Annotated in this window: 150 protein-coding genes, 1 tRNA gene, 2 rRNA genes and 2 pseudogenes (2 of these 155 only partly in view); 82 read left to right on the top strand and 73 right to left on the bottom strand. The window is 60.7% G+C overall.

Annotated elements, in window-relative coordinates:
- From N2600_RS17900 to N2600_RS17875, 6 genes are all read left to right on the top strand, one after another.
- Positions 1 to 1,700: ribosomal RNA gene (locus N2600_RS17900) — 23S ribosomal RNA — on the top strand (it extends 1,171 nt beyond the left edge of the window).
- Positions 1,701 to 1,960: 260 nt separating this feature from the next.
- Positions 1,961 to 2,075: ribosomal RNA gene (rrf, locus tag N2600_RS17895) — 5S ribosomal RNA — on the top strand.
- Between the two features lie 145 nt (positions 2,076 to 2,220).
- A tRNA-Met gene (locus N2600_RS17890) sits at positions 2,221 to 2,297 on the top strand.
- Between the two features lie 560 nt (positions 2,298 to 2,857).
- The gene (gene nuoH / locus N2600_RS17885) at positions 2,858 to 3,859 is read left to right on the top strand and encodes an NADH-quinone oxidoreductase subunit NuoH (RefSeq protein WP_017965953.1); all 1,002 of its coding nucleotides are present in this window, start codon (positions 2,858 to 2,860) and stop codon (positions 3,857 to 3,859) included.
- Between the two features lie 10 nt (positions 3,860 to 3,869).
- Positions 3,870 to 4,436 (top strand): NADH-quinone oxidoreductase subunit I, encoded by a 567-nt coding sequence (locus N2600_RS17880; protein WP_017965952.1) that lies wholly within the window; start codon positions 3,870 to 3,872, stop codon positions 4,434 to 4,436.
- 44 nt (positions 4,437 to 4,480) lie between these two features.
- Positions 4,481 to 4,921 carry a CBS domain-containing protein gene (locus N2600_RS17875; RefSeq protein ID WP_026154335.1) on the top strand — a complete coding sequence of 147 codons (441 nt, stop codon included), beginning with the start codon at positions 4,481 to 4,483 and terminating at the stop codon, positions 4,919 to 4,921.
- A 74-nt stretch (positions 4,922 to 4,995) separates the two neighbouring features.
- On the opposite strand, the gene nuoG is transcribed toward N2600_RS17875, so the two are convergent.
- From nuoG to N2600_RS17805, 14 genes are all read right to left on the bottom strand, one after another.
- Positions 4,996 to 7,575: an NADH-quinone oxidoreductase subunit NuoG gene (gene nuoG, locus N2600_RS17870; protein ID WP_260296966.1), complete on the bottom strand. Its 2,580-nt coding sequence runs from the start codon at positions 7,573 to 7,575 to the stop codon at positions 4,996 to 4,998.
- A 32-nt stretch (positions 7,576 to 7,607) separates the two neighbouring features.
- Positions 7,608 to 8,873: an NADH-quinone oxidoreductase subunit NuoF gene (gene nuoF, locus N2600_RS17865; RefSeq protein ID WP_260109347.1), complete on the bottom strand. Its 1,266-nt coding sequence runs from the start codon at positions 8,871 to 8,873 to the stop codon at positions 7,608 to 7,610.
- Positions 8,874 to 8,877: 4 nt separating this feature from the next.
- Positions 8,878 to 9,387 (bottom strand): NADH-quinone oxidoreductase subunit NuoE, encoded by a 510-nt coding sequence (gene nuoE, locus N2600_RS17860; RefSeq protein ID WP_162117877.1) that lies wholly within the window; start codon positions 9,385 to 9,387, stop codon positions 8,878 to 8,880.
- A 16-nt stretch (positions 9,388 to 9,403) separates the two neighbouring features.
- Positions 9,404 to 10,618, bottom strand: a complete 1,215-nt coding sequence (nuoD, locus tag N2600_RS17855) for an NADH dehydrogenase (quinone) subunit D (RefSeq protein WP_260109346.1) — start codon at positions 10,616 to 10,618, stop codon at positions 9,404 to 9,406.
- 29 nt (positions 10,619 to 10,647) lie between these two features.
- Positions 10,648 to 11,184: an NADH-quinone oxidoreductase subunit C gene (locus N2600_RS17850; protein ID WP_162117878.1), complete on the bottom strand. Its 537-nt coding sequence runs from the start codon at positions 11,182 to 11,184 to the stop codon at positions 10,648 to 10,650.
- Entirely contained in the window at positions 11,181 to 11,684 is a 504-nt protein-coding gene (locus tag N2600_RS17845; protein WP_260109345.1) for a NuoB/complex I 20 kDa subunit family protein, read from the bottom strand. The genes N2600_RS17850 and N2600_RS17845 overlap by 4 nt, the downstream gene beginning before the upstream one ends.
- Complete coding sequence (locus tag N2600_RS17840; protein ID WP_017965944.1) at positions 11,672 to 12,037, bottom strand: NADH-quinone oxidoreductase subunit A; 366 nt, start codon at positions 12,035 to 12,037, stop codon at positions 11,672 to 11,674. Before N2600_RS17840 ends, N2600_RS17845 begins: the two co-directional genes overlap by 13 nt.
- Before the next feature lie 153 nt (positions 12,038 to 12,190).
- The gene (locus tag N2600_RS17835) at positions 12,191 to 13,630 is read right to left on the bottom strand and encodes an NADH-quinone oxidoreductase subunit N (protein ID WP_260109344.1); all 1,440 of its coding nucleotides are present in this window, start codon (positions 13,628 to 13,630) and stop codon (positions 12,191 to 12,193) included.
- Positions 13,627 to 15,102 (bottom strand): NADH-quinone oxidoreductase subunit M, encoded by a 1,476-nt coding sequence (locus tag N2600_RS17830; protein ID WP_260296960.1) that lies wholly within the window; start codon positions 15,100 to 15,102, stop codon positions 13,627 to 13,629. The genes N2600_RS17835 and N2600_RS17830 overlap by 4 nt, the downstream gene beginning before the upstream one ends.
- An 8-nt stretch (positions 15,103 to 15,110) precedes the next feature.
- Positions 15,111 to 16,871: a Na(+)/H(+) antiporter subunit D gene (locus tag N2600_RS17825; protein ID WP_260109342.1), complete on the bottom strand. Its 1,761-nt coding sequence runs from the start codon at positions 16,869 to 16,871 to the stop codon at positions 15,111 to 15,113.
- The gene (locus tag N2600_RS17820) at positions 16,864 to 17,118 is read right to left on the bottom strand and encodes a hypothetical protein (RefSeq protein WP_017965940.1); all 255 of its coding nucleotides are present in this window, start codon (positions 17,116 to 17,118) and stop codon (positions 16,864 to 16,866) included. The genes N2600_RS17825 and N2600_RS17820 overlap by 8 nt, the downstream gene beginning before the upstream one ends.
- A complete protein-coding gene (locus N2600_RS17815; RefSeq protein ID WP_260109341.1) occupies positions 17,115 to 18,578 on the bottom strand; it encodes a monovalent cation/H+ antiporter subunit D family protein in 1,464 nt (487 codons plus the stop codon). The genes N2600_RS17820 and N2600_RS17815 overlap by 4 nt, the downstream gene beginning before the upstream one ends.
- A 5-nt stretch (positions 18,579 to 18,583) precedes the next feature.
- Positions 18,584 to 18,886: an NADH-quinone oxidoreductase subunit NuoK gene (gene nuoK / locus N2600_RS17810; RefSeq protein ID WP_170261616.1), complete on the bottom strand. Its 303-nt coding sequence runs from the start codon at positions 18,884 to 18,886 to the stop codon at positions 18,584 to 18,586.
- Complete coding sequence (locus N2600_RS17805; protein WP_260109340.1) at positions 18,886 to 19,386, bottom strand: NADH-quinone oxidoreductase subunit J; 501 nt, start codon at positions 19,384 to 19,386, stop codon at positions 18,886 to 18,888. The genes nuoK and N2600_RS17805 overlap by 1 nt, the downstream gene beginning before the upstream one ends.
- Before the next feature lie 478 nt (positions 19,387 to 19,864).
- On the opposite strand from N2600_RS17805, the gene N2600_RS17800 reads away from it, so the two are divergent.
- Together N2600_RS17800 and N2600_RS17795 are read left to right on the top strand one after the other, a co-directional pair.
- Positions 19,865 to 20,668, top strand: coding sequence for an SDR family NAD(P)-dependent oxidoreductase (locus N2600_RS17800; RefSeq protein WP_260109339.1), 804 nt, complete (start codon positions 19,865 to 19,867; stop codon positions 20,666 to 20,668).
- Positions 20,669 to 20,688: 20 nt separating this feature from the next.
- Entirely contained in the window at positions 20,689 to 22,083 is a 1,395-nt protein-coding gene (locus N2600_RS17795) for an FAD-dependent oxidoreductase (RefSeq protein WP_260109338.1), read from the top strand.
- Between the two features lie 41 nt (positions 22,084 to 22,124).
- On the opposite strand, the gene N2600_RS17790 is transcribed toward N2600_RS17795, so the two are convergent.
- Genes N2600_RS17790 through N2600_RS17780 form a run of 3 tightly spaced genes read right to left on the bottom strand, consistent with a single transcriptional unit; the run spans position 22,125 to position 24,530 of the window.
- Entirely contained in the window at positions 22,125 to 22,460 is a 336-nt protein-coding gene (locus N2600_RS17790) for a hypothetical protein (protein ID WP_029872515.1), read from the bottom strand.
- The gene (locus N2600_RS17785) at positions 22,460 to 23,326 is read right to left on the bottom strand and encodes a DUF6772 family protein (RefSeq protein ID WP_260111066.1); all 867 of its coding nucleotides are present in this window, start codon (positions 23,324 to 23,326) and stop codon (positions 22,460 to 22,462) included. The genes N2600_RS17790 and N2600_RS17785 overlap by 1 nt, the downstream gene beginning before the upstream one ends.
- A gap of 58 nt (positions 23,327 to 23,384) precedes the next feature.
- Positions 23,385 to 24,530, bottom strand: coding sequence for a mandelate racemase/muconate lactonizing enzyme family protein (locus tag N2600_RS17780; RefSeq protein ID WP_260109337.1), 1,146 nt, complete (start codon positions 24,528 to 24,530; stop codon positions 23,385 to 23,387).
- A gap of 160 nt (positions 24,531 to 24,690) precedes the next feature.
- On the opposite strand from N2600_RS17780, the gene N2600_RS17775 reads away from it, so the two are divergent.
- From N2600_RS17775 to N2600_RS17750, 6 genes are all read left to right on the top strand, one after another.
- Positions 24,691 to 25,449, top strand: coding sequence for a FadR/GntR family transcriptional regulator (locus tag N2600_RS17775; RefSeq protein ID WP_260296957.1), 759 nt, complete (start codon positions 24,691 to 24,693; stop codon positions 25,447 to 25,449).
- The gene (locus N2600_RS17770; protein ID WP_260296953.1) at positions 25,446 to 26,237 is read left to right on the top strand and encodes an SDR family NAD(P)-dependent oxidoreductase; all 792 of its coding nucleotides are present in this window, start codon (positions 25,446 to 25,448) and stop codon (positions 26,235 to 26,237) included. Before N2600_RS17775 ends, N2600_RS17770 begins: the two co-directional genes overlap by 4 nt.
- Positions 26,238 to 26,368: 131 nt before the next feature.
- Positions 26,369 to 27,616, top strand: a complete 1,248-nt coding sequence (locus N2600_RS17765) for an ABC transporter substrate-binding protein (RefSeq protein ID WP_311319292.1) — start codon at positions 26,369 to 26,371, stop codon at positions 27,614 to 27,616.
- Positions 27,617 to 27,627: 11 nt separating this feature from the next.
- The gene (locus tag N2600_RS17760; RefSeq protein WP_222386840.1) at positions 27,628 to 28,551 is read left to right on the top strand and encodes a carbohydrate ABC transporter permease; all 924 of its coding nucleotides are present in this window, start codon (positions 27,628 to 27,630) and stop codon (positions 28,549 to 28,551) included.
- Positions 28,548 to 29,390: a carbohydrate ABC transporter permease gene (locus tag N2600_RS17755; RefSeq protein ID WP_260296951.1), complete on the top strand. Its 843-nt coding sequence runs from the start codon at positions 28,548 to 28,550 to the stop codon at positions 29,388 to 29,390. The genes N2600_RS17760 and N2600_RS17755 overlap by 4 nt, the downstream gene beginning before the upstream one ends.
- Before the next feature lie 13 nt (positions 29,391 to 29,403).
- Entirely contained in the window at positions 29,404 to 30,453 is a 1,050-nt protein-coding gene (locus N2600_RS17750) for an ABC transporter ATP-binding protein (protein WP_260296950.1), read from the top strand.
- Between the two features lie 60 nt (positions 30,454 to 30,513).
- Here the strand turns inward: N2600_RS17750 and N2600_RS17745 are convergent, their stop codons facing one another.
- Together N2600_RS17745 and N2600_RS17740 are read right to left on the bottom strand one after the other, a co-directional pair.
- A complete protein-coding gene (locus N2600_RS17745) occupies positions 30,514 to 31,512 on the bottom strand; it encodes an ABC transporter permease (protein ID WP_017965925.1) in 999 nt (332 codons plus the stop codon).
- Between the two features lie 40 nt (positions 31,513 to 31,552).
- On the bottom strand, positions 31,553 to 32,293 hold the full coding sequence (locus N2600_RS17740) for an ATP-binding cassette domain-containing protein (protein ID WP_017965924.1): 741 nt from the start codon (positions 32,291 to 32,293) through the stop codon (positions 31,553 to 31,555).
- Between the two features lie 259 nt (positions 32,294 to 32,552).
- Here N2600_RS17740 and N2600_RS17735 point away from each other — a divergent pair, with 259 nt between their 5' ends.
- The 3 genes from N2600_RS17735 to N2600_RS17725 all read left to right on the top strand — a co-directional run bounded on the left by N2600_RS17735 (position 32,553) and on the right by N2600_RS17725 (position 35,544).
- Positions 32,553 to 33,533 carry an NAD-dependent epimerase/dehydratase family protein gene (locus N2600_RS17735; RefSeq protein WP_260296949.1) on the top strand — a complete coding sequence of 327 codons (981 nt, stop codon included), beginning with the start codon at positions 32,553 to 32,555 and terminating at the stop codon, positions 33,531 to 33,533.
- Positions 33,534 to 33,581: 48 nt separating this feature from the next.
- A complete protein-coding gene (locus N2600_RS17730) occupies positions 33,582 to 34,568 on the top strand; it encodes a substrate-binding domain-containing protein (RefSeq protein WP_017965922.1) in 987 nt (328 codons plus the stop codon).
- A gap of 193 nt (positions 34,569 to 34,761) precedes the next feature.
- The gene (locus tag N2600_RS17725; RefSeq protein ID WP_260296947.1) at positions 34,762 to 35,544 is read left to right on the top strand and encodes a FadR/GntR family transcriptional regulator; all 783 of its coding nucleotides are present in this window, start codon (positions 34,762 to 34,764) and stop codon (positions 35,542 to 35,544) included.
- Between the two features lie 311 nt (positions 35,545 to 35,855).
- Here N2600_RS17725 and N2600_RS17720 read toward each other — a convergent pair whose 3' ends face one another.
- Positions 35,856 to 38,174: a membrane-bound PQQ-dependent dehydrogenase, glucose/quinate/shikimate family gene (locus N2600_RS17720; RefSeq protein WP_260296945.1), complete on the bottom strand. Its 2,319-nt coding sequence runs from the start codon at positions 38,172 to 38,174 to the stop codon at positions 35,856 to 35,858.
- A 253-nt stretch (positions 38,175 to 38,427) separates the two neighbouring features.
- Between N2600_RS17720 and N2600_RS17715 the strand changes: the two genes are divergently transcribed.
- Both N2600_RS17715 and N2600_RS17710 read left to right on the top strand, forming a co-directional pair.
- Positions 38,428 to 39,537 (top strand): acyltransferase family protein, encoded by a 1,110-nt coding sequence (locus N2600_RS17715; RefSeq protein WP_032985372.1) that lies wholly within the window; start codon positions 38,428 to 38,430, stop codon positions 39,535 to 39,537.
- Positions 39,538 to 40,126: 589 nt separating this feature from the next.
- Positions 40,127 to 40,423 (top strand): hypothetical protein, encoded by a 297-nt coding sequence (locus N2600_RS17710; protein WP_222386835.1) that lies wholly within the window; start codon positions 40,127 to 40,129, stop codon positions 40,421 to 40,423.
- Positions 40,424 to 40,490: 67 nt separating this feature from the next.
- Here N2600_RS17710 and N2600_RS17705 read toward each other — a convergent pair whose 3' ends face one another.
- Entirely contained in the window at positions 40,491 to 41,147 is a 657-nt protein-coding gene (locus N2600_RS17705) for a sugar transferase (protein WP_260296944.1), read from the bottom strand.
- Positions 41,148 to 41,598: 451 nt separating this feature from the next.
- On the opposite strand from N2600_RS17705, the gene N2600_RS17700 reads away from it, so the two are divergent.
- Positions 41,599 to 42,351: a Crp/Fnr family transcriptional regulator gene (locus tag N2600_RS17700; protein WP_260296943.1), complete on the top strand. Its 753-nt coding sequence runs from the start codon at positions 41,599 to 41,601 to the stop codon at positions 42,349 to 42,351.
- A 183-nt stretch (positions 42,352 to 42,534) separates the two neighbouring features.
- Here the strand turns inward: N2600_RS17700 and N2600_RS17695 are convergent, their stop codons facing one another.
- Positions 42,535 to 43,557 (bottom strand): glycosyltransferase family 2 protein, encoded by a 1,023-nt coding sequence (locus N2600_RS17695; RefSeq protein ID WP_260296942.1) that lies wholly within the window; start codon positions 43,555 to 43,557, stop codon positions 42,535 to 42,537.
- Between the two features lie 132 nt (positions 43,558 to 43,689).
- Positions 43,690 to 44,601 (bottom strand): glycosyltransferase family 8 protein, encoded by a 912-nt coding sequence (locus N2600_RS17690; RefSeq protein WP_222386831.1) that lies wholly within the window; start codon positions 44,599 to 44,601, stop codon positions 43,690 to 43,692.
- Between the two features lie 307 nt (positions 44,602 to 44,908).
- Between N2600_RS17690 and N2600_RS17685 the strand changes: the two genes are divergently transcribed.
- Complete coding sequence (locus N2600_RS17685) at positions 44,909 to 45,208, top strand: hypothetical protein (protein WP_026154331.1); 300 nt, start codon at positions 44,909 to 44,911, stop codon at positions 45,206 to 45,208.
- A 188-nt stretch (positions 45,209 to 45,396) separates the two neighbouring features.
- On the opposite strand, the gene N2600_RS17680 is transcribed toward N2600_RS17685, so the two are convergent.
- The 5 genes from N2600_RS17680 to N2600_RS17660 form a co-directional block, all read right to left on the bottom strand.
- Positions 45,397 to 46,866 carry a hypothetical protein gene (locus tag N2600_RS17680; protein ID WP_260056624.1) on the bottom strand — a complete coding sequence of 490 codons (1,470 nt, stop codon included), beginning with the start codon at positions 46,864 to 46,866 and terminating at the stop codon, positions 45,397 to 45,399.
- A gap of 125 nt (positions 46,867 to 46,991) precedes the next feature.
- Positions 46,992 to 48,374, bottom strand: a complete 1,383-nt coding sequence (locus N2600_RS17675) for a polysaccharide biosynthesis/export family protein (RefSeq protein WP_162117904.1) — start codon at positions 48,372 to 48,374, stop codon at positions 46,992 to 46,994.
- A 5-nt stretch (positions 48,375 to 48,379) separates the two neighbouring features.
- Positions 48,380 to 49,402 (bottom strand): glycosyltransferase family 2 protein, encoded by a 1,023-nt coding sequence (locus N2600_RS17670; RefSeq protein WP_260296940.1) that lies wholly within the window; start codon positions 49,400 to 49,402, stop codon positions 48,380 to 48,382.
- Positions 49,399 to 51,156 carry a GumC family protein gene (locus tag N2600_RS17665; protein ID WP_260296939.1) on the bottom strand — a complete coding sequence of 586 codons (1,758 nt, stop codon included), beginning with the start codon at positions 51,154 to 51,156 and terminating at the stop codon, positions 49,399 to 49,401. Before N2600_RS17665 ends, N2600_RS17670 begins: the two co-directional genes overlap by 4 nt.
- 116 nt (positions 51,157 to 51,272) lie before the next feature.
- Complete coding sequence (locus N2600_RS17660; RefSeq protein WP_017965906.1) at positions 51,273 to 51,974, bottom strand: sugar transferase; 702 nt, start codon at positions 51,972 to 51,974, stop codon at positions 51,273 to 51,275.
- Between the two features lie 473 nt (positions 51,975 to 52,447).
- On the opposite strand from N2600_RS17660, the gene N2600_RS17655 reads away from it, so the two are divergent.
- From N2600_RS17655 to N2600_RS17635, 5 genes are all read left to right on the top strand, one after another.
- Positions 52,448 to 53,185, top strand: coding sequence for a Crp/Fnr family transcriptional regulator (locus tag N2600_RS17655; protein ID WP_026154330.1), 738 nt, complete (start codon positions 52,448 to 52,450; stop codon positions 53,183 to 53,185).
- Positions 53,185 to 54,531, top strand: a complete 1,347-nt coding sequence (locus N2600_RS17650; RefSeq protein WP_260296938.1) for a glycosyltransferase family 4 protein — start codon at positions 53,185 to 53,187, stop codon at positions 54,529 to 54,531. Before N2600_RS17655 ends, N2600_RS17650 begins: the two co-directional genes overlap by 1 nt.
- Complete coding sequence (locus tag N2600_RS17645; protein ID WP_017965903.1) at positions 54,528 to 55,772, top strand: glycosyltransferase family 4 protein; 1,245 nt, start codon at positions 54,528 to 54,530, stop codon at positions 55,770 to 55,772. The genes N2600_RS17650 and N2600_RS17645 overlap by 4 nt, the downstream gene beginning before the upstream one ends.
- A gap of 78 nt (positions 55,773 to 55,850) precedes the next feature.
- Positions 55,851 to 57,332, top strand: a complete 1,482-nt coding sequence (locus N2600_RS17640) for a lipopolysaccharide biosynthesis protein (RefSeq protein WP_260296937.1) — start codon at positions 55,851 to 55,853, stop codon at positions 57,330 to 57,332.
- 50 nt (positions 57,333 to 57,382) lie between these two features.
- Positions 57,383 to 58,210, top strand: coding sequence for a glycoside hydrolase family 16 protein (locus N2600_RS17635; protein ID WP_162117910.1), 828 nt, complete (start codon positions 57,383 to 57,385; stop codon positions 58,208 to 58,210).
- A 27-nt stretch (positions 58,211 to 58,237) separates the two neighbouring features.
- On the opposite strand, the gene N2600_RS17630 is transcribed toward N2600_RS17635, so the two are convergent.
- The 6 genes from N2600_RS17630 to N2600_RS17605 form a co-directional block, all read right to left on the bottom strand.
- Positions 58,238 to 59,311 carry an ABC transporter ATP-binding protein gene (locus N2600_RS17630; protein ID WP_260296936.1) on the bottom strand — a complete coding sequence of 358 codons (1,074 nt, stop codon included), beginning with the start codon at positions 59,309 to 59,311 and terminating at the stop codon, positions 58,238 to 58,240.
- Positions 59,308 to 60,237, bottom strand: a complete 930-nt coding sequence (locus N2600_RS17625) for a PfkB family carbohydrate kinase (protein WP_260296935.1) — start codon at positions 60,235 to 60,237, stop codon at positions 59,308 to 59,310. Before N2600_RS17625 ends, N2600_RS17630 begins: the two co-directional genes overlap by 4 nt.
- Positions 60,238 to 61,260 carry an SIS domain-containing protein gene (locus N2600_RS17620; RefSeq protein WP_260296934.1) on the bottom strand — a complete coding sequence of 341 codons (1,023 nt, stop codon included), beginning with the start codon at positions 61,258 to 61,260 and terminating at the stop codon, positions 60,238 to 60,240.
- Complete coding sequence (locus tag N2600_RS17615) at positions 61,257 to 62,102, bottom strand: carbohydrate ABC transporter permease (RefSeq protein ID WP_222386818.1); 846 nt, start codon at positions 62,100 to 62,102, stop codon at positions 61,257 to 61,259. Before N2600_RS17615 ends, N2600_RS17620 begins: the two co-directional genes overlap by 4 nt.
- On the bottom strand, positions 62,102 to 62,986 hold the full coding sequence (locus N2600_RS17610; protein ID WP_260296933.1) for a carbohydrate ABC transporter permease: 885 nt from the start codon (positions 62,984 to 62,986) through the stop codon (positions 62,102 to 62,104). The genes N2600_RS17615 and N2600_RS17610 overlap by 1 nt, the downstream gene beginning before the upstream one ends.
- A gap of 74 nt (positions 62,987 to 63,060) precedes the next feature.
- On the bottom strand, positions 63,061 to 64,299 hold the full coding sequence (locus N2600_RS17605; protein ID WP_260296932.1) for an extracellular solute-binding protein: 1,239 nt from the start codon (positions 64,297 to 64,299) through the stop codon (positions 63,061 to 63,063).
- Positions 64,300 to 64,521: 222 nt separating this feature from the next.
- On the opposite strand from N2600_RS17605, the gene N2600_RS17600 reads away from it, so the two are divergent.
- From N2600_RS17600 to N2600_RS17580, 5 genes are all read left to right on the top strand, one after another.
- A complete protein-coding gene (locus N2600_RS17600; protein WP_260296931.1) occupies positions 64,522 to 65,733 on the top strand; it encodes an ROK family transcriptional regulator in 1,212 nt (403 codons plus the stop codon).
- Between the two features lie 356 nt (positions 65,734 to 66,089).
- Positions 66,090 to 67,445 carry an extracellular solute-binding protein gene (locus tag N2600_RS17595; protein WP_260296930.1) on the top strand — a complete coding sequence of 452 codons (1,356 nt, stop codon included), beginning with the start codon at positions 66,090 to 66,092 and terminating at the stop codon, positions 67,443 to 67,445.
- A 217-nt stretch (positions 67,446 to 67,662) separates the two neighbouring features.
- Entirely contained in the window at positions 67,663 to 68,547 is an 885-nt protein-coding gene (locus tag N2600_RS17590; protein WP_170281561.1) for a carbohydrate ABC transporter permease, read from the top strand.
- 10 nt (positions 68,548 to 68,557) lie between these two features.
- Positions 68,558 to 69,472, top strand: a complete 915-nt coding sequence (locus N2600_RS17585; protein ID WP_170261648.1) for an ABC transporter permease subunit — start codon at positions 68,558 to 68,560, stop codon at positions 69,470 to 69,472.
- Positions 69,473 to 69,484: 12 nt separating this feature from the next.
- Positions 69,485 to 70,594, top strand: a complete 1,110-nt coding sequence (locus tag N2600_RS17580) for a sn-glycerol-3-phosphate import ATP-binding protein UgpC (RefSeq protein WP_170257931.1) — start codon at positions 69,485 to 69,487, stop codon at positions 70,592 to 70,594.
- A 68-nt stretch (positions 70,595 to 70,662) separates the two neighbouring features.
- Here N2600_RS17580 and N2600_RS17575 read toward each other — a convergent pair whose 3' ends face one another.
- A complete protein-coding gene (locus tag N2600_RS17575; RefSeq protein WP_017965889.1) occupies positions 70,663 to 71,136 on the bottom strand; it encodes a cupin domain-containing protein in 474 nt (157 codons plus the stop codon).
- A 131-nt stretch (positions 71,137 to 71,267) separates the two neighbouring features.
- On the opposite strand from N2600_RS17575, the gene N2600_RS17570 reads away from it, so the two are divergent.
- Positions 71,268 to 71,810 carry a hypothetical protein gene (locus N2600_RS17570; RefSeq protein WP_170261649.1) on the top strand — a complete coding sequence of 181 codons (543 nt, stop codon included), beginning with the start codon at positions 71,268 to 71,270 and terminating at the stop codon, positions 71,808 to 71,810.
- A gap of 4 nt (positions 71,811 to 71,814) precedes the next feature.
- Here the strand turns inward: N2600_RS17570 and N2600_RS17565 are convergent, their stop codons facing one another.
- The 8 genes from N2600_RS17565 to N2600_RS17530 all read right to left on the bottom strand — a co-directional run bounded on the left by N2600_RS17565 (position 71,815) and on the right by N2600_RS17530 (position 83,850).
- Positions 71,815 to 73,917 (bottom strand): beta-galactosidase, encoded by a 2,103-nt coding sequence (locus tag N2600_RS17565; RefSeq protein WP_260296929.1) that lies wholly within the window; start codon positions 73,915 to 73,917, stop codon positions 71,815 to 71,817.
- A 106-nt stretch (positions 73,918 to 74,023) separates the two neighbouring features.
- Positions 74,024 to 74,899, bottom strand: a complete 876-nt coding sequence (locus tag N2600_RS17560) for a 2-hydroxy-3-oxopropionate reductase (RefSeq protein WP_170261651.1) — start codon at positions 74,897 to 74,899, stop codon at positions 74,024 to 74,026.
- An 11-nt stretch (positions 74,900 to 74,910) separates the two neighbouring features.
- Positions 74,911 to 75,690 (bottom strand): 2-oxo-tetronate isomerase, encoded by a 780-nt coding sequence (otnI, locus tag N2600_RS17555; protein WP_260296926.1) that lies wholly within the window; start codon positions 75,688 to 75,690, stop codon positions 74,911 to 74,913.
- Between the two features lie 10 nt (positions 75,691 to 75,700).
- Entirely contained in the window at positions 75,701 to 77,428 is a 1,728-nt protein-coding gene (locus tag N2600_RS17550) for an ABC transporter ATP-binding protein (protein WP_222386809.1), read from the bottom strand.
- Between the two features lie 10 nt (positions 77,429 to 77,438).
- Positions 77,439 to 78,629: an ABC transporter permease gene (locus N2600_RS17545; RefSeq protein ID WP_017961798.1), complete on the bottom strand. Its 1,191-nt coding sequence runs from the start codon at positions 78,627 to 78,629 to the stop codon at positions 77,439 to 77,441.
- Between the two features lie 10 nt (positions 78,630 to 78,639).
- Positions 78,640 to 79,626, bottom strand: coding sequence for an ABC transporter permease (locus tag N2600_RS17540; RefSeq protein WP_222386808.1), 987 nt, complete (start codon positions 79,624 to 79,626; stop codon positions 78,640 to 78,642).
- 103 nt (positions 79,627 to 79,729) lie between these two features.
- Positions 79,730 to 81,838, bottom strand: coding sequence for an alpha-amylase family protein (locus tag N2600_RS17535; RefSeq protein WP_260296925.1), 2,109 nt, complete (start codon positions 81,836 to 81,838; stop codon positions 79,730 to 79,732).
- An 86-nt stretch (positions 81,839 to 81,924) separates the two neighbouring features.
- Entirely contained in the window at positions 81,925 to 83,850 is a 1,926-nt protein-coding gene (locus N2600_RS17530; RefSeq protein WP_260296924.1) for an ABC transporter substrate-binding protein, read from the bottom strand.
- A 177-nt stretch (positions 83,851 to 84,027) separates the two neighbouring features.
- Here N2600_RS17530 and N2600_RS17525 point away from each other — a divergent pair, with 177 nt between their 5' ends.
- A complete protein-coding gene (locus N2600_RS17525; protein ID WP_260296923.1) occupies positions 84,028 to 85,047 on the top strand; it encodes a LacI family DNA-binding transcriptional regulator in 1,020 nt (339 codons plus the stop codon).
- On the opposite strand, the gene N2600_RS17520 is transcribed toward N2600_RS17525, so the two are convergent.
- The gene (locus N2600_RS17520) at positions 85,044 to 85,814 is read right to left on the bottom strand and encodes a TIM barrel protein (protein WP_260296922.1); all 771 of its coding nucleotides are present in this window, start codon (positions 85,812 to 85,814) and stop codon (positions 85,044 to 85,046) included. The two genes, N2600_RS17525 and N2600_RS17520, sit on opposite strands and share 4 nt — an antisense overlap.
- Positions 85,815 to 85,958: 144 nt before the next feature.
- Here N2600_RS17520 and N2600_RS17515 point away from each other — a divergent pair, with 144 nt between their 5' ends.
- The gene (locus tag N2600_RS17515) at positions 85,959 to 86,747 is read left to right on the top strand and encodes an SDR family NAD(P)-dependent oxidoreductase (RefSeq protein WP_017965877.1); all 789 of its coding nucleotides are present in this window, start codon (positions 85,959 to 85,961) and stop codon (positions 86,745 to 86,747) included.
- A 174-nt stretch (positions 86,748 to 86,921) separates the two neighbouring features.
- Entirely contained in the window at positions 86,922 to 87,386 is a 465-nt protein-coding gene (locus N2600_RS17510) for an RrF2 family transcriptional regulator (protein WP_170257941.1), read from the top strand.
- On the opposite strand, the gene N2600_RS17505 is transcribed toward N2600_RS17510, so the two are convergent.
- Positions 87,387 to 88,514: a monooxygenase gene (locus N2600_RS17505; protein WP_260296921.1), complete on the bottom strand. Its 1,128-nt coding sequence runs from the start codon at positions 88,512 to 88,514 to the stop codon at positions 87,387 to 87,389.
- Positions 88,515 to 88,672: 158 nt separating this feature from the next.
- Between N2600_RS17505 and N2600_RS17500 the strand changes: the two genes are divergently transcribed.
- Positions 88,673 to 89,449, top strand: coding sequence for a metallophosphoesterase family protein (locus tag N2600_RS17500; RefSeq protein ID WP_260296920.1), 777 nt, complete (start codon positions 88,673 to 88,675; stop codon positions 89,447 to 89,449).
- Positions 89,450 to 89,478: 29 nt separating this feature from the next.
- Here the strand turns inward: N2600_RS17500 and N2600_RS17495 are convergent, their stop codons facing one another.
- From N2600_RS17495 to N2600_RS17485, 3 genes are all read right to left on the bottom strand, one after another.
- Positions 89,479 to 92,667, bottom strand: coding sequence for an efflux RND transporter permease subunit (locus tag N2600_RS17495; protein ID WP_260296919.1), 3,189 nt, complete (start codon positions 92,665 to 92,667; stop codon positions 89,479 to 89,481).
- The gene (locus N2600_RS17490) at positions 92,664 to 93,839 is read right to left on the bottom strand and encodes an efflux RND transporter periplasmic adaptor subunit (protein WP_260296918.1); all 1,176 of its coding nucleotides are present in this window, start codon (positions 93,837 to 93,839) and stop codon (positions 92,664 to 92,666) included. Before N2600_RS17490 ends, N2600_RS17495 begins: the two co-directional genes overlap by 4 nt.
- A 171-nt stretch (positions 93,840 to 94,010) precedes the next feature.
- The gene (locus N2600_RS17485) at positions 94,011 to 94,304 is read right to left on the bottom strand and encodes a hypothetical protein (RefSeq protein ID WP_260296917.1); all 294 of its coding nucleotides are present in this window, start codon (positions 94,302 to 94,304) and stop codon (positions 94,011 to 94,013) included.
- A 76-nt stretch (positions 94,305 to 94,380) separates the two neighbouring features.
- On the opposite strand from N2600_RS17485, the gene N2600_RS17480 reads away from it, so the two are divergent.
- Genes N2600_RS17480 through N2600_RS17470 form a run of 3 tightly spaced genes read left to right on the top strand, consistent with a single transcriptional unit; the run spans position 94,381 to position 97,601 of the window.
- A complete protein-coding gene (locus tag N2600_RS17480; protein WP_260296916.1) occupies positions 94,381 to 94,845 on the top strand; it encodes a MarR family winged helix-turn-helix transcriptional regulator in 465 nt (154 codons plus the stop codon).
- Complete coding sequence (locus N2600_RS17475; RefSeq protein ID WP_260296915.1) at positions 94,838 to 96,067, top strand: HlyD family secretion protein; 1,230 nt, start codon at positions 94,838 to 94,840, stop codon at positions 96,065 to 96,067. Before N2600_RS17480 ends, N2600_RS17475 begins: the two co-directional genes overlap by 8 nt.
- Complete coding sequence (locus tag N2600_RS17470) at positions 96,060 to 97,601, top strand: DHA2 family efflux MFS transporter permease subunit (RefSeq protein WP_260296914.1); 1,542 nt, start codon at positions 96,060 to 96,062, stop codon at positions 97,599 to 97,601. Before N2600_RS17475 ends, N2600_RS17470 begins: the two co-directional genes overlap by 8 nt.
- 3 nt (positions 97,602 to 97,604) lie before the next feature.
- Here N2600_RS17470 and N2600_RS17465 read toward each other — a convergent pair whose 3' ends face one another.
- Genes N2600_RS17465 through N2600_RS17455 form a run of 3 tightly spaced genes read right to left on the bottom strand, consistent with a single transcriptional unit; the run spans position 97,605 to position 99,538 of the window.
- Positions 97,605 to 98,222 (bottom strand): DNA-3-methyladenine glycosylase, encoded by a 618-nt coding sequence (locus N2600_RS17465; protein WP_407766636.1) that lies wholly within the window; start codon positions 98,220 to 98,222, stop codon positions 97,605 to 97,607.
- A 53-nt stretch (positions 98,223 to 98,275) separates the two neighbouring features.
- Complete coding sequence (locus N2600_RS17460) at positions 98,276 to 98,590, bottom strand: hypothetical protein (protein WP_260296913.1); 315 nt, start codon at positions 98,588 to 98,590, stop codon at positions 98,276 to 98,278.
- Between the two features lie 39 nt (positions 98,591 to 98,629).
- On the bottom strand, positions 98,630 to 99,538 hold the full coding sequence (locus N2600_RS17455) for a LysR family transcriptional regulator (RefSeq protein ID WP_260296912.1): 909 nt from the start codon (positions 99,536 to 99,538) through the stop codon (positions 98,630 to 98,632).
- A 121-nt stretch (positions 99,539 to 99,659) separates the two neighbouring features.
- On the opposite strand from N2600_RS17455, the gene N2600_RS17450 reads away from it, so the two are divergent.
- Positions 99,660 to 100,400, top strand: coding sequence for an SDR family oxidoreductase (locus N2600_RS17450; RefSeq protein WP_260296911.1), 741 nt, complete (start codon positions 99,660 to 99,662; stop codon positions 100,398 to 100,400).
- A 336-nt stretch (positions 100,401 to 100,736) separates the two neighbouring features.
- Here the strand turns inward: N2600_RS17450 and N2600_RS17445 are convergent, their stop codons facing one another.
- On the bottom strand, positions 100,737 to 101,648 hold the full coding sequence (locus N2600_RS17445) for a LysR family transcriptional regulator (protein WP_017965865.1): 912 nt from the start codon (positions 101,646 to 101,648) through the stop codon (positions 100,737 to 100,739).
- Between the two features lie 164 nt (positions 101,649 to 101,812).
- On the opposite strand from N2600_RS17445, the gene N2600_RS17440 reads away from it, so the two are divergent.
- The 7 genes from N2600_RS17440 (at position 101,813) to N2600_RS17410 (ending at position 113,259) form a co-directional block, all read left to right on the top strand.
- Positions 101,813 to 102,625 (top strand): alpha/beta hydrolase, encoded by an 813-nt coding sequence (locus N2600_RS17440; protein WP_260109293.1) that lies wholly within the window; start codon positions 101,813 to 101,815, stop codon positions 102,623 to 102,625.
- 46 nt (positions 102,626 to 102,671) lie between these two features.
- The gene (locus N2600_RS17435) at positions 102,672 to 103,862 is read left to right on the top strand and encodes an efflux RND transporter periplasmic adaptor subunit (protein ID WP_260109292.1); all 1,191 of its coding nucleotides are present in this window, start codon (positions 102,672 to 102,674) and stop codon (positions 103,860 to 103,862) included.
- A 121-nt stretch (positions 103,863 to 103,983) separates the two neighbouring features.
- A complete protein-coding gene (locus N2600_RS17430) occupies positions 103,984 to 107,184 on the top strand; it encodes an efflux RND transporter permease subunit (RefSeq protein ID WP_260296910.1) in 3,201 nt (1,066 codons plus the stop codon).
- A 214-nt stretch (positions 107,185 to 107,398) separates the two neighbouring features.
- Positions 107,399 to 108,310 carry an NAD(P)-dependent oxidoreductase gene (locus N2600_RS17425; RefSeq protein WP_260296909.1) on the top strand — a complete coding sequence of 304 codons (912 nt, stop codon included), beginning with the start codon at positions 107,399 to 107,401 and terminating at the stop codon, positions 108,308 to 108,310.
- The gene (locus N2600_RS17420; protein ID WP_260296908.1) at positions 108,307 to 110,091 is read left to right on the top strand and encodes an IlvD/Edd family dehydratase; all 1,785 of its coding nucleotides are present in this window, start codon (positions 108,307 to 108,309) and stop codon (positions 110,089 to 110,091) included. The genes N2600_RS17425 and N2600_RS17420 overlap by 4 nt, the downstream gene beginning before the upstream one ends.
- 129 nt (positions 110,092 to 110,220) lie before the next feature.
- Positions 110,221 to 112,038, top strand: a complete 1,818-nt coding sequence (locus N2600_RS17415; RefSeq protein WP_260296907.1) for a putative bifunctional diguanylate cyclase/phosphodiesterase — start codon at positions 110,221 to 110,223, stop codon at positions 112,036 to 112,038.
- Between the two features lie 372 nt (positions 112,039 to 112,410).
- Complete coding sequence (locus N2600_RS17410; protein WP_260109287.1) at positions 112,411 to 113,259, top strand: GNAT family N-acetyltransferase; 849 nt, start codon at positions 112,411 to 112,413, stop codon at positions 113,257 to 113,259.
- A gap of 3 nt (positions 113,260 to 113,262) precedes the next feature.
- Here the strand turns inward: N2600_RS17410 and N2600_RS17405 are convergent, their stop codons facing one another.
- Positions 113,263 to 114,180: a DMT family transporter gene (locus N2600_RS17405; protein WP_017965856.1), complete on the bottom strand. Its 918-nt coding sequence runs from the start codon at positions 114,178 to 114,180 to the stop codon at positions 113,263 to 113,265.
- Between the two features lie 191 nt (positions 114,181 to 114,371).
- Between N2600_RS17405 and N2600_RS17400 the strand changes: the two genes are divergently transcribed.
- Both N2600_RS17400 and N2600_RS17395 read left to right on the top strand, forming a co-directional pair.
- Positions 114,372 to 115,670, top strand: coding sequence for an adenylosuccinate synthase (locus N2600_RS17400; RefSeq protein ID WP_162117942.1), 1,299 nt, complete (start codon positions 114,372 to 114,374; stop codon positions 115,668 to 115,670).
- Between the two features lie 60 nt (positions 115,671 to 115,730).
- Positions 115,731 to 118,280 carry a hypothetical protein gene (locus tag N2600_RS17395; protein WP_260296906.1) on the top strand — a complete coding sequence of 850 codons (2,550 nt, stop codon included), beginning with the start codon at positions 115,731 to 115,733 and terminating at the stop codon, positions 118,278 to 118,280.
- Positions 118,281 to 118,361: 81 nt separating this feature from the next.
- On the opposite strand, the gene rpoH is transcribed toward N2600_RS17395, so the two are convergent.
- Both rpoH and N2600_RS17385 read right to left on the bottom strand, forming a co-directional pair.
- Positions 118,362 to 119,270: an RNA polymerase sigma factor RpoH gene (rpoH, locus tag N2600_RS17390; protein ID WP_003542378.1), complete on the bottom strand. Its 909-nt coding sequence runs from the start codon at positions 119,268 to 119,270 to the stop codon at positions 118,362 to 118,364.
- A gap of 189 nt (positions 119,271 to 119,459) precedes the next feature.
- Positions 119,460 to 120,485, bottom strand: a complete 1,026-nt coding sequence (locus tag N2600_RS17385) for an RluA family pseudouridine synthase (RefSeq protein ID WP_260056599.1) — start codon at positions 120,483 to 120,485, stop codon at positions 119,460 to 119,462.
- Between the two features lie 41 nt (positions 120,486 to 120,526).
- On the opposite strand from N2600_RS17385, the gene N2600_RS17380 reads away from it, so the two are divergent.
- Together N2600_RS17380 and N2600_RS17375 are read left to right on the top strand one after the other, a co-directional pair.
- The gene (locus N2600_RS17380) at positions 120,527 to 120,913 is read left to right on the top strand and encodes a hypothetical protein (RefSeq protein ID WP_017965853.1); all 387 of its coding nucleotides are present in this window, start codon (positions 120,527 to 120,529) and stop codon (positions 120,911 to 120,913) included.
- Positions 120,914 to 120,920: 7 nt separating this feature from the next.
- Positions 120,921 to 121,745 carry a TrmH family RNA methyltransferase gene (locus N2600_RS17375; protein WP_162117946.1) on the top strand — a complete coding sequence of 275 codons (825 nt, stop codon included), beginning with the start codon at positions 120,921 to 120,923 and terminating at the stop codon, positions 121,743 to 121,745.
- A gap of 97 nt (positions 121,746 to 121,842) precedes the next feature.
- Here N2600_RS17375 and N2600_RS17370 read toward each other — a convergent pair whose 3' ends face one another.
- Entirely contained in the window at positions 121,843 to 123,000 is a 1,158-nt protein-coding gene (locus tag N2600_RS17370) for a hypothetical protein (protein WP_260296905.1), read from the bottom strand.
- Positions 123,001 to 123,113: 113 nt separating this feature from the next.
- The gene (locus N2600_RS17365) at positions 123,114 to 123,701 is read right to left on the bottom strand and encodes a DUF1134 domain-containing protein (protein WP_017965850.1); all 588 of its coding nucleotides are present in this window, start codon (positions 123,699 to 123,701) and stop codon (positions 123,114 to 123,116) included.
- 194 nt (positions 123,702 to 123,895) lie between these two features.
- Between N2600_RS17365 and chpT the strand changes: the two genes are divergently transcribed.
- Entirely contained in the window at positions 123,896 to 124,543 is a 648-nt protein-coding gene (gene chpT, locus N2600_RS17360; protein WP_260296904.1) for a histidine phosphotransferase ChpT, read from the top strand.
- Between the two features lie 120 nt (positions 124,544 to 124,663).
- Positions 124,664 to 125,026, top strand: a complete 363-nt coding sequence (locus N2600_RS17355; protein ID WP_003542364.1) for a response regulator — start codon at positions 124,664 to 124,666, stop codon at positions 125,024 to 125,026.
- A gap of 233 nt (positions 125,027 to 125,259) precedes the next feature.
- On the opposite strand, the gene ctrA is transcribed toward N2600_RS17355, so the two are convergent.
- Positions 125,260 to 125,961, bottom strand: coding sequence for a response regulator transcription factor CtrA (ctrA, locus tag N2600_RS17350; protein WP_003542362.1), 702 nt, complete (start codon positions 125,959 to 125,961; stop codon positions 125,260 to 125,262).
- A gap of 436 nt (positions 125,962 to 126,397) precedes the next feature.
- Here ctrA and N2600_RS17345 point away from each other — a divergent pair, with 436 nt between their 5' ends.
- Entirely contained in the window at positions 126,398 to 126,748 is a 351-nt protein-coding gene (locus N2600_RS17345) for a hypothetical protein (protein ID WP_024319371.1), read from the top strand.
- A gap of 418 nt (positions 126,749 to 127,166) precedes the next feature.
- On the opposite strand, the gene N2600_RS17340 is transcribed toward N2600_RS17345, so the two are convergent.
- The gene (locus N2600_RS17340) at positions 127,167 to 127,445 is read right to left on the bottom strand and encodes a GNAT family N-acetyltransferase (RefSeq protein WP_017965846.1); all 279 of its coding nucleotides are present in this window, start codon (positions 127,443 to 127,445) and stop codon (positions 127,167 to 127,169) included.
- Between the two features lie 54 nt (positions 127,446 to 127,499).
- Between N2600_RS17340 and N2600_RS17335 the strand changes: the two genes are divergently transcribed.
- Positions 127,500 to 128,066, top strand: coding sequence for a paraquat-inducible protein A (locus N2600_RS17335; RefSeq protein ID WP_260296901.1), 567 nt, complete (start codon positions 127,500 to 127,502; stop codon positions 128,064 to 128,066).
- 23 nt (positions 128,067 to 128,089) lie between these two features.
- Here N2600_RS17335 and sciP read toward each other — a convergent pair whose 3' ends face one another.
- On the bottom strand, positions 128,090 to 128,365 hold the full coding sequence (gene sciP / locus N2600_RS17330) for a CtrA inhibitor SciP (protein ID WP_007533628.1): 276 nt from the start codon (positions 128,363 to 128,365) through the stop codon (positions 128,090 to 128,092).
- 401 nt (positions 128,366 to 128,766) lie between these two features.
- Here sciP and N2600_RS34625 point away from each other — a divergent pair.
- Positions 128,767 to 129,614 (top strand): annotated as a pseudogene (locus N2600_RS34625) (helix-turn-helix transcriptional regulator).
- Positions 129,615 to 129,730: 116 nt separating this feature from the next.
- Here N2600_RS34625 and N2600_RS17310 read toward each other — a convergent pair.
- Positions 129,731 to 130,456 (bottom strand): sugar transferase, encoded by a 726-nt coding sequence (locus tag N2600_RS17310; RefSeq protein ID WP_026154324.1) that lies wholly within the window; start codon positions 130,454 to 130,456, stop codon positions 129,731 to 129,733.
- A 643-nt stretch (positions 130,457 to 131,099) separates the two neighbouring features.
- The gene (gene cysQ, locus N2600_RS17305; protein WP_017965842.1) at positions 131,100 to 131,897 is read right to left on the bottom strand and encodes a 3'(2'),5'-bisphosphate nucleotidase CysQ; all 798 of its coding nucleotides are present in this window, start codon (positions 131,895 to 131,897) and stop codon (positions 131,100 to 131,102) included.
- Between the two features lie 540 nt (positions 131,898 to 132,437).
- Between cysQ and N2600_RS17300 the strand changes: the two genes are divergently transcribed.
- From N2600_RS17300 to N2600_RS17270, 7 genes are all read left to right on the top strand, one after another.
- Positions 132,438 to 133,340 (top strand): branched-chain amino acid ABC transporter permease, encoded by a 903-nt coding sequence (locus N2600_RS17300; RefSeq protein ID WP_170261673.1) that lies wholly within the window; start codon positions 132,438 to 132,440, stop codon positions 133,338 to 133,340.
- A gap of 4 nt (positions 133,341 to 133,344) precedes the next feature.
- Positions 133,345 to 134,736 carry a high-affinity branched-chain amino acid ABC transporter permease LivM gene (livM, locus tag N2600_RS17295; protein WP_017965840.1) on the top strand — a complete coding sequence of 464 codons (1,392 nt, stop codon included), beginning with the start codon at positions 133,345 to 133,347 and terminating at the stop codon, positions 134,734 to 134,736.
- Positions 134,736 to 135,611 carry an ABC transporter ATP-binding protein gene (locus N2600_RS17290; protein WP_020486146.1) on the top strand — a complete coding sequence of 292 codons (876 nt, stop codon included), beginning with the start codon at positions 134,736 to 134,738 and terminating at the stop codon, positions 135,609 to 135,611. Before livM ends, N2600_RS17290 begins: the two co-directional genes overlap by 1 nt.
- Positions 135,611 to 136,354 carry an ABC transporter ATP-binding protein gene (locus tag N2600_RS17285; protein WP_017965838.1) on the top strand — a complete coding sequence of 248 codons (744 nt, stop codon included), beginning with the start codon at positions 135,611 to 135,613 and terminating at the stop codon, positions 136,352 to 136,354. The genes N2600_RS17290 and N2600_RS17285 overlap by 1 nt, the downstream gene beginning before the upstream one ends.
- Positions 136,355 to 136,373: 19 nt before the next feature.
- Positions 136,374 to 136,727, top strand: coding sequence for a DUF6867 family protein (locus N2600_RS17280; RefSeq protein WP_017965837.1), 354 nt, complete (start codon positions 136,374 to 136,376; stop codon positions 136,725 to 136,727).
- A 120-nt stretch (positions 136,728 to 136,847) separates the two neighbouring features.
- A complete protein-coding gene (locus N2600_RS17275) occupies positions 136,848 to 137,969 on the top strand; it encodes a branched-chain amino acid ABC transporter substrate-binding protein (protein ID WP_162117950.1) in 1,122 nt (373 codons plus the stop codon).
- A 137-nt stretch (positions 137,970 to 138,106) separates the two neighbouring features.
- Positions 138,107 to 139,078 carry a 2-hydroxyacid dehydrogenase gene (locus N2600_RS17270; RefSeq protein ID WP_260296899.1) on the top strand — a complete coding sequence of 324 codons (972 nt, stop codon included), beginning with the start codon at positions 138,107 to 138,109 and terminating at the stop codon, positions 139,076 to 139,078.
- 12 nt (positions 139,079 to 139,090) lie between these two features.
- Here the strand turns inward: N2600_RS17270 and N2600_RS17265 are convergent.
- The 3 genes from N2600_RS17265 to N2600_RS17255 all read right to left on the bottom strand — a co-directional run bounded on the left by N2600_RS17265 (position 139,091) and on the right by N2600_RS17255 (position 144,566).
- A protein-coding gene (locus N2600_RS17265) for an IS630 family transposase (RefSeq protein WP_222282285.1) occupies positions 139,091 to 140,036 on the bottom strand; the annotation gives its coding sequence in 2 pieces (ribosomal slippage) (positions 139,091 to 139,696 and positions 139,698 to 140,036; 945 coding nt in all).
- Positions 140,037 to 140,266: 230 nt separating this feature from the next.
- The gene (locus N2600_RS17260) at positions 140,267 to 141,187 is read right to left on the bottom strand and encodes a response regulator transcription factor (protein ID WP_260109280.1); all 921 of its coding nucleotides are present in this window, start codon (positions 141,185 to 141,187) and stop codon (positions 140,267 to 140,269) included.
- Positions 141,180 to 144,566 (bottom strand): hybrid sensor histidine kinase/response regulator, encoded by a 3,387-nt coding sequence (locus N2600_RS17255; RefSeq protein WP_260296898.1) that lies wholly within the window; start codon positions 144,564 to 144,566, stop codon positions 141,180 to 141,182. Before N2600_RS17255 ends, N2600_RS17260 begins: the two co-directional genes overlap by 8 nt.
- Before the next feature lie 179 nt (positions 144,567 to 144,745).
- Here N2600_RS17255 and N2600_RS17250 point away from each other — a divergent pair, with 179 nt between their 5' ends.
- The 18 genes and pseudogenes from N2600_RS17250 to ureG all read left to right on the top strand — a co-directional run bounded on the left by N2600_RS17250 (position 144,746) and on the right by ureG (position 161,468).
- Complete coding sequence (locus N2600_RS17250; RefSeq protein WP_260296897.1) at positions 144,746 to 146,650, top strand: acid phosphatase; 1,905 nt, start codon at positions 144,746 to 144,748, stop codon at positions 146,648 to 146,650.
- Between the two features lie 194 nt (positions 146,651 to 146,844).
- The gene (gene urtA / locus N2600_RS17245; protein ID WP_260296895.1) at positions 146,845 to 148,137 is read left to right on the top strand and encodes an urea ABC transporter substrate-binding protein; all 1,293 of its coding nucleotides are present in this window, start codon (positions 146,845 to 146,847) and stop codon (positions 148,135 to 148,137) included.
- A 115-nt stretch (positions 148,138 to 148,252) separates the two neighbouring features.
- Positions 148,253 to 149,905 carry an urea ABC transporter permease subunit UrtB gene (urtB, locus tag N2600_RS17240; RefSeq protein ID WP_260296893.1) on the top strand — a complete coding sequence of 551 codons (1,653 nt, stop codon included), beginning with the start codon at positions 148,253 to 148,255 and terminating at the stop codon, positions 149,903 to 149,905.
- Positions 149,902 to 151,065 (top strand): urea ABC transporter permease subunit UrtC, encoded by a 1,164-nt coding sequence (urtC, locus tag N2600_RS17235; RefSeq protein WP_260296892.1) that lies wholly within the window; start codon positions 149,902 to 149,904, stop codon positions 151,063 to 151,065. Before urtB ends, urtC begins: the two co-directional genes overlap by 4 nt.
- A 5-nt stretch (positions 151,066 to 151,070) precedes the next feature.
- Positions 151,071 to 151,826 carry an urea ABC transporter ATP-binding protein UrtD gene (gene urtD, locus N2600_RS17230; RefSeq protein WP_260296887.1) on the top strand — a complete coding sequence of 252 codons (756 nt, stop codon included), beginning with the start codon at positions 151,071 to 151,073 and terminating at the stop codon, positions 151,824 to 151,826.
- Between the two features lie 198 nt (positions 151,827 to 152,024).
- Positions 152,025 to 152,720 carry an urea ABC transporter ATP-binding subunit UrtE gene (gene urtE / locus N2600_RS17225; protein ID WP_221109004.1) on the top strand — a complete coding sequence of 232 codons (696 nt, stop codon included), beginning with the start codon at positions 152,025 to 152,027 and terminating at the stop codon, positions 152,718 to 152,720.
- Between the two features lie 159 nt (positions 152,721 to 152,879).
- Complete coding sequence (locus N2600_RS17220; RefSeq protein WP_260298843.1) at positions 152,880 to 153,701, top strand: urease accessory protein UreD; 822 nt, start codon at positions 152,880 to 152,882, stop codon at positions 153,699 to 153,701.
- 33 nt (positions 153,702 to 153,734) lie between these two features.
- A complete protein-coding gene (locus tag N2600_RS17215) occupies positions 153,735 to 154,037 on the top strand; it encodes an urease subunit gamma (protein WP_003561955.1) in 303 nt (100 codons plus the stop codon).
- 10 nt (positions 154,038 to 154,047) lie between these two features.
- The gene (locus tag N2600_RS17210; RefSeq protein WP_018493803.1) at positions 154,048 to 154,299 is read left to right on the top strand and encodes a DUF1272 domain-containing protein; all 252 of its coding nucleotides are present in this window, start codon (positions 154,048 to 154,050) and stop codon (positions 154,297 to 154,299) included.
- Between the two features lie 10 nt (positions 154,300 to 154,309).
- Positions 154,310 to 154,615 carry an urease subunit beta gene (locus N2600_RS17205; protein ID WP_003561953.1) on the top strand — a complete coding sequence of 102 codons (306 nt, stop codon included), beginning with the start codon at positions 154,310 to 154,312 and terminating at the stop codon, positions 154,613 to 154,615.
- A 22-nt stretch (positions 154,616 to 154,637) separates the two neighbouring features.
- Positions 154,638 to 155,045: a lysozyme inhibitor LprI family protein gene (locus N2600_RS17200; RefSeq protein WP_260056591.1), complete on the top strand. Its 408-nt coding sequence runs from the start codon at positions 154,638 to 154,640 to the stop codon at positions 155,043 to 155,045.
- A gap of 16 nt (positions 155,046 to 155,061) precedes the next feature.
- Positions 155,062 to 155,685 carry a hypothetical protein gene (locus tag N2600_RS17195; RefSeq protein ID WP_017965823.1) on the top strand — a complete coding sequence of 208 codons (624 nt, stop codon included), beginning with the start codon at positions 155,062 to 155,064 and terminating at the stop codon, positions 155,683 to 155,685.
- Between the two features lie 3 nt (positions 155,686 to 155,688).
- Positions 155,689 to 157,401 carry an urease subunit alpha gene (gene ureC / locus N2600_RS17190; protein ID WP_003561946.1) on the top strand — a complete coding sequence of 571 codons (1,713 nt, stop codon included), beginning with the start codon at positions 155,689 to 155,691 and terminating at the stop codon, positions 157,399 to 157,401.
- Positions 157,402 to 157,431: 30 nt separating this feature from the next.
- Positions 157,432 to 158,103: a TIGR02117 family protein gene (locus N2600_RS17185; protein WP_260296883.1), complete on the top strand. Its 672-nt coding sequence runs from the start codon at positions 157,432 to 157,434 to the stop codon at positions 158,101 to 158,103.
- A gap of 329 nt (positions 158,104 to 158,432) precedes the next feature.
- Positions 158,433 to 159,293, top strand: a pseudogene (locus N2600_RS17180) (GGDEF domain-containing protein); the annotation flags it as partial.
- A gap of 89 nt (positions 159,294 to 159,382) precedes the next feature.
- Positions 159,383 to 159,988 (top strand): urease accessory protein UreE, encoded by a 606-nt coding sequence (locus tag N2600_RS17175; protein WP_260296882.1) that lies wholly within the window; start codon positions 159,383 to 159,385, stop codon positions 159,986 to 159,988.
- A gap of 6 nt (positions 159,989 to 159,994) precedes the next feature.
- On the top strand, positions 159,995 to 160,666 hold the full coding sequence (locus N2600_RS17170) for an urease accessory protein UreF (protein ID WP_222295618.1): 672 nt from the start codon (positions 159,995 to 159,997) through the stop codon (positions 160,664 to 160,666).
- Between the two features lie 190 nt (positions 160,667 to 160,856).
- Positions 160,857 to 161,468 (top strand): urease accessory protein UreG, encoded by a 612-nt coding sequence (ureG, locus tag N2600_RS17165; protein ID WP_017965817.1) that lies wholly within the window; start codon positions 160,857 to 160,859, stop codon positions 161,466 to 161,468.
- 210 nt (positions 161,469 to 161,678) lie between these two features.
- On the opposite strand, the gene N2600_RS17160 is transcribed toward ureG, so the two are convergent.
- The 7 genes from N2600_RS17160 to N2600_RS17130 form a co-directional block, all read right to left on the bottom strand.
- The gene (locus N2600_RS17160; RefSeq protein ID WP_260296881.1) at positions 161,679 to 165,005 is read right to left on the bottom strand and encodes an efflux RND transporter permease subunit; all 3,327 of its coding nucleotides are present in this window, start codon (positions 165,003 to 165,005) and stop codon (positions 161,679 to 161,681) included.
- A 12-nt stretch (positions 165,006 to 165,017) separates the two neighbouring features.
- The gene (locus tag N2600_RS17155) at positions 165,018 to 166,208 is read right to left on the bottom strand and encodes an efflux RND transporter periplasmic adaptor subunit (protein ID WP_222295620.1); all 1,191 of its coding nucleotides are present in this window, start codon (positions 166,206 to 166,208) and stop codon (positions 165,018 to 165,020) included.
- A 402-nt stretch (positions 166,209 to 166,610) separates the two neighbouring features.
- The gene (locus N2600_RS17150) at positions 166,611 to 167,582 is read right to left on the bottom strand and encodes an ABC transporter substrate-binding protein (RefSeq protein ID WP_222295621.1); all 972 of its coding nucleotides are present in this window, start codon (positions 167,580 to 167,582) and stop codon (positions 166,611 to 166,613) included.
- Between the two features lie 58 nt (positions 167,583 to 167,640).
- Positions 167,641 to 168,768, bottom strand: coding sequence for an ABC transporter permease (locus tag N2600_RS17145; protein ID WP_170262105.1), 1,128 nt, complete (start codon positions 168,766 to 168,768; stop codon positions 167,641 to 167,643).
- Positions 168,765 to 169,694, bottom strand: coding sequence for an ABC transporter permease (locus N2600_RS17140; protein ID WP_064248347.1), 930 nt, complete (start codon positions 169,692 to 169,694; stop codon positions 168,765 to 168,767). Before N2600_RS17140 ends, N2600_RS17145 begins: the two co-directional genes overlap by 4 nt.
- Positions 169,691 to 170,071: an endonuclease domain-containing protein gene (locus tag N2600_RS17135; protein ID WP_170262106.1), complete on the bottom strand. Its 381-nt coding sequence runs from the start codon at positions 170,069 to 170,071 to the stop codon at positions 169,691 to 169,693. Before N2600_RS17135 ends, N2600_RS17140 begins: the two co-directional genes overlap by 4 nt.
- Before the next feature lie 179 nt (positions 170,072 to 170,250).
- Complete coding sequence (locus N2600_RS17130; RefSeq protein WP_003542281.1) at positions 170,251 to 171,027, bottom strand: ABC transporter ATP-binding protein; 777 nt, start codon at positions 171,025 to 171,027, stop codon at positions 170,251 to 170,253.
- Between the two features lie 94 nt (positions 171,028 to 171,121).
- Between N2600_RS17130 and N2600_RS17125 the strand changes: the two genes are divergently transcribed.
- Positions 171,122 to 171,535: a cupin domain-containing protein gene (locus N2600_RS17125; RefSeq protein ID WP_018073737.1), complete on the top strand. Its 414-nt coding sequence runs from the start codon at positions 171,122 to 171,124 to the stop codon at positions 171,533 to 171,535.
- A 58-nt stretch (positions 171,536 to 171,593) separates the two neighbouring features.
- Here the strand turns inward: N2600_RS17125 and hydA are convergent, their stop codons facing one another.
- Positions 171,594 to 172,930: the 3' portion of a dihydropyrimidinase gene (gene hydA, locus N2600_RS17120; RefSeq protein ID WP_260296880.1), read on the bottom strand. The gene runs 118 nt beyond the window's last position; the window shows 1,337 of its 1,455 coding nt (coding positions 119-1,455); its start codon lies beyond the right edge, outside the window; the stop codon is at positions 171,594 to 171,596.

The following is a 172,930-nucleotide window of genomic DNA, read 5'->3' as shown; positions in this document are numbered from 1 at the left end:
GCTTAGAAGCAGCCATCATTTAAAGAAAGCGTAACAGCTCACTGGTCTAAATAAGGGTCTTTGCGCCGAAAATGTAACGGGGCTGAAGCCATGCACCGAAGCTGAGGATGTGTAGCAATACACGTGGTAGCGGAGCGTTCCGTAAGCTGATGAAGGGAGACCCGTGAGGGCTCCTGGAGGTATCGGAAGTGCGAATGTTGACATGAGTAACGATAAAGAGGGTGAGAGACCCTCTCGCCGAAAGACCAAGGGTTCCTGCTTAAAGTTAATCTGAGCAGGGTTAGCCGGCCCCTAAGGCGAGGCAGAAATGCGTAGTCGATGGGAACCACGTTAATATTCGTGGGCCTGGTGGTAGTGACGGATTGCACAAGTTGTTCTGGTTTATTGGATTATCAGGGCAGCGGAGCGGTTCCAGGAAATAGCTCCACCGTATAGACCGTACCCGAAACCGACACAGGTGGTCAGGTAGAGTATACCAAGGCGCTTGAGAGAACTATGTTGAAGGAACTCGGCAAATTGCACGCGTAACTTCGGAAGAAGCGTGACCCCATGGTAGGCAACTATTATGGGGTGGCACAGACCAGGGGGTAGCGACTGTTTATCAAAAACACAGGGCTCTGCGAAGTCGCAAGACGACGTATAGGGTCTGACGCCTGCCCGGTGCTGGAAGGTTAAGAGGAGAGGTGCAAGCTTTGAATCGAAGCCCCAGTAAACGGCGGCCGTAACTATAACGGTCCTAAGGTAGCGAAATTCCTTGTCGGGTAAGTTCCGACCTGCACGAATGGCGTAACGACTTCCCCGCTGTCTCCAACATAGACTCAGTGAAATTGAATTCCCCGTGAAGATGCGGGGTTCCTGCGGTCAGACGGAAAGACCCCGTGCACCTTTACTATAGCTTTACACTGGCATTCGTGTCGGCATGTGTAGGATAGGTGGTAGGCTTTGAAGCGGGGACGCCAGTTTCCGTGGAGCCATCCTTGAAATACCACCCTTATCGTCATGGATGTCTAACCGCGGCCCGTCATCCGGGTCCGGGACAGTGTATGGTGGGTAGTTTGACTGGGGCGGTCGCCTCCGAAAGAGTAACGGAGGCGCGCGATGGTGGGCTCAGACCGGTCGGAAATCGGTCGTCGAGTGCAATGGCATAAGCCCGCCTGACTGCGAGACTGACAAGTCGAGCAGAGACGAAAGTCGGTCATAGTGATCCGGTGGTCCCGCGTGGAAGGGCCATCGCTCAACGGATAAAAGGTACGCCGGGGATAACAGGCTGATGACCCCCAAGAGTCCATATCGACGGGGTTGTTTGGCACCTCGATGTCGGCTCATCGCATCCTGGGGCTGGAGCAGGTCCCAAGGGTTTGGCTGTTCGCCAATTAAAGCGGTACGTGAGCTGGGTTCAGAACGTCGTGAGACAGTTCGGTCCCTATCTGCCGTGGGTGTAGGAATATTGACAGGATCTGTCCCTAGTACGAGAGGACCGGGATGGACATATCTCTGGTGGACCTGTTGTCCTGCCAAGGGCATAGCAGGGTAGCTACATATGGACGGGATAACCGCTGAAGGCATCTAAGCGGGAAACCCACCTGAAAACGAGTATTCCCTATCAGAGCCGTGGAAGACGACCACGTTGATAGGCCGGGTGTGGAAGTGCGGCAACGCATGAAGCTTACCGGTACTAATAGCTCGATCGGCTTGATCGTTCTCATTGACTATGCTCATCGAACAAAGTTCGATGTGCCAGACCTTTGTCCTGACGCGCCATGGCGCTGCGGACGGCCCGCCAAACGATTGGCGACGGCCTCTGGCCTGTATCGGTGCCACAAGCACCCGCAGCCGGAAGAGGTTCCAAAAGACGTGTTCAAAACCAGCGAAAGAGAACCAAATAGCGCTATTCGCTATTGGCTACTCCCTATTCGCTCCAAATCCAGCTTCTCAAAACAACAAAGTTGCGCTTTGCCGACCTGGTGGTTATGGCGGGGTGGCTGCACCCGTTCCCTTTCCGAACACGGCCGTGAAACGCCCCTGCGCCCATGGTACTTCGTCTTAAGACGCGGGAGAGTAGGTCGCTGCCAGGTCTGCAAAACGCAACTTTGATAAAACAATCTTCTCTAAACAAAACAAACGGCCCATGCCGTCGCAAAAGGGCCGCTCACAAGCGGCCCTTCTGCGTTGAACAGACAGACAAGAAATACCATATTTGCCATAGGCAAAATAAAATGGCGCGGGGTGGAGCAGCCCGGTAGCTCGTCAGGCTCATAACCTGAAGGCCGCAGGTTCAAATCCTGCCCCCGCAACCAAATCCCAAATACACTCCTGAGCAATATCGCTGGCGCGAAGACTTCATCTTCGCTGGCGATGGTAGCTCCTCGTCCTGCGGACCATAACCTGAAGGCCGCAGGTTCAAATCCTGCCCCCGCAACCAAATCCTCTCTAAAGATCAGCACCTACCTTCTTATCGCTGGCGGAAAAGCTTCGCTTTCCCTGGCGATGGTAGCTCTCGTCCTGCGGACCATAACCTGAAGGTCATGAGCGGTCGATCGGGCCAGCCCGATAAAACAGTGACCTGCCACGGAACTTTCATCCTGCAGCGATGAGAGCCTCGGCGGTTTTTGATACGCAAGATGGCGCGGTGCAACCGGCGGAAACGCGGAGCGTTCATCTTGCGCAGCGAGCCACTCGTCTCAAAACGTCCTGAGCCCGGACACATCATAGCCAGCGGCGACATAACTGCGACGGCATTGTATGCGGTGCGTCGCCGTTGTACCATGTAATCTGACAAGTGCGCGCAGTGCTCATTGTATAGCCGGAGCCAAAGTCCGGTCGTGCGCTTCAACCCGATGAATAAGTAGCCGGGATCATGGAACTTATCGTCGCCCTTGGCCTGATCGTCTTGAAGGTCGCGTTCCTGATTGCGATCCTGCTGTTGCTACCCTTGCCGCTGACCTGGCTGGAACGCAAGATCGCCGGGCACATGCAGCAGCGGATGGGGCCGATGCGCGTGGGATGGCACGGGCTGTTGCAGCCGGCGGCGGATGGAATCAAGCTCCTGACCAAAGAGGATCACATCCCGGCCGAGGCCGACCGGTTCCTGTTCAAACTGGCGCCAATCCTGGCGCTCGCCCCGCCCTTTGTGGTGTTCGTCGCGATCCCCTTCGGCGAAACGGTCTCGGTCCTCGGCCACGAGATCACGCTCTACGTCTCCAACATGAATGTGGCGCTCCTTTTCGTTTTCTCGGTGATCGGGATCGAGGTTTATGGCGTGATCTTCGGCGGCTGGGCCTCCAACAGCAAATACGCTGTCCTGGGCAGCCTCAGGACCTGCGCGCAGATGATCAGCTACGAGATCCCGATGGGGTTCGCGGTCATCGGCGTGGTCATGCTGGCGCAATCCATGAGCCTGCTCGAGATCGTGCGGGCGCAGGCCGATGTCTGGAACATCGTCTACCAACCGGTCGGATTCATTGTGTTCTTCGTCGCCGGGCTCGCCGAAGCACAGCGCATTCCCTTCGACCTGGCGGAGGCGGAGGGTGATCTGGGTGCCGGGTTCCATACCGAATACAGCGGTATCCGCTTTGCCTTCTTCATGGTCAGCGAATATGCCATCGTATTGCTTGTGTCGGTGCTGGTGGTGATCCTGTTCTTCGGCGGTTGGAACGGAGTTCTGATTCCCTTGCCACCGCTCTTGTGGTTTGTGCTCAAGATCGCGTTCTTCGTCTATGTGTTTATCTGGTTCCGCTTCACTTTCCCCCGCTACCGCTACGACCAACTGATGGCGATCGGATGGAAAGTCTTGCTTCCTCTTTCAATGGCGAACATAATTATAACCGGTGTACTTTTTGGGGTCGTAGCGGCTCCGTAGCGAGGCGGCGATGTCGCGCGCGCAGGACAGAATTGGAACATGGATTGGTTGGGCGTTCTTTGCCGATCTGGCGAGCGCCTTGGCTCTGACCTTCGGCTACATGTTCTCCAGATCCGTGACCATGCAGTATCCGGACAAGGAAAAGTGGCTGCCCTACTCCCGCTATCGCGGGCATCACTTCCTGACGCGTGATGAAGAGGGCGAGATCAAGTGCGTGGCCTGCGAACTCTGCGCGCGAATCTGTCCCTGCGACTGTATCGAAGTCGTCCCCTACGAGGACGAGAACGGCAAGCGGCACCCGGCCAAATTCGAGATCGACACGGCCCGATGCCTATTCTGCGGGCTGTGCGAGGACGCCTGCCCGGCGGACGCGATCGCGCTTGGCCAGCAATACGAATTCTCGAGTTTTTCCTCAGCTGACCTGGTGATCGGGCGCGATGATCTGCTCGCCAAGCCGGGTAAGGCGGCAACCGGCGGCGGCGTGGTTGCCGCGCGCCTGAATACGAAGAAGGACGTACTTGTCGAGACGAAAGAGACGCAGGGCTACAACTGGTGGCGGAATATCCGGCGAACATGAACGCGCGCCAGCTGTCAAACCGAAGCGCTCGGAAGGAGGCTCAGATGTTTGTCGGTGAAATCATGAAAAACAAGGGTGTCGGTGTCATCACAGTTGCTCCCGATCAGACGATGGTGGAGGTACTGCGGCTGTTTCGAGACAACAATATCGGCTTCGTCGTCGTCAGCCGATCGAACGGCAAATACCTCGGTACGCTGTCGGAGCGGGACTGCTGCAATGCGGTGGCGGAATACGGGGCCGAGGCGGCGATGATGCGGGCCGCTGACATCATGAACCGCAGTGTGGCGACCTGTTCGACACAGGATTTGCTGCCCGTCGCGATGGGGATCATGACCAATCGACGGACGCGTCATGTGCTGGTCATGGACGGGAACGAGGTTACCGGCGTGGTCAGTATCGGGGACGTGGTTAAACACAGGCTCGACGAAGCGCAGCGTACAGAGCAGGATCTGCAGGATTACATCTGCGGGACCAGGTATCACTGACGTCGCCAGATCGATGTAAAGACGCTGGGACACGGCGGCATGCCGGGGGCCTTCCGATGCCCGATCCCAAATCTTCAGACCCCACGCCAGATCCGGTCCGTGCGGTCGAGCTCAAGAGCGGCATGAACCTTCTGGACCTCCACCGGGCATGGGTATTCGCCCCGCCGCATCAGGCTGTTGAGACGCAAGGCTCTATAGTTTTCCGGAACGAAGACGAGGCCCTTGGGAAACCGCCTGTCGACCTTGAGTTGCGCCGTCAGTTCGCCCTGGCCGGAACGCACGATCACCTGATCGCCATCCGACAGGCCAAGCTGCGCGGTATCCTGCGCGCTCATCGCGACATAGGGATCGTTGGCGACTGTGTTCAGGATGTCCGACCGTTCGGAAAGATATCCGTTGTGGAACAGGCAGTCGCCGGTGATCAGCATGAGCCGGTCGGCTGCAGTTGGAACGGGCGGCGGCGCAAGGAACACGCCAGCCGGTAATGTTGGCACTGCCTTGGTGAATGCACCGTCGGCGGCAAGCCCGTCCTGCGTCAACCCCTGATAGGCCGGAACCAGCCGGGCAATCTCGTCGAAAATTTCGGCTTGCGTCGATGGCCGCAGCGCTTGGTTGCGTAGCGCCGCGACGAAGTCGACAATCGCCAGATTGCCTCGCGCCTCGAAAACGGGCTCACGGAATTTGCGAACATTCTGGATCCGGCCCTCATTGTTGGTGAACGTTCCGGATTCCTCGCCGTAGCCCGACGCGGGCAAGACGACCTCGGCCATGCCCGCCGTATCCGTGAGGAACGCGTCCTGCACGATCAGGAGATCGGCGGCGCCAAGCGCCCGCGTCACGAAGTCCCGGTCGGGATAGGCGACCAGGGGGTCGGTTCCGACGATGTAGAGCGCGCCCATCCGCCCACCGACGCAGAGCTCCAGCATGGCGTCGAGATCCGCGCCGGGTTCAGACGGGATTTCGGTGCCCCAGTTTCGTGCAAAAGTTGCGCGCGCCGCGTCATCGGCGACCGCCCGCAGCCCCGGCAGACCCGCCGGCAGGACCCCCATGTCCCAGGCGCCCATCTGGTTGGCACGGTCGAAGAGAAACTGCATCGCCGGGCCCTTGCCTAGCAGGCGGAGGACGTGCAGCAGGTTGTTGAGCTGCTGCAGCGTCGCACGCGCTTCGGGTAATCTCAGGAGGTCGACGCTGACAAGCACGGTGACGCTGCGGCCTTCCCTGAGCGCGGCGGCCAGGCGCTCGGGCCCGTCACTGCCGGCGCCCGCCGCTGGCCTGCCGATTGCCGCATCGATGTCCGCAAAAGCGCCGCCCGGCAAGGCCTGACCAGCCGCCGCCACGAGACCGGCCACTACCGCCGCAAGGCTCGCCGCTTCTCCGCCCGGAGGCACACGAACCACCACCCTGGCATCGGCGTCCAGACGCGATGGCCGCGCCGATAGCATGAGCAATCCGGTCTGCCGCCGCCGCGCGCCGTCCCGCAGCAGGTATTCGGTGACCGGGTTCTCCTCGGTTATGTTGCCTCCGACGACGAGCACGCAGTCGCTGCCGATTAGGTCCTCCAGTGGCTTGCGGCTGTAGAAAGTTCTCAATAGCGGGCCGAGCGTATCGAAGGGCGCGGCCCAGCGTGACGAACAATCAATGTTGTTGGTCCGGAATACTGTTCGCATCAGCTTCTGGAACTGATAAAGCACCTCGTTGGGCAGGCGAGGCGAGGCCAGCCCGCCGGCATCCTTGCTCTCGACGGCCAACAGTCGCCGGTGCAGATAGTCCCCAGCTTCGTCCCAGGAAACCGGAACCAGGGCGCCATCGTGACGGATCATTGGCTGCTTGATCCGGTCCCGGCTTGCAACGAAATCGAGGCCGAAGCGTCCTCGCACGCAGAGAGTTTCGTGGTTGACACCTTCGTCCCACTTCGAGCGCACCCGCATGAACTCGCCCTTGCGCGTGCCCACCGTCAGCTGGCAACCGGTGCCACAATGCGGGCAGACCGTGTCGGTCTCTACGAGATCCCAGGGGCGCGCCTTGTAGCGGTAGGGGAAGCTCATCAGCGCGCCGACCGGGCAGACCTCGACGCAATTGCCGCACTGATCGCAACTCGCCAGACTGCCCTCGAAGCCGGTGACGGCGGTATCCATGCCTTTTTCGACGGTGCCCAGTGCCACCGCGCCGACGACCTCCTCACACATCCGGACGCAGCGCTGGCACTGGATGCAGCGGTTGACGTTCATGATGATGACCGGACTTAAACGAATGTCCTCGGAGTGGAACACACGTTTGTCATCGTGGAATTGGCTTTCGCGGGGGCCGTAGGCCATTACCATGTCCTGGAGCTCGCATTCGCCGCCCTTGTCGCAGATCGGGCAGTCGAGGGGGTGGTTGGCGAGCAGCATGTCGAGCATGGAAGAGCGCGTTTCCTCGATCAGAGGCGTGTTCGTCCGCACGACCATGCCATCGGTGGCCACAGTGGCGCAGGACGGCTGCAGCCGGCGCAGGCCCTCGATCTCCACCAGACACATGCGGCAGGAGGCGAGCGGCGGCAGGCGCTTCATATAGCAGAAGGTCGGGATGTCGATGCCCAAACGCAGGGCGGACTGCAACACCGTCGAGCCAGCCTCAACTTCCAGCGTTTGTCCATCGATCGTGACTTTAAGCATGGTTTCCTCACAGCCTGGTCCGGCACACTCCTTTAGTGAAACGGGCACCTCCGCTCCTCGACATGGGCGACGAATTCATCTCGGAAATGCGCGAGTGCTGCCCGCAATCCCATCGCTGCACCGTCACCCAAGGCACAAAACGTATTGCCGAAAATGCCCTTGCAGAGCATCTCCAGTTGCTCCAGATCGCCGGGTGCGCCATCCCCGCCTTCAATCCGGCGCAGGACCTTCACGACCCAGTTCAATCCTTCCCGGCAGGGCGTGCACTTGCCGCAGGACTCATGGTGGAAGAACTCGATGACCCTGGTGGCGACCTTGACCATGCAGGTGCTATCGTCGATCACGATAAGGCCGGCCGAACCGAGCATCGAGCCGGCGGCAGCCAGCGAGTCAAAATCCATCCTCACGTCCAGCCCGTGCTCAGGGATGACCGGCGCTGAGACCCCGCCCGGGATCACCGCCTTGATCTTGCGTCCCGGCAGGGCCCCGCCGGCATGTTCCTCGACCAGCTCGCGCAGGGGTATGCCCATCGGCAACTCGTAGAGGCCGGGTTTGCGCACCTGCCCACTGAGGCAGTAGAGCTTCGGGCCAGGGCTCTTGTCCGGGCCGATGCCGCGGAACCAGTCCGCGCCCCGCGCCACGATATGCGGCACGCAGGCCAGCGTCTCGACATTGTTGATCACAGTCGGGCTGGCGTAGAGCCCGGCCACGGCCGGAAACGGCGGCTTCAATCGCGGCTGCGCCCGCTTGCCCTCGAGCGACTCGAGCATGGCAGTCTCCTCGCCGCAGATATAGGCGCCTGCGCCGCAATGGATGTGGACGGCGAAATCGAAATTCGAGCCCAGAATGCCCGTTCCCAGATAACCCTTTTCCTGTGCCTCGGCGATCGCCTGCTCCAGGCGACGGATGGCCGTCACATATTCTCCGCGGATGTAGACATAGGCGGTTTTGGCCCCAATCGCATAGGCGCTTACCGCCAGCCCCTCGATGAGCTGATGCGGATCGCGCTCCATGATGATCCGGTCCTTGAAGGTACCTGGCTCCCCCTCATCGGCGTTGCAGCAAAGATATTTCGGCTTGTCGACCTGCTTCGGTACGAAACTCCATTTCATGCCCGTCGGGAATCCGGCACCGCCGCGACCGCGCAGGTTGGACTGTTTGACTAGGTTAACGACCTCGTCAGGCGTGTATTCTCTCAGCGCCTTCGCCAGTGCCTGGTAGCCGCCGCCAGCCTCGTAGGTCGACAGCAGGTGACTGTCCGGCACGGCGACATTCTTGAGGAGAACCGGCTCGAACATGGCGCTACTCTCCCTGCGGTCGCGCAGAGGGCTCGATGCTCGCGACCCGTTCCGCCGTAGCCCGCAGGTTCTCCAAAAGTGCATCTATCCGCGCGACATCAAGGGCGCCATGGTAATCGTCGCCGACCTGCATCACCGGAGCCATCTCGCAGGCACCGAGGCACTCGACGGAGGAAAGCGTGAACAGCCCGTCCGGCGTGGTGTCGCCCTTCCTGATCGCCAGCACCGTTTCCAGATGCTTCAGCAGATCCTCGGCTCCGCACAACATGCAGGAAACATTGTCACAGAGTTGCAGGTGGAACATGCCCACCGGCTCGGTATGGAAGAGCGAATAAAAGGTCGCAAGCTCGTAGACCCAGATCCGTTCGACTCCGAGCGTGTCGGCGACTTCTTCCAGCACCTGACCAGGCAGATGGCCATGCTCCCTCTGCGCGATCAGAAGCGCGGGCATGATCGCAGAGCGCTGGTCGGGATACCGCGCCGCTGCCTCTTTTATCTTTTCGCGCATGGTCATTGCATTCAAATCCCTGCTACTTGTCCACCTCCGCCATCACCGGGTCGAGACTGCCGAGCACGGCGATCATGTCCGCCAGATAGCGGGCGTTGGTCACCCCGAACAGTCCCTGAAGGTTGACGAACGAGGGTGCCCGCACCTTCATGCGGAATGGTTTTGGCGACCCGTCGCTGATGATATAGAAGCCAAGCTCGCCCTTTGGCGCCTCGATCGCCGAATAGACCTCGCCCTTCGGCACCTTGAAGCCATAGGCCGACAGGTCGAAATGCTGGATCAGTGCTTCCATCGAGCAATGCACCTTGTCCTTGTCCACCGGGAAGGCGATTGTTGGCATGTCGATCTGGAACGGCCCCTCGGGCATCTGGTCGAGGCATTGCTCGATGATCCGGACACTCTCGCGCATTTCCTCGACCCGACATTGCCAGCGCGCATAGCAGTCGCCCTCGTCGCGCGTGATGACGTTGAAGTCGAGCCGGTCATAGATCTCATAGGGCTCGTCGCGACGGATGTCCCAGTCGACGCCCGAAGCGCGCAAGTTCGGACCGCTCAGGCCAAGATCGATGGCGTCCTCGGCGGAGATCACGCCGATCCCCTGCGTGCGCTTCAGGAATACCCGGCTGTTTTCGAGCAACCGCTCATAGTCGCGGATCCGGTTTGGGAAGATGTCGCAGAACTCCCTGATCTTGGGAAGGAAACCGTCAGGCAGGTCCTCGCGCACTCCGCCGACCCTGCAGAAGGACGTGTGCATGCGCGCACCGCTGATCATTTCCAGGAGGTCCATGATCATTTCGCGCTCCCGCATGGCGTAGAGCAAGGCGGTCATGGCGCCGAGGTCCATCGGCAGCGCGCCGGTGATCAAGACATGGCCGGAGATCCGTGCCAGCTCGGCCATCATCACGCGGATATATTGTGCGCGAATCGGTGCTTCTATGCCGAGGAGTTTCTCCACCGCCAGCGCGAAGGCGAGGTTGTTCGACGGTGGACAGAGGTAGTCGAGCCGATCGGTGAGCGGAAAAATCTGGGTGTAGGTGAAGCTCTCCGCCAGTTTTTCGGTGCCGCGATGGAGGTAGCCGATATGTGGATCCACGCGCTTGACGTACTCGCCGTCCATTTCCAGGACAAGCCGAAGAACCCCATGCGTGCTCGGGTGCTGGGGGCCGAGATTGAGAAGCACCTCCTTGGTGTCGAACGCTTCGCCTTGCGGGCTGATCAGTTCGGTGACTTCGGTCATTTTAGGTTCCCGGCGTGGAGCGGCCTCCCTTATGGAATGTTCTTGGTGGCGAGGTCGGGCTGCGTCGGCGGCGTGCCTTCGGCGCCAAACGGGTTCAGCTTGTCCTTGTAGCCACGGAGCGGAAAATCCTTGCGCTGCGGGAAGCCCTCGAACCCTTCCCACATGTAGATCCGGCGCAAATCGGGGTGGCCCTCGAACCTGATCCCGTACATGTCCCAGGCTTCGCGCTCATGCCAATTGGCGGTTCGCCAGACCCCCGTCACAGACGGGACCCGCGGCGGATCGGCGAGGCGGCATTTGATGCGAACGCGCCATTTGTTCGGTAGCGAATAGAGGTGGTACACCGTCTCGTAGCGTGGCATCTCAGGATAATGATCGACCCCGCAGATGTCCGACAGGAAGTTGAACCGCAACGCCGGGTGTTCCTTCAGAAACCGGCAAAGCTCGACGATCGTGTCAGGCGGAGCGGCGAAGGCATGTACACCATGCGCGAAGCCAAGATCGTCGATTGTCTCGCCGAAACGCTCCGTGATCGTCGTGCGGATGAGGGGCGTCTCCACACTCATGACGCTGCAACTCGATCCAGAGGAGTCCCGGCCAGTGCTCGGGATTTTTTGATCTTCTCCTGAAGTAGCAGGAACCCATGCATCAGCGCCTCGGGCCGCGGCGGGCAGCCGGGCACATGCACGTCCACCGGCACGAAGGTCTCCGCTCCCTGCGCCACCGCATAGGTGTTGTAGACCCCGCCCGAGATAGCGCAGGTGCCCATTGCGATAACCCAGCGCGGCTCCGGCATCTGGTCATAAAGCCTGCGCACGACGGGAGCGAATTTCCGCGTCACGGTGCCGGCGATAATCATCACGTCGGACTGGCGCGGCGAAGGCCGGAACACCACGCCGAACCGGTCGAGATCATAGCGGGCGCACCCCGCCGAGATCATCTCGATGGCGCAGCAGGCAATTCCGAAGGTCTCGGGCCACAGCGCCGATTTTCGGCTCCAGTTGATAACGCTCTCGGCGGTGGTGAACAGCACGCTGTCGCGGATCGAATTGTTTACGCTTCCCATTCCAGCGCTCCCTTCAGCCAGGCGTAGGCGAAGCCCACAAGAAGCAGCACTATGAAGACGAACATCTCGACATAACCGACGAGGCCGATGTCTTTCAGGACAACGGCCCAGGGAAAGAGGAACATCGTCTCGACATCGAAAACGACCAACAGGATCGCGAGAATAAAGAACTGCACCCTAAAGCGGCCCCCGGCGGCCTCGCCTGCTGGGTCCATGCCGCATTCATAGGGCATGTTCTTTTCGGGATAGGGATTGGACGGGCGCAGCAGTGAGGAGACAAAAAGCGTCGCCCCTGTCACCAGAACAACTCCGGCGACCATGAAAAGAACCGGCAAGAATTCCATTGCAGCCATATCGCACTGCACCGGTTACCCACTGAAAGCTTTCCTAAGGCCGCGACCGCCCTGTTCAGGATGGTAATGCGGTCGCCCCGGGAAAGGGCTTGGGTAATCCTTTCTTGAGCTTCGAGTTTATTCCGTCGGGCAGATCATTGCAAATTCAATCGGTCAGCCGCCAAACACCGAGTTTTGAGCAAGCCGCAGAAACCACGCGGGAAACAGGCCGATGCCGATGGTGCCCAAGGCGGTGAAGGCGAGCGTGGTGCGTACCCAGGGAGTCAGCGCAGGCTCGAACGTCCTCTCCGGCTCGCGCATGTAGATCACCATGACTATGCGGATGTAAAAATAGGCGGCGACGGCGCTCAGCAGCACCGCGATCACCGCCAGCATGACGAAACCTCGCTCGACCAGCGCGAGCAGCACGTAGAATTTGGCGAAGAACCCGGCCGTCGGCGGAATGCCGGCCAGCGAGAACAGATAGAGCAGCATCAGAAGCGCCAGACCGGGATGCGACTTGGCGAAACCCGCGTAATCTTCAATGACCTCGCCTGAGAAATCGCCGTTCCGCATCATGATGACGGCGCCGAAAATACCGAGATTCATGAGGGAGTAGATCAGCAGGTAGAGCATCACGCTGGCGATTCCGTCCGCGCCGCCGGCCACCACGCCGAAAAGGGCGAACCCGGCATGGGCAATGCTGGAATAGGCCAGGAGGCGCTTGAAATTATCCTGCACCAGCGCGACGAAACTTCCGAGCGCCATCGTCACCACCGCAATGACCGCGACGATGATCCAGACGTCCGAGGCCGCGACCAGCGGGTTGAGGAACACCCGCAGGATCGCCGCAAATCCTGCCGCCTTAGGGCCTACCGACATGAATGCGGTGATCGTCGTCGGCGCGCCTTCGTAGACGTCCGGCACCCACATATGAAACGGCACCGCGCCGACCTTGAAGACCAGCCCCGCGACGATGAAGACCTCTGCCAGCAGCAATCCCGGATCGAGCGGGTCGTCGGTCACAGCCGCAGCCATCCCGTCCAGTTGCGTCGTGCCGGTGAGCCCGTACATCAACGAAACGCCGTAGAGGAAAATCCCGGTCGAGACCGCGCCAAGGATCACGTATTTCAGCGCCGCTTCGTTCGACCGCCGCTCTCGCCGCAGGAAACCGGTCAGCACATAGGTGCAGAGCACCATCAGTTCGAGGCCCACATAGATCGAGAGGAGATCGGTCGCCGAAGCCATGATCATCATTCCCGACAGCGAAAAGAGCAGCAGGACATAGTATTCGCTGCTCCCGATCCCTTCGATTTCCGCATATTTTCGCGAAAGGAGGAATGTCAGGATGGTGGCCAGGTAGAACACGAACTTGAAGAAGACCGCGAAGCGATCGGCGATGAACATGCTCGTGTAGGCCGGCCGCACCTCGCTCGAAAGCATGAGTGTCGCCATGGCGGCAATCAGCACGACCGCGACGGAGGCCCAGACAAGGAAATGTTCCTGGCCCTTGCGCACAAGCTGTCCCAGGATCAAAAGGATGCAGGCTCCAGTGATCACCACGATCTCGGGCAGGCTTGCGAGAGCCGACTGGAAAAGTGCTGCGGCAGTCATTGGCCGCTCCCTTTATCATGCGCCTGAGCCAGCAGATGCTTCACCGAGACGTCGATAATGTTGAGAAAGGGTTTCGGATATAGCCCGACCCAAAGCACGAAGACGGCCAGCGGCAGGATCGCGACCATCTCGCGGGCGTTCACGTCGCGTATCTTGAATCGGACACCGACGCTGGCCGGGCCTAGCGCGACTTTCCTGTACATGCCAAGCAGATAGGCCGCGCCCAATAACGCGCCAAAAACGGCGGGCGCGCCGATGGCGAGGTTGGCCGCAAAACCGCCCGACAGCACCAGCAGTTCGCCCACGAACGAATTCGTCCCCGGCAGCGCCATTGACGACAGAGTGAACAGCGCCAGAAATGCCGTATAGACCGGCGCCGCCTTCATCAGCCCGCCGTAATCTGCAATGCTTCGCGTGTGTGTCCGCTCGTAGATCAGGCCGACGAACAGGAACAACGCGCCGGTCGTTACGCCATGATTGAACATTTGCAGGATGGCGCCCTCGAGCCCGCGGAGGTTCAGCGCAAAAATCCCCAGCGTCACGAAGCCCATGTGGCTGATGCTGGAATAGGCCACCAGCTTCTTCAGGTCGTCCTGCGCCAGCGCAAGCAACCCGCCGTAGACGATCGCAAGCGCCGAAAGCGAAAGCATCAGCGTCGAATAATACACCGACGCCTCCGGCAGCATCGACAGCGAGAACCGCAGGAACCCGTAGGCGCCCATCTTCAGGAGCACCCCTGCAAGGATGATGCTGCCTGCCGTCGGCGCCTGTACATGGGCGTCCGGCAGCCAGGTATGGACCGGCACCATCGGCACTTTGACGGCGAAGGCGATCAGGAAGGCGAAGAACAGCCAGGACTGGACCGGGAACGGCAAATCCTGCGCTGTCAGCGTGACGATGTCGAAGGTCTCGCCGCCGTTGAAATAGAGCACGATGACACCGATGAGGAACAGGAGGCTGCCCGCCAGCGTGTAGAGGAAGAACTTGAACGCCGCATAGACCCGGCCTTCGCCGCCCCAGACGCCGATGATCAGGTACATCGGGATCAGCATCGCCTCCCAGAAGACGTAGAACAGGAACAGGTCGAGCGCGCAGAACACCCCCAGCATCAGCGTCTGCATGGAGAGCAGACTGACCATGAACGCCTTCACCTTGCGGTCGATCGCGACCCACGAGGCGAGCACGCATATCGAGCCCAGCAGAGCGGTCAGGAAAACGAAGAGCGCGCTTATCCCGTCGATGCCAAGCGCATAAGTGATCCCGAGCGCGGGCACCCATAGGCGCTTCTCGGTGAACTGCATCGCGTGGGTCGTGGTGTCAAAGCTCGCCAGCATGGCGATGCAGAGAGCGAGATCGAGGATGGTGACGGCCAGCGCGGTCCACCGCACCGCATCGTCGCTGCGCAGAAACATCAGAACCGCTGCCCCGGCGACGGGCGTGAATACGATGAGACTGAGTAGCGGCAATCCCATCACGCCCCCTACCGCCACACCACGGCGAAGACGACAGTGGCTGCGATCACACCACCGATCATCGCCAGCGCGTAATGGGTCACGACGCCGGTCTGGAGGCGCCGCAGCGTCCCGCCACCATTCAGGATCGCCCGGGCGACGCCATTCACGATGGCATCCACACCGGCGAGATCAATCCACAGTCCCGCCCGCGCCGCCCCATGCAGGAAAGGCAGAACCGCGGTCTCGGACACCTCACTCACCGTCTTCTCGTAGCGCGTCAGCGGTTTTCCGGCGATCCACATGAAGACCCGCGCGCCCTTGCGGTAGAACCAGTCGGTGTCGATGCTGATCGTGTTCTCGGGGTCGAGTGCCCTGAGGAATATGACAAAACCCAAGGCGGTGAACATCAGCACGCCAAGGCTCTCGGTGACATGGACGCCGGTGTAGGGCTCGAAGTCGACCGGATAGGGTAGAAGTGCGTAAAGCGGCTGCGGGACGACGCCGATCGCGATGCAGAGCACCGCCGCCATGCCCATCGCAACCAGCATGTTGCGGGGCGGCTCCCGCGCCTCCAGCTTCCGGTCCGTGCCAAAGAACATGTAATAGGGGAGCTTGAGACCGGTGTGGAGGAATGTCCCCGCCGACGCCATCGTCAGTGCCAACACCACCAGCGCGCGGTGATCCTGCCCGGCGGCGGCCACCACCATCGACTTGGTGACGAAGCCCGAGAAGAATGGAAATGCCGAAATCGCGAAAGCGCCAACCATGTAGAGCGCCACGGTCACCGGCATGGTCTTGTAGAGCCCACCAAGCTCGGTGAGCTTGCGCCGGCCGGTGACGTAAATCACCGCCCCAGTACCCATGAACAAGAGCGCCTTGTAGAGGATATGTGCGAAAGCATGACTGGTGGCCCCGTTCACCGCCATCTCGGTGCCGATGCCGACGCCCGCCACCATGTAGCCCACCTGGCTAACGATGTGATAGGCCAGTAGCCGCCGGCAGTCGTTCTCCAGCACCGCGTAGACGACGCCGTAGAGCGCCATCGCGGTACCGAGCCAAACGAGAAGTTCAGTTCCCGGAAACGCCCGCGCCAGCACATAGACGGCGGTCTTGGTGGTGAAGGCGCTCATGAACACCGCGCCGGTGACCGTCGCCTCCGGGTAAGCGTCGGTCAGCCAGGCGTTGAGCGGCGGCACAGCGGCATTGAGCATGAACCCGGCAAGGATCAGGTAAGCGCCGACGCCCATCTCGCCTGCGATCGGGCCGAAGAGCAGCGAGCCAGTCGAGAGCCCGTAGAGAATGACGCCGCCAAGTAGGACGACGCCGCCAGTGAAATGGACCATGAGATACCGGAACCCGGCGGCGATCGCCTGTCGGCCGCCTTCGGCGAAGACCAGGTAGGCAGAGGCAAACGCCATGCCTTCCCAGAACAGGTAGAGCGTCAAGTAGTCGCCGGCGAACACGACGCCGAGGGCGCTGCCGACGTAGACAAATGCAGCGACATGCTGGCCGGGGCGAGGCAGGTGCAGCGCATAGACCGTTCCAATCAGCGCCATGATGGTGAAAACGGTGGCGAAGACGATGCTCAGCTTGTCGACCTTGGCGATGAGGATTTCCTGCCCGACGAACTGCGTCGCGCCGTAGCTTCCCGGTTGTATCGTCAGCACGGCGAGGATCGCCAGCGCCGGGATCAGCAGCAGATAGGCTTTGCGGATCGATCCGTTCAGGAAAGGGATCGGCAGGGCGCCGAGAATGAACAGCAGGGCGGGATGGACGAAGTCAGTCATAATAGTCCTCGCGCCGCATGAGCCCAGCCCGGTGGCCAAGGAACTTGGAAACGAAAATCAGCAGCACGCAGGATAAGAAGCCGTAGGCGGCCGACCAGCCCGGCAGGCGGTCCCAGAGGTATTCTGCGTGTTCGCGGTGGACCAGAAAGTCGGAGATAACGGTCAGAACGAGCACCAGATAGAACAGCCGGCGGCGCTGGTTTGCATGTTCCTCGTCACCAAAGAAGTCGACGACACGCTTGATCATCTGACAACTCCTTCCGCCAGGGCGAGGAAATAGCCGGGAAAGATGCCCATCGACACCGACAAGATGGCAGTCGCAACCAGCGGGATCGTCATCATCGGAATTTCGCGGACCGTCGCCGGGCTCTCCTGCGCTTCCGTCCCGAAAAAGGCGGCATAGCTGACAGGCAGGAAATAAGCTGCGTTCAGGACTGAGCTCGCAAGGAGCACGACCAGGAACGCAATTTCGCCCGCCTCCACCGAGCCCCGCGCCAGATACCACTTGCTGACGAAGCCCCCGGTCGGCGGCACCCCGATCATGCTCAGCGAGGCGACGAAAAAAGCACCCATCGTCCAAGGCAGCCTGCGGCCGATGCCGGCCATGTCGCTGATATTCCGCTTTCCCGATGCGCAAAAGATCGAGCCGGCGCAGAAGAAGAGGGTGATCTTCGAGAACGCATGCGCCGCAATGTGGACGATGCCGCCGACCATCGCGACGGGCGACAACAGAACCGCGCCCAGAACGACGTAGGAGAGCTGGCTGACCGTCGAATAGGCGAGCCTCGCCTTCAGGTCGTCCCGCGTCAGCGCATAGACGGACGCCATCAAGATCGTGAAGGAGACCAGATAGGCCGTGGCGATGCCCAGCCCAAGCCCGCCCACCAGCCCCGTGCCGAAAACGTGAAACACCACCCGCAGCACGCAGAACACGCCCATCTTGACCACGGCCACTGCATGCAGGAGCGCGCTGACCGGTGTCGGCGCCACCATCGCGGCAGGCAGCCAGGCGTGCATCGGCATTACCGCAGCCTTGGCGAAACCGAAAAGGTAGCAGAAATAGACGACCGTCAGCATCGCGGCAGAAGCATCGCTCCTTGCCAGCAGGCCCCCCGACACAAAATCGAACGACCCCGCAATGTGGTAGGTCAGCGCCAGCGCGGCGAGAAGCAGGCTTTTCGACGCGCCCATCAAATAGACGAGGTACTTGCGGCTGCCCGCCCATCCCTGTTCATCCTCGTGGTGGTAAACAAGCGGATAGGTCACGAGGCTAAGCATCTCGTAGAAGATCACCAGCGTGAATAGATTGGCGGAAAAGGCGCCCCCGACGGCCGCCGCGAGGCTGGTGGCGAAGCAAGCGAAGAACCTAGTCTGCGCATGCTCGTTCAAGTGGCGCATGTAGCCGATGGAATAGATCGCCGCCACGATCCACAGGAGCGACGAGACGGTGGCGAATACCATGCCGAGCGCATCCACCCGGAAAGCGAAGTCTATCCCCGGCAAAATCTCGAACAGGCGCAATTCGACCGTCCCGCCCGCCAACACCGTGGGCGCCATCGAGGCGACAATCGCGAACATGACGATTGCAGCGAGCGGCGAGACGATATCGCGGAGCTTCTCGCGGTTGTGCAGAAGGAGAACGGCAAGGGCCGCCAGGCCTGCTATGGCGACGGCAAGCAGCGGCCGGATCGATATCACCGGGTCCAAAGCCGCTATCCTTTCATCATGGTCACTTCGTCGACCTTGAGGGTGGATTTGTTCCTCACGAGGGCGACCAGGATACCGAGGGCGACGGCAACTTCCGCCGCTGTGATTGCGATGACGAAGATCGCGAAGATCTGCCCGCGGAAATCGCCGTGGTAACGCCCGAAAGCGATGAAATTGATGTTGACCGAGTTGAGCAGCAGCTCCAGCGACATCAGCACGACCAGGATATTGCGCCTGACCAGCACGCCAGCTGCTCCGATCACGAACAGGACCACTCCGAGTAGAATGTACCACGAGAGCGGAACCATCATCCCTGCTCCTTCCGCGCCAGCACGATGGCGCCGACCAGGGCGGCCAGAAGGATGACGGACGCAGCTTCAAACGGCAGGAGATAGTCGGCGAAAAGTGTCGTGCTGAGCTGCCTGGTCTGATCGCCGCCGCTCATGGCAGCGGGCTCCGTGATCGAAAAGCGGTCGGTCCAGAGCACCAGCACAAGCATCTCGATCCCAAGCAGGATGAGCAGCACCATGGCTGGCAGGTTGCCGCCCGGCAAGAACCGCTGCAACACCGCTTCGCGTACATCGATCATCATGATCACGAACAGGAACAGGACCATGATCGCGCCGACATAGACGAAGATCTGGATGACCGCGAGCAACGGCGCCTCGAGCATAACGAAGATTGCCGAGATGTTGAGGAAACACGCCATCAGCGACAATGCGCTGTGCACCGGATTTCGGGCCAAGACCACCGTCAGGGCCGTGATCACGGACACCGTAGCGAACAGAAGAAAGAACCCCTGATCCATCGACGCCGACCCTCCGACGCGAACTGCTATCCGGCGCGAGACGGCCGGATTTGAGATTGCGCCGCAAATTCCGATGCGTTCACAAATTGTGCCCTAATATCGGATTTTTCACAAGTTTATTGTCATTGGCGGAGCAAACCAGGCCGGTCCGGATGTGGCGAAGGTCGCTTGCGAAGCGCGCGCTTTCGGACCGGTGAAGCGGCCGGAGCTTTCCTGTTTTGCCAAGTGGCACGACAAGAGAGATTTGACGTTAGAAATCGCTGCAGCGAGCGCATTGGTTTCGCCATGACGGCATTGATCGCACCGATCGATGCAGCGCGATCAACGAGTTATTCCACCGTCCTGCGTGAGACCGTGCGAAACTCCGCTTCCAGACAGCGTATCGCCTCCACATTGCGCTTTACAACTATATAACATAGTTGCTACGTTGCTAGCGATGGGAAGGCGAGCCTGCTGACTGGTTGTTGCGCTGCCCTTAATGAACGAGGCTGCGACGATGCTTGGGACCTATGCTACTTTTTCCAACGATAGTTTTGCGGGCCGAAGCGTGCTTATCACGGGCGCAGCGAGCGGAATGGGTCTAGAAACTGCAAGGGCCTTCGCCAGCAAGGGCGCGGAAGTCGTCATGGCCGATCGTGATGAGGCGGGGCTGGAGCGCTATGGTGCGGAGCTGCGCAATGGCGGCGGGGCCGTTCACACCGTGACGGTGGATGTCAGCGATCAGGAAAGCATCGACAAGGCCTTCGATTATTGTGACGCCAATCTGGCGCGTCTCGATAACGTTGTGACGTGTGCAGCGATCATCACAGCCAAGCGTATATTCGAGCAGGATTGGGCGCATTGGCATCGCGTGCTCAATGTCAATCTGCTCGGCAGCTTCTTCGTCGTGCAGGCGGCGGTCAAACGCATGCTCGACAACACCGATGGCGGCAACATCGTCTGTATCGCCTCGGATGCCGGCGTGCATGGCGGCGGCGGGCTGATCGCCGATACCGCCTATGCGGCATCGAAAGCAGGAACCTTGTCGATGGTCAAGTCGGTAGCGCGGGAACTTGCGGGCAAGAAGATCCGCATCAACGCGCTGAACCCCGGACCGACGGATTCCCCGATGCACTCCCATATTGACCAGTCGCTGAAGGACCGCATCGCCGGCAATCTGCCGATGCGGCGCATGGGGCGGCCGGAGGATATGGCGGCGGCAATCATGTTCCTGTGCTCGGATGCAGCCAGCTTTACCTACGGCGCCGCGCTTGATGTCGACGGCGGATCGATGTTCCGCTAGGCCGGGGAGGGGATAAAACTATGCAGCAGACAGCTCGCCGTTACGCCTATTCGGCCGATATTCCCGAACTCGATGATGTCGATGTGCTCGTCATCGGGGGCGGACCATCGGGATTATCGGCGGCGGTCGCGGCGGCACGTCTTGGCGTGCGGGTACGCCTTGTGGAGCGCTACGGCTTCCTCGGCGGCAACCTCACGGCGGGCCTCGTCGGCCCCTGCATGACCTCCTATTCGCTCGACGGCAGCCAGCAACTGATCCGCGGCATCTACGAAGAATTCGTTCAGCGGATGATGGCGCTCGGCGGCGCGTTGCATCCGAGCACGATCCCGGCAGGTTCGGCCTATTGCGGCTTCATCGTCTACGGCCACGACAAGGTGACCCCTTTCCAGCCTGAGGCGGCAAAGGTCGCGGCGCAGCGCATGTGCGTCGAGGCAGGAGTGGAATTGTTGCTGCACACCATGGTCGTCGATGCGATCGTTGATGACCATGATGCGGACAATCCCCGGGTGCTCGGAGTCGTTTGCGCCGGCAAGGGCGGGCTGAGGAGCGCTCGTGCCAAGGTCGTCGTCGATTGCTCGGCCGACGGCGATGTCGCCCATTATGCCGGTGTCCATACCCGCCAGGGGCGGGAAAGCGACGGCCTTTCCCAGCCGCAGACACTGTTCTTCCGCGTGCAGAACGTCGACGACCAGGTGGTGGAGGATTACATCCGCGCGCATCCGCAGGACTTTCGGCCTTTCGCCTCGATCGTCGCCAAGGCGACGGCAGAGGGCCGCTTTCCCGCGCCTCGCCGCGGCATCGGCCTATACAAAACCATGGAACCGGGCGTCTGGCGCATCAATACCGGCCGCGTGTTGCGCCGCAATGGGGCTGACGCCCTTGAGCTCTCACTTGCCGAGGTCGAAGGTCGGGAGCAGACCGTGGCGCTGCTCGATTTCTTCCGCGACAACCTGCCCGGCTTCGAACAGGTGGAGCTGCGGGACACGGCAACTCAGATCGGTGTGCGGGAAACCCGACGGATCGACGGCGCTTACGAACTGACGCTGCAAGATTTGCATTCCGGCCGCGCCTTCGACGATGTCGTGGCGTTGTGCGGCTATCCGCTCGATATTCACGACCCCACAGGTTCGGGCGGTGGTACCGGTGGCGCGGGGCTCGATGCCGCCAATATCTACCAGATACCTTACCGGGTCATGCTGCCGCGCATTCATGAAGGCCTGTTGGTGTCCGGCCGCGCGGTTTCGGCGACGCATGAGGCGCTCAGCGCCATTCGTGTCATGCCGCCCTGCTTTGCGCTCGGCCAGGCGGCCGGTGTTGCCGCAGCACTTTCGGTCGGCAACAGGGCCAGCCCCCGGCATGTCGACTACGCGGATTTGCGCAGGGAACTTCTGGCCCAGGGCGCCTATCTTGGCTGACGGAAGGAGAAAGCGCGGAAGCGATACCCGCGTTTCTCAAATCAAGCCTTCAGATGAAGGGTCACGAGCACGGTGCATTCAGCGCCATCGGCAAAGCGGGTTGCAACGCGCAGCCAATTGCCGAAGGCGTTGAGCCGGGCCACGGCAATGCCGTCCTGTTCGCCCGGCATGACGAATTCCGTTCCTTCTCGAACCCAGTGCATGCCGTCAGGCGAGATCTCCACCCAGCCCTTGGGTACAGTGCCGACGGGAGGCTTCAATGCCCGAATAAAGAACACGGCTTCATGCGCCCAGCCGGCCTCATAGGGTTCGCTCGCGGCGTCACCGCTCCAGCGCTCATTGCGGGTTATCACCGCCGTGATGTTTTCGGGAAGCATCAAAAATCCCCTGAAATGCAGATGGAATCAACGTAGAGAAAGGCACGTTTTGCGACATCCGTCTCGGCGAACAGGCAGAAGTTCAGCATGCACCAGAGATTTTTCATCGCCGGAATCCGGATCGACTCGAAGCCGGATACGTCGAAATTCCGGTCGTTGCATTGCAAGCCGGAAGCCTTCATGGAGGCGAGGTCGAAATCGAAGCGCATATAGCTCCAGTTCACCTTCGTCGGGATCTCGTTGTAGCAGAGCCGTTGTTCACCATCCGGCAAGTCCAGCCAGCCTTCCGGCGCCAGGTGATAGTGGCTTACGGTCTTGTCTTCCCGGCCGATGGCTGTGAAGGACGTGGTCTCACGCTTGTACTGCCATTTCTGCAAGTGCTTGCCGTCGAGTGCATTGAGAAAGCGCAGATGCGGCATGACCCGCTCGCCATTTCCGTCCCGATCGCCGCATTGCAGGTCGAACAGGAAGCCGATCGATCGCACGTCGGTTTCCGATAGTTTCAGTTCCGTCGCCTCCGGCTTGAACGTGAAGAAAATCTCGAAGCGGATCGGCCCGCGCTTGCGGAAGGTATGGCGCTTGATTGCAACGTTCTGGGCACCGGGCTTTGCCTTTGTGGCGATCTTGAGCGCATAGGACGAATCCATGCCGCCGTGGGATCCCGCATCCCAATGTCCGAGAGTTGAGAGCATGGCGCTCGAGTGCTGGGCAAAGCCCGGCAGCATGACGTCGAGGCTGTCCTCGTAATTGCCGACCAACTGTGACCAGCCGCAATGCCCGCGCGAAAAGTCGTCAAAGGACAGGATGCGCGGCAGAGGATCGAAACGGCTGAGCGCCGGATCTGCACGAAGCATGGCGAGCCTCATGGCTTCCATCATGTCGGCTATGGAAGAGGGGGCTGATGTCGTCATTCTAGCGTTGACCTCACTGTACGTGGAGCCGTTTGATGGCGTCCCAATTGATTTCGATGCCGAGACCCGGCCGTGTTGGCACGTCGAGCTGGCCATTCTTCTGGCGCAGGCAGCCGGGCGCCAGATCGGTCAGGTCGCGCTTGAAGGGGCTAAGATCGCACTCGCATTCCATCACCCGGAAATTCGGAAGGGCGGCCGCCAGATGCGCGCTGGCCGTCTCGCAGATAATGCCGGACATGCCGATATGCGGGGCGTAGCCCACATCGTGGAGGGCGGCATAGTCGGCCATGCGCCGCGTTTCGGATATGCCGCCGGCACGCGCGACATCTGGCTGCAGGACTGAAAGCGTGCGGTTGGCGACGAGACGCTGCGCCTGATCGGCGGTAAAGTTGCTCTCTCCGGCTGCGAGCGGCACGTCGCAGCGTTTGCGAAGTTCTTCGTAGCCTTGCTCATTTTCCGGCGCCAGCGGCTCCTCGAACCAGAAGTAGCCGTTGGCCGAAAGTGCCCTGCCGACTTCGATCGCCTGGTCCAGATCATAGGCCCAGTTGGCGTCGACACAGAGTTCGATATCGTCGCCGGCGCGTTTGCGCAGCCGGTCGATGCGCCGGCAGGCTTCCCTGACGGGATTGGCCATCTTGACTTTGATGCGCGGGAATCCCTCGCCGATATAGCGCTCCAGTTCCCGATCCGCCTTGGCATCGTCGACCCAGTTTACGGCGGCGGCATAGACCTCGATCGTTTCCCGGCCGATGCCGCCAAGCAGCTTGGCGATCGGCATGCCGGCGGCCTTGCCCATGATGTCCCACAGCGCAATGTCGACGCCTGCGATCGCCTCGATCAGCATTCCGCCGGCGCGGCCTGAGAGCGAGCGCCGCATGGATTGCCAGAGCGCGCCGATGTTGCGTGCGTCCTGTCCGATCAGCCGTGGCTTTAACGAGGTTTCGATCAGCTCCGCATAAGCCTTGGGCGAAAACCGGGCCAGAGCCTCACCGACGCCGACGATGCCGGCATCAGTGCGCACCTCGACGAGAACCATCGAGACCTTGTGATAGGTGCCCCAGGACGTGACGGTCGGTTTGGGCAGCGTCTGGCTGAGCGGATGGGCGACGACATCTGAAATGAGGATCGCCGGTCCGGTCGAACGTTGCACAGAATCCATCGGCTCTTTCGTTCCCAATGTTTTGCTCGTTGCTCCGGGTTTTGCTCGCTGCTTTCGGGCGTGTCTGTTATTCCTAGCTAGATGTCGGTGACTTGGCAACTGATAAACCTAGTTGCTAAGTTGGAAACTGCGTGTTAGCTTTGTGAATATGAGGATCGAGATGAGTGAAATTCCCGAAAGGAAACCCGTTTTCACCGCCAAGCCGCCAAACCCTTCGCGGTTGGCGGATGGAGTGTCCGATGCGATTGCCGCCGCGCTCTTTGACGGGCGCATCTCGCCTGGCGAGCCGTTGCCGCCCGAAGGGGAGATCGCCAGGGAGTTCGGCGTCTCGAAGCCTATCGCCCGCGAGGCGCTTCGCCAGCTGACGGCAGCCGGGCTGATCTTCACCCAGCAAGGCAAGGTCGCCCGCGCCAAGGCGCTGAGCGGCGACTCGATGGATAAAATCTACGGCTACGCGGTCCGCTCCAGTCTCAAGCGGCTGCGCGAAGCCAATGAGATGCGCCGCGTCGTCGAGACGGGAATTGCCCGGCTCGCCGCCGAACGCCGCGATCCGGAAGGTCTCAATATCATGCGGCAGGGATTGGCGGGCATGCAGGCTTCCGTGCAGGAGCCCTCCAGCTTTACCGCCGCCGACATCCTGTTTCACCTTGGCCTTGCCATGACGACGGGTAATTACATGATCCGTGTGCACATGGAGAGCATGCGTTCCGTGCAGCGCGAGGTGTCGGAATTGTTTTCACGTCGCGCCAATCGCAGCGACGCTGACTGGCGGGCAACGATTGAACGGCATCAGGCGATCTACGACGCAATTGCAGCTGGCGATGCCGACCTCGCCGAGCAAAAAATCCGGGAGCATTTCGAAGCTGCCGACATTGCCTCGCTCGAGGTGGCCGACAAGCTGAAAGATACCGAGCGATGAGCGCCGCGCGCTTCTCATTGAAAGGCCGGCGGGTGCTGGTAACCGGCGCCAGTTCCGGCATTGGCCGGGCTGTTGCGCTTGGCCTTGCGGAGCATGGAGCGGAACTGATCCTGCATCATTTCGGTAATGAGAAGGGCGCGAGTGAGGTGGCCCGGGCGACCGGCGGCACAGCGCCGGTACTGGAAGCAGACTTCACCGACGGGCGTGCGACGCAGGCTTTTGCCGATGATGTGCTCAAAACACACGGCCCGATCGATATCCTCATTGCCAATGCCGCCATCGAACATCGGCGGCCCTGGCAGGAATTCGATGAGGCGCATGTCAGCGCCCATGTGGCATCGAATTTCTCGGCGCTGCTGATGCTGACGGCAAAGCTGGTTCCACCGATGGCCGAGCGGGGCTGGGGCAGGATCGTCGCCACAGGCAGTATCATGGCGGTGCGGCCGCGGGCGGAAACGGTTGTTTATGCATCGCTCAAGGCGGCGCAGTTGACCGCGATCAGGTCGATTGCGCGCGAAACCGGCCATCGCGGCGTCACGCTGAATGTGGTTTCGCCGGGTGCGATCGAGATCGAGGCCAATTCCGCGCGCTACGGCGACCCGGCGTTCCGCGAAGCGGTTGCCGCCAAGATCCCTATTGGTAGACCGGGCCAGCCGCAGGACCTGGTGGGGGCGTTTGTTTTTTTGTGCAGCGATGCTGCCAGCTACATTACGGGTGCAAATATCCCGGTCGACGGAGGATGGTCGATCGGAGACGCGCCCGGGAGCCTTCCGCACGCTGTCGGGTGAGCGGCCTGCGGCAAGGTTTTCGAGATCATGTGGCGGACCATCCGCCGCAGCTTGCAGCCAAATTCGGGGCGAATGCCGTTTGCATTCATTCGGTGAAGGCTGATTGCAAACGACCAAAAAGGGAGGAAACCATGAAGGCCGCATTTGCAGGTATCGCAGCATCCGCGTTGACATTGTGCATATCGACGTCTGCCGTCTTCGCGACGGATCTCCGCATGACTGTGTGGACCGGGAGTGAGGCTCATCTGAAGATGCTGAATGGCATTGCGGAGAGCTTCAAAGCCACGCATCCCGACGTGAACGTGAAGTTCGAGACCGTGCCAGTCAATGACTACACGCAGAAACTAACCTTCCAGATCGCCGGCGGCAATGCTCCCGACATAGCCTGGATGATGGAAGATGCCGCTCCGGCTTTCGAAAACGCCAATCTTCTGATGGACCTCGGCCCGACGCTCAAGGCGGCGGAAGGCTATGATTTCGACGATTTCTCGAAGCCGGCCATGGGCCTCTGGCAGAAGGACGAAACAGTCTACGGCATTCCGTTCTCCACCTCGCCTTTCATGATCTACTACAACAAGGACATGTTCGACAAAGCCGGGCTCGAAGATCCGCTGACGCTCGCCGCCAAGGGCGAATGGAACATGGACAAGTTCCAGGAAGTCTCCAAGAAGCTCGCGGCAGCCAATCCCGGCAAATGGGGCTTCGAGTTCAAGGATGGCGAAGGCTATGCCTCTCGCATGACCCATGCCCTTCTGCCGCCAATCCGCGCTTATGGCGGCGATATCTGGTCGAACAAGGAATGCGGCTTCGACAAGCCCGAAGCCGTCAAAGCGGTCAAGCAGCTGCATGAAATGGTCTTCAAGGACAAGTCCATCGTTCCGCCAGGCGAACAGGGCGATTACTTCTCCGGCAATTCGGCGATGACGGTCAACCAGATTTCCCGCGCCTCGAAGATGGCGGAAGCCGGCTTCAAGTGGGGCATCGCACCGTTGCCCACCGGCCCAGGTGGTGAGTCACCCGTCATCGGCCAGGCCGGTCTTGTTGTGTTCGCCCAAGGCAAGAATACGGAAATCGCCGCAGAATTCGTGGCGCATATGACCAATAAGGAGAACGTCGCCACCATGGCGCAGTTCTTCCCGCCGGCCCGCAAGAGCGTTCTGCAGGCCGATGCATTCATCAACGGCAACAAGCTCGTGCCGCCCGAGATGATGAAGAATGTGGCTGCCGCGATAGAAAAGGGCCGGGTGGTCTCGGCGAACGAAAAAGCGCCCCAGATCCTTGCCGCCATGGCGCCTCGCGTCGATGCCCTGTGGAAGCCGGATGCCGATGTCGATGCCGCCATCAAGGGCATCTGCGCGGCAATCCAGCCGCTGCTTTGATCAGAACGAAGATGGCCGATACCGTTCATAACTCCATTCAAACCGGCCAAAAGACCTGGCTGACGTTGAAGATGAGAGAGATGATGGAGGCGTGGCTGTTCGTCAGCCCCACCTTCATCGGGTTCCTCATCTTCTTCCTCGGTCCGCTGTGCGCAGTGGTCTATTATTCAATGACCGAATGGAACCTGCTCAGCCAGCAGGCCACCTTCATCGGCCTTGCCAATTTTCGGAATGCGCTCGTCGAAAACCCTGACTTTTGGCTTGTGGTACGCAATTCGGTTATTTTCGCGATCGGTCTCGTGCCGCTCAACATGGCGCTCGCGCTCGCTTTGGCGCTCGCCCTCTCCCGGCCGTTCTTCGGGGTCGTGTTCTTTCGCACGGTGTTTTTCGCTCCCGTCATCACCTCGGCCATCGCCTGGGCGATCGTCTGGAAATTTCTGCTGCAAGGAGAAGGCGGTTTCATCAACCAGGTGCTGGCGCTGGTCGGGATCACTGGTCCAAACTGGTTGCGTGAACCGAACTGGGCCATGGCGGCGGTCATCGTCACCCGCGTCATCAAGATGGTCGGCCTCAACATGATCCTCTACATTGCGGCGCTGCAGGCGATCCCCCGGGATTACGAAGAGGCAGCGCGCCTGGAGGGCGCCTCACGCCGGCAGATCTTCAGCATGATCACCTGGCCGTTGCTGGCGCCGACCACGCTCGTCATCATGGTCATCACGACGATCGGCTCTTTCAAGGTCTTCGATCACATATACCAGATGACCGGTGGCGGCCCGGAAAACGGCACACTGGTGCTTGCCTTCTACATCTACCAGCAGGGCTTCAAGTTCTTCAATGTCGGCTATGCCTCGGCGCTCGCGATGATCATGTTCGTGATGATCATGGCGCTGACCCTGGTGCAGGTGATGCTGCGGAGAAAGGGATCGGAGTGACCCAGCGCCAAATCCAGATCCTCTACCGCGCCTGCTGGACGATCGCGCTCCTGATCGCCGCCATACCTTTTGTTTTCCCATTCGTTTGGATGGTGTCTGCCGGCTTCAAGAGCGTGACCGAGATATTCGGCGCGCCGACGCTTGTTCCGCGCGTCTGGCGCTGGCAGAATTTCGTCGAAGTGTTCACATACCAGCCGTTCGCGCGGCAGTATTTCAACTCGCTTTACATCGCGATCGTGGTGACGGCGCTCACCCTCGTCATCTCGTCCATGGCCGGCTATGCGCTGGCGCGCATGCGGTTTGCCGGTGCGGCGCTGCTGATGCTCTTTCTGATCTCGGCGCTCATGGTGCCGGAGGAAGTGACGATCATTCCGAACTTCTTCCTGATGCGTTGGTTTGGTTTGGTGGATACTCATTGGCCGCTGATCCTGCTGCCCACCTTCGGCCCTCATGGGGTGATGGCAACGTTCCTGATGCGCCAATATTTCCTGGCCCTGCCCAAGGAGTTGGAAGAAGCCGGCAAGATGGACGGCCTCTCACGCTTCGGCGTTTGGTGGAAGATAGCGCTGCCGATGGCGCGTCCGGCCCTGGCTGCGGTTTCCATCATCACCTTTCTGTTCTCGTGGAACCTGTTCCTGGAGCCGCTGATCTTTCTGAGCTCGCTCGACATGTTCACGCTGCCTTTGGCCCTGTCGAACTTCAACGACAGCTACGGCTTGCCGCTGTGGAACCTGCAGCTTGCCGCTACCAGCCTTGCCGTGGTGCCGATCCTGATCGTCTATCTGATCGCCCAGCGGCAGATCATCGAAAGTTTTGCGCTATCAGGCGTGAAGGGATGAGGAATTTTCGTTCATGAGCAGTGTATCGCTTAAAGGCATCGAAAAACGCCTCGGCGCCGTCGAGGTCATCCGCGGCGTCGATCTGAGGATCGATCCGGGCGAATTCGTCGTATTCGTCGGTCCGTCAGGCTGCGGTAAGTCCACCTTGCTGCGGCTGATTTCGGGGCTGGAATATCTCAGCGGCGGTGAACTTGCGATTGGCGGCCGGGTGGTCAACGAAGTGCCGGCTTCGAAACGCGGTGTTGCCATGGTCTTCCAATCCTATGCCCTCTATCCGCACCTGACCGTCCGGGACAATATGGGTTTCGGGCTGAAGGTCCGCAAAGTTCCGGCACAGGAGCGTCAGAAGCGTGTCGATGAAGCTAGCGCCACGCTGAAGCTCGAAGCATTGCTCGATCGCTACCCTCGCGAGCTTTCCGGCGGTCAGCGGCAGCGCGTTGCGATCGGCCGCGCCATCGTCGGAAATCCTGATGTCTTCCTGTTCGACGAACCGCTGTCGAACCTCGATGCAGAGCTGCGCGTGCACATGCGCTCTGAAATCGCCGCTCTACACAAGCGGCTCTCCACGACGATGATTTATGTAACGCACGACCAGATCGAAGCGATGACGCTCGCCGACAAGATCGTGGTTCTGCGCGACGGCCGCGTCGAGCAGGTCGGCTCCCCTCGGGACCTATACGAGCGGCCGGCAAATACCTTCGTGGCGCAATTCATCGGAAGCCCAAAAATGAACCTGCTCCCTGCAGTTATCGCGCCTTTGCTGACAGGCGCAACGGCAATGGATGCCGCAGCCGAGACCATCGGGGTAAGGCCGGAGCATCTGAGCGTCGTGGAGCCTCGAGACGGGACGCTGCGCGGAACCGTCGGGCTTTGTGAATATACCGGGGCGGTAACGCTGCTCCACGTCAAACTGCCGGATGGGCACGATTGCCTCGTCCTGCACGACGGTCATGACATGAAGGCGGGAATCCAAATAGGACTCACCGCCGATGTCTCGAAGGTGCACTTTTTCAAGGGCAACGGGCAGACAACAAAGCGGGTTGAACAAGGTCAGACTGCGTGAACGTACAGTCGTTCGTGGCGCGGGCGCGAACCGCAGATGTCTCTTAAGGGCCGGATTCGTCTACTCGCCCTGGCGCAAGTTGCGAAGCCGGTCGAAAAGGACGGCGAGCACGATTGCCCCGCCGATAAAGCAGCCCTGCCAGAACGCGTTGATGCCAAGCAGGCCAAGACTGTTACGGATGACCTCGATGAGTGCGGCGCCGACCAAGGCTCCAAAGGCAGTGCCGACGCCGCCGGCCAGGTTGGCGCCGCCGATAACCGCGGCGGCAATGACCTGAAGCTCCATCCCGGCGCCGATGTTTGTAGTGACGGCGCCGAGCCAGCCGGTTTGAATGATGCCGGCAACCCCCGCCGAAAGGGCAGAAATCATATAGACGATGACCTTGATCCTCGGCACGGGAACACCTGTCAGTGTCGCGGCATGCTCATTGCCGCCGATGGCAAAGACATAGCGACCGAACTTGGTCCAGCGCAGCACGAAACCGGTAATGAGTGCCAGCACGATCATATAAAGCACTGGATTGGCGATGCCGAAAACCCAGGCGCCACCACCCAGCGCCAGGAGCTTGTCGTGATCTGGCCCGAACTCAAAAACGACAGTATTGTTGGATGCAACCATCGCAAGGCTGCGCGCAATCGACAACATGCCAAGCGTGACGACGAAAGGGGGGAAGCCGAGATAGGCAATCAAGACGCCATTGAAAGCTCCGACCAATAGAGCGGTACCGATTGAGGCGGCGATGCCGACTTCAATGCTGTATCCCGCATGCATGACGACCGCCAGCACCATGCTGCACAGGCAAAGCACCGAGCCAACGGACAAATCAATGCCGCCGGTGATGATGACCAGCGTCATGCCCAGCGCGATAATGGCGACGAAGGTGACGTTGCGGGTGATGTTGTAGATGTTCTTCGCCGTCGCAAAGGAGTCCGTTGCCATCGACAGAAAAATGCAGGCGAGAATGACTGCAATCAGCACCCAGAATGTCTGGCCGCTCATGATCGTCGCAAGCCAACTCCGTTGCTTCTGTCCGATCGTTTGGTCAAGTGTAATCGCCATCGTCGACCTTCTTCCTTCTCGTTGCAACGGATAGCATCGATCACACCTGTTCGATGGCGCCGGTGATCAGTCCCGTCACTTCCTCCGGCGAACTTGCCGCAATCTGCTTGTCGGCTACTTTTCTGCCTCGCCGCATCACGATCACGCGGTCGGCGACCGAAAAGACGTCGGGCATGCGGTGGCTGATCAGGACAACGACAATGCCCCGGTCCCGCAATTGGCGGATCAGATTCAGAACCTCAGCCACCTGGCGCACGGAAATGGCTGCCGTCGGCTCGTCCATCAATACGATTTTCGCTTCAGACAGCATCGTGCGGCCGATCGCGACCGCTTGCCGCTGGCCACCTGACATTTGCTTGACGAGGTCGCGCGCCCGCGTCTCGGATTTGAGTTCGCGAAATATCTCGCCGGCGCGCTTGTACATGCTCTTGTGGTCGAGGATGCGAAGAGGCCAAAGGCCGCGGCGCAGTTCTCGTCCGAGGAACACGTTCGCTGCCGCCGTCAGATTGTTGCAGAGCGCCAAATCCTGGTGAACGATCTCAATGCCATGCTGGCGTGCTTCCTTCGGCCGATGAAGCACGAGATCGGCGCCGTCGAGCCGCATGGTTCCATGGCTCGGCCGAAAGTTGCCGGCAATCATCTTCACCAGTGTGGACTTGCCAGCGCCGTTATCGCCCATGAGGCCGACCACTTGCCCCGCTTCGAGTGAAAACGAAACATCGTTGACTGCCTGGATGGCGCCGAAATGTTTGGAAATATTGCTGAGTTCAAGAACCGCCACCAGCCTCCTCGCCTCCCAAAACCTGCGGGCCATCCATCGCTCCGAACCCTGCCTGTCTCCGACGCAAGGCTCAAGCGTGTCCGCTTCTCCAATGTCCTCCCAGGAAAAGCGAATGGGAGCATTTACGCAAAACCCTGCGACAGCGTCAACTCATTGTCCCGGCCGTTGCTCCTATTGTCGCAAAAATCTGTTTTGTCAGACAAATATCATTTGACGAGAGTGGTGCCCGGATATTAGCTACTCATGGGGGAGAATGAGCATGCTGATCCTTGTTACCGGTGCGACGGGCAAGGTCGGGCGGCGCTTCATTGCTGGGCTGCTTGACGATCCGAGATTTTCCAAAGCCCGTATTCGTGCGCTTTGTCATAATCGTTTGTACGAGGCGACCGACCGTGTCGATGTCTTCCAAGGCTCGATCGCCGATCGCGATGTCGTGGCAGCGGCGCTGGATGACGTTACCCATGTCGTGCATCTCGCCACATGCAAGGAAACGCCTGAAGACATCATGGATGTCACGGTCAAAGGTCTCTTTTGGCTGCTCGAGGAGTTCCGTACGAGCGTCACCGCACGCCAGTTCATCCTGATTGGTGGTGATGCGGGTGTGGGACATTTCCACTATCGCCACGACGGCCCGATCACCGAGAACACCCGCCATTGTGCCTATCCGGGAAGCTATGCGCTCTCCAAAGTCCTGGAAGAGGTCATGCTGGAGCAGTTTGGCATTCAGTACGGCCTTAATGGCTGTTGTCTGCGCGCGCCCTGGATCATGGAAAAGGACGACTTCAAGTATTCGCTGTCTTTTGGAGACGATGTCTTTGGCGGTCCGGACTGGAAGACGCTCGTTCCGGAAGACGCGGCACGGCGCTATGCGGCGATGGGTACGGTGCCGCTGTTGCTCGATGCTGACAGTCGTCCGCTGAAACGCAACTTCGTGCATGTCGATGACCTTGTATCGGCAATACTGGCAGCGATCGATAACCCCCGGGCGGAGCGGCAACTCTTCAATATCTGCATGGATCGACCGGTCGACTATGCTGAAGTCGCCGCCTATCTCCTCAGTACCCGCAATCTCGGCTCAATCGACATACCAAGCCGCTTCCATTCCAATTGGATGGACAACAGCAAGGCGAAATACCTGCTGGATTGGCGGCCAGACTACGATCTCGAAATGCTTATCGACTCGGCATGGCAATACGAGCGCTCAAAGGAGGAGCCTCGCATCGTCTGGTATCCGGGTTGATTTCGTGTGGCGGGCACGCGGTGTCCGTCTGTTTCAAGGGAGGAAACTATGAGGAAGGCATTACTACTTACAGCCGCAGTTTTAGCAATGACCGCCGGGCAAGCCTTGGCCAAGAAGCAACTCGTCATCGTCGTCAAAGGCCTCGACAATCCGTTCTTCGAAGCAATCAATCAAGGTTGCCAGAAATGGAACAAGGAGAACCCCACGGCCGAATACGAATGCTTCTACACTGGTCCGGCATCGACATCCGATGAAGCCGGGGAAGCGCAGATCGTTCAGGATATGTTGGGCAAGGCAGACACGGCTGCAATCGCAATCTCGCCGTCAAATGCAAAGCTCATCGCCCAGACCCTGAAGACGGCCAATCCAACGGTTCCGGTGATGACGCTCGATGCCGATCTTGCCGCCGAGGATGCAGCCTTGCGCAAGACCTATCTTGGCACCGACAACTATCTGATGGGCGCCCGCATCGGCGAGTACATTAAGAAGGCCAAGCCGAAGGGCGGCAAGATCTGCACGATCGAAGGCAATCCGGGCGCAGACAATATTCTACGCCGCGCACAAGGGATGCGCGACACGCTCACTGGTCAGAAAGGTTTGCCCGCGCTGAAAGGTGAGGGTGGCTGGACTGAGGTCGCCGGCTGCCCGGTGTTCACCAATGACGACGGTGCCAAGGGTGTTCAGGCAATGACCGATATTCTCGCGGCCAATCCCGGCATGGACGCATTCGGCATTATGGGTGGCTGGCCGTTGTTCGGCGCACCGCAACCCTATCGCGACCTGTTCAAGCCAATGGCCGAGAAGATCGCCAGCAACGATTTCGTCATTGGTGCGGCCGACACGATCGGCGACGAGGTTGCCATTGCGAAGGAAGGCCTAGTGACGGCGCTCGTCGGCCAGCGGCCATTCGAGATGGGCTACAAAGCACCGTCGGTGATGATGGATCTGATTGCCGGCAAGCCGGTTAAAGATCCGGTCTTCACCGGGCTCGATGAGTGCACAAAGGACACAGTCGACACCTGCATTCAAAAGTAGGTTCACGGTTTGGCGCACCCGGTTGAAGGGTGCGCCGACTGTCCTCACGAGACGGATCGAGAGATCCGCAGGGTTGACGCGCCTTGAATTCCGCGCTTTGTGCCGGCGTCAATCGCAGGCGACTTCCTCGTTATTACGATTGTTTTGACCATACGTGCAGACAGTCGAAAGAATGCTGAGGCAGTAGAAATAAATGCCTGACAAAAAATCAGGAAGGCCAACGGCTGCGGTCGAGGTGGTGACGGTTGACCGCTCGATAACCACAAGGCGCCCAAATTCTCCCCGCATGACTGGGGCGAGTGTTCATGTGTCGTTGGCCGGCGAGATCGGTCTGCGAATCGTGCGCGGCGACTATCCGCCGGGCACGATCCTGCCAAATGAGGCAAAATGGTCGGAAGTCTTTGACGTCAGCCGCTCGGCGGTGCGCGAAGCGATCAAGATGTTGATGGCCAAGGGTCTGCTTTCTTCCCGCCCGAAAATCGGCAGCTGGGTCGAACCTAGGGAACGTTGGAACCTGCTGGATCGAGATGTCTTGGGCTGGTATGCCGCATCTCCCGATCGCGAATCCTTTCTGAGGGCCGTGCAAGAACTCAGGCATATGATCGAGCCGGAAGCGACTGCGCTTGCTGCGGAGCGACGAACTGAGGAACAGATGAACGCGATCAGTCAGGCCTTGCATGACATGGACCAGGCGACATCGCTCCAGCAGCGAACAGAATCCGATGCGCGATTTCACATCGCGATCTTGCGCGCCTCCGGAAATGATCTGTTGGTACCGCTCGGCGTATTGATCGAATCGGCGCTGAATCACCTCTTCGCCCATGTCACGCGGGAGGAAGACAACTTGCGATATGCGCTGAAACTTCACGAAAATATTGAGAAAAGCATTCGACTACAGCGGCCGAACTTGGCGCGCAACGCAGTCCGCAAGGCGCTGGCAAATACCGACGACATCATAGCCCGGTGGTCACGATAGACGTTTGCATCCTGTCCGGTTGAGGAAGCGGTTGCCAGTCCCGCGTGCATATGCCGTCATAGCATGGGGTAGTCCGTGATATCGGTTCGACGGCTGTTGCCCTCAGTATTGAGCAAGATCTGGTATAGTAAATCATTACTTACGGGTTCCTTTCACGCAGCCGTTGAAGTCCTCGGGGTTTCGAATGGAAGGACGCGTCGGCGTCGTTCTATGGAGAAATAAGGATTGATCCGGAGCCCCCTAGCCAATCGACTCTGGTCGCCAGGCGTGAGATTCAGCCTGAGCGCAGCCGGTTCACTGGACTTGAGGGGTTAATCTCCGTTCTTTAGAGAAAACGCCAGCACATAGTCGCCAACATCTTTCGAGTATGGCGCTCCACCAACCGATATCAGGACATATTGCTTGCCTGTTTTCGGCGATACATAGGTCATAGGCGTCGCGCTCGAACCGACCGGCAGAGGATATTTCCAGAGTTCGGTACCATTCTCGGCATCATAGCCGCGGATATAATAGTCCTGGAAGCCAGCGAAGAAGACGATTCCACCGGCGGTGGCCGACGTGCCGGCGTAGCTCGGAAGGCCCATCTGCATAGGCAGCTTGGTTTTGATCTTGAACGGCCCGAGTTCTTCGGCTGTGCCGGCAGGAACCTGCCATGCGATCTTGCGCGTCTTCAGATCCACTGCGGTGACGGTGCCGAAGGGCGGTTGCGTGCAAGGGACGCGAAGCCTCGATGTCCACATCTCGGTGGCCATGGCGTAAGGCGTACCACGCTGGGGGGCGGAGGGGCCGTGCGCGGTTGTGGTCAGGGCAAAGTCGACGTATTCGGCGCGCGGAATGAGTGAGAAGAGACTGGGGACGCGAATATCGTTCATGAAGACCCTGTTGTTCGGCAAGTCGACCGATACGCTTCCCCAGTTGAGACCACCCAGATTGCCCGGCTGCTGGATCGCATACTGTGTGCCGATCGGGGTGAAATCGCCGTCGTAGCGCATCTTGCGGAATGCGATGCGGCATGCCAGCTGATCGAACATGGTGAGGCCCCAGGCCGTCTGCTCGGTTACGCGCTCCGCACCGATTGTCGGCATGCCGACGGAGTAGGGCTGCGTCGGGGACAGTTTTTCTTCCGGCGCGCCGCCTTGCTGCGGCACCGGTTTCTCCTGAACTTCGGCAAGCGGTGTGCCGGTTTGACGGTCGAGGAGAAAAAGCTGCCCGCGTTTGGTGGTCTGCAGCAGAGCGGGCACGGTGGCGCCATTGCCGTCGGGCAGATCGATCAGGAGGGGTTGGGCCGGCAGATCATAGTCCCAGATATCGTGATGGACGGTCTGGAATTTCCATTTCTCCCGACCCGTCGTTACATCGAGCGCCACCAATGTCGCGTTGTATTGATCGGCGAAACCAGGGCGATTGACGCCGTAATAATCCGGCGTGGTATTGCCGAGCGGTGCATAGATGAGGCCAAGCTTGTCGTCGAAAGCGGCCATCGTCCACATGTTGGGCGTGGCCCGCGTATAGGTCTGGCCGTCCGGCGGGAGCTTGGTGATCTCGGGGTTGCCGAGATCCCATGCCCATTCGAGCTCGCCGGTGACCACGTTGAACGCGCGGATAACGCCGGAGGGTTCGCCGACCTCCTGGTTGTCCGTGACCCAACCCCCGACGACGATCAGATTGCGGGCAATCAGCGGCGCCGATGTCTGGAAATAATAGCCTGACTTGACTTCGCCCATGCCCTGGGAAAGCTGGACGGTGCCATTGTCTCCGAAGTCCTTGCAGAGGGTGCCGGTCTTGCTATCGATTTCCAGGAGACGGGCATCGATCGTCGTCTGCACCAAACGCTCGTTACAGAGACCATCGGCTGACTGGGTCGCCTTTGGCATCTTGTAGTAACCGAGGCCGCGGCAGCGTTGCCAGTAAGGCGCCGTCGCCTTGGGGTCAAAGGTCCAGCGGGGTTTGCCGGTATCTGCATCGAGCGCTGCGATCACGTCTGTCGGCGTGCAGGTGTAGACCGTATCGCCGATCTGCAGCGGGGTGTTCTGATCGGCGCCATCGCTTTTTCCGGTGCGATATGTCCAGGCAAGATCGAGCTTGGACACATTGCCGCGGTTGATCTGATCGAATGGCGAATAACGATCTCCTGCGGTGGTGCGGCCATAGGATGTCCAATCGGAGGGAGCGTTGTCGCCCTTGGGGGTCTTGTAGGCGGTGATGTCGGCGGAGGGGCGGATAATGCCGTGCGGCACAAAGCTCAGGCCGAAACCCGCGACGAACAGGATCGCCGTAACCGAGGCACCGCCATATAAGAGCTTCCGGTTGGCGGTCAGGGAAAGCGACGGAGCAAAGAGAAGCGCAAAGCTTGCCAGCGCGATGGGGGACATCAAGCGGGCAAAAAGCGCCCAAAAATTAAGACCCGACTCCCATAACGCCCAGGGAAGGGTGAGAACGGCGACAAGCAGGACGATGAGGCTGCCTGATATCTTCCGGCGCCACAGCAGAAATGCGCCGACCAGATAGGCAAGTCCGGTGATCGCGTAATAGGGCGAACCGCCGAGGAGCAGCAGCCAGGCGCCGCCTGCGATCAGCCCCAATCCGATAGAGGCGAGAACAAGACAAAACAGGGTGGCCAGAAATTTCATAGTCTCCTCATCCAATCCGCTGCCCGATCACCTGGATACCAACTCCGACCATCGCAGGGCACCTCGGGAGCACAGGGCCATGGGTTGATGGTCAGAGACGCGTCTTCGGGAGAGGGCTGCTCTCTCGTTCAATTTTTAACTGATGTACCTGTGGTCACTGACACGCGGCCCCGACCCGGCAATGATGCCGGCGCCGCTCTGCGGCAACGGCTTGCCATTCCAAATCGAGTCAATACTTCTGAAAGGGGCACAGATGTTTCTCGGCGAAAAGCTTGATCAAGCGAACGGGCGACCGACAGGATTCGATTATATGCGATTACTGTTAGCCTTTTCAGTGCTTTGGATACATACGGCCCGCGTCACGTACGGCGATGACCTCTTTCTCTGGGAGTCATCCTTCCGCCCTGTTATCAAGTCTGTGCTGCCCATGTTCTTTGTCCTGAGCGGGTTCCTGGTGGCTGGCAGTCTTGAACGATCGAAGACATTGATCTCCTTTCTCGGTAACCGATTTATCCGGATCTACCCTGCTCTTGCGGTAGAGGTATTGTTGGCTGCCTTTATACTCGGTGCGATCTATACAGAGTATGACCTGCGTGACTATTTCACCGATCCTCAGTTTTTTACATATCTGATGAATGTCACAGGGCACATTCACTTCAATCTTCCCGGGGTATTCCTGGATAATCCTGATGCCGCGATGGTGAACGGGCAGCTCTGGACGGTGCCCTTCGAGCTTGAGTGCTATGGGGTGATTGCCGTCCTCTTCTTGCTCGGCGTCGTCAGGCGGCGGGTGATTGCCCTTATCGCAACACCGGCCTTGATCATAAGCTTCGGTATCGCAAGATATTGGAAACATGAAAGTGATTGGGCGAATATGCCGACGACTGCGTCGGGCAATCTGCTCATTTGTGCTTTTCTTGTGGGGGTGACCTTCTATCTCTACAAGGACAAGGTTCTTTGGGATATCCGCATTTTCCTCGCCTCGGTGGCGTTCATCCTATGGGCCTATTGGTTCACCTCCTTTGGGGACTTTGTTGCCATTCCGGCCATGGGATATGTCACGGTCTTCCTTGGCCTCACCTCGCCCCGCAAGCTCGGCGTCCTGCGTGGAGCTGATTACTCCTACGGCGTCTTCCTCTATGGCTATCCGATCCAACAGGCGTTCGTAGCGCTCGGACCTTGGGCGCATAACTGGTGGCTGAACGGCATTGTCTGCAGCATCATTGCCGCTTGCTTTGCCGCCTTCTCGTGGAGATTCATCGAAAAGCCGGCGTTGAAATTGAGGAAACAAGTCACCTGGCTGGAAAACCTCAGTCTCCAACGCGTCGCAAAACGGCAATTGGCCGGCGCTGTCTCGAAATAGGCTTGCCGATACGGCCTCGATGCCGGCAATTCCATCGCAGGTGTTCAACCGGCAAGGACATCAGCAGAGCTCGCCATGGCGGCGGGCTCTGTTTTCGTTGTTGCGCGCCCGATCACCTCAGATGAACAATCCGGGTCCATCGCAGGAGCCGAGTCTTGCGTAGGCTGTTGCGCAACACTGAGGCCGTCGCGCTTGCCGGACGAGCGTAAGCCCGATCGTTGCCAGCGCACATGCGCTCGAGCGTAAGCCTATTGCCAAATTCATCTTTTCAGGAAAAACACGTGAACGTTCAGTTCGGCGAGGGAACGCCGGAACTGCATTACTTGCTCCTGTATAAGCCTCCGATGCCTAAATCTTTCTGACTGCAATATCCAAGGGTTTCTTGGGTTTAATCGGTAGAACGGGCCTTCCAGATGAATAGTCGAATATTACCCGATGGGGGTTCAATCGAATTGCTGGGCAGTTGTTAGCAATATTTTAACCGTAATAGATAAAATACTTTGATCGGACTTCGTTTCGACTTTGGGTTTTGTCATGTCGTTGAGGGCTGACGGTGGCTTGAAGGAGGTGTGAAGAGAGGATCAGAATAATGCTGAAGAGCACGTTCGTCGTGGTTGCCGTCTCCATCGCTGCCGGAGCCACCATCCGCGCCTCGGCCTTTGCAATATTTGCATTTCTAGTCGTCACGGCCTTGGGCGGCGTGATCCTGCTGAAAGGTACCTCCTTGACGGAGGCTGTCGTTTCTTGTTTCGAAGTGCTTGTATTGATGGAGATATGCTATCTGGTGGGTCTATTTGCCTTCTCCTTGTGGCATATTCAAAAGCGCCGGAAAAAGAACGCCATCACTGAGCGCTCCCATGTCACGGGCAAACGCCCTCATGGGTAGCGACATGACCGAGGCCGGCCGGATGCTCGGCTAAGCTGGGCGCGAAGCTGAAAGATTGCGACGCGCTTTAGGAATCCACCCTGGGCAGTAAGGCGTGCCGGGAAAGCAGGGCGGAGAGCGTCTTTGCCACGATCACGAAATCCAACGCCAGCGTCCATTTCGACAAATACTCGACGTCGAGGGAAACTCTATTCCGGTAGCTGACGTCGTTGCGCCCGCTGGTCTGCCAATGGCCGGTCAGGCCGGGACGGACGGCCATGTAGGCGTAAGCATGTTCACCGTAATGCGACAGCTCTTCTTTGGTAATGGCGCGGGGCCCGACGAGGCTCATTTGACCCAGCAACACGTTGATCAATTGCGGAAGCATGTCGAGGCTCGATCGTATCAAAATATCGCCGACGACTGTGACAGGCGCGTTGGCCGTTGCATCGACTGTCATCGTGCGAAACTTGAGGCAACCAAACTCTTTTCCCTTATAACCGATCCGGCGATGGGAATTGAAAATTGGCCCCCAATCACTTAGCGTTGTGATGGCTGCTACCGATACAAGGAGCGGCGACAGAAGGACTAAGAGCCCTGCTGCAATGATGAGGTCCAACGCGCGCTTCAGAATTCTGCTGATCGTATGGGATTGTAACGAATTGAATGGACGCCTTTCCCGTTGCGCCCTGGCGAAATCCCGCCAAGGTTTGATCGGGTTTATGCCCTGATTTTTTCCCGCCATCCGCGTCTCCGTTAGACAAACCCCAAAAATCACAGCCAAAGCTTGTTTTATTGCAAGTTCTATGTCTGTGACCGAGGTCATAATCGTGAATAAATTCTTTATTCTCTGAAGAAATTCCTGTGAATATATTAAATATTACCTTCGCTTTTGGCGCTGTATCAAAAATATTATTTATCTTTATTTTAATAAATGACATTATTCTTATAATTGTTAACTTATTCTGCGGATGGACAGTTGTCATAAATCGTATAAAAATCGTCATACAGCTTCAAAGCGTTGCTTAAGACAGAACTCAATATGAATTTTATGATATATAAATGTGAGGATCCGTCATTATTATGTATAGTTTCAACACGATATTTTTATTTTATTACTGTTTGACTTTCTAATTCAACTTATTACGAATGCCTCTCGAGATAGTAAGTCAATTAGTCTGCGTGGAGTTGCACTTATGGATGGGGTGATTAGCATCGGAGACGACAGAACTAGAGGAAACGCGGCGCGAATAGGCGAAGCGATTACTTTCGGGGCTGTAGGTATTGTTTACGGCGATCGGGGGGATTTGGATCACGAGTTCCCGTTTTGCCGCTCGAGTGTTCGCAAGTTTCGTCGCGGTGAGCTTATTGCCAGCGCCGGTGTCCTCATCGACATGTTCGCCCGCGTGCAGCGCGGAATGGTGAGTGCAAGCACCCCGCTTGCCGATGGACGAGAGTTCATCGTCGAAATCATTCCTAAAGGTGGCTTGATCGGCGAATTGGAAGTGCTGCGCAAGCAGTCTCTCAGCTTGGAATATCGGGCCTCCTCGGACTGCGAACTCCATTACTTCGACGGTCGATTACTGCGGGACTTGTGTGCGAACGATCCGCAATTTCAGGTGAAGATCCTGTCAAAGGCGCTGGCGCGTGTTTCCGAACTCGAACTGCGGATCATTGCCAATGCCGGATCGAGTCTAAGGCAGAGAGTGGCCCGGACGCTGCTGCGTCTTTCTGCCCTGTACAGAATGGATGCGGAGAACAGCGGCGACGAGCTGATCATCTCCCAACATGACCTAGCCGCAACGCTGCCGGCGTCGCGTGAGAAGGTCAACCAATGCCTGCGGCGTTTGCGCGAGAACAAAGTGGTCGACGGGACACAGGGCAAAATCCGCATTCTCAACCGGAAGGCGCTAGAAGCTTACGCCGAGGGTATGACGTCTCTCGTTTGAGGCGGCGCCTCGATAAAATAAAACGGAACGGCAGAAACCTCAACAGAACCCGCCGCCGGCGGGTTTTGTGTTTGATGGGGAGTTGATAGTCAGACGATGCAGGCTGAAAGCTCGGGTTGACGCGTTGGCTCTTGTCTTCATGCGCGTGGTCCCAAACCGCTGCGCATTTTTGGACGACATGCATTAGACTTCGGTCTCCGAGGCATTCCTCCAGTATTTCCAGCCTTCACCCTGGATGAGCCCGTGATCGGACAGATCCTTCCAGCTTCTGTAGGTCCCCGTATCGTCATGGACGAAATCATCCATGTCCTTGCCCGAGGAGTATACGGTGTATTCTTCGGTATGTTGGGACCGGTGTGCCGCATCGGCAACCTTGTGCACGAAGGTCGACAGAAACTTGAAATGCAGAAGGGCGCCGGATACGCCGAGCGCTCCGCGCATGTCGCCCAAATTCAGCGAGAGCGGCCAGACCTGGTGCGATGATTTGAGAAACAGACGTTCACCGGCCACATAGACGAGAGGAATCTTGTTGAGCGCGGGGCCGTCCCACAGCCGGTCGTGGAAGTAGACCCGCCCGCGAACGCCACCCTTGATCCATATTGTCCGGTTGCGTTTGTCGAAATGCGCGATATAGCCGGATCGGTCGAAGAGATTGCAGACCTCGAGCGGGTTGCGACCGGGTTCGCAGATGTTGTCGAGAACGGGATGCGGGCTATACATGTCGATCATGACCGAGCGGAGCGAGTGGCCGCCCATGGATTCGATATAGGCGGTCAATTGATCGATCGGCCGAGTGTCGCAATGGGGATAGACCAGAAATTCATCTGCATCGACATACAGGACCCACTTCTCCCGGCAGTGCCGGTTGATAACTTCGTTGATCCAGTCGTTTCCGAATCTCGCCGCCTTGTAGGACCCATGAGCGGAAAGAAGGGAGACGTCGTCGAAGCTGGACAGCAACTCGGCTGTGCCGTCGGTCGAGCCGTTGTCGATGCAGATGAAGTGCTCGAAGCCGAGATCACGATAATACTGCAGGAAGAAGGCCAGCCGGTGCCCTTCGTCGCGGATGACGCAGATGACGACGTGGCGCGCCTGCTTGAGGCCGATGCGCAGCAGGTCATAGCGAACCTGCCGAGCCTTGAGCGACCGGCGTAAGCGGGCTTTCACATAATGCGAGATACTGGCGGCGGAAGCGCTATAACTCATATTCTGTCCTGAACATTATCCATTCCTGGAATGAATGGATGAATACTTGCGCTTCCGTCTGCAAATCCACGGCTCGACCGGCGACGCTGAGTTCAGTTTCGCGAACATTCAGGTCGGACCAGCAATACATCATCATACGGCATAATCGCCAACCAGCAGGCTCTGAACCCGAGGATTGAATTCGTCTTTCTCAATCGCGTGTTCGATGCGCGCCCGTATCGATCGATATTTATACAGCATCTTACGGTCGAAGCTTATTCCGCGATACAGCGAGTTGTAAATCGGATGTGCTTTGCGCAGGTCGACGTACACTTGGCTTTCTTTATCGGTCCATGGAAAGAAGGTTCCGTGCCATGGCTTCGGATGCGCCATATAATGGACGATCGACAAGGAGGACATGGTCACCAGATGAAGGAACTGTTTGGGAAAGTTCCACCGGTTCGATACGAGGATGAGCGATGAACCGCAGACATAGTTCAATGCGCCCTGATCATGTTTGCCATCGCAAGCCTCGGGATTTCTAGCAAAAAGCTCAAGCGCCTCCTGTCCTATCCAGCCGTTGCGATGGAATTTCAGGACCCCTGCATTGAAATAGTGGCTGTCCTTTCCGGTATCGAGGAAGTCATGGATCGCCGTGTAATCGCGCGCCGCGAAAAACCTGCCTTCGGGCACAGTTGTACTTTCGAAAGCACCCAGATCGCTGACGATCTGGGTATCCCCATCGAGGTAGATGATCTGAGTATAATGGGCAGGCAGGATCTCGCAAAGGACCAGCTTGGCCATCGTGCTGACGCTGATGCGTCCCTGGAAATGCGAACTGTCGAGCTTGCCGAGGGAGTCCTGCAGCGCCTCAGTCGCATCGATCAATATGACCCCGTTCGTTGCGAGCAGGGCTTTCAGCTCTTCGAAATTGTCGAGATGTTCCGACATGAGGACGCAGACATCGGTCACGGGGCTTGCGAATTTGCGAGCCTGAAGCGCCGAGAGAATGGTCGGAAATGAATATTCGACATCCGTGACGTAGACGACGCACTGATTATTCATGTCATCACCCTTCCGATTGTGCGCAATACGATTGAATCGGCATTGTCTTTGCGAGGCGAGGGAACAGTTGTGAATTGAGCCGACAGGTCTGTCATATGAAGGCCCTGTTCAGTATATATTGCCGACATCCAGTCCAATGGTGCTGAATCGGTATCTGGCTGACGGCGGCTTTTGCGTGTTTCATTGTTGAGGTATTCATTATGAGGAATGCCCTGTCTGTCATAAGGCTGTGTTTCGACATATCGTTTCGCGGTACGACGATTGGTGCCGGGACGTTTGGTGGAATGCGGAGGGGAGGGGGATTGTCATGTTGATCACCATACTTGTGGCAGCCGTCATTTCGATCGCTGCCGGGGCTTCCATCCGCGCCTGGGCTTTCGCAATTTTTGCATTTCTCGTCGCAATCGGCTTCGGCAGTGTGGCTTTCGTCGACGGGTCTTCGGTGATTGCGGCAATCCTCTTCGGTGTCGCCATTCTCTCGCTCATGGAAATCGGCTATCTGGCGGGCGTGTTCCTCTCGGGTTTTTTGCGACGCAGTGCCAGGCTGCGGGAAAACAATTCCGCTGCAGATAGCGTCGCGACCACCCGTGAGCGCCCGCAAGGCTAATATCGACATGGAATCCGCCGCATAGCCTTCTGCGGATGGCCTTGCAGGACGGCGTTCGTTCGCCAGTTTGTTTCTACAGGAGATTCTTGAAAGATGCGGCGTGGCCGGCTGGCTTCGGCCCCGTGCCGGCACGCCAACGGCTTGATGAGATTGCCATGCTACGCCATGGCGGAGCTCCACAGCGGGCGTCATCGTGTTGAAAACATCGGCGCTCTCATCAGAGATGTCGATGTCCCCAGTGGGGTCCGGTTGGCAAGCGATCGGGTCGCGCGGCGTGGCGAGGTATTGGTTGCCGCCAGGCAGCCGGCCGCCAGGCCGGCCGTGGTGCTGAACAGCAAACCGAGATCGGTGCCGCTTCCCGATATCGCCGCCGAGGCGACCTGGGCGATGGATGCCATCACCGCCGCGTTTCCGATCGCGTGCATCTCCCGATTGCCTGACCTATGCCGGCCGGAGGCTCTCACGAGGCTGTACAGGAAGGCGGCGAAGAGAAGAGTGCCGGTCAATCCGACATTGGAGAGCAATGCAGCGATGAAACTCGAGGCTCGAACCGTGCCGAGCCCGGCGCCGAAGGTGGCAGTATCGACGAATGCGATCAATGCCAGCGTGTTCCAGGCAGTGCGCTCTTCGCCGGATTGCGATTGAAGCTTGTCCGACAAGGTGGTGTTCACCAGGCCGGCGATCGAATCCCACGCATCGGGGACAAGGCTGAGCGCGACGATGGCGCAGGGAATCAAGAACAGCGTGATCACCAGGAGTGCCACGTGCGGGGTCGTGGCCGGGCCGCCGATCAGTCGTTTCAAGCAATACAGCACGAACATGCAGACAACGAAGATGCCGGCGATATAGGCGGTTGTCGACGTGCAAAGGACGATCGTCGGGCCGATAAAAAGCGTTGCAAGTCCGGCCATGCGGCTTTGGACGCGCTCCAGCCAAAGCATGAGCGTGAAGGAAAAATAGGTCAATGCGACCGCGCCATAAGTGCTTGCTTCGGGAAACGGACCGACGATGCGTTTGAAGCCGCTGATCGTCTCGGCCGTATGCATCGTATAATTCGCATTTCTGATGACATCGAGCAGGTAGGACTGGTCGGTCAGGAACGTTCCGATATCGACCAACGCCAGGGCAAAACATGCGATCGAGGCCACGATCAACTGCAGTGCGATGAAACGGGCATATCCGAGCCTGGTAAGCCCCGAGATGGCAGCAAAGCAGGCCAGATCGCCGAGCAGATAGACGGACTGGCTGAGATTGGACGAACCCGGCGACAAGGGAGCGGCCACCGTCGACATCATGCCCGTGGCGTCTCGTGCAGAGGAGTAGACCAAGGTCGCGCCCGCAAAGATGCGGGGCAAGAAGAAAGAGGATGCTACGGAAAACAGGATGTAGCAGGCAAACCAGAAACCAGGACCCGGATAGGCGAGACTGGTCAGCATGGCCTGTGTTTGAGCCGGGCGTAACAGGGCGGCGGCCACGAGAAAAAGTACCAGTAGATGGCTTGGCTGGATGCTGCTGCCGCCGAGCGCGGGCAATTGGAGAGCCGCTGCGGCCCCCAGCAGCGTCGATAGGCAAAGGGTCGCCACCGCAAAACGCGCGCCGTTGACCATGCCGAGCAGGCCAAGAAGCAGAACGATGAAACCGATCGGTTCTATCGACATGCTTCAGACCCCGATCCGGACGGCAAGCGGCAGAGGCATCGGTTTTGCCGAAGACCGGCATCCGCCTTTCGGCGCGATGCTTGAGGCGGAAGCCGCCAGCTGTCGTCGATGCTCACAACCGCCCCCTAATTCGATCCCGTCTGGGATATCCAGCCGGCAGCCGCTTGATTATCGCCTGCCACATTCGACAGCGGGACGGTCGAGCTTTGCTGCGGTGCGGACTGCAGCTGCAGCGGAGGCGACGGCGTCTGAAGGTCGGTGTCGATGCCGATTTCGACGACATCATGCGGCCGCAAGGTGGTCGTCTCGTCCGCCTCGATATTGCGATAAGTCCCGTCTTCGTTGCGACGCACGATCCTGTAGTTCTTCTGCGCTCTGCCAAGACCCGGCGTTTCCGTATTCATCTGGGCGAGTTGCGCGCTGTAGCCAGCCTGCTCGCCCAGAAGCTGGGCCACCTGGATATCGATCGCCGCCCTGCCGATCGCCAAATTGACCTGGTTCAGCAGTTCCTGGTTTTCGCTGTTCTGCCGATTGACGATATTGATCTTCGAGCGGTCGGCTTCGCTGAGCCCCTGGCGAGCCGTGGTCAGGGCGACTTCGAGATCGATCAGCGTGCCTTGCGCATCCGCGACCCCGCGGTCGACCGAGACCTGACGGGAATTGCTGACCAAGCCCTTGCTCACCAGGCTGTTGACATTGTCCAGTTCCTTCTGCGCCAGGTCGATCTGCCGTTTTTGCGAATTGATCTTGGCCTCGAGAGACTGGACCTGCTGGCCGTAGAGACGGCTGAGGTCGCTTGCCGCTTCGATCTGGCTTTCGATATCGACGCGTCGCAGCCGCATCAGGTTCAATTCCTGCGCCTTCAGCTTATCCACATCGGGCGTTCCGGCGAGCTCGGCAGGGATCTCGAAACTCTGTTCGCCAGCAATCTCGGCGCGCAACCGCGCCTGGCGCATCAGAAGATCGCGCCGGTTGAGAATGGCGGTTCGATAGGCGCCGGCGGCCTGGATCCGGTCGCGCTCGAAGACGGTATTTTCCTCACGCTCCCGAAGAAAGCCGCCAGCGATGCTGACGGCCTTCATGACCGTCATATCAGCCTCAAAAGCATAGCGCCCAGGGGTCTGCACGGTTCCGGTTACGAAGATCGGTGCATGTTGAGCGATCTCCACCGCGATGAACGGTTTTCCCGGCAGTTCGGCCTTTTCGGAGAGCGCAGTGGCGATCGCATCGGAAACCTGTTCCGTCGTCTTGCCGATCGCCTGCACCTGGCCAGCGATCGGGATCGCCAGATTGCCGGTATCATCGACCGTATATGTCCCGCCGAGTGCCTCCCAGCTCGCATACCGGGCATCCGAAGATCGCCATTCGACGACACGCAGTCGCACCTGATCTTCCGGCACGAGCGTATAGTTTTCCGCATGAGCGACGCTCCAGCCGGTTACGCAGGAAGATACCAGCAAGGCAAGGGCGGCGGAGATGAGGCGATCGGACAAGGATGTGCGCTGCATGTCTGCTATCTCCTTTTCGTTGCGATCGGCGGCGAAGGCAGCTCGCGCGGCGAGGGATTGCCGAATTCGAGAATGCGGGACGGAGAGGCGCGGCCGATAAGAAGATCGGACAGGGCCAGCAAATTGCCGTTCAAACGTCCCCAACGGTCGACCAAGCGATCATTGAACAACAGGCCCCGCGTATTCGCCAGGATGTTACGGCTGATCTGTGCAACGGCACGGCCCTTCGACATCGTGCCCTTCCGGGTCAGGTAGACAGGATTGGCAACCTGCGAATAGCCGAGTCTTCGGCCGGGCTGGCGCCCGGATCTGACGCCGAGGTGCACCCCGCGGGCACCTTCGACACGGACGGACCTGCCATAGCGGGCGATGGACCGACTGAAATCGACATCCTCGAGCCAGCCGTAGAGCGGCAATTGTTCATCGAAGGCCAGCGCGTGCTCGAGAATGGGTGAAAGGCGAACCGCCATATTGCATCCGTAGGCGTTATAGACATCCGTCACCTGCACGGCTCCTTCGGCCGCAGTTTCAAGAACCTGCAGAGCGTTTGACATGCTGAGGCCGCCGTCGAGGATGCCATCGGCCAGAACTTCGCCGGTGGCGATCGCCACGTCGGGGTTTGCCGCAAAGACGGCCGCCATCCGCGACAGGAAGGTCGCGGCGGGAATGAAGTCGTCATCCAGGAAGATCAGAACATCCGTATCGGCAGCGGCCGCCTGGATGATCCTGTTGCGCTGAGAGGTCAAGCCGCGGCTGCCGACGGTGACTTCCACGTCGCGCCGGTCGGCGAGCCCGGCTGCGTCGTCGATCACGGGCACGCAGACGATCAGCCGGTTGGCCTGATCCTGCAGGGCCGTGAGATAATCCACCGTCTCCCGCAGTATCGAGGGCCGGCCGGCCGAAGCGATCCCGACGGCCATTCGCAACGGGCGCTTCGCGTGCCCGGCTATGGCTTCAGCGCCGCAAGGAACAGGCGCCGGTCCGATCGGGCTGTCCTGCCTGGTTGCTCCTGCCGAAGGTGAGGTCATGACTCTATTCTTTTCGGTGCATGATTGATGATCGCGCCGAGGATCTCCGCGCCGACATTCCGCAGGGTGTCGATGACGCGCATGGTGTCGTCGATCGAGGTGCGCCCGTGCGACGTGACCACGAGGACACCGTCCAGTTCCGGCGCGATCGCATTGGCATCCGGCGACGCAGAGAATGCGGAAATGTCGACGAATATGGCGTCGAACTCCTTTTTCAGTTCGGCGAAACTCAACTGCGTGCGGCGGGAACTGAGGCGTATGGCTGGCGTCACCGCTTCGACTTTGCCGAGGGGAAGAAATCTCAGCGTCGGGGTGAGGGCCAATGCCGCCGTCTGGATCAGTTCGCCATTTTCGAGAACGTCGACGAGACCTGTGGAACTATGCGGGGCGATCGATTTGCTGAGCGACGATTTCTGTGCGGCTGCATCGATCAGCAGCGTGTGAGCGCCTGATATCGAGGACAGCACCGCAAGTTCGCATGCTATGGTCGACGCCCCGCCGCCGGGATTGACGGCGACGATTCCAATGACGACCCGGCGTTTGCGCCGAAGACCGACGACCGTCGCGCTCAGTTCCGCCATGCCCGGTATGACAGGATAGGCGGCTGTGCTGCTGCCAGCACCGGCAGCAAGGAAACGTGCAGGATGACTATTGCGGATCCGCCTCGATGTCGCCAGCAAAGTGACAAAGGGCAGTCCGCCGGATTCCGCGATCTGATGGGGACGGATGATCCGGCGATCGCCGGCGTGCCTGATCATGGCGAGTGCCAGCCCGACGCCAAGACCAACCGCCGACGCAAAGGCGATAATGAGCGCGCTGCGTGGTCTGGCCTTCGAAAGCGGCAGTGTGGCCTGCGAGACGATCGTGGCATCGGACACCGGGTAGGTGATGCGCTGCCGGGCTTCCGTCAACTGATTCAAGGTATTCTCGTAGAGGGTGCGGCGGGCGTCCGTTGCACTCTGCAGCTCCGCAAGCTTGAACTGATCGCGCGGATTGCTCGTGAAGCTGGCCAGGGCGCTGGCAGCTTCGGCCAGTCCACGCTGCTGTTCGCTTACAAATCTTGCCAGCCATTCGCTGTATTGGCGGGAAGCATTGGCCTTCATCGCGATATTCTTCTGGATATATTGCCTGGCGAGCATATCGGCGATGTCGACGGCCCTTTGAGGGGTCGACGCAGCAGCCGAGATCTCGATGATCGTCGAACTCCCGACCCGGCGTATTCCTATCATGTTCAGCAGAGTAGCGATGGCCCGATCCTGGATCCGATCGTCCTCCGCCTGCGGCTGTGCCTGGCGCGGCCCTGTGCCTACTGCTTCCTGCGATTCCGGATCCGATTCAGAAGAAATCCCCATCAACCAGTTCTTTGCCCTATCCTGCAGCGAAGGCGCCTGATCGACAAAGCCAGGATCGGTATCGAGACCAAGTGCCCTTACCGTTTCGCCGATGACGTCGCTGGATCTGGCGATCTCCAGCTGTCCCTCTATGAATGCGTCTTCTGCGAAAGACCTTTGTGCTTCGGTGCCGCTCACCTGCGGGAAGATCACAAGTTGCGTGCTGGCAACGAAAGTCGGCTCGGCGCTCAGCACATAGATCCCCGCCATCGCGAGGAAAACGAACGTCGTCGCCACAATCCACCGCCAGCGCATTCTGAGAAAGAAGAGCATATCTCGCAAGGTCAGCGGCGAATTCCCGCCAGTGGCTGCGGCGGGCAGAGATATCGGAGAAACACCGCTGAAGATCGTGCTGGAGGTCATGTCGTCCTAATCCAAAATGGCGAGATCACGGAGTAACCAGGGAGTGGCAGCTTGGAGGGGGACGGGGGCAGCGTGTCTTCCGATTTCAAGCATGGTCGGCAGCTTCCCTTGAATGCTCAGTAAGAGCCGCGCTGCGAAAACAGAGCGGGAATGGTCTTGGCGATGATGACGAAGTCCCGGCCGAGCGACCAGTTGGCGAGATAGTGAACGTCGAGGGAAACCCGGTACTCATAACTGACATCGTTGCGCCCGCTGGTCTGCCAGTGACCGGTCAGGCCCGGGCGGACGGCCATGTAGGCCCAAATATGCTCGCCGTAGCGCGGCAATTCCTCGGCCGTGATCGGCCGGGGGCCGACAAGGCTCATGTCGCCACGCACGATATTGATCAGCTGGGGGAGTTCGTCGATGCTCGACCGCCTCAGGATCTCGCCGACGGCTGTAACCCTCGGATCGTCCTTCAGCTTGCGTGTCTCTTCCCATTCGCTTCGCGCAGCCGGGTTGTTTTGCAGCAATTCGGCAAGTTGAGCACTCGCATCGGTCTTCATCGTGCGAAACTTGAGGCACCCGAACGGCGCTCCGCCGACGCCGATACGCGTATGGGAGTAGAAGACCGGGCCACGGTCGCTCATCTTCACGATTATTGCGACGATCAACAGAAGCGGGGAAAGGAGGATCAGCGCCGTGATTGCGATGAAAAGGTCTATCGCGCGCTTCGACGATCTGCCTGCGGCACGAGGCCGGGACGAATGGAGATCGCCGTCTTTCGCGGACCGTCCGACACGCGACCAGGCCTCGAAACTATGTGCTTCCCATGTCATCGATGGTCTCCAAAACATTCCGATTAAGAACCGTTCAAAGTTTGCTGCGCCGCACTCTGGTTGTCTGTTACCAAGGTCATAATCCTTAATAAATTGTTTATGCTACTAACGGGCAATCGAGAGTTTGGATTACACCATGACGGCCTTCTTTTCATTTCAAACGACGATCTAAGCTAATTCGGGACGATTATCTTCTGATACTTATTTATCAGTTTTGATATCACCATTTCGATTATTGCTGTTTTTAATTCAGTAAGCCATTTTAATAGGCGGTCATATTCGATCAAACGGCGGTTTTTTGGCTCAACTGAGATTTTGAATTCAGTTCGTGATGTATATTTTGTTTTGAATCTAAATAGATGTTTTATCTTTACGTCAAATTTCGCTGATGTTATTTGACTCTCATATTAAGGCAATATAAATGATGCAGTGCAGCATTTTCTATGGTTATTCGAGTATTCGGAGTTATGCGCATGGATGGGGCGACACACACATCAGATCGCAGGGCCGGCATCGGCAAGCCGGCGATATCGGCTAACGGCAGCATTCATCTCAACAGCCGCATCGTCATCGACGACGAATTTCTTTCCTGCCGGTCGAGCGTCCGGCGGTTCCGGCGCGGCGAAGTCATCGCCGGGGCCGGCGTCCTCGTCGATACCTTCGCGCGCGTCCATTCGGGGGTGGTCAGCGCCAGTACGATGCTGCCCGACGGCAGGGAATTCATCGTCGAGATTATTCCGAAATCCGGCCTCATCGGCGAGCTCGAGGTCCTGCGTAGGCAGACGTTGAGTCTCGAATACCGCGCCGGTTCCAACTGCGAACTGCATTTCTTCGAAGGCCGGCTGCTGCGCGATATGTACGCCAGCGATCCAAGCTTTCGCGAAAAGGTTTTCTCCAGGGCGCTGGCGCGTATTTCAGAGCTTGAACTCCGGATCATTGCCAATGCGGCATCGAGCCTGCAGTCGAGGCTGGCCAGCACGCTGCTGCGGCTCTCCGCTGTTTATGGAAAAGATGCGGCAAATAGCGGCGACGAACTAATCATCTCGCAAAATGACCTGGCCGCGACGCTGCCGGCGTCCCGCGAGAAGGTCAATCAATGCCTGCGGCGCCTGCGGGAAAACAAGATCATCGACGGCGGGCAGGGCAAGATCCGCATTCTCAACCGCAAGGCGCTGGAGGCCTGTGCCAACGGCGCGGTTTCGGTGAAGTGATGCGCCCATCGCTTCCCGAGGCTCTCCGATCCGCAGCAAGCGTCGGCCGTTTTCCCGGCCCAGGCACGACAAAGATCGATCGCGTGGTCATCGTCGACGACTATTCGGTGGCCAGAGGCGGCGCGACGGCGCTGGCGGTGCTGTCCGCCAAGCTTTTTCGGGGGCTCGACATCCCCGTGACCTATATTTGCGGGGATGACGCCGCCAATGTGGAGCTTGTCGCGCTCGGGGTTTCGATGGTCGGTCTGAACAGCCGCGACCTGCTCAGCGCCGAGCGTGCGAAGGCTTTCGTGACCGGCATTCACAACGGCGCCGCCATCCGTATGGTGGCGAACTGGATTGCCGCAAACGACACCGCCAATACCGTCTACCATGTCCATGGCTGGCACCAGATCCTGTCTCCGGCGATTTTCAGAGCACTGGCGCCGGTCGCCGGACGATGCGTGGTTCACGCGCATGATTTCTTTACCGCCTGCCCCAACGGCGCCTTCTTCGACTATCAGGCACAGGAAATCTGCCTTCGACGCCCGCTCGGCGGAAGCTGCATTGCGACGGCTTGCGACAAGAGAAGTTATTCCCACAAATTGTGGCGGGTCGCCCGCGGCTCCAATATCCTACGGCTGCTGAAGGATCAGGCCGATTTCGGCCGAATCATCCTGCTGCACGAGAAGATGGCTGGTTTTCTCGTCGGCGCCGGATATCGGCCCGAACGCCTGACGACGATCCGCAATCCCGTTGCTCCGCTATCCATCAATCGCATCGAGGCGGAGGCCAACGACGAATTCGTGTTCATCGGGAGGCTGGATGAGGAGAAGGGCATAGAGGACGCCGTGGCCGCCACGCGCAAAGCCGGCGTCCGGCTCTGCGTGATCGGGGACGGGCCGCTGATGCCGCTGGTCGCAGCTTCAGGAAATCACGTCAGGGCCGTCGGCTGGCAGTCGCATGCGGAGATCGGCCCGATCATCCGCAAGGCGCGCGCACTGTTGATGCCGTCGCGCTATCCCGAGCCGTTCGGTCTCGTCGCTATCGAAGCGGCGAGGAGCGGTCTGCCGGTCATCATGTCGCGCAGCGCCTTTCTCGCCGAGGAAATGCAAAGAGCCGGCATGGCGCTTGCCTGCGATACGGCTGACGAAATCGCCTTTGCCGATACTTTGACGAGATTCAGCCAAATGCCGAGACATGAGGTCCGCGCCATGAGCGAGCGGGCTTTCCGGCTGTCGCCGGATCTCGCCTCGACACACGAGGAATGGCGCGACGCGCTTCTTGCCGAATACCAGAGCCTGATTTCGGCGAATGTGGTTCCCGAGCTGACAGACGGTGTGGTGATACAAGGAGTATTGAGTTGACTCTTAAAGCAACAACCTCTCTTCCCGACGCGAGGGCATTTCTCGGCGATGCCCCTGTCATGGCGAAAAGACGTGTCACTGATGCCGGAGGCGCGAGCGACACAAAGCAGCTTCGTGTCGCCATCGTGCATTATTGGCTCGTTTCGATGCGCGGCGGCGAGAAAGTCGTCGAAGAGCTGTGCCGCATGTTTCCGCAGGCCGATATCTTCACCCTCGTCTGCAACCGGGATCGCATCAGCGATTTCCTGAAGACGCGGAACATCCGCACGTCCTTCCTGCAGAAGATCCCCGGCGCGCAACGGCATTATACCAAGATGCTGCCGCTGATGCCCTTCGCGCTCGAGCAGTTCGATCTGCAGGACTACGATCTCGTGCTGTCGAGTGAATCCGGACCCGCCAAGGGCATCATCACGCGCGCCGACGCGCTGCATGTCTGCTACTGCCACTCGCCGATGCGCTACATCTGGGATCAGTTCCATGTCTACCGTCATGGCCTGCCCTGGGTTGGGCGCGCTTTGATGTCGATCACCGCGCCCATGCTGCGCGCCTGGGACGTGACGACGTCCTCGCGAGTCGATGTGTTCGTCGCCAATTCCGATTATGTCGCAAGCCGCATCCGCCGCTTCTACGACCGGGAATCCATCGTCATCCATCCGCCCGTTGCGACGGACGATTTTGCGGTGGGGAAGGGAAAAGGCGAATTCTATCTCTATGCGGGTCAGCTGACCACCTATAAGCGGCCGGATATCGCCGTTCGCGCCTGCACCGAGGCCGGGCGGAAGCTGGTCGTGATCGGCGAGGGAGAACAATTGGCTTATCTGAAGTCGATCGCCGGACCGACCGTTGAGTTTCTCGGCCACCAGCCCTTCAACATTCTGCGCGACCACCTGTCGCGATGCCGCGCGCTGTTGTTTCCGGGCACGGAGGATTTCGGCATCCTTCCGGTGGAAGCCATGGCATCCGGGCGGCCGGTCCTGGCTTTCGACGCCGGCGGTGCCAGAGAAACCGTTTCCTCGCCGCAGGTCGGTTTTCGCTTTGCGCAGCAGACCACGGAAGCTCTGTTGGAAACGATGGCGGCGTTCGAAGAGGTGGAGGACGATATCGATCCGCATGCCATCCGCGCGCACTCGCTGAAATTCTCTTCCACCGTGTTCCGCGACCGTCTGTCCAACCTGATCGAACAACAACTGTCCACCCATGGCGACCGATCCGCCGAGGTCTTCAGAAGACGGCCGGGCTGACGGAAAAGGACGGAGCTGCCTGTTTGCCGCTGCCACCGAAACCGTCTCAATCCGTCGACGAGGAATAGAAGATAGATCATGTCAAGCGTATCTCAGAAGACGGCGACGGCGAGTATCTGGACAATCGGCGGAAAATTCCTGGCGCGACTGCTCGATTTCGTCAGCCTCCTGGTCCTCGCAAGGCTTTTGAGCCCAGCGGATTTTGGCCTTGTCGCTATCGCGACCTCGGTTCTGGTCATCGTCGAGACAATCCTGGACCTGCCGCTGACGCAGGCCCTGATGCGCCAGCCGTCGCCTTCTGACGATATGTTTGCCACGGCCCTTACCCTCAGCCTGCTTCGAGGCGTGGCCATCAGCATACTGATGATGATCATTTCCTGGCCAATGGCTCTGATCTACGACGATTCCCGGCTTTTCTCGCTTGTCGCCGTGCTCTCCATCGCGCCTGCGATGCGCAGTGTGATCAGCCCACGCATGGTTCTGTTCATGCAACGGTTCGATTTCAAACGCGAGTTCGCACTCGATCTCATCACCAAGGGTTCGACACTGTTGTTCGGTGTCGGGGTGGCGGTCGCGACCGGCAGCTATTGGGGACTGGCGATCGGCGCGGTTGCAGGCCCGACCGCCGCGGCGATCACCTCCTATGTCTTTGCGCCGATGCGACCGAGGTTCAGCCTTTCCGAGTGGAAGCACTTTCAGGACATGATCAGCTGGAACACCGTGTCGCAGGTGCTGAGTTCGATCAACTGGCAACTGGACCGGCTGCTTTTGCCACGCTTTACCGGCTTGTCGACGTTCGGCGCCTTCAGCGTCGCCGACAATATTGCCGGTATTCCATACCAGACCTTTGTTGGGCCATTGTTGCGCCCGCTGATGGCGGCATTCTCGACCGTCGATGACCGTCGTAATCTGATCACTGCCTATCTGAAGGCGACGAACGCGATCACCTTCGTGGCCGCGCCCATCCTCATCACGCTGGCGCTTCTTGCCGAGCCGGCCGTACGGATCATCGTTGGCGAGAAATGGGCATCCGCCGCGCCGATTCTGCAATGGCTGTGCATCGTCAGTCTGCTCGGTCTTCCGACGAATATGATGCCGCCATTGGCCATGGTCCTGAATAAGACCCGTTATCTCGCTCTCCGGATGTTTGCCGAGTTCGCCGTCAGGGTTCCGGTCACCGTCCTGGGCATCGTCTATTTTCAGGTGGCAGGAGCATTGGGCGCGCGGATCGTGGCGGTGCTTGTCGCCTATGCCGCATCGCTCATCATCACGCGGCGGCTGATCGGCGCGACGTTTGCCGCTCAGTTGAACGCTTTTTTGCGGCCTCTGTCCGCGAGCTTGCCGATGATCGCTTTCCTGCTGTGGATGGAGCCGATGCTCGCCGCCATGCCTGTCGGCCTAAACCTTGTCGTCGGCCTGGCGCTTTGCGGCGGGGCAGCAGTCGCGATCTTCTGGGCCTTCGCGCTGTTGCTGTGGCAGGTTGTCGGAAGGCCAGACGGCATCGAGACCATCGTCGTCCAAAGGCTCATGCCGCGACGAAACGGGGTTCTCACCTTTTGATCGAGACAAGTGTAGTCCAACGATTGGTTTGGCGTTTTCGGAGGAGCAGGATGCGTTACGGGATATCTTCTAAGGCTCTGGGTTTGCTCATTGTTCTCGGCCTGGGGGCGTTGCCCGGGCAGCCCAGCGTGGCTCAGCAACCACTCAATATCAATGCGTACCAGCTAACGTTCGAGGAAAGTTTCGACAGTCTGGACGTCTCGGCCTGGGGGGAGAGAAGCTCCCGCTGGATCGCCCATACGCCCTGGAACGGCGATTTCGGTGACGCCAGGTTCACAGACCCGGCGCCGGGCTTTCCGTTTACCACCGATCAGGGAATTCTGAAGATCGAAGCGCGCAAGGAGGCCGATGGAACTTGGCGCTCGGGCCTGTTGTCGTCGGTGAACCCGAAAGGCGAAGGCTTCTCGCAGCAATTTGGTTATTTCGAAGCACGGATGAAGCTGCCGCCGGGCAAGGGTGTCTGGCCGGCCTTCTGGCTCATCGGGCTTGACCGGTCGAAATACACCTCCGAGATCGACGTCCTGGAATATTATGGACGCGCGCCCTACGAATTCAGCATGGGCTTTCATATCTGGCGTCAGAGCCAGGGCGGCCAGAACACGACCGGCGGCCATTGGCAAACCGTTCAGGACGGAATTTTAAACAGCGAATACCACACTTACGGCGTCGATATCCAAGCTGACAAGACGAGCTTCTACTTTGACCGTCAGTTCATCTGGAGCTTCGATACGCCGAAGGAGTTCCACATGCCGTTCTATCCGCTGGTGAATCTGGCGCTCGGCTCGGGTTGGCCGATCGATGAAACGCCGAACCCTTCCATCCTGCTCGTCGACTATATTCACGTCTACCAGCGGAAGCCCACTGAGGCAGCGAATTGAACAATTGAGGGGAAAACCGTTCTGTCGCTAACGGCCGCAGCTGAGGCCGGTTACCGGGTCGAAGAGATGCATCGCCTCCTCATCGAAGAAGAGAGTAATTTTGTCATTGTCGCGGATCGGCGTGCGTGGCGGCAGGCAGGCCATCAGGCGCTGATTTCCGGCAAGGGCGGTGACGACGAGTTCCGGGCCGGTCAGCTCTGCGACCTCAAGGGTTGCCTCGATCGATGGGCCGGTGCCGTCCGTGCGAAGCGCCTCGGGACGGATGCCGAGGATAAGCTCGCGGCCATTGCCGGCCGCTTCTCGGAAACGGGCGTGCAGGGGCAGGATCGCATCGGAGCCTGAAAGCGCCAGGCGACCGTCACGCGCCGTCACCTTCAGCAGGTTCATCGGCGGCGCGCCGACGAAGGTGGCGACATAGAGCGTCGCCGGATGGTTGTAGATCTCCTCCGGCGTGCCCAGCTGCTCGATGCGGCCGTCGCGCATGACGGCGATGCGGCTTGCAAGGGTCATTGCCTCGATCTGGTCATGGGTGACATAGACGACCGTGGTTTTCAGCATCTGATGCAGCCGCTTGATTTCGGTGCGCATCTCCATGCGCAGCTTGGCGTCGAGGTTGGAGAGAGGTTCGTCGAAAAGGAATACCTCCGGCTTGCGCACCAGCGCGCGGCCGATCGCGACGCGCTGGCGCTGGCCGCCGGAAAGCTGGCTCGGCTTGCGGTCGAGGAGGTTTTCGATTTGCAGGAGCTTTGCGGCATCGTGCACGGCCCTGTCGCGCTCCGGCGTCGGCACCTTGCGCATTTCCAGGCCGAAGCCGATGTTCCGGTGCACCGTCAGATTGGGATAGAGCGCGTAGGATTGAAAGACCATGGCAATATCGCGGTCCTTCGGATGTACGCTAAGCACCGAGCGGCCGCCGATCCTGACATCGCCACTCGTCGCCTCGGCAAGGCCGGCGATGATGTTCAGCAGCGTGGACTTGCCGCAGCCGGAGGAGCCGAGCAGCACCAAGAACTCGCCGCTTTCCAATGAGATGTCGATGCCTTTCAGCGTCTCGACGTCGCCGTAGGTCTTGCGGATGTTCTGAATTTCGAGCGCGCTCATCGCACGGGCTCCTCAGGAGATGACGGGCCGCCATAATTGCGGGGAAGGGTGGAGATGGCGCGCGAGGCGACTGCGGTTCCCGCCTCCAGGCAGGACATCAGCGGCTCATCGCTTGCGAGCGCGGCGAGGAAGGCGGCGTTGAAGACATCGCCGGCGCCGATCGTATCGACGACCTCGACAGCGGGTGCCGCCACCGAAACCAACAGGCCGTCCGGCCCGATCGCGAGAGCGCCGTCCGGGCCGCGCTTGACGACGATGATCGCGCCCTCCGGCATATGCGACCTGATGTGACGGGCCGCCTCGATCGGATCGGCGATGCCGGCAAGCGTCGTCGATTCGACCTCATTCAGCAGCGCGATACCGCTGCGGGAGAGCCAGGCACGTGTCGCCGCGCAATTCTCGTCTGTCCAGCCGTCAAGCGGCCAGCCGGTATCGAGCGCGACGGTGATGCTGTGGCTGTCGGCCCAGTCGAAGAAGGCGTCATAATCCGCTGTAAGGTCGTCGGTCAGGAACGAGCCGCAGAGTAGGGCGTAACCGCCGCTGAGGCGAGTGCCGTCGAGGGCCGCAAAGACGTCTGCCAGACTGAAGCGCGGCAGATGGCCCCTCGTCGTGAAGAAGGTGCGCTCGCCGTCCGGATGGGTAATGCCGACGGAGAGCGTCGTTTTCTCAGGACGGACCTGCCACTTGTCGGAACGATGGCCGAAGGCTTCGCTCAGCCAGCGACCGAACTGGTCGCTGCCGATATTGGCGGCGATCCCGAATTCGACGCCAAGCGCTTGCCAGGCGAGGGCGCTGTTGCCGGCGGCTCCGCCGACCCGCAACTCGTCATGATCGACGATGATTTCCGTCCCGGCCTTCGGCCAGGGGGCGGCCGGTCCAAGGATCAGGTCGATGTTGACGTTGCCGATGACTGCAAGCGGCCGCATTCATTCGCTCCGGGTGATCTTCGTGGAGCGGACCGGTGTTCCGGCATTCTCCACGCGGGCATCGGCAAAGGCGATCATCAGCCGCTGGGCGACCGGCAGCATGGCGAAGATCGCGGCAAGACCGGTTGCAGGCGCAAAGCGGATCGTTACCGCGCCGGCCACCGGCGCTTCGCCCGAGGCGTCGAACAGGATGACCGGGGCACCGGTCTCGACGGCGGATGTCGCCATTGCGGTGACCAGGCCGGCCGTTTCGTCCATGCCGCGGAAGAGCACGACACCGATGTCCGATCCCAGCATCTCCATCGGTCCGTGGCGCAACTGGCCGCCTTCGAGCGAAAAGCAGGGACGGCGTGACAGCTCGGTCAATCCGAGCGCCAGCGCCTCGGCGACACCCTGCAGCCGGCGTCCCGACGTGACGATCGTCACGACGTTTTCGAGTGCCGAGAGGGCGGCGGTGATGTCATGGTCTTCCGGCGCCTTGAGGGCGGCAAGTGCGGCGTCGGGATTTTCGCCGAGGCCGGCGAGGATGGCCAGATGCAGGGCGAAGGTTACCGTCAGGCTGCGGGTGGCGGCGAAGGCTAGCTCGGTGCCGCCGCTGCCGACCAGCGACGGGGCGGTTCTTGCGAGGAAGGAACCGCCTTCGAGTGTCAGGCCGAAGGTCTCTTCCGTGCCGCCGGTCTCGTCGAACCAGCGCAGGACTTCGGCGCTTTCGCCGGATTGCGAGGTGACGAAGATCGTCCTGCCGGCGATCGGCAGCGGCTGGCCAAGCTGCTCGGACAGTGGCAGGGCGATGGCATCGATGCCGTAGGCCCGGTAGAGCGGCTCGACGGCGCGGTTGACGGCATGCGAGCCGCCCATGCCGATGAGCAGCAGCCTGCCGGTCTTTTTCAGCGAGACGGCGGCCCTTGCCGCCATCGGCTGGGCGGCTTCATAGGAGGCGATCGCATCGGCATGCTGGCGCGCCATTTCGCGATCGATCGCGGCAAGTCCGGCCGGCCGGGTTCTTTCTGCTGTCATGTTCATCCCTTGACGCCGCCGCTGGTGAGCCCCGAAATCAGGGCGCGTTGCATGACAAGACCGATCAGCACCGGGGGCAGGGCGGCGAGCACGCCTGCCGTCGCAATCAGTCCGTAATCGGAAACGCGGCCGCCGGCGAGATCGGCAATGGCGACAGTCAGCGTCTTGGCGCGCTGGTCCGAGGTGAAGAGCAGCGCATAGAAGAATTCATCCCAGGCAAGCAGGAAAGCAAAGAGGCTTGACGTCGCGACCACAGGGGCTGCCAGCGGCAGCGTGATGATGCGCAGCGTCTGGAACAGGCCGGCACCATCGATCATCGCGGCGGATTCGATCTCGCGCGGGATGGAATCGAAACCCGATTTCATCAGCCAAGTGGTGAAAGGCGCCAGAATGGTGAGATAGACGAGAGCGAGGCCGAAGACGTTGTTCAGCAATCCGAGATGGGACAGGCCCATATAGAGCGGCACGGCGAGCGCCACCGGCGGCAACATATAGGTGGCGATCACCATCGACAGCGACCATCCCACCGAAGGCGTGCGCGACACAGCCCAGCCGGCCGGAATGGCGAGTGCGATGGCGGCGATCGTCGCCATGCCCGCCACTTCGATGCTGTTTCGCAGCGACGAGGTGAAGGCGGCGCCGGCGCTGTTTTCGAGCGTCGAGAGCAGCACGCCGTAGCGAGAGAAATCCGCCGTCTGCGGCCACCAGCGCAGCGGCTTTGCCGCAAGGTCGGCGGCCGGCGAGATGCTCATAATGAACAACCATAGGATCGGCGCCAGGATAACGGCGGCGAGCAGCAATGCGCAGAGGTGAATGAAGGTGGAAAAGAGCGGGCTCTGGCGTTCCATCAGGCCACACTCCCCGCCGCCCTGCGCACCAGAGCGGCGTAGCCGGCAGCAAGCAGCGTCACCAGCAGCGTGACGATCAATGCCAGCGAGGCGCCGGAGCCTGCCCGCTGGAAGGAGAAGGCTTCCTGATAGACGAGGATCGACAGCGTGCGCGTGCTGTTGGCCGGGCCGCCGCGGGTCATGACCCAGATGATGTCGAACACTTTGAAGGCCTCGATCGTGCGCAGCACCAGGGCCACCATCAAGGGGCCGGCAAGATAGGGCAGAACGACGAAGCGGAAGCGGGCGAAAGCGCCGGCGCCGTCGACGAGCGAGGCGGCAGTGATGTCGCGCGGCACGGCCTGGAGTGCGGCCAGCGCGATCAGCGCCACCAGGGGGAAATTCTTCCAACAGTCGGCGACGATGAGGGCTGCCAGCGCTGTGCCCGGTTCGCCGAGCCAGGAGCGGTAGGCCTCCAGCAGGCCAAGTTGGGTCAGCGCGGCGTTCAGAGCGCCGTATTCCGGATTGTAGATCAGCCGCCAGAGCGTGGCGTTGACGACGGTTGGCAGCGCCCAGGGTGGGATCATCAGCGCACGAAGTGCGGTGCGGCCACGAAACTGCTGGTTCAGCAGCAAGGCTGCCAGAACGCCGATTACCATTTCGGCGGCGACCGAAACGATCGCGAACCATGCGGTGGTGATGAGCGTGCGCTGGAAATTCGAGCCGGAGATCATGTTCGCGTAGTTGTCGATGCCGACGAAGTTCCCTTCCGTGCCGACGAGCTTGGCATCGGTGAAGGAGAGGCCGACGGTATCGATCAGAGGCCAGCCAATGACTGATATCATGACCACGAGAAGCGGCAGCATCAAAAGCCACGCGCGGGTTGTCAGCCAAGTGCCCGACATCAAGGCGACCCTTCTTCATTACAGGTTTTGGAGACCGGGCGACGGCCGGCGCCGCCCGGGTTTTCATGGCTTGATCAGAGGCCGCTATTATCTGCGGCCGACTTCAGCGCGTCCTCTGGAGAGGACTGGCCGAGCAGCGATTCCTGGATCGCCTGCTGCAGCGCGGTCGAGAGCTCCTGATATTTCGGCGTCGTCGGACGCGGATACATCGCGGCCAGGCCGATCTTGGCGGCGGAGATCAGCTCTTCCTGGCCCTTGGTGACGGCTGGGTCCTCATAGGAGGACGCCCAGATCGGCAGGCTGAGCTTGGCATAGGCATTCTGCGTCGCCTGCGACGTCATGAAGGTGATGTATTTCCAGGCTTCATCCGGATGCTTGCTGGCCGAGGTGATGCCAAGGCCCATCGAGCCGTTGACGGCTGAAGCCTCGCTCTTGCCGGCAACACCGGGCGCCGGCACGACGCCGACCTTGCCTGCGACCTTGCTGTCCTTCGGATCGTTGGCCATGTTGTACATGTAGGTCCAGTTCAGCGCGAAGGCGGCATCGCCGTTTTCGAAGACCTTGCGGACGTCCTCTTCCAGGAATTCCTTGGAATTCGGATTGGTGAGGCCGGAGGAATAGCTGGAGACCATGTACTTCAGGGCGTCGAGGCCGCCGCCGGTCTGGAAGGCCGGCTTGCCGTCCTTAAGGAAATCGCCGCCATAGGCGCTGACGAGCGTGGTGTAGTCGCAGATCGCGGCTTCGGCCTGCGACCAGCTCCAGGCGATCGGCATGGCAAGCAAGCCCTTGTCCTTGATCGTCTTTGCCTGTTCGGTCAGTTCGTCCCAGGTCTTGGGCGGGGTCTTGATGCCGGCCTTTTCGAGGATTTCCTTGTTGTAGAACAGGTATTTGGTGTCGAGGATCCACGGCATGCCGTAATATTTGCTATCATATTGCACAGTGGTCCAGGCACCCGGCAGCACGCCTTTCTTCATCTCGTCGGTGACGCGAGAGGAGACGTCGACCAGCACCTTGTTGGTGGCGTATTCGGCCGGCCAGATGACGTCGAAGAGGACGACGTCATAACCACCGCCGGAACCCTGCGCCAGCACCGTCTTGTCGTGCAGGCCTTCATAGGGAACGAATTCGAGATTTACCTTGATATCGGGGTTCGCCTTGGCGAAGGCGTCGGTCATGGCGCGTACATCGGCCTCGCTATAGGCGGCCTGCGCCATGAAGAGCGCGTTCAGCGTCGTTTCGGCGAAAGCATGCGGCGCAAGGGATGCGCCGGTCAAGGCCGCACCCAGAAGCGTCTTGTTAAAGGATTTCAGCATTGCAGCCTCCAGTTTTTGACATTTACGCATTGCCGAGGGCGGTCCTCCGCCATCGGTGTTCGAGAAGGCACGCGCGAAAACGTGCCGGTTCGTCGTCTCGGAGCGTCGTCGGAGGCCTTGCCGGCCTCCTGCGTTCCCTGGAACTCTTCGGTCCCTTAATAAGTCAAGTGTCTTGACTTATTACTTCTTCAACATTCTATTGGAGTCAAGAGGGAATTGCACATGAATGACAGCCGCCCGATCCGGGCCAAGAGCGGGACCAATCACGAAGGCACCAGTGCGCATAACCGGCGCGTGATGATCGATGCCCTCAGGATCAACGGTGCGCTTTCACGCGCCGATCTGGCGCGGGCGACGCGGCTGACCAAGCAGACGGTGTCGAATATCATCGAGGAACTTGAGCGCGACGGTCTCGTCAGTTCGCAGGAGGCGGTGAGGAGGGGCAGAGGCCAGCCGTCGACACCCTACGGCCTGGTGCCCGAGGGCGCCTTTGCGATCGGCCTGCAGATCGACCGGCATGTGACGCGGGCGGTCGCGGTCGATCTCGTCGGCAGCGTTCTCGTGCGTGAAGAGGCCGGCCTCCCACCTGGAGGTCCGTCGAACGGGACGAAGGTCATCCTCGACCTCGTCGCCGGCATAAGGTCAAAGCTTGCCGGGATCGTCCAGCAGTCGGAAAAGCGGCTGGTTGGTCTCGGCGCCGCCATGCCCGGGCCTTTCGGGGTTGCTGGCAGCGGCGATGATCCTTGGATGATGGAGGCCTGGCAGAAATTTCCGTTGTTGGAAACGCTGACCGCCGGCACCGGGCTCGATGTCGGCCTGCAAAACGATGCGGCGGCGGCGGCGACTGCCGAACGCATGGTGGGAGCTGCCCATGGCCTCGACCACGCCGTCTGCCTCTTTGTCGGCTATGGCATCGGCGCCGGCCTCATTCTGAACAGCGAACTCTACCGCGGCACCAACGGCAATGCCGGCGAGATCGGCATGGCGCTGCTGTTTGCCGACGGCAAATCGACGCCGCTCGAACATCGCGCCTCGCTCGCCTCGCTCTATCAGCATCTATCGGTCGATCCCGCCGATCCTCATCTGCACGCACGTATCAACGATCTTTCCTTAAGAGGCGATCAAAGCATCCACACCTGGGTCGAAGCAGCGGCAGTGGACCTGCGCTGGAGCATCCATCTCATCGAGACGCTGTTCGATCCGCAGACGGTGATCCTCTGCGGCAGCGCGCCGGAAGCGCTGGTGAACAGGTTGATTGCGGCAATCGGCCCGTTGCTGCCGTCGATCGCCGAACGTCGCGGCCGGACGCTGCCGCGCCTGCAGCCCGGCATGGCTGATCCCTGGTCGGTGGCGCTTGGCGCTGCCGCCGGACCGATCAGCCGTGCATTCGATCCGCGTTTTGCGGCGATCCTGAAGGATTCCCTTCAATCCTGAGGCCTAAATCCTGAGGTTGCACACCAGTGCAAAGGCGAAAATGCCAGCGTTTTTGCAAGTTTCGTTGCGGCGGAGTAGCCGAATAAAGGCACTCTTTCAGTATAAATAAATATTAAATATCCCCTAAAATTCCATTGTTTTGAATATAGCTGTCATTTATTGGCAATATGCTGAAGCAAGCTTTGAAATTTCTCTAAATATTTCCCTAGGATTTGCGAATAATGGTTGTATGAAGGTTTTATGACAACTGTATTTAGATAATTTCATGTCATGTAATATTCATTGGCCGCGGCAATTTGAACCGGCTAATAGGGCGTGCGCTGAAAGTGCGCGTCCCTTTTACGTTCGAGGTTCTCATGCAAGCCAAGCTTCTCGGCGCCGTTGGCGCCCTTCTCGCTACAGCGTTTCTTGCTGGTCCCGCTGCCGCCGCCGATAAGACCAAGATTGACTTCTGGTTCGGCAATTCCGGTGACATCGCAAAGCGTGTCCAGGAGCAGTGCGATCGCTTCAACCAGTCGCAGGCCGACTACGAAGTCGTCTGCACCAGCCAGGGCAGCTACGACGCGTCCCTGCAGAACACCATTGCTGCGTTCCGCGCCGGCAAGCAGCCGACCATCGCCCAGGTCTCCGACGCCGGCACCCTCGACATCATGCTCTCCGGCGCCTACTACCCGGCCAACAAGCTGATGACCGACATGGGCTATACCGTCGACTGGAAGGACTACTTCTCCGGTATCTCCGGCTACTACGCGACATCGAAGGGCGAGATGTACTCCTTCCCCTTCAACTCCTCGACCGCTCTTCTCTACTGGAACAAGGACGCCTTCGCCAAGATCGGCAAGGATCATGCTCCGGCGACCTGGAAGGAAGCAGGCGAGGACCTCAAGGCTCTGAAGGATGCAGGCTATGCTTGCCCGCTCGGCTTTGACATCTCCAACAACGAAGTCTGGCAGTACATCGAGCAGTTCGAAGCGGTCAACGGCGAAGCGATCGCCACGAAGAAGAACGGTTTTGAAGGTCTCGACGCCGAGCTGGTGTTCAACAAGAACCCGCTTCTCGTCAGCTACATCAAGGACCTCAAGTCCTGGTACGACAACAAGCTTGCCGTCATCAAGAACAAGGCTGTCGGCCAGACCTTCGTCGAAGCCTTTGCCGCTGGCGATTGCCAGGTCATCCTGACCTCGGTCGGCGACCACGGCAATGTCGGCCGCACCGCCAAACAGGGCATGAACTGGGGCGTTGCCATGCTCCCGACCTACGGCGACGCAACCCGCCACAGCTCTTTCGTCGGCGGCGCTTCGCTCTGGGTTCTGAAGGGTCACTCGGACGCCGAATATAAGGCTGCCGCGGCATTCTTCAACTTCATCGCAAAGCCGGAAGAAGCTCTTACCTGGTCGACCGTTACCGGTTACATCCCGGTTCGTAACTCCGGCTTCGAATATCTGAAGAAGCAGGGCTTCTACGACAAGGCTCCTTATGCCGGCCGCGAACTCGCCATTCAGAGCCTGACCGCCTCGCCGGCTGGTGACGCGGCTCCACACGGCATCCGCCTCGGTGGCCTGCTGCAGGTCCGCACCGAAATCGCCAATGGTCTGCAGGCAATCTTCGTCAACAATGCCGATGTCCAGGCTTCGCTCGATAGCGCTGCCGAACGCGGCAACACGCTGCTGCGTCGCTTCCAGCAGACCTACAAGAACGTTCAGCTCCCCTGATCGTTTGATATGAGCCGCACCCGGCCCGCATTTCGCGCGCCGGGTGCGTACTCGGCCGCGGATGCGAACTCGCCGCCCGCGCCTAAAGCGCGCCGCAATCTTTCAGATTCGCTCCTCGCGCTTTAGACCTTTATTTTGACGCATGTCGTTACCGCAAAACCGCTGCACAGTTTTGCGCGACATGTTTTAAATCGAACCAGGACGAAAACGACCACTCATGGAAAAGCGCGTCACTTTCTCCTCAACGACGATCGGGCTGCTCTTCGCATTTCCGATGCTGTTGCTGATCTTCGTCTTCTTCTATTGGCCAAGCGCGCAGGCGCTCTATTGGGCGTTCACGCTCGAGCAGCCATGGGGCGGCGGTAATGCCTGGGTCGGTTTCGACAATTTCAAACAGCTGCTCACCGATCCGATCTATTGGGACTCGATCGCCCGCAGCATGATCTTCGGCTTCAGCTCGACGGCCATTGCCATGGGGCTGGCGCTGATCCTGGCGCTTTTGACGGATCGTGAATTGCGCGGCCACAAAGTCTACCGGTCAGTCTTTATCTGGCCTTACGCCATTGCCGCTCCCGCTCTCGGCCTCGCCTTCCGCTTCATCCTGGCGCCGGAGGCCGGCCTTCTGTCGGTCATCAACCACGTCTGGCCCGGCCTCTGGAACCCCGCGCTTGACGGCAAGGATGCGATGATCGCCGTCATCGTCGCCTTCTCCTGGAAATATATCGGCTACAACTTCATCTTCTTCCTCTCGGCGCTGCAAGGCATTCCGCGCTCGCTGATCGAGGCCGCCGCGATGGATGGTTCGGGGCCGATGCGCCGGATCTGGGATATCCAGCTGCCCCTGCTGACGCCGACGCTGTTCTTCCTGCTCGTCATCAACATCACCGAGAGCTTCCAGGATTCCTTCGGTATCGTTGACGTGATGACGCAGGGTGGCCCGGCGCGCGCCACCGAGCTCATGGTCTATAAGATCTATTTCGACGGCTTCAGAGGTCTCGACTATTCGGGCGCCGCAGCGCAGTCCATCATCCTGATGGTGCTCGTTGTTCTTCTCACCATCTTCCAGTTCCGCTTCATCGAGCGGCGCGTGCACTACAAGTGAGGTCGCGGACATGATCGAACGCACGCCGATATTCAACTTCATCTGCTATACGCTTCTCGCGCTCGGCATGGTGATCGCGCTTCTGCCTTTCGCCATCGTCATCATCGCCTCGACGCTTGATCTGGAGACGGTCAATCGCGTGCCGCTGCCGCTGATGCCGGGCTCGCATTTCTGGGAAAACGCTGAGACCGCCTGGGTTCGCGCCGATCTCGGCAACAAGCTGTTCCACAGCATCATCTTCGCCGCAACCGTCGGCGCCGGCAAGGTCATGCTGTCTTCCATGGCAGCCTTCTCGATCGTCTACTTCCGCTTCCGCGGCCGGTATGTGATTTTCTGGATCATCTTCATCACGCTGATGCTGCCGCTGGAAGTCCGCATCGTGCCGACCTATTCGATTGCGGCCAACGCGCTGCAGCCTTTCCAGACGATCCTCGACGTCACCGGCATAAGCTGGCTCGTTGCGCAGATCACCGGCTTCCAGATCAAGCTCGAATGGGGCCTGCTTAATTCCTATCCCGGTCTCGTTCTGCCGCTGGTCGCAACCGCGACCGGCACCTTCCTCTACCGGCAGTTCTACCTGACGGTTCCCGACGAGTTGGCCGAGGCTTCGAAGATGGACGGATCGGGCCCGGTCCGGTTCTTCTGGGACATTCTGCTGCCGCTTTCGCGGCCAAATATGATCGCGCTCTTCACGATCATGTTCGTCTGGGCCTGGAACCAGTATCTCTGGCCGCTGCTGATCACCACCGATCCGAAATTCGGTATCGCTGTGACGCAGCTCAAGACCCTCATCCCGTCCGAATTCGGCCTGCCCGACTGGAACGTGGCCATGGCCGGAACCCTGATCATCATGTCGCCGCCATTGATCCTCGTCATTCTGATGCAGCGCTGGTTCGTACGCGGCCTTATCTCCACCGAGAAGTGAAGGAGTATTCCCTTGGCACCGATCTCCATTCGTGGCGTGAAGAAAAACTACGGCAAGACCCCCGTCGTTCACGGCGTCGATCTCGACATCCAGTCGGGCGAGTTCATCGTCATCCTCGGCCCGTCCGGCTGCGGCAAGTCCACGCTGCTGCGCATGATCGCCGGCCTCGAGGAAATCACCGGCGGTGAAATCGCCATTGACGGCCGCGTCGTCAACCAGCTGGAGCCGCGCGAGCGCGGCTGCGCCATGGTGTTCCAGAACTATGCGCTTTATCCGCATATGAGCGTTGCCGAGAATATCGGCTACGCATTGAAGGTGGCCGGTGTCTCGAAGGCGGAGCGTCAGCGGCGCATCGGCGAGGTCGCCAAGGCGCTCAGCCTCGAACCCTTCCTCGGACGCCGGCCCGCCGCTCTTTCCGGCGGCCAGCGCCAGCGCGTCGCCATGGGGCGGGCGATGATCCGCGAACCGAAGGTATTCCTCTTCGACGAGCCGTTGTCGAACCTCGACGCCAAGCTGCGTATCGCCATGCGCGCCGAAATCCGCCGCCTGCACCGCCGCCTTGGCGCCACGTCGATCTTCGTCACGCATGACCAGACCGAGGCGATGACGCTGGCCGACCGGCTGGTGGTGATGAATGGCGGCAGGGTGGAGCAGGTTGGCACGCCGGAAGAGGTCTATCATCATCCGGTCTCGCGCTTCGTCGCGGGTTTCGTCGGCACGCCGGCGATGAACCTGCTCGAGGGCACGATCAATGACGATGGCGTCTTCGTCTACGATCAAAGCCGCAAGGTCGTGCTGCCGCGCGAGCGCGCCGCACCGCTGAAAGGCAAACGCGTCGTGCTCGGCATGCGCGCCGAGGCCGCCCGGCTGGTCGCCCCGGATGCTCCCGGCGCCCTGATCGCTACCGCCGATTTCATCGAGGAGCTCGGCGCAAGCCGCGTCGTCCACGCCGATTTCGACGGGCTGCCCTTTGCCGTGGCGCTGACTGAGGCCGTGAAGGTGAAGTCGGGCGATCCGATCGGCATCGCGATCGATTACAACCAGATCCACCTCTATGCCGCCGATACCGGACGGATTATCGAGAACCCTGTTATGAACGGCGCAGACGCCGTCAACGCTTGAAGGCGTCTGCGATGATTCTTGCAGAGCGTTTGGCGGCGTAAGGGTCTGCGCACATTGCGGAAATTACTCTAACGGTGGATCGGATCGATCCACGCAACGTCTTCCGGCTTTTCGACCGGTTCGATGTCGAGGTTAACGACGACCGGTTCCTGGCCTGAGCGGACGAGAACGCATTCCAGCGTCTCGTCGCGGCTGGCGTTGATCTCCTGATGCGGCACATAGGGCGGAACGTAGATGAAGTCGCCGGGGCCGGCCTCGGCGGTATATTCCAGATGCTCGCCCCAGCGCATGCGGGCCTTGCCCTTGACCACGTAGATGATGCTTTCGAGATCGCCATGGTGATGAGCGCCGGTCTTGGCGTTGGCATGGATCGTCACCGTGCCGGCCCAGATTTTCTCGGCCCCGGCGCGCGCGTTGTTGATCGCAGTCGCGCGGTTCATGCCCGGCGTCTGCGCGGTGTTCGGATCGAGCGAATTGCCGGGAATGACCTTGACGCCATGTTCACGCCAATCGACATGATGCTGCTCGTGGTCGTCGCTCATGCCTTGCCTCCAGCTTCGATTTGGTCAGTCTAGGCGTGAGGCAGGCAGCGGCCAAGCAGATTTGCCGCTGTACAGCCCACAATATCTCGGCGCCGCGATAGCTTCTGCGCACAAACGAAAGAACGGACCCGATGAGCCACCTCCCGCAAATCGACTACGACACCGCTTCGGAAGAGGTTCGTGCGGCGCATGACGAGGAAGTCAGGCGGCGCGGCCGGATGACCAATATGAAGCGTACGCTGCTGCATTCGCCGGCCGCCCACCGCATTTATGCCGAATGGTTCACGCTGCGCGCCGAACTCGATCCCGCGATCAACGACCGGGCGATCTGGATATTCTCGCATGCGATCTCGAAGGCAGCCAGATCGAAGATCGCTATCACCTTCTTCCGCCGGGCGCTGATGAACAAGGGTTTCGATCCCGACGCGCTGGAGCTTTCCGACGAGGAAGCGCTGCTCGACGCTTTCGGCAAGGCGATCGTCGCCGATTCCAACGCCGTTCCCGTCGAACACTGGGCAAAGCTGAAACAGCGCTATGAGACCAAGGTGCTCGTCGACCTCGTCGCTTTCGCCGGCATCATGCTGGCCACCGCCGTCTTCAACAATGTCGTCGAGGTTGATTTCGATCCCGAGCTTGAAGGCTTTGCCGAAGGCGCCAGTTCATCCGCATCCTGAAATTTCAGCTATTGAGCGGCAGGATCAGCACGTCGCGCGGCGGCACCTCGATGCCACTATTGCCGATATGGCCGATCGGCCAGACGGCCTGACTTTGGGCAAGCGTCCCTTGGGCGAGCGTTACCTCAGTCTTCTGCGCCGTTCGCGTCGGATTGACTAGCCAGAGGAAGCTGCCCTTTTCTCCCTCGTGGATACGGGCGAAGAGTGCGGCATTCGACAGCGTCAAATGGCGCTTCGTCCCGCTCCATCTCAATAGCTCAGCGAAGAAAGCGCCGTTCGCCTTCCCCTGCGTGCGGTAATAGGCCACGGAAGGATTGGTGCCGATCAGCAGCGTGCGGCCTTTGCCATAGGTGTTTTCGACGACGGCAAGGCGGCCGTCGGTGAAATGGCCGCGCCCGGTTCCGCCCGCCAGCCGGTAGGATTGCAGGAAACCGCCGCCGTCCACGGTGGCGCCATCGAGATCGAAATGGATGCGGTCGCCGATATCGGGCATGAATTCGACTTCCTCCTCGCGTGCGCCGAAGACCTCGTCGAGGCCCATGTTCGGCTGCACGGTGCCGACATGGCCGTGATCGCCGAAATAGCCGGGGCATGCTTCGGCAATAAGCGTGCCGCCGTTTTCGACCCAGGCTTTCAGGCGGTTCGCCTGTTCTGATGTGAACATGATCGGATAGGGGAAATAGAGGAAATCATAGGCCGCGATATCGTCGATATGCACCCAGTCCGGCTGCACGCCATTTTCGAGGAAGGCGCGATAGGCGCCCCACATGGCCTCGGGATAGGGTTTCTCCTTGCGGTCATGGTTCAGGAGGTAATCAAACTCTTGCGTTTCGCGAACGACAAGGATGCCGACCTCGCCGCGAACGGGCTTTGCCTCCCAGAGGGGAGCCTGCGCCCGGTCGTTTGCCCATTTCGCCATGGCGCTTGCCATATCGGAGCGCGGCGTGCGCGAGCCGTCCATGCCGTAGGAGCCGAACGCGCCGAAGAGCGGACCGTCGAGCAGTGGGCGCCAGCGCAGATTGATCACGCCGCGAGCGCCGCCGGCAAGCGAGGTCATGCTCCAGAGACGGATATCCTCGGGCTCGGCGACGCGGCCATCCTCCTTGTCGCGGCCGATCACCTGCGGCTGCAGCCAGAGCGGCCCGCCCTGGCGCTCGGCATGCCAGAAGGGCTTGCCGCGGGCGGCGGCGCGGTTGATATCGACGCCATACCAGTTCTTCCAGGCTTCCGAGCCCTTGCGCGCCTGGATCCAGGTGAAGCCGTAAACCTCGACTTTGGAGGCGGCGAGCCAGTCGTCGCAGCCGTTGGCCGCCATGTTGGGAATTGCGCCGGATATGCCGTGAGCAGCGATGGTATTCTTCTGGTCGACGGCGCGGATCGTATCGATGCGCCACTGCATCTGGTCGTAGAAATTGTCGCGCTTGAACTGCAGCCAGTCGATGCATTCGGGATAGGGCGCCATGTGCACCGGCGGCTCGATATCCTCCCATTCGGCATAGCTGTAGCGGTACCAGGCTTTCGCCAGGACCTTCAGGCTGCCGTACTTCTTCTCCAGCCATTTGCGAAAGGCTGATTTGGCAAAGCGGCTGTAATCGACATCGGCGGAATAGTTGCACTCGTTCCAGACGTCATAGCCATAGATCGCCGGATGATCCTTGTAGCGGGTGGCAAGCGCGGTCAGGAACTTGCCAGCGGCTTCCTTCACTTCGGCGCAGTTCAGCGTCAGGGCGCCGGCGCCGCCGCCATTGTTGGAGAAGCCACCGGTTGCCGACGAGACGCCCATATAGGAACCGAGTTTGGTGCCGTCGGCATTGACCTGCAAAGCATGCGCATATTTGCGCACTGCCCAGTCCGGCACGGCATGAATCAACTCGGCGATAACGGTCTTGATGCCGTTTGCGGCGGCAAGATCCATCTGGCGGTCATATTCCTCCCAATCGTAGACGCCGGGGGCGGTTTCGATCGCGCTCCACATGAACCAGTGGCGGAAGATGTTGAGGCCGTCCTGCCCGGCGGTGGCGTAGTCGCGTTCCCAATCTTCGCGGGGCGGGTTGGACTTGCGGAAATAGACGGCGCCGTAGGGCAGCTGGATATCTTTGTTGAGCATTTCCTGTCCTTCTCTATCGATGACCGGACATGGCTTCGCCGTCCGGAAGAGGGCTCCGGCGGAAGACAATCGAAGATGTCATCCGGCAATTCTAAAAAGCGTTGATCTAGCGCGGTCCTCCGGCGAGGAGTTCCAGGGTGCGGATGAGAGCGGAGTGGTCGCGTTCGCCGTCGCCATTGGCGATCGCGGCATTCATCAGCTGCTGCGTGGCGGCCGTGTTCGGCAGCGACAGATCGAGTGCGCGGGCGGCATCGACGGCAAGCGTCATGTCCTTGCGGTGCAGGCGGATGCGGAAGCCGGGCTCGAAGGTCTCCTTGACCATGCGCTCGCCATGCACTTCAAGGATGCGCGAAGCGGCAAAGCCGCCCATCAGTGCGGAGCGCACCTTGGCCGGGTCAGCACCGGCCCTCCTGGCAAAAAGCAGCGCTTCGCCAACAGCCTCGATCGTCAGGCCGACGATGATCTGGTTGGCGACCTTCGCCGTCTGGCCGTCGCCGCTGCCGCCGACATGGGTGATGTTCTTGCCCATCTTTTCGAAAAGCGACCTGGCGCGTTCGAAAGCTTGCTCCTTGCCGCCGACCATGATCGTCAGCGAGGCGGCCTTGGCGCCGACTTCACCGCCGGAAACCGGGGCATCGAGATAATCGCAGCCGAGCGCCTCGATGCGTTTGGCGAAAGTCTTGGTGGCGACCGGTGAGATCGAGCTCATGTCGATAACCAGCTTGCCCTGGGAAAGGCCGGCGGCGACGCCGTCTTCGCCGAACAGAACCGCCTCGACATCTGGTGTATCCGGCAGCATCAGGATGACGATGTCGGAAGCGTGCGCCACCGCCTCGGCGCTTGCGGCGGCTTTGCCGCCCTTGTCGACAAGATGCTGCGAGATTTCCTTCACGCGGCTCAGATGCAGCGTATGGCCGGCGTCGATCAGGTGTTCCGCCATCGGGCGGCCCATGACGCCCAGTCCGATAAATCCGATGTTCATGCTGTCCTCGCTCACTTCAGATAGGGTTTCATCCAGCCGAGGCCTTCGCTGGTGCCGGATTTCGGCTTATACTCGCAGCCCACCCAGCCTTCGTAGCCGAGGCGGTCGAGTTCGGAGAGGATGAAGCCGTAATTGATCTCGCCGGTCCCGGGTTCGCCCCGGCCGGGATTGTCGGCGATCTGCACATGGGCGATCTTCTCCTTCAGCCTGACGAAGGTGGGGATCAGATCGCCCTGCATGATCTGCATGTGGTAGAAATCATACTGGATATAGAGGTTGTCGGAACCGACCCTGTCGAGGATGCGCTCGGCGTCAGCGGTGGTCGACAGGAAGAAACCGGGAATATCGCGTAGGTTGATCGGCTCGATCAGCAGCCTGACGTCGGCATCGGCGCAACGCTTTGCAGCATATTTCAGATTGTCGACCAGCACCGTTTCCAGTGTTTGAAGGTCCGCACCCCTAGGCACCAGCCCGGAAATGACATTCACCTGTCGGCAATCGAGCGCTGCGGCATAATCGAGGGCCTGCGCGACCCCATTGCGGAACTCGTCTACGCGCTTCGGTAAGCAGGCGATGCCGCGCTCGCCGCCGGCCCAGTCGCCGGATGGTACATTGAAGAGCGCCTGTTTCAGGCCGCTCGCCTTCAGCGCCTCGGCGACCTTCTCCTTGGGCTCGGCATAGGGGCCGAGATATTCGAGGGCGCCGAAGCCGTCCTTTGCGGCTGCCGTGAAGCGGTCGAGAAAGGGCAGGTCCTGGTAGAGGAAGGAAAGGTTGGCGGAAAATTTCGGCACGGGATCGTCCTTAGATATTGGCGGGCGCGACGAAACGATGCCGGTGCAGCATGCGCTTATCGCGGGGGTCGGGATTGGGAATGGCGGAGATGAGGCTCTTGGTATAGGCCTCCTCGGGAGCGGTGCAGATCTGTTCGGCCTCGCCAAGTTCGACGATTTTGCCGCGATGCATGACGGCGACGCGATCGCAGAAATAACGCACCACCGAAATATCGTGCGAAATGAAGATGAAGCTCAGGTTCAGCCGCTGGCGGATATCGAGCAGCAGGTCGAGGATCTGGCTGCGGATCGAGACATCGAGGGCCGACGTCGCCTCGTCGGCGATGATGATGCGCGGGTCGAGCGCAAGGGCGCGGGCGATGCCGATGCGCTGGCGCTGGCCGCCGGAAAAGGCATGGGGGTAACGCTCCATGCCCATCGGATCGAGGCCGACCAGGCGCATCAGCTCGGCGACGCGGTCCTCCAGCGCCTTGCGCTTGGCCAGCCCGTTGACAACAAGCGGATCACCGATCACCTCCTTGACGGTCATGCGCGGATTGAGCGAGGCGAAGGGGTCCTGGAAGACCAGGCGGACTTCGCGGTGGAAGGTGCGGAGTTCGCGCTTCGTCAGCTTGGTGACGTCGATCTCGCCACCGTCCCTGCCGCGATAGCTGATGCTGCCCGATGTCGGCTCGACGGTGCGCAGGATCAGCCGGCCGAGCGTCGTCTTGCCGGAGCCGCTTTCACCGACGATGCCGAGGTTTTCGCCGGGATAGAGATCGAAGCTGGCATCGTCGACTGCGCGCAGCGTGTTGGCCTTGCCGTGCCAGCCATAGATCTTGCCGAGGTTGCGGACGGACAGGATCGGCTGCGGCGCCTGCGGCGACAGTGCCACGGCGGGCAGCCGCCCTTCGACATGGTGGGTCAGCTTGACCGTCGAGGCCAGCAGCTGGCGGGTATAGGGATGCTTGGCGGCATGGTAAATCGCATCCACCGGGCCGTGCTCGACGATGCGGCCGAAGCGCATGACGGCGACATCATCGGCCACTTCGGCGACGATCCCCATGTCATGGGTGATGAGCAGCATGGCCATGCCGCGTTCGACCTGCAACCGCTTGATAAGGTCGAGGATTTCGGCCTGCGTGGTGACGTCGAGTGCCGTCGTCGGCTCGTCGGCGATGAGAATGTCGGGATTGCCGGCAAGCGCCATGGCGATCATGGCGCGCTGGCGCATTCCGCCGGAGAACTCGAAGGTGTAGCGGTCGGCCATCTTGTCCGGGTTCGGAATTTCGACCTGGCGCAGCAGTTCGATGGTCCTTTCGCGGGCTGCATGCTGATCAAGATTGCTGTGCAGGCGCACGGCCTCGATGATCTGCGAACCGATGGTATGGACCGGTGACAGCGAGCTCATCGGCTCCTGGAAGATCAGGCCGATGCGGCGGCCGCGGATGGCGCGCATCGCCCGATCCGACGGTTTCAGCGCGGCGATGTCGGTGATGCCGTTACCCCCGGTGACTTCGTCGCCGTTATTGAGCAGGATGCGGCCGGAAACGATGCTGCCGGGGCTGTCGACGATCTGCAGCAGCGAGCGGGCGGTGACGCTTTTACCGGATCCGCTCTCGCCGACGAGACAGAGCGTCTCACCGCGCTTCAGCTCGAAGCTGACATTTTCGACGGCGTGCAGGATGTGGGTGCGCAGCCGGAAATCGATCGAGAGGTTTTCGATGGAGAGAACGACGTCGTCTGAAAGATCGGTCATGGTTTCCTCCTCAATTGTCGTAGGGGTCGGCGGCATCGCGCAGGCCGTCGCCGAAGAAATTGAAGGACAGGACGGCGACGACGACCGCGAGCGACGGCCAGATCAGGAGCCACGGCGCGGTGGCGACGGTGCGGATGTTCTGGGCGTCCTGCAGCAGCACGCCCCAGCTGACGACCGGCGGCTTGAGACCGATGCCGAGGAAGGAAAGCGAGGTCTCGGCGACGATCATGGTCGGCACGGCCAGTGTCACGACCGCAAGGATGTGGCTCGTCAGCGACGGCAGGATGTGGCGGAAGATCAGCCGTGCTTCGCTCGATCCGTCGAGCCGGGCGGCGACGACGAAATCCTCGCTGCGCAGCGCCAGGAACCGGCCGCGCACCTCCCGCGCCAGGCTGGTCCAGCCGAGCAGCGAGACAATGATCGTGATGACGAAATAGACATTGACCGGCGACCATGTCAGCGGGATCGCCGCCGCCAGGCCGAGCCATAGCGGGATGGTCGGCATGGCGCTGACGACCTCGATGACGCGCTGGATCAGCGTATCGACCCAGCCGCCGTAGAAGCCGGAGATGGATCCGAGCACGACGCCCAGGATCAGCGACATGGCGACGCCGACGAGGCCGATCGACATGGATACGCGTGTGCCGTAGACGAGGCGCGAGAAGACGTCGCGGCCGAGCCGGTCGGCACCGAGCAGATACATCGGGTCGTTCTGGTTGAGGGGGCCGATCAGGTGGCGGTTCATCGGGATCAGGCCCCAGAGATCGTAGGCCGCGCCTTTGACGAAGAAGCCGATCGGGACGACCTTGGTGTCGTCGACGACGAAGGTGCGGCGCAGCGCCACCTTGTCGATCTCGACCTTGTAGCCCTTCACATGGAAATTGAACTCCGAGCTGCCGTCCGGTTTTTCGACGAAGAAGCTGAAGCCCTGCGGCGGGGCATAGGTATATTGCGGCCGCGAGGTCATCGGCAAAGCCGGCGCCAGGAATTCGGCGAAGAGGCCAACCAGATAGAGGAAGAGGATGATGGCGCCGGCCACCATCGCCACCTTCTGGCGGATCAGTTTGCCGGCGACCAGCCGCCAGGGGCCGATCGCGGCGGTCGAGACGGTCTTGCCCTGTTTCAGCGGGCTGATCGACGGGCCATCGGCAACAGTGTGAAGCGGACCAGCGTGGTTTCCGAAGGTTTCGTGCGTGCTCATCGCATTCCCCTCAATTGAACCGGATGCGCGGATCGAGCAGCGCCAGCAACAGATCCGACAGCAGCATGCCGACGAGGGTCAGCGCGCTCAAAAGCAGGATGAAACTGCCGGCGAGGTACATGTCCTGCGAGATCAGTGCGCGGAAAAGCAGCGGCCCGGCGGTCGGCAGGTTCAGCACGATGGCGGTGATCGTCACGCCGGAGACGAGATGCGGCAGCACCCAGCCGATCGCCGAGACGAAGGGATTGAGCGCGATTCTGACCGGATATTTCAAGATGACCTTGTATTCCGGCAGTCCCTTGGCGCGGGCGGTGACGACATAGGGCTTGTGCAGTTCGTCGGTCAGGTTGGCGCGCAGGATGCGGATCATTGCTGCCGTTCCCGATGCGCCGATGATGATGATCGGGATCCAGAGATGGGCGAGGAAATCACCAACCTTGGCGAGGCTCCAGGGCGCCTCGGCATATTCCGGCGAAATCAGCCCGCCGACGCTCTGGCCGAGATATCTATAGGCGATGTACATCAGCGTCAGCGCCAGGATGAAGTTCGGCACAGCAAGGCCGATGAAGCCGAGGAAGGTGAAGACATGGTCGCCAACGGAGTGGCGGCGGACAGCGGAATAGATGCCGATCGGCAAAGCGACGATCCAGACGAAGAGCAGGCTCAGGAGCGAGATCACCAGCGTCGAGCCCATGCGAGCCCAGATCAGCCCGGAGACGGGCTGGCCCCACTCGAAGGAGTAGCCGAAGTCGCCGCGGCTGACGATGCCCCAGATCCATTTCAGATATTGGACATAGAAGGGGTCGTCGAAGCCGTAGATTTCCTTCAGCCGCTCGATCTGCGCGGGATCGACGGTCTGGCCGCTGTCGCTCATGGTGGCGATCATCGACGTCAGATAGTCACCTGGTGGCAACTGGATGATCAGGAACGAGATCAGCGACATGCCGAACAGGGTCGGGATCATGTAGAGCACGCGCTTGAAGATATAGCCAAGCATCGAAACGTTTCTCCTCCGGTCGGGAACGCCGTGACGCGCTTCCCCGGATCTTTACCCACCTTCGGCCCTCCAGGCCGAAAGCGCTCCTTCGTCGCGTGTCATCTCATTTCCAGGTAAGATGCAGGACCTCCAGCCGATCGATACCAGGCACCTCCACCTGCGCGCGGCCATTCCCGAAGCTGAAGTTTGCGGCGCGGTCGGCAACGACGAGCCAAGCCTTTGCCAGCGATCGGCCCTCCGGAATCTCCACCGAAACGGTCTGCGCTGCCAGAGGGTAATTGTCGCGGATCGGGCCTTTCATCATCATCGGGTTGGTGAGGTTGAAGAGGCTGACTGCCAGGCCCCCATCGTTTTCGCGCAGCGCCAGATCGACGACCCCCTTGCCCTTGACGGTGACGCGCGGCGTCTTGCCGAGTGCCCAATGAACGGCGTTGGCGATGAGCCGCGCATGATCGACGGCAAAGACCTCCCAGAAGATCTCGCCGATATTCCAGGGGATATAGACTGTGCGGCCACCCTTGCCGGTCTCGCGGGCGATGACGGCAGCACCTTTCGGCTCTTCACGCGGATAGACCTCTTCCATCGGCAGATCGGGAAAGTCGGGGATGTAGAGGAAGGGTGTCTTCGCATCGACCGACGGTTCGGCGTGGATCAGGCGGGTGCCGCCCATGATCCGCTCGGCGCCGTCGAAACCCCGATTGATCGGGTGATCGCCAGAAAGGGCGACATAGGTGTTCTTGACGATGCCGCGCGGGCCGGAGACGTATCTGGCGCCGAGGACGTCGGCAAGGCCGAATTCGGGGCGCTTCTTGCCGAATTCGTCGCGCAGCGATGTCTCATAGGAGGCAATGACGCTGCCGCCGCGAGCGACATAGGCACGGATTGCGGCGTTTTGGGCATCCGAAAGGCAGGAGGCGTTGGCGAGAATGATTAGCTTGAAGCGGTCGAGGCTCTCTTCGGTCAGCACCTGGTCCGAGAGCAACTCGAAGGGCAGGCGGGCTTCGACGAGGGCATGATAGAGACCGAGATCGTGTTTTTCGGCGGAATGCCGCTCTTCCGGCGCCCAATGGCGCAGCGTCGTCGAGGGATCGACGACAGCGATTTCGGCGGTCGGCTTCATGCTTTCCAGCACGGGCTCGACGGCTGCCTGCAGGCCGAAGGCGTCGGCCACCGGCTCGACCCAGCGTTTGTCGGGCACGACACCGTTGAACTTGGTGAACCAGGCGCAGAGGCCGTGGGCAGTGCCGTCATTGATCCAGAGCTGCATCTCCTCACCCGAGGTGACGGCATCCTTCCAGCGATATTCCTCCTCCGGGCCGATCGAGGTGATCAGCACGACCGGGCGGTCGGGGAAGGTGGCGCGGATGCGCTTGCCGTTGCGACCTGCCGACCAGCCGAGCTCAAGGCCCTTTCGGCCCTGATGGTCGACGACGAGGAAGGGGCAGTGCCTGGCGATGACCGAGAGATCGAATTCCATCAGCGAAGCGCCACCCATGTTCGGAATGAAGCTCGCATGCGGGCGGATCGCTTTGACGGCATCGTCCCATTGCGCGATCATGTCGGTGAGCACGCGGCGGCGCCATTGCACCCAGGCCTGCCAGGCCGGATCCTCGGCATCGGGCTTCTTCGGCAGAGCATGGCCGGACATGTCCTTGAAGCGGCGGGTGCTGTCTTCGCTATAATCGACGCCGTGGCCCTGCCAGCGATTGGCGAAGACCGCATCGATATCGTATTTGCGGACGATCTCCTTGACCACCTCAGGCATGAAGAGGCTGTTGTAGTCGCCATAGGCATTGGTGACCCAGACATCGGGATAGGCCCAGTGGCGGCGCGGGGTTCCGTCGGCATTGATCATCACCCATTCCGGATGGGCTTTGGCGGCATCGTCATGGATCGCATGCGGATCGACGCGGGCCATGACATGCATGTCGAGCTTGCGGGCGGCATCGACGAGCGCGCCGAAGATATCCTTGTCGCCGAGATATTTGCTGACATAGTGGTAGGGCACGTCGCTGGGATAATAGGCGATGTAACCGCCGGCGCTGAGGCAGACCGCGTTCGACTTCGTACGCTTGAACACGTCGATCCAGAAGGCCGGATCGTATTTCTCCGGGTCGTCTTCCACGAAAGTCAGCTGGGTCCAGCGGGTCGCGGTCTTGAACCAGTCCGGCGTCCTCAGCGTGTGGGTGTTCCGTTTCCTGGCATCGAGCATCGTCTTTATCCAATCATTGGCAAAAGAAAAACCTCGGCGCCAACCGGAAGGGCCGGCGCCTGGCATGCATCATGGGGAATGGGCCATCAAGCCTTATAGAACTGCTCCGGCATCGTCGGAGCGGGCGTCGGCCAGCCGAAGGAGTTCGGCATGATCTTGGTGATGTTCTTCATGTTGTTCTTGACGATGCCGTAGCCGTCGGGCGGCAGCGAGATGCCGAAGACATAAAAATTGTCGGCGGCGCCTTGCAGGATCTGCTTCATGACCTCGCGCTGGCCTGATGCGTCGGAAGTCGCCTTCAACTTGTCGTATAGCGCAAGCTGGCTCTTCGTGTTTTCCGGCGGTTCCTCGGCATTGGCATTGGCGCGGTCGCGATACCAGAGCTGCCAGGCCGGGGCATACATGGCGTTGGCATCGGTCGGCACGTAATAGCGCGGGTCGAGCATGGCGGCGACGCCGCCATTGGCGCCGAACTGGTGGGCGGTCGCGTCGAAATCGCGGCCCTGGCGGACGCGCGTCTCCCAAAGCGAACGGTCCATCGAGCGCATCTGCGCATCGATGCCGACCGCCTGGAACATCGGAATGACAAGTTGGAAGAGATCGAGGAAGACGGCGCGCGCCTGGTCGATCTCGAAGATGATCGTCAGGCGGCGGCCCTTTTCGTCGAGGCGGAAGTTCTGGTCGTCGCGCTTCGGCACGATCTGATCGAGCATGGCATTCGCCTTGTCGACGTCATAGGCCGTGAACTGCGTGGCGAGTTGCTCGTTGTAAAGCGGATCTTCCTTTTTGATCGACGGCTGGGCAGGCGCGCCCTGGCCAACGAGCACGGCATCGATCAGCGACTGCCGGTCGAGCGCGGTCGAGAGTGCCGCGCGGAAATCCTTGTTCCGGAAGAGCGTCCGCTTGGTCTCGTCGTTGTGGTTCAGGTTGAAGATGAAATTCATCACATTGGCTTCGGTCGAAGTCAGCGTGTAGAAATCATAGCCGCCCTGCTCACGCGCATCGTAGAGAACCGACTTGTTGTTCGGCGTGGCGATATACTGGTCCATCAGGTCGACTTCGCCCTGCATGGCCTTCAGCAGCAGAACCTGCGGGTCGGCGACCATCTGGTAGACGATGCGGTCCATATAGGGCAGCTGGTTGCCCTCGGTATCGACCTTCCAATAGTAGGGATTGCGCTCGGCAACGGCGCGTTCGGTGTTTTCGCCGGGTGCTATGGTGAACATCCAGGCATGCACGCAGGGCTTCTTCGAGGAGTTCAGGAAGAAGGCGTTGTCGTCCTGGAAACCGGCGGCCGCCTGGAAGGAGGCGATCCAGCTTTCGAAGCCGCGTTGCTTGGCGAGTTCATCGGCCTTCGGATTGAAGTCGATGTGGAACTGCTCGAGATAATGCTTTGGCGTGCGCGTCGTCTGGTCGTTGTTTGCCCAGGCGACCTGCAGCGGGAAAAGACCGTTCGGCTTGTCGAAGGTGACCTTGAAGGTCTGCTCGTCGACGATCTCCAGCTTGGCCGGCTTGCCGCCGGACTTCCAATGATCCTGGCCGACGAAGGCGACGCGCTTGTCGGTAAAGACGGTGTCGTACCAGAACTTGATGTCGGCAGTGGTGTAGGGATGACCGTCCGACCATTTCATTCCCTTGCGCAGGCGGATCGTATAGACTCTGGAATCGGCGTCACCCTCAAAAGACTCGGCAACGTTCAGCGTCACGCCTGACCAGTCGGGGGTGTAGCGCAGCAGCGGTTCGTAGGCCTGGTAGCGAAACAGCATCGACAGCGACCCGCCGCCAACCAGCGCCATGTTCCAGTCGCCGCCGTATTTGCCGACGCTTTCGACCGGTTTGACGACGAGCGGATTTTCAGGAAGCCGGTCCTTCAGACCCGGCAGGGCGCCGCTCGACACCTTCGTTTTCAGGATATCCGCTTCCTTGAAGTCAGCGGCGAAAACCGGCAGGGCCGGTAATATCAGGGCGGCCGACGTCCCGGCCAGAAACGCACGTCGTTTCAGCTTGATCATAGGGATCTCCTCCAAAAATCCGTGCCCTTATCATTATTTTTGCTGTGGGCTTGAATGGAGAAAAGATTACATTTGGATATTGTTAGGTAAAGCGTTATGTTTACGTTAGTGTATAAATTTGCTTTACCGGCGCGATTGCTATAGCCAGCGCGCATCAATCGAACGCTGAGGTGCCACGTGGGAAGCAGGGGCCGGGTTACATTGCAGACGATCGCGCGGGAGGTCGGCCTGTCGAAATACGCGGTGTCGCGCTCACTTGCCGGCAAGAGCGGCGTCAGCGAAGAAACGCGCGCGCTGATCCGCGAGACGGCGCAGCGCCTCGGCTATATCAAGCCTGCCGGGCAGGGTACTGCCGGCGAGGTCGCGGTCGTCTTTCACGATCTCGATGCCGTCAACAGTGAGCTCTATATGCAGGTGCAGAACGGTGTGCAGCACGAGGCTCATCGGCTCGGGATGACGCTACGCGTACGCTGGACCCATGATTCCGGCCAGTTGGAAGAGCTGGCGCGCACTTGCGACGGGCTGATGCTCGTCGGTCCGCACGCTCGTGAGGCTGTGGCGGCGGTGAGTGCCACCGGCGTTCCGATCGTGCGTTTCGGCTGGGTCGATGCGCTTGAGCAGATAGACCATGTCGGCGGCACCGACCATGAGGCAGGGCAGGCGGTGGTAGAGTATCTGGTCGGGCTCGGCCATCGGTCCATTGTTTACGTCTATGGCATGCCGGGCCTGCGGGGACGCCAAGAGCGGCATTACGGCGCCCGCGAAGTCGCCGAACGTTATCCTGACGTTGCGCTTCATGTTATGCAGTTCGACGAGCAGAACGGCTTCGCGACGGCCTACCAGGCACTGAAGCAAAGGGGCATCCGGCCAACGGCTTTTTTCTGCGCCCATGACGGGCTGGCACTGACCGTGGTTTCCGAGCTGCTTGGTCAGGGATACCGCATTCCCGACGATATTTCGGTCGTCGGTTTCGGCGACTACTCGCCGGCAACGCAGATCTCACCGGCGCTGACGACGGTGAGGATGGAGGGGCAGGAGTGCGGGGCCGTCGGGCTGCGGCTCTTGCTCGAGCGCATCGAGAATCCACGCCTCCCCGGCATGCCGGCGCGGCGCATCATGATTGCCTCGCGCATTATCGAGCGCCGCTCTGCCGGACCCTGCAAGGCGGTGGCAAGCGTCGATGCCGCCGAGGTTTAACCGCCGAGCGAAGCAATCGCGGCCTTGACTGCGTCCGCGCCGGGCCTGGTCGGCCGGTACTCCAGACCGACGGCGCCGTCGTAACCGTTGGCGAAGATCCAGCCGAGGCGTAGAGCAAGGTCGATGCTGCCGGAGCCCGGCTCGTTGCGGCCGGGGTGATCGGCGACATGGACGTGGATGATACGGTCGAGACGGCCGTTCAGCACGTCTTCGCTGCGCTCGTCCATCACGGCGGAATGGTAGATGTCGTAGACGATGCCGATCTCGGGGCGAGCGACGTCGTCGATGATGTCGAGGCCTTCGCGGGTCGAATCGAGGAAATAGCCGATATGGTCGATGCGGATATTGAGCGGCTCGACGCCGAGGCGCACACCGCTGCCTTTGAGGATATCGGCGCCGGCTCTCAGCGTTTCGGTGAGCGCCCGGCGCTGTTCTTCGCGGCTCAAGCCTGGGAGATCGTCGCCCGCCTGGGCAATTAGCACCGGCGCGCCGAGACGCTTCGCGGCAGTCACGGATTCGGCAAGGCCTTTGAGCCAGACCTGCCGGTTGGCGGCGTCGGTCAGTGCGATTATCGGTTCGGCGACGAGGCTGGAGACGGCAAGGCCGGTTTCCTTCAGCGCCGCCTCGATCGCATTCAGATCCTTGTCGGTCCAGCGCCAGAATTCGATCGCCGTCAGGCCGGCTGCATGGGCGCGGCGGATGCGATCGGGAAAGCTGTCGCCCTCTTCGGCAAACAGCCACTCTATGCAGGCTGAATAACGTCGCATCAAAACTCCTCCCATCCGTTGATGCAGGCATGCGACAGATCGGCGTCTGCCGCAAGAGGAGTGCAGGCGCTTGACGCCCGGTATTCATTGGCGGAACACTCAGCACATCAGGCCGGGATCTCCGGCCGTTTTGCGGAGGAAGACATGGATCTCGGATTGAAGGGAAAGACTGCCGTCATAACAGGTGCGTCAGTCGGCATCGGACTGGCGATCGCCGAGGGATTGGCGGCCGAGGGCGCCGACCTCGTGCTGGCAGCACGCGGCGGCGAACGGCTCGAGGCGGAAGCCGCCCGTATCGCCGAGACGTACGGCGTCAGCGCCGCCGCTGTCGCGGCCGATGTGGCGACGGTTGCGGGAACCGAGGCGATCATCGCGGCGGCGGCCGCAAAAGGCGGCGCCGACATCCTCATCAACAATGCCGGCACCGGATCGAACGAGACGGTGATGGAGGCGCCCGACGAGAAGTGGCAGACCTATTGGGACCTGCATGTGATGGCCGCCGTGCGGCTGGCGCGCGGCATCGCGCCGCAGATGAAGGAACGCGGCGGCGGAGTGATCCTGCACAACGCCTCGATCTGCGCTGTCCAGCCACTCTGGTACGAGCCGATCTACAACGTCAGCAAGTCGGCGCTGATGATGTTTTCGAAGACGCTCTCGACCGAACTCATCAAGGACAATATCCGTGTCAACTGTGTCAATGCCGGCCTGATCCTGACGCCCGACTGGATCAAGACCGCCAAGCAATTGACCGCCGAAACCGGCGGCAACTGGGAGGGCTATCTGCAGAGCGTCGCCAACGAGCACGCCGCCTCCAAACGGTTCGGCACGCCGGAGGAGCTGGCCAACGTCTTTGTCTTCCTCAGTTCGGAGCGTGCGAGCTATTGCATCGGCTCGACCTATTTCGTCGACGGCGGCATGCTGAAGACGATCTGACCGAGGTGAGCGGAAAGCGCGCGGCGGCCGGTCTTTGTCAAGGCTGCCGTGCGGGCCTGTGGATGTTGCCGATACAAGCTATAAATAATAGCTATTTTGTTGTATGTTCACGCTTTTGACGCTATTTGCCTGCTATTGGCAGGATAATACTGCGATTTCTACAAGGCGACGACGATGCTGACGAAAAAGGGAAAATACGGGCTGAAGGCGCTGGTCGACCTGGCGCGGCTGGCGCCGGGTGAGACCGCCTTCATCAACGACATCGCGGCCCGCAACAATATCCCGAAGAAGTTTCTCGATACGATCCTGCTCGAACTGCGCAATGTCGGCATCCTGCGCTCGAAAAAGGGACCGGGCGGCGGCTATTCCCTGTCGCGGCCGGCCTCCGAAATCCGCATCGGCCATGTCATCCGCACGCTCGACGGGCCCCTAGCGCCCATCCGTTGCGCCAGCCGAACGGCTTACGAGGCCTGCGACGACTGTGCCGATCCGGAAACCTGTCAGGTGCGGCGCTCGATGACCGACGTTCGGGACGCGATCGCCGCCATTCTCGACAATATGACCCTTGAGCAATTCGTCGCCGGCGGTGGCCGCGTCGACGGTACGACGGAAGAATTCCCGATCTCCGCCGCCAGCTGATTAGGCGCCGCCAACCTTCGACATATATTCGCCTGCGGCATGCACCAGCTTATCGTGCGGCAGCGATAGCGCGTGAATGCGGGCATTGCGCCAATGGCGGTCGAGATTGAGCCCGATGCCAGCCGATGTTTCCCCTGCAAGTTCAAACAGCGCGTTTGCGGTGTCGAGCGCCGTTTCCCCGGCAAGGATTGCGGCGGCCGAGGCGGAAAAATGCGCGTCCGCCATCGCTGCCTCAACAGGATTGACCTGGGCAATGTCGAGTTTGCGCCCAGCCCGTTCCAAGGCTGCCGCTGTCGCTTCGATACGGATGGCGCGGCCGCCGATTCGCGGGAGGACGGTCGCGCTGCGATCGCCAATCGCGGTCATCAGGTCGCACCATGCGGCCCGCGCGATGCCCAGGCTGACGCCGGCCTTGAGCAGCAGGCCGAGCGAGATGCCGGTCGAATATCCGGACGAGGGGGCAGGGGCAATCGCATCGGCATTGACATGAAGTGTGGCGACGATCACCGTCGCTGATCCGTTGGTGCGCTGGCCGAAGCCGTCCCAATCGTCGACCACCTGCACGCCTTCGTCAGCCCGTGCAAGGTAGAGCGTCACCGGGCGGCTGGGCGGGGCGGTGGCGGCAGCGGCGATCCAGTCGGCGAATAGAATACCGGGCGCCTGTCGCGTGCGCCCACTCAGGCGGTAGCCCGGGCCTTCGGCCGCAAGCGCAGCTCCGTCGGTGAAGGCGGCGCCCGAAAAGCGGTCGCCGAGCAGCACGCGGGCAAACAGCGATGCCTTCAAATCTTCGGCAGCCTGGGTGCGGAGGGTTTCCAGCATGCAAAAATGATTTTCCAGCGCCTCGCCGATCGAAGGATCGCCCTCGGCGATGATTGCAACGATTTCGGCGAGCAAGGCGTTCGACACGTCGAGCCCTTGGTGGTCGGGCGGTACCGCGATTGCAGTCAGCCCCGATACCGACAGCGCATCAAGCTCGGCAAAGGGTAGGATGCGGTTGATATCGCGCTCGCTCGCGTGATGCCGGAATGCGGCGGCGAGGTCGCGGGCCGTGGATATCGCCTCCTCTTCGCTTTCGATGCGATGCGCGGCAGCTCTCAGGCTCTGATGAAATTGCGATACCGTTCCCATCGGTCACTCTTTTCTCGACGGATATAGGAGTGAGGGATTGCCCCTCGAATGATAAGGCCGGTTTTTCTACAAAACCCGAAAGCTTTGAATTTTCTTACCAGCTTGATTGCGTTGTCCTTCACTCTACTTACGGTGAACCAGGGCTATCGAGAAATATGATGAGCGACTCTCGTGCTCGCAACAGCGAGGTTTCGAAAATGGCACGCCAGCCGAGACCGCGTCTGACGCTGGATATTGCCGCTATCCCAACCTATGCGATCGGCGACATTCACGGTCGGTATGATCTGCTTGTGAAGGCCGAGGAGGCGATCCTGCGTGATGGCGCGCAGTTGCCCGGGCGCAAGCTGATCGTCACGCTCGGGGACTATATCGACCGCGGCCCGGAATCGTCCCAGGTCATTGACCACCTGATGGAGCCGCCGCCTGATGGATTCGATCGTATCTGCCTTGCCGGCAATCACGAAGTCGCCATGCTCGACTATATCGACGGCTGGACCTCCTATGACGATTGGATGCAGATGGGGTCGGCGGAGTCGCTCAAATCCTATGGCCTCGATCCGGAGCACCTGCCGTTGGTCTTTCCCTCCGGCGCGAAGCTTGATGCCTTCATCCGCCAGTCGCTGCCGCGCACGCATATCGATTTCATGCGGGCGATGCCCGTCCTGCTGGAGACCCCGAACGTGATTTTCGTGCATGCGGACATCAATCCGAAGCTGCCGCTCAGCGAGCAGACGGACGAGGATCTGGTCCTCATCCGCCAGCGGTTTCTCGAAAGCCGGGTGCCGTTGCCGAAACTCGTCGTTCACGGTCACACGCCGAACGATGAACCCGACATACGGCCGAGGCGGCTCAATCTCGATACGCGCGCCTATCGCAGCGGCAAGCTCACCGTCGCCCGCCTGTGGCAAGGCCAAGTGCATCTGTTTTCGACCTGACTTCCGTTTCTCCTGCCGGTGGGGTCGTGTCAGACGACCCCTTGCTCAACCGGCTCCGTCTTCGCTGGCTCTACAGTGGCCGGCCGCTTGCGGCGCCAACCGCGCAGCACGACGTAAAAGACCGGCGTCAGAAACAGGCCGAAGATCGTCACGCCGAGCATGCCCGAGAAGACGGCGGTGCCGAGCGACTGGCGCATTTCTGCGCCGGGGCCGGTGGCGATCGCAAGCGGCAGAACACCGAAGATGAAGGCGAATGCCGTCATCAGGATCGGGCGCAGGCGAAGATGGCTGGCCTCGATGGCCGCCTCTACCGGCGATTTGCCCTCGTCTTCCGCCTGCCTGGCGAACTCGACAATCAGAATGGCGTTCTTGGCGGCAAGGCCGATCAGGACGATCAGGCCGATCTGGGTCAGGACATTGTTGTCCATTCCCCTCAGCGAGACCCCGATCAGCGCCGCAAGCACCGCCAGCGGGACGATGAGAATGATCGCGAGCGGCAGAACCCAGCTTTCATATTGTGCCGCCAGTGCCAGGAAGACGAAGATGACAGACAGGGCGAAGATGTAGATGGCCGTGTTGCCGGTGTGGGTCTCCTGATAGGCGAGTTCCGTCCATTCGAAGGTCGTTCCCTGCGGCAGGATCTTGGCTGCTAAGGCCTCCATCTTGGCGATCGCATCGCCCGTCGACGTGCCCGGCGTCGGATTGCCCTGAAGCGGCACCGAGACATACATGTTGTAGCGCTGGACAAGGGCCGGGCCGCTGGCATCCTGGATGTCCATCAAGGTTCCAAGCGGAACCAGCGCGCCGGTCGCCGATCGGACTTTGAGGGCGAGGATGTCTTCCCGGTCCATGCGATATTGCCGGTCGGCCTGGGCGCGAACCTGGTAGACGCGGCCGAACGCATTGAAATCGTTCACATAAGCGACGCCGAGATTGATGGAAAGGGCATTGAAGATATTGGGAATCGGCACATTCAGGAAACGCGCCTTGTCACGGTCGATCGCCAGGAAATATTGCGGGCTTGCATCGGAGAATGTCGTAAAGACACCGGTTAGCCCCTCGGTCGTTGCCGCCGCACCCATCATCTGTCGGGCCAGGCCGAGCACGCGCGTCATGTCGGCGTTTTCGAGATCGGAAATCTGCATCTTGAAGCCGCCGGAATTGCCGACGCCACGCACGGACGGCGGCGGGATGGCAATGATGAAGGCTTCCTGGATGCTTTGCAGCTTGCCGTAGAGCTCGCCGATGATCTTGTTGGCGGTCTCGCCGCCCTCTTCTCGCTCGGCAAAGGATTTGAACGGGACGAAGACGACGCCGGCATTCGAGGCATTGGTGAAGGTCGCCCCGCTGAAGCCGGCAAATTGCACCGCATTGCCGACACCGGGCACGGTGCGGGCGATATCGCCGACCTGTTTGACGACGGCGTCGGTACGTGCAAGTGAGGCGCCGTCCGGAAGCTGGATGACGATGATCGCGTAACCCTGGTCCATGGTCGGGATAAAGCCCGCGGGAACTTTCGTGCCAATGTACCAGGTCGCTCCGAGCAGGCAAACGAAGGTGACCATTGCCGCTGTCAATCCAACCCAGCTGCTGACCAGATGGCGAACGGTCCATGAATAGCCGGAACTCAGCCGATCGAATCCATGATTGAAGCCGTTTGCAAGCCCTCTTCCGAGGCGCGAGGCGACATTGGTGCGCTTGGTTTCGTGGTCATGGGCTTTCAGCAATATGCCTGCGAGGGCGGGCGACAGCGTGAGCGAATTCAACGCGGAAATTGCAGTGGTGACAGCGATCGTAACCGCGAACTGTCTGTAGAACTGTCCTGAGATGCCTGGAATGAAGGCCGTCGGGACGAACACGGCGATCAGCACCAGCGAGATAGCGACGACGGCGGTTCCGACTTCGTCCATCGTGACATGGGACGCCTGCTTCGGCGTCATGCCGCGCGCCAGATTGCGCTCGACGTTTTCCACCACCACGATCGCGTCGTCAACGACGATACCGATCGCCAGCACGAGGCCGAACAGGGTGAGCATGTTGAGCGAGAAGCCGAAGGCGAGCAGCACGGCAAAGGTGCCGATCAGCGACACCGGGATGGCAATGATCGGGATGATCGCGGTTCGCCAGGATTGCAGGAAGACAAGAACGACGATTGCCACCAGGATGGCCGCTTCGGCGATGGTTCTATAGACCTCGGTGATCGAATCCGAGATGAATTCAGTCGTGTCGTAGACGATACGATATTCGAGACCCGGCGGGAAATTCTGGGATATGTCCTTCATCAGCGTCTGGACTTGATGGGCCGTGTCCAAGGCGTTGGTTCCCGGCCGGGCGAAGATGCCGAGAGCAACTGCAGGATCGTTGTTGAGATAACTGTTAGTGACGTAATCCTGTGCGCCGAGTTCTATCCGGGCGACATCCTGCAACTGCACGAGTCGGCCCGATGTCGTCGATTTCACAATGACATACCGGAACTCGCGCACGTCGGAGAAGCGGCCGTCCGTTCGCACCGTATATTCGAATGCATTCTTGCCGGTGACGGGTGGGGCACCGATCTTGCCGCCTGATACCTGGACGTTCTGATCTCTCAATGCGGAGACGACGTCATCTGATGTCATCCCGTAGGCAGAGAGCTTTTCTGGGTCCAGCCAGATTCGCATCGAATACTGGCGCTCGCCAAAGATCTGCACGTCGCCGACGCCGTCTAGGCGCACGAGAACGTCGCGGATGCGGTTGCGGGCGTAGTTCGAGACGTAAAGCTGGTCATAGCGGTGCGACGGCGAAAGCAGATGCACCACCATCATCAGATCCGGCGAGCTTTTGTCGGTGGTCACGCCAAGCCGCTGGACTTCTTCGGGAAGACGGGGCAGGGCGATGGAAACGCGGTTCTGGACAAGCACCTGCACCTTGTCGAGATCAGTTCCGAGCTTGAAAGTGATCGTCAGCGACATGGCGCCGTCGGCGCTGGAGTAAGAAGACATATAAAGCATGTCTTCGACGCCGTTGATCTGTTGTTCGAGCGGCGTCGAAACGGTATCGGCGATCGTCTGCGGGTCGGCACCCGGATAAGAGGTGCGCACGACGATGGTCGGCGGCGCTATCTCAGGATACTGCGATACCGGCAGCTGCGTATAGGCAATGCCGCCGACGACGAGAAGCAGGATCGAGATCACGGCCGCAAAGATCGGTCGATCCACGAAGAAATGAGCAAATCTCATTGTCCGCTCTCCGCGCCGGCGGTTTCGGGCGCAGTGTCCTGCCGCTCCTGCGGCAGTTCGGTCATCTCAGGCGTAATCTTTGCACCCGGCCGGGCGCGCATCAGGCCGTTGACAATGATCGTCTCGGTGCCATCGAGGCCCTCGCGTATGATGCGGTAGCCGTAGAGCCTCGGCCCAGGCCTTACGGGCTTGGTCGACACCGTGCCGTCTTCGGCGACGACATAAACGACGCGCTCATTCTGGTCCGAGCCGATCGCCTCGTCGGGGACGAGAATGGCCTGGTAGGTGTTCGAGGCTTCGACCTGTATGCGACCGAAGAGGCCGGGCTGAAGGACGAGATCGGGGTTGGGGAAGCGGGCACGCAGACGAATGGTGCCGCTCTCATTGTCGACCCGATTTTCGGCGAAATCGAGCTTTCCTTTGAATGGTTTGGCATTGGGATCGGAGATCGTGACGGATACATCCAGTCCGCCACCGCCCTGCTGGAGATCCTTGCCCAGCTTGCGGGCCGTGTCGGCAAAATTCAGCAGGCGGCGCTCATCGACGTCGAAATAGAAATCGATCGGGTCGAGAGAAACGATCGTCGTGAGAATGGTCTGGTCGGTTTGCACGAGGTTGCCGGCGGAGATCAGGCGGCGGTCGATGCGGCCGCTGAGCGGCGCTTTGATTTCGGTATATTCCATATCGAGAGATGCGCGATCGGCGGCAGCTTGGGCGCCGCGGACATTGGCCTCAGCCGAATCGAATTCGCGGCGGCGATCGTCCAGCGTCTGCGCCGATTGGCTGCCGCTCGAAGCAAGCGATTGCGCGCGCTTATACTGCGCATCGGCAAAGACCAGGGCGGATTGCGATGCTTCGAGTGCCGCCTTTGCCTGATTAAGCGCGGTGACGAACGGCCGCTGGTCGATGACGAAGAGCAGATCGCCTTGCTTGACCAGGGCGCCGTCCTGGAAATAGATTTCCTCCAGGTAACCACCGACGCGCGAACGGACGGAGACTTCGTCGACGGGCTCGAAACGGCCGATGAACTCGTCGCTGTCGACGACATCGCGCACGACAGGCTTGGCGACGGTGACGGGCGGAGGCGGCGGGGCGCTCTGGGCCAGCGCGGGGAGAGGCATGAATGCGGCAATACAGCCAAGCACCACCATCTGTCGAAGCGAGTAAGTCATACCGGTCCTCCAATCTCGACGGCCGATTCACTGCCGCCAACCTCAAGATGAAGTGATGCTGTTCACGTCTTGTTGCTTTGAATGAGGGCCTCTGCCCCCGTGATTCCCCCGGCATTCAATCCCTTGGAAAAGGCAGGCCGGCACGCAATGCACATCGGAAAAATCGTAACCCTATGGAATTGGACTATAAACGGCAGCGGCGAAAAATTGCAAATGCCAATTCGTAACGATTCCGGAATCCATCAAAACGTCACGGACGGCATCAGCTCTCGACGATCTCGTCTCTGCCGGGGTGGCGGCGGCGAGTTCGGTCCCGTCGAACTCCTGTTCCAGCATGTGAATGACATCATCGTCGATCTCGTCGGCGCGGCGCGGCGCGCCTCCTTCGGAGGCTGTACCTACCGCAGAATTAGGGCAGAGCTGGGCTGCGGCATTTTCGCCGCTGCCGTTAAATCTGCCGTTCATGCCCTTGTGCGGCGCGCATGCTCAATATATATACCTATATTATAAGTATGCTTATAAATAACGGTCACAGGTTTTCATGAACGCCACTCCGACCCTCGGTTTCCTTCTCCACGATGTCGCACGGCTGCTGCGCAAGCGGTTCGAGCAGCGCGCAAAGTGCCTTGGGCTGACCCGGTCGCAATGGCAGACGCTTGCCTATCTCTCGAATAACGAAGGCATTCACCAAGGCGGCCTTGCCGAAATCCTCGAAGTCGAGCCGATCACGCTGGTGCGCATTCTCGACAAGCTCGCCGAACGCGGGCTGATTGAGCGCCGCCAGCACCCGACCGACCGGCGCATCTGGCTGCTCTACATGCGCGACGAGGCGCACCCACTGCTCGCCGAAATGCGCGAGCTCGGCGACACCACCCGCACAGAAGCGTTGCAGGGCGTTTCGGCCGAGCAGCGCGAGCAGCTTTTCCACATCCTATCGGTAATGAAGACGAACCTGGTTCAGGCATGCCGGAGCCCGGTTGACGAGAATGAGACGAACGATGGCTGACCAATCCCCCCTCCGCGTCGTTGCCGACGCCAATGCCAAGACCAAGACTCCTGTCGAAGACAACCAAGCGAAACAGCAGGAAACAGTAGCCGAAGCGCCTTCATCCAATTCAGCGCCGGCTGCCGCCGTGGCTGCGCCTGGCGGCAACAAGGTCCGCCGCCGGCGCAGTCTCACGCGGCCGATCCTGTTTGCCCTGCTGCCGGTGGCGCTCGTCGTCGGTGGTTATTATTACGTCAATGGCGGCCAGGTGATGTCGACCGACAACGCCTATATCCAGGCCGATATGGTCGGGCTTACCACCGATGTCTCGGGTATCGTCGACCAGATCAACGTGCATGAGAACGAGGCCGTCAAGGCGGGGCAGGTGCTCTTCAGCCTGAGGCCCGATTCCTTCAAGATCGCGCTTGCCGGCGCCGAAGCCCAGCTCGGTGTCCAGCGCAACCAGATCATGAACCTCAAGGCAAGCTATCAGCAGTCGCTGGCCGAAATTACCCAGGCCGAGGCCGACATTCCCTATTACCAGGAGGAATTCGACCGTCAGCAAAACCTGGTGACCAGCGGCGGCGCGACCCGCTCGGCCTATGACGAGGCCAAGCACAATCTCGAAGCCGCTGAGCAGAAGGTGACCGTCGCCAAGGCGGAAGCCGCGACCACGCTTGCTCAGCTCGGCGGCTCTGCCGATCAGCCGCTCGAGGAGAACCCGCTCTACCTGCAGGCCAAGTCGAATGTCGACAATGCCCAGCGCGAACTCGACCACAGCGTCGTCAAGGCGCCGTTCGATGGCATCGTCACCAATGTCAACGCGCTGCAGGTGGGCTCCTATCTGCAGGCTTCGCAGCAGGCCTTCTCGCTTGTTGCCACCGACCACCTGTGGATCGCCGCCAGCCCGAAGGAAACCGAACTCACCTACGTCAAGCCCGGCCAGACGGCTGAGATCTATATCGACACCTATCCCGGCGTGACATGGAAGGGCAAGGTCGTGAGCATCAGCCCGGCCTCCGGCTCCAGCTTCTCGCTGCTGCCGGCGCAGAATACCACGGGCAATTGGGTCAAGGTCGTCCAGCGCATTCCGATGCGCGTCAGCATCGAGGACACCGAAAGCAAGCCGCCGCTGCGCGTCGGCATGAGCACGGTGGTCGATGTCGAGACCGGCCATGCCCGCGGCCTGCCTGATTTCGTCAACAAGCTTCTGGGTCGGCCTCAGGGCAAGGATCATGAGTAACGATTCCGCTTCTCCGGCGACGCCGATTGCCAATCGCGGTGCGATCACGGCCTGCGTCATTCTCGCCGTCATCATGCAGGCGCTGGACACGACGATCGCCAACGTGGCGCTGCCCTATATCCAAGGCAGCGTGTCGGCCTCCGCCGACCAGATCAACTGGGTCCTGACCTCCTATATCGTCGCGGCGGCAATCATGACGCCGCCGTCGGGCTTCCTTGCCGCCAAGTTCGGTCGCAAACGCGTGCTGCTCGTCGCCATCGTCGGTTTCGTGGTTGCTTCCGTTCTCTGCGGCCTGGCGCAATCACTGAACCAGATCGTCGCCTTCCGCCTGATGCAGGGCCTGTTCGGCGCATCGCTGGTGCCACTTTCCCAAGGCATCCTCCTCGATATCTATACCGTCGAGGAGCGCGGGTCGGCCATGGCCCTTTTCGGCGTCTCGGTCATGGTCGGGCCGGTGCTTGGGCCCGTCATCGGCGGCTGGTTGACCGACAATATCAGCTGGCGCTGGGTGTTTTATATCAACGTGCCGATCGGGGCGCTGGCCTTCATGGGCATCGTCGTCTTCGTCACCGAGACCAAGAGGGATCTGCTTGCCAAGCTGGACTGGTTCGGCTTCGGGATGATGAGCCTCGGCATTGCCGCGCTGCAGCTCTTTCTCGACCGCGGCGAGCAGCTCGACTGGTTCTCCTCGGGCGAGATCGTCATCGAGGCGCTGATCTGCGCTGCCGCCTTCTATCTGCTGATCGTGCACACGCTGACGGCAGAGAAATCCTTCGTGAACCCGAAGCTGTTTCTCGACCAGAATTTCTCGATCAGCATGATCTTCATCTTCGTGATCGGCATCACCTATCTCGCCTCGCTGGCGCTGATGACGCCCTATCTGCAAACGCTGATGGGCTATCCCGTGATCACCGCCGGCATCGTGATGGGGCCGCGCGGGCTTGGCACCATGCTCTGCATGTTCATCGTCGGACGGCTGATCGGCAAGGTCGACACGCGCTTGCTGCTGGTGCTCGGTCTCGGTCTTACCGCCTGGGCGATGTACGACATGACCGGCTGGACGCCCGATGTCTCACAATGGACGATCGTCTCCGTCGGTTTCATCCAGGGCGCCGGCCTCGGCTTCCTGTTCGTGCCGCTGACGACGATCGCCTTTGCCACGCTGCCCGCCCATATGCGCGGCGACGGCACCGGCCTCTATAACCTGTCGCGAAACATCGGCTCGTCGGTCGGCATCTCGATCGTCTCGGCGCTGATCGTCGAAAACACACAGAGCAATCACGAATCGATCGCAGCCTATGTGACGCCGTTCAATCACGCCTTCAACGCAGTCGCGGCACAAGGGCTAAGCCCGCTGACGGCTGCCGGCCGCGCTTCGCTCAACGAAATCATCACGCTGCAATCGACGATCATCGCCTATATGGACGATTTCAAGCTGCTGATGCTGATGTCGCTTGCGGTCATTCCGCTGGTTCTGCTGCTGCGCAAGCCGAAGGCAGCACCTGCCGCCGACCACAGCGCGGTGATGGAGTAGTGATTAGCGGAACGGCTTGCTGAGATAACGCGATCCCTGAATGCCGAAGCGCCATGGTGCTTCGGCGTTTTTCGTGATGCCGATGCGTTTTCCCGAGACGATCGGCACTGGGGCCGATTGTGCGATCGCATACGGCGGGCGGTCGAGCAGCCTGTCATTGATCGCGATATCGATGCCGAGCGCCTGGCAGAGCTTGCCGGGACCGCTGCAGAGCGCCGTCAGCATGTCGGTGCCGCGCCGCTCCATCATCACAGGGATTCCCGTTTCCGGCTCCAGGGCGCGGATGAGGGCAGCCGAGCCCGGATGGCAGACGAAATTCAGGCACCAGTACATGCCGTAGATGCGGTAGATATAGACGTTGCCCGGCTTGCCGTACATGGCGCCGTTGCGCTTGGTCGGGCCGCGGAAGCTGTGCGAGGCCTCGTCATCGGGGAAATAGGCTTCGGTCTCGGTGATGCGCCCGCCGACGCCATCCACGGTCAGATGGCAACCGAGCAGGTCGCGAGAGACGGTGATCGCATCGCGCTCGAAAAATTTTCTGAGGCTTTCGCCGGCAAGTGCGCCGACGCCGATCGCGCCTGATATCGTTCCACCATCGGTCATATCAGATGCAAATAACATTCAGCGCGCTTGGCGTCATCCCAAAACCGTTTCATACGTTTGCGCGACAGGGATCAGCGGCCGGCATTCGGATCGCGCATCGGGATCGAGGAGGATGTGACCGAGACCGGGTCGCTCGCCGGGAAGGTATCCTCCAGACCCTCCTCCAGCTCTTCCTCGAGCAAAGCGGGGTCCTTGCTGCGCCAGCCGGCGCCATGGGCAGGTTCGATTGCTGCGGCAAGTAAGGCCTTGGCCCGCAAGACGGCGCTTTCCGGCATCAGTTCAGGCCTGCTGCGCAGCGTCACGGCAATTCTGTCTTCGCCTTCGCCTCCGAATTCGACAACGAAGCCGTCCTCCGTTTGGTAGACGGTGATATCGTTGAGTGCCATTGCCGTTCTCCGAGGGTGCTCATATTAGCAAAGCGCATTTTAGTGAAGCGCGTTTTCAGAATTTTGTCGAGCGAAGACCTTCACCAGCCAGTCGATGAAGACGCGCACGCGCGGCGAAAGCTGGCGGTTACGGGGATAGAGCAGGGACACCGGTGTTTGCGTCGGCGGAAAATCCGGCAGCACTTGGACCAGCGTGCCTTCGGCCAGATCCTTTTCAGCGTGATAGCGCGGGATCTGGATCATGCCGAGGCCCAGCCTGGCCGCTGAAATATAGCTTTCGGCGGCATTGACGGCGACGGTCGCCGGGATGCCGATGTGGGCTACTGCGCCGTCGACGATGAATTCGAGCGGCAGCAGACTGCCGGTGCCGCTGGAGCGGAAGCCGACCATGCGATGGCCGGCAAGCTGGTCCGGATGCTGCGGCTGGCCGTGACGGGCGATATAGGCGGGGGAGGCGAGGGTCACCTCATCAAGCATGGCGACGCGCTGCGCGATCATGTCGCTGTCCTGAGGCGTGCCGACGCGCAGCACGCAGTCGATGCCCTCGCGCACCAGGTCGACTAGTCGGTCGCCCTCGCTCATGTAGAATTCGATCCCAGGATAGGTCTCCAGGAAGGACGGCAGGGTCGGCAGCACGAAATGGCGGGCAAGCGTGCCGTGCACGTCGACGCGCAGCATGCCCTTCGGTTTGGCGCCGGCAAAGGCGCCTTCGGCTTCCTCGATATCGGCGAGGATCGACAGGCAGCGCTGGTAATAGGCTTGGCCATCGAGCGTCGGGCTGACATGACGCGTCGTACGCCGGAGCAGGCGCACGCCGAGACGGGCTTCGAGCTGTTTCACCGCATCGGTGACGGTCGAGCGCGGCAGGCCGGTATCTTCGGCCGCAAGAGTAAAGCTGCGGCGTTCCACAACGCGGGAGAAGACCCGCATGGCATCGAATCTGTCCATCTTGTTTGTTCGTTATTCCCGGATAGTGATGCCGGATAATGCCTGATTATCCGCGCAGACAAAAGCGGCATCTTCTCCTCATCGAAAACGCGCTGCGGCGCATCCCTGAAGGAGAACGAAAATGGCCAGCAACGAAAACAAGGTCGCACTGGTGACTGGCGCCTCCCGCGGCATCGGCGCGGCAGTCGCCCGACGCCTCGCCAGGAACGGTTTCACCGTCGTCATCAACTATTCCGGCAATGCCGCTCCGGCCGAGGAATTGGTCCAGGAGATCGAGCAGGCCGGCGGCAAGGCACTGACGGCGAAAGCCGATGTCAGCGATGCCGAAGCCGTCCGCCACATGTTCGAAGCCGCGGAAACCGCCTTCGGCGGCGTCGACGTGCTCGTCAACAATGCCGGGATCATGATGCTGTCTTCTCTTGCCGAGGCCGACGACGTTAATTTCGATCGCCAGATCAACGTCAATCTGAAGGGCACCTTCAATACGCTCAGGGAAGCCGCCAAGCGTCTGCGTGACGGTGGCCGGGTCATCAACTTTTCGACATCCGTCGTCGGCCTGAAGCTCGAAACCTACGGCGTCTACGCCGCTACCAAGGCTGCCGTGGAAACGCTGACGGCGATTATGGCCAAGGAGATGCGCGGCAGAAACATCACGGTCAATGCGATCGCGCCTGGCCCTGTGGCCACCGACCTTTTCCTCAACGGCAAGTCGGACGAACTCATCGCCCGCATGGCGAAAATGAACCCGATGGAACGTCTCGGCACACCGGAAGACATCGCCGCTGCGGTTGCCTTTCTTGCCGGCCCGGACGGCGGCTGGGTCAACGGCCAGACGCTACGCGCCAATGGCGGCGTGATCTGACGAAACCGGCGGCGTCCGGCCGCCGCTCATCGGCCTTGAGGACTTGCTGAAGCCAGCCATCGGGAATTGACACCCGGTCGGCCACCGCGTGCGGGAATATCGGCGCCGACCCGTCATCGCAATTATGTGAACGCGATTGCGGAATTTTTCCTTATAATCCTGCGGGGAGTGCGTATATCTGTTTTATCGCGAGAAAGTGGAATTCCCTGCCGCTCTCTTCCGAACCTCCAGAGCCTGCCGCGTCCTTGTTACGGTGCGACAGGCTTGATGTTCAAAGTTGTACATTGCGGCCCGTCGAAGGTTCCCCTGCCTTCCGGGCCGTATTTGTCCTGGCGCTCAGACGTCGTTCAGTCTCGCCTCGACCAGAAGCTTCACCAGCCAGTCGACGAAGACGCGCACCTTGTTGCTGAGGTGGCGGTTCGGCGGATAAACGACGTAGAGCGGTAGCGGATCGCGACGCCAATCGGGCAGCACGCGGACGAGCTCGCCCCTTGCCATCGGCTCGCGCGCCATGAAGATCGGCACCTGCGCGATGCCGAGACCCGTCAGCGCAGCCGTCAGATAGGTGCGGCTATCGTTGACCGAGGCGATGTAACGCGGACTGGTCTCGATCACCTCGTTGTGTCGGCGGAATTCGAAAGGCAGGGTCCGGTTATTCTGTGCGCGGAAATAATTAACGGTGTAGTGATCCGCCTCCAGATCCTCCGGCCGCTCGGGCATGCCGAATTTCTGGACGTAGCCCGGTGAAGCGCAGGTGATCATCTCGACTTCGGAAACGCGCCGGGCAATCAGCGACTGGTCGGCCGGCGTGCCGGCCCGCAGCGCGCAATCGACATTTTCCGCAAGATAATCGACCGTCCGGTCGCCGACACCGAGATCGATACGGATATCGGGATAACGCTGATAGAAATCGCAAAGTGCCGGAACGACGATCCAATCGGCAAAAGCGCCGGCCATCTCGACACGCAGCCGCCCGCTCGGCAGGCTCTGGGAATTGGAGAGGCTGCCATCCAGTTCTTCCAGCTCGGAAATGATCTGGGCGGCGCGTTCGTAATAAAGCGCGCCGTCCGTGGTCACCATGACCCGGCGCGTGGTACGATTCAAAAGCTTGGTGCGCAGATGCGCTTCCAGGCCCTGGATGAGATTGGTCACTGTCGCCTTGGGCATGGCGAGCATGTCGGCGGCGCGGGTGAAATTGCCCGTCTCCACGACCCGAATGAAGACGCGCATTGCCGAGAGCTGATCCATCGGTTTCAAATCCGCAGTTTGCGTTGCACCATTGTTCGAGATCTGGAACAGAGTTATCGCGATATAGCTTCTTATTCCTCCGTTGGAATAACAATATCTTTTTTATACAAAATGCAAGCTGCAGGCGATGTCTGCTTGTGGCCGACGGAAAAGAGACCGGAAGCATGACGGTGGAATGGAAAGATATGATGCTGGATAAGGTGGCCATCGGCCCCGTTTCCGCGCGCATCTACCAGGGCGCCGATTACGGCAAGGGTCCGCCGATCGTGCTTTACCTGCATGGCGGCGCGTTTCTGGACAGCGACAAGAACATCGACCGGCCGGTGGCGATGAGCCTCGCCAAGGCCGGCGCTATCGTCGTCGCTGCCGATTACAGCAGTCTTTCCGGCAACATATTCCCGCAAGCGCTGGAAGTCTCCTTCTCCGTTTTTACCTATCTCGCCAACAAACGCGCCGGTCTCGGCGATCGGAAGTCGTTGCTCTTCGTCGCTGGCGAAGAAGCAGGCGGCAATGTCGCTGCCGGTGTGGCGCTGAAGGCGCGCGACCAGATGCCGGACGCGCTCGACGGCCAGATCCTGATTTCGCCGCTGCTTGATCCCTTCATGGGCACGTCCTCGATCCGCAAGGCAGAAGCCATCGGCATGCGCCAGCGCTGGACGGAGGGCTGGAGCCACTATCTGAGCGGCGGCGGTTGCCACCCTTACGCGGCGCCTTGCCTCTGTTCTCGTATTTCGGGGGTCGCGCCGGCGCTGATATTCACCGCGGAGGACGATCCTCTGCACGATGAAACGATTGGTTACGGTGCCCGCCTGAAACAGGCCGGTGTCGGTGTGCGCCAGCATGTCCTTCCCGCCGGGACGGGCTGGCCCTCGATTTATGGTGGGAAATCCGAGGGAGTGCCCGACTGGCAGGAAAACGTCAGCCGCCATTTCGGAAGCTTCCTTCGGGACGTAAGCGTTCAACCGCAATTGCATTGAAGAAGACCTGATATTTCGGCGGCCTTGAGCCGTAAGGAGAGTACCGATGACGTCCAGAAAGAAGCGCTGGGCCCTGGTGGGCGCCGGCATAGGCCTTGTTGCGTCCGTTTCCGGCGCCGCACTGTTTTTCGAATTGCCGATGAGCACGACCGCCACGGCCGCTTCCGCCCCTGCACAGGCTCCCGCTGTGCCGGTGACGGTGGCCGTCGTTGCGGCGCACGATGTGACGGCCTGGGAGAATTTCTCCGGCCGTCTGGAAGCCGTCGACCGTGTGCAGGTGCGTTCCCGTGTTGCCGGTGCCATCCTGTCGGTGGCCTTCCGTGAAGGGGCGCTGGTCAAGCAGGGCGACCTGCTCTTCACCATCGACCCAGCCCCCTACCAGGCGAGCGTGGCGCAGGCGCAAGGCCAGGTCGCTTCGGCCGAAGCCAAGGTCAGCCTGGCGCAGACTGAACTCGACCGCGGCCGCAGGCTTTCCGACAACCGCACCATCTCCCAAAGCGATCTCGATCAGCGCCAGAGCGCGCTGGCCGAGGCTCAGGCTGGGCTGCGTTCGGCGCAGGCTGCACTGCAGTCGGCTCAGCTCGATCTCGACTACACGCAGGTGCGGGCTCCGGTTTCCGGCCGCATCGGCAAGATCGAGGTGACCGCCGGTAACCTCGTCGCGGCCGGGTCGGCCTCGCCGGCGCTGACGACACTCGTTTCCGTCGATCCGATCTATGCGAGCTTCAACGCCAGCGAAGAGATGGTAACGCGGGCGCTCGCCCAACTTCCGCAGACGGATAGCGCCGTGCCTGCCGTCGAGCAGATCCCGGTCGAGGTCGGCACGCTGACCGACAGCGGCACGCCGATCAAGGGCAAGCTGCAGTTGATCGACAACGAGGTCGATGCATCAAGCGGCACGATCGGCGTACGCGCCGTCTTCGACAATCCGGGCGGGCGTCTCATCCCCGGCCAGTTCGTGCGGGTGCGCATGGGCCAGCCGAAGGCCGAGAACAAGATCGTCATCAGCGACCGTGCCGTCGGTACGGACCAGGACAAGAAGTTCGTCTTTGTCGTCGATGGCGAGAACAAGGTCGCCTATCGACAGGTCCAGCTCGGCACGCTGGCTGACGGCCAGCGGGTTGTCGAAAGCGGCCTGAAAGTCGGTGAGAAGATCGTCGTCAACGGTCTGCAGCGCATCCGTCCTGGTGCAGTCGTCGCACCACAGATGGAAGAGAAGGTCGCGACCGTGCAATAGGACTTCGCCTTCCTCTCCCCCGGGGGAAGGCCGATACGCGAAATGATATGACCCGCCGGCGGGCTGCCAAACCGCCGGAGAGGGACTTTGCATCCATGTTCACCCCGGAGAGGGCTTTGATATGAACATCTCCAGATTCTTTGTCGACCGCCCGGTCTTTGCCGGTGTTCTTTCGGTCCTCATCCTGGTTGCCGGCCTGATCGGCCTGCGCGCGCTACCGATTTCCGAATATCCGGAGGTCGTGCCGCCGTCGATCGTCGTGCGCGCCACCTATCCCGGCGCCAACCCGTCCGTCATCGCCGAAACGGTGGCAACGCCGCTCGAAGAGCAGATCAACGGCGTCGAAGGCATGCTCTACATGGCCAGCCAGGCGACATCGGACGGCGTGCTCAACGTCACCGTCACGTTCAAGCTCGGCACCGACCCCGACAAGGCGCAGCAGCTCGTGCAGAACCGCGTTTCGCAGGCCGAACCGCGCCTGCCGGCGGAAGTCCGTTCGCTCGGCATCACGACAGTCAAGAGCTCGCCCAACTTCATCATGGTCGTCAACCTCGTCTCTGACGGGGGCGATCACGACATCACCTATCTTCGCAACTACGCGACCCTGAATATCAAGGATCGGCTCGCCCGCATCGCAGGCGTCGGTCAGGTGCAGGTCTTCGGTGCCGGCGACTATTCCATGCGTGTTTGGATCGACCCTCAGAAGGCCGCCGAGCACAATCTCGCCGCCAGCGATATCAGCAGCGCGATCAGCTCCCAGAACATCCAGGCCGCCGCCGGTATCATCGGCGCAGCGCCAAGCCAGCCCGGTGTGGACCTGCAGCTCAACGTCAATGCCCAGGGCCGCCTGCGCACGCCCGAGGAATTCGGCAACATCATCGTCAAGACGGGCGCCAATGGCGAGATCACCCGCCTTCGCGATGTCGCCCGCATCGAACTCGGTGCTGCGGACTATACGCTGCGTTCGCTCCTCGACGGCAAGCCGGCCGTCGCCGTTGCTGTTCTGCAGGCGCCGGGTTCGAACGCGATCGAAATCGCGGACAATGTCAACGCGACCATGGATCAGTTGCAGCTCGCCATGCCTGCCGGCGTCAAATACGAGATCGTCTACGATACGACGAAATTCGTGCGCGCCTCGATCGAGAAGGTCATCGACACGCTGCTCGAAGCCATTGCTCTCGTCGTCCTCGTCGTCATCCTGTTCCTGCAGACGTGGCGTGCCTCGATCATCCCGCTGATCGCGGTACCGGTATCGATTATCGGTACCTTCGCGGTCATGTACGTCTTCGGCTTCTCGATCAACGCGCTCAGTCTGTTCGGCTTGGTGCTTGCGATCGGTATCGTCGTCGACGACGCGATCGTCGTTGTCGAAAACGTCGAGCGCAATATCGAACAAGGCTTGTCGCCGCGGGCTGCAACCTACAAGGCGATGAAGGAAGTCTCCGGTCCGATCGTCGCGATCGCGCTGGTGCTCGTCGCGGTCTTCGTGCCGCTCGCTTTTATCTCCGGCCTGTCGGGTCAGTTTTATCGCCAGTTCGCGCTGACGATCGCAATCTCGACCGTCATCTCGGCCTTCAACTCGCTGACCCTGTCTCCGGCGCTGGCAGCCCTTCTCCTGAAGGGCCATGATCAGCCGAAGGACTGGCTGACGCGGTTCATGGACGCCATCTTCGGTTGGTTCTTCCGCGGCTTCAACCGTGTCTTCGGCGCGGGCTCGAATGCCTACGGCAAGGGCGTGGGCGGGCTGTTGTCGCGCAAGAGCATCGTCATGGTGATCTATCTGGCGCTGGTGGGTGCGACCTACAGTCTGTTCAGCACGGTTCCGGGCGGCTTCGTGCCGTCGCAGGACAAGCAGTATCTGATCGGCTTCGCCCAGTTGCCGGATGCGGCAAGCCTCGACCGCACGGAGGATGTCATCAAGCGCATGACCGACATCGCGCTGGCGCAGCCGGGCGTTGCCAATGCGATCGCCTTCCCAGGCCTGTCGATCAACGGCTTCACCAACTCCTCGAATGCCGGCATCGTCTTTGTGACGCTGAAGGACTTCGAGGAGCGCAAGACGCCCGATCTCTCAGGCGGCGCAATCGCCATGGCGCTGAACCAGAAGTTCGGCGTCATCCAGGATGCCTTCATCGCCATGTTCCCGCCACCGCCGGTCAATGGTCTCGGCACGACAGGCGGTTTCAAACTGCAGATCGAGGATCGTGCGGGCCTCGGCAACCAGGCGCTCGACGAGGCGACCAAGGCCGTGCTTGCAAAGGCCTATCAGACGCCTGAGCTCGCCGGGCTGTTTTCCAGCTTCCAGATCAACGTGCCGCAGCTTTACGCCGATCTCGACCGTGCCAAGGCCGAGCAGCTCGGAGTTTCCGTCACCGACGTCTTCCAGACGCTGCAGATCTATCTCGGCTCGCTCTACGTGAACGACTTCAACGCCTTCGGCCGCACCTACAGCGTCCGTGTGCAAGCCGATGCGAAATTCCGCGCCCAGCCGGAAGATATCGGCCAGTTGAAGGTCCGGTCGGCATCGGGTGAAATGATCCCCCTTTCGGCCCTCTTGAAGGTGGAACCGAGCACCGGTCCGGAACGCGCGAACCGATACAACGGCTTCCTTGCCGCCGATATCAACGGCGGCCCGGCACCGGGCTTCTCGTCGGGTCAGGCGCAAGCGGCAATCGAGAAGATCCTTCACGAGACCCTGCCTGCGGGTATCGACTTCGAATGGACGGATCTGACCTATCAGCAGATCCTGGCCGGTAACTCCAGTGTCGTCGTCTTCCCGCTGGCTCTACTGCTCGTCTTCCTGGTGTTGGCTGCCCAGTATGAGAGCCTGACGCTGCCGCTTGCCATCATCATGATCGTGCCGATGGGCGTGCTGGCCGCACTGACCGGCGTCTGGCTCACCGGTGGAGACAATAACATCTTCACTCAGATCGGTCTGGTGGTGCTTGTCGGCCTATCCGCGAAGAACGCCATCCTTATCGTGGAATTCGCCCGCGAACTGGAGTTCGAGGGAAGGACACCGCGGGAGGCTGCGATCGAGGCCAGCCGCCTTCGCCTTCGCCCGATCCTCATGACCTCGCTCGCCTTTATCATGGGCGTCGTGCCGCTGGTCGTCTCCACTGGCGCCGGTTCGGAAATGCGCGCGGCCATGGGTGTCGCGGTCTTCTCGGGCATGATCGGCGTGACCTTCTTCGGCATCTTCATGACGCCTGTCTTCTACGTGCTGCTGCGGCGGTTGACGGGCAACCGTCCGCTCGTCCAGCACAAGCCGGACGAACACAAGGAAGAAGAGGCGGAGGTCATCCGGCTCGCGGCGGAATAAACGGAATTCAACCTTCCTTTGTCGGGTAAATCGGGCGGGAACTTCGGTTCTCGCCCGTATCGTTTTCAGGGCATGAAGCCGACAAGTGCGCGCGGTTCCCGGACACACCATCCGCGTCTAAGGACACACCACAAAAATGCGTTACGTCCGTCAAAACGGTTTGCAACGGTGGGCGAGCGGACTATCAAAGACGGACAATAGTTGGGAGGACTGAATGACAGGTTCGGGGAAATCTCATGACCGCAGGCGGATCGCCTTTCTCGGCACCGGCCTGATGGGGGCGCCGATGGCTCGCCGGCTGCTTGGCGCGGGCTTTGCCGTCACCGTCTGGAATCGCGATCCCGGCAAGGCCGAGGCGCTTGCGGGAGACGGTGCGGTCTGCGCGAAAACATCGGCGGATGCCGTTTCAGGCGCCGATGTCGTCATCACCATGCTGACCAACGCCGAGGCGGTGAAGGACGTGTTGTTCGACCGCGGCGTGGCCGATGCGATGACGCCTGGTGCTACCGTCATCGACATGAGTTCGATTGCCCCGCATTTCGCCCGTGACCATTCGGCGAGGCTTGCCGACCGCGGCGTCGATCACGTCGATGCGCCGGTATCCGGCGGCGTCGTCGGGGCTGAAGCCGGTACGCTTGCCATCATGGCGGGTGGCAACGAGGACGTCATCGACCGGCTTGCGGATATCTTTGCGCCGATGGGGCGGGTGACCCGCGTCGGCCCGAGCGGTGCGGGCCAGCTCGCCAAGCTCGCCAACCAGCAGATCGTTGCGGTGACGATCGGCGCCGTCGCCGAAGCGATGATGCTGATCGAAGCTGGCGGCGGCTCGCCGGCCGCCTTCCGAGATGCCATTCGCGGCGGCTTTGCCGAGAGCCGTATCCTCGAACTCCACGGCAAGCGCATGGTCGAACGGCAATTTACCCCAGGCGGTTCGTCTAGCAACCAGTTGAAGGACCTGAACGCCGCCATGGAGGCAGCCAAGACCCTGTCGCTGACGCTGCCGCTGACGGCGGCGGTGCATGCCGAATTCAGCGAATTCGTCGCCAATGGCAATGGCGAAAAGGATCACAGTGGCTTGCTCCTCCATCTTGAAGAGAAGAATGCCAGGCCGGGAGAAAAACAGTGACGAACAGCCATTCGCTGAAGCGGCGCCTGCGTTCGCAGGACTGGTTTGACAATCCCGATCATATCGACATGGCAGCGCTCTATCTCGAGCGCTTCATGAATTACGGCATCACGCCGGAAGAGCTGCGCTCCGGCAAGCCGATTATCGGGATTGCCCAGAGCGGCAGCGATCTCACACCCTGCAATAGGGTGCATGTCGAGCTTGCCAAGCGGGTGCGCGACGGCATCCGCGATGCCGGCGGTGTTCCGATCGAGTTTCCGACGCATCCGATCTTCGAGAATTGCAAGCGTCCGACGGCCGCACTCGACCGCAATCTCGCCTATCTCGGCCTCGTCGAAATCCTCTATGGTTATCCGCTCGACGGTGTCGTGCTGACCACCGGCTGCGACAAGACCACGCCTTCGGCGATCATGGCCGCTTCGACGGTCGATATTCCGGCGATCGTGCTCTCCGGAGGGCCGATGCTCGACGGTTGGCACGAGGGGGAACTGGCGGGCTCCGGGACGGTGATCTGGCGGATGCGGCGGAAATATGCGGCAGGCGAGATCGATCGGGAAGAGTTTCTTCAAGCGGCACTCGATTCTGCGCCTTCCGTCGGCCACTGCAATACGATGGGCACCGCTTCGACGATGAATGCGCTGGCCGAGGCGCTCGGCCTTTCACTGACCGGCTGTGGCGCCATTCCCGCCGCTTACCGCGAGCGCGGCCAGATGGCCTACCGCACCGGACGGCGTGCTGTCGAGATCGTGTTCGAGGATCTGAAGCCGTCGGATATCCTGACGCGCGAGGCTTTCCTGAATGCCATCCGTACCAATTCTGCGATCGGCGGCTCGACCAACGCGCAGCCGCATCTGGCTGCGATGGCGAAGCACGCCGGCGTCGAACTCCATCCCGACGACTGGCAGGTGCATGGTTTCGACATCCCGCTACTGGCCAACGTTCAGCCGGCGGGCGCCTATCTCGGCGAGCGCTTCCATCGCGCCGGCGGCACGCCGGCGATCATGTGGGAACTGCTGCAGGCCGGAAAGCTCGACGGCAACTGTCGCACGGTGACGGGCAGGAGGATGGCCGAGAACCTGGAAGGCAAGGAAGCACGCGACCGCGAGGTCATCACGCCGTTCGCCGAGCCGCTGAAGGAGCGGGCGGGCTTCCTGGTTCTCAAAGGCAATCTCTTCGATTTTGCGATCATGAAGATGAGTGTGGTCTCGGAGGATTTCCGCCGGCGCTACCTTGACGAAGCAGGGCGCGAAGGCGTTTTCGAGGGAAGGGCGGTGGTCTTCGACGGTTCGGAGGACTATCACAAGCGCATCAACGATCCCCAACTCGGCATCGACGAAAATACCATCCTCGTCATCCGGGGCGCCGGGCCGCTCGGCTGGCCGGGTTCGGCTGAGGTCGTCAACATGCAGCCTCCGGATCATCTCCTGAAGCGCGGCATCCGCAGCCTGCCGACGATCGGCGATGGCCGCCAATCGGGCACGGCGGACAGTCCCTCGATCCTCAACGCCTCGCCGGAAAGCGCCGCCGGCGGCGGCCTCGCCTGGCTTCGTACCGGCGATATCATCCGCATCGACTTCAACCATGGGCGCTGCGACATGCTGGTCGATGACACCGAGATCGAACGGCGCAAGGGCGATGGCATCCCGCCGGTGCCGGCGGATGCGACGCCATGGCAGCAGATCTATCGCCGCTCGGTTACGCAATTGTCGGACGGCGCGGTGCTGGAGGGAGCGACGGAATTCCGCCAGATCGCAAAAAAACCGCCGCGGCACAACCACTGATCTTGAAGCTGCCGCAGTGCAAGTCCTTTGATCCGAAATGGGAAAGTCGTAACGAACAGTTCACCTAGTCATTAGTTCGGTGGTCAAGACAAGGCTTCATTAATGCCGGCTTGAGACCATATTGCCGTTATGCAAGCTTCCAAGGCTGGGACCGCGTTGCCAGAGAACAAAGCCACTCGATCCGAACACGAGTTTCAGGATCTTCTGCGTCGGCTCGAACTCGCTCTCGATGCATCCCGGATCGGTGTCTGGGAGCATAGCATCGAGCAGGGCGGGATCTTGTGGGATGCGCAGATGCATCGTCTCTACGAGACCGGCGAGACCTGCCGGTTGGTGCCGGCATCGCTTTGGTCGAATGCCATCCATCCAGATGATCTCGAGCGGGCCGAACGCGACTTCGAGCAGGCGATCGCGACGCGCGGCGCCTATGACTCACAATTCCGGATCGTATTGCCCAGCGGCGAAATCCGCCATTTGCGTTCGCGCGCGCATTTCTATGTCGATGCGGAAGGTCTGCCATCCTTCATCGGCGCCGAATGGGATGTGACGGCCGACGTACTGCTCAACGGGGAACTGGCGCGGCAGAAGGTGGTGGCCGAGGCGAGGGCGCTGGCGCTCGAGGAAAGCAATGCGCGCATCGAGCATGTCGCCGATCACGACTATCTCACCGGCCTGCCGAACCGGCGCCTTCTCGACAAGCGGCTGGCGGAACTGCCGGCCGACAAGAGCATCACCGCGCTTGCGGTCCTGCATCTCGACCTCGACCAATTCAAGCAGATCAACGACAGCCACGGTCATGCCGCGGGCGATGTTGTTCTCAGGGCGGCAGCCCTTCGCATCACCGCTGCCATTCCTGTAAATGGCACGGTTGCCCGCGTTGGCGGCGATGAGTTCGTCATCGTGCTGGTCAATTTCACCGATCTCACCGAGCTGAAGCTGATCACCGAGGATCTCCAGCGCCGGCTGCGGAAGAAGATCCGCTTCGGGCAAGAGATGCTGCAATCCGGCGCCTCGATCGGCGTTTCCTGGAGCGGCGATCGGCGGGCGCGCAACCTGCTTGCCGAATCCGATCTGGCGCTCTACCAGGCCAAGAAGCTCGGGCGGAACCGCGTCGAATTCTTCACGCGGCAACTGCAGGAGGATCTGCGCTCCAAGCGCCGCCTCGCCGAAGAGCTGAAGCTTGGACTGGAACGCGGCGAGATCGTTCCCTATTATCAGCTGCAGCTCGACGCCCGGACGCGGGAAGTCATCGGCTTCGAGGCGCTGGCGCGCTGGAAACATCCCGAGAAGGGCGTGCTTGCCCCGGGGATATTCCTGAAGATCGCCGATGAGCTCGGACTTGCGGCGGAGATCGACGCGGCGATCCTGAAAAGCGTTCTCGAAGACCGGCTGTTCTGGCTGTTGCGCGGCCTTGCGGTACCGCGCATCGCCGTCAATATCTCGGCGTCGCGCCTTGCCGATCCGACGCTGCTGGGCAAGCTGAGGAGACTCGCCATTCCGCCCGGTGCGATCGTCTTCGAACTGGTCGAGACGATTTTCCTCGACGACAGCGACCAAAATCTGCTCGATCAGATCGGCGATATCAAACAGATGGGCATCGATATCGAGATCGACGACTTCGGATCGGGCCATGCCTCGCTCATCGGTCTCGTCAAGCTGCGGCCGAAGCGGCTGAAGATCGACCGGCAGCTCGTCACCGAAGTTGTCAGCTCTGCCGAGCAGCGGCGCGTCGTGGGTTCGATCGTGGAAATCGCCAAGGCACTCGATGTCGAGGTGATCGCCGAGGGCATCGAGACCGCGGCGCATGCCGTCGTGCTGGCGCAGCTCGGCTGCGACGGCCTGCAGGGTTATGCCTTCGGTCATCCCGCACCGGCGGCCGAGACAGACCGTCTTTTCTCATCGATGACGAGCGGGATCGAAAAGCAGAAGGCCGCGATGGGCGGCTGAACGGCCGGTGATCCGTCCGCTGGCCATTGTCGCCGTCGGTTTCAACAGCGCCTTTGCCGCGTCGCGGAACTGATTTCGGTCGAAATGCTTTCCTCGCCTTTGGCAGCAGTGTCTTTTCGGCGCGGCGTGTTTATCTGCATCGGCAGGAAGATAATTGGCGCGCAAGTAATTTTCTTGAGCTTGCAACGGCATTGTTTCATGGTAATGCGGAAACGAAGCTTTCTGCATTGCATCGAAAAATGATTATACGCGTCGTCAAGTCCATGAGCGCGGCTCTCCATCATTCGCAGGTGCAATCGGGGAGCTGGGACCTGACAATTGCTTTGCCATTGCCGGGATGGACTTGCGGGACATTCAATCTAGGAAAGTCGCATGAATTCGGAATTTGCCGTTCGTTCGATGCGGCCCGGCGAACTGGAACTCGTGCTCGAATGGGCGCGTCAGGAGGGTTGGAACCCGGGCCTCGACGATTCGCTTGCATTCCTCGATGCCGATCCGTCAGGATTTTTCGTCGGCGCTATCGGCGAAGTCCCCGTCGGGTCGATCTCGGTCGTCAAATATGGCGAGAGTTTCGCCTTCCTGGGCCTCTACATCGTCCATCCCGATTTCCGCGGCAAAGGCTACGGCAAGGCGATCTGGCAGGCGGGCATTGCCAGCGCGGGAGACCGCACGATCGGTCTCGACGGCGTCGCCGCACAGCAGGACAACTACCGCAAGGCCGGCTTCGAACCGGCCTACTCCACAATTCGCTACGGCGGGGTCGCCAACACCTTGCCTGTCTCGACGCTTGTCGCGCAGCCGGTGCTGGATTCACGCCTCGAAGGCCTGCAGCGATATGATTCGGCGATCTTTCCGCAGCCGCGGGATGCCTTTCTCGCTGCCTGGTGCACCGCCCGCAAGGGCCGTCGTTCGGCGGTGGTGCGCAAGAGCCACAAGATCCGCGGTTACGGCACCATCCGCCGCTGCTACGATGGCTACAAGATCGGCCCACTCTTTGCCAACGATGCCGATAGCGCTGCCGCGCTGCTTGCCGAATTGATCCCCGAGGCGAAGGGGGCCGCGGTCTTCATCGATATTCCCACGGCGAACCACGAGGCAGTCGCGCTTGCCGAAGGGCTCGGTCTTCAACCGGTGTTCGAGACGACACGCATGTATCGCGGGCCGGCGCCGGCTATCCCGCTGAAGCACGTCTTCGGCGTGACGACGCTGGAACTCGGTTAGGCTCTAGTCCACGGGTGAGGCGGGCACGGTTTGTGCCGAAGCTTTCGGCCGGCCCTTTTCGGCGATCGCGATGCCGCCTAAGGTCAGCACCAGCGCGATCACATGGAACGACTGCAGCTGCTCGCCGATCAGCGCGACGGAGAGCAGCGTTCCGAACACCGGCACGAGATTGATGAACAGGCCGGCCCGGTTGGCACCGATTGCCACCACGCCCTTGATATAAAGGATCTGCGCCACTAGTGACGGGAAGATCGCCGTGTAGAGAGTGATGACCCAGCCGGCCTGGTCCGGCCACTGCGCCGCGCCACGGCCGGCCTCCCAAAGGAGCAGCGGCAGCGAGGTGAGCATGGCGCCGAGCGCTGGGACCGCCATCAGCGTGCGCCAGTCCAGCGGCGGCTTCCAGCGCAGGAAGATCGTGTAGACCGAATAGGCGGCAATGGCGATCAGCATCAGCCCGTCGCCGCGGTTGAGGCCTAGTTGCAGCAGCGTTGAGAGGTCACCATGTGCGGCGGTCAAAGCGACGCCGATTAGCGTCATGCCGAAGCCGAGACATTGCGCCAGCGAAATGCCGGTACGGAAGAACATGAAATTCAGCAGGAAGATCAGCATCGGGATGCCGGCCTGCTCGATGGCGACGTTGATCGCAGTCGTATATTGCACGGCCGAGTAAAGCATGGCGTTGAAAAGGGTGTAGCCGATGACGCCGTAGAAGAGGAGCAGCGGAAGGTTCTTCCTGACCACCGGCCAGTCCTTGCGCAGTTGCGGTACTGAAATCACGGCGATCACCGCCACAGCGAGGAACCAGCGCAGGAAGGTCAGCATCATCGGGCTGATATGCCCGAGCGCGAGTTTGCCGGCGACGGAGTTACCACCCCAGCAGAGGGTGGCGATAACGAGGCAGATATAGGCCGTGGCTTGCAAGAGCGTTCTTCCCGTCTTTCCGCGATCGCCGTGCGGCGTTTTGTGACGGGAAATAGCCTGTCGGCTGCTGATTTGTCACGTAAAAAGCCCAATCTGCTGTGACAACAGGGTCGCTTTCCAAAAAACAAAGCTTTATAGATGCGCGGGTTTGAGCAGGTGCGCGGTTCCGCGCCGGTAACAGGAAGAGTTGGATGACGAACGTAGTCGTGGTCGGTTCGCAATGGGGTGACGAAGGCAAGGGCAAGATTGTCGACTGGCTTTCGGAGCGTGCGGATATTGTCGTGCGCTATCAGGGCGGACACAATGCCGGCCATACGCTCGTCATCGACGGCACCAGCTATAAGCTCTCGCTCTTGCCGTCCGGCGTCGTGCGCCCGGGCAAGATGGCCGTGATCGGCAACGGTGTCGTCGTCGATCCGCATGCGCTGATCGCCGAGATCGGCCGGCTGGAGGCGCAGGGCGTGACGGTTACGCCTGACAATCTGCGCATTGCAGACAATGCGACGCTCATTCTTTCGCTGCACCGCGAGCTCGACGCGATGCGCGAGGATGCGGCGTCGAACAGCGGCACCAAAATCGGCACGACGCGCCGCGGCATCGGCCCGGCCTATGAAGACAAGGTCGGCCGCCGCGCCATCCGCGTCATGGATCTTGCCGATCTCGAAAGCCTTTCCGGCAAGGTCGACCGTATTCTGACGCATCACAACGCACTTCGCCGCGGCCTCGGTGTCGCCGAGGTCAGCCACCAGGCGATCATGGATGAACTGACCTCGATCGCCGACCGGGTACTGCCTTTCCGTGATACGGTCTGGCTTTTCCTCGACAAGGAGCGCCGCAAGGGTGCCCGCATCCTCTTCGAAGGCGCGCAGGGCAGCCTGCTCGACATCGATCACGGCACCTATCCCTTCGTCACATCCTCGAACACGGTGGCCGGCCAGGCGGCAGCCGGTTCCGGCATGGGACCCGGCTCGCTCGGTTATATCCTCGGCATCACCAAGGCCTATACGACGCGCGTCGGCGAAGGCCCGTTCCCGACCGAGCTCACCGACGAAATTGGCCAGTTCCTGGGCGAGAAGGGGCATGAGTTCGGTACTGTGACGGGGCGTAAGCGGCGCTGCGGCTGGTTCGACGCCGCACTGGTGCGCCAGTCGGTTGCCACCAACGGCATCACGGGCATCGCGCTCACCAAGCTCGACGTGCTCGACGGTCTCGAGGAATTGAAGATCTGCGTCGGCTATACGCTCGACGGCGAACAGATTGATCATCTTCCGGCAAGCCAGGGAGCGCAAGCTAGGGTCGAACCGATCTACGTCACGCTGGAGGGATGGAAGGAATCGACCGTCGGCGCCCGCAGTTGGGCGGATCTGCCGGCACAGGCGATCAAATATGTTCGCCAGGTCGAAGAGCTGATCGGGGCGCCTGTCGCGCTCCTGTCCACCAGCCCGGAGCGGGATGACACCATACTTGTGACCGATCCGTTTGAGGATTAAGCTCACGGGTCACTGTGGAGGATGGTTCGGTAGAGTGCCGGACTTCTTGAGAAAGTACTAATGGCGGATTTTATTGCAGTCATTCGGCGGGCCGTCGACGGCCTGGCTGAAAATACCCCTGAGATGCGGGTGAAAGTCTACGAACGTGCCCGCGGCGCAGTGCAGCGGCAGCTCGAGAACATGAAGCCGCGTCCGCCGGAAGCCATGCTGCAACGCCAGCTCGAAAAGCTCGAGGCCGCCATCCGCGAAGTGGAAGGCGAACATTCCGAGGCTTTGCCGCTCGATGCGCCGCTTGCGGACGTCACCGCGCCGGAATCCTTCGAAGAACAAGCGGTTCACGACGAAAGCGAACCGGCGTCGACGCCGGAGACGGCTGTCGAGGAACCGGTCTACGAAGCCTATGCGGAACCGCAGGCGGCCGAGGCCGCCGACGAGCCGGATCACGTGGAAGCCGCCGCGCCAGAGGAAGCTGACGAAGAGGTCGCTGCCGAGGAGCCGCTTTCCGCGGAAGAAGCTGTTCCCGCCGAAATCCCTGTTGCCGCCGAGACAGCGATTTTGCCGGAGACATCCGGTGCCGCCGAGACATACTGGCACCCCTCGCATGAGGAGGAAGCGCCGGCCGAGGAATGGCATGCCAGTGAGGCGCGCGACGTCGCTGACGAAGATGTGCCCGCCGGATATGACGGCTGGGAGGCGCCTGCCGAACATCGCAGCGAGCAAGCCGACGAAGACCGTGGTGATGAGCATCATCCCGTGGAAGCCGAAGAGATCGCGGCCGAACCGGCGGCGGCGGAAAGCGGGGGACCGGAGGCCGAGGAGGCTTACGAGCCCGTTGAGCCGTTGCAGCCGATCACCCGCGGCATAGACCATGCATCCAACCGGCTGGTGGAGCCGGTCGCCGATTTCGATCGTCCGCAGGAATTTGTCGAGCACAGCCGCGAGGAGCCGTTGCAGGGCGCCGCGGCGGCGCATTTCGACCCCGTCTGGACCGAACCCGTTGCCGAAACGCCGGCCCCGGCGCCCAAGGATGCGGAGACCGAATGGGCGGAAGAGGAACTCAGGCAATATTCGGAGACGGCGCCGGCACCGATTACGGCCGATGCCTCGGCGCGCGCTTTCGAGGAGGTGATATCGAGCCTCGAAAAAGTGGCACCCGCGGCCGTCATGCCGGCCGCCAAGGAAAGTTTTTCCTGGGAGACGGCTGCGTTCGACGATCTGCCGCCGATCGAGGCAGGCAGCAATAAGAAGACGCCGGTCGCCTCGCATTTCGACGATGTCGATATCTTCGCGGAAGTGCACAACGGCAAGCCGGCGCCTGCTGGCGGCGCGCCGAGCGAGGCCTGGCGAGAGGCGAAGGCGCTGCGCGGCTACGACCGCCGCGGATCGGTCGCCGCTGACGACGATGACGCCGATCCGGCAATGGATATTGATCAGATTGTTGCCTCCAAGCTGCAGGGCAAGAGCTTTCGTATCGAGCCGAAGCGCCGCCGCTTCGGCATCGGCACCGTGATCACGCTCATCTTCGCACTCATCCTGATCGGTGGCGGCGGCTATGCCGGCTGGACGAACAGGGAGGCGCTGGTGGCGATGGTCGACGGGCTCGTCAGCTCGGCACCGTCGCAGGCGACCAGGAACGAGGCGGCAACGCCGCCGGATCGCTCGGCGACGCCTGCTCAGCCCGGCGCGGTGACGCCAGCCCAGCCAAGCGCGGTGACGCCAGCCCAGCCGACCACACCAGGAGCGCAGAATACCCCAGCGACGCCGGCGCAGCCGAGCCCGAACCCGAACCCGCAGGTAGCGTCAATGAACAATGACGGCGCTGCGGCCAATTCGAAATTCACCCAACGGCTGCTGACCGACGGGACCGAGGTCGACAGCGGACCGGCAACGGTACCGGGAACACCGACCGCGGAAGGAAAATCGGTCGCCGAACAGAATGTCGCGGCAGCAGATACGCCGCCTGCCAGCGCGCAGGGCGATGCGGCACCCGCCGAAACGCGGACGCCGAACGGCCCGGTGGCATCGCCGCAGCAGACCGCGCCCGTCGGTTCGTCGCAAAAGATGTTTCTCTATGAGGAACGCATCGGCCAGAGCTCGCCGACGGCGATCGAGGGATCGGTCGTCTGGAGCGTGCAGCACGAGGCCGGTCAGGACGGCCGGCAGGAGGCGACAGTGCAGGGCAACGTTACCGTACCCGAGCGCAATCTCTCGGCGCTCGTCACCTTCAAACGCAATTCCGATCCGTCGCTCCCGGCAAGCCATCTGGTCGAGATCGTCTTCTCGGTGCCGCCGAATTTCGAAGGCGGCAGCATCGAAAGCGTCCAGCGCATCTCGATGAAGCGCACGGAACAGGATCGCGGCGATGCGCTGATTGCGGTTCCGGCCAAGATCACCGACGATTTCCACATGATCGCGCTCAACGACTATCCCGATGCGCGCAAGGCCAATCTCGACCTGATGTCGACCCGCAATTGGATCGATATTCCGATTACCTACCGCAACGGCCGCCGCGCGCTGCTGACGATGGAGAAGGGCGGTACGGGGACGGACGCCTTCAATACCGCGATCAAGGAATGGACCGCACTCGGGGATGTCTCGACGAGCCAGTGATGGCTTTTCCGGGTGCAGCAGAGATCAATGAAAAGGCGGGCTGCAAGGCCCGCCTTCTTCAATTCTATCATGCGGCAGGTTTTATGCCGTAGCTTCGACGACGCGGACGGCCTTGGCGCGTTCCAGGGCTTCCTTGCGCACGGCGTCCTGCACTTTTTCGAAGGCGCGAACCTCGATCTGTCGGACGCGTTCGCGGCTGATGTCGAACTCGGTCGAAAGGTCTTCCAGGGTCACCGGATCCTCGGCGAGGCGGCGAGCCTCGAAGATGCGGCGTTCACGCTCGTTCAGCACGCTCATCGCTTTCGCCAGCATGCGCCGGCGAGTGTCGAGTTCGTCCTGTTCGATCAGCACGTCTTCCTGGCTGTCATGGTCGTCCACCAGCCAATCCTGCCACTGGCCGCCGTCACCTTCGGCTGCCTTGATCGGCGCGTTCAGCGACGCGTCGCCGGAGAGGCGGCGGTTCATCGAAATGACCTCTTCCTCCGAGACGTTCAGCTTGGTGGCGATCTCAGAGACGTGCTCCGGCTTCAGATCGCCGTCGTCAATTGCCTGGATGCGTCCCTTCAGCCGGCGCAGATTGAAGAACAGGCGCTTCTGGTTGGCAGTCGTGCCCATTTTCACCAGCGACCACGAGCGCAGGATATATTCCTGGATCGAGGCCTTGATCCACCACATGGCATAGGTGGCGAGGCGGAAGCCGCGCTCGGCATCGAACTTCTTGACGGCCTGCATCAGGCCGACATTACCCTCGGAGACGACTTCGCCGATCGGCAGGCCATAGCCGCGATAACCCATCGCAATCTTCGCGACCAGGCGAAGATGGCTGGTGACCAGCTTGTGGGCAGCGTCGCGGTCGCCATGTTCGGCATAACGCTTTGCGAGCATGTATTCCTGCTGCGGCTCCAGCATCGGGAACTTGCGGATTTCGTCGAGGTAACGGTTGAGACCGGCTTCGCCGGCGGTAATGGACGGCAAGGTATTTCGGGCCATAGTGCACCCTCCTAAAGTGAATTCCGGTTCCCGATGGAAACGCATCCTCGCGTTAAAAAAGGCAAACCGGGGCGTGCGGCTCTCTCCGAGCCCGCACTAAGTCAATATATAGATAAGTGTGGCGAAACAGCGGTTCAAGATGCCGCTCATGCAGGTGTGAGGCGGGCAGGCGACATTTCGGAGCCGCCTTTATTGGCGCAGCGCCTCGATCAGTTCGACCATATCATCCGGCAGCGGCACTTCGAAATGCATGATTTCGCCGGTGCGGGGATGCTCGAACTGCAGCATGAAGGCATGCAGCGCCTGGCGGCCAAAACCGTTGACGACCTTGCGGATCCCTTCCGGCAGGAGATTGGCCTTGGTCTTGAAGCCGGCGCCATAAACCGCGTCGCCGAGCAGCGGATGGCCGATATGGGCCATATGGACACGGATCTGGTGGGTGCGGCCGGTTTCGAGGCGGCACTCGACCAGCGAGGCGAACGCGGTTGCGTCCGGCTTCTCATGGAAGCGCTCGATCACCTGGTAGTGCGTGATCGCCTCGTCGGCGTCCTGACTGTCGGGGCGCTTGACGGCGCGGCGCGTGCGGTCGCCGGTGGCGCGGCCGAGCGGCGCGTCGACCGTGCCCGACAGCGTGCGGGGCCGGCCCCAGACGATTGCCTGATAGGCCCGCTCCAGCGGCATGGTGCGGCCATGGTCGGCAAATTGCAGCGATAGGTGACGATGAGCGATGTCGTTCTTGGCGACGACCATCACGCCTGTCGTGTCCTTGTCAAGACGGTGGACGATGCCGGGGCGGCGCACGCCGCCGATGCCGGAGAGCGTATCGCTGCAATGGTGGATCAGCGCGTTGACCAGTGTCCCCGTCCAGTTGCCGGCGCCGGGATGGACGACGAGACCGGAAGGCTTGGAGATGACGATGACATCGTCGTCCTCATGGAGGATATCGAGCGGGATGTCCTCGCCCTGCGGCGTCGGGTCTTCCGGCTCGGGCAGCGTGAGTTCGAAATTGTCGCCGGTGCGCACCTTGCGCTGCGGGTCGGTAACGGGTTCGCCGCGCAGAAAAACCTGGCCGTCCTTGATCAACGCCTTGATGCGGCTGCGCGAAAATTCCTCGCCGACTTGCGCCGTCAGCCAGGCGTCCAACCGGCCTTCGGCAGTTTCATCGGCGGTCAGGACTTTTCTATTGCCGGCTGCTTGTTTAAAGGGGTCGCTCAAGACGCTTCTTCTCCGACGTATTTTTAGAACGGGATGCACAGATGACAGCAATCGAGCCAGACGACCAGGAAGAGAAGCCCCTTGATCCGGCGATGGAAAGTGTCCGGCGCAAGATGGTCCGCCTGCAGATCGTTTCCGGCGCCATCATGTTCGTGAGCCTTATGGCGGTCTTCGGCGCGGTTGTCTACAAGGTGATGCACAGCGAACCGAAGGAGACGGCGTCCGCTGTTGCCGCCTCCGGCGTACCCTCGGATGCGCCGCTTGCGGCGACCGTTTCCCTGCCGCTCGGCTTCAAGGTGCAGTCCACCTCGTTTTCATCAGGGCAGATCCTGTTCTACGGCGAAACGGCCGAGGGCAAGAGCAAGGCGCTGGTTTACGATCTCAGGACCGGCCGGACGGTTGCCGACGTCACTGTCGCGGGCAATTGAAACCGGCATGGCCGCCGTTCCGATCGACATCAACAGTGCCGACGATCCACGCGTCGCTGAATTCCGCGCGATCCGCGAGCGCGACCTGACGGGCCGAGAGAACCGCTTCATCGCCGAGGGCACCGTCGTGCTGCGCATGCTCGCCGAGGCGCATGCGGCAGGCCGCGGCTTTTTCGCCGAGAAGATCCTGCTGCTGCGCAATCGCGTCGAGGGCGTCCTACCCGTCCTGGAGCGGTTTCCGGCCGACGTGCCGGTCTATGTCGCCGGGTCTGATGTGCTCGACGGCGTCGTCGGTTTCCACCTGCACCGCGGCGTTCTCGCGCTCGGCCGGCGGGAGGATCGCGGCGAGGCGGCACTTCTCGACGCGCTGCCGGAACGGGCGCTGGTGCTTGTCGGTTGCGGCATTTCCAATCACGACAATGCCGGCTCGATGTTCCGCAATGCGGCCGCCTTCCGAGCGGACGCGGTGCTGCTCGACGAAACCTCCTGTGATCCACTCTACCGCAAGGCGCTGCGTGTCTCGGTCGGTTCGGTGCTGAGTGTTCCGCATCGGCGTGGCGGCAAGGCCTTGGATGTGCTCCTGGCGCTTGCCGAACGGGGCTTTGCCATCTGGACGCTTTCGCCGCACGGCAAGACCGATATCCGCGCCATTCCGGCCTCGACGCGGATGGCGCTCGTCGTCGGCACCGAGGGCGAGGGGTTGCCGGAGGCGCTGCTTGCGCGGTTCCGGAGCGCGCGCATTCCACAGTCGGAGGAACTCGACAGTCTCAATGCCGCGACGGCGACGGGTATCGCGCTGTTTTCCATGGCCTCCGCGATGGGGCGGATTTAGCCTATACGCCCGAAGATCGGAATCGTTTTTTGGGATTATGCCAATTCAAAATGATGGCGCGCCGCTCGTCCTATCCGACGCGCGCCGCGCTAAGGCGTCAGCGCGGGGGATCGGCGATGATCGCCGCCGCTCTGTCGGCAAGGCTGACGCGATCGTTGGGGTTCTTTTCCGCATGTGCGAGCAGCGTGCGGATCGGCGAGGAAGGCCCCTCGTTGAGTGCGGTCAGCGCCACCATATTGGCGGCGATCGAGGCGATCTCCTCGCGGATCGCGCCATCGCGCCCGGTTACGGCCTTTGCCTTTTGCAGGCGCTCGGCAAGAGCGGCGCTGCGCTTGCGGACATCCTCGCCCATCTCGGCCGTCACGGCGGCGGTGTCGAGCACGGATGCGGTCGTGTCTTCAGCCATCATTTCCGCCGGCAGCTCCGCGACCATCCCGGCAAGGCCGGCGTCGCGCAATACCCGGTTGACCTTGCGGATCTCTGCGTTAGCGGCCTTCAATTGCTCCTTCAATTTGGCGATCTCCTGCTGGCGGCGAACGACCAGAGTTTCCTTTTCGGTGGCGGAAGCGCTCTCGCGCGCGGCCTTATCCTCCAGGCGGATCACCATATGCTGCTGTTGCGTCAGTTTCTGTTCGGCATCCTTGGCGCGCTTCTGCAGCAAGTTGACATCCTGACGCAGGGTATCGCGTTCGTCACGCAGCGCGTTGACGCGGAATTTCAGGCTCTCTGCCTCGGTTTCGCGCGCAGCCAGGTCGATCCTCAGCCCATCGACCTGTTCACCGAGTTTGCTCAGCCGCGTCCGCATCGTCGCCAGTTCGCTCTCCTTGCTGGCAGCGGACTGCTCGGCAATATGCAGGTTGGTCTTCAACTGGCTGATATAGTTCTCGTCCTTGCGCAGATGCGAGCGCTGGTCGGCGGCCTCGACATGCATCTCGCCGATCTGGGTCTGCAATTCGCCGATCTCGGCGGCAAGCCTGCCGGCATCGACGGCGAGTGCGTCATGACGAAGCTGGAGCGACAGGGATTTCTCGCGCTCACGCAGAAGATCCTGGGCCGTGCGGGCATTTTCGGCGGCATAGAGCGCACGCACCATATCCTTCTGGGCGCGAACCTCCTGAGGGCTCAGCGGCATCGTCGCTTTCAGCCGGTTCTCGGTATACCAGACAATGCGGCGGTGAACGGCGGGCGAGACCAAAAAGACAAGGAAGGCCGCGGTCAGGAAGCCCAATCCGAACAAAAGAGCATATTCGATCACGGCGCGGCCATCGGTAAGAAGGTTGATACGGCGTCAGCCGCGATAATTAAGCACGCATGACACGCATGGCAAGGCCGGTGTGAGCGGCGACAGATTCCGGTGGCTTTGCGGCCTCAGAAAGGGTTCCAGGTCGGCGCCTGGGTGATCTTGAGATAGCCGACATTGATGCCCAGGCGGGCGCCGACGCCGGTGCGGATCGGCACGACCAGCACGTCGTTGTTCTTGAGCAAGGTCATACCGAAGCCGGCGATCACATAGGCCGAGCCGCTGACGCCGCCGAAGCGCGCATAGATGCCGTTGACGGAGGGCAGGTCGTAGACCAGCATCATCACGCGCGAGCCCTGGCCACCGTAATCGAGGCCGAGCGAAGGTCCCTGCCAGTAGAGATTATGTTCGCCGGCGTTCTTGGTGTTCAGCTGGCCTTCGCCATAGGTAAGACCGGCGATGAAGGCGCCGCCGCCTTCCTGTCCGAGGATATAGCCGTTTGGCAGGCCGTATTTCTGGAACGCACTCTCGACGACCTTGGCAAGTCCGCCGCTGGCGGAACCGAAGAAGGAGTGGCCGGCGTCGACGATTTCCTGAATCGTGTACTGGCCGTTGTCCTGGGCGGTGGCCGGCCCGGCAACCATCAGCGAGGAGAAGACGAGGGCCGAAAACAACCTGAAGAAGCCGATGAATCGGTGCGGAAATCGAAGGCGCATGGTGTCATCCGTTCGTCGTTTGGCTTGGAGCGGGCAACCGCTCGCGGCGATTGGTGCATTTTGCCCCGATGATCTTAACAATCGGTTTACCAAATATGGTGTCATTATGGCACCGAGTACGATCGCAAACTTCGCGCAATTTTGATGAAGCATATTCTGGGCGCGATGAAATTGCCGCCCCTCAGGAGACGATGATGTCCAAGAACCCAAATCTTACTCTGTCTGGCCCGGATCTGGCCGCGCTTCTTTGCAGCCGCGTTTGCCACGATGTTATCTCGCCGGTCGGCGCAATCAACAACGGCCTGGAACTCCTGGATGAAGGCGGCGCCGATTCCGATGCGATGGACCTGATCCGCACCAGCGCGCTCAACGCTTCCGTCCGCTTGAAGTTTGCACGCCTGGCCTTCGGCGCATCGGGTTCCGTCGGCGCCTCGATCGACACCGGCGAAGCCGAACGCGCTGCCAAGGATTTCGCCGTCGCCGAGAAGAAGACCGAAGTGATCTGGAACGGACCGCGCGCCATCGTCGCCAAGAACCGTGTCAAGCTGCTGCTCAACCTCTTCCTCGTTGCCTATTCCGCCATTCCGCGCGGCGGCGTGCTCGAGGTAACGCTCGAAAATCCCGAGTTCGATGCCAGATTCAGGCTCACGGCCAAAGGCAAACTGATGCGCTTGCCGCCGAAATTCGTCGAGATATCGACCGGCACCATCGAGGAGGCGATCGACGCCCATTCGATCCAGCCCTATTACACCGTGCTTCTGGCGCAGGAGTGCGGGATGACGCTTGAGCACGGCGCCAGTGCCGACGAACTGGTGTTCACGGCGGTGGCCGCGGCAGCCTGATTTCGGAGCGCGGACGCGTGCCTGGGCTCGTCCGGTAACGATTCCTTAGCCTGATGGACCTATTCTCCAGGGTTGTAAGAGGCCTCTTGCTACGACGAATGCGGGGGCAAAGGAGCGGCCATGCAAAGGTTCATGATCACCGATAATTCGGACATCGTCCGCAAGGTCGGCAAGCGCATTCTCTCCGAACTCGACTTTCTCGTCAGCGAAGCCTCCAACGCCGGCGAGGCGCTGCAGCGCTGCCAGGCGGAGCTGCCGGAATATCTGATCGTCGATTCCGGCATGGAAGGTGCGCTTGACCTCATCGCCGCCATCCGCGCCATGGAGGGCGGCAAAGAGGTCAAGATCTATTACTGCGTCGTCGAGGCGGATCTGAAGAAGCTGATGGCAGGCAAACGGGCCGGTGCCACCGACTTTCTGCTGAAGCCGTTCGATCGCAAGATCCTGACCGCCGTTTTCGGAAACCGCGCGATCGCCGCCTGACCGGCGCGGCCTCTTCCCCGCCGATGTCGGCGTCCCTGGAGCATGACGCCGAAAGTGCAAGCACGGTCGACGGCTGCCAAGTTCTATTTTCTTCATCGAGATACAGGGCACTTCAGGCTGATCCAGCCTAAGATCCTCTACATCGGGTGAGTCTCGCCCAACGTACGCAGAAACGAAAAATCCCGCCGAAAAGGCGGGATCTTCGTTTGTCCGATAAGGGGATCGGAAAAATATCAGGCGGTTTCGGCGTATTCGGCACCATCCGGCTCGCGAAGAACGTAACCGCGGCCCCAGACGGTCTCGATGTAGTTGGCACCGCCGGCAGCATTGGCGAGCTTTTTGCGGAGCTTGCAGATGAAGACGTCGATGATCTTCAGTTCCGGCTCGTCCATGCCGCCGTAGAGGTGGTTCAAGAACATTTCCTTGGTGAGGGTGGTGCCCTTGCGGAGCGAAAGCAGCTCCAGCATCTGATATTCCTTGCCCGTCAGATGGACGCGCTGGCCGCCGACTTCCACAGTCTTGGCATCGAGGTTGACGATCAGCTCGCCGGTCATGATGACCGACTGGGCATGGCCCTTGGAGCGGCGGACGATGGCGTGGATACGGGCGACGAGCTCGTCCTTGTGGAACGGCTTGGTCATGTAGTCGTCGGCGCCGAAGCCGAGGCCACGAACCTTGTCTTCGATGCCGGCCATGCCCGACAGAATGAGGATCGGCGTCTTGACCTTGGACAGTCGGAGAGTGCGAAGCACCTCATATCCGGACATGTCGGGCAGGTTCAGATCGAGAAGGATGATGTCATAATCATACAGCTTGCCCAGATCGACGCCTTCTTCACCGAGATCGGTGGTATAAACATTGAAACTCTCTGATTTCAGCATCAACTCGATGCTCTGCGCCGTCGCGCTGTCATCCTCGATTAGAAGTACCCGCATAATTATCCCCTTTACCGCCGCCGAAAGGTGGTCTGGCCCCCTACACGATACCGAACACGCTACGTGATTTGAAAGCTGCCACGAAATGGTTAACAAATTCTAATTCACTCTGGCAAGGAGTATCGAATTTATTAAACAATTTTTCCATTTCTCTGTTTTCCAATAGGAATCTCAAGAAGGCGTTCCTCTACTTTAACATTAGGAAACAGCGCTAAGTGATTCATCCGACTCGCCAATGAAAAGGTTCGAATTTCATGCCGCGGCATTTACCGACCCTTAAATCATCGGGCCTATCATTAACGATGCCCGTAAACGAAAGGTTACCAGCGGTAGGTATTTGTTAATATCGCAGGAAATTTTTTAGCAAACCGTGTCAAAGCGGCGCGCAGGGCGGTTTCAAGTTGAGCCGGGGTCTCGCATCACGGGAGTAATGCGTATGAAGTCGCGAGAAAGTCTCGTTCGCCTGAAGGAATTTCAGGTGAATGAAAAACGACGTCAGTTGCAGCAGTTGCAGATGATGATGTCCGAATTCGAACGGATGACGAAGGATCTGGAGAGCCAGATCGTCGTCGAGGAAAAGAAGTCCGGTATATCAGACCCGAATCACTTTGCTTATCCGACCTTCGCCAAGGCCGCGCGTCAGCGGGCCGACAACCTGCAGGTTTCGATCAAGGAACTGAAGATGCAGGAAGAGACGCTGGAAATGGCGCTCGAGGAGATGCAGGCGGAATATGCAAGGGCCACAGCGCTGGAAGAGCGTGACGGCGCCGCCCGCGCAAGGGCGTAAGAGAAACGGCGGGCGCCGGCTTCGGCGCTCTGGCATCGCCACTGAGAAGCCATGTATGATGGGCGCGCTGTCCGTCATACATGGCTTTTGGTGTTTGCGCCTTCGGGCGGCTCTCGCCGAAATCGAGGTTGTCACGCCGCGAGCGATGGAAGACGCTAGGTCCAAAGCGGGTCACATCGAGCGTGATTCACATGATGCGATTGCATTTTTTGCGCGTGTCCCAAAACCGCTGCGTGTCTTTTAGCCCGCGCATTAGAGCGCCGCGCGCCCTTCCGGACACGCAAAAGGACGCTCTAACTCTTTCAATCTCGCATCGTGCTTTTCCGAAAATCGATTCCGATTTTTGGGCCAATGGCCTAAAGCGCGTTGCGATCTTTCAGATTCGCTCCTTGCGCTTTAGGTCCTTGTTTTTACGCATCTAGTTCACGACGTCTTTCCATTCCGGATGGCGTTGCGCCTGCGCCTTGAAGAAGGGGCAAAGCGGGATGATCTTCCAGCCACCGGTGCGGGCTGCTTCCACAGCATGGAGCGCCAACGCTTGGCCGACACCCTTGCCGCGCAGCGCATCGGGAACGCCCGTGTGATCGATGATGACGAGCTTCGGCGATGTGCGTGAATAGGTCATCTCCGCCTCGTGTCCTTCGACCTCGGCCGCATAACGGCCGCCGGAGGCGCCTTCCTCGTTTCGAATATCCATTGTCTTTCCTCGTAACGGATTTGTCTTGGCGGACCGTGACATGGTGGCGCGGTCATGCCAAGCCGTGGAGGCAATAGAGGCAGGAGACGGAGTGTTCATGCAAAATATCGGGTCGATACGAGGTTCGGAGCAATGAAGGCGCTTGCGATGATTCGCCCCGTGCTTCTCGTGGCCGCGCCGTTCTTCCTGGCGCTCGGCCTCGTCTTACCGCTGGTCCGTTTCGAGACTCTATATTTCTTCGACGACACGCCGTCGCTCATCGAAATCATTGTCTCGCTTTGGCAAGGCGGGGATGGGTTGCTGGCGGCGATCGTCGTGCTGGTTTCGATCCTGCTGCCGCTTCTGAAGATGATCGGCATCACAGCGGAGGCGATGGGGATCGCCGCAGAAGCGACGGCCGCCGGCAGCGGGGTCGGCAGCCTGTTCTATCGTCGCGTCGTACCGCATCTGTCCAAGTGGTCGATGATGGACGTGCTGCTGGTTGCGATCGTCATTGCGGCGGCGAAGACGACTGGGCTGGCCGACGCCTTCACGCAGCCCGGCCTCTGGTGCTACGCGGCCTCGTCAATGATTTCGGGCCTTCTTCATTCCCTCATGGGAGATGCGTCCGGCCCGAAATAGATGTCGTCGATGCTGGCGCGTGATCAGTGACGATATTGCTGAATGCGAGTGGTGCGCAGGCCGGCGAGACCGTGACTGTTGATCGACGACTGCCAGGAGAGGAATTCTTCGACCGTGAGCGTATAACGCTCGCAGGCCTCTTCCAAGCTCAACAAGCCACCGCGGACAGCCGCGACAACCTCTGCCTTCCGGCGAATCACCCAGCGCCGCGTATTGGGCGGCGGAAGATCCGCAATCGTCAGGGGGCTGCCATCGGGGCCGATGACATATTTCACTCGGGGACGTATCATTTCGGTCATTGGACTCTCTACACAACGCAAGACCACGAGCCCCACTCTAGCCTGCCACATTTAAAAATTGCCTAAACCCATCGTAAGACTTTGATAACAAATTTAGACGCCCGGCCCTGGCCGGCGATTTGGAGCGGCCGCTTGCCGCTACGGCAATTTGTGGCGCCTGCATGGGAGCCATGTGGAATAAATATTAGCTGATTTCCCGGGATGATCTTATCAGCGCTGCAACATAAGACTGAGCGCAAGACTTCGTCTCCGTTCTTCCCGCTGTATCAGTCCAGTCGCGTTTTTGATGCTTCGTGTCCTCGGGATGCGAGGCAGAAGCCATCTTTGCTGATGCTCCGGCGCGAGCTTCTCGCCGCCGGCAGCGAGGCCGAGCCGAAGCTGGCTATATGAGGATTACGAAGATGAAAAGACCTGAGCGCGCAGTCGACGACTGCGCTGAGGATGCTGTATTTTCGCCTTCGCAGGCCGATGGCGCCGGGGTTTCGTTCAATGATGGCAACGATCGGCTCGGCGAGATGGCGAAGCTTGCGGGCTTCGATTTCTATCTGCTCTCGGCTTTCCCGCGGGGCGACCGTACGGCTTTCACCGAAAACCGGCTGATCAGCAAATGGCCGCAAAGCCTTGTCGGCTTTTACGAGGCCGCCGATCTCTTCTATTGCGGCAGACTGGTGACCGCGATGAAGCGCGATCGTGCCGATCTTCTGCGAGGAGGGAGCGTTTGCGGGCAGCGCCGCCAATCAGGAAAACCGCAAACTCAACACGCTCTTTCAGATGCAAGGGCTGAAGAATACCTTCGCCTTCGCGCTACACGACGCTGACCTGAAATAATACATCTTCGCCTTCTCAGGCCGGCTGTCCTATGCCCACACGAGAGCAGGCGATGGCGCTGCTCTACGGCTGCATGGAGCTTCTGGACAAAGTTTCTTCGCGCAATGGCAGCGGGGAAGACGGTCCGTCGGAGGCGCTTACCCGGCGCGAAATCGAACGCTTGCGACGCTGGCTGATTCCTTTAATGGGAATCGATTTAAGGAATCAGCCAGCAATTCAAAGTGCTACAGCGTCCTTTGCGCGTCTAAAAAGACGCGCGGCGCTGTAGTCGGCGGCCGGCAAGAGCAGCGACGAGATCGCGATCGTTCTCGATCTCTCGTCGCATACGGTGGCAGGTTATCTGAAGAGCGCGATGCGCAAGCACGATTCGGTCAATCGCATGCAGGCGGTCGCCAGAGCATTCCGGTACCGGCTGCTCTAAAGCGCGTTACATCGCGCTTTAGGTCTTTGTCTCATGCATGTCGGTTTCCCGAAACCGCTGCACATTTGTGGGCGACATGCATAAGGCCGCCGGCCCCTTCTCACAAAGCTTAAAGCTTAGAAGCCTTTACCGCCGGTCAGCTCCGACACGACGGTTCCGACAATGATGCGGATGTCCATCCAGATCGAGAAATTCCCGACGTAGTAGAGATCGCTGGCAATGCGGGCGCGCGCCTTGGCCGGACGATCGGTCGGGCCGCGCAGGCCACGCATCTGGGCAAGACCGGTCATGCCTGGACGCATCGCATGGCGCTGATGGTATTCCGGTACGAGCTCTTCGTAGAGCACGCCGCCGGCGCGCATGCCGATTGCATGGCAACGCGGGCCGACGATCGACATATGGCCCAGCAGCACGTTCAGCAGCTGCGGCAATTCATCGACATTCGTCCGGCGTAGAATGGCACCGATGCGGGTGACGCGCGGGTCGTCCTTGACCGTCTGGGCAATGCCGGAGACGTCGCAAAGGTCGGTGCGCATGGAACGGAACTTGTAGACCTTGATGGCCTTGCAGTTCTTGCCCCAGCGGGTCTGCTTGAAAAGCACTGGTCCCGGGCTGTCAAGCTTGATCAGCAGGGCGACGAACAGAAGGAAAGGGGCGAGGACGAGGAGGGCGCTCAACGACGAAAAAATGTCGAACGCCCGCTTCAGGACGAGATCCACCAACGGCGCCTGCGGCGCATCGCTATGGATAACAGGGGTCTGGATCTTCAGGCTCGGCTGCTGGCGGCGGCTCGGCCGGAAGGACTCTGTCGAAATGCTGTTGTTTAGTTCCGTGATGCTCAAGGATCGTACTCTGTTGTCTTCGAGGGGGCGCGGCGGCAATAGGCGATCAATGGTTAACCCTGTCACCAGGGCTGCACTCAGGTCTTAGTAACCCTACTAAAACGGAAAAATGCGACAATTGTGTAATGGTGTCCAGAGAAATATCGCATCGCAACAAATCTTTCGCACTTGCGTTAAGTTGAGGCAAGCTCATGATATTTCGTTAATAATTGGAATTTTGTCAAAGTTTTTAGGCCTTTGGCAGGGGTTCACCGGGGGTTGGCGACGTGCTGTTTCGACACGTGCACCGGGTCTCTTAAGCATATTTCTTAACGGAACACGCGGCGAAATTTTTCGGATGAAGATATCGAGCACTGTCGAAGGCGTGCTGAAATGTGACAAAACCAAGGCAGGATTGTTGGCGCGCGGCGTCTTGAAAAGATGCAGGGCAACGGATTCGCCGCCGAATCGCTCAATGAGGGCCGATAACGCGAATCACTTCACAGCTGGAAAGGGAATCGTGGACGCGCTTTAAGGAGGGACGCTTGCTCAGTTGAGGCGCGCACGCCGGAGGCCGGTCGCGGATTGTCGCGACAGGTCTGAGCTCATGGTTACGATGCAGAGAATCGCGCCGCTTGCCGGTCTTCAGCGATCCTGAGGATGGTCACGCCGGTTCGAGGATGCGTTTCCTGCCGCCCCAGGAGATGAAGTTCGGGTTGGCGAAGTCGAAATCGGCCGCCTTTCCCGTCTTGCCGTAGGTCAGCGGCATTCCGTCCAGCGTCACCGTCGAACCGCCGGCGGCGCGCAGCACCGCATCGCCGGCCGCGGTGTCCCATTCCATCGTGCGGGTAAAGCGCGGATAGACGTCGGCCTTTCCCTCGGCCAGCAGGCAGAATTTCAGCGAGGAGCCGATATTGGTGCATTTGAAGATCGCGTGGTCGGCGAGAAAGCTTCCGGTCTCGGGGCTGTTGTGGCGAAGGCTTGCAAGCGCCAGCCTGTCGGCGGGCTGTTCGCGCACAGTGATTGTGCTGCGAGCGCCAACTGCGAAATCGTCCGTGACGACGAGCTTTTCGGCGTGGCCGCGTTCTCCCGAAAAGGCAAGCCCGAGCGCTGGCGCGTAGACAATGCCCGCCACCGGGGCGCCGTTCTCGATATAGGCGATGTTGACGGTGAATTCCTGCCGCCCGTCGACGAACTCGCGCGTGCCGTCGAGAGGGTCGACCAGGAAGAAGCCACGGCCGGCAATGTCGGGCACCTTGCCGGCGGCAACCGATTCTTCCGCCACGACGGGTATTTCGGGATAATCTCTGGCGAGATGAGCGAGGATGATGCGTTCGGCTTCCTCATCGGCGACCGTGACCGGACTTGCATCCGCCTTCATAGCGACGGGGAAGCCTTCGCGCAGGATCGTGATGATGGCCCTGCCGGCTTCGAGCGCCGCCTTTTCAAATGTCCTCAGCATTGTCCTTTTGCCGTTCGCCACGCGGCGAGCACCCATTGTCGCTCGTCCGCAAACCCCCTGTCACAACCAGATACTCAAGTTTATATGGTGTTCCCCGTCGTGCCCCGCATCCCTCAATGCACAGTCAGATGATGCTACCATAAGTTTTCAGCCTTGTCAGACGAAGATCGGGCATCGCTCGTGAAATGACATTCGTCAAAGAGGCTGCCGTGGGGTCTGAATTTGCTCCATCTTCCAATTCTGTGGAATAGCTTACGCGGCACGCGGAGCAAGAAATCGACGGCGATATCTCCGGATGGTTAATCCAGTGGCAGTTTCTGGCTAAAAATAGGCCCTGCTCTGCCGTTTTTCTGTGGATTTTGGTTCAAAACGCGCCATCTAGCCCTGTTCTGACAAGAATCTGTCGGAGTAAATCCTTTTTGTCTTCACATTTCCAACGAAACCGCTATGCATTCGGCCTATGAGGTTCTCTGAAACGGAGAACTGAAGAACCAAAAAGAGATGCAGCGTGTTTCGCTCGCATCCAGGGGAAAACGACATATGGAGTATTTCGTCCAGCAGCTCTTAAACGGGCTGACGCTCGGATCCATCTATGGCCTTGTGGCTATTGGCTATACGATGGTTTACGGCATTATCGGCATGATCAATTTCGCCCATGGCGACATCTTCATGCTCGGTGGTTTCGCCGCTCTTATCGTCTTCCTCGTCCTCACATCCATCTTCGCAGGTCTCCCGGTGGCAGTTCTGCTGTTGGCGATGCTTGTCGTCGCGATGTTGATGACGAGTTTGTGGAATTGGACGATCGAGCGCGTCGCATACCGTCCCCTGCGCGGTTCCTTCCGCCTGGCGCCGCTGATTACCGCGATCGGCATGTCGATCACGCTGTCCAACTTCATCCAGGTGACGCAGGGTCCACGCAACAAGCCGATTCCGCCGATGGTGAGCTCGGTCTACCAGTTCGGCAACATCTCGGTGTCGCTGAAGCAGATCATCATCATCTTGATCACGGCGGTGCTGCTGACGATCTTCTGGTACATCGTCAATCGCACCGCACTCGGCCGTGCCCAGCGCGCCACTGAGCAGGATCGCAAGATGGCGGCGCTGCTCGGCGTCAACGTCGACCAGACGATCTCGATCACTTTCGTTATGGGTGCGGCACTCGCAGCCGTCGCCGGCACGATGTACCTGATGTATTATGGCGTCGCCTCTTTTAACGACGGCTTCACGCCTGGTGTGAAGGCCTTCACGGCAGCCGTTCTCGGCGGTATCGGTTCGTTACCCGGCGCCGTCTTCGGCGGCCTGCTTATCGGCCTTATCGAGTCGCTGTGGTCGGCATACTTCACCATCGCCTACAAGGACGTCGCGACCTTTGCGATCCTGGCTTTCGTGTTGATCTTCAAGCCGACCGGCATCCTCGGGCGGCCGGAAGTCGAGAAGGTATAACGTCATGGCAAAAATCGAAAATTCTGCAGGCAAGCCCGATGCCGGACTTGTCCGCAAAGGCCTTACCGAAGCTCTTTTCGCCGCAGTCCTGTCGTTCGGCATGTTCGTTCTCTATGTCGGCCTCAAGACCGACCAGAACATCAGCAACGAACTGATCATTGTCCAGCGCTGGGGCCTGCTTGCGATCTTCGTCGCGATCGCCGCCATCGGCCGCTTCGCCACGGTGGTTTTCCTGCGGCCGCATCTCGACAGCCGCAAGCTGGCAAAGGCGAGACACGGCGAACTCGACATCTCAACCGAGAAGAGCTTCTTCCACCGGCATTTCCTGAAGATCGCGCTGATCGCGCTGCTGCTTTATCCTATGGTGGTGGTGGCGATCAAAGGCCCTCAGGGCTCGCTGACATATGTCGACAATTTCGGCATCCAGATCTTGATCTATGTGATGCTGGCCTGGGGGCTGAACATCGTCGTCGGCCTCGCCGGCCTGCTCGACCTCGGCTATGTCGCCTTCTATGCCGTCGGCGCTTATTCCTACGCGCTGCTTTCGACCTATTTCGGCCTGTCCTTCTGGATGCTATTGCCGCTTTCGGGCATGTTCGCGGCACTCTGGGGCGTCATTCTCGGCTTCCCGGTGCTGCGCCTACGCGGCGATTACCTCGCCATCGTGACGCTTGCCTTCGGTGAAATCATTCGTCTCGTCCTCATCAACTGGACTCAAGTGACGAAGGGCACCTTCGGTATCTCGAGCATCCCGAAGGCAACACTCTTCGGCATTCCCTTCGATGCGACGGCCGGCGGCTTTGCCAAGCTCTTTCACCTGCCGATCTCCTCGGCCTATTACAAGATCTTCCTCTTTTACCTGATCCTGGCGCTCTGCATGCTGACCGCCTATGTCACCATCCGCCTGCGCCGCATGCCGATCGGACGCGCCTGGGAAGCCTTGCGCGAAGACGAGATCGCCTGCCGTTCCCTCGGCATCAATACGGTGACGACCAAGCTCACCGCCTTTGCGACGGGCGCGATGTTTGCCGGTTTCGCCGGCTCGTTCTTCGCCGCCCGCCAGGGCTTCGTTTCGCCGGAATCCTTCGTCTTCCTGGAATCGGCCGTCATTCTGGCCATCGTCGTTCTCGGCGGCATGGGCTCGCTGACCGGCATCGCGATCGCCGCCATCGTCATGGTCGGCGGCACCGAGTTGTTGCGCAGCATGGGCTTCCTAAAACTGATCTTCGGACCCGATTTTACGCCCGAACTCTACCGCATGTTGATCTTCGGCCTCGCCATGGTCGTCGTCATGCTGTTCAAGCCGCGCGGCTTCGTCGGCTCGCGTGAGCCGACAGCCTTCCTCAGAGCGCGCAAGGCGATATCCGGAAGCTTCATCAAGGAGGGCCATGGTTGATGAGCCCTGTAAAGAATACGATGTCTGACGACACTCTTCTCAAGGTCGAGCACCTGTCGATGAAGTTCGGCGGCCTGATGGCCATCAACGACTTCTCCTTCGAAGCCAAGCGCGGCGATATCACCGCGCTGATCGGGCCGAACGGCGCCGGCAAGACCACTGTCTTCAACTGCATCACCGGCTTCTACAAGCCGACGATGGGCATGATCACGTTCAACCAGAAGAGCGGCAAGCAATATCTGCTCGAGCGTCTTCCGGACTTTCGCATCACCAGGGAAGCCAAGGTCGCACGCACCTTCCAGAACATCCGGCTGTTCTCCGGCCTGACCGTTCTCGAAAACCTGCTGGTTGCCCAGCACAACAAGCTGATGAAGGCATCGGGTTATACGATCCTCGGCCTTATCGGTGTCGGCCCCTATAGGCGGGAAGCGGCCGCTGCAATCGAGCTCGCCCGTTTTTGGCTCGAGAAGGCCGACCTGATCGACCGCGCCGACGACCCGGCCGGCGACCTGCCCTATGGCGCCCAGCGGCGTCTCGAAATTGCCCGCGCCATGTGTACCGGTCCGGAGCTGCTTTGCCTGGACGAGCCGGCTGCCGGCCTCAACCCACGGGAATCGGCAACGCTCAACGCGCTGCTGAAGAGCATTCGCGCCGAAACAGGAACGTCGATCCTGCTGATCGAGCACGACATGTCGGTGGTCATGGAAATCTCCGACCACGTCGTCGTCCTCGAATATGGTCAGAAGATTTCCGATGGCACGCCGGATCACGTGAAGAACGATCCGAGGGTCATCGCGGCCTATCTTGGCGTCGAGGATGAAGAAGTGGAAGAGGTGATCGCAGCCGTCGAGCAGCTCGAAGGAGGCGCAAACTGATGGGCGATGAAGTAATGACGGGTCAACCGCTCCTTCAGGTGAATAGCGTCGAAACCTATTACGGCAATATCCGGGCGCTGGCCGGCGTCGATGTCCACGTCAACAAGGGCGAGATCGTCAGCCTGATAGGCGCCAATGGCGCCGGCAAGTCGACACTGATGATGACGATCTGCGGCAGCCCGCAGGCCCGCATCGGTTCGGTGGTCTTCGAGGGCCGCGACATCACCCGCATGCCGACGCATGAAATCGCCCGTCTACGCATTGCACAGTCGCCGGAAGGCCGCCGCATCTTCCCGCGCATGACGGTTCTGGAAAATCTTCAGATGGGCGCCGGCCTCGACAATCTGAAACACTTCGCCGAAGACGTCGAGAAGATCTTCACGCTCTTCCCGCGGCTCAAGGAACGTCACGCCCAGCGGGGCGGAACGCTTTCGGGTGGTGAGCAACAGATGCTGTCGATCGGCCGCGCGCTGATGGCGCGCCCGAAGCTGCTGCTTCTCGATGAACCCTCGCTCGGTCTTGCGCCGCTGATCGTCAAGGGCATCTTCGAGGCGATCAAGAAGCTCAACGAGGCGGAGGGGCTGACCGTTTTCCTCGTCGAGCAGAACGCGTTCGCCGCCCTCAGGCTTTCTCATCGCGCCTACGTGATGGTGAACGGCAAGGTGACGATGAGCGGCTCCGGCAAGGAGCTTCTTGCCAATCCCGAGGTTCGCGCCGCCTATCTCGAAGGCGGAAGACACTAGGTCGAAAGGAGAGTTTGACATGCAGGGACTTTTCTTCGAAGCGGATGCCGGCTCCCTTGTGGCGATCCGTGTCATCGTCTTGCTCTTAGGCTTCTGGACGGCATGGCGCGCCGGCAAAGCGGTTGCCGAAGGCTGGGCCGACTATCCGTTGGTCATCGTCTATACATTCCTGCTCGCCTGGGCGATGCAGTTCCTGCATCATGCCCTGTTCAATGGCCCGATGCTCAGCGCCTTCTACTATATCCTCGACTTCGTGACCCTGCTGGTGTTCTCTACGGCCGGCTTCCGCTACCGCCGCACCAATCAGATGGTTAACAACTATTACTGGCTGTACGAAAAAACTTCCGCGTTTTCGTGGAAGGACAAACATTGACAGTCCGTTGAAACTAGGCATGAATTGCCTTCCGAGTGGAACAGCTTTCCTGGCGCAGTCAATGGTGGGTAGTGCGCTGGGCCTTGGACCGGAACCCGCCCAAAAATTGGGAGTAATAATATGAAAAAGTCTCTTCTGTCGGCAGTGGCTCTGACGGCGATGCTCGCCTTCAGCGGCAACGCGTGGGCCGACGTTCTCATCGCTGTCGCTGGTCCGCTGACTGGCCCGAACGCTGCGTTCGGCGCTCAGCTCCAGAAGGGTGCGGAGCAGGCGGTCGCCGACATCAACGCGGCTGGCGGCATCAACGGCGAGCAGATCAAGATCGAACTCGGCGACGACGTCTCCGACCCGAAGCAGGGCATCTCGGTCGCCAACAAGTTCGCTGCTGACGGCGTCAAGTTCGTCATCGGCCACTTCAACTCGGGCGTTTCGATCCCGGCTTCGGAAGTCTATGCCGAAAACGGCATCCTCGAAATCACCCCGGCCGCGACGAACCCGACCTTCACGGAACGGGGCCTCTGGAACACGTTCCGCACCTGCGGCCGTGACGACCAGCAGGGTGCCATCGCCGGCAAATACCTTGCCGATCACTTCAAGGACGCCAAGATCGCTGTCGTTCACGACAAGACCCCCTACGGTCAGGGCCTTGCCGACGAAACCAAGAAGGCTATGAATGCCGCCGGCGTCACGGAAGTCATATACGAAGGCATCAACGTCGGCGACAAGGACTTCTCGGCCCTCATCGCCAAGATGAAGGAAGCTGGCGTCTCGATCATCTATTGGGGTGGTCTGCACACCGAAGCTGGTCTCATCATCCGCCAGGCGGCTGACCAGGGTCTGAAGGCGACGCTGGTTTCGGGCGACGGTATCGTTTCGAACGAACTGGCCTCGATTGCTGGTGACGCCGTCGCCGGTACGCTGAACACCTTCGGCCCCGATCCGACAGCGAACCCTGCGAACAAGGAACTCGTCGAAAAGTTCAAGGCCGCTGGTTTCAATCCGGAAGCCTACACGCTCTATTCCTACGCTGCGATGCAGACGATCGCCGGGGCCGCCAAGGCTGCCGGTTCGCTGGATCCTGAGGCTGTTGCCAAGGCCATGAAGGAAAAAGGCCCGTTCCCGACCGTTCTCGGCGACATTTCGTTCGACGAAAAGGGCGACCCGAAGATCCCTGGCTACATCATGTACGAATGGAAGAAGGGTCCGGACGGCAAGTACAGCTACTTCCCGCAGGGCATGTAAGCCTCGCTCCCTTTTATGAGATAAGATTATCGAAGCCCGGTTCTCCGACCGGGCTTCTTTCTTTTCGCGGACGTTTCAATTTTCGCCTGGCTGGTCTAACTCTTGGCATCGTTTTGAAGCATTGAGCGGAACCCTCCATGTCCAAACCCCGCATTCTCGTCACCCGGCGCTGGCCAGCCTCGGTGGAAACTGTCCTTGCCGAACGTTTCGATGTGACGTTCAATCGTGACGATATTCCGCTCGGCGAAAGCGAGATGCGGCTGGCGCTCTCGACCTATGATGCCGTATTGCCGACGGTTTCCGATCGGTTGCCGGCCGCCGTCTTTGACGGTGTGCCTGTCGTCACCAAGATCCTCGGCAATTTCGGGGTCGGCTACAATCACATCGATATATCAGCCGCCAGGGCGAGGGGCATTGCGGTGACGAATACGCCGGGCGTGCTGACCGACTGCACGGCCGATATCGCCATGCTGCTGCTGCTCTCCATTGCCCGGCGCGGCGGTGAGGGCGAGCGGCAGGTACGCGCTGGTGAATGGAAGGGCTGGTGCCCGACGCATATGGTCGGCACCAAGGTGACCGGGAAGACGGTCGGCATTATCGGTTTCGGCCGTATCGGCAAGGCCTTCGCGCAACGCTGCCATTTCGGCTTCGGCATGGATGTGGTGTTCTTCAACCGTTCGCCGATCGATCCGGCGGAGGCGGCGCGTTACGGCGCGCGGCAGCTGGCGACGATCGAGGCCGTGCTGGCGGTGGCCGATTTTGTCTCGCTGCATTGCCCAGGTGGAGCAGAGAACCGACACCTGATGAATGCGGCGCGGCTTGCGGCGATGAAGCCGGGCGCCTTTCTCATCAATACGGCGCGTGGCGACGTGGTGGATGAGGCGGCGCTGATTGCAGCGCTCAAGGCGGGCAAGATCCGCGGCGCCGGGCTTGACGTCTACGAGGCGGAACCTGATGTGCCGGAGGCACTGCGGCGGATGGAGAACGTCGTGGTACTGCCGCATCTCGGCAGTGCTACGGAAGAGACGCGGACCGCCATGGGCATGAAGGTGGTTGACAACGTGACGGCGTTTTTCGAGGGCAGGGATGCGCCGGATCGGGTGGTTTAGAGCGGGATTGTTTTATGTCCGTTCATATCCGGCTTCCTTGAAGTAGTTTTGGCACTCTTTCGGCGAGACGGTTTGAAGGGTGGCTGCCAGCGCGTCGTCGATGGCCTGTCGGGTTCGAGCCTGCGCCTTGCGCAGCTCGTGCTTGATCTTGGCGAAGAGTTTTTCGATCGGATTGAGATCGGGGGAATACTGCGGCAGGAAGAACAATCTGGCGCCGGCCTTGCGGATGGCGGCACGGATAGCGCCGGCCTTGTGCGAGCCGAGATTATCCATGACGACGATGTCGCCGGGTTTGAGCTCCGGTACCAGCACCCTCTCGACATAGATGCGAAAGCGTTCGCCATTGATCGGGCCGTCGATGATCCACGGTGCGCTGACGCGGTCGGCCCTGAGGGCTGCGACAAAAGTCATGGTATTCCAGTGGCCGAAGGGCGCATGGCCCAACAGCCGTTCGCCGCGCGGCGCCCAGCCCCTGAGCGGCGTCATATTCGTCTTCGTCCAGGTTTCGTCGATAAAGACAAGGCGAGATGGATCGATGCGATGGCGATGCTTCAGCCAGCGCGCCCGCCGGGCGGCAACATCGGGCCGCTCGCGCTCGCTGGCGACCAACGTCTTTTTTATAACTCAGCCCTTCCTCATGCACGAAGGTCCGGACGGCGCTGTAATCCACTTTCAGGCCGCGCTCTCCGAGTTCCGCCACCAACCCGCGCAAGGTGAACGCCTGCATGTGGCAGCGATCGATCAACCAGACCCGATGTTTACCTGAGATCGCCCGTGGCTTGTGCCCGCCCATCTGGCCGGGAGCCGCGCTGCCCGTCTCACGCAAGCGCCGGACCCAGTCGATCGCGGTGCTGATGCCAATGCCGAAGCGCTTTGCCGCCGCTCGACACGACAGGCCCTCGCGCGTTACTGCGCCAACAACGCGTTCCCGAAGATCATCCGAAAAAGGTTTCGCCATCCAGACCGGCCTCCTGCACCGGCCAGAATGGTGAATCTGATTTGCACCAGAAAGGGAATCCCTGTTCCGATTCCGACTAAAACAATCCCGCTCTAGCGCCTGGAGTATGATGCCGAAAAGTGTGAGCGGTTTTCGGACGACATCATGCTCTCACCATTTAATTTAGAACAGGATCCAGATTTTAGGCCGAACAGAGCTAAGATCATGCTGTTCCAGCCTCCAACACCATCTCATATCTCGTAGAGCACATGCGTGGCTTTCACGGCGGCCGAGGCCCGGTTCTCGACGCCGAGCTTCACGTAAATCTGTTCGAGGTGCTTGTTTACCGTCCGCGCCGACAGTCCCAATATTTCGCCGATGTCGCGGTTGGCCTTGCCCTTGGCGATCCAGAGCAACACTTCGGATTCGCGCTGGGTAAGCGAAAAGCGCTGGCGCAGCACCTCGTCGTCGCTGCGCTGATTGGCGGCAGTGAGGCGGAAGAGATATTCGTCAGGGCCGATTGCGCCCAGGAAGGCGAGCTGCAGCGCCGCCTGGCCGGCATGGGCGATCGAGATGATGCCGTCGCGCACCGCCGCGACCCGGTCGCGCATCCAGCCGGCGATATGGCGGACGACGATTTCCATGCCGTCGTCGCTGCCCATGGCGGCATTGACCAGCCGTGTCGCCTGCGGCGTTGACCAGTGGATGGCGCCGTCGCCCTTGACTGCCAGCAGATGGCGGCCAGCTGCGTCCAGCGCAATGCGGGCGCTTTGGGCCGAGCGAGCGTTGCGCAAATGGACACGGATGCGGGCGCGCAGTTCGTCGATGTTGATCGGCTTGCTGAGATAATCGACGCCGCCGGATTCCAGCGCGTGCACAACATGCTCGGTCTCGGTCAAGCCCGTCATGAAGATGACAGGTACCTGCGCCGCCGCGGCGTTCGCCTTCAGCCGACGGCAGGTCTCGAAGCCGTCCATGCTCGGCATCACCGCGTCGAGCAGGATGAGATCGGGCGTGATGCGCTCGACGATACCAAGCGCCGCCGTGCCCGACGTGGCGATCAGCACGGAGAAGCCGGATTGTTCGAGTGCGTCGGTCAAAAAGCCGAGTGCTTCGGCCGAGTCGTCGACGAGCAGAACGATGTCACGGGGGAGGGAGGCTGGCTCAGCCAATGGATTCCACCTTTTCGTCGAAGTCGTGCAGGAAGGTCATGAAGCCGGCGAGATCGAAGGCGGCGACATAGGTGCGAAGTTCATCGGTGAATGGCTGATTTGCCTCCATCCTGGCAAGGTCCGAAAGCTTGGCTTCGATGCCTCTGATATAGCCGATCTCGCCGAGCCGCAGCAATTCCTGCACATGGGCAGCACCGGGGCTCAGTATCGGCGCTTCGATCTTAACGGGAACGGCTGGCGCGGCATCGGCATAGATCCACTTCAGGCCAAGATGCAGGGCGAGCTTATCACGGAGTTGGCGGATATCGACCGGCTTGCCGATTGCATCATTGTGGCTGTCGTCGCTGTCGCTGAGAACAGCCGCGTCACCGATATTGGCCGAGAGCATCAGCACTGGCGCCGTCTGGCCGGCCTCACGCAGACGCGAGACGAGCTGCCAGCCGTTCATGCCGGGCATCAGGATATCGACAAGGAAGAGGTCCGGCATAATGCCCTCGATCAGCGTCAGGCATTCGCCGCCGCCCGCTGCCGTCAGCACGATGAAATCGAGCGGCGCCAGGATTTCGCGCATCATCTCGCGATGGTCCTCGTTATCGTCGACGACGACGACCGTCCGACGCGGGCCGTCATAGCTGACAATGCGCTTTTCCTGCGGTGCGGCGGCCACGGCGCGCATGACGGCGGACAACATCAGGCGGACGCGGAAGCTCGAGCCTTCGTCCTTCACGCTCGAAACCGAGATCTCGCCACCCAGCGTGTTGGTCAGAAGCCGGGTGATCGTGAGGCCGAGGCCGAGCCCCGGCATTGGCCGCACGCTTTCGGCCTCGCCACGCTGGAAAGGCTCGTAGATGCGGGTCAGGTCTTTCTCACTGATGCCGCGCCCCGTATCGGCGACGGTGAAAGTCGCGACCTGGCTGCGATAGCCGACATCGAAGGTGACGCTACCCTCGTCGGTGAACTTGATGGCGTTCGAGAGCAGGTTGACGAGGATCTGGCGTAGCCGTTTCTCATCGGTGCGAACGAATTGCGGCAAGGCCGGCGAGCGCTCATGGATGAAGACGAGCCCCTTCGCCTGGGCCTGCGGGCGGAACATATCGACGATCTGGTCGAGGAAATCCTGGATGTTGATCTCGTTCGAATAGACCTGCAGGCGGCCGGCCTCGATCTTCGAGATATCGAGCAGGCCGTCGATCAGGCCGGAGAGATGTTCGGCGCTGCGGCGGATGACCTTGATCGAAGATTGGCGCGGCGTCGGGATCGTTTCGTCGCGCTCGAGGATCTGGGCGTAGCCGAGCACGGCGTTCAGCGGTGTGCGCAACTCATGGCTCAAGCCGACGACATAGCGGCTCTTTGCCCGGTTGGCGGCCTCGGCGGTTTCCTTGGCGTTCTGCAAGGCGGCATCGGTCTTCTTGTGGGCGGCGATTTCCTTGAGCAGCAGCGTGTTCTGGCGCGAGGATTCCTCCTCGGCGACGACGCGGCTGTCATGGGCAAGCACATAGAACCAGCAGACGACGCCTGATATCACCGAGAAGACGAAGAAGACGATGAGGATGGTGCGGTTGACGACCTCGGCCGTTTCAGGCGAGGCGGCGGCGACCTGATGGGCGATCATCGCCAGGATGGCGCCGATGGCCGTCAATGCCAGCACGACGGCGACGCCATAGCGGCCGAGGCGTGTCGTCAGCTTCTCGATGATGGTCTGAGGCAGCAGCACCTTGGCGACGGTGCCGACTTGGGCGTTGAAACGGGCGGCCGGCTTGCACATGTCGTGGCAGCGGCTGTCGAGCGAACAGCAGAGCGAGCAGATCGGTGCGGCATAGGCCGGACACCAGGCCATGTCCTCCGGTTCGAAGGGATGTTCGCAGACCGAGCAGGTGATGCTCGTCAGGTTCTTCCAGCTGTGGCGTGGCTTGCGGGCGAGATAGAACTTGCCTTTGGTCGCCCAGGCGATGACAGGCGAGGCGATCAATGCGACGACGAGGGTGATATAGGGCGCGAGCGAGGCGGCAATATCGCCGAAGGCGCCGAAATGAGCGATCAGCGATACGGCCGCCGACAACGTCATGGCGCCGAGGCCGACGGGGTTGATGTCGTAGAGATGGGCGCGCTTGAACTCGATACCCGGGGGAGCAAGGCCCAGCGGCTTGTTGATGAAGAGATCAGCGGAGATCGTGCAGAGCCAGGCCATCGCAATGATCGAGAAGATGCCGAGTGTTTCCTCCAGCAGCCGGTAGATGCCGAGTTCCATCAGAAGCAGGGCGATTGCGACGTTGAACACCAGCCAGATGACGCGGCCGGGATGGCTGTGGGTCAGCCGCGAGAAGAAGTTCGACCAGGCGAGCGAGCCGGCATAGGCGTTCATCACGTTGATCTTCAGCTGCGAGACGACGACGAAAGCGGCCATCAACAGCAGCGCGGCATTGTGCCAGGGGACCATGTAGCCGAAGGCGGTCAGATACATTTGCGCCGGGTCGGCGGCGCGATCGAGGGGGACGCCCGAGGTGAAGGTCAGCACGACCAGAAATGAACCGGCAAGCAGCTTCGGCGCGCCGATGATGACCCAGCCGGGCCCGGCGAGAAAGATCGCCAGGCGGTGGCGCCACTTGCGCTGCGGGTCCGGCGGCAGGAAGCGCAGGAAGTCGGCCTGTTCGCCGATCTGCGACATCAGCGCCAGGATGACGGCGGAGGCAGCGCCGAATTCCACCAGATCGAATTCGGCGATGGTGCCGGGCGGACCGGAGGCATGGCGGATGCCGGCGAAGGCGCGCCAGAGATCGAATTTTTCCCAGTCCGACAAGGCGATGAAGATCAAGGGAAGGATATTCAGCACGATCCAAAAGGGCTGGGTCATCAGCTGGAACTTGCTGATCAGCCGCACGCCGTGCGTCACCAGCGGGATTACCATGACGGCGCTGATGATGTAGCCGATCCAGAGCGGGATGCCGAGGGTGAGCTCCAGCGCGCCGGACATGATCGATGCCTCGATCGCAAACAGCATGAAGGTGAAGCTCGCATAGATCAGCGAGGTGATAGTCGAGCCGATATAGCCGAAGCCCGCGCCACGCGTCAGAAGATCGATGTCGACGCCGTGGCGGATGGCGTAGCGGCTGATCGGCAGGCCGATCGCCAGCATGGCGACCGAGGCGACGATAATGGCGTAAAAGGCGTTGGTCGTGCCGTAGGAAAGAGTGATCGCGCCGCCGATCGCCTCCAGCGCCAGAAAGGAGATCGCGCCGATCGCCGTCTGCGAGATCCGCTGCGAGGAGAAATGGCGAGCGCTCTTTGCGGTGAAGCGCAACGCGTAATCTTCCAGCGTCTGGTTGGCGACCCAGCGATTGTATTCGCGTCTCACCGGAATGATGCGTTGGCGCGCTGCCATGTCTTCCTTTCCGGCATTCCGGTTGGGCTCATCGTCTCTCCGGCAGTTTTGGCGGGATGGTTGGGAAAGGCAAGAGGCGGGCACCGACAGGTTCACAGAATGGCAATATTTTTGCAATTGATCTGTCACATGAGAGCTCTAACTCTCCCGGCGTTCGTTCAAACATTTCGGGTATCACCATGTCTGTTTTAAGCCTTTGCCGCCTGAGCACCGCCCTCGTCTGCCTTCTTTCCATCGTGCCATCACTTGCCAGCGCCGAGCAGGCGACGGCGGCGAAAGCGCCTTATGCGCAGGCCGGAAACACCAACAAACGCGGTGACGCCTGCTTCTCGACGGTGGACACCAATGCCGCCGTTCATCTTCTCTCCGGCTTCCTCGAAATCTGGACCCCGCGCACGCCTTTCGTCGATGCGGGTGTCGAAGCCCCGGCCAAGGATAATTGCCCGGCGGTCGCCAAGACGGATTGGGACGGCATTCCGTCCAGCAAGACCGACGGCCATATCGTCAACCAGGCCGTCCATGACGCCAACATCGCCTATGTCGTCAAAGCGACGCGGGCGCGGACGGCCGATCAGGCCGTCGCCGCCTATCTCGACGATCGGCGCGGCAAGAATGCCAGCATCGTCGATGGCCTCGGTCCGCTGACGGATGCCTGGAAGGCCGGCTCGAAGCAGACCACCACGATCACCGAGGTGGCAGCCGATGCGACGACGGTCAAATATGATGACAAGGGCAACAATCGCGGCGCCGGCAGCAAGCCGGACGCGGAAAACAAGATCGACGCCAACCCCGACATGGGACTTGCTATCGACTTCATCAACGCCGCCAGCGGTGACGGCTCGACAGAGCCGGCCAAACGCTATTTCAAATATGCCCGCCCCTACCGCTGGAGCCAGGACGTATCGGTCGTCCCAACGCTGGAGCCGGCCAAGGGCGGCAAGCCGGCCGAGGACGGCGGTTTCCCGAGCGGGCATACGGCGGAAGCCTGGCGGGATGCACTGGCCATGGCCTATCTCGTGCCGCAACGCTTTCAGGAAATGATCACGCGTGCCAGCGAGCTGGGCGAAGACCGCATCCTCGCCGGCATGCATTCTCCTCTCGACGTGATAGGCGGCCGCATGCTCGGCACAGCTACGGTCGTCTACAATCTGAACAACGCCGACAATGCCGCGCTGAAGAGCGATGCCTACGCCCAAGCGCAGTCATGGCTCGTCGCCAAGTCAGGCGTTGCGGATGCGGGTGCACTCGAGGTTGCGGCCCATGCAGCACCGTTGGCCGCAGACCGTTTCGCCGATCATGACGCCAATCGCGCCTACGTGCTGCAGCGCTTGAGCTACGGCCTGCCGACGATCCATGCGACCGATCAGCCGGCGCGCGTGCCGCAGGGCGCCGAAGCGCTTCTCGAAACGCGTCTGCCCTATCTGGGCGGCGAGCAGCGCCGCGCCGTGCTGAAGTCGACGGAGATCGCCTCCGGCTACCCGCTGCTCGACGATGCGGAAGGTTACGGCCGTCTCAACCTCTTTGCGGCGGCCGACGGTTACGGTGCGTTCGAACAGGACGTGACCGTGACGATGGACGCGGCAAAGGGCGGTTTCAATTCGATCGACACCTGGCGGAACGACATCACCGGCAATGGCAGGCTGGTGAAGCACGGCAGCGGCATTCTCGAGCTGTCGGGCGCCAACAGCTATACCGGCGGTACCGTGCTGGAAGAGGGCGCACTGATGGCCCTATCGCCGTCGGCCTTCGGTACAGGCGGCCTGACGGCCGACCGCGGTTCGCTCGTTCTGGCGGCGGAAAAGCCCGTGACCGTCGGCGGCGACTATCAGCAGCTTGCCACGGCCGTGTTGAAGCCGAGGCTAGGCGCGAACGGCGAGGGTACGCTGATCGTCCATGGCAAGGCGGTGCTGGCCGGCGAGCTCGATGTGACGCTTGCCGACGGGTTTGTCCCGACGCCCGGAACGAAGATCGAGATCCTGAAGGCGAGCGTCGTGACTGGCGCCCTCGAAAAGCTGACCGTCGCAGGCCATAGGGCGAGCCTCTCTTACGGTCCCACGTCGATCGTCTTGACGATCGACGGATAATTCCTCCCAGAGAATCGACAGGGCATCTCCCGCGGTGGGGGATGCCACCTCTCCCGGCCTGCTGCCTGTTTGCCCCCGGCGCCTACGTCAATCGACGTATGTGTTTTCGCGCTGCAGCACCCGATAGTTCTTTAAGCAACAGTTAATCTCCGTTTCCGGTCTGTTGCGGAACAAGAAGAGGGGAGTTCAACCAGATGAATCTCAAATCCACTATTACGGGCGCAGCGCTCGGCGCCATCATGGCGGCGTCGGCTGCCTTCGGCGGTGCAGTTGCCGCCGACGACACGATCAAGGTCGGCATTCTACACTCGCTCTCCGGCACCATGGCCATTTCCGAGACCACGCTCAAGGACGCCATGCTGATGCTCATCGACGAGCAGAACAAGAAGGGCGGCCTTCTCGGCAAGAAGCTCGAGGCCGTCGTCGTCGACCCGGCTTCCGACTGGCCGCTGTTTGCCGAAAAGGCACGCGAGCTGATCCAGAAGGACAAGGTTGCCGCCGTCTTCGGTTGCTGGACGTCCTCGTCGCGCAAGTCCGTTCTGCCGGTTTTCGAAGAGACCAACTCGATCCTCTTCTACCCGGTCCAGTATGAAGGCGAAGAGTCCTCGCGCAACATCTTCTACACCGGTGCTGCTCCGAACCAGCAGGCCATTCCTGCTGTCGACTACCTGATGGAAAAAGAAGGCGTCAAGCGCTTCGTTCTCGAAGGTACGGACTACGTTTATCCGCGCACGACCAACAAGATTCTCGAGGCATACCTGATTTCGAAGGGTATTCCGAAAGAAGACATCATGACCAACTACACGCCGTTCGGCTTCTCCGACTGGCAGACCGAAGTTTCCAAGATCAAGGAATTCGGTTCGGCCGGCAAGAAGACCGCGGTTGTCTCTACGATCAACGGCGATGCCAACGTTCCGTTCTACAAGGAACTGGGCAACAAGGGCATCAAGGCAACAGACATCCCCGTCGTCGCCTTCTCGGTCGGCGAAGAAGAACTTGCCGGCCTCGACACCAAGCCGCTCGTCGGCCACCTCGCTGCCTGGAACTACTTCGAGTCGGTCGAAAGCCCAGCCAACAAGAAGTTCATCAAGGAATGGCACGCTTTCACCAAGAACGACAAGCGCGTGACGAACGACCCGATGGAAGCTGCGTATATCGGCTTCAATGCATGGGTTAAGGCCGTCCAGGCTGCCGGCACGACCGATACCGACAAGGTTCTCGACACCATCATCGGCGTCAGCGTTCCGAACCTCTCCGGCGGTTATGCGACCGTCATGCCGAACCACCACATCACCAAGCCGGTGCTGATCGGTGAAATCCAGGCCGACGGCCAGTTCGAAATCGTCCAGCAGACACCCGCCGTCGTCGGCGACGAATGGTCAGATTTCCTGCCTGACTCCAAGGATCTGATCTCCGATTGGCGCAAGCCGATGTCCTGCGGCAACTTCAACGTCGCTACCGGCAAGTGCGGTGGCAAGGGCTCCTGAGTACGACCCCGATCCGATGACTGCCTGAAGGATTCCGTCCGGGTTTGTTCCCGGGCGGAAGCTCCGTCCCAGCGATTGCGCCTCGAGGCCAACACTATCAAGGGCGAGAAAGCCGATGTATCGCGCCATAAAGATTTTCCTCATCACGGTTTGCCTGACATTTTCGGGCCTCGTATTTTCAGGCTTTGCTTTTTCGGGCGTGATAATCTCGAGCGAAGTCCAGGCCCAGGACGATATCCACGTGCTTGTCGACGCGCTCGGCGTCGGCGATTTCCCGGAACGGGAAGCGGCCATCAAAGCGCTGGTCGCTTCCAAGGACCAGCATGTCAGCCAGATCCTGCAGCAGTTGAGCGACGGCCTTCTCTACGTCAATTCCGACGGCGGCCCGGTTCTCCTCCAGGGCGGTACCGATGACGAAACGACCTATTCCGATCCGATCACCGGCGAAGCCGCTGCCGATGTCGATCCGGATCTGATGACGAAGGTCAAGATCAACAACGCGCTTCGCGGCGTCATCGGCGCCGCTACCAGCCAGTTGACGCTGATGAGCCCGGACCGTTCCGCGCGGCTTGCCGCGGCGCAGGGCCTGCTGAAAGATGCCGATCCCGCCAATCTCGACCTGCTGAACTCGGCGCTTGCGGCCGAAAAGGACGCCGAGATCAAGAATACGATGGAAGCGGCGCGCGCAGTGCTGCTGCTCAAGACGGATGCGAGCGTCGAAGACAAGAAGGCTGCGATCGACACGATCGCGGCGCGCGGCAATCGCGATGCGCTGACCATCCTCACGACCACACTCGAAACCGCGCCTGACGACCTGAAGCCGGCAATCCAGGCGGATATCAGCTCCATCAATCGCAGCCTGGCGCTGTGGGATATCGTCCAGAACATCTGGTACGGATTGTCTCTCGGCTCGGTGCTGCTGCTTGCCGCGATCGGCCTTGCCATCACCTTCGGCGTCATGGGCGTCATCAACATGGCGCATGGCGAAATGGTGATGATCGGCGCCTACACCACCTATGTGGTGCAGGAATACATCACCTCCGCCTTTCCTGAACTTGCCGATTATTCGCTGGCCTTTGCCGTGCCTGCGGCCTTCGTCTTTACCGGCTTCGTCGGTCTGGTGATCGAGCGCGCCGTCATCCGCTATCTCTACGGCCGGCCGCTCGAAACGCTGCTCGCCACTTGGGGCGTGTCGCTCATCCTGCAGCAGGCAGTGCGCAGCATCTTCGGCCCGACCAACCGCGAGGTCCGCAATCCGACCTGGATGTCCGGCGTCTTCGATCTCGGCGGACTCTCCATCACCTGGAACCGACTGTGGATCATCGTATTTTCGATGGTGGTCTTTGTGGCGCTGCTCCTGCTGCTCAAGCGGTCCGCCTTCGGCCTGCAGATGCGTGCCGTTACGCAGAACCGGCGCATGGCGTCGTCGATGGGCATCCGCACCGGCTGGGTCGATGCCTTCACCTTCGCGCTCGGCTCGGGCATTGCCGGCATCGCCGGCGTGGCGCTCAGCCAGATCGACAATGTCTCGCCGAACCTCGGTCAATCCTACATCATCGACAGCTTCATGGTCGTCGTCTTCGGTGGTGTCGGCAATCTCTGGGGTACACTGGTCGGTGCACTCTCGCTCGGCGTCGTCAACAAGTTCCTCGAGCCCTTCGCCGGCGCCGTGCTCGGCAAGATCCTGGTGCTCGTCCTCATCATTCTCTTCATCCAGAAGCGTCCCCGCGGGCTCTTCGCACTCAAAGGAAGGGCGGTGGAAGCATGATAACGGCCTTCCTTCTCCGATCACTCGATCGCAAGATCGTCATTGCCATCGCCCTCCTGCTTCTGGTCGCCGTCCTTGTGCCAGTCCTGAACCTGATGACGGGGCCGACCAATCCGCTGCACGTGCCGACTTATATCATGTCGCTGTTCGGCAAGTATCTGACCTATGCGCTGCTGGCGCTGGCGCTTGATCTCGTCTGGGGCTTCTGCGGCATCCTCTCCCTCGGCCACGGGGCCTTCTTTGCGCTCGGCGGCTATGCGATGGGCATGTATCTGATGCGCCAGATCGGCACGCGCGGCAGCTACGGAGACCCTGTTCTGCCCGACTTCATGGTGTTCCTGAACTGGAAGGATCTGCCCTGGTTCTGGTACGGCTTCAACCATTTCTGGTTTGCGGCTCTGATGGTGCTCGTCGTGCCCGGCCTGCTCGCCTTCGTCTTCGGCTGGTTTGCCTTCCGCTCACGCGTCAACGGCGTCTATCTCTCGATCATCACCCAGGCGATGACCTACGCGCTGCTGCTGGCCTTCTTCCGCAATGACATGGGCTTCGGCGGCAATAACGGCCTAACCGATTTCAAGGACATTATCGGTTTCAACGTCCAGGCTGACGGCACGCGTGCAGTCCTCTTTGCGGCAACTGCGATCTTCCTTGCTCTATCGCTGCTGCTCGCCTCGGCGATCGTGCGCTCGAAGTTTGGCAAGGTGCTGGTCGGCGTGCGCGATGCGGAAAGCCGCACGCGCTTCCTCGGTTACCGCGTTGAGCACTTCAAGCTCTTCACCTTCGTCGTCTCGGCGATGATGGCTGGTATTGCCGGTGCGCTCTACGTGCCGCAGGTCGGCATTATCAATCCCGGCGAATTCGCGCCTGCCAATTCGATCGAAGTCGTCATCTGGACGGCGGTGGGCGGGCGGGCGACGCTGATCGGCCCGATCATCGGCGCGATCCTTGTCAACGGCGGCAAGACGATCTTCACCGGCCTCTTCCCGGAGTTCTGGCTGTTTGCGCTCGGCGGCCTCTTCGTTGCCGTCACGCTGTTCCTGCCCAAGGGCGTCGTCGGCACGATCGCCCGATATCTCGGAAAGCGGAAGAAGGTCTCCAATTCTGCTCCGCCGGCGGCGCAGGAAGATGGCATCGAGCCGAAAATCCAGGCAGCGGAGTGAGCACCATGATCCCCGACGTCAAACCCAACAGCGTACTTTATCTCAATGGCGTCTCGGTTTCCTTCGACGGCTTCAAGGCGCTGAATTCGCTGTCGATCGTCATCGAACCCGGTGAACTCAGAGCCATCATCGGCCCGAACGGCGCCGGCAAGACGACGATGATGGATATCATCACCGGCAAGACCAGGCCCGACGAGGGCGAAGTTTTCTTCAACGGCACGATCGATCTCACCAAGAAGGACGAGGCCGACATCGCCCAGCTCGGCATTGGCCGCAAGTTCCAGAAGCCGACGGTCTTCGAGAGTCATACGGTCTGGGACAATCTGGAACTGGCGTTGAACCGCCGTCGCGGCGTGTTCTCGACGCTGTTTTACCGGCTTTCGGGCGAGGACAAGACGCGCATCGAGGAGATCCTCGAAACCGTGCGGCTGACCCATCGCCGCGACGAATTCGCCGCCAATCTCTCGCACGGGCAGAAGCAGTGGCTGGAGATCGGCATGCTGCTGGCGCAGGGGCCGAAGCTCCTGCTCGTCGACGAGCCGGTGGCCGGCATGACCGATGCGGAGACGGCCGAAACCGCGATCCTGCTCAAGGATATCGCCAAAACCCGGTCGGTGGTCGTCGTCGAACATGACATGGGCTTCATCCGAGACCTTGGCGTCAAGGTGACTTGCCTTGCGGAAGGATCTGTGTTGGCTGAGGGATCGATCGACTTTGTGAGTTCGGATCCGAAGGTCATCGAGAATTATTTGGGGCGGTGAGCGTCGTGTTTGCCGGATGCCCCTCACCCTAACCCTCTCCCCGTAAACGGGGCGAGGGGACGTGCCATGCGATAGGTGGACGAGGGACGGACAGGTCGCGGCATATTCCCTTCTCCCCGCAAGCGGGGAGAAGGTGGCGGCAGCCGGATGAGGGGCAGCGGCCTGCTCCGACAGCAGTTTGAATGTAAAGGGAAACCGATGCTGACAGTCGAAAACGCAAACCTCCACTACGGCGCCGCTCAGGCGCTGCGCGGCATCTCGATCAAAGCGGAGATGGGCAAGATCACCTGCGTGCTGGGGCGTAACGGCGTGGGGAAGAGTTCTCTTCTTCGCGCCGTTACCGGCCAGCATCCGCTGTCGGCGGGCACCGTCACCTTCAATGACACCAGGCTCAACAGCCTGCCGCCCTTTGCCCGCGCCAAGCAGGGCATCGGCTATGTGCCGCAGGGGCGCGAGATCTTCCCGCTGCTCACCGTCAAGGAAAATCTCGAAACCGGCTTTGCTCCGCTTGGCCGCCGCGACCGCAACATCCCCGATGACATCTTCAGTCTCTTCCCGGTGCTGAAGTCGATGTTGTCACGTCGCGGCGGCGATCTTTCCGGCGGGCAGCAGCAGCAGCTGGCGATCGGGCGGGCCATGGTGACGCGGCCTCGGATTCTCGTGCTCGACGAGCCGACCGAGGGCATTCAGCCGTCGATCATCAAGGATATCGGCCGGGCGATCCGTTACCTGCGCGACTCCACCGGCATGGCGATCCTGCTCGTCGAGCAGTATCTCGATTTCTGCCGCGAGCTTGCTGACTATGTTTACATCATGGACCGCGGCGAAATCGTGCATGAAGGGCTTGCCGAGACGCTGGATACGCCGGAGGCCCGCCGCCACCTGACTGTCTGACTGTCTGGCTGGCAGATGCCGCATTTTGCAGCAGAAGGCGCGGCGCCTGGAAAACCTTCCGCCGCCGCCAAAGGTCTGCCCGGTGCGGCATGGGAATTGCTTGCTTTCCGCTATCCGCGCGCTTGAATGAAAACCAGGGGCGCGACCGAAAGGGACGATATGACGATTGCGGCGGCAGGCACGAGACCGCAAAGAGCCGAAGGGCGAGGGCATCTGACGGCAAAGCTGTTCGATGGCCGCACGCGCATCCATGAACTCTATCAGGAGGGGGCAGCGAAGATCCGCCTGCCCGACACCTTCGACGCCTCCATGGAAGCCGTCATCATCAATACCGCTGGCGGTTTGACGGGCGGCGATCGGATGGATTGGAGCGTGGATGCCGGCGCCGGCACGCGCATCGACGTCACCACTCAGGCCTGCGAGAAGATCTACAAGGCATCGGCCGGCATCGCCGAGGTGGCGACCAGCATCACGGTCGGAGCCCAAGCCCGCGTCGACTGGCTGCCGCAGGAAACGATCCTCTTCGACCGGGCCGCACTTTTTCGCCGGCTGGACGTCGATCTTGACGAGAGCGGCGAATTTCTGGCCGTCGAAGCCGTGCTGCTCGGCCGCAAGGCGATGGGTGAGGCGGTGATATCAGGGCTGTTCCGTGACCGCTGGCGCATCCGCCGCTCGGGTCAACTGATCCACGCCGAAGAACTCAGACTTTCCGAAGCTGTGGCGGCGCTGGCGGCGCGGCAGGCCGTGCTCGGCGGACAGGTGGCCTTTGCGACGCTGTTTTATGCCGGGCCGCTTTCAGAAGCCTATCTCGGCAAGGTCCGGCCGCTCGTCGAAGGATCGATGGGCGGTGCGAGCGCTTGGAATGGCAAGCTCGTCGTCCGCCTGGCAGCGGCCGACGGCTTCTCACTCAGAAAAATCCTGATCCCGGTCATTTCCGCCTTGCGCAATGGTGCGCCTGTGCCGAAAGTCTGGAATCTATGAACTTCAGCATTCGATCAAGCAGATGGACAAGCGATGAACCTCACTCCGAGAGAAAAAGACAAGCTGTTGATTTCGATGGCGGCGATGGTGGCGCGGCGGCGGCTGGAGCGCGGCGTCAAGCTGAACTATCCCGAAGCGATCGCGCTGATCAGCGACTTCGTTGTCGAAGGCGCCCGCGACGGCCGCCCGGTTGCCGAGCTGATGGAAGCCGGCGCCCATGTGATCGGCCGCGACCAGGTGATGGAGGGGATTGCCGAGATGATCCACGACGTGCAGGTGGAGGCGACGTTCCCGGATGGAACCAAGCTCGTCACCGTGCACGAGCCGATCCGTTGAGGAGATAGGAATGCTCGAGCTCAGGCCCAATTGCGAATGCTGCGACAAGGATCTGCCGCCTGATAGCATTGAAGCACGGATCTGCACCTATGAATGCACCTTCTGCGCCGATTGCGTGGACGGCGTGCTGAAGGGTGTCTGCCCGAACTGCGGCGGCAATCTCGTCGCGAGGCCCATTCGGCCGGCGGCCATGCTCGCCAAAAATCCGGCATCGACGAAGCGCGTATTGAAGGCCGAGGGCTGCGCGCCCAAGGCGGCTTAAGGAGGACGAGATGATTCCAGGCGAGATCATTGCCGCAAGCGGCGACATCGAACTGAATGCCGGCGCGCCGACGGTGACGCTGGAGGTTTCCAATACGGGCGATCGGCCGGTGCAGGTCGGCAGCCACTATCATTTCGCCGAGACCAATGCCGGGCTTTCCTTCGATCGCGCGGTAGCACACGGCAAGCGGCTCGATATCCCGGCGGGGACGGCGGTGCGCTTCGAGCCGGGGCAGACGCGCTCGGTGACGCTGATCCCGCTTTCCGGCAAGCGCGAGGTCTATGGTTTCCGTCAACTGGTGATGGGCAAGCTTTAAGAACAAAATACGGGAGAAGTGCATGCGCTTGAATATCTGCCTCGTCGGGGCGGCGATGCTGCTGACGGCAGGTGCTGCCTCTGCTCAGGATATAGATTGCAACAATCCCAAGACGCAATCGGACATGACTGGCTGCGAGACGGCGCGCCACGAGACTGCCGACAAGGCGCTGAATGCGCAGTATAAGAAGACGCGCGCCGCCCTGGCGGCGATCGACAAGGACCTGGATGGCGACATGAAGGGCGCAGAGCAGGCGCTTGTCAAGGCGCAACGCGCCTGGATCGACTATCGCGACGCCGAATGCGACGCCTTTGGCTTTCAGGCCCGTGGCGGCACGATGGAGCCGATGCTGGTCGCCGGGTGTCTCGCCAACATTACGGACAAACGCACGAAAGAGCTGAAAGAGCTCGAAGATACGATGGGCAACTAGGGTGATCAGAAAAATCATGATCGTCGGCAATGGCGACATCGAGGAGGGTGGGGCTGGCATCATCGATGCCGCCGATATTGTCATCCGCTTCAATGATTGCCGCTCCTATGGCGCCGGCGGCAGCCGCACGGATGCCGTCGCGGTCTGCAACACCGGTAGGCCGGCAAAGGCGATGCTCGGTTCGCGTGAGTGGCGCGCCCATCCGGGCGTCGTTTCGGCTGGCGAAATCTGGAGCGTGCGCGACCCGGAAAAATTCGCCGCGATGCGGGCGCCGCTTGCCGTCTCTCATCCGGAGCTTGATGATTTCTGCGACGACCATACCGCTGCGTTCAGCTCCTTTTGCGCAGACACCGGCAAAAGGCACGTCATTATCGGCAAATCGGTTCACGAGGCCGTGGATGCGTCGCTTTCGGCGTTTTCTCCAGCGCCCTATGTCGTGCCGAGCAGCGGGATGATCGTCATTGCCGAGGTGCTGAACACATATGCCGAGGCCGAGGCGACACTTGCCGGCTTTGGCCACGCCGGCTGGGAATGGCACCCGTTTTCGGCCGAACGACAGCTTGTCGATAGCTATATTGCCGCTGGCCGCCTCAAGCGGCTCGGCGGAGAAACACTCGTCTCTTCCTCCCAAGGAGCCTGATAGATGCCCTACAAGATCTCGCGCGCCGCCTATGCCGGCATGTTCGGACCGACCACCGGCGACAAGGTGCGCCTTGCCGATACGGAGCTCTTCATCGAGATCGAGAAGGATTTCACCACCTATGGCGAGGAGGTGAAGTTCGGCGGCGGCAAGGTGATCCGCGACGGCATGGGCCAGAGCCAGGTGACGCGGGCGGATGGCGCAGTGGATACGGTTATCACCAATGCGGTGATCGTCGATCATTCGGGTATCTACAAGGCCGACATCGGGCTCAAGGATGGGCGCATCGTCGCGATCGGCAAAGCCGGTAATCCCGACATGCAGCCGGGTGTCAACATCATCGTTGGCCCGGGCACGGAGGCGATCGCCGCCGAAGGCAAGATCGTCACCGCTGGCGGTATGGACAGCCATATCCATTTCATTGCGCCGCAGCAGATCGAGGAAGCGCTGATGAGCGGCATGACCTGCATGCTCGGCGGCGGCACCGGTCCTGCACACGGCACGCTTGCCACCACCTGCACGCCCGGTCCCTGGCATCTGGCGCGCATGATCGAAGCGGCCGACGCCTTTCCGATGAACCTCGCCTTTGCCGGCAAGGGCAATGCCTCGCTGCCGGGGGCGCTGACCGAAATGGTGCTGGCAGGCGCCACGTCGCTGAAACTGCACGAGGATTGGGGCACGACCCCTGGCGCCATCGACTGCTGCCTGTCGGTTGCCGACGAATACGACGTGCAGGTGATGATCCACACCGATACGCTGAACGAAAGCGGCTTCGTCGAGGATACGATCGGTGCCATCAAGGGCCGCACCATCCATGCCTTCCATACGGAAGGCGCGGGCGGCGGGCATGCGCCCGATATCATCAAGATCTGCGGCCAGCCGAATGTCATCCCGTCGTCGACCAATCCAACGCGTCCCTATACGGTCAATACCATCGCAGAGCATCTCGACATGCTGATGGTCTGCCACCATCTGTCGCCGTCGATCCCCGAAGATATCGCCTTTGCCGAAAGCCGGATCCGCAAGGAGACGATCGCCGCCGAAGACATCCTGCACGATATCGGCGCCTTCTCGATCATCTCGTCCGACAGCCAAGCCATGGGCCGCGTCGGCGAGGTGGCGATCCGCACTTGGCAGACGGCCGACAAGATGAAGCGTCAGCGCGGCCGGCTGAAGGAGGAAAAGGGCGACAACGACAATTTCCGCGTTCGCCGCTATATCGCCAAATATACGATCAACCCGGCGATCGCCCACGGTCTCAGCCGTGAGATCGGCTCGGTCGAAGTCGGCAAGCGCGCCGACCTCGTGCTGTGGAATCCGGCCTTCTTCGGCGTGAAGCCCGATATGGTGCTGCTCGGAGGCTCGATCGCGGCCGCGCCGATGGGCGATCCGAACGCCTCGATCCCGACGCCGCAGCCGGTACACTACCGGCCGATGTTTGCCTCCTATGGCAAGAGCCTCACCAATTCCTCTGTCACCTTCGTCAGCCAGGCCTCGCTCGATGCCGGCCTGAAGGGCCGGCTCGGCGTTGCCAAGGAACTGGTCGCGGTGAAGAATACGCGCGGCGGCATCTCCAAGGCATCGATGATCCACAACGACCTGACACCCGAGATCGAGGTCGACCCGGAGACCTATGAAGTCAGGGCGAACGGCGAATTGCTGACATGCGAGCCGGCGACGGTGCTGCCGATGGCGCAGCGCTATTTCCTGTTCTAAGCCCACGCCCATGTGCGACGGACGGCGGCGATGAGGACAGGTATCCGCTGGTTGTTGCGGATCGTATTTCTGTTTGTGCTTTCGGCGGCCTGCGGGACCTTTATTCCCCGGCCGCTGATTGCGCCCGTCGAGGCGTCGTCTGCGGCAGTGACGCATCGAATTCTGCTGCTGTCGGGCCCGATCCATACCGATATTGCCATTCCGCTCGACGCGGAAACGCGGGCTGCCTTTTCCTTCCTCGACAATACTGGTTTTCCGCTCGGCCATCCGAATGCGGAGTGGCTTACTATCGGCTGGGGCGGACGTGCCTTCTATCTGGAAACTCCCACATGGGCGGAGCTGAAGCCGCTGCCGGTGTTGCGCGCGCTGACGATCGACCGTTCAGTGCTGCATGTGGACCTTGCCAGTCATATCACCGAGCCCCAGTCCACCGTTACGGCATTCAATGTCAGTGAGGATCAATTGGCGCAGCTGCGCGATTTTATCTCCGAGAGTTTCGTCCTCGACGCGGGCGCGGTGGTGCCGATTCCGGATGCGGGTTACGGCGAGATCGACCGGTTCTTCGAAGCCAGGGGATACTTCAACGCACTCTTCGGCTGCAACACCTGGACCGCCGCTGCCCTGCGCTCGGCTGGGTTTCGAACCGGCATATGGAACCCGCTTCCACAAACATTGCGGTTGTCTATTGCTGTCTACAATTGAAGCAGCCGTCGGGTCGGTCCGCTCTTAAAGTGAATTGTGAATAGCGCTCTCCATATGGTTGTAAAAATCGGTGGAAAACCCGGTATTTTGTCAAGCTAACCCATTCTGGAACAACTGCATCACGAAACTTGATGAACCCTTTTATATCAGTCGTTTAACTGTCTCTTCGCGCTGTTCGATTCAGGGATTGGAAAGCTGCATCCCCTGCTAGAAAAATTCTGTCCACCGAAACGTCCGAACCGTTCGAATTTTAACGGGTCGATTAAGACACCCGCAGCAATTGGGCTCTTATCAATGCCTGGAAACGCCGAGCAGGAAGGTTGATTCTCATGAGAAACTGGATTTTGCTGCAGGCCGATTTCGGCGATCTTCAATACCGCAGAAACGTCTATGTCTTCGCCCTGAAGATGGCTTTTCTTGCCGTTATTCTGTCAGGAGTCATTATCGCATTGACGATGCCGTCGCTGGATCTTCTCGGGCTTCTACCGGTGACGCTCGCCCATGCAATCGGCTTCAGCGCGATCTTTTCCTGGCTGATCGGCGGTACCGTTTCCGGCATGCTGTCACTGTTTGCCGGCTTTGCCATGCGCGATCTCGCGCTCTCGCGGGCGGAATTCGAAAAGCTCAGCCGCACGGATACGCTTTCCGGGCTGCTCAACCGGCGCGCTTTTACCGAGGCGCTTGAGAATACTGATGGCGATGCGTCGCTGGTGATTTTTGACGTCGACCGTTTCAAGGCGATCAACGACCGCTTCGGCCATGGCTGCGGCGATGCCGTCATCATCTCCGTTTCGGCCATGCTGAGATCCGCCTTCGATGAGATGTCCGTCGTCGCACGGCTGGGTGGGGAGGAGTTCGGCGTCATCGTCTCCGGCGAGCCGCTCGAGACGCGTATGGAGCGCGTCGAAAGCGTCCGGGCCCGGATCGCCGGCGGCGCCATGAAAGCCGAGGGGCACGATATCCGCATCACCGTTTCCGGCGGCGTTGCCGATCTCGTCGCCGGGCGCACCAAGCAGGCGGTCTATGCTTCCGCCGACCGGGCGCTCTATCTCGCCAAGGCACTCGGGCGCAATCGCGTCGTCCACGAACGAGAAGGTCTGCGTCACGCCTGGCACGGGCTTGTCGATAGCGGCGTCGATGGCGAGAACAAAGGACCGGAGAGCGACAACGTGATGCAGGCTTACGGAATATCAAAGCAAAGCGCGAACGAAAGGGCATTGGTGCTTGCATCGGGAAGAGCTATTTTGCATGGTCGTCCTCTCAGCAAAACGGACATATCATGCAGCGCGTCACGTCCTATCTTCCCGCCGGAACCCCTTCCTCCCATCCGATCGCCCAAGTCAAGCTGCCGCATGATCTGCGCCATCTGCGCCGCAAGCTGCTGCATTTGGAAAATGGCGAAATGGTCATGCTCGATCTCAAGGATCCGGTGCTTTTCGCCAATGGCGACCTCTTGGTGCGCGACGACGGCGAACTGATCGAAATCCTCGCCGCCGACGAGAAGCTCTTCGAGGTTCGCGGACGCGACCGCACGCATCTGGTCGAGCTCGCCTGGCATCTGGGCAACCGGCATCTTGCGGCCCAGATCGAGGAAGATCGCATCGTCATCCTGCGCGATCATGTCATCCGCACCATGCTGCAGGGCCTCGGCGCCGTCGTCCTCGAGATCGACGAGCCGTTCCAGCCGGCACGCGGCGCCTACCATTCCCAAGGCGGGCATTCGCATGGGCATGATCACGATCACAATCATGATCACGGCCATGACCATGATCACGAACATGGCTACGAGCATGAGCATGAGCACCGCCACGATCGCGGTCATGATCATGACCACGGGCGGGATCATGGTCATGAGCACGGACATCACGACCACAAGCACGACTGAGCCTTGATGACTGGGGATCGCGAGTTGCAGGCACTGCTGCGCCTGACGGCATGGCTCTCACCGGCCTTTCCGATCGGCAGCTTTGCCTATTCGGGCGGGCTGGAGCGGGCGGTTGCCGACGGGTTGGTCACGGATGCGGCCTCGCTTGCGGCCTGGACCGGCACTTTAATCGGCAATGGTTCGGTCTGGAACGATACGGTGCTGCTGGCCGAAAGCCACAGGCACCAGGCTGAAGCCGCGCGCCTTGCCGAGATCGCCGCGCTCGCCGAGGCGCTTGCCGGATCACGCGAGCGCCATCAGGAAACGATGCTGCTCGGCGAGGCTTTCCTGGCGGCGGCAGGCGCTTGGCCGGACGATGTATTCGAGAGGCTGCCCGGCAAGGCCGCTTATCCTGTCGCGGTGGGAGCGGTTGCGGGTGCACATGGCATAGGATCCGTGAAGGTGCTCGCAGTCTTCCTGCACGCCTATGCCTCGCAAGCGGTTTCGTCAGGCATCCGCCTCGGCATCGCTGGGCAGAGGGATGGCGTTGCCGTGCTTGCCGGCCTTGAAGAGCACCTCGCGAAGATCGCCCGGCGGGCGGCTATCTCGACGCTCGATGATCTGGGTTCGGCGACGGTGCAGGCCGATATTGCAAGCCTGCGCCATGAGACGCAGGCGACGCGGCTGTTCCGCTCGTAATTGTCCGAAATTATCGCGGCGGCGAGAGCAATTCCAGCAAAAGTGCGCAGCGGTTTTGCGTCCGGAAGTGCGTGAAAACAAAGAGATAGAGCGCTTCGGTGATTCGAAGAAAAACAAGCGCTCTAAGTCATTTGACGGTGGCGCGGGCGGGCGGCTTCGTTATCATCGGGGTTCGATTGGAGTAAGGCACATGAAATCAAGAAACGGACCTTTGCGTGTCGGCATCGGCGGGCCAGTCGGCTCGGGCAAGACAGCGCTGACCGAAAAGCTCTGCAAGGCGATGCGCGACGACTATTCCGTCGCCGTCGTCACCAACGATATCTATACGACCGAGGATGCCGAGGCGCTGGTGCGGATGCAGGCATTGACTTCGGACCGCATCGTCGGCGTCGAGACAGGCGGCTGCCCGCATACCGCCATTCGTGAGGATGCGACGATCAATTTGCAGGCGATCGCCGGCCTCAACCAGCGGATCCCCGATCTCGACGTCGTCTTCATCGAATCCGGCGGCGACAATCTAGCGGCGACCTTTTCGCCCGATCTTGCCGATATCACCATCTATGTCATCTCCGTTTGCCAGGGCGAGGAAATCCCGCGCAAGGGCGGGCCGGGTATCACCCGGTCGGACCTGCTCGTCATCAACAAGAAGGATCTGGCGCCCTATGTCGGCGCCGATCTCGACGTGATGGACCGGGATGCGACGCGCATGCGCGCTTCGCGCCCCTTCGTCTTCTCCGACATGAAGCGCGGCGACGGCGTCAGCTCGATCGTCAGCTTCCTCAGGGAGCAGGGCGGACTCTAGATCCGGATTTTAGGCCGGATCGGCCTAAAACATCCGGATCAAAATCAAAGAATTAGAGCATGTCGTCCGAACACCGCCCGCTTTAGGTCTTTGTTTTTACGCATGTCGCACAAAGCCGCTGCACACTTTTGCGCGACATGCGTTGGAAATGAACGAAAAACGAAACGGGCCGGGAGATCGCTCCCGGCCCGTTCGTTTCCTGGGTTTTGCTTATTCCGCCGCGAAGGGCGGCAGGCGCAGCACGTTGGTGTCGTTGCCCTTGGCGCTCTTGCGTTTGTCTTCCGGCTTTTCGATCGCCGTCAGGCGCTCCTCCAGCGCGTCGATGTCGCCGCGGTTCTCCCGGGTGACGCGGGTGAGATCCTCGCGCGACAGCGGCAGCTCCTCCTTGTCCTTCTTGCCGACCAGGCGGCCGAAAGCCCAGCCGAGCAGGCGGGACAGATCGTCCATGATCAGGAAGAAGGAGGGCACGACGACGAGCGAGAGCACGGTCGAGACGATGATGCCGCCGATCACCGCGATCGCCATCGGCGCGCGAAACGAGCCGCCTTCGCCGACACCGAGCGCGGAAGGCAGCATGCCTGCCGACATGGCGATCGAGGTCATGATGATCGGCCGGGCGCGTTTGCGGCCGGCTTCGACCATGGCCTCGACGCGGGACATGCCCTGGTGGCGCATCTCGATTGCAAAATCGACGAGCAGGATGGCATTCTTGGTGACGATACCCATCAGCATCAGAATGCCGATCATGACCGGCATCGACAGCGGATTGCTGGTGATGATCAGGCCGGCTGCGACGCCGCCGATGGCGAGCGGCAGCGAGAACAGGATGGTGAAAGGCTGGATCACGTCCTTGAAGAGCAGGATCAGCACCGTCAGCACCAGCAGCAGGCCCATCAACATGGCGTTGACGAAACTCTGCTGCATCTCGCTCTGCACCTTGGTGTCGCCGCTTTCGGCAAGGTGCACCGTGGCCGGGATATTTGCGTCGTTGACGATCTGGCGGAAGCGGGCCGAAGCCGTGTCGAGTGCGACGCCCTGCGGCAGGTCGGAACCGATCGAAACGACGCGGTTGCGGTTGTTGCGCTTGATCGAACTTACGCCTTCCGAATAGTCGATATTGGCGACGCTTGCGAGCGGAACGGTGCCGCCGCTGGCGGTCTGGATCTTCAACGTCCGGATGGCCGCGAGATCGCGACGCATGTCGAGTGCGGCCTGAACGCGGATCGGGATCTGGCGATCGTCGAGCGAGATCTTGGCAAGGGCGGCATCGACATCGCCAATAGTGGCGACGCGGATCGTCTCAGAGATCTGCTGTGGCGTAATGCCCAAGCGGGCGGCCTCATCCATGCGCGGGTGAACCTGCAGTTCCGGACGGGGCAGCGAGCCGTCAGCGCTGACATTGGCAAGCAGCGGATCGGCGCGCAGTTTGGATTCCAGAATGCCGACGGCGTCGTTCAGGTCCTTGTCGTTCTTGGAAAGGAAGTTGAAGGAGAGGTCGCGTTCGCCGCGGTCATTGAGCTTCAGGATCCGGACGTCGGGAATGTCACGCAGCTTGGCGAAGACTTCCTTTTCGATATCCCACTGCGGGCGTTCACGGCCGTGGACCTCCACCTTCGGCAGTTTCGGGCCAATGACGGGGATACGGCCGAGCACGTCGTTGACCATCTTCTTGACCAGCGATTGGTCCAGCTTGTCGAGTGCCAGCGTGATGGTCGCACGGCGCAGTTCGAGATCGCCCTTCGGCGACGCGCCGCCGAGGACGAAGACGCTTTCGACGCCGTTGATGTCCTTGACTCTGTCATAGATCGCATCGGTCGTCTTCTCGGTGTCGTCAAGCCGTGCATTGGGCGGCAGCTCGACAGAGAGCACGATGCGCGAGGCGTCTTCGGGCGGCAGGAAGCTGCCCGGAACCTGCATCAGCAGCATAATGGAGCCGGCGAGGAAGCCGAACGCGACAAGCAGAGTCGCATAACGCGTGTACCAGCGGCCGGTCGTGCCGCGTATGAGGCGTGTGTATCCACGCATCAACAGGCTATCATTGTCGTGATGATCGTCGACGCCGTCTTCTGCACGCATGAGATACGCGGCCATCATCGGGGTGATGAGGCGCGCGACCATCAGCGAGAAGAAGACGGAGAAGGCGACGGTCAGACCGAACTGGATGAAGTATTGACCCGGAATGCCCGGCATGAAGGAAACGGGCACGAAGACAGCGATGATCGTGAAGGTGGTGGCGATGACGGCAAGGCCGATTTCGTCGGCTGCCTCGATCGCCGCCCGATAGGGCGTCTTGCCCATCTTGATGTGGCGGGCAATGTTTTCGATTTCGACGATCGCATCGTCGACAAGGATACCGGTGGCGAGCGTCAGAGCAAGGAAGCTGACGAGGTTCAGCGAGAAGCCCATCATGTCCATGACCCAGAAGGTTGGGATCGCAGACAGCGGAAGGGCGATTGCAGAGATCAGGGTCGCACGCCAGTTCCTGAGGAACAGGAGGACGACGATGACAGCGAGCAGCGCACCCTCGAGGAGCGTATGAATGGCGGCTTCGTAGTTGCCGTAGGTGAAATAGACCGAATCATCGATCAGTTCGATCTTCACATTGGGATTTTCGGCTCGCACCTTGTCGAGGTTCTGCGCCACGGTTTCGGCGACGCTGACCTCGCTGGCGCCCTTCGAGCGGAAAACGCCGAAGGTAACGACCGGCGTAGCGTTGAAGCGCGAGAAGGATTTCGGCTCCTCATAAGTGTCCTTGATAACGCCGAGATCGGATAGTTTGACGAAGCGGCCGTTCGGCAGGCCAATGGTCGTATTGGCAAGGTCGGCGACGTTGCGGGCGTCACCGAGAACACGGATCGCCTGTTCGCTGCCCGCCACCTGGCCGCGACCAGAGCCGAGGTCGATGTTGGTGCCGCGCAGCTGCTGGTTCACGCTGGCGGCGGTGATACCATAGGCATTGAGCTTGTCAGGGGTGAGTTCGATGCGTACTTCGCGTTCTGCGCCGCCGTAACGGTCAACACGGCCGATGCCGGCCTGGCCCTGCAGCGAACGTTTGATCGTATCGTCGACGAACCAGGAAAGTTCTTCCAGCGACATCGCAGGCGAGGAAACGGCGAAGGTCTGGATCGCCTGTCCCTCGACATCGACCTTGGAGACGATCGGTGCTTCGGCCGTTGCCGGCAGATCGCTGCGGATGCGGTCGATCGCATCCTTGGTGTCCTGAACGGCCTGTTCGGTCGGCACTTCCATCCGGAACATGACGTTCGTTTGCGAACTGCCGTCGGTGACCGTCGACTGGATTTCGTCGATGCCGGTGATGGAGGCGACCGCGTCTTCGATCTCCTTCGTTACCTGCATTTCGAGTTCAGCCGGCGAAGCGCCGCTCTGCGTTACGCTGATCGAGACGAGCGGCACGTCGATATTGGGAAAACGCGTGATCGGCAGCGAATTAAATGACTGCATGCCGATGAACACCAGCAGGCAGAAGGCCAGCAGCGGCGCAACGGGATTTCGAATGGACCAGGCTGAGAAATTCATCGGATGGTCTCTTTAGTTGGAAGCCGGGGGCTGTTCACGCACCGGCGTGATGTGGTCGCCGTCGCGGACATAAGCGCCCGCCTTGGCTACGACCTCGTCGCCGGTCTTCAATCCATTGACCACCTCGACATAGGCGCCGTCCTGGATGCCGGTCTCGATCTTGGCGAATTTCACCACGCCGTCCTCGACTTTGCGGGCGGAGGAGCCTTCGTTGCCGGTGAGTACTGCGGTCAGGGGAAGCGCTACGCCTTCAGTCTCGCGCACGATGATTTCGGCGCTGCCATACATGCCGGAACGCGCCTTGCTGTCATCATCGATGGAGATATGCACGAGGCCGAGGCGAGTGACCGGATCGACAGTCGGCGAAACCAGGCGTACGGCGCCGGAAAGTTTCTCACGGCTGCCAGAAAGCGAAATCGTTGCCTTTTGGCCGGCCACGATCCTGACAACATCGCTTTCGGCGACCTCAGCGACAAGCTCGATATCGCCGTCGCGGATGATGGTGAACAGCGGATCGCCGTTGCCGGCGGCAATGGCGCCGACCTTGGCGTTCTTCGCCGAGACCGTGCCGGCGACCGGCGTCTTCACATCGGTGCGCGCCAGCTTCAAATCCGCATCGGCGATCTGGCTGTCGAAGACCTTGAGATCCGCTTCGGCGACCTCGATCGCCTGTTCGGCGGAGACGACGCGAGCATTGGCGGCGGCGGCAGTCGCATCGGCCTGTTCGACCTGGGCGGTGGAAACCGTGCCCTTCTTGACCATTTCCTGGGCGCGGGCCTGCTGCTGCCTTGCCTGTTCGGCATTGGCCTGCGCCTCGATGAGCTGGGCGCGCAGCTGGGCGAGGCTTGCCTCGCCCTTGGCCCTCGTCGCCATCATCTGGCTCTTTTCCAGGACCAGCGCGTCATCGTTGAGCGTCGCCAGCGTGCTTTCGGCCTGAACCTTGTCGCCGACATCGGCTTTCAGGGTGCGAATCGAGAGGCCTTCGACCTGCGGCTGGATATAGACTTCTTCGACGGGTTTGACTGTTCCCGTGCCGATGACACGGTCGACGAGGGTGCGATTGACAGCCGTGGTGACGACGATCGCCGGCAGGTTCTGTTGCGGTTTTGCGACCGGCGCTTCCTGCGAAAATGCGGTGGATGCAGCAAGTGCCGCTGCAAAAAGGGTAGAGGCGCCTAGAATTCCAATCGGCTTGCGTGCCATGCGTCTTCGTCCAATCTTATGATAAGGTTGGCCGAACTCGAGCGTCTGCCACTCAGCGCGCGATCAGGCCACTGCCCTTCCTGCATTCTCAGAGGTTTCCGCCGGTCCTTTGCCGTCTTCATCCCTCGGCGGCAAATTCGGCTTGTAGGTGGTATCGATTTGCTCGATCTACAAGTCCGGCAGAAAACAATTCCCCATCAGGCGATAATAATTACCATTCCGACGTCAATCAATCACCGCAAGGTTATGTCAACATTACGAAGATTGATCGCGTTCTTACCCCATGACGTTTGACGCCCGATAAATGCGACAGCTGCAAGGCGTTTTTTTTCCACCTCGCACGGAAAAACACGAAACGCGCGGAAAATCTCCCGCGCGTTTCGCTTCGCCGCGTTGACGAACCTACTTGGAAGCGGCGTCGGTGATGTCGTGCGTCCAGGCGCCTGACGGCTCCTTGCTGATGATCTTCTGGTCGAGCAGCGCCTTTGCCGTGCGGGCATAGAGTGCCTCGTCCAGCTTGCCGGAGCTGTCGCCGACCAGTTTGGCGACTTCACCCATCATACGCTTCTGATGGTTCTCGTCCTGGCCGCCGTTGTCCATGACGATCTCGGCGGCTTCGTCGGGATTCTCGGTGGCATATTTCCAGCCCTTCATCGAAGCGCGGACGAACTTGACCATCTTCTCCTTGAAGGCGGGGTCCTTCAGCTTGTCTTCCATCGCATAGAGACCGTCTTCAAGAAGGTCGTTGCCCATTTCAGTGTAGTTGAAGACCGTCAGTTCTTCCGGCTTGAAGCCGGCATCGATCGCCTGCCAGTATTCGTTATAAGTCATGACGGAGATGCAGTCGGCCTGCTTCTGGACAAGCGGCTGCACGTCGAAGCTCTGCTTCAGCACGGTGACGCCGTTCGGACCGCCTTCTGTGGACAGGCCGAGCTTGTTCATCCAGGCGAAGAAGGGATACTCGTTGCCGAAGAACCAGACGCCGAGCGTGTGGCCCTTGAAGTCGGCTTCGGTCTTGACCGGGCCATCCTTGCGGCAGACCATTTCCAGGCCCGCCTTCTGGTAGGGCTGGGCGATGTTAACGAGCGGAACGCCCTTTTCGCGGGCAACAAGGGCGCCACCCATCCAGTCGACGATGACATCGGCGCCACCGCCGGCGATCACCTGCTCGGGGGCGATATCAGGGCCACCCGGCTTGATGTCGACGTCGAGGCCTTCTTCCTTATAGAAGCCCTTGTCCTTGGCGACGTAGTAACCGCCGAACTGGCTCTGCGTGACCCATTTCAGCTGCAGCACCACCTTGTCGGCGGCCATGGCATGGGCCGATGCAAGCGACATCGCGCTCGCCATCATTGCAACCATCAACTTTCTCATTTTTTTATCCTTACCCTCTGAAGTTATGCCCGGACCCGTTTCTGGAGCCCGCGCGCGCCTAGCCACCACGGATAGACGGATGCCAGAACGTCACCGCCCGTTCGGTCAGGGCGATGATGCCATAGAAGATCGAGCCGGCCAGCGCCGCGACGGCGATTTCCGCCCAGACCATGTCGACATTCATGCGGCCGATCTCGGTGGAGATGCGGAAGCCCATGCCGACGATCGGCGTTCCGAAGAATTCCGCAACGATGGCACCAATCAGCGCCAGCGTCGAGTTGATCTTCAGTGCGTTGAAAATGAAGGGCATTGCTGAGGGAAGCCTGAGCTTCAGCAGTGTCTGCCAATAGCCGGACGCATAGGTGCGCATCAGGTCGCGCTCCATGTTCCCTGAGGCGGCAAGGCCGGCGACGGTATTCACCAGCATGGGGAAGAAGGTCATGATGATGACGACGGCGGCCTTCGACGGCCAATCGAAGCCGAACCACATGACCATGACAGGGGCGACGCCGATGATCGGCAGGGCCGAAACCATGTTGCCGATCGGAAGAAGGCCGCGGCGCAGGAAGGCGATGCGGTCGGCCAGCACCGCGACGACGAAGCCGCTGAGGCAGCCGAGGATATAACCGATCAGCACCGCCTTGAAGATCGTCTGTCTGACGTCTGCGCCGAGGATCGGCAGCGATGCCATGAACCGCGCGCCGATGGCGCTCGGCGGCGGCAGCAGGATGAAGGGAACGCCGGCGCCACGCGTGACCGCCTCCCAGAGAATGAGGATCCAGGCGCCGAAGATTGCTGGGATCAGGAGCTGGAGCGCCGACTTGCCGGACGTTGTGACGGGCTGCAGCTTCGACAGCTCGGTGACGCATCGCCAGGCAAGCAGCCAGCAGGCGAACAGCAGCAGGAAGAAGGCCCGCGTCGCCGCACCATCGTTGCCGGAAAGAGCCGAAAGCAGCATCCAGGCGGCGCCATGCGCGCCGATAAACAGCACGGTGGCCCGATAGGCCGGCGGCTGCGGCGCTAGAGACAGCAGGGCAGCCGCGATGATGATGATGAAAATGAGGGTTGCCGTGCCATCGGTGAGGGGTCGCGTCGCGCCGTCGGCCAGGAGCGGCAGGGCCATCAGTGCTCCGATGCAGAGGAGGAGGGCGACGACGCCTTGCCAGGAGAAGGTCAAATGTCTCATGCCGGCCTCCCGCCCATGGCGCGGTCAACGATTTTCGCCGCAACGCCGACAATCGCGACCAGGATGCCGGCAAGCAGCGATCCGGCGACGAGGGCGGCCCAGATATCGATGGTCTGGCTGTAATAGGAGCCGGCGAGCAGCTTCGAGCCGATGCCGGCGACAGCACCCGTCGGTAACTCGCCGACGATGGCGCCGACGAGGCTGGCGGCAATCGCTACCTTCATCGAGGTGAAGAGGAAAGGGATCGAGGCTGGAACGCGCAGCTTCCAGAAAGTCTGCATCGGGCTGGCATAATAGGTGCGCATCAGGTCGAGATGCATGATCTCAGGCGAACGCAACCCTTTCACCATGCCGACGGCGACCGGAAAGAAGGAGAGGTAGGTGGAGATCAGCGCCTTCGACACGAGCCGGGAAGCGTCGGAATCGAGATTGAGGAGATGTGCAATAGCATTGTCGCCGGTCAGCACGTTATAGGAGATGATGACGATCATCGGTGCGATGGCGAGGATCGGTATGGTCTGGCTGGCCACCAGCCAGGGCATCAGCGAGCGGTCCATGGCGCGGTTGTGGACGATCAGCACGGCGAGAAGGATGCCGAGCAGCATGCCGAAGCCAAAGCCGAGCAGGGTGGAGGAGAGCGTTACCCAGCTGTGATAGACGAGGCTGCGGTTGCTCGAAAGGCTGCGCAGAAATGTGTTCTCGTAGACGTTCTGCGCCACCTGATGCGGCGCCGGCAGGACCGGCTTCGGCTGCGCCAGCGTCTTGCCGATGAATTCGAGGGTCGAAGGTGTGACGCCGGCGCGGCCGTCCATGTCGCGCTGGAATGGCGCGTTCATGAGGATGGCGGCGACATACCAGATGACGACGAGGGCCAGCAGGATGGTGGTGACGGGGACGATCTTATCCTTGAACGTGTCGGGCTTCATGCTACGCGCTCCTTCAAAAATGGCGCGGCATATTTCTCGACGGTGAGAAACACGTAATCGGGTCCATCAAGTACTTGGGCATTGTCGAAGCGCAGCACTTTGAAACCCTCGTTGCGCAGGAATGCATCCCTGGCAAGATCGTGGCGGCGGCCGTCGGCAGTCTCGTGGCTGTCACCGTCGACCTCGACGATCAGTCGTGCTGAAAGCCAAGCGAAATCGGCGATATAGGGGCCTATCGGCGTCTCGCGCCTGAATCGGGCACCATAGGGCCTGAGATCGCGAAGCATATCCCACATGGCAGCCTCCGCCTTTGTCAGCTCACGGCGGAGCCGTTTTGCCGTTTGGCGGGTTTTGAGGGTGATGTTTGAGTGTGGCATCTAGACCCCTCCCCAACCCCTCCCCACAAGGGGGAGGGACTTAACGGTCGAACCCGCGGGTGGCGGCAGCGCTCTCCCGCGACATTCCATGGAGAATTCAGCGAGCGCCGCGTGTTTGCCCCTCCCCCTTGTGGGGAGGGGTTGGGGAGGGGTCTTGCCAAACAACACGCGCCCGCTCCTCATGCGTGTCCCGTCCTCAGTCCCTCGCGAACGCGGTGGGCAATCTCCAGGAACTCGGGGGTTTCGCGGATGTCGAGTGGGCGCTCGGCCGGCAGGGTCGAGTCGATCACATCGGTCACCCGGCCCGGTCGCGGAGACATCACCACGATCTTGGTCGAGAGATAGACCGCCTCGGGGATGGAATGGGTGACGAAGCAGATCGTCTTGTTCGTACGGGTCCAGAGTTTCAGCAGCTCTTCATTCAGATGGTCGCGGACGATCTCGTCCAAGGCGCCGAAGGGCTCATCCATCAGCAGCAGGTCCGCGTCGAAGGCGAGTGCGCGGGCGATCGAGGCCCGCTGCTGCATGCCGCCGGAAAGCTGCCAGGGGAATTTCTTCTCGAAGCCCGAAAGACTGACGAGATCGAGCGCTTCGGCGATGCGCCGCGTCCGCTCGGCGCCGGAATAGCCCATAATCTCCAAGGGCAGAGCGATGTTGTTTTCGATGGTGCGCCAGGGATAGAGCGCCGGCGCCTGGAAGACATAACCGTAGGCGCGGGCCTTGCGCGCCTCCTCCGGTGTCATGCCGTTGATCGAGATCTCGCCCGAGGTGCTCTTTTCGAGATCGGCGATGACACGCAGGAAGGTGGTCTTGCCGCAGCCCGACGGGCCGATGAAAGAGACGAAATCGCCCTTGCGGACATCGAGATTGACATTGCTCAGTGCACTCACCGGGCCATCATTGGCCTGGTAGGTGAGACAGAGATCCTTGGCGGATACGACGGAGGGTGCTTGCATCAATGCGACCAGTCTTGTTTTCCCCGCTTGAACGCGGTTTGCGTGCTATCATTACCGCCGGTTTTATCGACGACACACTCCATGGAGGATGAGGATGGACGTGACATCAAAGCCCACCTGCCACATCGTTCGCCCCAATCATGCCTATGACGGCAAGCAGGGGCTGAGCTATTTCGCAGGCATCGCCGCCGAAACGGTCGGCGCCAAGGGCATCTGCATGCATCTTTTGACGATCCCGCCCGGCGTGCGCGCCAAGGCGCATCTGCACGAGGCGCACGAGACGGCGATCTACATGCTCTCCGGCGAGGCTCATACCTGGTACGGAGACCGGCTCGAGCATCACGTCATCGTTCATGCCGGCGAACTTTTCTATATCCCGGCCGGCGTGCCGCACCTGCCGGCCAACCTCAGCAGCACGCCGTGCACAGCGATCATCGCGCGCACCGATCCGAACGAGCAGGAAAGCGTCGTGCTTCTGCCGGAGTTGGACGCTTTGGTGCCGGCGTGAGGTCATTGGCATAGAGGCAGCGGTCCCCGATTGATGGCCGTATCGTCATGCGCCATCGTCATACGCCGCTTGCCGGAATGCCGCTACGCGTCACCTTGCGCGGTGCGGTGATATCCTTCCACTGGGAAAGCGCCTTGCTGACGGCCGTGACCGGCTCGCGCCTGACGAATTCGCCGTGGCCCTGGCGGGTCTTGATCGCGCCTTCCTCGATCGCGAGGACGCCGCGCGTCAGCGTATAGCGCGGCAGGCCGGTCACTTCCTTGCCTTCGAAGACGTTGTAGTCGATCGCCGACTGCTGGGCTTTGGACGAAATGGTCTTGGAACGTTGCGGGTCCCAGACGACGATATCGGCATCGGCGCCGACAAGGATTGCGCCCTTCTTGGGATAGATGTTGAGGATCTTGGCGATGTTGGTCGATGTGACGGCGACGAATTCGTTCATCGTCAGCCGCCCGGTGTTGACACCATGCGTCCAGAGCATCGGCATGCGGTCTTCGAGGCCGCCGGTGCCGTTCGGGATCTTGGTGAAATCGCCAACGCCGAAGCGCTTCTGCGCCGTGGTGAAGGCGCAATGGTCAGTGGCGACGACCTGCAGCGAGCCGGAGGCGAGACCTGCCCAGAGCGAATCCTGATGCTGCTTGTTGCGGAAGGGCGGCGACATCACCCGGCGGGCCGCATGATCCCAGTCGGGATTGGAATATTCGCTCTCGTCGAGCGTCAGGTGCTGGATCAGCGGTTCGCCATAGACGCGCATGCCCTTGCTGCGCGCACGGCGGATCGCCTCGTGCGCCTGTTCGCAAGAGGTGTGGACGATATAGACCGGGCAGCCGGCCATGTCGGCGATCATGATGGCGCGGTTGGTCGCTTCACCTTCGACTTCGGCGGGCCGGGAATAGGCGTGCGCCTCTGGGCCGTTATTGCCCTCGGCGAGCAGCTTTGCCGACATCGAGGCGACGACGTCGCCGTTTTCGGCGTGCACCAGCGGCAGGGCGCCGAGTTCGGCGCAGCGCTGGAAGGAGGCGAACATCTCGTCGTCGTCGACCATCAGCGCGCCCTTATAGGCCATGAAGTGCTTGAAGGTGTTGATGCCCTTGTCGCGGACGATGGTCTCCATCTCCTTGAAGACCTGCTCACTCCACCAGGTGACTGCCATGTGGAAGGAATAATCGCAATTGGCGCGGGTCGATTTGTTGTCCCACATGGTCAGCGCTTCGAGCAGCGACTGGCCGGGAGCGGGCAGGGCAAAATCAACCACCATGGTGGTGCCGCCGGAAAGGGCGGCGCGCGTGCCGCTCTCGAAATCGTCGGAAGAATAGGTGCCCATGAAGGGCATTTCGAGATGAGTGTGCGGATCGATGCCGCCCGGCATGACGTAACAGCCGGTCGCATCCAGCG

The organism is Rhizobium sp. WSM1274 (assembly GCF_025200775.1).
GTDB lineage: Bacteria > Pseudomonadota > Alphaproteobacteria > Rhizobiales > Rhizobiaceae > Rhizobium > Rhizobium leguminosarum_I.
This window is presented reverse-complemented; position numbering and strand designations above follow the sequence as displayed.

Coding starts and splice junctions, on each gene's coding strand:
- N2600_RS17750 (WP_260296950.1), top strand. CDS start 29,404: ATGAGCAGTGTATCGCTTAAAGGCATCGAAAAACGCCTCGGCGCCGTC.
- N2600_RS17375 (WP_162117946.1), top strand. CDS start 120,921: ATGGCCGCCGTTCCGATCGACATCAACAGTGCCGACGATCCACGCGTC.
- N2600_RS17490 (WP_260296918.1), bottom strand. CDS start 93,839: ATGACTTACTCGCTTCGACAGATGGTGGTGCTTGGCTGTATTGCCGCA.
- N2600_RS17220 (WP_260298843.1), top strand. CDS start 152,880: ATGACGATTGCGGCGGCAGGCACGAGACCGCAAAGAGCCGAAGGGCGA.
- N2600_RS17380 (WP_017965853.1), top strand. CDS start 120,527: ATGACAGCAATCGAGCCAGACGACCAGGAAGAGAAGCCCCTTGATCCG.
- N2600_RS17255 (WP_260296898.1), bottom strand. CDS start 144,566: ATGGCAGCGCGCCAACGCATCATTCCGGTGAGACGCGAATACAATCGC.
- N2600_RS17470 (WP_260296914.1), top strand. CDS start 96,060: ATGAGTAACGATTCCGCTTCTCCGGCGACGCCGATTGCCAATCGCGGT.
- N2600_RS17790 (WP_029872515.1), bottom strand. CDS start 22,460: ATGCTTCCCGAAAACATCACGGCGGTGATAACCCGCAATGAGCGCTGG.
- N2600_RS17585 (WP_170261648.1), top strand. CDS start 68,558: ATGATCGAACGCACGCCGATATTCAACTTCATCTGCTATACGCTTCTC.
- urtA (WP_260296895.1), top strand. CDS start 146,845: ATGAATCTCAAATCCACTATTACGGGCGCAGCGCTCGGCGCCATCATG.
- N2600_RS17540 (WP_222386808.1), bottom strand. CDS start 79,626: ATGCTTGGCTATATCTTCAAGCGCGTGCTCTACATGATCCCGACCCTG.
- N2600_RS17685 (WP_026154331.1), top strand. CDS start 44,909: ATGTTGATCACCATACTTGTGGCAGCCGTCATTTCGATCGCTGCCGGG.
- N2600_RS17270 (WP_260296899.1), top strand. CDS start 138,107: ATGTCCAAACCCCGCATTCTCGTCACCCGGCGCTGGCCAGCCTCGGTG.
- N2600_RS17735 (WP_260296949.1), top strand. CDS start 32,553: ATGCTGATCCTTGTTACCGGTGCGACGGGCAAGGTCGGGCGGCGCTTC.
- N2600_RS17445 (WP_017965865.1), bottom strand. CDS start 101,648: ATGGATCAGCTCTCGGCAATGCGCGTCTTCATTCGGGTCGTGGAGACG.
- N2600_RS17460 (WP_260296913.1), bottom strand. CDS start 98,590: ATGGCACTCAACGATATCACCGTCTACCAAACGGAGGACGGCTTCGTT.
- N2600_RS17300 (WP_170261673.1), top strand. CDS start 132,438: ATGGAGTATTTCGTCCAGCAGCTCTTAAACGGGCTGACGCTCGGATCC.
- N2600_RS17780 (WP_260109337.1), bottom strand. CDS start 24,530: ATGGATTCTGTGCAACGTTCGACCGGACCGGCGATCCTCATTTCAGAT.
- N2600_RS17615 (WP_222386818.1), bottom strand. CDS start 62,102: ATGGAACGCCAGAGCCCGCTCTTTTCCACCTTCATTCACCTCTGCGCA.
- N2600_RS17285 (WP_017965838.1), top strand. CDS start 135,611: ATGGGCGATGAAGTAATGACGGGTCAACCGCTCCTTCAGGTGAATAGC.
- N2600_RS17560 (WP_170261651.1), bottom strand. CDS start 74,899: ATGAACATCGGATTTATCGGACTGGGCGTCATGGGCCGCCCGATGGCG.
- N2600_RS17700 (WP_260296943.1), top strand. CDS start 41,599: ATGGATGGGGTGATTAGCATCGGAGACGACAGAACTAGAGGAAACGCG.
- N2600_RS17590 (WP_170281561.1), top strand. CDS start 67,663: ATGGAAAAGCGCGTCACTTTCTCCTCAACGACGATCGGGCTGCTCTTC.
- N2600_RS17530 (WP_260296924.1), bottom strand. CDS start 83,850: ATGATCAAGCTGAAACGACGTGCGTTTCTGGCCGGGACGTCGGCCGCC.
- N2600_RS17600 (WP_260296931.1), top strand. CDS start 64,522: ATGAATGACAGCCGCCCGATCCGGGCCAAGAGCGGGACCAATCACGAA.
- N2600_RS17400 (WP_162117942.1), top strand. CDS start 114,372: ATGACGAACGTAGTCGTGGTCGGTTCGCAATGGGGTGACGAAGGCAAG.
- N2600_RS17795 (WP_260109338.1), top strand. CDS start 20,689: ATGCAGCAGACAGCTCGCCGTTACGCCTATTCGGCCGATATTCCCGAA.
- N2600_RS17435 (WP_260109292.1), top strand. CDS start 102,672: ATGACGTCCAGAAAGAAGCGCTGGGCCCTGGTGGGCGCCGGCATAGGC.
- N2600_RS17355 (WP_003542364.1), top strand. CDS start 124,664: ATGCAAAGGTTCATGATCACCGATAATTCGGACATCGTCCGCAAGGTC.
- N2600_RS17125 (WP_018073737.1), top strand. CDS start 171,122: ATGGACGTGACATCAAAGCCCACCTGCCACATCGTTCGCCCCAATCAT.
- N2600_RS17545 (WP_017961798.1), bottom strand. CDS start 78,629: ATGAGCACGCACGAAACCTTCGGAAACCACGCTGGTCCGCTTCACACT.
- N2600_RS17130 (WP_003542281.1), bottom strand. CDS start 171,027: ATGCAAGCACCCTCCGTCGTATCCGCCAAGGATCTCTGTCTCACCTAC.
- N2600_RS17275 (WP_162117950.1), top strand. CDS start 136,848: ATGAAAAAGTCTCTTCTGTCGGCAGTGGCTCTGACGGCGATGCTCGCC.
- urtC (WP_260296892.1), top strand. CDS start 149,902: ATGATAACGGCCTTCCTTCTCCGATCACTCGATCGCAAGATCGTCATT.
- nuoE (WP_162117877.1), bottom strand. CDS start 9,387: ATGACCATGCGCGAAAAGATAAAAGAGGCAGCGGCGCGGTATCCCGAC.
- N2600_RS17730 (WP_017965922.1), top strand. CDS start 33,582: ATGAGGAAGGCATTACTACTTACAGCCGCAGTTTTAGCAATGACCGCC.
- N2600_RS17705 (WP_260296944.1), bottom strand. CDS start 41,147: ATGGCGGGAAAAAATCAGGGCATAAACCCGATCAAACCTTGGCGGGAT.
- ureC (WP_003561946.1), top strand. CDS start 155,689: ATGCCCTACAAGATCTCGCGCGCCGCCTATGCCGGCATGTTCGGACCG.
- N2600_RS17395 (WP_260296906.1), top strand. CDS start 115,731: ATGGCGGATTTTATTGCAGTCATTCGGCGGGCCGTCGACGGCCTGGCT.
- N2600_RS17135 (WP_170262106.1), bottom strand. CDS start 170,071: ATGCCACACTCAAACATCACCCTCAAAACCCGCCAAACGGCAAAACGG.
- N2600_RS17480 (WP_260296916.1), top strand. CDS start 94,381: ATGAACGCCACTCCGACCCTCGGTTTCCTTCTCCACGATGTCGCACGG.
- N2600_RS17675 (WP_162117904.1), bottom strand. CDS start 48,374: ATGCAGCGCACATCCTTGTCCGATCGCCTCATCTCCGCCGCCCTTGCC.
- N2600_RS17570 (WP_170261649.1), top strand. CDS start 71,268: ATGAGCCACCTCCCGCAAATCGACTACGACACCGCTTCGGAAGAGGTT.
- nuoG (WP_260296966.1), bottom strand. CDS start 7,575: ATGCTTAAAGTCACGATCGATGGACAAACGCTGGAAGTTGAGGCTGGC.
- nuoF (WP_260109347.1), bottom strand. CDS start 8,873: ATGTTCGAGCCGGTTCTCCTCAAGAATGTCGCCGTGCCGGACAGTCAC.
- N2600_RS17635 (WP_162117910.1), top strand. CDS start 57,383: ATGCGTTACGGGATATCTTCTAAGGCTCTGGGTTTGCTCATTGTTCTC.
- ureG (WP_017965817.1), top strand. CDS start 160,857: ATGAAATCAAGAAACGGACCTTTGCGTGTCGGCATCGGCGGGCCAGTC.
- N2600_RS17410 (WP_260109287.1), top strand. CDS start 112,411: ATGAATTCGGAATTTGCCGTTCGTTCGATGCGGCCCGGCGAACTGGAA.
- N2600_RS17280 (WP_017965837.1), top strand. CDS start 136,374: ATGCAGGGACTTTTCTTCGAAGCGGATGCCGGCTCCCTTGTGGCGATC.
- livM (WP_017965840.1), top strand. CDS start 133,345: ATGGCAAAAATCGAAAATTCTGCAGGCAAGCCCGATGCCGGACTTGTC.
- urtD (WP_260296887.1), top strand. CDS start 151,071: ATGATCCCCGACGTCAAACCCAACAGCGTACTTTATCTCAATGGCGTC.
- N2600_RS17140 (WP_064248347.1), bottom strand. CDS start 169,694: ATGAAGCCCGACACGTTCAAGGATAAGATCGTCCCCGTCACCACCATC.
- N2600_RS17510 (WP_170257941.1), top strand. CDS start 86,922: ATGCTGACGAAAAAGGGAAAATACGGGCTGAAGGCGCTGGTCGACCTG.
- N2600_RS17205 (WP_003561953.1), top strand. CDS start 154,310: ATGATTCCAGGCGAGATCATTGCCGCAAGCGGCGACATCGAACTGAAT.
- N2600_RS17575 (WP_017965889.1), bottom strand. CDS start 71,136: ATGAGCGACGACCACGAGCAGCATCATGTCGATTGGCGTGAACATGGC.
- chpT (WP_260296904.1), top strand. CDS start 123,896: ATGTCCAAGAACCCAAATCTTACTCTGTCTGGCCCGGATCTGGCCGCG.
- N2600_RS17565 (WP_260296929.1), bottom strand. CDS start 73,917: ATGCTCAACAAAGATATCCAGCTGCCCTACGGCGCCGTCTATTTCCGC.
- N2600_RS17680 (WP_260056624.1), bottom strand. CDS start 46,866: ATGTCGATAGAACCGATCGGTTTCATCGTTCTGCTTCTTGGCCTGCTC.
- urtB (WP_260296893.1), top strand. CDS start 148,253: ATGTATCGCGCCATAAAGATTTTCCTCATCACGGTTTGCCTGACATTT.
- N2600_RS17365 (WP_017965850.1), bottom strand. CDS start 123,701: ATGCGCCTTCGATTTCCGCACCGATTCATCGGCTTCTTCAGGTTGTTT.
- N2600_RS17335 (WP_260296901.1), top strand. CDS start 127,500: ATGCCAAGCCGTGGAGGCAATAGAGGCAGGAGACGGAGTGTTCATGCA.
- N2600_RS17715 (WP_032985372.1), top strand. CDS start 38,428: ATGTTTCTCGGCGAAAAGCTTGATCAAGCGAACGGGCGACCGACAGGA.
- N2600_RS17820 (WP_017965940.1), bottom strand. CDS start 17,118: ATGATCAAGCGTGTCGTCGACTTCTTTGGTGACGAGGAACATGCAAAC.
- N2600_RS17660 (WP_017965906.1), bottom strand. CDS start 51,974: ATGACATGGGAAGCACATAGTTTCGAGGCCTGGTCGCGTGTCGGACGG.
- N2600_RS17630 (WP_260296936.1), bottom strand. CDS start 59,311: ATGAGCGCGCTCGAAATTCAGAACATCCGCAAGACCTACGGCGACGTC.
- N2600_RS17505 (WP_260296921.1), bottom strand. CDS start 88,514: ATGGGAACGGTATCGCAATTTCATCAGAGCCTGAGAGCTGCCGCGCAT.
- sciP (WP_007533628.1), bottom strand. CDS start 128,365: ATGACCGAAATGATACGTCCCCGAGTGAAATATGTCATCGGCCCCGAT.
- N2600_RS17455 (WP_260296912.1), bottom strand. CDS start 99,538: ATGGACAGATTCGATGCCATGCGGGTCTTCTCCCGCGTTGTGGAACGC.
- N2600_RS17830 (WP_260296960.1), bottom strand. CDS start 15,102: ATGGGATTGCCGCTACTCAGTCTCATCGTATTCACGCCCGTCGCCGGG.
- N2600_RS17720 (WP_260296945.1), bottom strand. CDS start 38,174: ATGAAATTTCTGGCCACCCTGTTTTGTCTTGTTCTCGCCTCTATCGGA.
- N2600_RS17250 (WP_260296897.1), top strand. CDS start 144,746: ATGTCTGTTTTAAGCCTTTGCCGCCTGAGCACCGCCCTCGTCTGCCTT.
- nuoH (WP_017965953.1), top strand. CDS start 2,858: ATGGAACTTATCGTCGCCCTTGGCCTGATCGTCTTGAAGGTCGCGTTC.
- N2600_RS17800 (WP_260109339.1), top strand. CDS start 19,865: ATGAACGAGGCTGCGACGATGCTTGGGACCTATGCTACTTTTTCCAAC.
- N2600_RS17210 (WP_018493803.1), top strand. CDS start 154,048: ATGCTCGAGCTCAGGCCCAATTGCGAATGCTGCGACAAGGATCTGCCG.
- N2600_RS17605 (WP_260296932.1), bottom strand. CDS start 64,299: ATGCTGAAATCCTTTAACAAGACGCTTCTGGGTGCGGCCTTGACCGGC.
- N2600_RS17725 (WP_260296947.1), top strand. CDS start 34,762: ATGCCTGACAAAAAATCAGGAAGGCCAACGGCTGCGGTCGAGGTGGTG.
- N2600_RS17835 (WP_260109344.1), bottom strand. CDS start 13,630: ATGACTGCCGCAGCACTTTTCCAGTCGGCTCTCGCAAGCCTGCCCGAG.
- N2600_RS17770 (WP_260296953.1), top strand. CDS start 25,446: ATGAGCGCCGCGCGCTTCTCATTGAAAGGCCGGCGGGTGCTGGTAACC.
- N2600_RS17160 (WP_260296881.1), bottom strand. CDS start 165,005: ATGAATTTCTCAGCCTGGTCCATTCGAAATCCCGTTGCGCCGCTGCTG.
- N2600_RS17610 (WP_260296933.1), bottom strand. CDS start 62,986: ATGTCGGGCACTTGGCTGACAACCCGCGCGTGGCTTTTGATGCTGCCG.
- N2600_RS17875 (WP_026154335.1), top strand. CDS start 4,481: ATGTTTGTCGGTGAAATCATGAAAAACAAGGGTGTCGGTGTCATCACA.
- cysQ (WP_017965842.1), bottom strand. CDS start 131,897: ATGCTGAGGACATTTGAAAAGGCGGCGCTCGAAGCCGGCAGGGCCATC.
- N2600_RS17710 (WP_222386835.1), top strand. CDS start 40,127: ATGCTGAAGAGCACGTTCGTCGTGGTTGCCGTCTCCATCGCTGCCGGA.
- N2600_RS17340 (WP_017965846.1), bottom strand. CDS start 127,445: ATGGATATTCGAAACGAGGAAGGCGCCTCCGGCGGCCGTTATGCGGCC.
- N2600_RS17840 (WP_017965944.1), bottom strand. CDS start 12,037: ATGGCTGCAATGGAATTCTTGCCGGTTCTTTTCATGGTCGCCGGAGTT.
- N2600_RS17415 (WP_260296907.1), top strand. CDS start 110,221: ATGCAAGCTTCCAAGGCTGGGACCGCGTTGCCAGAGAACAAAGCCACT.
- N2600_RS17215 (WP_003561955.1), top strand. CDS start 153,735: ATGAACCTCACTCCGAGAGAAAAAGACAAGCTGTTGATTTCGATGGCG.
- N2600_RS17155 (WP_222295620.1), bottom strand. CDS start 166,208: ATGGCACGCAAGCCGATTGGAATTCTAGGCGCCTCTACCCTTTTTGCA.
- ctrA (WP_003542362.1), bottom strand. CDS start 125,961: ATGCGGGTACTTCTAATCGAGGATGACAGCGCGACGGCGCAGAGCATC.
- N2600_RS17465 (WP_407766636.1), bottom strand. CDS start 98,222: ATGTTATTTGCATCTGATATGACCGATGGTGGAACGATATCAGGCGCG.
- N2600_RS17745 (WP_017965925.1), bottom strand. CDS start 31,512: ATGGCGATTACACTTGACCAAACGATCGGACAGAAGCAACGGAGTTGG.
- N2600_RS17640 (WP_260296937.1), top strand. CDS start 55,851: ATGTCAAGCGTATCTCAGAAGACGGCGACGGCGAGTATCTGGACAATC.
- N2600_RS17345 (WP_024319371.1), top strand. CDS start 126,398: ATGAAGTCGCGAGAAAGTCTCGTTCGCCTGAAGGAATTTCAGGTGAAT.
- N2600_RS17195 (WP_017965823.1), top strand. CDS start 155,062: ATGATCGTCGGCAATGGCGACATCGAGGAGGGTGGGGCTGGCATCATC.
- N2600_RS17650 (WP_260296938.1), top strand. CDS start 53,185: ATGCGCCCATCGCTTCCCGAGGCTCTCCGATCCGCAGCAAGCGTCGGC.
- N2600_RS17535 (WP_260296925.1), bottom strand. CDS start 81,838: ATGCTCGATGCCAGGAAACGGAACACCCACACGCTGAGGACGCCGGAC.
- N2600_RS17520 (WP_260296922.1), bottom strand. CDS start 85,814: ATGCGACGTTATTCAGCCTGCATAGAGTGGCTGTTTGCCGAAGAGGGC.
- N2600_RS17845 (WP_260109345.1), bottom strand. CDS start 11,684: ATGGGAAGCGTAAACAATTCGATCCGCGACAGCGTGCTGTTCACCACC.
- nuoK (WP_170261616.1), bottom strand. CDS start 18,886: ATGGTTCCGCTCTCGTGGTACATTCTACTCGGAGTGGTCCTGTTCGTG.
- N2600_RS17425 (WP_260296909.1), top strand. CDS start 107,399: ATGACAGGTTCGGGGAAATCTCATGACCGCAGGCGGATCGCCTTTCTC.
- N2600_RS17655 (WP_026154330.1), top strand. CDS start 52,448: ATGGATGGGGCGACACACACATCAGATCGCAGGGCCGGCATCGGCAAG.
- nuoD (WP_260109346.1), bottom strand. CDS start 10,618: ATGACCGAAGTCACCGAACTGATCAGCCCGCAAGGCGAAGCGTTCGAC.
- N2600_RS17825 (WP_260109342.1), bottom strand. CDS start 16,871: ATGACTGACTTCGTCCATCCCGCCCTGCTGTTCATTCTCGGCGCCCTG.
- rpoH (WP_003542378.1), bottom strand. CDS start 119,270: ATGGCCCGAAATACCTTGCCGTCCATTACCGCCGGCGAAGCCGGTCTC.
- N2600_RS17170 (WP_222295618.1), top strand. CDS start 159,995: ATGACTGGGGATCGCGAGTTGCAGGCACTGCTGCGCCTGACGGCATGG.
- N2600_RS17185 (WP_260296883.1), top strand. CDS start 157,432: ATGAGGACAGGTATCCGCTGGTTGTTGCGGATCGTATTTCTGTTTGTG.
- N2600_RS17500 (WP_260296920.1), top strand. CDS start 88,673: ATGAGCGACTCTCGTGCTCGCAACAGCGAGGTTTCGAAAATGGCACGC.
- N2600_RS17150 (WP_222295621.1), bottom strand. CDS start 167,582: ATGAGAAAGTTGATGGTTGCAATGATGGCGAGCGCGATGTCGCTTGCA.
- N2600_RS17595 (WP_260296930.1), top strand. CDS start 66,090: ATGCAAGCCAAGCTTCTCGGCGCCGTTGGCGCCCTTCTCGCTACAGCG.
- N2600_RS17880 (WP_017965952.1), top strand. CDS start 3,870: ATGTCGCGCGCGCAGGACAGAATTGGAACATGGATTGGTTGGGCGTTC.
- N2600_RS17145 (WP_170262105.1), bottom strand. CDS start 168,768: ATGAGACATTTGACCTTCTCCTGGCAAGGCGTCGTCGCCCTCCTCCTC.
- N2600_RS17690 (WP_222386831.1), bottom strand. CDS start 44,601: ATGAATAATCAGTGCGTCGTCTACGTCACGGATGTCGAATATTCATTT.
- N2600_RS17785 (WP_260111066.1), bottom strand. CDS start 23,326: ATGAGGCTCGCCATGCTTCGTGCAGATCCGGCGCTCAGCCGTTTCGAT.
- N2600_RS17515 (WP_017965877.1), top strand. CDS start 85,959: ATGGATCTCGGATTGAAGGGAAAGACTGCCGTCATAACAGGTGCGTCA.
- N2600_RS17290 (WP_020486146.1), top strand. CDS start 134,736: ATGAGCCCTGTAAAGAATACGATGTCTGACGACACTCTTCTCAAGGTC.
- N2600_RS17760 (WP_222386840.1), top strand. CDS start 27,628: ATGGCCGATACCGTTCATAACTCCATTCAAACCGGCCAAAAGACCTGG.
- N2600_RS17805 (WP_260109340.1), bottom strand. CDS start 19,386: ATGGATCAGGGGTTCTTTCTTCTGTTCGCTACGGTGTCCGTGATCACG.
- N2600_RS17485 (WP_260296917.1), bottom strand. CDS start 94,304: ATGAACGGCAGATTTAACGGCAGCGGCGAAAATGCCGCAGCCCAGCTC.
- N2600_RS17175 (WP_260296882.1), top strand. CDS start 159,383: ATGCAGCGCGTCACGTCCTATCTTCCCGCCGGAACCCCTTCCTCCCAT.
- N2600_RS17670 (WP_260296940.1), bottom strand. CDS start 49,402: ATGACCTCACCTTCGGCAGGAGCAACCAGGCAGGACAGCCCGATCGGA.
- N2600_RS17850 (WP_162117878.1), bottom strand. CDS start 11,184: ATGAGTGTGGAGACGCCCCTCATCCGCACGACGATCACGGAGCGTTTC.
- N2600_RS17625 (WP_260296935.1), bottom strand. CDS start 60,237: ATGCGGCCGCTTGCAGTCATCGGCAACGTCAACATCGACCTGATCCTT.
- N2600_RS17200 (WP_260056591.1), top strand. CDS start 154,638: ATGCGCTTGAATATCTGCCTCGTCGGGGCGGCGATGCTGCTGACGGCA.
- N2600_RS17775 (WP_260296957.1), top strand. CDS start 24,691: ATGAGTGAAATTCCCGAAAGGAAACCCGTTTTCACCGCCAAGCCGCCA.
- N2600_RS17430 (WP_260296910.1), top strand. CDS start 103,984: ATGAACATCTCCAGATTCTTTGTCGACCGCCCGGTCTTTGCCGGTGTT.
- N2600_RS17695 (WP_260296942.1), bottom strand. CDS start 43,557: ATGAGTTATAGCGCTTCCGCCGCCAGTATCTCGCATTATGTGAAAGCC.
- urtE (WP_221109004.1), top strand. CDS start 152,025: ATGCTGACAGTCGAAAACGCAAACCTCCACTACGGCGCCGCTCAGGCG.
- N2600_RS17620 (WP_260296934.1), bottom strand. CDS start 61,260: ATGAACATGACAGCAGAAAGAACCCGGCCGGCCGGACTTGCCGCGATC.
- N2600_RS17450 (WP_260296911.1), top strand. CDS start 99,660: ATGGCCAGCAACGAAAACAAGGTCGCACTGGTGACTGGCGCCTCCCGC.
- N2600_RS17475 (WP_260296915.1), top strand. CDS start 94,838: ATGGCTGACCAATCCCCCCTCCGCGTCGTTGCCGACGCCAATGCCAAG.
- N2600_RS17440 (WP_260109293.1), top strand. CDS start 101,813: ATGACGGTGGAATGGAAAGATATGATGCTGGATAAGGTGGCCATCGGC.
- N2600_RS17550 (WP_222386809.1), bottom strand. CDS start 77,428: ATGACCGATCTTTCAGACGACGTCGTTCTCTCCATCGAAAACCTCTCG.
- N2600_RS17495 (WP_260296919.1), bottom strand. CDS start 92,667: ATGAGATTTGCTCATTTCTTCGTGGATCGACCGATCTTTGCGGCCGTG.
- N2600_RS17665 (WP_260296939.1), bottom strand. CDS start 51,156: ATGACCTCCAGCACGATCTTCAGCGGTGTTTCTCCGATATCTCTGCCC.
- N2600_RS17765 (WP_311319292.1), top strand. CDS start 26,369: ATGAAGGCCGCATTTGCAGGTATCGCAGCATCCGCGTTGACATTGTGC.